The organism is Pseudomonas sp. PVC-5-1 (assembly GCF_057444345.1).
Genome location: NZ_CM172024.1, coordinates 1,006,068 through 1,233,182 on the forward strand (window position 1 = coordinate 1,006,068; position 227,115 = coordinate 1,233,182).

Consider the following 227,115-nt stretch of genomic DNA (forward strand, 5'->3'; position numbering starts at 1 on the left):
CCAGGCATGTTCGTTGACGAAGTCCTGCAGCGGCTGGGTAAAGTCGGTGGCATTGCCCAGGGCGCGGTCGACGAATGCATCGCCCATCACCTGGCGCCGAATCTGTTCGCCGGTTTTCTTGCTATCAGCCATGTTGTTTTCCTTAGTGTTGGCGGCGCCAGGCTCGTGCGGTGGTGTACAGCAACACCATGGCGAGCACCGGCAGTACGTAGAACAGCATCAACCGCTCCAGGCGGCCGGCCAGTGGCATGCCCATGGTAAACGCCGCCACGTGCAGCCCATAGGCCAGGTACAGGCAGAGGAACACCAGGCCTTCGGCGCGAGTGATGCGGTAGCCGGAATAGAACACCGGCAGGCTCAGCGCAGCAACACCCAGCATTACCGGCAGATCGAAGGCCAAGGCGTTGGGCGAGATCGACAGCGGCTCGGGAGTGACCAGCGCGGTCAGGCCCAGCACGGCCAGCAGATTGAACAGGTTGCTGCCGATCACTGTGCCCACGGCGATTTCCCGTTCACCGCGCAGGGCGGCGATCAGCGCAGCGGCCAGTTCCGGCAGGGAGGTGCAAATGGCAACGACAGTCAGGCCGATGATGCGCTCTGACAGGCCCAGGTCGGTGGCCACCTCCACGGCGGCTTCCAGCAACAAGTGACCTGCCAGGCTGAGCAGGCCCAGGCCGGCCAGCACCTGCAGCAGCGTGCCCGACCAGAAGCGCCCGGCGCTGCTGGTGACGGTGGTCGGTGCGGGGTAGGTGCGGGCGTAGTGGCGCGACTGGTGCCAAAGCATTGCCAGGTAGCCGACCAGTCCGGTCAGCAGCAACACCCCTTCGGCCCGGCCCAGGTGGCCGTTGGCGGATAACGCGTAGACCAGGCCGCTGGCGACGATCATCAGTGGAATGTCCAGGCGCACCAGTTGCCGCGACACGCGCAGCGGGATGATCAGTGCGGCCAGGCCGAGAATGACCAATACGTTGAATATGTTGCTGCCGATAACGCTGCCCACCGCCACGTCCGGCGCGCCCTGGTAGGCGGCCTGCAGGCTCACGGTCATTTGCGGGGCAGTGCTGCCGAAGGCCACCAGGCTCAGGCCGATGATCAGCGGGCGTACGTGCAGGCGCTGGGCCAGGCGCAGGGCTGCGCGTACCAGCAGTTCGGCACCGCCGATCAGCAACAGCAGGGCGATGCCCAGTTGCAGGAGGCTGGAGGTGGGAAGGGTAGCCAGGTCGAAAATGGTCGGACTCCTGTCGCGTCAGTCGCTAAGCCCTTGTACTCGCACGCGCGCGGTTCCGCTACGGATCATGCCGATTTTTTCTGCGGCGGCACGTGAAAGATCGATCAGGCGGCCGCGGGTGTGTGGGCCACGGTCATTGATGCGCACCACGACGCTGCGCTGGTTGGCCAGGTTGGTCACCCGTACCCGACTGCCGAAGGGCAGGCTGCGGTGAGCGGCGGTGAGGCCGTGCTGGTTGAACGGTTCGCCGCTGGCGGTGCGTTTGCCGTGGTGGCGAGAGCCGTAATAGGAGGCGGTGCCGGTCTTGTCGTAACCGTCGGGGTCGATGTCCTGGCTGGCGCAGCCGGCCAGCAGGGAGAAGAGGGCGAGGGTGCTCAGGGATCGCTTTAGCAAGTCAGGAGGTCTCCAGTGCAGCCATTCACGGGCTTGCCCGCTCCCACAGGTATATCACCGCCTGTGTAAGCGGCGCAGTATCTGTGTGAGCGGGCAAGCCCGCGAACGAGGGCAAAGCCCTCGCAGCATATTCAGGTCACCCTTCGAGCTTGGCCTTGAGCAATTGGTTCACTTGCCCCGGGTTGGCTTTGCCTTTGGAGGCTTTCATCGCCTGGCCGACGAAGAAGCCGAACATCTTGCCACGCTTGGCCTCGTCGGCTGCGCGGTACTGTTCGACCTGCTCGGCGTTGGCCGCCAGCACTTCGTCGAGCATCTTGTCGATCGCACCGGTATCGGTGACCTGCTTCAGGCCCTTGCTTTCGATGATGCTGTCGGCATCGCCTTCACCGGCGGCCATGGCCTCGAACACGGTCTTGGCGATCTTGCCGCTGATGGTGTTGTCACGGATACGCAGCAGCATGCCGCCCAGCTGTGCGGCGCTGACCGGCGCCTGGTCGATCTCGATGCCCAGCTTGTTCAGCAGGCTACCCAGCTCGACCATGACCCAGTTGGCAGCCAGCTTGGCATCGCCACCGATCTTCACCACTTCCTCGAAGTAGTCCGCCTGCTCGCGGCTGGAAGCCAGCACGTTGGCGTCGTAGGCCGACAGGCCGTACTGGTTCTGGAAGCGCTCGACCTTCTGCGTCGGCAGTTCCGGCAAGCCGGCGCGGACGGTTTCGAGGAAGCTGTCCTCGATCACCACCGGCAGCAGGTCCGGGTCGGGGAAGTAACGGTAGTCGTTGGCTTCCTCCTTGCTGCGCATGGAGCGGGTCTCGTCCTTGTTCGGGTCGTACAGACGGGTTTCCTGTACCACCTTGCCGCCGTCCTCGATCAGGTCGATCTGGCGCTGGATCTCGCTATTGATCGCGCGTTCGATGAAGCGGAACGAGTTGACGTTCTTGATCTCGCAGCGGGTGCCGAACTCGGCCTGGCCTTTCGGGCGGATCGACACGTTGCAGTCGCAACGCAGCGAGCCTTCGGCCATGTTGCCGTCGCAGATGCCCAGGTAACGCACCAGCGCGTGGATTGCCTTGACGTAGGCCACGGCTTCCTTGGCGCTGCGCATGTCGGGCTCGGAGACGATTTCCAGCAGCGGGGTGCCGGCACGGTTCAGGTCGATGCCGGTGGAGCCGCTGAAGTCTTCGTGCAGGCTCTTGCCGGCATCTTCTTCCAGGTGCGCGCGGGTTACCCCGATGCGCTTGATGGTGCCGTCTTCCAGGGCGATGTCGAGGTGGCCCTTGCCGACGATCGGCAAGTCCATCTGGCTGATCTGGTAGCCCTTTGGCAGGTCCGGGTAGAAGTAGTTCTTGCGCGCGAACACGTTGCGCTTGCCGATCTCGGCATCGATGGCCAGGCCGAACATGCACGCCATGCGCACGGCTTCCTGGTTCAGTACTGGCAGTACGCCAGGCATGCCCAGGTCAACCAGGCTGGCCTGGGTGTTCGGCTCGGAACCGAAGGTGGTGGCGCTGCCGGAGAAGATCTTCGACTGGGTGGCGAGCTGAGTGTGGATTTCCAGCCCGATCACAACTTCCCATTGCATGTGTGAATTCCTCAGAAGCCGTTGGGGGCGCGGGTGTGCCAGTCGGTCACTTGCTGGTAGCGGTGCGCGACGTTGAGCAGGCGGCCTTCCTGGAAGTATGGCGCCAGCAGCTGCACGCCGACCGGCAGGCCATCGACGAAGCCGGCCGGCATCGACAGGCCCGGCAGGCCCGCCAGGTTGGCGGTGATGGTGTAGACGTCTTCCAGATAGGCGGCGACCGGGTCGCTGCTCTTGGCGCCGAGCTTCCAGGCCGGGTTTGGCGTGGTCGGGCCGAGGATCAGGTCGACGTCGTTGAAGGCGGCCATGAAGTCGTTCTTGATCAGGCGGCGGATCTGCTGCGCCTTCACGTAGTAGGCGTCGTAGTAGCCGGCCGACAGGGCGTAGGTGCCGACCATGATGCGGCGCTGCACTTCGACACCGAAGCCTTCGCCACGCGAACGCTTGTACAGGTCGGTCAGGTCTTTCGGGTTCTCGCAGCGGTAGCCGAAGCGCACGCCATCGAAACGCGACAGGTTGGACGAGGCTTCAGCGGGGGCGATCACGTAGTAGGCCGGGATGGCGTGCTGCATGTTCGGCAGGCTGATTTCCTTGACCACCGCGCCGAGCTTTTCCAGCTCCTTGACGCTGGCCTGGACCAGGTCGGCGATGCGTGGGTCGAGGCCGGCACCGAAGTACTCCTTCGGCAGGCCGATGCGCAGGCCTTGCAGCGAAGCATTCAGGTTGGCGCTGTAGTCCGGCACCGGTTCTTCGATGCTGGTGGAGTCCTTGGCGTCGAAACCAGCCATGCCTTGCAGCAGCAGGGCGCAGTCCTCGGCGGTACGGGCCAGCGGGCCACCCTGGTCGAGGCTGGAGGCGTAGGCGATCATGCCCCAGCGCGACACGCGGCCGTAGGTTGGCTTGAGGCCGGTGAGGTTGGTCAGTGCCGCCGGTTGGCGGATGGAGCCGCCGGTGTCGGTGCCGGTGGTGGCTGGCAGCAGGCGTGCAGCCACTGCCGCGGCCGAACCGCCCGACGAGCCGCCCGGGACGTGCTCAAGGTTCCATGGGTTCTTCACCGCGCCGTAATGGCTGGATTCGTTGGCCGAACCCATGGCGAATTCGTCCATGTTGGTCTTGCCCAGGGTGACCATGCCGGCTTCAGCCAGCTTGGCAACCACGGTGGCGTCATACGGCGCCTTGAAGTTGTCGAGCATCTTCGAGCCGCAGCTGGTGCGTATGCCGTTGGTGCAGAACAGGTCCTTGTGGGCGATGGGGGCACCCAGCAGCGCGCCGGTTTCGCCAGCGGCGCGACGGGCGTCGGCGGCACGCGCCTGGCCCAGGGCCAGGTCGTCGGTGACGCTGATGAAGCTGTTGATCTGCGGGTCGAGCTGCTTGATGCGCGCCAGTAGGGCGCCGGTCAGCTCTTCGGAGGAAAACGACTTGTCGGCGAGTCCGCGGGCGATCTCGGCCAGGGTCAATTGATGCATGGCAGGCACTATCCCTTACTCGATGACTTTGGGAACCAGGTACAGACCGCTTTCGGTCGACGGCGCGATGGCCTGGTAGGCGTCGCGCTGGTTGCTCTCGGTGACCTGGTCGGGACGCAGGCGCTGGCTGGCCTCCAGGGGGTGGGCCAGTGGCTCGATGCCGGTAGTGTCGACCGCTTGCATCTGGTCGACCAGCCCGAGAATGCTGTTCAGTGCGTCAGTAATGCGTGGCAGTTCGCCATCATTCAGGCCCAGACGGGCCAGATGGGCGATCTTTTCCACGTCGCAGCGTTCAAGCGCCATGGGGATCTCCAGGGGAAACAAAGACCGGAATTCGGGTCCGCAGTGAGGAACATGTCAGCTTTCTGGCGGTCTAACGGCCGCGAAATTCTGCTGGCGTGCTCGGAAAAACAGCCAATTTAACATATTGGCTCCTTGCCCAAAATCCCTGCCATTGTTAGAGTTTGCCGCACTTTTTACCCACGCTTTCCCCAGGGTCACTTTCCCATGTTCAAGAAACTGCGTGGCATGTTTTCCAGCGATCTGTCCATCGACCTGGGTACTGCCAACACCCTTATTTACGTGCGTGAGCGCGGTATCGTCCTGAATGAGCCCTCGGTTGTTGCCATCCGTACCCATGGCAACCAGAAAAGCGTCGTCGCCGTCGGTACCGAAGCCAAGCGCATGCTGGGCCGTACGCCTGGCAACATTGCTGCCATTCGTCCGATGAAGGACGGCGTCATCGCCGACTTCAGCGTTTGCGAAAAAATGTTGCAATATTTTATCAACAAGGTTCACGAGAACAGCTTCCTGCAGCCGAGCCCGCGCGTGCTGATCTGCGTGCCGTGCAAGTCGACCCAGGTAGAGCGCCGCGCCATTCGCGAATCGGCGCTGGGTGCCGGTGCCCGTGAAGTGTTCCTGATCGAAGAGCCGATGGCCGCCGCCATCGGTGCCGGCCTGCCGGTCGAAGAAGCCCGCGGTTCGATGGTCGTCGATATCGGTGGTGGTACCACTGAAATCGCACTGATCTCCCTGAACGGCGTGGTCTATGCCGAATCCGTCCGCGTTGGCGGCGACCGCTTCGATGAAGCCATCGTCACCTACGTGCGCCGCAACTACGGCAGCCTGATCGGCGAGTCCACCGCCGAGCGCATCAAGCAGGAAATCGGTACCGCCTACCCGGGCGGCGAAGTACGCGAAGTCGACGTGCGCGGCCGCAACCTGGCCGAGGGCGTACCGCGTGCCTTCACCCTGAACTCCAACGAAGTGCTCGAAGCGCTGCAGGAGTCCCTGGCGACCATCGTCCAGGCGGTCAAGAGTGCCCTGGAGCAATCGCCGCCCGAGCTGGCTTCGGACATCGCCGAGCGTGGCCTGGTGCTGACCGGTGGTGGCGCACTGCTGCGTGACCTGGACAAGCTGCTGGCCCAGGAAACCGGCCTGCCGGTGATCGTCGCCGAAGACCCGCTGACCTGTGTCGCCCGTGGCGGCGGTCGCGCCCTGGAGATGATGGACAAGCACGCGATGGACCTGCTCTCCAGCGAGTGATTCCGCTCGCTGTTCACGAGCGCCCGGTTTACAGGTAGTACGCACAGTGCTACCTGTATGTGCTGGGCTGGCGCCCGTTCGTGGCGCCGTATCCGTCAACCCGCAACCAGGCTGGTGCGTTGTCCCATGTCCAATGACCTCCTGAGTCGTCCACGAGGAACGGCCCATTAAACCGCTTTTCTCCAAGGGCCCTTCGCTGGGCGTTCGCCTGCTCGTCCTGGTGGTGATGTCGGTCGCGTTGATGGTTGTCGACGCGCGCTTCGACGTGCTCAAACCAGTGCGCAGCCAGATGGGCCTGGTACTCATGGAGTCGTACTGGATCACCGACCTGCCGCAGCGTGCGTGGCAAGGTGTGGCCGGCCAGTTCGGCAGCCGTACGGAACTGATCGCCGAGAACGAAAAGCTCAAGACCGAAGCCCTGCTGCTGCAGGGGCGCCTGCAGAAGCTGGCGGCCCTGACCGAGCAGAACGTGCGCCTGCGCGAACTGCTCAACTCCTCGGCGCTGGTCAACGAAAAGGTCGAAGTGGCCGAGCTGATCGGTGTCGACCCCAACCCGTTCACTCACCGCATCCTGATCAACAAGGGCGAGCGTGATGGCGTGTTCCTTGGCCAGCCGGTGCTCGATGCCCGTGGCCTCATGGGCCAGGTGGTCGAGCTGATGCCGTACACCTCGCGGGTACTGTTGTTGACCGATACCACCCACAGCATCCCGGTGCAGGTCAACCGCAACGGCCTGCGCGCCATCGCCAGCGGCACCGGCAACCCGGAGCGCCTGGAGCTGCGCCATGTGGCCGATACCGCCGACATCAAGGAAGGCGACCTGCTGGTCAGTTCCGGCATGGGGCAACGGTTCCCGGCCGGCTACCCGGTGGCCACGGTCAACGAAGTGATCCACGATTCCGGCCAGCCGTTCGCCATCGTTCGTGCCATCCCCACCGCCGCGCTCAACCGTAGCCGCTACATGCTGCTGGTGTTCAGCGACCGACGCAGCCCGGAACAGCGCGCCACCGATGCCGCCATTGCCCAGGAAGAGGCTGACCGCAAGGGCACCTCGGCCGCAGGCCAGCCGGCCACGACGGGTGAGCAGGGCGCACCAGCTGGCAGCGCCCCTGCCGCGCCGGCCACATCAGCGGCCCCGACAGCCCCGGCTGCTCAGCCTGCAGCTCCGGCGGCGGCACCTGCCACGCCGGCTACCGCGCCTGCCGCACCCGCTCACACCCGGAGGCAATGATGGCTGCATCACGCCGCAACAACGGCTGGGTCATCTGGCTGACTTTCGCCATCGGCCTGCTGCTCAGCGTCTCGCCCATGCCGCAGTTCATGGAAGTGTTCCGGCCCATGTGGCTGGCCTTGCTGGTGTCGTTCTGGACCCTCGCCGTCCCGAACAAGGTCGGCATGACCACCGCGTTCGTGCTGGGCCTGGCCGAGGATGTGCTGTACGGCACCCTGCTGGGGCAGAACGCGCTGATCCTCACCCTCATCACCTTCCTGGTGCTGTCGTTGCAGCAGCGCCTGCGCATGTTCCCCATGTGGCAGCAGAGCCTGGTGATCCTGGTGATCTTCGGCATTGCCCAGCTGATCCAGCTGTGGCTCAGCGCGCTGACCGGCAACCGTCTGCCCACCCTGGCGCTGGTCTGGTCGGCGGTGATCAGTGCCTTGCTCTGGCCGTGGATCAGCTTCGCCCTGCGCGACCTGCGCCGACGCTTGCATATCAACTGACGGCGCTGCCGCGACTGACAGGGAGATGTCTGCATGAACCCGCTATACCTGGCCTCCGGCTCGCCCCGTCGTCGTGAACTGCTGACCCAGATCGGTGTGCCGTTCAGCGTCGTCAGTGCCCCCATCGATGAAACCCCACTGCCCGATGAAAGCGCACCGGCCTACGTCGAGCGCCTGGCCCGGGCCAAGGCTGCCGCTGGCCTGGCCTGCCTCGAAGGCCCGGCTGTGGTGCTTGGTGCAGACACTGCCGTGGTCCTCGATGGTCGTATTCTCGGCAAACCGGAAAACCGCGAAGGTGCCCTGGCAATGCTGGCCGGCCTGTCGGGCCGCGAGCACCAGGTCCTGACCGCGGTCGCCCTGAGCGACGGCCAGCGCGTGCTCAGCCTGTGCGTCACCAGCAAGGTGCGCTTCCGTGCGATCAGCGCCGACGAAGCGCAACGCTACTGGGCCAGCGGCGAACCGGTGGACAAGGCCGGCGGCTATGCCATCCAGGGTTTGGGCGCAGTGTTTGTCACCGGTCTTTCCGGCAGCTACTCGGCGGTGGTCGGCTTGCCCCTCTGTGAAACGGCCGAATTGCTTGGCCAGTTCGGCATTGCCTGCTGGCAATCGCTTGCGCATACGCCAGAGGTAACAAACCAGCGGTAGCCAGCACTGCATACGCCATCCATCATTACCCAAGACCTTTGACGAGAGCCTGCCATGAGTGAAGAGATCCTGATCAACATCACCCCGATGGAGTCGCGCGTGGCGGTGGTGGAAAACGGGGTGCTGCAGGAAGTACATGTCGAGCGCACCCAGCGCCGGGGCATCGTCGGCAATATCTACAAAGGCAAGGTGGTGCGCGTGCTGCCGGGCATGCAGGCGGCCTTTGTCGACATCGGCCTGGAGCGCGCGGCATTCATCCATGCCTCGGAGATATCCCAGCGCGAAGGCTCGGCGGTAGAGAACATCACCGCCCTGGTGCACGAGGGCCAGGCCCTGGTGGTGCAGGTGACCAAGGACCCGATCGGCACCAAGGGCGCGCGCCTGACCACCCAGCTGTCGATCCCGTCGCGCTACCTGGTGTACATGCCGCGCAGCAGCCATGTCGGCATTTCCCTGAAGATCGAAGACGAAGCCGAGCGCGAGCGCCTCAAGCAGGTAGTCAGCGACTGCATGGAAAGCGAGAACATCAAGGACGCCGGTGGCTTCATCCTGCGCACCGCCGCCGAAGGCGCACGCGCTGAAGAGATTCTGCAGGACATTCGCTACCTGCGCCGCCTGTGGGAGCAGATCGGCACCCAGATCAAGACCTGCGGTGCGCCCACGGTCATCTACGAGGACCTGGGCCTGGCCCTGCGTACCTTGCGTGACCTGGTCAACCCGAAGATCGAGAAGATCCGCATCGACTCGCGGGAAACCTTCCAGAAGACCACGCAGTTCGTTGGCGAACTGATGCCGGAAATCGCCGACCGCCTCGAACATTACCCGGGCGAACGGCCGATTTTCGACCTGTATGGCGTCGAGGACGAGATCCAGCGTGCACTGGAGCGCAAGGTGCCGCTGAAGTCCGGTGGCTACCTGGTGGTCGACCCGGCTGAAGCGATGACCACCATCGATGTGAACACCGGCGCCTTCGTCGGCCATCGCAACCTTGAAGAGACCATCTTCAAGACCAACCTCGAGGCCGCCACCGCGATCGCCCGGCAACTGCGCCTGCGCAACATCGGCGGCATCATCATCATCGACTTCATCGACATGGAAGACGAGGAGCACCAGCGCCAGGTGCTGCGTACTCTGGAAAAGCAGCTGGAGCGCGATCACGCCAAGACCAACATCATCGGCATCACCGAGCTGGGCCTGGTTCAGATGACCCGCAAGCGCACACGCGAAAGCCTGGAACAGGTGCTGTGCGAGCCCTGCCTGGCCTGTCAGGGCCGTGGCAAGCTGAAAACCCCCGAGACCATCTGTTACGAAATCTTCCGCGAGATCCTGCGCGAGGCCCGTGCCTACCAGGCCGAAGGCTACCGCGTGCTGGCCAACCAGAAGGTGGTCGATCGGTTGCTGGATGAAGAATCCGGTAACGTCGCGGAGCTGGAAGCCTTTATCGGCCGAACCATTCGTTTCCAGGTGGAGTCGATGTATTCGCAGGAACAATACGATGTGGTGCTGCTCTGAGGCCTTCTGAAACGCGCCGCAGGTGGCCCGGGCTGGAAAATCCGGGGCTACGGGCCATCATGGATAAACGACCTGGAGGGCCATGGCCATGGGACGTCTGACCCGCGTTCTTGTCGCCTTGACCCGCTGGGCGCTGGGCGTTTGCGCCCTGCTGGCGGTACTGGTGGCGCTGTATGTCAGCCTCGGCCGCGAACTGGTGCCGTTGGTGGCCGAGTATCGCGCCGATGTGGAAAGCAAGGCCGAGCAGGCTTTGGGCCTGCCCGTGCACGTTGGTGCCCTGGAAGGTCGCTGGAGCGGCCTGGCACCGGTGCTGCGGGTGCGCGACCTGCAACTGGGCGATGGGGCGACGGCCCTGCGCTTTGACGACGTCAAGGTAGTCCCCGATGTCTGGGCTAGCCTCACTGCCCGAGAAGTACGCCTGGCACGCATTCAGTTGGGCGGCCTGCAGTTGATTCTGCGCGAGAACGAGCAGGGCGCCTGGAGCCTCGAAGGCCTGCCGAAGAAGGACGATGCGCCGCTCGACCCCGCCGAGTTGTTGCAGCGACTGCGCCAGTTGGGCCGCATCGATGTGTTCGACAGTCAGGTCACCCTGCACCCCTGGCAGCGCGACCCGTTGACCCTGACTTATATGAGCGTTGGCCTGCAGGCCGGAGCTTCGCGCCATGCCCTGGACCTGCGCGCGACCCTGCCCGATGGCCAACCCTTGTCGCTGAACCTGCGCAGTCGTGCCACGCCCAGCGCCTGGCGCGACGGCCAGGTCGAAGCCTATTTGAGCCTGCCACAGAGTGACTGGGCGCGTTGGTTGCCGCCACGCCTGCTGGGCCAGTGGCATGCCGACGCCCTGCGGGCGGGCGGCGAGTTCTGGGTGGACTGGAGCAAGGGGCAGTTGCAGCAGGCCGTTGTACGCCTCAATGCACCGGAGCTGCACGGTGCCTATGCCGGGCGCAAGGCGGCCAAGCTGAACAATCTGGCGCTGGGTGCCTGGTTCCAGCGCCAGGAGCAAGGCTTCGATGTGGTAGTCGACTCCCTGGCCATGGACGTCGGCAAGACCCGTTGGGAGTCGCACCTGCAATTGCAGCAGCGTCCAGGCGAGGACGCTGCCGCGGAAAGCTGGAACGTGCAGGCCGACCGCCTCGACCTCACGCCGTTGACACCGCTCGTCGATGCCCTGGCGCCACTGCCGGACAAGGTCATGGCCGTGGTCGATGGCCTGAATGTTACCGGCGCGTTGCGCAATGTGCGTCTGGTAGCTCGGCCCAAGGCTGAGGGTGACCAGCGCCTGCAGTTCGAAGCCAACCTGGAGAAGGTCGGTTTCGATGCCTATCACAATGCCCCGGCAGCCGGTAATGTCAGCGGCAGCATCAGCGGAGACCTTGGTCATGGCGAACTGCGCCTTGATACCGATGCGTTCATGCTGCACCTGTACCCGATCTTCGCCAAACCCTGGCATTACCAGAAGGCCAATGCGCGCCTGACATGGGCCCTGGACAAGGAGGGTTTCACCCTGGTCGCGCCTTACCTCAAGGTACTGGGCGAGGAGGGCAAGATCGCCGGTGACTTCCTCATTCGCCTGTTGTTCGAAGAAGGCCGTGAAGACTACATGGACCTGCGCGTCGGCCTGACCGAAGGCGATGGCCGCTACACCGCCAAGTACCTGCCCGAGGTGCTCAGCCCGGCACTCGACGAATGGCTGCGCAGTGCGATCGTCAAAGGCACGGTGGACGAAGGCTACTTCCAGTACCAAGGCTCGCTGAACCATGGTGTCGCGCCGGAAGCCCGCAGCATCAGCCTGTTCTTCAAGGTGCGTGATGCAGCCCTGGACTTCCAGCCGGGCTGGCCGCAGGTGCAGCACGTGGATGGCGATGTGTTCATCGAGGACAGTGGTGTGCGCATCAAGGCCCAGCGTGGCGTACTGCTCGACACCAAGGTCAGTAATGTGAGCGTCGATATCCCGCATGTCGATGAGGGCCAGCAAAGCCACCTGTACCTCGATGGTGACTTCGACGGGAGCCTGGGCGATGGCCTGAAGATCCTCAAGGAGGCGCCAATCGGCACTGGCGAGATATTTGCCGGCTGGGAGGGCGAGGGGCCGCTCAAGGGCAAGGTCAAGCTCGACATCCCGTTGGCCCGCGGGCAGCGGCCGAAAGTGCAGGTAGACTTTGCCACCGACGATGCGCGGTTGAAGGTTGCGCCGCCGAGTCTGGAGTTGAGCCGCCTGAAGGGTGACTTCAGCTTTGATTTGGACAAGGGCTTGAGCGGCAAGGGCATCAGCCTGCAAGCGTTCGGCAAGCCTGTTACGGCACAAATCACCGCCGAAGGCCAGCCCGGGCAGATGCAGACACGCGTCAACGCCAGCGGCCAGGTGTCACTCAAGGCTCTGACCGACTGGCTGCAGTTCAAGCAGGCCTTGCCGGCGTCCGGCGACCTGCCTTACCAGTTGCAGCTCAGCCTGGGTAGCCGGGACAACCGTCTGAGTGTCGATTCCAGCCTCAAGGGCTTGGCCATAGACCTGCCGGCACCGTTCGGCAAGGCAGTGGCTGATACCCGTGACACACGCTTCAGCATGACCCTCCAGGGGCCGGAGCGGCGCTTCGATGTCGCCTACACCGACCTTGCCCGCTTTGCCTATGCCGCACCGGCAGAGAAGCTGGGGCAGGGGCGTGGCGAGTTGCTGCTGGGCGCCGGTGATGCCCAGGTACCTGCCGGCCAGGGCCTGCGAGTGCGCGGGCACCTGGAGACGCTGGACCTGGGGCCCTGGCAGGAACAGGCGGCGCGCCTGGCTGGCGATGACCCGGGCGGTAGCGCGAGGCAGAACCTGCAAGGCGTAGACCTGAGCATCGGCCAGCTGAAAGCCTTTGGCCTCGACCTGAACCAGGCCGTGGTGCGCCTGGCCCGTGGTGGCCCCGCCTGGGATCTGCGCTTCGATAGCAAGGAAGTCATCGGCAACGCCCGGGTGCCGGATGCCAAGGGCGCGCCAATGGTGGTGCGCATGCAGACCTTGCGCCTGCCCGCCGCCAGCGCGGCTGAAAAGCAGGCAGAGGCACAGGCCGAGGAGGGCCCGGACCCGCTGGCTTCGTTCGACCCGCGCAAGGTTCCGGCACTGGACCTGAGCATCGACAAGCTCTATCGCGGTGACGACCTGTACGGCAGTGCGTCGCTCAAGCTGCGGCCGACCGCGCGTGGTGTGACCGCCAGCGATATAGACCTCGACTTCAAAGGCCTGCGTATCGATGGTGGCGGTGGCTGGGAAGGCGAACCGGGAAAAACCGGCAGTTGGTACAAAGGGCGCCTGGACGGCAACAACCTGGCGGATGTGCTCAAGGCCTGGGGCTTTGCGCCGACCGTGACCAGCCGCGACTTCCGCCTGGATGTGGATGGCCGCTGGCCGGGTTCGCCGGCCTCGGTGAGCCTCAAGCGCTTCTCCGGCAGCATGGACGCAGCCCTGCGCACCGGCCAGTTCGTGGAGGTCGAGGGCAGTGCCCAGGCGCTGCGGGTGTTCGGCCTGCTGAACTTCAACTCCATCGGCCGGCGCTTGCGCCTGGACTTCTCCGACCTGTTCGACAAGGGCCTGGCCTACGACCGTGTCAAAGGCTTGCTGGTAGCCAGTGACGGTGTCTATGTGACCCGCGAGCCAATCGCCGTGACTGGCCCGTCGAGCAACTTCGAGCTGGACGGCACCTTGGACCTGGTGCGCGACCGGGTCGATGCCAACCTGCAGGTAAGTCTGCCAGTGACCAATAACCTGCCGCTGGCAGCCCTGATTGTCGGCGCGCCAGCCGTGGGCGGGGCGCTATTCCTGGTGGACCGGCTGATCGGTGACCGGGTGTCACGCTTCGCCAGCGTGCACTACCGTGTCGAAGGTCCGGTGAAAGAGCCTAGAATCACATTTGTGAAACCTTTCGAGAAATCCCGTTAGGAGTGCCCATGAAGGCAGCGGTAATCCAGATGGTCAGCCAGGACGATGTGCTGGCCAACCTGCAGCGCGCCGGTGCCCTGTTGGAGCAGGCCGCCTCTGGCGGCGCACGGCTGGCGGTGCTGCCGGAAAACTTCGCTGCCATGGGCCGCAAGGACACCGCTGCCATCGGCCGCGCCGAAGCGTTGGGCGAAGGGCCGATCCTGCCATGGTTGAAACGCACCGCCCGCGACCTCAAGTTATGGATTGTCGCCGGTACCTTGCCATTGCCACCGGTCGGCCAACCTGAAGCCAAGGCCCATGCCTGCTCGCTGCTGATCGACGAACACGGTGAGGTAGCGGCACGCTATGACAAGCTGCACCTGTTCGATGTGGACGTTGCCGACAATCGTGGCCGTTACCGCGAGTCCGACGACTATGCCCACGGCGCCCAAGTGGTGGTGGCCGATACGCCAGTAGGGCGGCTGGGGCTGAGCGTGTGCTACGACCTGCGCTTCCCCGAACTGTACAGCGCACTGCGCGCCGCCGGCGCGGAACTTATCACTGCGCCAGCCGCCTTCACTGCGGTAACGGGCGCGGCACATTGGGAAGTGCTTGTGCGCGCCCGTGCCATCGAGACCCAGTGCTACCTGCTGGCTGCGGCACAGGGCGGCACCCACCCGGGGCCACGGGAAACCCATGGCCATGCGGCGATCGTCGACCCCTGGGGGCGCATCGTCGCTGAACAGGCGCAAGGTGAAGCAGTATTGCTCGCCGAACGCGACATTGACGAACAAGCGTCCATCCGGGCGCGCATGCCGGTGGTATCGCACCGGCGCTTTTTCTCGCAGGGCGCGTTGCGGCCTGCGCACACCTCGGAGTGACTATGAGCCAGATGTTATCCACCGTCAGCGAGCAGCTCCTGGCCCCAGGCGGCTTGACCCTGGACAGCCTGCAGAGCGTGCTGGGTGAGTTGGCCGGCCCCGGCATCGACGCCGCCGACCTGTATTTCCAGGGCCAGATCTCGGAAACCTGGGCGCTGGAAGACGGCATCGTCAAAGAGGGCAGTTTCAACCTCGACCAGGGCGTGGGCGTGCGTGCCCAATCCGGTGAAAAGACCGGCTTTGCCTACAGCAACGCGATCAACCTCGAAGCGCTGACCTCTGCCGCCCGTGCCGCCCGTTCGATCTCGCGTGCCGGGCAGAACGGCAAGGTGCAGGCCTTCCGCAGCCAGGACGTGACCGCGCTTTACCCGGCGGACAACCCGCTGGATGTGCTCAGCCGTGCCGAAAAGGTCGAACTGCTCAAGCGTGTCGACGCCGCCACCCGCGCCCTTGACCCGCGTATCCAGCAGGTCAGTGTGAGCATGGCCGGGGTATGGGAACGCATCCTGATCGCAGCCGCCGATGGCAGCCTGGCCGCCGACGTGCGCCCGCTGGTGCGCTTCAACGTCAGCGTCATCGTCGAGCAGAATGGCCGCCGCGAGCGTGGCGGGCAGGGTGGTGGCGGGCGTACCGACTACCGCTTCTTCACCGAAGAGCGGGTCATGGGCTATGCCCGCGAAGCGCTGCGCCAGGCCCTGGTGAACCTGGAGGCGATCCCGGCACCGGCTGGTACTCTACCGGTGGTGCTGGGTTCGGGCTGGTCGGGCGTGCTGCTGCACGAGGCTGTCGGCCATGGCCTGGAGGGTGACTTCAACCGCAAGGGCAGTTCGGCGTTCAGCGGCCGCATTGGCGAGAAAGTGGCGTCGAGCCTGTGCACCATTGTCGACGACGGCACCCTCGAAGGCCGCCGTGGCTCGCTGAGCGTGGATGACGAAGGCACCCCGACCGAGTGCACCACATTGATCGAGAACGGTGTGCTCAAGGGCTACATGCAGGACAAGCTGAACGCGCGCCTGATGGGCATGGCGGTGACCGGCAACGGCCGCCGCGAATCCTACGCGCACCTGCCGATGCCGCGCATGACCAACACCTACATGCGTGCGGGCGAAAGCGACCCGCAGGAAATCATCGCTTCGGTGAAGAAGGGTATCTACTGCGCCAACCTCGGCGGTGGCCAGGTGGACATTACCAGCGGCAAGTTCGTGTTCTCGACCAGTGAGGCCTACCTGATCGAAGACGGCAAGATTACCGCGCCGGTGAAGGGGGCGACCCTGATCGGCAACGGCCCGGAGGCGATGAGCCGGGTGTCGATGGTCGGTAACGACCTGGCGCTGGACAGCGGGGTAGGGACTTGCGGCAAGGACGGGCAGTCGGTGCCGGTGGGGGTCGGGCAGCCAACCTTGAAGCTGGATGCGATCACCGTGGGCGGTACAGGGGCGTGATGGCTTCGGGTGTGGGAGCGGGCTTGCCCGCTCCCACAGGGGCCCAGCCTGTCAGCGCAACCCGCGCTGCAGCTCGTCGAGATCGCGGATGTACTTGAACACCTTGCGCGCGGCGGCAGGCGGCTTGTTCCGGGCCTTCTCGTGCTGGGCATGGCGTACCAGCGAGCGCAGCTGCTGGCGGTCGGTGTCGGGGTATTCGTTGACGAAGCGTTCGAGGTCTTCGTCATTACCGTCGATCAACCGGTCGCGCCAGCGCTCCAGGCTGTGGAAGCGCTCGTTGTACTGGCGGGTCGAGCTGTCCATCTGTTCGAGCAGGGCGTGGATGGCATCCAGATCCTGCACGCGCATCAGCTTGCCGACAAACGACATGTGGCGTTTGCGGGCACCGTGAGCGGTGTGCTTGCTGGCTTCGGCCAGGGCCTTGCGCAGCTCGTCGGTCAACGGCAGGCGAGCCAGAGTATCGGCCTTGAGCGTGGTAAGGCGCTCGCCGAGTTCGACCAGCGCATGCAGCTCGCGCTTGATCTGAGTTTTGCTTTTTTCGCCGTCGAAGGCGTCGTCGTTTGAATCAACCATGGTGGCAGTCCGCTAGAAATCGCCGCCATGATAACCAGTCGGGGGCCGCTTGTCCGGCCCGGTCGTAGAATGACCCTCGCCGAACGCAGAATTTGAGTGGAGAGAACCATGAGTGCAGTCCAGAGCGTAGGTCCGAAGGACCTGCCAGCATTGCAGGAGCAGGTCGAGGCGATCATCGCCGAGGCGCGCCGCCAGGGGGCCAGTGCCTGCGAGGTGGCGGTGTCGCTGGAGCAGGGCCTGTCCACCACGGTACGTCAGCGAGAGGTCGAGACGGTCGAGTTCAACCGCGACCAGGGCTTTGGCATCACCCTCTATGTGGGCCAGCGCAAAGGCTCGGCCAGCACCTCGGCCAGTGGCCCGGAAGCGATCCGCGAAACCGTCGCCGCGGCCTTGGCGATTGCCAGGCATACCTCCGAGGACGAATGTTCCGGCCTGGCCGACGCAGCGTTGATGGCCCGCGATATCCCGGACCTGGACCTGTACCACGACTGGAACCTCGAGCCAGAGAAGGCCATCGAGATGGCCCTGGCCTGCGAAGCGGCGGCGTTCGACGCCGACCCGCGCATCCTCAATGCCGACGGTACCACCCTCAATACCCACCAGGGTTGCCGCGTGTATGGCAACAGCCATGGTTTCATCGGTGGCTACGCCTCGACCCGGCACAGCCTGAGCTGTGTGATGATCGCCGAAGGCGACGGCCAGATGCAGCGTGACTACTGGTACGACGTGAACCGGCAGGGCAACCTGCTGGCCGACCCGCGTAGCATCGGCATGCGCGCTGCCCAGCGTGCAGCCAGCCGTCTGGGTGCGCGGCCGGTGCCGACCTGCGAGGTGCCGGTGCTGTTCTCGGCCGAGCTGGCCGGTGGCCTGTTCGGCAGTTTCCTGTCGGCCATCTCCGGCGGCAACCTGTACCGCAAGTCGTCATTCCTGGAGGGGACCATCGGCCAGCGCCTGTTCCCCACCTGGCTGACCCTCGACGAGCGCCCGCACATTCCGCGGGCACTGGGCAGTGCCGCATTCGACGGCGATGGCCTGGCTACCTATGCCAAGCCGTTCGTCGACAAGGGTGAGCTGGTGTCGTACCTGCTGGGTACCTATTCCGGGCGCAAGCTGGGTTTGCCAAGCACTGCCAACGCTGGTGGTGTGCACAATCTGTTCGTCAGCCATGGTGTCGAAGACCAGGCGGCGCTGATCCGGCGCATGGGCCGTGGGCTGCTGGTGACCGAGTTGATGGGGCATGGCCTGAACATGGTGACGGGGGATTATTCCCGTGGCGCGGCAGGCTTCTGGGTCGAGAATGGCGAGATTCAGCACGCAGTGCAGGAAGTGACCATTGCCGGGAACATGAAAGACATGTTCCAGCAGATTGTCGCGATTGGCAGCGATCTTGAGACCCGCAGCAACATTCATACCGGGTCGGTGCTGATCGAGCGGATGACTGTGGCGGGTAGCTGATTCATAGCCTGTACCGGCCTCTTCGCGGGTAAACCCGCTCCTACAGGAATCGCATAAGGCTCCAGTCTTATGCAGAATCTGTAGGAGCGGGTTTACCCGCGAAGAGGCCGGTGGAGGCACTACAGAATTTTCAATGAAACCGAAGACCCGGCCCCCATGCCGGGTTTTTTGTTTCATCACCTCTCTTGAAGTGATTATATTTATCACTTAATAATGAATATCATTAACCAGTAACTCGGCGATGATGTTCATGAAACCCGTCCTCCGCGAACTGCCCTACCTGGAAAACTGGCGCTGGCTCAGCCGACGCATCCGCTGTGCGCTCGAGCCCGACGAACCGCGCCTGATCGAGCACTACTTGGCTGAAGGCCGCTACCTGGTGTGCTGTACCGAGACCTCTTCATGGACGGTGGCGCTGACTTCCTTCCGCCTGCTGCTGGATACCGCCTGCGACCGCATGCTGCCCTGGCATTGGCGCTGCCTGTGCCTGGACCAGGCCTGGCGCCCTCTGCTGGACCTGCGCAACCTCGACCGCGAGGCACAGAACCAGCGCTGGCAGCCCTACGCCCTGCAGTTGGCCAATTGCCGCCTGCTGCCGTCGATTTCTCCCGATGAACTGATGCAAGGATTTGATGATGAGTGATACCCGTATCGAGCGTGACAGCATGGGCGAACTGCAGGTGCCGGCCCAGGCCCTGTACGGCGCCCAGACCCAACGCGCGGTCGACAATTTCCCGATCAGCGGCCAGCGCATGCCGGCCCAGTTCATTCGTGCACTACTGCTGGCCAAGGCTGCCGCGGCCAAGGCCAACGTCGAACTGGAACAGTTGTCGAGCACGCAAGGCCAGGCCATCGTAACGGCAGTCGAGCAACTCCTGGCGGGTGACTTCATCCAGCATTTCCCGGTGGATGTGTTCCAGACAGGCTCCGGAACCAGCTCGAACATGAACGCCAACGAGGTGATCGCCACACTGGCCAGTCGCGTGCTGGGTGAGGTCGTCAACGCCAACGACCACGTCAACTGCGGCCAGAGCAGCAACGACATCATCCCCACCACGATTCACGTCAGCGCCGCCCTGGCCTTGCACGAGCAGCTACTGCCCGCCCTGGCGCATCTGGTACAGGTGATCGAGGCCAAGTCGGCACAGGTGCATCAGTACGTGAAGACCGGCCGCACCCACCTGATGGACGCCATGCCGGTACGCATGAGCCAGGTGCTGGATGGCTGGGCGGCGCAGATCAATGGCGCCAAGGCACACATCGAAGCTACCCTGCCGAGCCTGCAGGCCCTGGCCCAGGGCGGCACGGCCGTGGGTACCGGCATCAACGCCCACCCGCAATTCGCTGCTGGTTTCGCCCGCCAGCTCAGCGGCCTGACCCAGGTCGAGTTCACCCCCGGGCAGAACCTGTTCGCCCTGATCGGCTCGCAGGACACCGCAGTGGCCCTGTCCGGCCAGCTCAAGACTACCGCCGTGGCGCTCATGAAGATTGCCAACGACCTGCGCTGGATGAACTCTGGCCCGCTGGCAGGGCTGGGCGAAATCGAGCTGCAAGGCCTGCAGCCGGGCTCTTCGATCATGCCGGGCAAGGTCAACCCGGTGATTCCAGAGGCCACCGCCATGGTCGCCGCCCAAGTGATCGGCAATGACGCCACCATCGCCATCGCTGGCCAGTCCGGCAACTTCGAGCTGAACGTGATGCTGCCGGTGATCGCCCGCAACCTGCTGGAGAGCATCGAGCTGATGGCGAACGTTAGCCGCCTGCTGGCCGACAAGGCCATCGCCAGCTTCAAGGTCAACGAAAGCAAGCTCAAGGAAGCCCTGGCACGCAACCCGATTCTGGTCACGGCGCTGAACCCGATCATCGGCTACCTCAAGGCCGCCGAAATCGCCAAGACCGCTTACAAGCAAGGCCGTCCGATCATCGACGTGGCGCTGGAGCACACCGACCTGTCGCGTGACCAGCTGGAAACGCTACTGGACCCGGAAAAACTCACTGCCGGTGGTATCTGACACTGAGTCACGGCCCAAGCGCCAGCGGTGGCCGCGTTGGTCATCGCCCAACCCATGCTTACGGAATTCACTGATATGCCCCATACCTTGCCTGCACTGCCTTACGCTTACGCTGCGCTGGAACCGCACATCGACGCGCAGACCATGGAAATCCACCACACCAAGCACCACCAGACCTACGTCACTGGCCTCAACGCCGCCATCGAAGGCACCGAGTGGGCTGAGTGGCCGGTGGAAAAACTGCTCGGCGCGGTCGGGCAACTGCCGGAAAACCTGCGTGGTGCGGTGACCAACCATGGCGGCGGGCACGCCAACCACAGCCTGTTCTGGACCGTGATGTCGCCGCAGGGTGGGGGAGAGCCGCAGGGCGCTCTGGCGCAGGCCATAGATGCCCAACTGGGCGGCTTCGATGCCTTCAAGGAGGCTTTCACCAAGGCTGCGCTGACCCGCTTCGGCAGTGGCTGGGCCTGGCTCAGCGTGACCCCGCAGAAAAACCTGGTAGTGGAAAGCAGCGGCAACCAGGACAGCCCGCTGATGCACGGCAACACGCCAATCCTCGGCCTGGACGTGTGGGAGCATGCCTACTACCTGAAGTACCAGAATCGTCGTCCGGAATACATCGGTGCTTTCTACAACGTCATTGACTGGGCGGAAGTGGAGCGCCGCTACCTCGAAACCCTGAAGTGAGTCTCCCCGGTATGCGCTCCCAGATGATGTCTGTCAGCCGTGTGCGCCTGTTTCGCTTGTTTCGCCTGGCGCTTGGGACTTTGCTGTTGCTGGCAGGCACTGCATTGCTATTGGCGCGCGGCTTCGCCTGGTTGGACCTGGCCTGGCCAGCTTGGGGCTGTGCATCGGTTTGCGCCGGATGATGGGGGGTTCACCGGCTTCGCTGTGGGAGCGGGCGTGCCGAGGCGTCGAACCGCCGCGAACACCGGCGAAGCCGGTGCCATACACCGCGTCGTCTGCCTTCGCGGGCACGCCCGCTCCCACACAGCGCAGCCCAAAGGACTGGGCAATCTCCCACAGGCGTTTTGTGCTAAAAAGCTGTTCCCACACGGACCGTGCGGGCCTGCGAACTTTATTCGCCTTCGTCGAAATAATTGTTGATCAGTTCGACCAGCGCTGCCATGGCATCGTCGTCCTGCTCGCCTTCGGTATGCAGGTGCACCTGGGTGCCCTTGCCGGCCGCCAGCATCATCACCGCCATGATGCTCTTGCCATCCACCAACTTGTCCGGCGCACGGCCAACCCTCACCTGGCAGGGGAAGCGACCGGCAACGCCGACGAACTTGGCTGCCGCCCGGGCATGCAGACCCAGCTTGTTGATGATGGTGATTTCACGGGCGGGCATCGTGGGGCGGATCCTTGGGCTAGAGGTCGCGGTGGCGGACCTGGACGTTTTTCAGGGATTGCTGCAACAACTGGCCAAGGCGTTCGGTGATGTACACCGAGCGGTGGTGGCCGCCGGTGCAGCCAATGGCAATGGTGACGTAGGCACGGTTGCTGGCGGCGAAGCGGGGCAGCCACTTGAGCAGGTAGCTGGAAATGTCGTTGAACATCTCTTCGACATCCGGCTGTGCGGCCAGGTAGTCGATCACCGGTTGGTCGAGGCCGGAGTGCTCACGCAGCTCGGGCTTCCAGTAGGGGTTGGGCAGGCAGCGCACATCGAACACCAGGTCGGCATCGACCGGCATTCCTCGCTTGAAACCGAACGACTCGACCAGGAACGCGGTGCCAGGCTCGGGCTGGTTGAGCAGGCGCAGCTTGATCGAATCACGCAGCTGGTACAGGTTCAGGCTGGTGGTGTCGATCTTCAGGTCGGCCAGGTCTGCAATCGGCCCCAACAATTCGCTTTCCACCCGGATCGCTTCCGCGAGCGAGCGGTTGGCGTTGGTCAGCGGGTGGCGTCGGCGGGTTTCCGAGAAACGCTTGAGCAGTACGTCTTCGTCGGCATCCAGGTACAGCACGTCGCACTGGATATGCCGGGCGCGGGCTTCTTCGAGCAACTCGGGAAAACGCGTCAGGTGGCTTGGCAAGTTGCGCGCGTCGATCGACACGGCGACCTTGGGTTGCTGCAACTCGGTGTTGATCAGCGCATTTTCCGCCAGTTGCGGCAGCAGCCCGGCGGGCAGGTTGTCAATGCAGTAGAAACCGTTGTCTTCCAGGACATCGAGGGCGGTGCTCTTGCCGGAGCCGGACCGGCCGCTGACGATGATCAGGCGCATGTTCAGTGCTCGTTCTGTACGTCCAGGACAACCTGGAACAGGGCCTCGCTGCTGGTGGCCGCACGCAAGCGATCACGGACCTCCTTGCGATCGAGCATGCTGGCAATCTGGCGCAGCAATTCCAGATGGGCATCGGTGGCGGCTTCTGGCACCAACAGGACGAACAGCAGGTCCACCGGCGCGCCATCGATGGCGTCGTAGTCGATAGGCGCTTCCAGGTGCAGCAGGGCGCTGACCGGAGCGGAACATCCTTCAAGCCGGCAGTGCGGGATGGCGATGCCGTTGCCGAAACCGGTCGAACCGAGTTTTTCCCGGGCGACCAGTTTTTCGAAGACGTCCTGCATCTCCAGTTCGGGCACTTGTTCGGCGATGACGGTGGCGACCTTTTCCAGGGCGCGCTTCTTGCTGCCGCCCGGCACGTTCACGAGGGAACGGCCGGGGGTCAGGATGGTTTCAAGTCGGATCATGGATGAGGGGGATCAGCGGGCAGCTGCACCTTGCAGCAGGCTTTGCTGTTTTTCCTTGTGTTTTTTCAGTTGGCGGTCGAGCTTGTCTGCCAAGGCGTCGATCGCTGCATACATGTCTTCGTGTTCGGCGTTGGCAACCACTTCGCCGCCGGGAATCTGCAAGGTCGCCTCGACCTTCTGCTGCAGCTTCTCGACTTTCATGATGACCTGCACGTTGGTGATCTTGTCGAAGTGACTTTCCACGCGAGCGAGCTTTTCAAGCACATAATCGCGCAGTGGCTGGGTGACTTCTACATGCTGTCCACTGATATTGACTTGCATACAGCTTCTCCTTTGTTGCCCGTGCATAAAGAGGCAGGTCTTGCACCTGCCCCACAAACGCTGTGGCACATCTCAGGGGCTACATCAGTCGCTTGCGCTCGCTCGACGGTGCGATGCCGAGAGACTCGCGGTACTTGGCGACGGTGCGACGGGCTACCTGGATGCCTTGTGCCTCCAGTAAACCAGCGATCTTGCTGTCACTCAATGGCTTTTTCTGATTTTCCGCTGCAACCAGTTTCTTGATGATCGCGCGGATAGCCGTAGACGAGCATTCTCCGCCTTCGGAGGTGCTGACGTGGCTGGAGAAAAAGTATTTCAGTTCGTAGATGCCACGCGGGGTGTGCATGTATTTCTGCGTGGTTACCCGCGAAATGGTCGACTCGTGCATGCCCACCGCTTCGGCAATGTCATGCAGTACCAAGGGCTTCATCGCTTCGTCGCCGTGGTCGAGGAAGCCGCGCTGGTGCTCGACGATCTGCGTGGCCACCTTCATCAGGGTTTCGTTGCGGCTTTGCAGGCTCTTGATGAACCAGCGCGCTTCCTGCAGCTGGTTGCGCATGAAGGTGTTGTCGGCACTGGTGTCGGCCCGGCGCACAAAGCCAGCGTACTGCGGGTTTACGCGCAGCCGCGGAATGGCCTCCTGGTTCAGCTCCACCAGCCAGCGGTCGCTGTCCTTGCGTACGATGACGTCGGGCACCACGTACTCAGGCTCGCTGGACTCGATCTGCGAGCCGGGGCGCGGGTTGAGGCTTTGTACCAGCTCGATGACCTGGCGCAGCTCGTCTTCCTTGATTTTCATGCGACGCATCAGCTGGCTGTAGTCACGGCTGCCGAGCAGGTCGATGAAATCGGTGACCAGGCGCTTGGCTTCTGTCATCCACGGGGTGCTGGCAGGCAGCTGGCGCAATTGCAGCAACAGGCATTCACCAAGGGTGCGGGCGGCAACGCCGGCTGGCTCGAATTGCTGGATGCGGTGCAGTACCGCTTCGACCTCGTCCAGCTCGATATCCAGCTCCGGGTCGAAACCTGCGCAGATCTCCTCGAGGGTATCTTCCAGGTAGCCCTGGCCGTTGATGCTGTCGATCAGGGTGACGGCAATCAGGCGGTCGGTGTCGGACATCGGAGCCAGGTTCAGCTGCCACAACAGGTGGCTTTGCAGGCTCTCGCCGGCCGATGTGCGGGTGGTGAAGTCCCACTCGTCGTCGTCGTTGTTTGGCAGGCTGCTGGCACTGGTCTGGTAGATGTCTTCCCAGGCGGTGTCGACCGGCAGCTCGTTGGGGATGCGCTCGCTCCATTCACCGTCTTCCAGAGTGTCGGCACTGGTGGTGCTTTCCTGGAAGCTGTTGTCCTGGACTTCGGCGACCGGCTTGTTTTCGGCGTTGTCCGCCATCGGATCGCTGTTGTCGAAGTCGTCGCCGTCTTCCTGACGTTCGAGCATCGGATTCGACTCCAGCGCTTCCTGGATTTCCTGTTGGAGGTCCAGGGTGGAGAGCTGGAGCAGGCGGATGGCCTGTTGCAACTGCGGTGTCATCGTCAGTTGCTGGCCCATTTTAAGGACGAGCGATGGTTTCATGGCTGGGGCTTAATACCTTGTTCGCCGGCGCGCATGCGCCATCCACTACACGAGGGCGCCGGGGCGCCAGATCAAGCAAGTTTTATGCCTTAAATTGTAGCGTTTGCCTAGAGTACCGTAACACTTTACCCCGGGTTTTAGGGCGATTTGCCAGTACTCCAGGCGCGTGCCAGGCTCAGAGTCGGAACTCGTGGCCCAGGTAAACTTCTTTGACCAGGTCGTTGGCCAGGATGGTTTCAGCGTCGCCTTCGGCGATCAGTCGGCCATCATTGACGATATAGGCGGTTTCGCAGATATCCAGGGTCTCACGCACATTGTGGTCGGTGATCAGTACACCGATGCCCTTGGCCTTGAGGTGGTGGATGATCTGCTTGATGTCACCGACCGAAATCGGGTCGACACCGGCAAACGGTTCGTCCAGCAGGATGAACTTGGGTGCGGTCGCCAGCGCGCGGGCAATTTCCACGCGGCGGCGCTCACCACCGGACAGGCTCATGCCGAGGTTGTCGCGAATGTGGCTGATGTGGAACTCCTGCAGCAGGCTTTCCAGCTCTTTGCGCCGGCCGTCGCGGTCGAGGTCCTTGCGGGTCTCGAGGATGGCCATGATGTTGTCGGCCACCGACAGCTTGCGGAAGATCGAGGCTTCTTGCGGAAGATAGCCGATGCCGGCGCGGGCGCGACCGTGCATGGGCTGGTGGCTGACATCGAGGTTGTCGATCAGCACGCGCCCCTGATCGGCCTGGACCAGGCCGACAATCATGTAGAAGCAGGTGGTCTTGCCGGCGCCGTTGGGGCCGAGCAGGCCGACGATCTGGCCGCTGTCGATCGACAGGCTGACGTCGCGTACGACTTGCCGCCCCTTGTAGCTCTTGGCCAGGTGCTGGGCTTTGAGGGTTGCCATTTACTCGGCCTTCTTCTTGGGCTGGATCACCATGTCGATACGCTGACGCGGCGAGGTCACGTTGCCACCACGACCGGCGGTCGCCACCTGGGTCTGGGTGTTGTAGACGATCTTCTCGCCTTCGGTGGTGTTGCCTTCGCTCTCGACCTTGGCGCGGTCGGTGAGGATCACCATGTCCTTCTGCGACTGGTACTGGATGGTCACCGCCCAGCCTTTCATCTTGTCTGGCTTGGCTGCGCTCTGCTGTTGCTCGAAGTAGGCCAGGTTGCCCACCGAGGTCACCACGTCGATGTCGCCGGAGGCGGAACGGGTGATGGTCACGGTGTTGCCTTTGATCATCATCGAACCCTGGGTGATGATCACGTCGCCGGTGTAGGTGGCCACGCCCTGCTTGTCGTCCAGGTGGGCGTTGTCGGCCTGTATGCGGATAGGCTGGTCACGGTCATTCGGCAGGGCGAGGGCGCTCGCGCTTCCCAGTGCTGCGCTCAGGCTGAGCAAAAGGGGGAGGGTTTTAACGAGCCTCATACTGTCCTCTTACGTTAGAGAGCAAGTCCATCTTGCCTTCTTTCAAATACGCTTTCATACCTTTGCCCGTAGTTGTGCCACCGGCGCCGTCGATTCTAACGGCTTGCTCGGTCTGCGCATATTGCTTCTGCGGGAACACGGTCATGCGTGCGCTGGTAATGATCATTTCACGCTGCTTTTCGTCGGTGCGGGCGACCCGTACGTTGTCGATCAGTTCGACTTCGCTGCCGTCCGGGTTGACCTCGGCGCGGGTGCTCTGTACGTGCCACGGGTATTCGGTACCGCGGTACAGGTGCAGGTCCGGCGTGGTCAGCAGGGTGATTTCGCTGGCTTTCAGGTGTTCGACCTTGTCAGCGGTCATTTCGTACTGCAGCTTGCCGTCGGGCATGAACTGCACGCTGTGGGCGTTGACCGCGTAGTAGTCGATGGCGCTTTCGTCGACCTGGGCCACAGGTTTGTCGAGGAAACTTTCCGGGCTGACATTCCAGTAGCCGATCGCCACCAGCAGGGCGGCGATCACTGCGAGCAGCGTAATGTTGCGGGCTTTCTTGCTGAACATGGGCAGCCTTACAGGTAGTTGGCGTTGGCAGCGTCCAGGGTGCCCTGGGCCTGCATGATCAGTTCGCAGAATTCACGGGCCGCGCCTTCGCCGCCACGTGCCTGGGTCACGCCATGTGCGTGCTGGCGAACGAACGGCGCGGCGTTGGCCACCGCCATGCCCAGGGCGACCCGGCGGATCACCGGCAGGTCGGGCAGGTCGTCGCCAAGGTAGGCCACTTCATCATAGCTCAGGCCCAGTTCGGCGAGCAGGCCGTCCAGCACCACCAGTTTGTCTTCGCGGCCCTGATACAGGTGCGGGATGCCGAGGTTCTTCGCCCGGCGCTCGACCACCGGGGTCTTGCGCCCGCTGATGATAGCGGTGGTCACGCCCGAGGCCATGAGCATCTTGATGCCCTGGCCGTCGAGGGTGTTGAAGGTCTTGAACTCGCTGCCGTCCTCGAGGAAGTACAGGCGCCCGTCGGTGAGCACGCCGTCCACGTCGAACACTGCCAGCTTGATGTGCTTGCCGCGTTGCATGAGGTTCTGGTTCATTCCATCGCTCTCTTACATCACGCCGGCGCGCAGCAGGTCGTGCATGTTCAGGGCGCCGGTGGGGCGGTCCTCGCGGTCCACCACCACCAGAGCGTTGATCTTGTGGTCTTCCATGATCTTCAGTGCCTCGGCCGCGAGCATTTCGGCGCGGGCCGTCTTGCCGTGCACGGTCATGACCTGGTCGATCAGGGTGGTGTGGATGTCGATGTTGCGGTCCAGGCTGCGGCGCAGGTCGCCGTCGGTGAAGATCCCGGCCAGCTTGCCGTCGGCTTCGACGATCACGGTCATGCCCAGGCTTTTTCGGGACATTTCAAGGAGCGCGTCCTTGAGCAGGGTGCCGCGGGGCACCTGGGGCAGTTCGTCGCCAGCGTGCATCACGTTCTCCACCTTGAGTAGCAAGCGGCGGCCCAATGCACCGCCCGGGTGCGAGAAGGCAAAGTCCTCGGCGGTGAAACCGCGGGCTTCGAGCAGGGCAATGGCCAGCGCGTCGCCCAGCACCAGCGATGCGGTGGTGGAGGAGGTGGGGGCCAGGTTCAGCGGGCAGGCCTCTTGCTCGACGCGGGCGTCGAGGTTGACCTCGGCAGCCTGGGCCAGGGGCGAGTCCGGGTTGCCGGTCAGGCTGATCAGCTTGATGCCCAGGCGCTTGATCAGCGGCAGCAGGGTGACGATTTCGGCAGTGCTGCCGGAATTCGACAGGGCAAGGATGACATCATCGCGGGTGATCATGCCCATGTCGCCATGGCTGGCTTCGGCCGGGTGCACGAAAAACGCCGGTGTACCAGTGCTTGCCAGGGTGGCGGCGATCTTGTTGCCGATGTGCCCGGACTTGCCCATGCCGACCACGACGACCCGGCCCTTGCTGGCCAGGATCAGTTCGCAGGCCTTGACGAAATTTTCGTCGATGCGCGCCAGCAGGGCCTCTACGGCCTCGAGTTCCAGGCGCAGGGTGCGTTGTGCGGATTGGATCAGCTCGCTGGATTGGCTCATGTCGAAAAAGCAATGCCTGATGAAAAGGCGGCGATTATAGCTGCAATGAAAGAAACCCTCACGCTTTCGATTGCCGGGGTGAATGTCTCGCCAGCCTGTCGCAGGGCTGAACGACTCGCTAGCCGACCTTGGGGCGGCGCTGTCAGCGGTGCTATAGTTCGCCGCTATTCGGCCTGCCAGGGGCGCTTGTGCCTTCCAGATGGAGGCCGACGTCCATTAGGACGAGGCTGCACTAGCAAGGAGTCTAGATGAGTGTGGATAGCGCCTACGCGGTCGAGTTGAAGGGGGTTACCTTCAAACGTGGTTCGCGCAGCATTTTCAGCAACGTCGACATTCGCATCCCGCGCGGCAAGGTCACCGGCATCATGGGGCCATCGGGTTGCGGCAAGACCACGTTGCTCCGCCTGATGGGCGCGCAGTTGCGCCCCTCCAGCGGTGAGGTCTGGGTTGCCGGGCAGAACCTGCCGACGTTGTCGCGCAGCGACCTGTTCGACGCCCGCAAGCAAATGGGGGTGCTGTTCCAGAGCGGCGCGCTGTTCACCGATCTCGATGTGTTCGAGAACGTCGCGTTCCCGCTGCGCGTGCATACCCAGCTGTCGGATGAGATGATCCGCGATATCGTGCTGATGAAGCTGCAGGCCGTGGGGCTGCGCGGTGCCATCGACCTGATGCCCGACGAGCTGTCCGGAGGCATGAAGCGCCGTGTGGCCTTGGCCCGGGCGATTGCCCTCGACCCGCAGATCCTCATGTACGACGAGCCGTTCGTCGGCCAGGACCCGATCGCCATGGGTGTATTGGTGCGTCTGATCCGCCTGCTCAACGACGCCTTGGGTATCACCAGCATCGTCGTTTCCCACGACCTGGCGGAAACCGCCAGCATCGCCGACTACATCTATGTCGTAGGTGATGGCCAGGTGCTGGGCCAGGGGACGCCTGACGAGCTGATGGGGTCGGACAATCCGCGGATTCGCCAGTTCATGAAGGGCGACCCGGACGGCCCGGTGCCTTTCCATTTCCCTGCGCCTGACTACCGCGCCGACCTGCTGGGAGCGCGTTGATGCGCAGAAAATCCTTACTCGAACGTGTCCGCCTGCTGGGGCGCTCGGCCATCGACGTATTGGCGGTGCTGGGGCGCTCCTGCCTGTTCCTGTTCCATGCGCTGATCGGCCGTGGCGGCATCGGCGGCGGCTTCCAGCTGCTGACCAAGCAGCTGTATTCGGTGGGCGTGCTGTCGCTGGCGATCATCGTCGTGTCCGGGGTGTTCATCGGCATGGTGCTGGCGCTGCAGGGCTTCAGCATCCTGACCAAGTACGGCTCGGAGCAGGCGGTGGGGCAGATGGTCGCCCTGACCCTGCTGCGTGAGCTCGGCCCGGTGGTGACGGCGTTGCTGTTCGCCGGCCGTGCCGGTTCGGCGCTGACCGCAGAAATCGGCAACATGAAGTCCACCGAGCAGTTGTCGAGCCTTGAAATGATCGGCGTCGACCCGCTCAAGTACATCGTCGCGCCGCGCCTGTGGGCCGGTTTCATCTCGCTGCCGTTGCTGGCGCTGATTTTCAGCGTGGTCGGCATCTGGGGTGGCTCGTGGGTGGCGGTGGACTGGCTGGGCGTCTATGAGGGCTCGTTCTGGGCCAACATGCAGAACAGTGTTTCGTTCACGGACGATGTGCTCAACGGGCTGATCAAGAGCCTGGTATTTGCCTTCGTCACGACCTGGATCGCCGTATTCCAGGGGTACGACTGTGAGCCCACCTCAGAAGGGATCAGCCGTGCCACCACCAAGACCGTGGTCTATGCCTCGTTGGCAGTGCTGGGTCTGGACTTTATTCTGACCGCCTTGATGTTTGGAGATTTCTGATGCAAAACCGCACCCTGGAAATCGGTGTCGGCCTGTTCCTCCTGGCCGGGATCCTGGCGCTGCTGCTGCTGGCCCTGCGTGTCAGCGGGCTGTCGGCCAGCCCGAGCAGCGATACCTATAAAGTTTATGCCTACTTCGACAATATCGCCGGTTTGACGGTCAGAGCTAAAGTGACCATGGCCGGTGTGACCATCGGCAAGGTTACCGCCATCGATCTGGACCGCGATTCCTACACCGGTCGGGTGACGCTGCAGCTGGACAAGTCGGTGGACAATCTGCCGACCGACTCGACTGCCTCGATCCTGACCGCCGGGTTGCTTGGCGAGAAGTACATCGGCATCAGCGTGGGCGGTGAGGACCAGGTGCTCAAGGACGGCGGGACCATCCACGACACCCAGTCGGCACTGGTGCTGGAAGATCTGATTGGCAAGTTCCTGCTCAACTCCGTTGGCAAGGAACCGAAAGAAGCGCAACCGGCTAATTAAGGAGTTTCCATGATTTCCATCCTGCGACGTGGCCTGCTGGTCCTGCTGGCGGCCTTCCCCCTGCTGACCGTGGCTGCGCAGACGCCACACGATGTGGTTCAGGGCACCACCACTGAACTGCTGGGCGACCTCAAGGCCAACAAGGAACAGTACAAGTCCAACCCCAATGCCTTCTATGATGCGCTGAACCGCATCCTCGGCCCGGTGGTGGACGCTGACGGTATTTCCAAGAGCATCATGACCGTCAAGTACTCGCGCAAGGCCACCCCCGAGCAGATGCAGCGCTTCCAGGAAAACTTCAAGCGCAGCCTGATGCAGTTCTATGGCAATGCCCTGCTCGAGTACAACAACCAGGGCATCACCGTCGACCCGGCCAAGGCTGATGACGGCAAGCGCGCCAGCGTTGGCATGAAGGTCACCGGCAACAACGGTGCCGTGTATCCAGTGCAGTACACCCTGGAGAACATCGGTGGCGAGTGGAAGGTGCGCAACGTGATCGTCAACGGCATCAACATCGGCAAGCTGTTCCGCGACCAGTTCGCCGACGCCATGCAGCGCAATGGCAACGACCTGGACAAGACCATCGACGGCTGGGCCGGTGAAGTGGCCAAGGCCAAGCAGGCCGCCGACAACTCGCCGGAGAAGACCGTCAAATGAGTGAGGCCGGTGTAAGCATGGCCGAGCCGGGCGTGCTGCGCCTGGCCGGCGTGCTGGACTACCGCAGCGGGCCGGTCCTGCGCAAGCAGGGCAAGGCGCTGATCGCGGCCTGCCGCGAGGCGCAGCTGGTGCTCGACTGTTCGGCAGTTCAGCGTTCCACCAGTGTCGGCCTGTCGTTGCTGCTGGCCTTCATGCGCGATGCCCAGGCCGCAGGCAAGGGTTGCCAGGTGCGCAGCATGCCGGACGACATGCGGGAAATTGCCGAGGTCTATGATCTCGATGAAGTGCTGGCAACCTGATGGCCCGGCACGGATGATGGCCCCTCGGTCAGTGAAGCCCTCGTTGGGCTTCGCAGGCGAGGGGCTTTTTTGTATGATGGCCGACCCGTGCGCATCGGGCGCCGATTGAGGTTGAGCATGCAGGCCGTAGAAGTTAAAAGCTTCCTTGAAGAGAAATTGCCGGGTTCCCGGGTCGAAGTTGAAGGCGAAGGCTGCAACTTCCAGTTGAACGTGATCAGCGACGAGTTGGCTGGCCTGAGCCCGGTCAAACGCCAGCAGGCGATCTATGCTCACCTGAATCCGTGGATCGCCAATGGCAGCATCCATGCGGTAACCATGAAATTTTTCAGCAGCGCAGCCTGGGCTGAGCGCACCTGAGCCAACGTGGCGGCGAGATTCCAATGGACAAACTGATTATTACTGGCGGCGCTTGCCTTGATGGCGAGATCCGCATTTCGGGCGCGAAGAACGCAGCCCTGCCGATTCTGGCGGCGACCCTGCTGGCCGACGGCCCGGTCACCGTGGGCAACCTGCCGCACCTGCACGACATCACCACCATGATCGAGCTCTTCGGCCGCATGGGCATCGAGCCGGTGATCGACGAAAAGCTGGCGGTCGAGATCGACCCTCGCACCATCAAGACACTGGTTGCACCTTACGAGCTGGTCAAGACCATGCGCGCCTCGATTCTGGTGCTGGGCCCGATGGTTGCCCGTTTCGGCGAGGCCGAAGTGGCCCTGCCTGGCGGTTGCGCCATTGGTTCGCGCCCGGTCGACCTGCACATCCGTGGCCTTGAGGCCATGGGCGCGAAGATCGAAGTCGAAGGCGGCTACATCAAGGCCAAGGCACCTGAGGGTGGCCTGCGCGGTGCGCACTTCTTCTTCGACACCGTCAGCGTGACCGGTACCGAGAACATCATGATGGCCGCTGCCCTGGCCAAGGGCCGCAGCGTGCTGCAGAACGCCGCGCGCGAGCCGGAAGTGGTCGACCTGGCCAACTTCATCAACGCCATGGGCGGCAAGGTCCAGGGCGCTGGTACCGACACCATCGTCATCGATGGCGTCGAGCGCCTGCACTCGGCCAACTACCGCGTGATGCCGGACCGTATCGAGACCGGTACCTACCTGGTTGCCGCTGCCGTGACCGGCGGCCGCGTCAAGGTCAAGGACACCGACCCGACCATCCTTGAAGCCGTACTGGAAAAACTCAAGGAAGCCGGTGCCGACATCAACACTGGCGAAGACTGGATCGAGCTGGACATGCACGGCAAGCGGCCGAAAGCCGTCAACCTGCGTACCGCCCCGTACCCGGCGTTCCCGACCGACATGCAGGCGCAGTTCATCTCGCTCAACGCCATTGCCGAAGGCACCGGTGCAGTGATCGAGACGATCTTCGAAAACCGCTTCATGCACGTCTACGAAATGCACCGCATGGGCGCGCAGATCCAGGTCGAAGGCAACACTGCCATCGTCACTGGCGTCAAGGCGCTGAAGGGTGCCCCGGTAATGGCCACCGACCTGCGTGCTTCCGCCAGCCTGGTGCTGTCGGCGCTGGTAGCCGAAGGCGATACCCTGATCGATCGCATCTACCACATCGACCGTGGTTACGAGTGCATCGAAGAAAAACTGCAGATGCTGGGCGCGAAGATCCGTCGCGTACCGGGCTAGTAGCCCGTCGGCATACCGTGTGGGAGCGGGCCTGCCCGCGAATACCGGCAGAGCCGGTGCCATGCACCGCGGTGGTTGCTTTGCGGGCAAGCCCGCTCCCACAATGAATCAAATGCGGTCGGGCTCGACGCCCGGCCGGCAGTAGCCGCTTAAGGACCGACGTTCCAATGTTGACCATCGCGCTTTCCAAAGGCCGTATTCTCGACGATACCCTGCCGTTGCTGGCCGAGGCCGGTATCGTGCCGACCGAGAACCCGGACAAGAGCCGCAAACTGATCATCCCCACCACGCAGGACGATGTGCGCCTGCTGATCGTGCGTGCGACCGACGTGCCGACCTATGTCGAGCATGGTGCCGCCGACCTGGGTGTGGCCGGCAAGGATGTGCTGATGGAGTACGGCGGCCAGGGCCTTTACGAGCCCCTGGACCTGCAGATTGCCCGTTGCAAGCTGATGACCGCTGGCGTGGTCGGCGCACCCGAGCCCAAGGGCCGTCTGCGCGTGGCTACCAAGTTCGTCAACGTAGCCAAGCGCTACTACGCCGAACAGGGCCGCCAGGTCGACATCATCAAGCTGTACGGCTCGATGGAACTGGCACCGCTGATCAACCTCGCCGACAAGATCATCGACGTGGTCGACACCGGCAACACCCTGCGTGCCAACGGCCTGGAGCCCCAGGAACTGATCGCCACGATCAGCTCGCGCCTGGTGGTCAACAAGGCCTCCATGAAAATGCAGCACGCCCGTATCCAGAGCCTGATCGACACGCTGCGCGGAGCGGTCGAATCGCGACACCGCGGCTGACTCTCTACCGACTGCGCGCGGCCTTCGCTGCCGCGCCCGTCTATCCGCGTCATAGCCATTTTTCTCGGGTGCCCGCGCGGATGGACTGGTAGCCTAGGGCGCCTGAGCATTCGCCAATAATCGAGGCCCTCGCCATGACCGTGTCCACTGCAATTGCCCGTCTCAACGCTGCTGATCCGGATTTCGCCCGACATCTGGATCATCTGCTGAGCTGGGAAAGTGTGTCCGATGACGCGGTCAACCAGCGCGTGCTCGACATCATCAAGGCCGTGCGCGAGCGCGGCGATGCGGCACTGGTGGAATTCACCCAGCGTTTCGATGGTGTCGATGCCAAGTCCATCGATGACCTGATCCTCGGTCGCGAGCGCCTGGAACTGGCGCTGACCCGCATTACCCCGGCCCAGCGCGAAGCCCTGGAAAAGGCTGCCAACCGTGTGCGCATGTACCACGAGCGGCAGAAGCAGGACTCCTGGCAGTACACTGAGGCCGACGGCACCGTGCTCGGCCAGAAGGTCACCCCGCTGGACCGCGCCGGCCTGTATGTGCCGGGTGGCAAGGCGTCGTACCCATCGTCGGTGCTGATGAACGCCATCCCGGCCAAGGTCGCCGGCGTGGCCGAAGTGGTGATGGTGGTGCCGACCCCGCGTGGCGAGGTCAACGAGCTGGTGCTGGCGGCTGCCTGCATCGCCGGTGTCGACCGTGTGTTCACCGTCGGTGGCGCCCAGGCTGTCGCCGCGCTGGCCTACGGTACCGAAAGCGTGCCGCAGGTGGACAAGATCGTCGGCCCGGGCAACATCTACGTCGCCACCGCCAAGCGCCATGTGTTCGGCCAGGTGGGTATCGACATGATCGCCGGTCCGTCGGAAATCCTCGTGGTATGCGACGGCCAGACCGACCCGGACTGGATCGCCATGGACCTGTTCTCCCAGGCCGAGCACGATGAAGATGCCCAGGCCATCCTGGTCAGCCCGGACGCCGCCTTCCTCGACCGCGTTGCCGCCAGCATCGACAAGTTGCTGCCGACCATGGAACGTGCCGAGATCATCGAGAAGTCGATCAATGGCCGTGGCGCGCTGATCCAGGTGCGTGACATGCAGCAGGCCATGGAAGTGGCCAACCGCATTGCCCCGGAGCACCTGGAACTGTCGGTCGCCGACCCGCAGGCCTGGCTGCCGCACATCCGCCACGCTGGCGCGATCTTCATGGGCCGCCACACCAGCGAAGCGCTGGGCGACTACTGCGCAGGGCCCAACCACGTGCTGCCGACCTCCGGTACCGCGCGTTTCTCGTCGCCGCTGGGGGTGTATGACTTCCAGAAGCGTTCGTCGATCATTTTCTGCTCCGAGCAGGGCGCGTCCGAGTTGGGCCACACCGCCTCGGTCCTGGCCCGTGGCGAGTCGCTGACCGCCCACGCCCGCAGCGCCGAATACCGCATTCTGACCCAAGAGAAGGGGAACTGAGCATGAGTCGATTCTGGAGCCCCTTCGTCAAGGACCTGGTGCCTTACGTGCCGGGCGAGCAGCCCAAGCTGGCCCGCCTGGTCAAGCTGAACACCAACGAAAACCCCTACGGCCCGTCGCCCAAGGCGCTGGAGGCCATGCGCGGCGAGCTGAACGACAACCTGCGCCTGTACCCGGACCCGAACGGTGACCGGCTGAAGCAGGCGGTGGCCGAGTACTACGGCGTCACGCCGGCACAAGTGTTCGTCGGCAACGGCTCGGACGAGGTGCTGGCGCACATCTTCCACGGCCTGTTCCAGCACGACGCACCGCTGCTGTTCCCGGACATCAGCTACAGCTTCTACCCGGTCTACTGCGGTCTTTACGGTATTGCCTTCGAGCAGGTGGCGTTGGACGAGCAGTTCCAGATCCGCATCGAGGACTACAACAAGCCCAACGCCGGCATCATCTTCCCCAACCCCAACGCGCCGACCGGCTGCCTGATGCCGCTGCAGGCGGTGGAGCAGTTGCTGCAGGCCAACCGTGATTCGGTGGTGGTGGTGGATGAAGCCTACATCGACTTCGGGGGCGAAACAGCGATCAGCCTGGTGGACCGCTACGACAATCTGCTGGTCACCCAGACCCTATCGAAGTCGCGCTCGCTGGCGGGGCTGCGGGTTGGCCTGGCGGTTGGCCACCCGGACCTGATCGAAGCGCTGGAGCGGATCAAGAACAGCTTCAACTCCTACCCGCTGGACCGTGCCGCGATCGTCGGCGCAGCGGTGGCGTTCGAGGACCGCGAGTACTTCGAAGAAACCTGCCGCAAGGTGATCGACAGCCGCGAGGTATTGGTCGGGCAACTGCGGGCCAAGGGCTTCGAAGTGCTGCCGTCGGCGGCCAACTTCATCTTCGCCCGCCATCCGCAGCACGATGCCGGTGAGTTGGCTGCACGCCTGCGCGAGCAGGGGGTGATCGTGCGCCACTTCAAGCAGCCGCGTATTGCCCAGTTCCTGCGCATCACCATCGGTACGCCAGAGATGAACCAGGCGCTGCTTGATGCATTGAACTGACGGTATTGCAAGCTGCCGTGACGCGGCCCTTGTGGGAGCGGGCGTGCCCGCGAACACCGGCAACGCCGGTGCCATCCATCGCGTTGGATTCTTCGCGGGCATGCCCGCTCCCACAGGGATTTCCACTATCGCCAGAAACCATCAATGTTTGCTGTATTGCCGGTATACATTATGCTAACCAAATTCATCGGATGATTGGTTGAGTTTCATGAGTACCGAATTGACCAAGCGCTCCCTGGTCGAACTGGCCGTCGAGCGCATGCGAGAACGCATCCTGCTGGGCGACTGGCAGGTTGGCCAGCGTTTGCCGACCGAGCCGGAACTGGCCCTGCAGTTGGGCATAAGCCGCAACACCGTACGCGAGGCCATGCGTGTGCTGGCGTTCGGTGGCCTGGTGGAGATTCGCCAGGGGGATGGCAGCTACCTGCGCACGGCCCAGGACCCGCTACAGGCGGTGCAGGCGATGTCGCGCTGCACGCCCGAGCAGGCCCGTGAAACCCGGCACATCCTAGAAGCCGAGGCCATCGGCCTGGCCGCGCTGCGCCGAACCGACGCCGATCTTCAGGCGCTTCGTGATGCCCTGGCCAACAGTGCCGGGCATTTTCACGGTGATATCGATGCTTATGTGGCCTGCGACCTGGTGTTTCACCAGCGGCTGGTCGATGCCGCCCACAACCCGGCCTTGAGTGAGCTGTATCGGTACTTTTCCGGGGTGGTGGCTGCCGCGCTGCAGCACAACATGGCAACCGTGCCGCGCTGCCAGGCCACGTTCGACCTGCATGGGCAGATCCTTGCCGCAATCGAGCAACGCGATGCGGAGCAGGCCAAGCGCCTGAGCCGTACCCTTATCGAATCCTGACTCCGAGAAGGCCATGGCTGATTCCATCACCCGTAACACCCCACCGAGCGAGCGGGACCTCGATGAGTTGCTGATCGACGCCGAGGCTGACGACGAGCAGGTCCAACAGCAGCCGGTACAGATACAGCGGCCTTGGCTGTTGTTGCTCGGCCTGGTGCTGGTGGCATTGAACCTGCGCCCGGCATTGTCGAGCATGGCGCCGGTGCTGGGCCAGGTGTCCGAAGGCTTGGGGCTGAATGCCTCACAGGCCGGTTTGCTGACCACCTTGCCAGTGCTGTGCCTGGGCCTGTTCGCCCCCTTGGCGCCGGTGCTGGCGAGGCGCTTTGGCAGCGAGCGGGTGATCCTCGGCATCCTCGCCACCCTGGCGCTTGGTATCGTCGTGCGCAGTAGCCTGGGGGCCACCGGGGTGTTCCTCGGCAGCCTGATGGCCGGGGCCAGTATCGGCATCATTGGCGTGCTGTTGCCGGGCATCGTCAAGCGCGATTTCCCGCAACACGCTGGCACCTTGACCGGCGTATACACCATGGCGCTGTGCCTTGGCGCCGCCATGGCTGCAGGCGCCACGGTGCCTCTGGCCCAGCACTTCAACGACAGCTGGGCGCTGGGGCTTGGCTTCTGGATGCTGCCGGCCCTGCTGGCCATGCTGGTATGGCTGCCGCAGGCCCGCCAGGGTCATGGCCTGCACAAGGTGGCTTATCGCGTGCGTGGGCTATGGCGGGACCCGCTGGCCTGGCAGGTGACCCTGTACATGGGCCTGCAGTCGTCACTGGCCTATATCGTCTTTGGCTGGTTGCCATCGATCATGATCGGTCGCGGCCTGAGCCCGACCGAGGCGGGGCTGGTGCTGTCGGGGTCGGTAATCGTGCAGCTGGTCAGTTCGCTCAGTGCGCCCTGGCTGGCCACTCGCGGCAAGGACCAGCGCCTGGCCATCGTGCTGGTCATGCTGATTACCCTGACCGGCCTGTTCGGTTGCCTGTATGCGCCGCTTTCCGGGCTGTGGGGCTGGGCGGTTGTGCTGGGCCTGGGGCAGGGCGGTACCTTTGCCCTGGCGCTGACCTTGATCGTGCTGCGCTCGAAGGATGCCCATGTCGCGGCGAACCTGTCGAGCATGGCGCAGGGGGTGGGTTATACCCTGGCGTCGATGGGGCCGTTTGCGGTGGGGCTGGTACATGACCTGACCGGGGGCTGGGTGGCAGTGGGGTGGATTTTTGCCGTGCTGGGGGCGGGGGCCATCGTGTTCGGCCTGGGGGCTGGGCGGGCTTTGCATGTGCAGGTGAGCAGCGAGAAAGTCTGAAGCTGATATTGGCAGTGCTGGCCCTTTCGCGGGTAAACCCGCTCCTACAGGGATCGCACATAGCTTGAAGCCGTGATGTACCCGCGAAAGGGCCGGTACTGGCATAAGCAACCGGGGCAGATTATCGTGCTGCTTTCATCCCCAGGACGGACCAGCCCACATGAGCGACGCCAACCGCGACCTGATCACCCGCTTCTACCAGGCCTTCCAGCGCCTGGACGCCGAGGCCATGGTCGCCTGCTACAGCGACGATATCGTCTTCAGCGACCCGGTCTTCGGCACCTTGCGTGGCAAGGATGCAGGCGACATGTGGCGAATGCTCACCAGCCGGGCCAAGGACTTCACCCTGACCTTCGACAACGTCCGCGCCGATGAACGCACGGGCGGCGCACATTGGGTGGCCACCTACCTGTTCAGCCAGACCGGCCGCATCGTGGTCAATGATATCCAGGCGCGTTTCGTGATCCGTGACGGTTTGATCTGCCAGCACGATGACCACTTCGACTTGTGGCGTTGGTCGCGGCAGGCGCTGGGTGTGCCTGGCATGCTGCTGGGCTGGTCGCCGCTGGTGCAGAACAAGGTACGCCAGCAGGCGTTCAAAGGATTGCGAGCATTCCAGCAGGCCCAGGGTGAGTGACCCCGTTGAAATTGCCGCCAGCAAACCCTGGTATGTCTACTTGGTAAGGGCTGCCAATGGATCGCTGTATTGCGGCATCAGCGATGACCCGCAGCGGCGCTTTCTGGCGCACCAGAAAGGGCAGGGCGCGCGTTACTTCAAGACCAGCCCGGCCCAGGCGCTGGTGTATGTGGAGCAATGGCCGGACAAGGGCGAGGCGTTACGCCAGGAGCGGCTGGTGAAGCGGCTGCGCAAGTCGGCGAAGGAGGCGTTGGTGGCCTCCTATGGCGCAGTTGTGGCTGCTAATTAGGGCCGCTTCGCGCCCCATCGCCGGCAAGCCAGCTCCCACTTCGACTGCATAGACCTCAGGCCTGTGCAGTACCTGTGGGAGCTGGCTTGCCGGCGATGGGCTGCGCAGCAGCCCCGGGGTCATCAGTCCTTGCGCCGCTTCAACTGATCCACCAAGGTGGTCGGAAGGCCCTTGATGATCAAGGTCCCTGCCGCTTCGTCATACTCGACCTTGTCCCCCAGCAGGTGCGCTTCGAAGCTGATCGACAACCCCTCGGCACGGCCGGTGAAGCGGCGGAACTGGTTGAGGGTGCGCTTGTCCGCAGGGATTTCCGGCGACAGACCGTAGTCCTTGTTGCGGATGTGGTCGTAGAACGCCTTGGGCCGATCCTCGTCGATCAGGCTGGACAGCTCCTCCAGCGTGACCGGTTCGCCCAGCTTGGTCTGGGTAGTGGCGTACTCGACCAGGGTCTGGGTTTTTTCGCGGGCGGACTCTTCCGGCAGGTCTTCGCTCTCGACGAAGTCGCTGAAGGCCTTGAGCAGGGTGCGGGTTTCGCCCGGGCCGTCGACGCCCTCCTGGCAGCCGATGAAGTCACGGAAGTAGTCCGAGACCTTCTTGCCGTTCTTGCCCTTGATGAACGAAATGTACTGTTTGGAGTTCTGGTTGTTCTTCCACTCCGACAGGTTGATGCGCGCCGCCAGGTGCAGTTGGCCAAGGTCGAGGTGCCGCGAAGGCGTCACATCAAGCTCGGCGTTCACTGCCACACCTTCGCTGTGGTGCAGAAGGGCGATCGCCAGGTATTCGGTCATGCCTTGCTGGTAGTGGGCAAAAAGGATGTGGCCGCCGGTGGACAGGTTGGACTCTTCCATCAGCTTTTGCAGGTGCTCCACGGCCACACGGCTGAAGGAAGTAAAGTCCTTTTCTTCGTCCAGATACTGCTTCAGCCAGCCGCTCAGCGGGTAGGCGCCGGACTCGCCGTGGAAAAAGCCCCAGGCCTTGCCTTGCTTGGCGTTGTAGCTGTCATTGAGGTCGGCCAGCAGGTTTTCGATGGCGTCGGAGGCAGCCAGTTCGGAATCGCGGGCATGCAGCACGGCGGGGCTGCCATCGGGCTTTTTGTCGATCAGGTGAACGATGCAATGACGGATTGGCATGGAATTCTCGGCGAGCTGCAAAAGTCATCCAGTTTACCCTAGACACCAGGTGATGCAGTGGCCGGATGTTGGCAGAAATGCCGGTTGTTCGTTTTTTGTTCAATTTTGTGCGTTTTGGGCTAAAACCCCCGAAAAACCTGCATTAAATCGAAGCGTGCAGCGGATATTTATCTGCTCCTGTGGTAGTTTTGCGCGGTCTTGCGCCCCTTGTGTGGCGCATTGCTGGCAGCGTGCTGTCGTCGTGTCGAACCAAACGTCGATTTGCGTATCTACATACGCGATTGGCGCGGCCCTCCACTTTCAGGGGCTGGCCCGATAACGTCGTAGTCCGCTGCATAACCATCGAATTTGATAGGGAAGGAACACCACCATGGCATTGACCAAAGACCAACTGATTGCCGACATCGCCGAATCGATCGCCGCGCCAAAAGCCACCGCCAAGAATGCTCTGGAGCAACTGGGCCAGATCGTTGCCGACCAGCTGGAAAACGGCGCTGAAATCACTCTGCCAGGTATCGGCAAACTGAAAGTCGCTGAGCGTCCTGCCCGTACCGGCCGCAACCCTTCGACTGGCGCTGCCATCGAAATCGCTGCCAAGAAAGTCGTCAAGTTCGTTCCGGCCAAAGTGCTGACCGACGCCATCAACAAGTAATTGTTGAAGCTTTGACGAAACCGCGCCCGGCTTGCCCGGACGCGGTTTTTTCATGCCTGGGTTTTACGCGCGGCGTGCCAGGCCTGGCGCGCCTCGTCGTCGTGGAAGCTCCAGGCGACCATGCGGCTTTGCTTCTGCCCCTGGCCCATTTCACTGATGCGCACGGCCTTGGCGCCCGCTTTCCTGAGCGCAGCCTCGATCCCCGGCAAGTTGCTGGCCTTGGACACCAGGCTGGTGAACCACAGTACCCGTTCGGCGTACTGCACGCTTTCACTGACCAGTTGGCTGACAAAGCGGATCTCGCCGCCTTCGCACCACAGTTCGTTGTTCTGGCCACCGAAGTTGAGCACCGGCAGCTTGCGCTTGGGGTCCTGTTTGCCGAGGTTCTTCCACTTGCGCTGGCTGCCACGGGTGGCTTCGTCGCGTGAGGCATGGAAGGGCGGGTTGCACAGGGTCAGGTCGAAGCGTTCGCCCTCCTGCAGCAGGCCGCTGAGGATGTGCGCACGGTTGGCCTGTTGGCGCAGGGTGATGGCCTTGCCCAGGCCGTTGGCCTGGACGATGGCCTTGGCCGAAGCCAGGGCTACGGGGTCGATGTCCGAGCCAAGGAAGCGCCAGCGGTAATCGCTGTAGCCCAGCAGCGGGTAGATGCAGTTGGCACCCACGCCGATGTCCAGCGTACGCACCTGGGCGCCCTTGGGGATCTCGCCGGCATTGTCATCGGCCAGCAGGTCGGCGGCGACGTGGATGTAGTCGGCGCGGCCAGGAATCGGCGGGCACAGGTAGTCGGCGGGGATATCCCAGTGCTGGATGCCGTACTGGGCCTTCAGCAGCGCACGGTTGAACACCCGCACGGCCTCGGGGTTGGCGAAGTCGATGCTGGGTTTGCCGTGGGGGTTGGTGATGGTGAAGCGCGCCAGGTCAGGGTGGGCCTTGATCAGGCTGGGGAAGTCGTAGCGGCCCTGGTGGCGGTTGCGCGGGTGCAGGGTGGGTTTGTTCGGGGTCATGGCAGTGTCCAGCCCTATACGAGCGGTGGCTGATAGAGCCTGGGGCTGCTTTGCAGCCCTTTCGCGACACAAGGCCGCTCCTACAGGATAGCGGCGCCCTTCAGACCGGCGCCGTCCCTGTAGGAGCGGCCTTGTGTCGCGAAAGGGCCGCAAAGCGGCCCCAGCTTTTCTCTAGTGATTAAAGCGCTGCAATCCGCGCATGCTGCTCGGTGAAGTTGGCCAGGGCCTGTTCGGACTCGGCCAGCTTGGCGCGTTCCTTCTCGATCACGGCAGGTGGTGCCTTGTCGACGAAGGCGGCGTTGGACAGCTTGCCACCCACGCGTGCCACTTCACCCTGCAGGCGCTGGATTTCCTTGTTCAGGCGCGCCAGCTCGGCATCCTTGTCGATCAGGCCGGCCATTGGCACCAGCACTTGCAGGTCACCGACCAGGGCGGTGGCCGACAGCGGCGCTTCGTCGGCATCGCCCAGTACGGTGAACGATTCGACCTTGGCCAGCTTCTTCAGCAGGGCTTCGTTTTCCTGCAGGCGACGCTGGTCGTCGGCGTTGGCGTTCTTAAGGAACAGCGGCAGCGGCTTGCCCGGGCCGATGTTCATTTCGGCGCGGATGTTGCGCAGGCCGACCATCAGCTCCTTGAGCCACTCGATGTCGCCTTCGGCGGCAGCATCGATGCGGCTTTCATTGGCCACCGGCCATGGCTGCAGCATGATGGTCTTGCCTTCGATGCCGGCCAGCGGCGCGATGCGCTGCCAGATTTCTTCGGTGATGAACGGCATGAACGGATGCGCCAGGCGCAGCGCCACTTCCAGCACGCGCACCAGGGTGCGGCGGGTGCCACGGGCGCGCTCGACCGGGGCGTTCTCGTCCCACAGCACCGGCTTGGACAGCTCCAGGTACCAGTCGCAGTACTGGTTCCAGATGAACTCGTACAGCGCTTGGCTGGCCAGGTCGAAGCGGAACTGCTCCAGCTGGCGGGTCACTTCGGCTTCGGTACGCTGCAGCTGCGAGATGATCCAGCGGTCGGCCAGCGACAGCTCGTAGGCCTCGCCGTTCTGGCCGCAGTCTTCGCCCTTGTCCAGCACGTAGCGGGCGGCGTTCCAGATCTTGTTGCAGAAGTTGCGGTAGCCTTCGACGCGGCCCATGTCGAACTTGATGTCACGGCCGGTGGAGGCCAACGAGCAGAAGGTGAAGCGCAGGGCGTCGGTGCCGTAGCTGGCGATACCTTCGGGGAACTCGGCCTTGGTCTGCTTGGCGATTTTTTCGGCAAGCTTGGGCTGCATCATGCCGCTGGTGCGTTTTTCCAGCAGGGCGTCGAGGGTGATGCCGTCGACGATGTCCAGCGGGTCCAGCACGTTGCCCTTGGACTTGGACATCTTCTGGCCCTGGCCGTCACGTACCAGGCCGTGCACGTATACGGTCTTGAACGGTACCTGCGGGGTGCCATCCTCGTTCTTGATCAGGTGCATGGTCAGCATGATCATGCGCGCAACCCAGAAGAAGATGATGTCGAAGCCGGTTACCAGCACGTCGGTGGAGTGGAATTTCTTGAGGAACTCGGTCTGTTCCGGCCAGCCCAGGGTGGAGAAGGTCCACAGGCCCGAGCTGAACCAGGTGTCGAGTACGTCGTCGTCCTGGCGCAGGACCACGTCGGCGCCCAGGTTGTGCTTGGCGCGCACTTCTTCCTCGTTGCGGCCGACATAGACCTGGCCTGCCTCGTCGTACCATGCCGGGATGCGGTGGCCCCACCACAGCTGTCGGCTGATGCACCAGTCCTGGATGTCACGCATCCAGGAGAAGTACATGTTCTCGTACTGCTTGGGCACGAACTGGATGCGGCCATCTTCCACGGCGGCGATGGCAGGTTCTGCCAGCGGCTTGGTGGAAACGTACCACTGGTCGGTCAGCCACGGCTCGATGACGGTGCCCGAACGGTCGCCTTTCGGCACTTTCAGCGCGTGGTCGTCGATGCTCACCAGCAGGCCCTGGGCATCCAGGTCGGCGACGATCTGCTTGCGTGCGACGAAGCGGTCGAGGTTGGCGTACTGGGCCGGCAGGCGGGTGTCCACCTGATCGTTGATGCTGCCGTCGAGGTTGAAGGCCTGCGCGCTGGCCAGCACGAAGGCATTCTTGTCGAAGATGTTCAGCAGCGGCAGGTTGTGGCGTTTGCCGACTTCGTAGTCGTTGAAGTCGTGGGCCGGGGTGATCTTCACGCAGCCGGTACCGAACTCGGGGTCGCAGTAGTCGTCGGCGATGATCGGGATGCGGCGGCCGACCAGCGGCAATTCGACGAACTTGCCGATCAGTGCCTGGTAGCGCTCGTCGTTCGGGTTGACTGCCACGGCCGCGTCACCCAGTAGGGTTTCCGGACGGGTGGTGGCGACGACCAGGTAGTCCTTGCCTTCGGCGGTCTTGGCGCCGTCGGCCAGCGGGTAGCGCAGGTTCCACAGGTGGCCCTTCTCGTCGTGGTTTTCCACTTCGAGGTCGGAGATGGCCGTGTGCAGCTTGGTGTCCCAGTTGACCAGGCGCTTGCCGCGGTAGATCAGGCCGTCTTCATGCAGGCGCACGAAGGCTTCCTTGACCGCTTCGGACAGGCCGTCGTCCATGGTGAAACGCTCGCGGCTCCAGTCGACCGACGAGCCCAGACGGCGGATCTGACGGCTGATGTTGCCGCCGGACTGGTCCTTCCATTCCCAGACCTTTTCCAGGAACTTTTCGCGGCCCAGGTCATGACGGTTCTGGCCCTTGGCCTCTAGCTGGCGCTCGACCAGCATCTGGGTGGCGATACCGGCGTGGTCGGTGCCTGGCTGCCACAGGGTGTCGCGGCCTTGCATGCGGCGGAAACGGATCAGGGCGTCCATGATCGCGTTGTTGAAACCGTGGCCCATGTGCAGGCTGCCGGTCACGTTCGGCGGCGGGATCATGATGGTGTAGGACTCGCCTGCACCTTGTGGAGCGAAATAGTTCTCGGACTCCCAGGTGTTGTACCAGGAAGTTTCGATGGCGTGCGGCTGGTAGGTCTTATCCATGCGCGGCGGGACCCTGTGCATTTATTCGGGAAAGCCGGGAAGTATAACCAAGCTGGGGGCCGCAGGCGACAAGCTGCTGACAACTGTCGGAACAGTGGCGCCTGCTTCGCGGACACGCCCGCTCCCACAGGTCCACCACAGGTCTTGCGGGCTGTGGGGACCCTGTGGGAGCGGGCGTGCCCGCGAAGCAGGCGACCTGGATGTTCGGAATCTACTCGGAACGCTTGATCAACCGCTCAATCCGCGCATCCAGTCGGCGCTTGATCTCGTTCTCGATGTGCGGGGTGAAGTCGTTGATCACGTCCTGCATGATCATCTGCGCCGCCGCACGCAGTTCGCTTTCCAGGTGCAGCAGGGTGTCCTGGCGACGGGTCTGCGGGTCGTCTTCGGGTTCGGCAGCTACCGGTTCGGCCGCAGGCACATGGTTGCCGGGCGCTTCTTCCAGCAGCAACGGGATCTGCTCCACCGTCTCGGTCAGCAGCGGTGGTTGCAGGTCGGCGTCGCCAAGCAACTGGCGTATCGACTCGAGGTCATCGAGAAGATGGGCGGAATCGGGCAGGGGGGAGGGTTTGTCCATCGTCGTCAAAGTCGCTGTAAGCGGTGGTCTTGCAGAGCATAGCCCTGTTCACGGTAGAAACGGAATCGTTCACGGGCCGATTGGCGGATGCCAGGCTCTTCGACGACGATTTCGGCCACCCGCTCGAACTGGCCGACGAAGGCCGGTACGCCGGCGCCCAGGTTGATCAACAGGTCGTGGTGGTCGCCCGCACTGTCGGCGGCCAGGCCCAATGCCACGCTGGCATCGGCATGTACCTCCGCGAGGTCGTGGGGCACGAAGGCCTCGCCCTTGAAGCGCCACAGGCGTTGGTCCAGCTCGGTGCGCTGCCCGGCGTCCTGGCAATGCAGGTAGACCCGGTGGCCAAGGCGCCAGGCCTTTTCGCACAGCTTGCAGGCGAAATCGAGCCGCGCCGACAGCGAGTCGGTGGGCAGGATGTAGAAATCGACTTTGCTCATGGTGGTATCGCCGGCCGGTGGCGCGCGCGGCGCCACCGGCTCAATGGCGTCAGGCGCCGGCGCGGTCCAGCAGGTACTGGGTCAGCAGGGGTACAGGGCGGCCAGTGGCGCCCTTGTCCTTGCCGCCGCTGACCCAGGCAGTGCCGGCGATGTCCATGTGCGCCCAGTCGTAGGCCTTGGCAAAGCGCGACAGGAAGCAGCCGGCGGTGATGGTGCCGGCCTTCGGTCCGCCGATGTTGCCCATGTCGGCGAACGGGCTGTCCAGTTGCTCCTGGTACTCATCGAACAGCGGCAGCTGCCAGGCACGGTCGTCGGCGCGCTTGCCGGCGTCGAGCAACTGGCCGACCAGGTCGTCGTTGTTGCCCATCAGGCCGGTGGTGTGGCTGCCCAGGGCGACGATGCAGGCACCGGTCAGGGTGGCGATGTCGATGACTGCCTGCGGCTTGAAGCGCTCGGCGTAGGTCAGGGTGTCGCACAGCACCAGGCGGCCTTCGGCGTCGGTGTTGAGGATTTCCACGGTCTGCCCGCTCATGGTGGTGACGATGTCACCCGGGCGGGTGGCGCCGCCGCTCGGCATGTTCTCGGCGCAGGCCAGCAGGCACACCAGGTTGACCGGCAGCTGCAGCTCGAGCACCGCACGCAGGGTGCCGAGCACGCTGGCGGCACCGCACATGTCGTACTTCATTTCGTCCATGCCGGCACCAGGCTTGAGGCTGATGCCGCCGGTGTCGAAGGTAATGCCCTTGCCCACCAGCACGAACGGCTTGTCCGCCTTCTTGCCGCCCTGGTAGTTGAGCACGATCAGGCGTGGCGGCTGGTCGCTGCCCTGGCCGACGGCATAAAACGCGCCCATGCCGAGGTCCTTGATCTTCTTCTCGTCCAGCACTTCGACTTTCAGCGCCTTGTGCGCCTTGCCCAGGTCCTTGGCCTGTTCGGCCAGGAAGCTTGGGTGGCACAGGTTGGGCGGCAGGTTGCCCAGGTCGCGCGTGAAGGCCATGCCGGTGGCGATGGCACTGGCATGCTTGACGGCACGTTCGACCTCGGCCTGGCCGGTCTTGTCGGTCAGCAGGGTGACCTTCTTCAGGGCGCGCGGCTCTGCCTTCTGGCTCTTGAAACGATCGAACACGTACTCGCCGTCGAGCAGGGTTTCGGCCAGCAGGCGGTACTTGCCGTAGTGGGCGTCACGGTTGCTGACCGCGATGTCGTCCAGGGCCAGCACGGCGTCAGCGCCGTTCAGACCCTTGAGCACGCCGGCGACGCTGGCGACCAGTTTGCGCCAGGCGCGGTCGCCCAGGGCTTCGTCCTTGCCGCTGCCCACCAGCAGCACGCGCTCGGCCTTCAGGCCCGCGAGGTTCTGCAGAAGCAGGGTCTGGCCCGGTTTGCCGGCCAGGTCGCCACGCTTGAGCACGGCACTGATGGCGCCTTCGCTGGCCTGGTCGACGGCCTTGGCCACAGCGCCGAGCTTGCGGTTTTCACCTACCGGGAGGACCAGGGTGGCGGTTTTTACAGATGCAGCAGCTACGCTTTTTACAACCAGTTCCATGTCAGGATCCCCGAATGATCGATACAGTCGGCGCTGTGTATTCCAGCGCTCTGGACGGGCCTGGCCGCGTCGTCGCGCGCCAGCGGAAAAGCTGCCAGTTTGAGCCTGCGGCAAGCGTGCTGACAACCCCGTTATGCGCCTTCATGCGCGGCGAAGTGACAGGGGCGGTCAATCACAGGATAATGCGCGCACTTTACATGGAGGTTCGCCTTTGGCGAACCGGCATTGGTCTTGGCTGTACTAAGTCATTGTTTGGCGCCATTGATTGGCAGTCCGCCCTGACAACCCAGGAGTGTCTGGTTTGATCGTCTTTCGTTATCTGTCCCGCGAGGTCCTGGTGACCTTGAGCGCCGTCAGCGCCGTGCTGCTGGTGATCATCATGAGCGGGCGCTTCATCAAGTACCTGGCCCAGGCTGCCCAGGGTGTGCTCGACCCGAGCGTGCTGTTCCTGATCATGGGCTTCCGTCTGCCGGGCTTCCTGCAGCTGATCCTGCCTTTGGGGCTGTTCCTCGGCATTCTCCTGGCGTACGGGCGCCTGTACCTGGAAAGCGAGATGACTGTGCTGTCGGCCACCGGTATGAGCCAGCAGCGCCTGCTGGGCTTGACCATGGCGCCGGCCGCCCTGGTCGCCCTGCTGGTGGCCTGGCTGAGCCTGAGCCTGGCGCCGCTTGGTGTTGCCCAGGTGCAGCAGATCATCAGCCAGCAGGATGCCCTGACAGAGTTCGACACCCTGGTGCCGGGCCGCTTCCAGACCCTGCGCGACGGCTCTCGGGTGACCTACACCGAAGAACTGTCGGATGACCGCATCAACCTGGCCGGGGTGTTCATTTCCGAGAAGCGCTTCAACCAGGACAAGACGAAGGACCGCGCCCCGTCAGTGCTGGTTGCCGAAAAAGGCCACCAGGAAATCCAGGCCGACGGCAACCGCTACCTGGTGCTGGAAAACGGTTACCGTTACGACGGCAACCCGGGCCAGGCCGATTACCGTGCTATCAAGTACGACACCTACGGCGTGCTGCTGCCCAAGCCGGAAGTCGCCGAGGAAGTGACCGATCGCGAAGCCATCCCCACTTCCGAGCTGATCGGCAAGAAGGACCTGCGTGAGCGCGCTGAGCTGCAATGGCGGCTGTCGCTGCCGATCCTGGTGTTCATCGTCACCATGCTGGCGGTGCCGCTGTCCCGGGTCAACCCGCGCCAGGGTCGCTTCCTCAAGCTGCTGCCGGCAATTCTTCTGTACATGGCTTACCTGACAATGCTGATTTCCGTACGTGGCGCCCTAGAGAAGGGCAAACTGCCGATCGCCCTGGGCATGTGGTGGGTCCACGGCCTGTTCCTGCTGATCGGTCTGGGCCTGATGTACTGGGAGCCGCTGCGCCTCAAGCGCGCTGCCCGTCGTGCGGAGGTGGCCCATGGGTAAGCTCGACCGCTACATCGGCCAGAGCGTTCTGCTGGCCATTCTCGCCGTGTTGGGGATCATCCTCGGCCTGGCTTCGCTGTTTGCCTTCATCGACGAGATGAACGACCTGAGTGACACCTACACGGTGATGGAGGCGGGCAACTTCGTCCTGCTGACCGCACCACGGCGCCTGTACGAAATGCTGCCGATGGCCGCCTTGATCGGCTGCCTGATTGGCCTGGGCAGCCTGGCCAGCAGCAGCGAACTGACCATCATGCGTGCTGCCGGGGTTTCCATCGGGCGCATCGTCTGGGCGGTGATGAAGCCGATGCTGGTACTGATGCTGGTCGGCCTGCTGATTGGCGAGTACGTGGCGCCGGTGACCGAGAACAAGGCCCAGGCCGACCGTTCCCTGGCCCAGGGCGGTGGTGAGGCGCAAAGCTCCAAGCGCGGCATGTGGCACCGCCAGGGCGAGGAGTACGTGCACATCAACGCCGTGCAGCCTAACGGCCTGCTGCTGGGTGTGACCCGTTACCGCTTCGACAGCGAGCGCAAGATCGTCACCTCCAGCTTCGCCCGCCGTGCACAGTACCAGGACGACCACTGGATGCTCAGCGACGTGCGCACCACCTTCTTCCGTGGCGACCACACTGAAGTGGTGACCGCGCCGCAGGAGCGCTGGGACGTTTCGCTCACCCCGCAACTGCTCAATACCGTGATCCTGGCGCCGGAGTCGCTGTCCATCACTGGGCTGTGGGGCTACATCCACTACCTGTCCGACCAGGGCCTGAACAATGCCCGTTACTGGCTGGCGTTCTGGACCAAGGTATTGCAGCCGATGGTGACCGCGGCGCTGGTGCTGATGGCCATTTCCTTCATCTTCGGCCCGCTGCGTTCGGTAACCCTTGGCCAGCGCGTGTTCACCGGTGTACTGGTGGGCTTCGTGTTCCGCATCGCCCAGGACCTGTTGGGGCCTTCGAGCCAGGTGTTCGGCTTCCCGCCGCTGCTGGCGGTGGTGATCCCGGCAGGCATCTGTGCATTGGCCGGGGTGTGGTTGTTGCGTCGGGCAGGTTGATGGCCTGAGCAGTACAAAAAAGCCGACCCCAGGGTCGGCTTTTTGCTGCATTTGTGTTGCCTTCTTCGCGGGCTTGCCCGCTCTCACAGGTTCATCACAAGTCCTGAGGATGGTGAGGTTCCTGTGGGAGCGGGCGAGCCCGCGAAGAGGCCAGCACAGGCAATACAGGTCTCAGCTCATTTCTTCTGCTTCGGCACCCGCACCAGCTGGCTTTCCGAATAGATGTCATGCCAGCCCCTCTGGCGCTTGTCGATCAACGCCCAGAAAAAACCCAGCCCCAGGCACAGCCACGAGGCAATCGACACCACGAAGCGCAGCAGCGCCTGCCACAGGCTGATGGCCGTGCCATCGGCGTTCTGCACCCGCACGCCCCACACCTGCATGCCCAGGGTCTGCCCGCCATGGGTCCAGAACTTGGCAAAGAAACCGAAGAGGACGAACAGCAGCACCGTCGACAGCAGAGGGTCGCCGTCCAGTGCGCCAGCCTCGGTCAATTCACGCATGCGGGCTTCGCCGATGATCGCCATCTGGATCATCTTGTAGGCGCCGGCGGTCACGATCAGCAGCGCCGTGCACAGCAGGAAGTCGTAGAACATCGCCGCCAGGCGCCGGCCCAGGCCGACCGGCGGAAAATCACCCTGAGGTGTGAGCTGAGGCTTGGACATGCAAAACGGCTCCAGAAGACGAAGCCGCTATTCTACGGGCAAAAAAAAGCCCCTGCACATGGCAGGGGCTTTTCTCGAAGTCGGGTTCGGCTTAGCCGGCGACCTGAACTTTGTCAGCCTGCATGCCTTTCTGGCCCTGGACTGCTTCGAAGGTGACCTTCTGGCCTTCTTTCAGGCTCTTGAAGCCGTTACCTTCGATAGCGCGGAAGTGCACGAACAGATCCGGACCGCTTTCTGGGGTGATGAAGCCGTAACCTTTTTCGTCATTGAACCACTTGACGGTACCGTTCTGACGCTCAGCCATTGTCTTATTTCCTATGAAGCTTGAATTTTGATGACAGTTTCTTTTGCAATAAAGGAAGCAAAAGATTACTGGGCTGGGTTGCAGGAAAGTAAGAGACGTCGAACGGGTTGTAGCAGATTGCGGCTACTGGCCCAGGTCACGAACTGTTGCGACCCATGCAAACACAGTGCAGTGACTCTACGCCAACTCCCGAGCGAAAAACAAGCCCTTGGTCGTATGGAAAATCGGCCGTTTGCCGATAACCGACCGATTTGTCGGAAACGGCATGGCGCCTGGCCTGGCGCCATGTTCAAAAGTTATTGGACAGGTTCGAAAACGAATATGTCGAACCTGCCCGCAACCTTCACAAAGCGGCTTCAGCCCCGGTAGTAACGTTGTGCCACGAAAGGCATTTTGCTGACTTTCAAGGCAACCTTCTTGCCACGCACCACGGCAAACAGTGGGGTGTCGATAGCGGTATGTTCACTATCGATATAACCCATTGCTACAGGTGCACCGAGTGTCGGGCCAAAGCCGCCGCTGCACACTTTGCCTACAGGTTTATCGTTTGCATCGACAATATCCGCGCCTTCGCGTACTGGCGTACGTTCCTGCGGCAACAGTCCCACACGTTTGCGTGACACGCCCTCGCGCTGATGGGCGAAGATGGCCTCGGCCCCCGGGAAGCCGGCGGCACGCGCGCCATCGGCACGGCGAACCTTGGAAATGGCCCACAGCAGGCTGGCTTCCACCGGCGTGGTTTCGGTATTCATGTCGTGGCCATACAGGCACAGGCCGGCTTCCAGGCGCAGCGAGTCACGCGCACCCAGGCCGATCGGTTGTACTTCGGGCTCTGCCAGCAGGCGGCGGGCCAGGGCTTCGGCGGCATGCACCGGTACCGAAATTTCGTAGCCATCTTCGCCGGTGTAGCCCGAGCGGCTGACGAAGCAGTCTTCACCCAGCAGTTTCACCGGGCGGAACTGCATGAAGGTCATGCCGGCCACTTCCGGGGCCAGGCGTTCCAGCACCTTGACTGCCGCCGGGCCTTGCAAGGCCAGCAGGGCGCGCTGCTCGAACAGTGGCTGTACCTCGCAACGGCTGCCGATGTGCGCTTGCAGGTGGGCCAGGTCCTGATCCTTGCAGGCGGCGTTGACCACAAGGAACAGCGTGTCGTCGCCCAGGTTGGCAACCATCAGGTCGTCGAGGATGCCGCCTTGCTCATTGGTGAACATGGCATAGCGCTGCATGCCCACCGGCAGGTCGATGATATCCACCGGCACCAGGCTTTCCAGGGCCTTGGCGGCATCGGTGCCGCGCAGGGTGATCTGGCCCATGTGCGAGACATCGAACAGGCCGGCCTGCTCGCGCGTGTGCAGGTGTTCCTTGAGCACGCCCAACGGGTACTGCACCGGCATGTCATAGCCGGCGAACGGCACCATGCGCGCACCCAGTTCCAGGTGCAGGGCGTGCAGTGGGGTCTTGAGCAGTGTTTCGGACATCGGTGACTCCTTGCTGTTGTTGTCGGGTCAACATTCGATGATGTTGACGGCCAGGCCGCCACGGGCGGTCTCTTTGTATTTGCTTTTCATGTCGGCGCCGGTCTGGCGCATGGTGCGGATGACCTTGTCGAGCGACACGTAGTGCTGCCCGTCGCCGCGCAAGGCCATGCGCACCGCGTTGATCGCCTTCACCGAGCCCATGGCGTTGCGCTCGATGCAAGGCACCTGGACCAGCCCGCCAATCGGGTCGCAGGTCAGGCCCAGGTTGTGTTCCATGCCGATTTCGGCAGCGTTTTCCACCTGTTGCACGCTGCCACCCATCACCTCGCACAGCGCCCCGGCGGCCATCGAGCAGGCCACGCCGACCTCGCCCTGGCAGCCTACTTCGGCACCGGAGATGGAGGCGTTTTCCTTGTACAGGATGCCGATGGCCGCGGCGGTGAGCAGAAACCGTACCACCCCGTCCTCGTTGGCTCCCGGTACGAAGCGCATGTAGTAGTGCAGCACCGCCGGGACAATGCCCGCTGCGCCGTTGGTCGGCGCAGTGACCACACGCCCGCCGTAGGCGTTTTCCTCGTTCACTGCCAGGGCATAGAGGTTGACCCAGTCGAGCACCGACAGGGCATCGCGCAGGCTGGCCTCGGGATTGCGGCTCAGTTGGCGGTACAACGCCGGCGCCCGGCGCTTGACCTTGAGCCCGCCCGGCAGGATGCCTTCATGCTGGCAACCGGCTTCGACGCAGTCCTGCATCACCTGCCAGATGCGCAGCAGCCCGGCACGGGTTTCCGCCTCGGGGCGCCAAGCCGCCTCGTTGGCCAGCATTACCTGGCTGACCGACAGGTTTTTCCCGGTGCAATGGCCGAGCAGCTCCTTGGCGGTCTTGAACGGGTAGGTCAGCGGTGTGCTGTCCTCGACGATGCGGTCGTGGCCGGCAGCGTCCTGGTCGACCACGAAACCGCCGCCCACCGAGTAGTACTCGCGGCTGCGGATTTGCAGGCCGGCCTCGTCGAAGGCGCGGAAGATCATGCCGTTGGGGTGGTAGTCCAGCGGCTTGCGGATCATCGCCAGGTGCTGCTTTTCGATGAACGCGATGCTGTGCTCGCCGAGCAGGTTCAGCCGACCGCTGTCGCGGATGGCCTGCAGGCGGGCAGGGATGGTGTCGGTGTCGATGACATCGGGGTGTTCGCCTTCAAGGCCCAGCAGCACGGCCTTGTCGCTGCCGTGGCCCTTGCCGGTGGCGCCGAGCGAGCCGTACAGCTCGGCCTTGACGCTGACCGTGCCGGCAAGCAGGCCATCACGGCGCAGCCCTTCGGCGAAGCGCGCGGCGGCGCGCATCGGGCCGACCGTGTGCGAGCTGGAGGGGCCGATGCCGATCTTGAACAGGTCGAAGACGCTCAAAGACATGGTGGACCTCCAGCCAGGAATATTGGGCAAACGGTGAACTCTGTGGGAGCGGGCGTGCCCGCGAATGCGTCGTTGAAGCCAACATCGCATTCGCGGGCACGCCCGCTCCCACAGCGGACCACACCTTGAGTCAGGTGGCGGGCCCGAGGGCTATCAGGCGTCCTGATAGCTCTCGATCGACGGGCAGGCGCACACCAGGTTGCGGTCGCCGAACACGTTGTCGACCCGACCGACCGGCGGCCAGTACTTGCCTTCCACCAGGCTTGGCAGCGGGTACACCGCCTGCTCGCGGCTGTAGCCATGGGCCCATTCGCCAACCAGCTCGGCCGCAGTGTGCGGGGCGTTCTTCAGCGGGTTGTCGTCCTTGTCCAGGCTACCGTTCTCGACCGCGCGAATTTCTTCGCGGATCTGGATCATCGCGTCGCAGAAGCGGTCCAGTTCTTCCTTGGACTCGCTTTCGGTCGGTTCGATCATCAGCGTGCCCGCCACCGGGAAGGACATGGTCGGGGCGTGGAAGCCGAAGTCGATCAGGCGCTTGGCCACGTCGTCGACGCTGATGCCGCTGGTGTCCTTCAGCGGGCGCAGGTCGAGGATGCACTCGTGGGCCACCAGGCCATTGCCGCCGGTATACAGAACAGGATAGTGCTCTTCCAGGCGACGGGCGATGTAGTTGGCGTTGAGGATCGCCATCTGCGAGGCACGCTTGAGACCGGCACCGCCCATCATGCGGATATACATCCAGGTGATCGGCAGGATGCTGGCGCTGCCGAACGGCGCGGCACAAACCGCGCCCTCGGTGTTTTCCAGCTGCGCGTGGCCGGGCAGGAACGGCGCCAGGTGCGACTTGACACCGATCGGGCCGACGCCCGGGCCGCCACCGCCGTGCGGGATGCAGAAGGTCTTGTGCAGGTTCAGGTGGGAAACGTCGCCGCCGAACTTGCCCGGGGCGCACAGGCCGACCATGGCGTTCATGTTGGCGCCGTCGATGTACACCTGGCCACCGTTGTCGTGGATGATCGCGCAGATTTCGCCGATCGCTTCCTCGAATACGCCGTGGGTCGACGGGTAGGTGATCATGATCGCGGCCAGGCGCTCGCGGTGCTCGATGGCCTTGGCGCGCAGGTCCTCGACATCGACGTTGCCGCGGGCATCACAGGCGGTGACCACCACGCGCATGCCGGCCATGTGCGCGGTTGCCGGGTTGGTGCCGTGGGCCGACGACGGGATCAGGCAGATGTCGCGGTGGCCTTCGCCACGGCTGCGGTGGTAGGCGCGGATGGCCAGCAGGCCTGCGTACTCGCCCTGGGAACCGGCGTTGGGCTGCAGCGACACGGCGTCGTAGCCGGTGGCGGCGCAGAGCATGGCTTCCAGCTCGGTGGTCATCTGCAGGTAGCCCTGGCTCTGCTCGGCCGGGGCGAACGGGTGCAGGTTGCCGAACTCGGCCCAGGTGACCGGGATCATTTCGCTGGCGGCGTTCAGCTTCATGGTGCACGAGCCCAGCGGGATCATGCTGCGATCCAGCGCCAGGTCCTTGTCGGCAAGGCGGCGCAGGTAGCGCATCAGCTCGGTTTCGCTGTGGTAGCGGTTGAATACCGGGTGCGAGAGGATGGCCGACTGGCGCAGCAGGGCGGCAGGCAGCAGCGAGCCGGTGCTGGCGGCAAGCGCGTTGAAGTCCGGCTGGGCCTGGTCGCCACCGATCAGTTGCCACAGGCTCTCGACATCGGCCTGGCTAGTGGTTTCGTCCAGCGACAGGCCCACGTGGGCAGCGTCGATCTGGCGCAGGTTGATGCCCTGGGCGCGGGCCTTGTCATGCAGGCTGGCAGTGGCGCTGCCGGTGGCCAGGGTCAGGGTGTCGAAGGCGCTGGCGCCCACTACCTGCACGCCCAGCGTCTTCAGGCCGGCGGCCAGGATCGCGGTCAGGGCATGGGTACGTTCGGCGATGCGCTTGAGGCCGGCCGGGCCGTGGTACACGGCGAACATGCTGGCGATGTTGGCCAGCAGCACCTGGGCGGTGCAGATGTTGCTGGTGGCCTTTTCGCGGCGGATGTGCTGTTCGCGGGTCTGCATGGCCAGGCGCAGGGCGGTCTTGCCGAAGCGGTCGATCGACACGCCGACCAGGCGGCCTGGCATGTCGCGCTTGAATGCGTCACGGGTGGAGAAGTAGGCCGCGTGCGGGCCACCAAAGCCCAGCGGCACACCGAAGCGCTGGGCGCTGCCGATGGCCACGTCGGCGCCAAACTCGCCCGGTGGGGTCAGCAGGGTCAGGGCCAGCAGGTCGGCGGCCACGGCGACCAGGGCGTTGGCGGCGTGGAAGCGCTCGACCACTTCGCGGTAGTCGAACACTTCACCGTTGCTGGCCGGGTATTGCAGCAGGGCGCCGAAGAAGGCGCTGACATCGCCCAGCTCGCGTTCGTCGCCGACCACTATCTCGATACCCAGCGGCTCGGCACGGGTGCGCAGCACGTCGAGGGTTTGCGGGTGGCAGTGCACGGAGGCGAAGAAGGCGTGGCTGGCCTTGTTCTTCGACAGGCGCTTGCAGAAGGTCATGGCCTCGGCCGCAGCGGTGGCTTCGTCGAGCAGGGAGGCGTTGGCGATCGGCAGGCCGGTCAGGTCGCTGATCAGGGTCTGGAAGTTCAGCAGCGCTTCCAGGCGGCCCTGGGAAATTTCTGGCTGGTACGGGGTATAGGCGGTGTACCAGGCCGGGTTTTCCAGCAGGTTGCGCAGGATCGGCGCCGGAGTGTGGGTGTTGTAGTAGCCCTGGCCGATGTAGCTCTTGAACAGCTGGTTCTTGCCGGCGATGGCCTTGAGCGCGGCAAGGGCGTCGGCTTCGCTTTGGCCGTCGTGCGAGCCGAGCACGCTGGTGCCTTTGATGCTGTCGGGAATGACGGCGGCGGTCATGGCTTCCAGCGAGTCGAAGCCGAGGGCGGCCAGCATGGCTTGCTCGTCAGCGGCGCGCGGGCCGATGTGGCGGGCGATGAATTCGTTGGCGGTGCCGAGGTTGATAGTCATGGCGGGGTTCCTCAGGCGTCGTCGTTGGCTTTGATCAGGCGGTCGTAGGCGTCCTGGTCGAGCAGGGCGGCCACGGCGCTGGCATCGGCGGGAATGAAGCGGAAGAACCAGCCTTCGCCCATCGGGTCTTCGTTGACCAGTTCCGGGCTGTCTTCGAGTTGGTCGTTGATCTGGACCACTTCGCCGGTCAGGGGCATGTACACACCGCTGGCGGCCTTGACCGACTCGACGGTGGACGCTTCGCTGCCTTTCTCATACTGCTGCAACTCTGGCAGTTGCACGAAAACCACATCGCCAAGGGCATTCTGGGCGTAGGCGGTGATGCCCACGGTAACGCTGCCATCGGCTTCGACGCGCAGCCATTCGTGATCTTCAGTGAAACGCAACTCGCTCATGGGGAATCCTCGGGAAGCAGGGCGTTAGGCGCGGTGGCTCCGCGCTCTTGGGGTTGGGATTCCCTTAGCAAAAATGCGGCCAATCGTTAAAAAACGTTATAAATCAATATGTTAATTATTTTACGTATTCAGTTTGTCATACTTGTGGAATGAAAACGCTACAGCGGGAGGGGGATGAAAAAGGGTTTGGGGATCAAACCCTTGCACTGCCGTATCTGAATGGGTGTGTATCGATTTGAATACGGTGTATTTAAATCGATACGGTGTTGCCTGCGGGGTGCCAGTCTTTGCGGCTAAAAACATCCGCGCTCCAATAACGGCTGCCGTTCTGGTGTTGGCGAGTCCAGCCCTTTGCAATGAGCTCCTTGGCAATCATCCGGTTCATGAAACCGTGACCTAGCAGCAGTACCGGCCCTTCGCTTGCAAGTGATAACAGCCGTTGTGCTGCCATGCTGGCGCGAAGCCTGGCACCGCTGACCGTTTCGACATTGCGCGAGTAACCACACAACCACAGGAGGCGAAGGATGAATGCCCAGGTAAACGGTGAAAGTCGAGGCAACTTCCATTGGCCATACGGCAGGTGCGCTTCACAAAAAAGCGCATCGACGTGGCTGGGCTCAAGACCGAGCGCCTGCAGCGAGCTCAATGCACGTGGCGCTGTGCTCGAGACAATCACCCTCGCCGTTGTGGCGAGCTGCCGGCTGGCGGCCGGGACGGGCTGGTCGGTAATTTCGGCGCGGTTGTAGCCTTCGATCCAGTCCTTCATATCCAGCGCTGACACTTTGTTGCTTGTAACCAGTGCGGGCTGGCCGTGGCGCATCAAGATTATTTCCGCGGTCATGGTGTAACTACTTCCTTGTCCTGGTGGGCGCGCCCTGTTGTTCAAACCAGCCGTGATCACGATACCACGCCACGGTATCGGCGATTGTCAGCTCCAGCGCCCGAAAGCTCAGGCCAAGCGCGTGCTCGCTTTTGCTGTGGTTGAAACGCGTACGATCCTTTTCGCGTACCAGCAGGCGCAGCGTGGCCAAGCTCAGCAGGATGGGCTGGCCGGTGAGCCGTGAATACATTTCCTGCACTGCGGCCAGGCAGAACAACAACGGCAACGGTAAATGCCGTGCTGGCGTTCGTACGCCTGCCAGACGGCCCACTATTGGTATCAGTTCAGCCATGGTCATATGGCGCCCGGCGGCCAGGTAGCGTTCGCCACTTCGTCCTTGCGTGGCTGCTGCAATGTGCGCCAAAGCCACATCGCGGGCATCGACCACCGAGAAACTGCCCGGGATCAAGCCAGGCAGTTTGCCGTGCACGACATCGTTGACCAGTTGCCCGGACGACGTAGGGCCGATGTCGCCAGGGCCCCACATCCAGCCGGGGAGCACCATGCAGGCGTGCATGTCGGGGCAGGCATCGAGAAACTCAGTCACGACGCGGTCGGCGAGGATCTTGCTGCGGTAGTAGTCATCTGCATCTGCTTCGGCCCGCAGGCATGTCTCATCGATCGACGTGCCTGGTGCCCCGTCGAGCACTGCAATGGACGAGGTATGGATAAACCGCCGGATGCCGGCCAGGTAGGCCTGTTCCAACAGGCGGCGGGTACCGGTCACATTGATCTGCTCGAGTGCTTGCCAATGGCTGCCGCCTTTGTAGTTGTCACGAAAGAACGCCGCAGTATGGAACACCGTGTCGCAGCCGCGCAGCGACGCCGCGAAAGCGTCGACATCGGCCATGTCGCCTTCGACCAGCTCCACTTCGGGCACATCACCGAACTGCTGTTCCCCCTTTGCTCTTGACCGCACCAGCCCTTTGACCGTGTAGCCATGAGCGACCAGTTCACGGACCAGGTTGTTGCCCAGCAAGCCGGTTGCTCCGGTAACGAACACATTGCGCATGGCTCAACCCTCGCTCTGTTCGGCAGATGGCTTCAACATGGCACTGTCGAAAAACACCGCTTCACGGATGGCCAGGCCATTTCTGAAGGTGAAGTGCGCCGCATAGTGCACGCAAATCCGACGCCCATGGGCCGGAACGATCACGCCTGCTGGCAGCAGCAGCGGGGCAGTGAAGGTGCCGGTCAGGACGGCGGTCATTGCCAGCCGATCGTCCGAGACCATGAATGGGGTCAGGGCCACCTGGGCATCAGGGAGTGCGCTGAACAGCGCCATCTCCCGCGCGCGCATGGCTTCGCGCCCGGTTTGGGTCGTCATGCCGTCCAGGTACACGAAGTCTTCGTCGACCAGTGCCAGCAGCCCTTGCACATCACGCTGGTTAAAGGCATTGGCGGCGCGTTGGGCATAGTCCTTGGGGCTAGTCATCATGCAATCCATTCCATTTGTTCAGAGGGGCCCAAGGTATACTCCCGCGCTTGCTGTCGAAAAACAGCGCCTACTGCATAGTGGGTTTGCGAATTTGCAGACCAGGGAGAGGCCAGCACATATGGCATTGCAGGAAAACTGGGACGATCTTCGGCTGCTATTGGCCGTATCGCGGCGTGGCAGCTTTCTTCGCGCTGGCGAGTTGCTGGGTATTGCACCATCGACCGTTTCGCGTCGCCTGACCCAGCTTGAGGCTGCATTGGGCGAGCCGCTCGTCGAGCGGGGCGTAGAGGGATGCAGGCTGACCTCGCGCGGTCAATCGCTGGTCGAAGTGGCCCAGGCAGCAGAAGCTGGGCTACGGCGCCAGACGCCTGCTGGCGCAGCCGAGCTGCCTTGCGAACTCTCTGGCACTGTGCAGGTGAGCGCAGGGGAAGGCTTCTCGACTTGCGTACTGGAGGCGGCCAATCGCTTCACCGGACTACACCCGGGTTGCTCGGTGGAGTTGACCGTGACCGCCGACTTCCACAAGATCGTCCGGGGTGTGGCGGACATTGCCGTGCGCACGGCCCACCTGGGTGAGCCCTCACTGATTTATCGGCCGATAGGCCGGCTTGGCTATGGTGTGTTCGCCGCTGCTGGTTACCTGCACCGTTTTCCGGGGGTTACCCCTGCGACGGCGGTCAATATCGGCCTGCTTCCGCCGCTGGACGTGTTGCCGCAAGTACGTGCGGCAAAGGCGGGGGGGCTGGAACGTGCGCCGATCCGCGTGACCTCGTTCAGCGCACAGCTCGAATCGGTGAGACGAGGCATGGGGGTGGCGGTACTGCCCCGGATTCTGGCCAAGGATTTGATCGAGTTGTTCGTCGACCTTCCCCTTCCAGATTTGGAGGTCTACATGGTGACCCGGCCACAGGCATTGAAGCAGCCTCACATAAAGTGCTTTTTCTCGATCCTGGAGGAAATGCTGCACCAGGCCCTGTCTACGGATTCTGGGCAGGACCTGGCGCAGCAACATACCGGCTGAGCGTACAGCGTCTGGCTCAAAAGAACGGCAACGCCAGATACAGCTTGATGACGATGACATTGATGATGTCGATGAAGAACGCCCCCACCATTGGCACCACCAGGAAGGCAATGCGCGAGGCTCCGTAGCGCTGGGTCACCGCTTGCATGTTGGCGATTGCCGTTGGCGTTGCACCCAGGCCGAAACCACAGTGCCCGGCAGCCAGTACCGCTGCATCATAGTTGCGGCCCATGACCCGGAACGTGACGAATATCGCGAACAGTGCCATGACCAATGTCTGTGCGGCGAGCAATGCAAAGAATGGTAATGCCAGCGCTGAAAGGTCCCACAACTTGAGCGACATCAAGGCAATGGCCAGGAATAACGACAAACTCACATTGCCCAATACCGAGACTTCCCGTTCGAAGACTTGATAAAAGCCGAGCGCCGAAAGGCCGTTTCGCAACACCACGCCCACAAACAACACGCAAACGAACGTTGGCAGTTCAAACGCAGTGCCTTTCAGCATACCGTTAAGTAACGAGCCTGCGAGCAAACTGACAGCGATCAGCGCCAATGTTTCGATAAATGAAAACGGCGTGATCAAGCGTTCTTTGTCTGGTTGTTCGAAACCCTTGGGCAGTTGTGGTGCTGGTTCTTCGATACCAGGTGTCGTTACCCGTCTGATCAGCAACCGGGCGACCGGGCCACCAATAAGGCCACCCAGTACCAGGCCGAAGGTAGCTGATGCCATTGCCAGTTCGGAGGCCGACGCCAGACCGAACTTTTCGGTGAAAGTGGCCCCCCACGCGGCGCCTGTACCGTGACCGCCGGACAATGTAATAGAGCCGGCCAGCAGGCCCATCAGCGGGTCGAGGCCCAGTGCCGTTGCCAGGCCGATGCCCATGGCGTTCTGGACCAGCAGCAAGCCGGTTACCACCAGCAGGAACACGGTAACCACGCGGCCACCTTTTTTCAGGCTGGCGAAGTCTGCACTCAAACCGATGGTGGCGAAGAATGCCAGCATCAGAGGAGTTTGCAGTGAAGTATCGAATTGCACGTGGATATCGAAACTGCGCAACGCCAGGAACGCCAAGGCCACTACCAGGCCGCCAGCGACAGGTTCCGGAATATTGTAAGTGCGCAGGAAACCAATACGCGCGACCAGGCCGCGCCCCAATAACAGTACCAAAGAGGCGGCTACAAGCGTCCCGTAAAAATCGAGTTCAAACATCAGGTGCTCTCGTTATATCCAGTAGCGGACCACTTCCCGCTATGGGGCGGACAAGTGGAGTGACAGGTGGGAATAGACTGTCACCATTCTACGAGGCATCCGTGGGAGAGTATCTTTCACTGGCGTAGGAAAAGCCTGAATAACAACCGGATTATTACAATAACTATCAGGGGCCGCTTTGCGGCCCATCGCAGGCAAGCCAGCTCCCACAGGTATCGCGCAGATTTCAGGACGTGTGCGGATACCTGTGGGAGCTGGCTTGCCTGCGATGGGCTGCGTAGCAGCCCCGTTGACGCTATCTGACAGGTATCAGGCTTTGCCCGGTATTCCATATTTGCGCAGGCGCTGCGCAATGGCGGTATGTGAAGTTTGCAAGCGCCCGGCCAGTTGCCGCGTCGATGGGTAGCTGGCGTACAGGCGTTGCAGCAGTTCGCGCTCGAAATCGCCCACGGCCTGCTCCAGGCTGGCCACTTCGCCGTCCTGACCACGGGCCACCGAGGTGCCGGCGATGTCCAGGTCACCAATATCCACCAGGTTGCCCTCGCAGATGGCTGCGGCGCGGAATATCACGTTCTGCAGCTGGCGCACATTGCCCGGCCAAGGGTTGGCCAGTAGTGCCGAATGGGTAGCCGGGGTCAGCCTGCAGGGTGGACGCTGGATCTGCGTGCAGGCCTGCTGCATGAAGAAATGCGCCAGCATCAGGATGTCCTGGCCACGGTCGCGCAGCGGTGGCACTTGCAGATTGAGCACGTTCAGGCGGTAGAACAGGTCTTCGCGGAAGCTGCCTTCGGCGACCATGCGCTCCAGGTCGCGGTGGGTGGCGCTGATGATGCGTACATCCACCTTCACTTCGCGGTCACCACCCACCCGGCGGAAGCTGCCATCGCTGAGAAAGCGCAGCAGCTTGGCCTGCAGGTATGGCGACATCTCGCCGATTTCATCGAGGAACACCGTGCCCTGGTTGGCCAGCTCCATCAACCCGGGCTTGCCGCCCCGTTGCGCACCGGTGAAGGCCCCGGGGGCGTAGCCGAACAGTTCGCTTTCGGCCAGGCTCTCGGGCAGCGCGGCACAGTTCAGGGCCAGGAATGGCGCCGCGTGGCGGCTGCTGATGGCGTGGCAGGCGCGGGCTACCAGTTCTTTGCCGGTGCCGGTTTCGCCATGCACCAGCAGCGGTGCATCGAGCGCCGCCACGCGCAGGGCGCGGGCCTTGAGGGTGCGGATGGCCGGTGACTCGCCGAGCAAGGCATCGAAGCCTTCGGCATGGTCGTGGTGCAGGGCCGACAGGCGTTCGCCCATGCGCGTAGGCGGGTACAGCGTCAGCAGGCCACCGGCGTTGGTGATCGGCATGGCGTCCAGCAACAGGCTCTGGCCGTTGAGCTGCATCTCGCGCATGGGCAGGTGGAAGTTGTTGTCCAGCAGGGCCTGCAGCAGCGCCGGGTCGCCGAACAGCTCACCCACCGAGCGCCCGGCCGATTCGCGGCCGCACAGTTCGATCAGCGCCGGGTTGGCCAGCAGCACCTTGCCGGCACTGTCCACGGCCAGCACCGGGTCGCTCATCGCCGCCAGCAGGGCATCGAGCTGCAGGTGCCGGCGTTGGCCAGGGAGGATGTCGACCACGTCCACCGATTGCACGCCATGTACCTCGAAAAGCGCGTCGTGCAGTTCTTCGAGTACGGCGGGGCTGAGGGTAGGGGCGTCGATGTAGACGTTCGGCGGGACCATCTCCACGGCGTCCAGGTTGAGGTTGCGGGCACCGAGCAGGGCGAGGACTTCCTGGGTGATGCCGACGCGGTCGATGAAGCTGACGTGGATGCGCATGGGGAGGGTGCGGTTGTGGCTGGGGGAGGGCGGTAGTATGCCTCAACATTGTCGGGGCCGCTTTGCGGCCCATCGCGACACAAGGCTGCTCCTACAGGTACAGCGCCACACCCTGTAGGAGCGGCCTTGTGTCGCGATGGGCTGCAAAGCAGCCCCCGGATCCTGAAATCACTCCAGATGTTCAGGCTTGATCGGGTCGCCCGATTTCACATCCAGCTTTTCGCGAATGTCCGCGAACATATGGTCATAAAGCTTGTGCGGCGAACTCAGGCTCTCGAATTTCTTCGGTGGCTTCAGGTACGACTGCGCCCTTCGGCTCAACTGCATGAGGAAGCTGGGCAATACCTGGTCCTTGGCCAGGAAGAACTTTTCTTCCACTGGCTTGCCTTCGATGCTGCCATGCATCTTGAACTGGATGCCTCTACCTTCCTTGGGGTCCGACACTGCCTCGTATTCGATGTTCAGGTCATAGCTGTGGTCATTCTGGTTCAGCGCGGTGCGCTCGATGTGTACATGACCGGGTTGGTACTGGGCCATGGCAAGCTCCTTTGGAAGGTCGAAAATGGCGGACGCTGGCGCCCGCCTACTGCATTCAACGGTAGCTGATCCCCGGCTTCGCGGTGGAAACGCGCGTGCCGGCGGTGCCTTTGACGATGTCTTCGATGTTCTCCAGCGAACTGATCACTGCCACTTTGCCGGTGTTGCGGGCAAAGTCGCAGGCGGCCTGCACCTTCGGCCCCATGGAGCCGGCGGCGAAGCCAAGGCGTTCGAGTTCGTCGGGGTGGGCCTGGGCAATGGCCTTTTGTGTGGGCTTGCCCCAGTCAACATAGGCCGCATCGACGTCGGTGGCAATGATCAGTAGGTCGGCGTCCAGCTGCTCTGCCAGCAGGGCCGAGCACAGGTCCTTGTCGATCACCGCCTCGATGCCCTTGAGCTTGCGGTTCTCATCGTACATGGTGGGGATGCCGCCGCCGCCGGCGCAAATCACGATGCTGCTCTTTTCCAGCAGCCACTTGATCGGGCGGATCTCGAAGATGCGTTTGGGTTTCGGGCTGGCCACCACTCGGCGGTACTTGTCGCCGTCGGCCTTGACCACCCAACCCTTTTCCTTGGCCAGGCGCTCGGCCTCTTCCTTGCCATAGACCGGGCCGATGAACTTGGTCGGGTCCTTGAAGGCGGGGTCGTTGGCGTCCACTTCGACCTGGGTCAGCAGGGTGGCGAACGGCACTTCGAAGGCCAGCAAGTTGCCCAGTTCCTGTTCGATCATGTAGCCGATCATGCCCTCGGTCTCGGCCCCCAGCACGTCCAGCGGGTAGGCCTCGTCGGGCTTGTAGGACAGGCCCTGCAGCGATAGCAGGCCAACTTGCGGGCCGTTGCCGTGGGCGATGACAAGCTCGTTGCCTGGGTGGATCTTGGCGATCTGTTCGGTGGCGGTGCGAATATTGGCGCGCTGGTTGTCAGCGGTCATGGGCTCGCCGCGACGCAGCAGGGCGTTGCCGCCCAATGCAACAACGATACGCATGGGGAATGTCCTTTAACGAAAAGAATGAGCTGCCGCTGCACGGAGGCTGCCGGGTTCCCTGTGGGAGCGGGCGTGCCCGCGAAGAGGCCAGGCCAGACACCATCATTGGTGCGGCTGACGCATTCGCGGGCATGCCCGCTCCCACAAGTACAGAGCAATCCTCCGGTAGGCGGGTATGGCTTACAGGTCAGCCAGTGTCGACACCAGGATCGCCTTGATCGTGTGCATGCGGTTTTCCGCCTGCTCGAAGGCGATGCAGGCCGGCGACTCGAAGACGTCGTCGGTCACTTCGATACCGTTGGCCAGGTCCGGGTACTGTTCGGCGATCTGTTTGCCTACCTTGGTTTCGGAGTTGTGGAACGCCGGCAGGCAGTGCATGAACTTGGTCCGCGGGTTGCCGGTGGACTTCATCAGCTGTGCATTCACCTGATACGGCTTGAGCAGCTTGATACGCTCACCCCAGGCTTCGATCGGCTCACCCATCGATACCCACACGTCGGTGTGCACGAAGTCCACACCCTTGACCGCGGCAACCGGGTCTTCGGTGAGGGTGATGCGTGCGCCGCTTTCCTCGGCGTACTTGTGGCAACGTTCGACCAGGTCGTCATGCGGCCACAGCGCCTTGGGCGCGGCGATGCGTACGTCCATGCCAAGCTTGGCGCCGATCAGCAGCAGCGAGTTGCCCATGTTGTTGCGGGCGTCGCCCAGGTAGGCGTAGCTGATGTCGTGCAGGGGCTTGTCGCTGTGCTCACGCATGGTCAGCACGTCGGCGATCATCTGGGTTGGGTGGTATTCGTCGGTCAGGCCGTTGAACACCGGAACGCCGGCGAACTTGGCCAGCTCTTCGACGATTTCCTGCTTGAAGCCCCGGTACTCGATGGCGTCGTACATGCGCCCGAGCACGCGGGCGGTGTCCTTCATGCTTTCCTTGTGGCCGATCTGCGAGGAGGTCGGGTCGATGTAGGTGACATTGGCGCCCTGGTCATAGGCGGCCACTTCGAAGGCGCAGCGGGTGCGGGTAGAGGTTTTTTCGAAGATCAGCGCGATGTTGTTGCCTTTCAGGTGCTGCTGCTCGGTGCCGGTGTACTTGGCACGCTTGAGGTCGCGGGAAAGGTCCAGCAGGTAGCGCAGCTCACGGGTGGTGTGGTGTTCCAGGCTGAGCAGGTTGCGGTTGTGAATATTGAACGCCATGACTTTTCTCCTTGAGTTTGGTGAACGCACCGGCCGCCGCTTTATGAGGGCGGCCGGGGGTAATGGTCGTTAGTAGTCGATCTGGTCGCGCACGATCGGGCAGGTCATGCAGTGGCCGCCGCCCCGGCCCCGGCCCAGTTCGCCGGCACTGATGGTGATGACCTCGATCCCGGCCTTGCGCAGCAGGGTATTGGTGTAGGTATTGCGGTCGTAGCCAATGACCACGCCCGGCTCGATGGCCACCACGTTGTTGCCGTCATCCCACTGTTCGCGCTCGGCGGCAAAGCTGTTGCCACCGGTTTCGACCACGCGCAGCTTGACCCCAAGCTGCTCGCCCACCACCTCGATGAACGACTTGTTCTCGCGGCGCACGTCCATGCCGTAAGGCTTGCTTTCGTCCGGGCGGATGATGAACGGCACGATCTCTTTCACCACTTCCGGGAAGACCGTGACCAGGTCGCGGTCGCAGAAGCTGAACACGGTGTCCAGGTGCATGGCAGCACGGGATTTCGGCAGGCCGGCGACGATGACTTTTTCCACCGCGCCCTTGGCGAACAGGTTTTGCGCCAACTGGCCGATGGCCTGGCGCGAGGTCCGCTCGCCCATGCCGATCAGCACGATGCCTTTGCCGATCGGCATCACGTCACCACCCTCGAGGGTGGCGTTGCCGTGGTCCTTGTCCGGGTCGCCGTACCACACCTGGAAGTCGGCGCCGGTGAACTCTTTGTGGAACTTGTAGATGGCGGTGGTCAACAGGGTTTCCTGGCGGCGCGCCGGCCAGTACATCGGGTTGAGCGTGACACCGCCATAGATCCAGCAGGTGGTGTCGCGGGTGAACTGGGTGTTGGGCAACGGTGGCAGGATGAAGCTGGAGTGGCCCAGGTAGTCGTTGTACATCTTGACCACGCTGGCGCCTTCGCTTTCCGGCAAGTCCTGGCCTGCCACGCCGCCGATCAGGAACTCGGCCAGATGGCGTGGCTCGAGGCCTTCGAGCCAGCTTCTCACTTCGTTGGTCAGGCCGACGCCGACAGTGTCGGAGGTGATCTTGCGATCGAGGATCCACTTCAGTGCTTCGGGTTGCTGGACGATGTCGGTCAGCAGGTTGTGCATCTCCAGCACATCCACGCCACGCTCGCGCATCTTGGTGACAAAGTCGAAATGGTCACGCTTGGCCTGGTCGACCCAGATCACGTCGTCGAACAGCAGCTCGTCACAGTTGCTCGGCGTCAGGCGCTTGTGCGCCAGGCCCGGCGAGCAAACCATCACTTTGCGCAGTTTGCCGGCTTCGGAGTGGACACCGTACTTCTGTTTTTCAGCGGACATGATTTCATTCCTCCAGTTGAACGAAGACGTGGGTCAAAGGGTCAGGAAGCCGTCGTACAGGCCAAAGGCTGCCACCAGGGCACCGATGACCACGGCTGCGAAGATCAGTTTTTCCACGTTGGTGAAGACAGGTTGGCCAACCTCACGCTTGGCCTTGGCGAACAGGATTGCGCCAGGTGCGTAGAGCAGGGCCGAGAGCAGCAGGTATTTCACGCCACCGGCGTACAGCAGCCAGACGGCGTACAACAGGGCGATACCACCGATCACCAGGTCCTTCTGCCGTTCGGCCAGGGCCTGCTCGTAGGTTTCGCTACGCAGAGCCAGCAGGAAGGCATAGGCGGCCGACCACAGGTAGGGCACCAGGATCATCGAGGTGGCCAGGTAGATCAGCGACAGGTAGGTACTGCTGGAGAACAGCGTGATCACCAGGAAGATCTGCACCATGGCGTTGGTCAGCCACAGGGCGTTGGCCGGTACCTGGTTGGCGTTCTCGCGGCGCAGGAACTCCGGCATGGTATGGTCCTTGGCGGCGGCGAACATGATCTCGGCGCACAGCAGCACCCACGACAGCAGGGCCCCGAGCAGCGAGATGATCAGGCCGACGCTGATCAGTACCGCGCCCCAGTGGCCGACCACATGCTCCAGTACGGCAGCCATCGACGGGTTCTGCAGCTTGGCCAGTTCTGGTTGGGTCATGATGCCCAGCGACAGCACGTTGACCAGCACCAGGAACAGCAGCACGGTGACGAAGCCGATGACCGTGGCCTTGCCCACGTCAGAGCGTTTTTCCGCCCGCGACGAGAAGATGCTCGCACCCTCGATGCCGATGAACACCCACACGGTGACCAGCATCATGTTGCGCACCTGGTTCATCACGCTGCCCAGCTCTGGCGTACCTACCGCCCAGATGTCGGCGGTGAAGATGTCGAGCTTGAAGGCGAACAGGCAGATCAGGGCGAACAGCAGCAGCGGCACCACCTTGGCCACGGTGGTGATCAGGTTGATGAATGCTGCTTCCTTGATGCCGCGCAGCACCAGGAAATGTACGGCCCACAGCAGCACTGATGCGCCGATGATGGCGGCCGGGGTGTTGCCTTCGCCGAAGATCGGGAAGAAGTAGCCCAGGGTACTGAACAGCAGCACGAAGTAGCCGACGTTGCCCAGCCAGGCACTGATCCAGTAGCCCCAGGCCGAGGAGAAGCCCATGTAGTCGCCAAAACCGGCCTTGGCGTAGGCATACACCCCGCCATCCAGGTCAGGCTTGCGGTTGGCCAGGGTCTGGAACACGAACGCCAGGGTCAGCATGCCGACCGCGGTGATCGCCCAGCCGATCAGTACAGCGCCAACCCCTGCGCTGGCAGCCATGTTTTGCGGCAGCGAGAAGATCCCGCCACCAATCATCGAACCGACGACAAGTGCAACTAACGCGCCGAGCTTTAGTTTTCCGGATGAATCAGACATTTAACAACTCCTGCCAGGAGAAAGTTGACGACAGAGTAAATCCGACGCCGCTGCCATTCGCTGACTTGGGTCAGTTCATGGCGACGTGAAGTAGGAAAATTCCTTCACGAAGCTCCTGGAGAGTGCCGACAACTTATGCCGCAGGCCCTGCATGCTGGCACCTCCATGTCCATCTAGAGCAAACGCTCTGTTCAGCCTGCGATGCTTGACGCTAGCCGTTTTTGCCGCTTTCGCAAATTTTTCACAAGAATTTCGAGTTTTATCGGATTCTTTTCTAGTTGCTCCGGAGCTGCTAGGTTTTACTCAAAAGCTGGCATAGACAAAGCAGTTATTAGTGCTATAGCTTCATTGGTCAGGATCATTATAAGTAGCAACACTTATATGGACCGCATGGCTGTTTCAAGCCCATGACAGTGCGCAAAAAAAGGAAGGCTCATGAGCGAACCGGGACAGAAGCTGCGCCTGGGCGCGCTGATCGCATTGGTGGTCGGCTCGATGATTGGAGGCGGGATCTTCTCGTTGCCGCAGAACATGGCGGCGCGTGCCGATGTGGGGGCTGTGCTGATCGGTTGGGGTATCACCGCAGTCGGCATGTTGGCCCTGGCTTTCGTATTCCAGACCCTGGCCAATCGCAAGCCGGAGCTGGACTCGGGAGTGTACGCCTACGCCAAGGCCGGCTTTGGCGAGTACATGGGTTTTTCCTCGGCCTGGGGCTACTGGATCAGTGCCTGGCTGGGCAACGTCGGCTACTTCGTGCTGCTGTTCAGCACTCTGGGTTTCTACTTCCCGGTATTCGGCGAGGGCAACACACCAATCGCCATCGGCTGCGCTTCGCTGCTGCTCTGGGCGGTGCATTTCCTGGTGCTGCGCGGCATCAAGGAAGCGGCGTTCATCAACCAGGTGACCACCGTGGCCAAGGTGGTACCGTTGCTGATTTTCGTGGTGATCGCGGCGTTCGCCTTCCGCGCCGATATCTTCACACGTGACATCTGGGGCCTGAGCAACCCGCAGTTCGGCAGCGTGCTGGAGCAGGTGCGCAACATGATGCTGGTCACCGTGTTCGTGTTCATTGGTATCGAGGGCGCCAGCGTGTATTCCGGGCGCGCCCAGCGCCGCTCGGATGTGGGCAAGGCCACGGTGATCGGTTTCCTGGGAGTGCTGGCGCTGCTGGTGCTGGTCAACGTGCTGTCGCTGGGGGTGATGACCCAGCCTCAACTGGCCGGGCTGCAGAACCCGTCACTGGCTTCGGTGCTGGAGCATATCGTCGGGCCGTGGGGTGCCTTGCTGATCAGTATCGGCCTGGCGGTTTCGCTGCTTGGCGCGCTGCTGTCGTGGGCGTTGCTGTGTGCCGAGATCCTCTACGCCACGGCGCGGGACAAGACCATGCCGCGTTTCCTGGCCAAGGAAAACGCCAACCATGTACCGGCCAACGCCCTGTGGCTGACCAACTGCATGATCCAGGGCTTCCTGCTGATCACGCTGTTTTCCGCCGGTACCTATACCAGCCTGATCTACCTGGCCTCGTCGATGATTCTTGTGCCCTACCTGTGGTCGGCGGCCTACGCCGTGCTGTTGGCGGTACGTGCAGAAACCTACGACGAGCAGCCGGCCCTGCGCCGCAAGGACCTGCTGGTGGCGCTGGTTGCCCTGGTATATGCCGTGTGGCTGTTGTACGCCGGCGGGCTGAAGTACCTGCTGCTGTCGGCGCTGCTGTACGCCCCGGGCGTGATCCTGTTCGCCAGGGCCAAGCATGAGCAGGGTAAAACCTTGTTCACCACTTGGGAAAAGCTGATTTTCGCTGCCGTGCTGGCAGGTGCCGCGCTGGCGGCCTATGCCCTGTACTCAGGGCTGCTGAGCTTGTGACGGGGCAGGGCAGGGGGCGTGCTCGGGGCGGGACCAGATCCACAGGTTGCCCAGGGTCATGCCGGCAATGGCCAGGAACACCGGCCAGCGGTGTTCCAGGAACGTCAGCATCAGGCCCGCGCACAGCAGCATGCTGAGGGTCGCGCTGACCTTGGCCCGGCGCTGGATCACCTTGCCATTGCGCCAGTTGTGCAGGATCGGCCCGAACAACCGGTGGTTTTCCAGCCAGGCAGACAGGCGCGGCGAACTGCGTGTGGCCGCCCAGGCAGCCAGCAGGATGAATTCGGTGGTCGGCAGGCCGGGAATGACGATCGCGACCAGGCCCACGCCCAGGCTCACGTAAGCCAAGGTCGCATACAGCAGGCGGGCGAGTTTCGAACGGGCGGGTCGGGTCATGGTCTCACTGCATGGAAGCGGTTCGGCCACCGGTAGGGTGGCCGGGGTACGGCGTGTCAAACCAGCGCGGCATCTGCAGCATAGGCATGCTTGAGCAGCTTGGTGAAGCGCTCGAAGGCAGCAACTGCGCCGCGTTCGGCAGCGGCTTCCTCTTCGGCCGACAGGGCCAGGCCATCAAGAATGCGGGTGAACTGTTTCCAGCCTTCGGCACGGCCACCGGCCGGTTCGCCCAGGTGTCGGGCACCGAAAGTTTCGGACAGTTCCAGGGCCACGGCACGCTTGATCAGAAACGCAGCGCCCAGTTTGGAGCCTTCGGAGACGAAGATCCAGCCCATTGCCTCGCCCAGGCTCGGGTTGCGCAGGGCGCCCGGCACGGCTGGTGGTACTTCGGTGTCGAGGTCGGCGAGGTCCAGGCGGGCCTGTTCGGCACGGCAGCGCTCGGCCAGGTCGGGGATGATGGCGATCAGTTGCGGGTCGTTGTACAGGGCCTGCAGCTCGGCCTGGAACAGGTACTGGGCGACCACGAAGCGGGCGAAGCTTTCGCGGCTGTCGAAGGGCGCGTGGGCTTTGACCAGGGCATCCAGTTCGGCGTGGGGGGCGTGGGTGATCTGGTTGAGGCGCTGGGAGCGCAGGGCTGGGCGGTCGGTCATGGGGCAGTCCTTGGAAAAGGGGGCGTCTAGAGACAAGACGAAACAGCGGGGGCGGGACAGTAAAAAAATCGGGATTTCGTGTTGCCTGTACTGGCCTCTTCGCGGGCATGCCCGCTCCCACAGGACCATCGCAGGCCCAAGGCTTGCGCAGTATCTGTGGGAGCGGGCGAGCCCGCGAATAGGCCGGTACAGACGCAAGGGGTCAGATATCCCAAACCACATTGATGCCGAAGTTGCGCCCCGGCATGGTCAGGCGGTCGATGTTGGCCGGCTGAGTCACGGCCGCTTCACCCTGGCCGTCGTAGCTGCGTACCGAATCCCACTGCCAGTACTTCTTGTCGGTGAGGTTGTACAGGCCGGCGTTGATGGTCACGTCGTCGGTGACCTTGTAGTAACCGGTCAGGTCCAGCACCCCGTAGCCCGGGGTGCGGAACTTGGAGCTCGAGCCGTCGGGCGAGTAGAAGGTGCTGTCGTCGACGCGGGTCTTGCGCTTGACCAATGTCCAGCTCAGCAGGCCGCCGTAGTGTTGTTGTTCGTAACCCAGGCCGAACACGCCCTTGAGCGGGTTGACGCTGTTCAGTGGCTCGCCGGTGTCATCGTTGCGGCCATAGGTGTAGGCGATCGAGCCCTGGGTATACAGGCCCTGCGGCGCACCGAAGTGGTCCAGGTTCAGGCGGCCCTTGACCTCGGTACCCTTGATGGTGGCGTGCTTGATGTTGTTGGCCTTGAAGGTCTGCTCCAGGTTGGCGCTTTGTACGGCATCTTCGTCGATGAAGTCGCGGTACTTGTTGTAGAACACCGCCACGTCGAAATTACCGGCGTCGAAGTTGCCACGCAGACCGGTTTCATAGCTTTTGCTCTTTTCGGGTTCGAGACCCGGGTTGCCTTCGACGCGGTAGCCTTGCTCGATGTTCTCAAACTTCCCGTACATGGATTTGGCAGTCGGGGTGCGGAAACCTTCGGCGTACTGGCCATACCAGGTGTAGTTGTCGTTGAAGGCGTAGGTCAGGCCGAATTTGGGCGAGACGCGGTGCCACTTCTTGTCCGAGTCGTCCTGGGAGGTTGGTGCGGTACCGCTGGACTCCAGGCCACGCAGGAATTCCTCGGTGAACCTGGGCTCCATGCGCGTGTAGTCGTAACGAGCACCAGGCATGAAGGTCCAGTTGTTCCAGCGGATTTCATCCTGCACGAACAGGCTGTAGGTGTTCACCGTCGGGTCCGGGAAGTCGCTGACCAGGGCCTGGCCGTCTGCCGGGCGCTCGGCGCCAGCGGCAGAACAGCCTGAACCAACGGCCAGGCAGGTACCGGTGCCGCTGCGGGAACCGGTGACCTTCTCGTGCTTGAGGGTGGTGCCGTACGTCAACAGGTGGTCGGTGGCGCCGAGGCTGAAGGCCTTGTCCAGCTGGGCGTCGAATACCCACTGGCGGTCCTTGTACAGGGTGTCTCGGGTACGCAGTACCTGACGGCCAGGCGGTGCGTAGACTTCCTCGGTGTGCTGGTCGGTCTTGGCGATCTGGTAGTTCAGGCTCCACTTCACATGGTCGGCGACCAGCGAATCCAGGCCGAACTCATGGTTGATGCCAAAGCGTTCGCGGGTGATGGTGTCGTTGCCATTGCGCGCCTTGTAGTACCCCGAGGCACCAAAGCCAGGAATGAAAGGCCCGCCCACCGCACTGAGGATGTTCTGGTCGCGGTCATCCTTGTAGCGCTCGTAGGTGAAGCCCAAGCGCGCTTCGTCGGCGTAGTTCCAGCCCAGCTTGGCCAGCACGTTTGTGGTGCGCACGTCCATCGGGTTGGCTTCGGTACGCGCCAGGCCGTCACCGCTGTGGCCGCCGTGGGTCTCGGTTTCGTGACCGTTGCGCTGGCTCAGGTGCAACAGGCCGTCGAAGTCGCCCTGGCGGCCGGCGACGGTGGCGGAGGTCAGCCAGCTTTCGTCGGCCGAGCTGTAGCCGGTTTTCAGGCGGGCACCGGCGTCCTTGCCAGGCTTGATGATGTCGTCCGGGTCGAGGGTGAAGTAGCTCACCGCCCCGCCGATGGCGTTGCTGCCATACAGCACCGAGGCCGGGCCGCGGAGGATTTCCACACGCTTGACGATCTCCGGGTCAACGTAGTTGCGCTGGGTCTGGGCGTAGGGGCCGAAGAAGAAGCTGTCGGGGATCGACACGCCGTCCACCTGGGTGAGGATGCGCTCGCCATCGATACCACGGATGTTGTAGCCGTTCAGGCCGCTGCGCTGGCCGGTGCCGGCTACCGACACACCTGGTTCGTAGCGCACCAGGTCCTGGATGTTGTTCACGTTCTGCCGGTCCAGTTGCTCGCGGGTCTGCACGCTGACGGTGCTCGGCACCTGGCTGACGTCCTGGGCGCTGCGGGTGGCGCTGACGGTCACCTGCTGCAGGGCAATCACATTGGCGCTGGCCTGGCGTTCGAGCACCACATTGCCGTTGCTGATCTTGCGAAAGCCCAGGCCGGTGCCGTGCAGCAGGCGCTTGAGCGCGGCTTCCGGTGGTAGCGAACCCTGCACCCCTGGCGATGCCACGCCGTCGGCCAGTTCGGCGCTGAAGCCGACCTGCCAGCCGGTGACCTGGCTGAAAGCATTTATGGCCGAAACCAGCGGCTGCTGGCCGATGCTGAAGCGGTAGTCGCCCATGCGCGGGCTGCTGGCCTGTGCCGGTTCGGCGGCCAGTGCCGGCAGGCTGATGGCGCCGCTGGCGAGCAGGGCGAGGTTCAGTAGGGAAAGGCTCAGGAGGGACAGTTGCCCTCCATGGCGAGGAAGGGTGGAGGGGCGGGTAGGACCTGTGGACATCGGAAGCGCTCCCTGACGCGCGGACTGTTATAGGTGATGGCTGTCCTCGTTTTCAAACGAGAATCAGTTGCATTGGCTATAACGAGACGGGCGGGGTAGCGTGACTGCGTAAAAAAAGTTGGATTGCGGTTTGGCGGTCTGTATCGCGATTTCTGTGGGAGCGGGCATGCCCGCGAAACAGGCACTGCGGTGGATGGCACGGGCGTTGCCCGTGTTCGCGGGCACGCCCGCTCCCACAGGGACCGTGTCGGGTTTCAGATTTGCGGATCAGTTCAGGATAACCAGCGCCGGGTACTCATGCAGCTGTGCCGAGGTGATGTGGGCCAGCGCACGCAGGGTTTCCAGCGGTTGGTCGAGGCGGTAGTTGCCGGTGACCGCCATGTCTTCCAGCTGCGCATTGCGGTTGATGATCCAGCCCGGGTAGTAGCGCTGCACCTCGGCCAGCACCTGGCTCAGCGGGCAGTTCTCGAACACCAGGCGGCCGTCGACCCAGGCCAGGTCCTTGTGCATGTCGGGGCGCTGGCGCTTGCCGAATCCCTGGGGGCCGACGCTGATGCTGTCGCCGGCGCTCAGGCGGATGCGCTGGTCGCGGGCCCCCTGCAGGTCGACATCGCCGCGCTGCACCCGCACCTGTGCCTCGCCGTCGAGGTAGCGCACGGCAAAGTCGGTGTCGCGCACCTGCGCGCGCAATGGCCCGGCCTGCACTTCCAGTGGCAGCAGCGCGCCCTCGGGGACCTGAAAATAGGCCTCACCCTGCAATAGGCGGGCGACCTGGCGACCATCACGCTGCTCGCTGGCAAATGCCGAATTGGTGTTGAGCAGCACTTTCGCCCCATCTTCCAGCTGCAGGCGCTGGCGTTCTCCCACCACTGTCAGGTGGTCGGCCTGCAGGCGCATGGGCAGGTTGCCGAGGGTGAACAGCCCGATCAGCAGCAGCGCTGCCGTGGCCAGGGGTTTCCAGTGGCTGCGCAGGCGCCCGCGCCACGAGCGGCGCTGTTGCTTATGCATCTGTACGGCCACCTGGTGCAGCGGTGCGCCGTTCCACAATGCTTCTGCCTCGACATAGGCCTCGGCATTTTCCGGCGCTGCGCTCAGCCAGGCTTCGAAGGCCTGGGTGTCCTCGGCGTCGGCGCATTGCAGGCGTACCAGCCAGTCCAGCGCCTCGTCCATGGCACGAGCACGGGCGCTGGGCCCGGCGGGTGACGGGCGAGGGGCAGGGCTGTCGGTCACGGTGAATCCTTGAATGGTTTTTTTCGAATGATCAAGGCTGAGGCGGGGTGTGGCAAGGGCTTTGGGTTGCCTCACTTGAGGCGGTCGGCGACACCCATGCAGATCGCCATGATCAGTTTCAGTTCCTTCTGTACCGTGCTGGGCGAAACATTCAGTTGTCTGGCGATTTCCAGGTAGGTGGCGCCATGCAGCCGGCTTAGTATGAAGATGCGCTGCTGACGTTCGCTCAGCTGTTTGAGGCTGATACTCAGGTGCTTGAGCAACTGCTCGGCATGGGCCGCATCCTCGCTGCTGGTGGCCGGCGCGGCCACGCTGTGCAGGACCTCGTCGGGCACGTCGTCGACCAGCATGCGCGATTGCACCCGGCGCGCGCGCAGGTGGTCGAGGGCCAGGTTGCGTGCGGTCTGGAACACGAACGGTTCGATGTGTTCGATGGGCCGCTCACCGAGGGCGCGGGACACCCGCAGGTAGGTTTCCTGCAACAGGTCCTCGGCCGTATTGGGGTTGCCCACCATGCGCTGCAAGGTGCGCAGCAGGGTAAGGCGCTGGACGAGGAAGACAGAGTTGAACCGGGACTGACTCACTGGGGGACCTGGCCGACGAAAGTTTAATGATAATGCTTATCATCCACCTCGAAGGTCAAGCCTGGAAATGTTAGGAAAAGGTAAAGATTGTGAGTCCCAGCCTTGCGCGGTCCCGTGTAGGAGCGGCCTTGTGTCGCGATGGGCTGCGCAGCAGTCCCAGCATTTTGGCCTTGGCACAGATTGCAGGGGGCTGCTGCGCAGCCCATCGCGACACAAGGCCGCTCCTACAGGGAGCGTGCCGAAGCTCAGCGGGCGCGGCACAACGCCAGGCAGTTATCCAGCATGCGGTTGGAGAACCCCCACTCATTGTCATACCAGGCCAGCACCTTGAGCATGCGCCCGTTGGCCCGGGTATGGTTGGCATCGAAGATCGACGACAGCGGGTTGTGGTTGAAATCGCAGGAAACCAGCGGCAAGGCGTTGTAGCCCAATACCCTGGAATGCTTGCTGGCCTCGAGGAACAGCTGGTTGACCTGTTCGGCCGTGGCCTCGCGCTTGAGGTTGACCGTGAGGTCCACCAGCGACACGTTGATCACCGGCACCCGTACCGCCATGCCGGTCAGCTTGCCGGCCAGCTCCGGCAATACCAGGCCCACGGCCTCGGCAGCGCCGGTCTTGCTCGGGATCATGGACTGGGTTGCCGAACGCGCACGATACGGGTCGCCGTGGTACACATCGGTCAGCACCTGATCGTTGGTATAGGCATGGATGGTGGTCATCAGGCCTTGTTCGATGCCGAACTCGCGGTGCAGCACCTGGGCAATCGGTGCCAGGCAGTTGGTAGTGCAGGAGGCATTGGAGATGATCTGGTGCGAGGCCCGCAGGATGTCATGGTTGACCCCGTACACCACGGTGGCATCGGCGCCTTTGGCCGGTGCCGAGACAATCACCTTGCCAGCCCCCGCAGCCAGGTGGGCGGCGGCCTTGGCACGCTCGGTGAACAGCCCGGTGCATTCGAACACCACGTCGATCGCCTCGGCCTTCCAGGGCAGTTCGGCCGGGTTGCGGATGGCGCTGACCGCGATACGGTCACCATTGACCGTGAGGCTTTCGTGGTCGGCCTCGACGCTGGCGTCGAAGGTACCGTGCACGCTGTCGTACTTGAGCAGGTGGGCATTCATGGCGCTGTCGCCCAGGTCGTTGATGGCGACGACCTGCAGGTCCTGGCGGTAGCCTTGGGTATACAGTGCGCGCAGGACGTTGCGCCCGATGCGGCCGAATCCATTGATGGCGATGCGTAGGGTCATGGCAGTACCTCTGGCAGTCCGAGTGAAAGCTGTGGCACAAAGGAGCTTCACTGAAACGGTTTTGTTGTTGGAATTACAAGATTATTCACCTGCCGATAGAAAACAAGCCTTTTTAGTGGCAGTATTTTGTTTAAACATACAACGAGTGGTTGGGCGACGTGCCTCCACCGATGCAGCGGGCTCCTCTACCTTGAGCCTAGGCCGCAATCGTTTGGAGGGGAAATGCCCGGCAAACCGCCCTTACAATTAGCCTGGAGTCCAGTACATGCATCCGCGCATCCTTGAGGTCACCCAGCGGCTGGTCGAACGTAGCCGTGCCACCCGCGAACGCTACCTGCAACTGATTCGCGGCGCGGCCAGTGACGGCCCCATGCGTGCCAGCCTGCAGTGCGCCAACTTCGCCCATGGCGTGGCCGGTTGCGGCAGCGACGACAAGCAGACCCTGCGCCTGATGAACGCGGCCAACGTGGCCATTGTCTCGGCCTACAACGACATGCTTTCGGCGCACCAGCCGTATCAGCACTTCCCCGAGCAGATCAAGCAGGCCTTGCGTGAAGTCGGTTCGGTCGGCCAGTTCGCCGGTGGCGTGCCAGCCATGTGCGATGGCGTGACTCAGGGCGAGCCGGGCATGGAGCTGGCCATCGCCAGCCGCGAAGTGATCGCCATGTCCACTGCCGTGGCCCTGTCGCACAACATGTTCGACGCCGCGCTGATGCTGGGCATCTGCGACAAGATCGTCCCCGGCCTGATGATGGGGGCGCTGCGCTTCGGCCACCTGCCGACCATCTTCGTTCCGGGCGGGCCGATGGTCTCCGGCATTTCCAACAAGCAGAAGGCCGACGTGCGCCAGCGCTACGCCGAAGGCAAGGCCAGCCGCGAAGAGCTGCTGGAGTCGGAGATGAAGTCCTACCACAGCCCTGGCACCTGTACCTTCTACGGCACTGCCAACACCAACCAGCTGGTGATGGAAGTAATGGGCCTGCACCTGCCGGGCGCCTCGTTCGTCAACCCGTACACACCGCTGCGCGACGCGCTCACCGCCGAGGCCGCGCAGCAGGTCACGCGCATGACCAAGGCCAGCGGCAACTTCATGCCGCTGGGTGAAATCGTCGACGAGAAGGCGCTGGTCAACTCCATCGTCGCCCTGCACGCCACCGGTGGCTCGACCAACCATACCCTGCACATCCCGGCGATTGCCCAGGCCGCGGGTATCCAGCTGACCTGGCAGGACATGGCCGACCTGTCCGAGGTGGTACCGACCCTGTCCCACGTCTACCCCAACGGCAAGGCCGACATCAACCACTTCCAGGCCGCGGGCGGCATGGCCTTCCTGATCCGCGAGCTGCTCGATGCCGGGCTGCTGCACGAAGACGTCAACACCGTGGCCGGCCATGGCCTGCGCCGCTACACCCAGGAGCCGTTCCTCGACAACGGCAAGCTGGTGTGGCGCGAAGGGCCGCAGCACAGCCTGGACGAAAGCATCCTGCGCCCGGTGGCGCGGCCGTTCTCGGCCGAAGGCGGCCTGCGGGTGATGGAGGGCAACCTTGGCCGCGGCGTGATGAAGGTGTCCGCTGTCGCCCCCGAGCACCAGGTGGTCGAGGCCCCGGCGCGGGTGTTCCACGACCAGCAGTCGCTGGCCGATGCGTTCAAGGCCGGCGAGCTGGAGCGTGACTTCGTCGCCGTGGTGCGCTTCCAGGGCCCGCGCTGCAACGGCATGCCGGAGCTGCACAAGCTCACACCGTTCCTCGGTGTGCTGCAGGACCGTGGCTTCAAGGTGGCGCTGGTCACCGACGGTCGCATGTCCGGTGCCTCGGGCAAGATCCCGGCGGCCATTCACGTTTGCCCCGAGGCTTATGACGGCGGCCCGCTGGCACGGGTGCGCGATGGTGATATGGTGCGGGTCGATGGTGTCGAAGGCACGCTGCGGGTAATGGTGTCGGCTGAAGAATTGGCCAGCCGCGACCTGCCGCCAGCGCCACAGGGCAACGACCTGGGCTGCGGGCGCGAGCTGTTCGGCTTCATGCGCATGGCGTTCAGCCCGGCAGAGCAGGGCGCCAGTGCGTTCACCTCGGCCCTGGAGAACCTCAAATGAAGGACCTGCTGGTTGGCGACATCGGCGGCACCAATGCCCGTTTTGCGTTGTGGCGTGACAACCAGCTGCATGAAGTGAAGGTCTTTGCCACCGAGGACTACACCAGCCCGGAACAGGCCATCGAGGCTTACCTCGAAGGCTTGGGCATTCCCCGCGGCGGCGTGACTGCTGCCTGCCTGGCGGTGGCCGGGCCGGTCGATGGCGATGAGTTCCGCTTCACCAACAACCACTGGCGCCTCAGCCGCGTGGCCTTCTGCCAGACATTGCAGGTCGAGCGGCTGCTGCTGATCAACGATTTTACCGCCATGGCGCTGGGCATGACCCGCCTGCGCCCCGGCGAATTCCGCGAAGTATGCCCAGGCCAGGCGGACCTGTCTCGGCCGGCATTGGTCATTGGCCCGGGTACCGGGCTGGGCGTTGGCGCGCTATTGCGCCTGGGCGAACAGCACTGGCATGCCTTGCCGGGAGAGGGCGGGCACGTCGACCTGCCGGTGGGCAATGCCCGCGAAGCGGCGATTCACCAACAGATTCACGGGCAGATCGGCCATGTCAGCGCCGAGACCGTGCTCAGTGGCGGTGGCCTGCTGCGCCTGTACCAGGCAATCTGCTCGCTGGACGGCGACACACCCCGACACAAGACCCCGGCACAGATCACCGATGCCGCGCTCGGCGGCGAGCCGCGGGCGCTGGCGGTGATCGAGCAGTTCTGCCGGTTCCTCGGCCGAGTCGCTGGTAACAATGTTCTGACGCTGGGCGCACGGGGTGGGGTCTATATTGTCGGCGGCGTGATCCCGCGCTTTGCCGAGCTGTTCCTGCGCAGCGGGTTTGCCGAGAGTTTTTCCGACAAGGGCTGCATGAGTGGCTATTTCGCTGGCGTGCCGGTTTGGCTGGTGACGGCGGAGTTTTCCGGGTTGCTGGGGGCCGGGGTGGCCTTGCAGCAGGCGCTGGATCACTGACTGGGGCTGCTTTGCAGCCCTTCGCGGGCTTGCCCGCTCCCACAGGGATCGCACAATTCATGGGCATAGCGTCACTCCTGTGGGAGCGGGCAAGCCCGCGAAGGGCCGCAAAGCGGCCCCAATAAGAAACAGGCAACAAAGACCTGTAACTAACAAAAGGAAGGACCACCTTGAGCACTGCCGGCAAATCGATCCTGATGGTCGACGACGACCAGGAAATCCGCGAACTGCTGCAAACCTACCTGAGCCGCTCCGGCTTCCAGGTGCATGCCGAAGCTGACGGCAAGGGCTTTCGCCGCGCGCTGGAAACCACCCCCTGCGACCTGGTCATCCTCGATGTCATGCTGCCCGACGAAGACGGCTTCAGCTTGTGCCGCTGGGTACGCCAGCACCCGCGACAGGCACGGGTACCGATCATCATGCTCACCGCCAGCTCCGACGAAACCGACCGGGTCATCGGCCTGGAGCTGGGCGCCGACGACTACCTGGGCAAGCCATTCAGCCCCCGCGAACTGCAAGCGCGGATCAAGGCTCTACTGCGCCGCGCCGAGTTCGGCCAGGCGGCGCCGGGCAGTGCGGTGCTGGCCTTCGACGACTGGCGCCTGGACACGGTCAGCCACCGCCTGTTCCATCGCGACGGTGAGGAAGTGATTCTCTCCGGCGCCGACTTCGCCCTGCTCAAGCTGTTCCTCGACCACCCACAGCAGATCCTCGACCGCGACACCATCGGCAACGCCACCCGTGGTCGCGAGCCGATGCCACTGGACCGCATCGTCGACATGGCGGTCAGCCGCCTGCGCCAGCGCCTGCGCGATACCGACAAACCACCCAGGCTGATCCGCACCGTACGCGGCAGCGGTTACCTGTTGGCTGCCCATGTCTGCAATGCGCCCTGAGCGGCGCTGGCGTCTGCTGCCGCGTTCGCTACTGGGGCGCATGCTGCTACTGACCCTGCTGGTAGTGCTGCTGGCCCAGGGGTTGTCGAGCATCATCTGGGTTGCCCAATTGCGCGCCAGCCAGTTGCAGGGCCTGCGTGCAAGCGCCAGCAGCCTGGCTCATTCGATGAGTGCCAGCGTCAGCTACTTCCGCTCGTTGCCGGTGGCCTACCGGCCGATGGTCCTCGACCAGCTGCGCAGCATGGGTGGCACGCGCTTTTTCGTGTCCCTCAACGCCAAGCCGCTGGACATGCCGCTACTGCCCGTTACCCCACGCAAGCAGGCGGTGATCGATGTGTTCCAGCAAGTGCTGCATGAGCGCCTGGGTTCGCAGATGGAAATTTCCGTGGAGTTCGTCGGGCCGGACGACCTGCGTATCTTCAACAGCGGCCTGAAGCTCGACGAACTGCCACGCTCCTGGGCGCATTACTCGCTGACCCTGGAGCCACTCAACCCGCCGGTGCTGGTCACCCAGATCCGCCTGGGCGAGGGTGAGTGGCTGTACATCGCCTCGCTGCTGCCCGAGCCCTACACCAGCCTGGAGGCCGAGCGCCTGCCGCGTCAGCAGATCGGCTTCATCGTGTTGACCACGGCCTTGCTGCTGTTGTTCATCGGCTTGCTGGTGCACTGGCAAAGCTGGCCGCTCAAGCGCCTGGCGCGGGCTGCGCGGGAGATGTCGCTGGGCGCCGATGTAGCGCCGGTGGCCGAAGGCGGTGGCAGCGAGGTGGTCGAGGTGGGGCGTGCGTTCAACAGCATGCGCGAGCGCATCAGCCGATACCTGACCGAGCGCAGCCAGCTGTTCAGCGCCATTTCCCACGACCTGCGCACGCCGATCACCCGCTTGCGCCTGCGCGTCGAGCTGCTGGAGGACGAGCGCCTGCAGGCCAAGTTCAGCCAGGATCTGGACGAGCTGGAACTGCTGGTCAAAGGCGCGTTGCAGTGCGTGAAGGACACCGACATCCACGAGAACATCGAGCCGGTCGACCTCAACCAGGTGCTGGAAATCCTGGCCGAGCCTTACCTGGGCGATGGCCGCATAACGCTCGAAGGCCGGGCGCTGGCGCCGTATCCGGGCAAGCCGCTGGCGTTGCGGCGCTGCATCGGCAACCTGATCGACAATGCCATTAAGTACGGCGAGCGGGCACGGTTGCGCATCATCGACAATGCCGAGGGGTTTGTCCTGCAGGTAGATGACCAGGGGCCGGGGGTGCCGCAGCAGCAACTGGAGCAGGTGTTCGAGCCGCACTTCCGTCTGGCCGGGCAGCAGCAGGGGTACGGGCTGGGGTTGGGGATTGCGCGCAACATTGCCCATAGCCATGGCGGGGAGGTGAGCTTGCTGAACCTGCGTGAGGGCGGGTTGCGGGTGACCTTGTATCTGCCGCGGGGCATGGACTGAAGGGTTGTATTGCCTCTACTGGCCCCTTCGCGGGTAAACCCGCTCCCACAAAGACCTCACAGGTCCATACAGACTCCGAGGCTGACGCAAAAACCTGTAGGAGCGGGTTTACCCGCGAAGAGGCAGGCACAGGCAACACAAATGTCACTGACTGGTGACAAATCCACCCTCCTTGGTGACATTCCCATCCAGGCCCGCTCACTAGAATTCGCAGACGACTGGCAAGGATCAAGCTGGCCCATGAGCACCTCCAACCTGGCTTCCACCCGCTGGCTCGACGCCCCGGCCCACAACGCCTGGCGCATGGCAGAAGGGCAACGCCTGCTGGCCTTCGCCACGGCTTCGAAACTGCCCGATGGCTTCGGTAGCCTCGACGCCGCAGGCCTGCTTGCCTCCGGTGCCCGCGCCGAAACCCTGATCACCGCCCGCATGACCCACTGTTTTGCCCTGGCCCACCTGCAGGGGGTGCCCGGCTACCTGGCCTATGCCGAACACGGCGTGGCCGCACTGCGTGGCGCGCTGCAGGATGCCACCTACGGCGGCTGGTTCGCCCACCCCGGTGGCCATGACGACAGCGGCAAGGCGGCTTACCTGCATGCCTTTGTCGCCCTGGCCGCCAGCTCGGCGGTGATGGCAGGCGCTGGTGGTGCACCAGCCCTGCTGGCAGATGCGGTGCAGGTGCTCGAAGCGCATTTCTGGAGCGAAGAGGAGGGTGCCCTGCGGGAAGCCTTCTCCCGCGCCTGGCAGTTGCCCGAGCAGTACCGTGGCGCCAACAGCAACATGCATGCGGTCGAGGCCTTCCTGGCCCTGGCAGACGTAACTGGCGACAACCTGTGGCTGCAACGTGCCTTGCGCATCGCCGAACGCATCATCCATACCCATGCCGCCGCCAACGGCTACCGGGTAATCGAGCATTTCGACGCCCTCTGGCAGCCGCTGCCGCACTACAACCAGGCGCACCCGGCAGACCACTTCCGGCCTTATGGCTCCACGCCCGGGCATGCCCTGGAGTGGGCGCGGTTGCTGCTGCACCTGGAGGCCAGCTTGGAACGGTCCGGCCTGCAAGCCCCGCAGTGGCTGCCAGACTGCGCCCGCGCATTATTCGACACAGCCTGCCGGCAGGCCTGGAGCGTCGATGGCACGCCTGGTTTCGTCTACACCCTGGACTGGGCCGATCGCCCGGTGGTGCGCGCACGCCTGCACTGGGTGCATGCCGAAGCCTGCGCCGCCGCAGCAGCACTGTTGCAGCGCACGGGCGACAGGCACTACGAACAGTGGTACCGCCGTTGCTGGGACTTCATCGCCAACCATTTCATCGACCATGGCGCCGGCAGCTGGCACCACGAGCTCGATGCACACAACCAGCCCGCTGCGACCATCTGGCCAGGCAAACCCGACCTCTACCATGCCTACCAGGCGCTGCTGCTGCCGGGCTTGCCACTGGCACCCAGCCTGGCCAGCAGCCTGGCCGTCAATGTAACCAAACGATGACATTCGCGCATCGCTTCGTTACCTGGCGAGGCGAGCACGCTGTTTAGACTTCATGCAACGCAAGCGATCGACTTGCACGGCATAACAACAAGAAAGGTGCTTCGATGAATTCCACGCTCCGTCTCGCTGCCGCAATCTCACTGGCCTCCTTGTTCCCGCTGAGTGCCTTGGCTGCCGATGCCAAAGGCAGTGTCGAGGTCGTGCACTGGTGGACCTCCGGTGGTGAAAAAGCGGCGGTCGATGTGCTCAAGGCCCAGGTTGAAAAGGATGGCTTCACCTGGAAGGACGGCGCCGTCGCCGGTGGTGGTGGTGCCACCGCCATGACCGTGCTCAAGAGCCGCGCCGTGGCCGGCAACCCGCCGGGTGTCGCGCAGATCAAGGGCCCGGACATCCAGGACTGGGCTGCCACCGGCCTGCTCGACGCCGATGTGCTCAAGGATGTGGCCAAGGAAGAAAAGTGGGACTCACTGCTCGACAAGAAAGTCGCGGACACCGTCAAGTACGACGGTGACTATGTCGCCGTGCCGGTGAACATCCACCGAATCAACTGGCTGTGGATCAATCCCGAGGTCTTCAAGAAGGCCGGGATCGACAAGGCGCCAGCCACCCTCGACGAATTCTACGCCGCCGCCGACAAGCTCAAGGCCGCCGGCTTCATCCCGCTCGCCCATGGCGGCCAGCCGTGGCAGGACAGCACCGTGTTCGAAAGCGTGGTGCTGGCGGTCATGGGGGCCGATGGCTACAAGAAGGCCCTGGTCGACCTCGACAGCACGGCCTTGACCGGCCCGCAGATGGTCAAGGCGCTGACCGAACTGAAAAAGGTCGCCACCTACATGGACCCGGATGGCAAAGGCCAGGACTGGAACCTGGAAGCGGCCAAGGTCATCAACGGCAAGGCCGGCATGCAGATCATGGGCGACTGGGCCAAGAGCGAATGGACCCTGGCGAAGAAAACCGCTGGCAAGGACTACCAGTGCGTGCCGTTCCCCGGCACCGAAAAGGCCTTCCTGTACAACATCGACTCGCTGGTGGTGTTCAAGCAGAACGACGCCGGCACGTCTGCCGGCCAGCAGGACATTGCCCGCAAGGTGCTGGGTGAGGACTTCCAGAAGGTCTTCAGCAGCAACAAGGGCTCGATCCCGGTGCGCAACGACATGCTGGCCGACATGGGCAAGTATGGTTTCGACGCCTGCGCGCAGACCTCTGCCAAGGACTTCCTGGCCGATGCCAAAAATGGCGGCCTGCAGCCGAGCATGGCGCACAACATGGCCACCACGCTGGCCGTGCAGGGCGCGTTCTTCGATGTGGTGACCAACTACATCAACGACCCCAAGGCCGACCCGGCCGATGCGGCGAAGAAGCTGGCGGCGGCGATCAAGGCTGCCCAGTAAAGCTGACGCGATTCCGTTGTAGGAGCGGCCTTGTGTCGCGATGGGCTGCGCAGCAGCCCCATAACCTGCGCACTCGATCTTTAAGGTAGGTAATCGACCTTGAGTCCGTTGGGGCTGCTGCGCAGCCCATCGCGACACAAGGCCGTTCCTACAGGGAGTGCGGCGCCTTTGAGGTGAACCATGACCACAGCAACCGCCCAACTGCGGGCCTCACCCCTGGACGCGCTACAGCGCTGGCTGCCCAAGCTGGTGCTGGCGCCTAGCATGTTCATCATCCTGGTGGGCTTCTACGGCTACATCCTCTGGACCTTCGTTCTGTCCTTCACCACCTCGACCTTCCTGCCGACCTACAAATGGGCCGGCCTGGCGCAATACGCCCGGCTGTTCGACAACGACCGCTGGTGGGTGGCAAGCAAGAACCTTGTGCTGTTCGGCGGCCTGTTCATCGCCATCAGCCTGGTCATCGGCGTAGTGCTGGCGGTCTTGCTGGACCAGCGCATCCGTCGCGAAGGTTTCATCCGCACCATCTACCTGTACCCCATGGCGCTGTCGATGATCGTCACCGGTACCGCCTGGAAGTGGCTGCTTAACCCCGGCATGGGCCTGGACAAGCTGCTGCGTGACTGGGGCTGGGAGGGCTTTCGCCTGGACTGGCTGATTGATCCCGACCGGGTGGTGTACTGCCTGGTGATCGCTGCCGTGTGGCAGGCCTCGGGTTTCATCATGGCAATGTTCCTTGCCGGCCTGCGTGGCGTCGACCCGTCGATCATCCGTGCCGCGCAGATCGACGGCGCCAGCCTGCCGCGCATCTACTGGCGCGTGGTACTGCCCAGCCTGCGCCCGGTGTTCTTCAGCTCGCTGATGATCCTCGCGCACATTGCCATCAAGAGCTTCGACCTGGTGGCGGCGATGACTGCCGGCGGCCCAGGCTACTCGTCCGACCTGCCGGCGATGTTCATGTATTCGTTCACCTTCAGCCGCGGCCAGATGGGCATGGGCTCGGCCAGCGCCATCCTGATGCTCGGGGCGATCCTGGCGATCCTCGTGCCTTACCTGTACTCGGAGCTGCGGAGCAAACGCCATGCATAGCCCTCTCGACAAAGCGGTGCTGAGCCCGAGCCGCATCGCCATCCACGCGGTGCTGTTGCTGGCGGTGCTGCTGTACCTGGTACCGTTGGTGGTGATGCTGCTGACCAGCTTCAAGACCCCGGAAGACATCAGCACCGGCAACCTGCTGAGCTGGCCGGCAGTATTTACCGGCATCGGTTGGGTCAAGGCCTGGAGCACGGTCAGCGGTTACTTCTGGAATTCGATCATGATCACCGTGCCAGCGGTGCTGATCTCCACCGCCATCGGCGCGCTGAACGGCTATGTGCTGTCGATGTGGCGCTTCCGCGGTTCGCAGCTGTTCTTCGGCCTGCTGCTGTTCGGCTGCTTCCTGCCGTTCCAGACCGTACTGCTGCCGGCCTCGTTCACCCTCGGCAAGCTCGGCCTGGCCAGCACCACGACCGGCCTGGTGCTGGTGCACGTGGTCTACGGCCTGGCCTTCACCACGCTGTTCTTCCGCAACTTCTACGTAAGCATCCCCGATGCGCTGGTCAAGGCCGCGCGTCTGGACGGTGCCGGGTTCTTCACCATCTTCCGCCGCATCATCCTGCCGATGTCCACGCCGATCATCATGGTCTGCCTGATCTGGCAGTTCACCCAGATCTGGAACGACTTCCTGTTCGGGGTGGTGTTCTCCAGCGGCGATTCGCAACCGATTACCGTGGCCCTGAACAATCTGGTCAATACCAGCACCGGGGCCAAGGAATACAACGTCGACATGGCGGCGGCGATGATCGCCGGCCTGCCAACCCTGCTGGTCTACGTGGTGGCAGGCAAATATTTCGTCCGCGGGCTGACTGCTGGCGCGGTAAAGGGGTAAGTCATGGCAACGCTCGAACTTCGCAATGTGAACAAGACCTACGGCAGCGGTTTGCCGGACACCCTCAAGGACATCCAGCTGTCGATCAAGGATGGCGAGTTCCTGATCCTGGTCGGCCCCTCGGGCTGCGGCAAGTCGACCTTGATGAACTGCATCGCCGGGCTGGAGCAGATCACCGGCGGCGCGATACTCATCGACCAGCAGGACGTCAGCGGCATGAGCCCCAAGGACCGCGACATCGCCATGGTGTTCCAGTCCTACGCGCTGTACCCGACCATGAGCGTGCGCGAGAACATCGAGTTCGGCCTGAAGATCCGCAAGCTGCCGCAAGCTGCAATCGACGAGGAAGTGGCGCGGGTGGCCAAGCTGTTGCAGATCGAGCACCTGCTGGCGCGCAAGCCGGCGCAGCTGTCCGGTGGCCAGCAACAGCGCGTGGCCATGGGCCGGGCGCTGGCACGGCGGCCGAAGATCTACCTGTTCGATGAACCGCTGTCCAACCTCGATGCCAAGTTGCGCGTCGAGATGCGCACCGAAATGAAACTGATGCACCAGCGGCTGAAGACCACCACCGTGTACGTCACCCATGACCAGATCGAGGCCATGACCCTGGGCGACAAGGTGGCGGTGATGAAGGACGGCATCATCCAGCAGTTCGGCACCCCGCAGCAGATCTACAACGATCCGGCCAACCAGTTCGTCGCCAGCTTCATCGGCTCGCCGCCGATGAATTTCATCCCGGTGCGCCTCACGCAACAGGACGGGCGCCTGCTGGCCGTGCTCGACAGCGGCCAGGCGCGTTGCGAGCTGCCCTTGGGAATGGCCGCGGACGAGATGGATGGCCGCGAGGTCATCCTCGGCATCCGCCCCGAGCAGATTGCCCTGGGTGCAGCCGAGGGCAATGGCCTGCCCGGCATTCGCGCCGAGGTGCAGGTGACCGAGCCCACCGGGCCAGACCTGCTGGTATTCGTCACCCTCAACCAGACCAAGGTCTGCTGCCGCCTGGCGCCGGATGTGGCGTGCCGGGTCGGCGATAACCTGAACCTGCAATTCGACCCAGCCCGGGTGCTGCTGTTCGACGCCGCCAGCGGCGAGCGCCTGCACCTGGCCACCACTGCTGCAACCATGAAAGACAACGTGGCGCACTTCAAGGGCCGATAACTCGTCTACACCATCAAATAAGAAAAAGAGGACGCAAAGGGATGGAACAGCGCAAACGCATCAGGACATTGGGCTCGCTGGCCTTGCTCGCGCCACTGGCGATGGCTGTTGGCAGCAGCGCTCAGGCTGCCGAAGCTTTTTCCAGCGAATCGAAGTGGATGACCGGCGACTGGGGCGGCACCCGCACCGAGTTGCTGGAAAAGGGCTATGACTTCACCCTCGATTACGTCGGCGAGGTTGCCGGTAACCTGCACGGTGGATACAACGACGACAAGACTGCGCGCTACAGCGACCAGTTCGCCCTCGGCGCGCACCTGGACCTGCAGAAAATCTTTGGCTGGCACGACGCCGAGTTCAAGCTGGCGATCACCGAGCGCAGCGGCCGCAACCTGTCCAACGACCGCATCAGCGACCCGCGCGCCGGGCAGTTCAGCTCGGTGCAGGAAGTGTGGGGCCGCGGCCAGACTTGGCGCCTGACCCAGATGTGGGTCAAGCAGAAGTACTTCGACGGTGCGCTGGACGTGAAATTCGGCCGCTTCGGCGAGGGCGAGGACTTCAACAGTTTCCCCTGCGACTTCCAGAACCTGGCCTTCTGCGGCTCGCAGGTGGGCAACTGGGTTGGCGGCATCTGGTACAACTGGCCGGTCAGCCAGTGGGCGCTGCGGGTGAAATACAACATCACTCCGGAATTCTTCGTTCAGGTCGGTGCCTTCGAGCAGAACCCTTCCAACCTGGAAACCGGCAACGGCTTCAAGCTCAGTGGCAGCGGCACCAAAGGCGCGATCCTGCCGGTGGAAGCGGTGTGGTCACCCAAGGTCAATGGCCTGCCGGGCGAGTACCGCCTGGGTTACTACTACAGCACGGCCAAGGCCGACGATGTGTTCGATGACGTCAACGGCAACCCGCAGGCGCTGACGGGCGAGGCCTTCAAGTCGCACTCCAGCAAGCATGGCTGGTGGGTGGTGGCACAGCAGCAGGTCACTGCCCATGGCGGCGATGTAAACCGTGGCCTGAGCCTGTTCGCCAACTTCACCGTGCACGACAAGGCCACCAACGTCGTCGACAACTATCAGCAAGTGGGCTTGGTCTACAAAGGCGCATTCGACGCCCGGCCCAAGGACGATATCGGCTTCGGCGTGGCGCGCATTCATGTGAATGACGATGTGAAGAAACGCGCCGAACTGCTCAACGCCCAGAGCGGCATCAGCGATTACGACAACCCAGGCTTCGTGCCGCTGCAGCGTACCGAGTACAACGCCGAGCTCTACTACGGCTTCCACGTCACCAACTGGCTGACCGTGCGGCCCAACCTGCAGTACATCAAGAGCCCCGGCGGCGTGGATGAGGTGGACAACGCGCTGGTCGCAGGGTTGAAGATTCAGTCGTCATTCTGAGAGCAATTGTTGTAAATTTACGCCAATCCACTTCGGTACCCGGCAACCACTGGTCTTCAGTGGTTGTCGGGGATAGGCCGAGACAGCGCTATCTCAAACAACAAGAGCTCTGAACCATGCCCGAACATCCGCTCCATCGCTTCTTCACCTCGCAGCGGCCCCGGCCGACATTCGAGTGGGAGCGTTACCAGCAGCGCGATGTGCTGATCATCGACCATCCCCGTTGCCAGGCGGTGTTCAGCCGCCAGGGTGCGCAACTGCTGCATTTTCAACCAGCGGGTGAACGGCCCTGGCTGTGGTGCGCCGAGCAGTGGCCGCAGGTGGGGGCGATCCGCGGTGGTGTGCCGGTGTGCTGGCCATGGTATGGCCGCCACCCCAGCGAGGACTTGTGGCCCGCCCATGGCTGGGCGCGCCTGCTCGACTGGAAGCTGGTGGACAGCCGTGAGGACGAGGAGGGCGTAACCCTGAAATGGCGGCTGGACCTGTGCGACTGGCAGGTCGACCTGCATGCCCGGTTGGGTAGCCGCATGGAGCTGAGCCTGAGCACCGAGCACCAGGACAGCGAACCCTGTCAGCTGAGCCATGCCCTGCTGGCCTACTGGCGCATCAGTGACGTCTCCGAGATAGCGCTGTCCGGGCTGGAGGATATCGAAGGCTACGACCGCCTGAACCGCCAGGCCTGCCGTGAAGATGGCGCGCTGAAGCTCAAGGGCGGTTGCCAGAAGGTCTACCCCGGCACGCCGCGGGTGCAATTGCAGGACCCGGCCTGGCAGCGCGAGCTGTGCATCGATACCGGTGACAGCGATGACACGGTGGTGTGGCACCCGGGCAACCGCCCGCTGATGGGCGTGACCGGGCGTGAATGCCAGCGCTTCGTCTGTGTCGAGGCCGCCAGCGGCAGTGGCGAGGGCCTGAGCCTGGCGCCGGGGCAGCGTGCCCACCTGCGCCTGCAGGCACACCGGCTCAGTTGAGCTCGTCGTCCTCGATCGGGTAGCGGCTGGCGTTGAGGCTTTCCTTGATCTTGCGCAGGTGCGGCTGGAAGTCCACGCCGCGACGCAGGGTCATGCCAGTGGCCAGCACATCGAGCACGGTCAGCTGGATGATCCGCGAGGTCATCGGCATGTAGATGTCGGTGTCTTCCGGCAGCGGAATGTGCAGGCTCAGGCTGCAGGCATTGGCCAGTGGCGAACCGGCAGCGGTCAGGCCCAGTACCGAGGCGCCGTTTTCCCGGGCCAGGCGGGCCACCTCGACCAGTTCGCGGGTGCGCCCGGTGTAGGAGATGATGACGAACAGGTCGCCGGTGTGCGCCACCGAGGCCAGCATGCGCTGCATCAGCACGTCGGCGTGGGCCGATACTGCCAGGTTGAAGCGGAAGAACTTGTGCTGGGCGTCCAGCGCCACCGGGGCCGAGGCGCCCAGGCCGAAGAAGTGGATCTGCCGGGCCTGGATCATCATGTCCACGGCACGGCTGACCTGTTGCGGGTCGAGCTGCTGGCAGGCGCTGTCGAGCGAGGCGATGGCACTGGCGAAGATCTTCTGGGTGTAGGCTGCCGGGTCATCGTCAGCCTCCACCGCGCGGCTGACGTAGGCGGCGCCGCTGGCCAGGCTCTGCGCCAGCTGCAGCTTGAGCTCGGGGTAGCCGCTGACGCCGAACGAGCGGCAGAAGCGGTTGACGGTCGGTTCGCTGACCTTGGCCGCCTGGGCCAGCGCAGCGATGCTGAAACGGGTGGCTTGTTGCGGATTGAGCAGGATGACTTCGGCGACTTTGCGTTCGGCCTTGTTCAGCTCGTCGAGGCGGCCCTGGATCTGTTCCAGGAGGTTTCGCACGCGGTCCATGGGTGTGTCCTTGGGTCGGGAAGACAGCCGGCTGTTGGAGCAGCAGGCTTTTTGCACGGTCGTCTATCGTACTGTCGGCGCGTTTGACGTACCACTTGTCTGTAACACTTGTGTGTAATGTTGTGGTTTTTACTACATTATCCCTTGAAAACCGTATGTGAAAGCGGTATTCCTAGACCAACTTTAGGAAAGAACCAACATCATGGCTGCGATCAGTGTCGAACCTTGCACCTTTGCCCTGTTTGGCGCCTTAGGCGACCTGGCATTGCGCAAGCTGTTTCCTGCCCTCTATCAGCTCGACCGGGCCAACCTGCTGCACCCGGAAACCCGCCTGCTGGCGCTGGCCCGCGAGGCCGGTAGCGCGCAGGGCCACCTGGACAGCATCGAGGCGCACCTGCGCCGGCATGTGCCCGAGGCCGATATCGAACCCGCCGCGCTGGGCCGTTTCCTCGCCAGGCTGAGCTACCAGCACCTGGATTTCCTCCAGCCCGAGGGCTATCAGGCCCTGGCCGAGCAGTTGCCGGACGAGCTGCCGCTGATTGCCTACTTCGCCACCGCTGCGGCGGTGTACGGGGCCATCTGCGAAAACCTCGACAAGGCCGGGCTGGCCGCACGCACCCGAGTGGTGCTGGAGAAGCCCATTGGCCACGACCTGGAGTCGTCGCGCCGGGTCAATGATGCTGTGGCTCGGTTCTTCCCAGAGAGCCGGGTCTACCGCATCGACCACTACCTGGGCAAGGAAACAGTGCAGAACCTGATCGCCCTGCGTTTCGCCAACAGCCTGTTCGAAACCCAGTGGAACCAGAATTCCATCTCCCATGTGGAGATTACCGTCGCCGAGAAGGTCGGTATCGAAGGCCGCTGGGGCTACTTCGACAAGGCCGGCCAGCTTCGCGACATGATCCAGAACCACCTGCTGCAGCTGCTGTGCCTGATCGCCATGGACCCGCCCAGCGAACTGTCGGCCGACGCCATCCGTGACGAGAAGGTCAAGGTACTCAAGGCCCTGGCACCGATCACCGGCGAAGGGTTGAGCACCTGTGTGGTGCGCGGCCAGTACATCGCCGGCTACAGCGATGGCAAACCTGTGCCCGGTTACCTGGAAGAAGACAACGCCAACGCCCAGAGCGACACCGAAACCTTCGTCGCACTGCGTGCCGATATCCGCAACTGGCGCTGGTCGGGGGTGCCGTTCTACCTGCGTACCGGCAAGCGCATGCCGCAGAAACTGTCGCAGATCGTCATCCACTTCAAGGAAACGCCGCACTACATCTTCGCTCCGGAACAGCGTTTGCAGATCGGTAACAAGCTGATCATCCGCCTGCAACCGGACGAAGGCATTTCTTTACGGGTGATGACCAAGGAGCAGGGCCTGGACAAAGGCATGCAACTGCGCAGCGGCCCGTTGCAGCTGAATTTCTCCGATACCTGGCGCAGTGCAAGGATCCCGGATGCCTACGAGCGGCTGTTGCTCGAAGTGATGCGCGGTAACCAGAACCTGTTCGTGCGCAAGGATGAAATCGAGTATGCCTGGAAGTGGTGCGACCAGCTGATTGCTGGCTGGCGTAACGCAGGCGATGCGCCCAAGCCGTACGCCGCAGGCTCCTGGGGGCCGATGAGCTCGATTGCACTGATCACACGCGATGGGAGGGCGTGGTATGGGGATATCTGAACTGAAACTGCCAGCGACTGTGACGGTACATGAGCTGGCGGATGCCAAGGCTCTGGCCGCAGCCCAGGCCCATGACGTGGCCGAGCGCCTGCGCGCAGCCATTGCCGCCAAGGGCCAGGCCTGCGTGGTGCTATCCGGCGGCCGCAGCCCGGTACCGTTTCTCGAGAAGCTGGCCAGCGAAAACCTCGACTGGGCCAAGGTCACCGTCAGCCTGGCCGATGAGCGCTGGGTGCCGGTGGAGCATGCCGACAGCAACGCCGGCCTGCTGGCGCGTCACCTGTTCAAGGGCGCGGCGGCCAAGGCCCGCTTCGTTGGTCTTTACCAGCAGGCGGAGAACCTTGATGCCGCTGCAGGCAAGGCCGATCAGGCCTTGGCCGAGCTGCCGCCAATTGACGTACTGGTGCTGGGCATGGGGGATGATGGCCATACAGCTTCGCTGTTCCCCGCCAGCCCCAACCTGGAAGCAGGCCTCGACCTGGCCAACCCACGCCGCTGCCTGCCTTTGCTGGCACCGAGCGTGCCGCGCCAGCGCCTTTCGATGACCCGCTCGCTGCTGGCCAGTTCCGCCTTTACCGCGCTGTCCGTACAAGGGCAGGGCAAACTCGCTACCCTGCGCGCCGCGCTGGCTGGCACCGACCTTTCCGAAATGCCGATACGCGCTTTTCTTCACGCCCCCCTGGACATCTACTGGTGCCCATGAGCCAAGGATCCACAGTCATGACCACCCTTGAACGCCCACAGCCCAAGCTCTCGATGGCCGACAAAGCCGCACGGATCGACGCCATTTGCAAAGAAGCGCGCATCCTGCCGGTGATCACCATCGCCCGTGAGGAAGACATCCTGCCGCTGGCTGACGCCCTGGCCGCCGGCGGTATCCGTACCCTGGAAGTGACCTTGCGCTCGCAATATGGCCTGAAGGCCATCCAGGTATTGCGCGAGCAGCGCCCGGAGCTTTGTGTCGGTGCCGGCACCGTGCTCGATCGTGGCATGTTCGCCGCGGTTGAAGCTGCGGGTGCGCAATTCGTCGTTACGCCAGGCATTACCCAAGACATTCTCGAAGCTGGTGTGGACAGCGAGATCCCGCTGCTGCCAGGTATCAGCACGCCGTCCGAAATCATGATGGGCTACGCCCTGGGCTACCGCCGCTTCAAGCTGTTCCCGGCGGAGATCAGCGGCGGGGTAGCGGCGATCAAGGCCTTTGGCGGCCCGTTCGGCGATATTCGTTTCTGCCCTACGGGCGGGGTGAACCCGGCCAACGTGCGCAACTACATGGCGCTGCCCAATGTGATGTGCGTGGGTGGTACCTGGATGCTCGACAGCAGCTGGATCAAGAACGGCGACTGGGCGCGGATCGAAGCGTGCAGTGCGGAGGCGATGGCGCTGCTGGACGCCAACTGAATTTGTTGTGTGCTTTACGGCTTGTGGGGCGCTTGGTCGGCGCCCCTTTTTTTGCCTGCAGTTTTTGCATTGCCTGTGCGGGCCCTTTCGCGGGCTCGCCCGCTCCCACAGGATTGCGCCGCTCTCGGCAGCTGTGCAGTACCTGTGGGAGCGGGCAAGCCCGCGAAGAGGCAGGCACAGGCCAACAAAAAAGCCCGCATCAAACGATGCGGGCTTTCTCATTCATGCGGTATGGCTCAGGCCGCCTTGGCTTCCTGCTGGCTCAGCGAGCGGTTCAGCGCGCTGAACAATGCCTTGAAGCTGGCCGTGGTGATGTTTTCATCGATACCCACACCATGCACCGGGCGGCCACCGGCCACGCGCAGTTCGATATAGGCCGCGGCCTTGGCATTGGTGCCGGCGCCAATGGCATGCTCGTTGTAGTCCATGATCTCCACGGCAATCGGCAGGCCGGCCACCAGTGCTTCCAGTGCACCGTTGCCCTTGCCGCGCCAGTGCAGGGTGGTTTCGCCTTCACCGGCGACTTCCACTTCCACGGCGCTGTGGCCGTTCTCTTCCTGCAGACGGTGGCTGACCAGCGCATACGGGGAGTTGGCCTGCAGGTATTCCTTGTGCAGCAGGCTGTAGATCTGCTGGGCGGTCATTTCCAGGCCCAGGCGGTCGGTTTCGCCCTGTACTACCTGGCTGAATTCGATCTGCATGCGGCGCGGCAGGCTGATGCCGTATTCCTGCTCGAGCAGGTAGGTGATGCCGCCTTTGCCCGACTGGCTGTTGACGCGGATTACCGCCTCGTAGCTGCGACCGATGTCGGCCGGGTCGATCGGCAAGTAAGGTACTTCCCACCGTTCGCCTTCCTGCTGCTTGGCGAAGCCCTTGCGGATGGCGTCCTGGTGCGAGCCGGAGAACGCGGTGTGGACCAGGTCGCCCACGTACGGGTGGCGTGGGTGCACCGGCAGCTGGTTGCACTCTTCGACCACCTTGCGCACGCCGTCGATGTCGGAGAAGTCCAGCAGCGGGTCGATGCCCTGGGTGTAGAGGTTCAGCGCCAGGGTCACCAGGTCGACGTTACCGGTACGCTCGCCGTTGCCGAACAGGCAGCCTTCGGCACGATCGGCACCGGCCATCAGGCCCAGTTCGGTGGCGGCAATGCCGGTGCCACGGTCGTTGTGGCAGTGCAGGCTGATGATCACGCTGTCGCGACGGCTGACATTACGGCAGAACCATTCGATCTGGTCGGCGTAGATGTTCGGGGTGGACACTTCCACGGTGGCCGGCAGGTTGAGGATGATCTTGTGCTCGGGGGTAGGGTTCCACACCTCGATGACCGCGTCGCAGACTTCCTTGGCGAACTCCATCTCGGTGGCGCTGAAGGTTTCCGGCGAGTACTGGAAGGTCCACTGGGTTTCCGGCTGCTGGGCGGCGTACTTGACGAACAGCTTGGCTGCGTTCACCGCGATGTCCTTCACGCCTTGCTTGTCCTGGTTGAAGACAATGCGGCGGAACGACGGGCTGGTGGCGTTGTACAGGTGGACGATGGCCTTCTTCGCCCCGCGCAGCGACTCGAAGGTGCGGGCGATGAGGTCTTCACGGGCCTGGGTGAGCACCTGGATGGTGGTGTCGTCCGGGATGTGGCCGTCTTCGATCAGCATGCGCACGAAGTCGAAATCGGTCTGCGAGGCGGACGGGAACGAGGCTTCGATTTCCTTCACGCCAACCTGCACCAGGGTCTTCCAGAAGCGCAGTTTCTTCTCCGAATCCATTGGCTCGATCAGCGACTGGTTGCCATCACGCAGGTCGGAGCTGCACCAGATTGGCGCGGCGGTGATGGTCTTCGACGGCCAGGTACGGTCAGGCAGGTCGATGGTCGGGAAAGCGCGGTATTTCTTCGAAGGGTCTTTGAGCATGGTCATGGAAGCAATCCTTTTGTGTGCGGCCGAGATCGGGCCTGCCGAGCGATAACGAGATAAAAGGCGAGGCGACGCGATTCAGCCTGGTAGTCGGGCGCTGACCAGGCAGAGGCTGCGATGTTGTCGGAGCAGGATGAGGGTGCTGTAGGTTTTCATGCCTTCAACCCTAACCAGTGGGGTGGGTGATGGCAAGCGTTCAGAAAAAATTGAGAGGAATGCTTAAAAAAAGCTGAAAGGCGAGATTTTATCGCTGTAATTTTCTGAGTGCTTCTCGATTTTTGCGCAGTATTTTTCGATGGCGCAACACCTTGGAAGCGAGTTTACCTGCTCTGGCCTCATCGCCGGCAAGCCAGCTCCCACAGGATTACCACAGGCCTCGAATCCTGCACGGGACCTGTGGGAGCGGGCATGCCCGCGAAGCAGGCGCCGCGATCTCAGGGCTGGAACGCGCCAATGAAAATCGCCGGATCCACCCGCGCATCGTTCAGGCTGACGTTCCAGTGCATGTGTGGCCCGGTAGCCCGCCCGGTCGAGCCCACGCGCCCGACCACCTCGCCCCGGCGCAGCTGCTGCCCCACCTGCACATCGATCTTCGACATATGGCAGAACATGCTGATAAAGCCCTGCCCGTGGTCGACGAACACCGTACGGCCATTGAAGAAGTAATCGCCCACCAGGATCACCTTGCCATTGGCCGGGGTCTTGATCGGCGTGCCGGCCGGTACCGCGAAGTCCAGCCCGGCATGCGGGTTGCGTTCTTCGCCATTGAAGAAACGGCGCACGCCGAACTTGCTCGACAGCGGGCCACTGACCGGCTTGTCGAGGATCAGGTTGCTGGGCAGGGTCGGGCTGAAGCTGCGGTAAGCCTTGATCTGCTCGGCCAGCTCACGATCGATGCGCTTGAGGTCGGCCGGGTTCGGGTTGACCTGGCGGGTGTTCTTCAGGGTGATGCGCTGCTCGGGGTATTTCTTGCTACCGACCGTGAAGGGCAGGGTGCGGCCGCCCTGGCTCAGCATCGCGGTGCCGGGCTTCTGGGTCAGCGGGATGCCGACGATGGCCAGCCAGTTGTCCTGCTCTTTCACCACCAGCACCGGTTTGCCGTCGAAGCGGGCGCTGGGCGCGCTGGCTGCGGGGCCGAGGTCGACTACCGCCACGCCGCCGGGTACCGGCTTGTTCAGCGTGCGGGTGATGTAGCTGGCCTGGGCGCCGCCGGCCAGCAGCAGGAGGGAAAGGGCAAGCAGGGGCGCGAGCAGGCGGGGCATGTCTCAGTCCAGAAGTGAGAGGGTGACCGGGGTCAGGTGGTTGTCTTCGACCCGCACCAACAGCTCGCCTTCGTTCAGGCGGGCGGTCAGGCGCTGGCCATTGCGGGTCTGTTCGGCGCTGCGGATGGCCTGGCCCTGTTCGTCCAGCAGGATGCTGTAGCCGCGGGCGAGGGTGGCCAGCGGGCTGACCACCTGCAGCGTCTGCAACTGGGCCTGGAAGCGCTGGCGGCGGTCCTTGAGCACCTCGCGCATGGCCCGTGGCAGGCGCTCGGCCAGGCTGTCCAGGCGTTGGCCCAGCAGTTTCAGGGTTCGCCCCGGGTGCTGCGCGGCGAGGCGGGTGTCCAGGCGTGCCAGGCGCTCGTGGCGCTGGTTTAGGTTGAGCATGAACGCGCGGCGCAAGCGCATGTCCAGGTCGTCCAGGCGCTGGGCCTGCTGGCGCAGGCGCTCGCCCGGGTGACGCAGGCGCCGGGTCAGCGACTCCAGGCGCAGGCGGTCGTGGGTCAGGCGGTTCTGCATGCGCAGCAGCAGGCGCCGTTGCAGGCCATCCAGGCGTTGCTGCAGGCCACTGTTGTCGGGGGCCAGCAGCTCGGCGGCAGCAGACGGTGTAGGCGCGCGCACGTCGGCGACAAAGTCGCTGATCGAGACATCGGTCTCATGGCCCACGGCGCTGACAATCGGCGTGACACAGGCGGCCACGGCCCGCGCCACCGCTTCTTCGTTGAAGCACCACAAGTCTTCAAGCGAGCCGCCGCCCCGGGCCAGGATCAGCGCATCGAACCCCAGGCTATCGGCCAGGCGGATCGCGCGCACGATCTGTGCAATGGCTTCGCGGCCCTGCACTGCGGTGGGGATCAGGTTCAGTTCCACTTGCGGGGCGCGGCGACCGAACACACTGATGATGTCGCGGATCACTGCGCCGGTGGGCGACGTAATGATGCCGATGCGCTGCGGGTGGGCCGGCAGCGGCTGCTTGCGTTCGGCGCTGAACAGCCCCTCGGCACCGAGCTTCTCTTTCAATGCCTCGAAGGCCAGGCGCAGGGCGCCATCGCCGGCCGGCTCGACGGTATCGAGAATCAGTTGGTAGTCGCCACGCCCTTCGAACAGCGACACCTTGCCGCGTACCCGCACCGCCAGACCGTCGCGCAGGGCCTGGCGCACCCGCGTGGCGTTCTGCCGGAACAGCGCGCAGCGCACCTGTGCGCCGCTGTCCTTGAGGGTGAAGTACATGTGGCCGGACGCCGGGCGGGCGAGGTTGGAAATCTCGCCTTCCACCCACACGCTGCGGAACACGTCTTCCAGCAGCACGCGGGCACGGCCGTTGAGTTGGCTGACGGTAAGGACCTCGCGGTCCAGGCCGAGTCGTTCGAAAGGGTCTCTGATCATGGCGGGCATCATAAAGGACATCGGCCCCGGTTGTCTGTCCCGGCCCTATCGCGATCTCTGTGGGAGCGGGCGAGCCCGCGAACACCGGCGAAGCCGGTGCCATCCACGGCGCTGCCTGTTTCGCGGGCACGCCCGCTCCCACAGGGGCTGCGCTGGCTTCGAGTTGACACTATACCCACGAACATCGGCATCGTCGGTGCCATCAACCCTGCATCGCTGCCACGAATTGCCTGACCATCTGCCCCGCATCACGCCTGCAAGCCATCGCCACAGTACTCTCACACCCCCCCTCCAGCGCCACGAAGCTGACCGACGCCGGGGCAATCTCTCGCATGCATTCCGGCAACAACGCCACCCCAAACCCCGCCTGAATCAACTGCAACTGGGTGGTCTTGCGCGACAGCACCTGCGCTGCGCGCGGGAAAAAGCCTGCCTCCATGCACATCGAGGCCGACAGGTAGCTCAGCCCGCCACGGTCCCGGTGCGGAATCGAAATGAAGCGCTCTTCCCGCAGTTGTTCCAGTCTCACTTGGGGCGCGCGGGCCAAGAGATGCCCGGCGGCGACCGCCAGCAGGAGGGGTTCGCTGAACAGTTCATGCAGCACCACCCCTTCATACTGGCGCAGTACTGGCAAGCGCAGCAGGCCGATATCCAACCGCCCGGCAGCGATATCCTCCAACTGCGCCTCCGACGACTGCTGGGCAATTTCCAGCGAAACACCTGGGTTGTCGCGCAAGTAACCACCCAGGCGAGCCAGCAGCGGGCCGGTCAGCGGCACTGTACTGGAGTGATTCAGGCGCAGACTGCCCTGCAACCCTTCGCCAATATCGCGGGTTACACGCTCGGCCTGCGCCAGGTCGGCCAGCAAGCGCCGCGCCCGTTCCAGGAATGCCTGGCCAGCCAGTGTCAGGCGCGGCAGGCGCGCGGTGCGTTCGAATAGCGGCGTGCCCAGTTGCTGCTCCAGTTCCTTGATCTGCCGGCTCAGCGCCGACTGGGCGATGTACAGCCGCTCGGCGGCAGCGCTGAAGCTGCCGCATTCGGCGATTTCCACGAAGTAACGCAGTTGGCGGATTGACGTCATGTCATGCCTTTTCGAGATGAGTGTGGCGACAAAGGCATATTAGTCGGCATGGCTCATGGCTGGCTAACCTTTGCCTGTCTTCCCAGGAACTGCTGCCATGCTCGCCCAACTGTCGTTTTCCGGCCTCGACTGGCTGCCTATCCTGCTTGGTGTCGGCGCTGCCTACATCGTCTTCGGCATCGCCGGTTTCGGCACCGCGCTGGTGGCCGGCCCAGTGCTGATCCACTTCATGCCGCTGTCGCGGATCATTCCGCTGCTGGTGCTGCTGGACTTTGTCGCCGCCTTCGGCAACCTGCTGCCCTCGCGCCGCGATGTCGTGCGCGGCGAACTGCTGCGGCTGCTGCCGTTCATGGCCATTGGCTGCGCGCTGGGTGTGGTATTCCTGCTACAGCTGAAGTCAGACCTGTTGCTGCTGCTGATGGGGCTGTTCGTCACGGCGTATGCCCTGTACGGGCTGGCGGTGAAGGTACGGCCGGCCAGTCTGTCGGGTTTCTGGGCAATGCCGATGGGCACGGCAGGCGGGCTGTTCGGCGCCTTGTTCGGCAGCGGCGGCTTCCTTTATGCGCTGTACCTGAGCGCGCGGCTGGAGGTGAAGGAGCAGGTGCGCGCTACCCAGAGCGCGCTGATCAGTTGCAGTACGGTGGTGCGGCTGACGCTGTTCCTTATCGCAGGCGTCTATGCCGACCAGAGCCTGCTGTTGCTCGCCGCCTGCCTGTTGCCGGTCATGCTCGTCGGCCTCTGGGCAGGGCGCAGGCTTACCCATCGGCTGTCTCGCGAAGCCTTCGTGCGCCTGGTCACCTGGCTGGTGCTGGCCAGCGGCCTGGCGCTGATCGGTCGCTACCTGAGCGCCTGAGCAGGCGGTAGAATTGCGCTATTACCGCAGTTTTTCAGGCTTGTCCCGTTCATGAACACCCAGAGCATCATCGTTCCCAAGCTGTCTACCGTCCCGGTGCACGAGGCCCGTGCCCGCGCCATCCTGCGCTGGCTGGTGCGCGAGAAAGTCGTCGAGGAACAGCTGACCACCTGTGGCCGCACCGGCAACCGCATGGGCCATGCCCTGGCCGAAGGTGCCCGCAAAGTGGCCCTGCATCCGGAGAAACTGCCCTTCGGCGAACAGGTCAACGGCTTGGAGGTGATGCTCAAGCGCTGCATCTATACCCCTACCGAAGGTTTCCTCGAAGAGGCCGGTTGCCCCGAGTGCCGGCGCGAGGTGGGTGAGCCGCTGTTCGAGAGCCTGGAAGAATGGATGCCGGCAGTTAGCGACAACTTCACCTGCCCGTTGTGCGGCTTCGAAGATGACATCAATGGCTTCATTTACCTGCAGCCATGTGCCTTTTCCAACCTGGGGTTCATCTTCAACAACTGGGGCGAGGCCGGGTTCACCCAGGCCTTTCTCGACAGCTTCGCCGACTGGCTCGACCAGCCGGTGGCCGTGGTACAGGTAAAACTGCCACAAGGCTGACCGAAGGCCCTTATTTTGCATTGAGCGGCGCGCCGTGCATGAGTATAATGGCGCGCTTCCATTTTTCCCGCCCGGGAGCCCCCGCGATGCTGCGTATCAGCCAAGAAGCCCTGACCTTCGACGATATCCTCCTTGTACCTGGCTATTCCGAGGTACTGCCTAATGAAGTCAGTCTCAAGACCCGTTTGACCCGTGGCATCGAGCTGAACATTCCGCTGGTATCCGCTGCCATGGATACCGTGACCGAAGCGCGCCTGGCCATTGCCATGGCCCAGGAAGGCGGCATCGGCATCATCCACAAGAACATGACCATCGAACAGCAGGCCAGCGAAGTCCGCAAGGTCAAGAAGTTCGAGGCTGGCGTGGTCAAGGACCCGATCACCATCGACGCCGACGCCACCGTGCGCGATCTGTTCGATCTGACCCGCCTGAACAACATCTCCGGCGTTCCGGTGCTGGCGAACGGCGACCTGGTCGGCATCGTCACCTCCCGTGACGTGCGCTTCGAAAGCCGCCTGGACGCCAAGGTCCGCGACGTGATGACCCCGAAAGAGCGTCTGGTCACCGTCCGCGAAGGCGCCGACAAGAACGAAGTCCGCGAGCTGCTGCACAAGCACCGCCTGGAAAAAGTCCTGATCGTTGACGACAAGTTCAACCTCAAGGGCATGATGACCGTCAAGGACATCGAAAAGGCCAAGGCCTACCCGCTGGCCAGCAAGGACGACCAGGGTCGCCTGCGCGTCGGCGCCGCGGTCGGCACCGGCAAGGACACCGGCGAGCGTGTTGCCGCCCTGGTGGCTGCTGGCGTTGACGTGGTTGTGGTCGATACCGCCCACGGTCACTCCAAAGGTGTGATCGATCGCGTTCGCTGGGTCAAGGAAACCTACCCGCAAGTGCAGGTGATCGGCGGCAACATCGCCACCGGCGCTGCCGCCAAGGCTCTGGCCGAAGCTGGCGCTGACGCGGTCAAGGTCGGTATCGGCCCAGGCTCGATCTGCACCACCCGTATCGTTGCCGGCGTAGGCGTGCCGCAAATCAGCGCCATCGCCAACGTTGCCGCTGCACTGGAAGGCACTGGCGTGCCACTGATCGCCGACGGCGGCATCCGCTTCTCGGGTGACCTGTCCAAGGCCATCGTTGCCGGTGCTTCCTGCGTGATGATGGGTTCGATGTTCGCCGGTACCGAAGAGGCTCCGGGTGAAGTCGAACTGTTCCAGGGCCGTTCCTACAAGGCCTACCGCGGCATGGGCTCACTGGGTGCCATGGCACAGGCGCAAGGCTCGTCCGACCGCTACTTCCAGGACTCCTCGGCCGGCGCCGAGAAGCTGGTACCGGAAGGTATCGAAGGCCGTGTTCCCTACAAGGGCGCGCTGGCCGCGATCATCCACCAGCTGATGGGCGGCCTGCGTTCGTCCATGGGCTACACCGGCAGCGCAACCATCGAAGAGATGCGCACCAAGCCGGAATTCGTGCGCATCACCGGTGCCGGCATGGCCGAGTCCCACGTGCATGACGTGCAGATCACCAAAGAAGCCCCTAACTACCGCGTAGGCTGAGGCTTCCAGCTACAACAGAAAGCGGGGCTGTCATGACAGCCCCGCGTCGTTTCCGATTTCCACTGACGAGATTGAGTCATGGCCCTCGACATTCACGCTCACCGCATCCTGATCCTCGATTTCGGTTCCCAGTACACCCAGCTGATCGCCCGCCGCGTGCGCGAAATCGGCGTGTACTGCGAGCTGCATCCGTTCGACATGGACGATGAAGCGATCCGCGAATTCAACCCGCGCGGCATCATCCTCGCCGGCGGCCCCGAGTCGGTCCACGAAGCCAACAGCCCGCGCGCCCCGCAGGCGGTGTTCGACCTGAACGTACCAGTGCTGGGCATCTGCTACGGCATGCAGACCATGGCCGAGCAGATGGGCGGCAAGGTCGAAGGTTCCGACCTGCGTGAATTCGGTTATGCCCGCGTGGACGTGGTTGGCAAGAGCCGCCTGCTCGACGGCATCGAAGACCACATCGACGCCGACGGCGTGCTGGGCCTGGACGTGTGGATGAGCCACGGCGACAAGGTCACCCAGATGCCGGGCAACTTCCACGTGCTGGCCAGCACCCCGAGCTGCCCGATCGCTGGCATGTTCGACGACGCGCGCGGCTACTACGGCGTGCAGTTCCACCCGGAAGTGACCCACACCAAGCAGGGCGGTCGCATCCTGTCCCGCTTCGTGCAGGACATCTGCGGCTGTGAAGCCCTGTGGACTCCGTCCAACATCGTCGAAGACGCCATTGCCCAGGTGCGTGAGCAGGTCGGTTCGGCCAACGTCCTGCTGGGCCTGTCCGGCGGCGTCGACAGCTCCGTCGTTGCCGCACTGCTGCACCGCGCCATCGGCGACCAGCTGACCTGCGTATTCGTGGACAACGGCCTGCTGCGCCTGCACGAAGGTGACCAGGTGATGGCCATGTTCAAGGAGAACATGGGCGTCAAGGTCATCCGCGCCGACGCTGAAAAGCAGTTCCTCGACAACCTGGCCGGCGAAGCCGACCCGGAGAAGAAGCGCAAGATCATCGGCCGCACCTTCATCGACGTGTTCGATGCCGAAGCCAGCAAGCTGGAAAACATCCAGTTCCTCGCCCAAGGCACCATCTACCCGGACGTGATCGAGTCGGCGGGCGCCAAGAGCGGCAAGGCCCACGTGATCAAGTCGCACCACAACGTCGGTGGCCTGCCGGAGGAAATGAACCTCAAGCTGGTCGAGCCGCTGCGTGAACTGTTCAAGGACGAAGTGCGCAAGATCGGCCTGGAGCTGGGCCTGCCGTACGACATGGTCTACCGCCACCCGTTCCCGGGCCCGGGCCTGGGCGTGCGTATCCTTGGTGAAGTGAAGAAGGAATACGCCGACATCCTGCGTCGCGCCGACCACATCTTCATCGAAGAGCTGCGCAAGGCCGACTGGTACCACAAGACCAGCCAGGCATTCGTGGTGTTCCAGCCGGTCAAGTCGGTAGGCGTCGTTGGCGATGGCCGTCGCTACGCCTGGGTCGTGGCCCTGCGTGCCGTCGAGACCGTGGACTTCATGACCGCGCGCTGGGCGCACCTGCCGTACGAGCTGCTGGAAACCGTCAGCGGCCGTATCATCAACGAAATCGATGGTATCTCGCGCGTTACCTACGACGTGTCGAGCAAGCCGCCAGCGACTATCGAGTGGGAATGATCGGGTAGCCAGCTCAGGCTGGTACCCGTAGGCACGGATACACCAGAAAGCCCGCATAATTGCGGGCTTTCTGGTTCTTGCTCATTCAGATTTGCTTATTCTTTTGGCTTTTTGGCAAATAGCGCTTTCTGGTAGACATTATAGGAAAGCAACCTGCTCTTCACCGCGACGAACTCATCGCCCTCCACGCGCTGCGGGTGCTTTTCCTGCGGGTCATTCTCGATATTGTATTTGGTCAGGGTGTCCGAACTGAATTCGTATATGTATTTGTAAGGGTGCTCCACCAAGGCTGACGCCAGTTGGTCAAAGAACGTGGACATGAAGAATGTGCGCTTGCCATGTTCCCTCAACAAGCTGATGCCTTGGACAGACAGGGGCGACTCGGTCACGCCAAAGAAGTCGGCGACCGTGGGCGCAACATCGATCTGGTGACTGGTCGTTGTGGCGGGTTTGGGCAGTGACTTTTCCTTGGCCCAGAAAATCAGGGGTACGGTCACTTCTTCTTCGTGCATGGAAGCGTTGTGAATGAAGAGACCGTGCTCACCAAACGACTCACCGTGGTCACCCACGAGCACGAATAATGTCGAGTCCAGAAGGCCTTGCTTGTCGAATGATGTCAGCATTTCACCCAGTACGCTGTCTGTTCTGGCTATGCAGTCTTCATACTTTTCCAGCTCGCTCAGTAATGGGGGCCCTTGGCTGCATTGGTAGGGGTAGTGGGCTGCGCTTGGGAAGTAGAGTGCGATGAAACCCTGGCCATTCTTTTTTATCTTCTCCAGGTAAGAGATGCTGGACGAAAACAGCTGTTCATCACTCTCTCCGAAGCTACTGGCGTGTTGTGAGCGATTTCCGGCATGGGTGATCTCCGAAACTGCATAGGCATTCGATACGCCGATGGACTTCAGGAAGCCCTCCATGTTTTCGAATTGCAGGTACAGCGAGCTGAATGCGACGGCTTCCATGTTTTTCCTGTTTTTCAGCTCATGGATGACGCTGGGTTGTAGCAGGTACATGGCCTCTTTGATTTCAATATCTGGGTAGGCGTGCAGCCCCGTCAGGATCGCGTGGTAGCCTTTGGACGAGTGAGGCACAGATACGTACGTTTTGAAGAGCATGCCCTCCCGAGAGAGCTTATCGAAGGTGGGATACCTCTCGGCGGTTTTGATGTCGGGCGCAAAAACGCTGTTCCAGCGCACCGACTCCAGAATGATGAAGACCAGGTTCTTGAAGTCTGGTGTGGCATGAGATTGAAGTTTTCGGATGTCGTTGACGCTGGTTAGCGGGTAGGCGGGTTGTTCGAATGGCAGCGGCGGTCTATGCGGAGCTGCATTCAAGGGAGTCGTGCTTCTGAGTGTTGTGACCAGCGGGCTGACGACAATATTTTCGTTCAGGTAATAGCGTGCGTCTTTGGCATGGATGGAGCCGATGAGCAGGGCGCCTATCACCAGCAGCGACGCCCAGAGGTGTTGTCTTTTCTTTATTGGGACCGTGCGCTGTTCTTTATAAGCGATGTACGTTGCCAGCCCAGCGAAAGACCAGGTCACCAGGTAGGCAAGAAATAGCACAAAGACAATGAACCTGAATGTGTGCCCGAACCCGGCGGCTTGGGCGAGGAACACCTCGGCTCCGGAGGTCAGGTTGCTTGCGTTCTGCAGGCTGTAGCGTATCAGTTGCCAGTCCAGTGGCTTCAGCCATAGCTCCCGAACTCGCATGTCCACCAGCAGGAACAGCAGCAAGGCGCCTGAGGCGATGCTTAACAGATAAAAATTGAATTTGTTTCTGGTAATGGTGGTGGCAGCAATCACAAAGAAGGCGACCACCAGTAGCACGTCTTGAAGCAAGTACAGGGCAATATCGAGAACACCGGTCTCCACCCATCGATAGGAGAAAAACTCGATCAGGATGATCTTCGGTGCCAGAAGAAGGCCTGAAGTGAGCAGCAGCGAAAAATACAGTAATGAATTCCTGTGCCACATGGTGTCAAACCTTCGCATTCACAGAGCAGGCGTCTTGTCTGAAGCGAGAGGCGGGCAGAAGGCCAGCACCTGTGCACCCCGTCTGTTGAACTTAAGCAGCCCACCCTGAATCGGGCAAGTCAGCCCCTGGACGTCAGTTTGGTACCGAGGGGGAGCAGGTTGCCACAGGTGGTCGGGGCAGATAACCGGTCGTGCGACAAGACTTCACTTAATCTTTCGCAAATGCAGGTGTATCGTATTCGCCCTTCATCGCCAGCCCCTGCTGGCAGACTGATTGCGCAGAATGAGGTACCCGCACCGATGTCCTTTACTCGTCGACAAATGCTCAAAGGCCTCACTGGCCTGGTTGTGGTGGGCCTGGGCGCCGGAGGCGCGGCCCGCTACTGGCTGGGCAAGGTCGAGGACGAGAACGCAGGGCACGACTACGAGCTTATTGCCGCGCCTCTGGATGTGGAACTGGTACCGGGTTTCAAGACCGAAGCCTGGGCCTTCGGCCCGTCGGCACCAGGTACCGAGTTGCGCGTACGCCAGGGCACCTGGCTGCGGGTGCGCTTCATCAACCACCTGCCGGTCGAAACCACCATCCACTGGCACGGTATCCGCCTGCCGCTGGAAATGGACGGCGTGCCCTATGTGTCGCAACTGCCGGTCAAGCCGGGCGAGTACTTCGACTACAAGTTCCGTGTGCCGGACGCCGGCAGCTACTGGTACCACCCGCATGTCAGCAGTTCCGAAGAGCTGGGCCGTGGCCTGGTCGGCCCGCTGATCGTCGAGGAGCGCGAGCCGACCGGCTTCCAGCATGAACGCACGCTCAGCCTGAAGAACTGGCACGTGGACGAGCAGGGCGCCTGGTTGCCGTTCAGCATCCCGCGTGAGGCGGCGCGCAACGGTACCGCCGGGCGCCTGATCACCATCAATGGCCAGGCCGATTCGGTCACCGAGTTGCCAGCCGGCCAGGTTGTGCGGGTGCGTCTGCTTAATCTGGACAACACCTGGACCTACCGCATCAACCTCAAGGGCAACTGCGAGGCAAAAATCTATGCTCTGGACGGCAATCCGGTAACCCCGCGCCCATTGGACGATGACTACTGGCTCGGCCCAGGCATGCGTATCTGCCTGGCTGTCCGTATTCCCGAAGCGGGGGAGGAGATCTCCCTGCGCGACGGTTTCGTGCGCCTGGGCACCCTGCGTTCGGTTGCCAGCAACGACGCGCCAAGTGACTGGCCGCCGGCGCTACCGCCCAACCCGATCGCCGAGCCGGACCTGGAGAATGCCGAAAAGCTCAACTTCAATTTCGAGTGGGCGGCGAAAGTCTCGGTCACTACGGACCAGGATAAGCCGTCGAGCATGTGGCAGATCAACGGCCAGGCCTGGGACATCACCGACAAGACCTGCGCCGAGCGCCCCATTGCCACGTTGCAGAAGGGCAAGAGCTACATCTTCGAGCTGAAGAACATGACCCAATACCAGCACCCGATCCACCTGCACGGCATGAGCTTCAAGGTGATCGGCTCCAACCGTCATGACATCAAGGAGCCGTGGTTCACCGATACCTACCTGCTGGGCAAGAACGAGCGCGCCCAGGTGGCGCTGGTGGCGGATAACCCGGGCACCTGGATGTTCCACTGCCACGTCATCGACCACATGGAAACCGGCCTGATGGCCGCGATCGCGGTGGTCTGATGCGCCCGCAGATCATCGATCGCAGTCGCGATCAGGAATTCATGCGCCTGGCCCTGGCCCTGGCCGCCGAAGGTGCGGCCATGGGCGAGGTGCCGGTGGGCGCAGTACTGGTGCAGCATGGGCAGGTGATCGGGCAGGGCTTCAACCGGCCGATCATCGACAGTGACCCCAGTGCGCACGCCGAGATGGTGGCCATTCGCGCGGCGGCGAAATCCGCCAGTAACTACCGGCTACCCGGCAGCACCCTGTACGTGACCCTGGAACCGTGCAGCATGTGTGCGGGGTTGATCGTGCATTCGCGGGTGATGCGGGTGGTATTCGGTGCGCTGGAGCCCAAGGCGGGGATCGTGCAGAGCCAAGGGCAGTTCTTCGGGCAGGGTTTCCTGAACCACCGGGTGATGGTGGAGGGCGGGGTGCTGGCGGAGGAGTGCGGGCAGATCCTCAGTGACTTCTTCAAGGCTCGCCGGGCCAAGGGGTAACCTGTCAGGGCCCTATCGCCGGCAAGCCAGCTTGTGTCTTCAAGGTCTCTTAAACTCGAAAGGGTGAGAGCAGTGGATGGCAGACTGAAAGCCAGATGTGCTCTAAAGCACGAGTGGGAGCCTAGTCGCCATCCACCTCTCACTCTGACCTAAGCCCGAACAGTTGAATGAGTGGCGAACTCGTAGTCACAAGCTAGGGCTAAGTCAGAGTGCTCTCACTTCTTGAGTGTAAGAGGGCTTGGCGATGATTTCCTACTTCGTTGGTCTCGACGTTTCGAAAGCGACTCTGGATGTGGGCTTTCTTCCTGAAAGTATTCCCCAGTTCCAGGTCAGGAATGACCCAGAGGGCTTTGCGCAACTGATCGCATGCCTGAACGAGCTTGAGGTCGAACGGGTCTTGCTGGAAGCCACTGGTGGCTATGAACGAGCCGTATTCAAAGCCTTGCGACTGGAGGGTTTGAACGTCATCAGGGTCAACCCCAAGCGCTGTCGGGACTATGCGAGTGCCATGGGCAAAATTGCCAAGACTGACAAGATCGACGCCCAGATGCTGGCGCGGTTTGCCAGGGATTTCGAGGACTTGCCGCAGATAGAGCCTAATCAAGATCGGGATGAACTGGGAGAGCTCATCAAACTCCGTGGCAATCTTGTCCAGCATCGGGATGATGACAAGCGTCGGATGAAACAAACCACTTCAGTTACGGCCATTACCGTTTATACCGAGCATGTCGCTTACCTGAATGATCAGATTAAGGCTTTGGACAAGGCGATTGAGCGCGCCTCGAACGTGCTGGATCGCACGACAGCCATGCGGCTAAGGTCTGTGAAAGGGATTGGCGTCATCAGTTGTGGCACCTTCATGGCCTACCTACCTGAGCTGGGAAGCGTGACGGGGCGCGAAATTGCAGCCTTGGCTGGGTTAGCGCCGTACAACAAAGACAGCGGCAAGAAGAGTGGCCCGAGGAAGATCGAAGGCGGGCGTTACAGAGTCCGCAAGGCGGCCTACATGTCGATCTGGTCAATGATCCAGCATGTCCCAGAAGTTAGAACCCGCTATGAAGACCTGATAGCCCGAGGCAAGTGCGCAAAAGTTGCCGCAGTGGCGTGCATGCGCGTGTTGCTGGTGCGCCTGAACGCAATGCTGCGTGACGGAACGGAGTGGAAAGAGCTCAAGCCTCAGGTACCCGCAACCTGATCACGAACGAGGATCGATTTTCTACAAATGCGGGCTTCGCCAACGACACCGCTACGCGGTATCGAGCGAAGCCCTGCCCGAATGGCACGCTTGAAAATAAATTTCTAAAGACAGTTGCTCCCACAGGATATCTGCAGGCCTTGGGGGCAGTGGAGAGCCTGTGGGAGCTGGCTTGCCGGCGATAGGGCCCTTACAGGCTACATCGGCGGCGACTGCTCCGCCGGCTTGTCCTTGTTCACCCCGGGCACATGCAGGCTGCCCTCGGCCACCTGGCCTTCGAGCTGCGGCTGGGTCACCCAGGTGAGGATGTCGTAGTAGCGACGGATGTTGGCCACGAAATGCACCGGCTCGCCGCCACGTGCATAGCCGTATTTGGTCTGCCGATACCACTGCTTCTGCGAAAGCCGCGGCAGCATCTTCTTCACGTCCAGCCACTTGTTCGGGTTGAGCTTCTCGCGCTTGGCCAGGGTGCGGGCGTCTTCCAGGTGGCCGGTGCCGACGTTGTAGGCAGCCAGGGCGAACCAGGTGCGGTCCGGTTCCTGGATGCTGTCGTCGAGCTCTTCCTTGATCTTCATGAAGTACTTGGCGCCGCCCTGGATGCTCTGCTTCGGGTCCAGGCGGTTGGACACGCCCATGGCCTGGGCGGTGCGCTGGGTCAGCATCATCAGGCCGCGCACGCCGGTCTTGGAGGTGACCTCGGGCTGCCACATCGATTCCTGGTAGCCGATGGCGGCCAGCAGGCGCCAGTCCACCTGCTCGACCTTGGCGTAGCTCTTGAAGTGCTTCTCGTACTTGGGCAGGCGCTGCTGCAGGTGCTGGGCGAAAGTGTAGGCACCCACATAGCCCAGGACGTCGACATGGCCGTAGTAGCGGTCCTTCAGGCGTTGCAGGGTGCCGTTCTTCTGCGCCTTGTCGAGGAACTCGTTGACCTCGTTGAGCAGGCTGTTGTCTTCACCGGCCGCCACCGCCCAGCGCTGGTCGCGGGTGTCGCCCAGGTCGAAGGCAACCCGCACGTTGGGGAAGTACACCTGGTTCATCGCCAGCTCGTTGGAGTCGACCAGGGTCAGGTCGATCTGGCCTTCGTCGACCATGCGCAGCAGGTCGACCACCTCGACGGCGTCGGATTCCTCGTATTCCAGGCCCGGGTACTGCTTTTTCAGCTCGGCCAGCTGGTCGGCATGGCTGCTGCCCTTGAGCACCATGATCTTCTTTCCGACTAGGCCCTTGGCGTTGGTGGGGCGCGTGCGACCGTTGCGGTAGATGACCTGTGGGGTCACTTCCAGATAAGGGTGGGAGTACCTGACCTGGGCCTTGCGCCGTTCGCTGGTGACCAGGCCGGCCGCTGCCAGCACCGGGCCGGAGGGCTTGCCGAGGCTGTCATACAGCTCGTCGAGGTTGTCGGCGGTCTCGATCTGCAGCTTCACGCCCAGATCTTCGGCGAAATGCTGGACCAACTCGTATTCGAAGCCGGTTTCGCCGTTGCGGTCCTGGAAGTAGGTGGCCGGGCTGTTGCGGGTGATCACGCGCAGCACGCCATCCTCCTTCACGCGCTCGAGGGTGCTGGGTTTTTCAACGCAGGCACCGAGCAGCAGAAAGAGTCCGGTTGCGAAAAGCCATCTGGCGCAACGCTGGCGCAAAGCAGTGTGGGCGAACATAGGTTGCAGTATACGCAAAGGACTGGCCCAACCATATCTCGACAACTGTTAGCTTGTCTGGTAGCAGGTTCTGTGCTTTACCGGCCCTATCGCCGGCAAGCCGGCTCCCACAGGTACAACGCAGGCCTTGAGGGTGGTGGTATACCTGTGGGAGCCGGCTTGCCGGCGATAGGGCCGGAGCAGGCAACACAAGGCAATTTTTTTGACCCGCAAGTCCGGTTCCGCCGCCCGGCAGCCGTGGCTTAGAGCGGGTGCCGAAACCCTTCGAATTAGGCTAGAATGCACGGCCTCTAAGCACACCCCTTCCTGAGGCTGTCCCGACGATGTTGATCCTGCGCGGCGCTCCTGCCCTTTCTGCCTTTCGCCACGGTAAATTACTCGAGCAACTGAGCCAGAAAGTCCCCGCTGTTACTGGTTTGTATGCCGAATTTGCCCATTTCGCCGATGTCGACGGCGAGCTGACCGCCGACCAGCAGCAGGTGCTGGGGCGTCTGCTCAAGTACGGCCCGAGCGTGCCGGTACAGGAGCCGAGCGGCCGCCTGTTCCTGGTCGTGCCGCGCCTGGGCACCATTTCGCCGTGGGCCAGCAAGGCCAGCGACATCGCTCACAACTGCGGCCTGCAGTCGATCCAGCGCCTGGAGCGCGGTATCGCCTACTACGTTGCCGGCAACCTGAGCGAAGCCGACGCCGAACTGATCGCCGCCGAGCTGCACGACCGCATGACCCAGCGCGTGCTCGGCCAGCTGGAGCAGGCCGCCGACCTGTTCAGCCATGCCCAGCCCAAGCCGATGACCTCGGTGGACATCCTCGCCGGTGGCCGTGACGCCCTGGCCAAGGCCAACATCGACCTGGGCCTGGCCCTGGCCGAAGACGAGATCGACTACCTGGTCAACGCCTTCCAGGGCCTCAAGCGCAACCCGAACGACATCGAACTGATGATGTTCGCCCAGGCCAACTCCGAGCACTGCCGCCACAAGATCTTCAACGCCAGTTGGGACATCGACGGCCAGGCTCAGGAAAAGAGCCTGTTCGGCATGATCAAGAACACCTACCAGATGCACAACGAAGGCGTGCTGTCTGCATACAAGGACAACGCCTCGGTGATCGTCGGCAACGTTGCCGGCCGTTTCTTCCCGAACCCTGAAACCCGCCAGTACGGCGCGGTGCAGGAGCCGGTGCACATCCTGATGAAGGTCGAGACGCACAACCACCCGACCGCCATCGCCCCGTTCTCCGGCGCCTCCACCGGCTCCGGCGGCGAAATCCGCGACGAAGGCGCGACCGGCCGTGGCGCCAAGCCCAAGGCTGGCCTGACCGGCTTCACCGTGTCCAACCTGCGTATCCCGGGCTTCGAGCAGCCGTGGGAGCAGGCCTACGGCAAGCCTGAGCGCATCGTCGACGCCCTCGACATCATGATCGAAGGCCCACTGGGTGGCGCTGCGTTCAACAACGAATTCGGTCGCCCGGCCCTGACCGGCTACTTCCGTACCTTCGAGCAGGCCATCAACACCCCGCACGGTGAAGAAGTGCGCGGCTACCACAAGCCGATCATGCTGGCCGGTGGCATGGGCAACATCCGTGAAGACCACGTGCAGAAGGGCGAGATCACTGTCGGCGCCAAGCTGATCGTGCTCGGCGGCCCGGCCATGCTGATCGGTCTGGGCGGCGGCGCCGCTTCGTCGGTGGCGACCGGTGCCAGCTCGGCTGACCTCGACTTCGCTTCGGTACAGCGCGAAAACCCGGAAATGGAGCGCCGTTGCCAGGAGGTCATCGACCGCTGCTGGCAGCTGGGCGACAACAACCCGATCGCCTTCATCCACGACGTTGGCGCCGGTGGTATCTCCAACGCCTTCCCAGAACTGGTCAACGACGGTGGCCGTGGTGGCCGCTTCGAACTGCGCAACGTGCCCAACGACGAGCCGGGCATGGCCCCGCACGAAATCTGGAGCAACGAATCGCAGGAGCGTTACGTGCTGGCCGTCAGCGCCGTCGACTTCGAGCGCTTCAAGGCAATCTGCGAGCGTGAGCGTTGCCCGTTTGCCGTAGTGGGTGAAGCGACTGAAGAGAAGCACCTGACCGTAAGCGACAGCCATTTCGGCAACACGCCGGTAGACATGCCGCTCGACGTACTGCTGGGCAAGCCGCCACGCATGCACCGTTCGGTTACCCGCGAAGCCGAGCTGGGCGATGACTTCGACCCGAGCAAGCTGGACCTGGACAACGCCGTTCAGCGCGTCCTCAGCCACCCGGCCGTGGCCAGCAAGAGCTTCCTGATCACCATCGGCGACCGTACCATCACCGGCCTGGTAGCTCGTGACCAGATGGTCGGCCCGTGGCAGGTACCGGTGGCCGACTGCGCCGTCACCGCCACCAGCTTCGACGTCTACACCGGTGAAGCCATGGCCATGGGCGAGCGTACCCCGCTGGCTCTGCTGGATGCCCCGGCGTCCGGCCGCATGGCAATTGGCGAGACACTGACCAACCTGGCTGCCTCGCGCATCGAGAAGCTGTCCGACATCAAACTGTCGGCCAACTGGATGTCTGCCGCCGGCCACCCAGGTGAAGACGCCCGCCTGTACGACACCGTCAAGGCTGTCGGCATGGAGCTGTGCCCGGAGCTGGGCATTACCATTCCGGTCGGCAAAGACTCGATGTCGATGAAGACCAAGTGGAGCGACGAGGGCGTAGAGAAGAGCGTTACCTCGCCAATGTCGCTGATCATCACCGGCTTCGCCCCGGTCACCGACATCCGCAAGACCCTGACCCCGCAACTGCGCATGGACAAGGGCGAGACCGACCTGATCCTGATCGACCTGGGCCGCGGCAAGAACCGCATGGGCGCTTCGATCCTGGCACAGACCTACGGCAAGATCGCTGCCCAGGCACCGGACGTCGACGATGCCGAAGACCTGAAAGCGTTCTTCGCCGTGATCCAGGGCCTGAACGAAGATGGTCACCTGCTGGCCTACCATGACCGTTCCGACGGCGGCCTGGTCACCACCGTGCTGGAAATGGCCTTCGCCGGCCACTGCGGCCTCGACCTGCACCTCGACCCGCTGACCGACAGCAAAGGCGACGTGCCGGCCATCCTCTTCAACGAAGAACTGGGCGCGGTCATCCAGGTTCGCCAGGATGCCACCCCGGACGTACTGGCACAGTTCAGCGCCGCTGGCCTGGGTGAAGGCTGCGTCGCGGTGATCGGCAAGCCGGTCAACAACGGTGAAGTGTCCATCAGCCTGAACGGCGAAGTGCTGTTCGACGACGACCGCCGCATGCTGCAGCGCCAGTGGGCCGAGACCAGCTACCAGATCCAGCGCCTGCGTGACAACGCCGACTGCGCCGACCAGGAATTCGACCTGCTGCTCGAGGAAGACAACCCGGGCCTGTCGGTCAAGCTGGGCTTTGATGTCAACGACGACATCGCCGCGCCGTACATCAAGAAGGGCGTGCGCCCGCAAGTGGCCATCCTGCGCGAGCAGGGCGTCAACGGCCAGGTCGAGATGGCAGCCGCCTTCGACCGCGCCGGCTTCGCCGCCATCGACGTGCACATGAGCGACATCCTCGCCGGCCGTATCGACTTCGAAGCCTTCAAGGGCCTGGTCGCCTGCGGTGGCTTCTCCTACGGTGACGTGCTGGGTGCCGGTGAAGGCTGGGCCAAGTCGGCGCTGTTCAACAGCCGCGCCCGTGACGCCTTCCAGGCCTTCTTCGAGCGCACCGACAGCTTCGCCCTGGGCGTGTGCAACGGTTGCCAGATGATGTCCAACCTGCACGAACTGATCCCGGGCACCGAGCACTGGCCGCACTTCGTGCGCAACCGCTCGGAGCAGTTCGAGGCGCGTGTGGCCATGGTCGAGGTGCAGAAGTCCAACTCGATCTTCCTGCAGGGCATGGCCGGTTCGCGCATGCCGATCGCCATCGCTCACGGTGAAGGCCATGCCGAATTCGCCAGCGAAGAGGCACTGCTGGCTGCGGACATGTCCGGCTGCGTGGCCCTGCGCTACGTCGACAACCACGGCAAGGTCACCGAAGCCTATCCGGCCAACCCGAACGGCTCGCCGCGTGGTATCACCGGCCTCACCAGCCGCGACGGCCGCGTGACCATCATGATGCCGCACCCGGAGCGTGTGTTCCGTGCCGTGCAGAACTCCTGGCGCCCGGATGAGTGGCAGGAAGATGCCGCGCTGATGCGTATGTTCCGTAACGCACGGGTGTGGGTGAACTAAGGCGTGTACAAGCTCGCCTTCTTCGTCCCCGCCAGCCACGTCGAAGTGGTCAAGGCCGCTGTGTTCGCCGCGGGTGGCGGGCGCATCGGCGACTATGACCACTGCGCCTGGCAGACGCTGGGCCAGGGCCAGTTCCGCCCGCTGGACGGCAGCCAGCCGTTCCTCGGGCAAACCGGCCAGGTCGAGGTGGTGGAAGAGTGGAAGGTGGAGCTGGTGGTGGCTGACGAGCTGATTGCCCAGGTCGTCGCTGCACTCAAGCAGAGCCACCCGTACGAGACGCCAGCCTACGAAGTCTGGCGGCTTGCCGAGTTCTAGACCGCATCAAGGCTATTCGCGGGCAAGCCCGCTCCTACAGGAATATCGCAGTCATCAGAACCTGTGATATCGCTAGGGGAGCTGGCTTGCCGGCGATAGGGCCCTACAATCCAGCCACAATCTCCTTGCCCTGCCCAGGCCGCTTCAACCACCCACAAGCCAGCAACCCCACCTCGAACAGCACCCACATCGGCACTGCCAGCATCGTCTGTGAAAACACATCCGGCGGCGTCAGGATCATCCCCACCACAAAGCAGCCGACGATCACGTAGGGCCTGCTGCGCCGCAATGTAGCCACATCGGCCAACCCCACCCAGACCACGATAAACGTCGCCACCGGGATCTCGAACGCCAGCCCGAACGCCAGAAACAGCGCCAGGATAAAGTCCAGGTACTGGCTGATATCGGTCATCATCGCCACGCCCTCTGGTGTAACGCTGGCAAAGAAGCCGAACATCATCGGGAACACCAGGAAGAAGGCGAAGGCCATGCCGGCGTAGAACAGCACGATGCTCGATACCAGCAACGGCAGGGCAATGCGCCGTTCACGGCGGTACAGCCCCGGCGCCAGAAAGCCCCAGGCCTGGTGCAGCAGCAGCGGCATGGCGATAAACACTGCGCACATCGCAGTCAGCTTGAACGGCGTCAGGAACGGCGAAGTGACGCTGGTGGCGATCATGCTCGCGCCTTCCGGCAAGAAACGCCGCAGCGGTTCGGAAATCAGCGTGTACAGCGTCTGGGCGAAGGGGAACAGCCCGGCGAACACCAGCGCCACCAGCGCCAGGCAACGCACCAGGCGTTTGCGCAGGTCGCGCAGGTGTTCGGTCAGCGGCATGCTCGCCGCCGGGTCCATGGCAATGCTCATGAAAGGTTTTCCTTGGGGGGAGCGACCGTGGCCGCATCATTGGCCGGCTCCGTTTTCAGGCTGATGCCTTGGCGGATCTCCTGTTCCAGGCGCTGCAAAGGCGCATTGTCGAGATTGGGTAGCTCGACAGCGGGCAGTTCGATCTCCCGCTCCACCTGCGTGCGCAGGGCGTGCATGGCCCTGCGCGCCTGGCCCAGGCCGCGCCCGAGGGTGCGTGCCGCCACCGGCAGGCGCTCCGGGCCTAGAACCAACAGCGCGACGATGCCGACCAGCAGCAACTCGCTGAAGCCTACCTCGAACATCAGGGCTGACGGTCCGCTTGCGGTTGCTGCGTACCCTGACCGGTCAACGGGCACTGTTGCTGCACCTGCGTATGCGCTGGGGGAGTGGCGTCAGTGTCACCGCCCATGGACTTGCGAAAACCCTGGATCGCCTCGCCCACATCGCTGCCCAGGCCCTTGAGGCGCTTGGTACCAAACAGCAGGAATACGATCAGCAGTACGATCACCAGTTGCCAGATTCCAATGCCACCCATTGCGACCACTCCTGTAAGGTCATGAAAAGGAAAGGCAATCCTGCCTCGCGTAGATGACGTGCACATGACGAACGGTCACTGCCATCTACCTGCAACACCGGACGTGTTGACTGGCGTTTTGTTCAGCGAGGGAGGCACGCACGGATGGGTGGCAGGCAACAGCAGGGCGCGGCCCTGCTGATGGTGATGGTGGTGCTGGCGATGCTGGCGGCGGGCATGGCCTGGCTGGTGGAAGACGGCCGGCGCCAGGTCGATGAGGTGCGCCTGTTGCACCAGCGGGTTCAGGCGCGAGCGATGGAGCAGGCTGGCCTGGCCTACGCCGAACAGGCCCTGCGTGACCCGGCCTGGCGGCTGAGCCCGCTGTTCTGGCAGGCCCTGCGCGGGCAGCCGCTGAGCTACGATTTTGGCGCTGGTCAGGCGCAGTTGCGGGTGCGCGACCAGCACACCTGTTTCAACGTGAATGCGCTGCTCGGCGCTGACGGCGAGCGTGCTGAGCGCCAGTTGCGTTACCTGCTGGGCGGCGACATGGCTGCCGAGCGCCTGGTCGATGCCCTGGCCGACTGGCTGGATGCCGACAGCGATGCCCGCCTGCAGGGCGCCGAGAGCGCCCAGTACCTGCGCCAGCAACCACCGCGCCTGGCGGCCAACCAGCCAATGCTCGATACCAGCGAGCTGAACCTGCTACTGGAGCCGGACCCCAGCCGCCAAAGCCGTTACCCGATGCTGTGCGCCTTGCCGCAGACCACCGGCTGGCGGCTGAATGCCAATGCCTTGGGGCTGGAGCATCTGCCGTTGCTGGAAGCGCTGTATGAAGGGCGTTATCCGCGCTCGTTGCTCAGCCGCATCATCAGCGGCCGGCCGGCGTCGGGGTATGTGGATGCAACTGCGCTACGCCAGGCCTTGGGGGCGGTGGATGACGAAACCTTCGAGCGTTTGAGCGAAGGGCTGCTGCTGAACAGCGGGTATTTCCTGTTGCAGATGTCGTTCGCGGAGGAGGGGCGGGTGATACGTAGCGAGTTCCAGGTGGAGGCGCTGGGGGTGGTGCAATGGCATGCCCGAGTGCCGGCGCAGCAGGTGCGGGTGCGCAGCCGGGAGCCGATGGTGTGGTAGGGCTTGAGATTACCGGGGCTGCTTTGCAGCCCAATCGCCGGCAAGCCAGCCACATACGGGAATTGCACGGTATTCAGGACCTGTGATCGTGAGCTGAAACCAGCCGCGTGTACTGATAATCTTGCTAGTTGTGCCTTGCCTCGGAAAGACCAAAACTTTCAGCTCGCCGTCTTGCGAGGCCAAACCTTGTGTCATTAGCTCTGCGTGCCTATTGCCCTTACGGGCACCACCAAAACCAAGCTAGCTCGGAATTCATGCTTGGCTACAATGGTGAGCGAGAAGACTGCCGTTCCGGCACCTACCTGCTAGGCAATGGTTATCGGGCTTACAGCCCAGCCCTGAGGCGATTTCTTTCACCTGATGGCTGGAGTCCTTTTGGTGCAGGCGGACGAAATGGTTATAGCTACTGCTCAGGAAATCCAGTCATGGGGTCGGATCCAAGTGGTCACGTGGATCTAAGCGGTCTGCGTAAAGTACCGCAAAAGCTAATGAAGCAACCGCGAAGGGCAGGGGACCAAGACGCTCAGCGGCAGACTGCAGAACAGCGTGTGGAGGCACTACGTGCCAGACTACAGCGGCAACAAATGCCCACACAAGCTGCTACGCAAACACTGAGAAACCCTATGGCTCAGCCGGGTACAGAGTATCTGGCTAACCGTCGTGCACCAGCAGTTAGTACAGATCAACAGCTGCCATCGGGCAACGGGGGTCGAACTCCGCCCCGCCATGAAGCTGCGGGACCACAGCTACTTTACCTCGATCAGGCAGAGTCTCTGTATCAGCAACTTATTGACATGAATAGGCACGAACAAACCTTTAGTCAGAATCTTTCATATTTGGCAGAAGGCACCGAACTACGTTTAGATTATGAGCGAGCCATGTCCAATATCAGAGAGCACGCAGACCAAATCCGTAGTCGACTTGGTGTTGACGCACTCAGCTGGTTCCACTTCTGAGGAAATGGTTTGCCGGTGATTGGGCAGTTCCCCGGGTACTGCGCAGCAAGTGCGGGTGCGTGGCTCAAATCCAATAGCCTGGTAAGGTGGCCGGGGCTGCTTTGCAGCCCATCGCGACACAAGGCCGCTCCTACAGGGGAATGCGATCCCTTGTAGGAGCGGCCTTGTGTCGCGATAGGGCCGCAAAAGCGGCCCCCGTGCGCAGATCGATCAGGCGGTGCCGATCTCCCCGCCATCGATACGCTGGATCACCACGGTCGCAGCCCGCGGCCTTACCGTGGCACCTGCCGGGGTGGCATCGGTGGCCTTGTCGGTATACGGCCAGTTATCCGGGTGCTGGATGTTGACGAACAGCGTCTTGTTGTCCGGGGTAAAGGTGATGCCGGTCACCTCGCAGCCATTCGGCCCGACGAAGAAGCGGCGCAGGTCCACCTGGTTCTGCGCGTTCACCGGCACCTGCTTGCCGCTGGCATCCACCAGGTTGGTGGGGATCACTGCCAGCAGCTGGTCGTTGGTGTAGTCGGTCACGGTGCTCTCGCCGTTGTCGGTCTCGAACCACAACACGCCACGGCTATCGAAGCTCATGCCATCCGGGCTGGCGAACTGGTTCAGTTCGGTCAGGCCGGAGCGGTTGATGTCGGCAGTGCCGGCAGCGTTGGCGCCGAACACGAAGATGTCCCAGGTGAAGCTCAGCTGGTCATCGCTGTCGTGCCAACGGATGATGTGGCCGTGACGGTTCGGGCCGCGTGGGTTGGCTGCATCGACCTTTTCCGGCGTGCGCGCGCTGTTGTTGGTCAGGGTCAGGTACACGTCGCCATTGAGCGGGTTGACCGTGGTCCATTCCGGGCGGTCCATCGGCGTTGCGCCCACGGCATCGCCAGCACCACGGGTGTTGAGGATGATGCCCGGCAGGTCGCCATACAGTGCGCCCAGGGTACTGCCGCCAGTGGTGGCGGTGCCTACGTCTAGCAGCAGCCATACACCGGTGCCGTCGGCATTGAAGCGGGCGACGTACAACTTGCCTTGGTCGAGGTACTTGGCACCGGTGGCCAGGCGGTCGGCCGGGTTGGCATCGGCGGCGTCCCACACCGCGGTGGACACCCACTTGTACAGGTACTCGTTGTTCGAGTCGTCACCCATGTACCACACCAGCGGTTTGCCGGCGACCGCCAGGCCCGGGCAGCAACCTTCGTGGCGGAAGCGGCCCAGCGCGGTGCGCTTGGTGGCCAGTGTGGCGCTGTTGTACGGATCGATCTCGACGATGTAGCCGTAGGTGCTGGCTTCGTTGCGGTAGTCGTCGGTAGCGCTGGCGCCTTTTACGGTGACGTCGAAACGGGCGAACTCATCTGCCACTTCGCTGCTGTCACCGGCTGCGGTTTCCCACTTGTACTGGCCGCTGGAGGTACCCACGCCAATGCGGCGCTGGTCTTCAGGGCGGGTACCTTTGTTGACGAAGATGCCTGGCCAGTTTTCTTCACAGGTCAGGTAGGTACCCCAGGGGGTGTAGCCGTTGCCGCAGTTGTTGTTGGTGCCGCGGCAGTGGGTGCCGTCCGGCGAATACTTGGTCTTCACGTGATCGGTGCCGCGCAGGGGGCCGGTTATTTCCATGCGCGAGGCGGTAGTGAAGCGGCGGTTGAGCGGGTCGTTGTCGACCACCTGCCAGCGGCCGCCGATTTTCTGCAGGCGCACCACGCCGGCACCATGGGCGTTGATTTCCTTGCGCACTTCCTCGACCGGGCGCTTGCCGTTCACATCGGTGGTCGGGCCGGCCGGGTGCAGGGCGGCGGTGTCGATGTACTCGAAGTTGATCGCCAGCAGGCCGTCTTCGGAGCTGCCGTTGATGGGGAAGAAGTGCATGCCGTCATGGTGCATGCCCATGGCGTTGGCCTGGTCGGTCGAGGTGTTGCTGCCGTCGGATTTCCACGGGTTGCCATTGCTGTTGATCGGCGTGCCCCAGGGTGCCAGCACGTAGGCGCTGTAGCCGGCGGCTACCACACAGGCGTCGGTGCGCGAGCCCGGAATGGACTGGAAGCCCAGGGCCAGTTTCGGCACTTCCGGCTCAGTCACGGGGGGCTCGGTCACTGGCGGTTCGGTGACCGGGTCATCGTGGTCGGAACCCCCACCGTCGAAGCAGCCTGTCAGGCCGGTACCGGCAATCATGGCGATGGCGGCGCCCAGGCTGCCACGCATCACGCTGCGGCGGCTCAGGTAGGCGTCCATGACGCTGGCCATCGGCAGGTTGCCGCTTTGGTTCCGGTCCAGGTTGTCGCCGGTATCTCGACTCATCAGGGTGTCCTTATGTTGGCTGAGTTGGAGGAACCGCGACTTTAGTGCGCAAATATGATGATTCATTGGCAGAAATGTTAAAGGGGTTTTAAAACAACTCGCTCTTAGAAGCGTGCTCTACAGATCAATTTGGAATGGCTGTCGGATTTCTGCCATCAAACTGTAATGCCAACGCCGCAACATCCGGTGCCCTGAATGAACATGGATAAGGATGGCGGGTTCGATGGCAAGCAGTGTGCACAGGCGCGAAGTAATCGGCTGGATGGGTATCGGTGCCTTGGCACCGTTGCTCGGCGCCTGCTCCGCCTTCCCTGGGCAGCAGGGCGGCAACGCCAGCCTCGACCTGCTGTACGTGGCCGATACCCTCGATGCCCGCCAACCGGGCCAGGCCGTGGTGCCGGCCACCCGCCTGGGGCCGGTCAGCCACCTGGGCCGCGCACCATGGATGACCGGCAGCAGTGCCAGTATCGCCTACCCGCAACTGGCGCCATTGCTCGATGCCAGCCAGGCTGCATCTGCCCAGTTGGGCGGCTATGCGGTGCTGGCGGCGTTGCTCGAGCAACTGCGCGGCGAGGCTGGGGCGGGCAACAGCCTGACCCTGGAGAACGGCCAGGGATGGAATGGCAGTGGCCTGGCCTACCTGACCCAGGGCGAAAGCGGCCTGCAGGGCAGCCAGCTGCTGGGCAGCGAAGCGCGGGTCAGCAGCGACGAGCGCGTGCTGTGGCCACAGCGCAGCCCGGCGCTGTATCGCCAGGCTGGCACCGTTACCCTGGGCGCCGGGCTGGCAGACACGCAACGCCGGGCTTTGGGCCTGGAAGCCTTGCACGTCTTCGAACGTGGCGGTGCACGTATTGCTGTGGTCGGCGTGACCGACCCCTACGCCCAGGACCAGAAAGCCTCCCTTAAACAGTGGTACCAATCATTGCAGCCGGTGTTCGAACAGGCGCGGCGCGATGCTGACTTGGTGGTAGCCATGGCCGATGTCGGTACCGGGCCGGGCCTGTGGCTGGCCGAGCGGGTGCCGCAGATCGACGTGCTGCTGTGCGCCCGCGGCCAGGACCTGTGGCCGGCGCCTGTCCAGGTGAGCCAGGCCAGCGGCCGCCGCGTGCCGGTGCTGTTCGCTGGGTGCCGGGGCAGTGGTGCCTTCCGCCTGCGCTGCCAGCGCGTGGCGGGGTTGTGGCAGTTCGATGGGCGTTTCTTCCCAGCCTTTGAGCACCAGCTGGCACCCGCCGCGCAGCAGCGTATCGGGGCATTGCAGGCAGAACTGCGCCAGCAGCGCGCCGGCCACGCGGCCTGGCTCGACCAACCGCTGGCCCGCGCGCCCCAGGCGCTGTGGCGCCGCGACACCCGAGGCGGCAGCTGGGACCGCCTGCTGCATCAGGCCCTGGCCGATGGCAGCAGCATGCCGGTGCTGCTGCCGGGCCTGCGCTATGACTACCCGCTGCCCGCCGGGGCGGCCATTACTCGCGAACACCTGATCAGCCTAACCGGTGGCTACCCGGCACCGGTGGTCGAAGCGCCGGCCCGGCAGGTCGAACAAGTGCTGGAAAACGCCGCGGAGCAACTGTTCGGCGACCCGCTGCTGCTGGACAACAGCCAGGACCTGCCGCGCTGGCAGGGCCAGGCCTGGCGTGTCAGCTACAGCCAGCAAGGCAAGCGCATCAGTGGCCTGGAGCCGGTGCAGGGCCTGTGCCGCACCTTTGGCCTGCAATTCGAAACCCAGGCTGGCGAGCCGCTGTGGCAACGGGTCGAAGCCTGGCTCGCCCGCCAGGCAAGCGACTGGCAACTGGCGCCGCTGCAACTGCCCGAAGTGCGCTACGTGCAGGGGCACCCGGGCTGGCACCCAAGGCAACTGGCCTCGTGATGCTCGCCTCGCGCCTGCTGACTGGCGCTGGCCTGACCCTGGTCGGCTGGCTGGCGGCCCAGTGCGTGCTGCAACTGGGCCGCCAGCCGCAACCGGCCACTGCGCCCGCCGCGCCCGACAAGCCGCTGCCTGGCTTGATGGTTGGCCATTGGCAGGTACCCGTCGACGACGGTGCCATCGCCATCACCCGCCTGCCGTTGCAATACCTGGGTGGCCTCAAGGCCCAGCCGCTGGCCTCCAGCGTGGTGGTGCTGCGCTATGGCGAGCAGGTGCGCACCTTGGCCCGCGGCCAGCGCCTGGCGCCAGGGATCGTGCTGCAGGACATCGACAGCGATGGCCTGATTTTCAACAACCAGGGGCGGCGTGAACGCCTGCCCTGGCCGCCACGCCCCGCCGTGACCGGCTTCAAGCGGCAAGGATGAACGATGCCTGTTAGATATTGCGTGGCGGCCGCACTGAGCCTGGCCCTGTCCATGGCTTGTGCTGAAGAGCCGGTGTTCGACGACAACGGTACGCCGATGTACGAGGTGAACTTCGTCGACACCGAACTGGGCGAGTTCATCGACAGCGTGTCGCGCATCACCGGCACCACCTTCATCGTCGACCCCCGGGTCAAGGGCAAGGTCACCGTGCGCACCGTCGACCTGCACGACGCCGATGCCATCTACGACATCTTTCTGGCCCAGCTGCGCGCCCAGGGCTACGCCACTGTCGACCTGCCCAACGGCAGCGTGAAGATCGTTCCCGACCAGGCCGCTCGCCTGGAGCCTGTGCCGGTGGAGGCGGGAGGGCAGCAGGGGGAAGGCAGCGACAGTGTGGCTACGCGGGTATTCAATGTGCGTAACGCCGCCAGCGAGCAGGTGCTGGGCATTCTCAAGCCCCTGATCGACCCACGGGTCGGTGTGATCACACCTTATCCGGCAGCGCACCAGTTGGTAGTTACCGACTGGCGCAGCAACCTGGAACGTATCGCCAGCTTGCTGCGCCAGCTCGACCGCCCCCAGGACGTACCAGGCAGTGGCAGTACCCAGGTCATCTACCTGCGCCATGCCAATGCTGGTGAAGTGGTCAAGGTGTTGCGCGGGCTCAGCCAGGAAGGCATGGCGCCCTCTGAAGGTGCGGGCGAAGCAGAGGGCAAGGAAAGGCCCGTAGTGCCTGTCGCCGGGGGTTCGGGCATCCGCCTGGAGTACGAAGAAGGCACCAACGCCGTGGTCATGGTCGGCCCCGACAGCGAGCTGGCCGCTTACCGCGCCATCGTCGAGCAGCTGGACATCCGCCGTGCCCAGGTAGTAGTCGAAGCGATCATCGCCGAGGTGTCCGACAGCAGCGCCCAGGAACTGGGTGTGCAGTGGCTGTTCGCTGACGAGAAGTTCGGTGCCGGCATCGTCAACTTCGGTAGCAACGGGGTAAACATCGCCAGCATCGCCGGGGCCGCTGCCAGCGGCGACAACGAGGCCCTTGGCGATTTGCTGTCCAGCACCACCGGCGCCATGGCGGGTATCGGCCATTTCGGCGGCGGCTTCAACTTCGCCATGCTGGTTAACGCGCTGAAGGGCAAGAGCGGCTTCAACCTGCTGTCCACGCCCACCCTGCTGACCCTGGACAACGCCGAGGCGTCGATCCTGGTCGGCCAGGAAGTGCCCTTCGTCACCGGATCGGTGACGCAGAACAACGCCAACCCGTACCAGACCATCGAGCGCAAGGAAGTCGGGGTGAAGCTGCGCATCAAGCCGCAGATCAACGTCGACAACAGCGTGCGCCTGGACATCGTCCAGGAAGTGTCGTCGATTGCCGACACCACGGCTGCCAGCGACGTGATCACCAACAAGCGCGAGATCAAGACCAAGGTCATGGTCGAGGACAACGGCCTGGTGATCCTCGGCGGCCTGATCAGCGACGAACTGAGCACCAGCGACCAGCGTGTGCCGCTGCTTGGCGATATCCCTTACCTGGGCCGGCTGTTCCGCTCCGACGCCACGAAGAACACCAAGCAGAACCTGATGGTGTTCATCCGCCCGCGCATCCTGCGTGACGGGCCGAGCCTGGCCGGGCTCAGCGAAGACAAGTACCGCACCTTGCAGCAGACCACGCCGCTGCAGTTGCCCGACCTGGCGGATGCGCAAAACGCTACGCCGCTGTTGCAGGTGTTCCCCTCCAGCCGTGCACGGCTGGAAGGCGGTGACTGGTGATGCTGCCTTATCGCCAGGCACGGCAGAGCGGGGTGGCCATGGCCCCTGCGGAGCAGGGCTGGCAGCTATGGTTGCGGCATGACGCCGACAGCGCCCAATTGCAGGAGCTGCTGCGCGTGCACGGCCAGCCCAGCCTGCTCGAATACCTGGAGCCTGCACTGTTCGACGAACGCCTCGGCCAGCTGTACCAGGCCGGCGATACCGCCACCGAGGCGCTGATCGAAGGCATCGGCGACCAGGTCGACCTGGACAGCCTGATGAGCGAAATGCCGCGCATCGAGGACCTGCTGGAAAGCGACGACGAAGCCCCCGTAATCCGCCTGATCAACGGCCTGTTCGGCCAGGCCCTGCGCCTGCGTGCCTCGGACATTCACATAGAAACCTTCGAGCAGAGCCTGGTGGTGCGCTTGCGCGTCGATGGCCACCTGCGCGAAGTGTTGCGCCCACCGCGTGCGTTGTCGGCCATGCTGGTGTCGCGGATCAAGGTCATGGCCCGTCTGGACATCGCCGAAAAGCGCCAGCCCCAGGATGGCCGTATCACCCTGCGTGCGGCGGGGCGCGAAGTGGATGTGCGGGTCTCGACACTGCCCGGCATCCACGGCGAACGGGTGGTGATGCGCGTGCTCGACAAGCAGGCCAACCTGCTGGCGCTGGGCAACCTGGGCATGCCGGCGGCGGTGTTGCAGGGCCTGCGCAGTTGCCTGGCACGGCCCAACGGCATAGTGCTGTCCACGGGGCCGACCGGTTCGGGCAAGACCACGACCCTGTATGCCAGCCTCAACAGCCTCAACGACGGCAGCCGCAACATCCTCACGGTCGAGGACCCGGTGGAATACGCTATCGCCGGCATCGGCCAGACTGCCATCAACCCGCGTGCCGGGCTGACCTTTGCCAGCGGCCTGCGCGCCATCCTGCGCCAGGACCCGGACGTGATCATGCTCGGCGAAATCCGTGACCAGGAGACCGCGCAGATCGCCGTGCAGGCCAGCCTCACCGGCCACCTGGTGTTGTCCACGCTGCACACCAACAGTGCGGTGGGCGCGGTGACCCGCCTGCGCGACATGGGCATCGAACCGTTCCTGATCGCCTCGTGCCTGCGCGGCGTACTGGCCCAGCGCCTGGTGCGGCGCTTGTGCAGTTGCGCCGTGGCGCACCCGCTGCAGCCGGCGGAACGCGACCTGTGGCCCGAGCTGGCGGCGCTGGGCAGCAGCTACCACGCGGTGGGCTGCGAGCAGTGCCAGGGCAGCGGGTATGTCGGGCGCCTGGGCCTGTATGAATTCATCGAGCTGGATGCCGGGCTGATCGGCCTGTTGTACGACGGCGCCAGTGAACTGGCCATGCAGGACTACCTGGCCGAGCGCCGGCAGAGCCTGGTGGCGATGGCCAGTGACTGCCTGGCCCGTGGCGAGACCAGCCTGGCCGAAGTACTACGCGTGGTGCAGGGCTGAGCCATGCCGACCTATCGCTACCAGGCCGTCGACCTCGCCGGCAAGACCCGCAAGGCCAGCTTGCAGGCCGACAGCGAACGTCATGCCCGCCAGTTGTTGCGTGAGCAGGGCCTGTTCGCCCGCCGCTTGCAGCGTCACGAAGCCGGCACCCGGCAACCCCGGCGCCAGCGCCTGAGCCGCGCCCAGCTATGCGAACTGACTCGTCAGCTGGCCACCCTGACCGGTGCCGGTATCCCTCTGGTCGACGCTCTGGCTACCCTGGAACGGCAACTGCGCCAGCCCGCCTTGCACAGTGTGCTGGTGGCCTTGCGCGGCTCGTTGGCCGAAGGCCTGGGCCTGGCTCGCAGCCTGGCACGTCAGGGGGCACCGTTTACCGGCCTGTACTGCGCGCTGGTCGAGGCCGGCGAGCGGTCCGGTCGCCTGGCCCAGGTGCTGACCCGCCTCGCCGACCACCTGGAGCAGGTTCAACGACAGCAGCACAAGGCACGTACCGCGCTGATCTACCCCACCGTGTTGATGGGGGTTTCGCTTGCCGTGGTGGTAGGCCTGATGACCTTCGTCGTACCCAAGCTCACCGAACAATTCGCCCATGCCGGGCAGAGCCTGCCGCTCATTACCTCGTTGCTGATCGGCCTGAGCCAAGGGCTGGTGCAGGCCGGGCCCTGGCTTTTGGCGCTGGCCCTGTTGCTTGGCGCGCTCGGCGGCTGGTTGCTGCGCAAGCCGCACTGGTGCCTGCGCCGTGACCAGCTGCTGCTACGCCTGCCACATATAGGCAACCTGCTGCAGGTGCTGGAAAGCGCGCGCCTGGCACGCAGCCTGGCAATCCTCAGCGGCAGTGGCGTGGCCCTGCTCGAAGCCCTGCAAGTGGCCACCGAAACCGTCGGCAACCGCCGTATCCGCCTGGCCATGGAGCAGGTGCGCCAGCAAGTTCAGGGCGGCACCAGCCTGCATCGCGCGCTGGATGCCTGCCAGCAGTTCCCGCCGCTGCTGGTGAACATGGTCGGCAGCGGCGAGGCCAGCGGCACCCTGGCCGACATGCTCGAGCGCGTGGCCGATGACCAGGAGCGCGGCTTCGCCCGCCAGGTCGATACCGCCATGGCGCTGTTCGAACCCCTGATGATCCTGGTGATGGGCGCCGTGGTGCTGTTCATCGTGCTGGCGGTGCTGTTGCCGATCATGCAACTCAACCAGGGCCTGCAACTGTGACGACAAGGAGTACTGCCATGCAGCATCGACGTAACCGCCAGCGCGGTTTCACCCTCATGGAAATCATGGTGGTGATTTTCATCATCGGCCTGCTCATCGCCGTGGTCGCGCCCAGCGTGCTGGGCAACCAGGACAAGGCCATGAAGCAGAAGGTGATGGCCGACCTGGCCACCCTGGAGCAAGCGCTGGACATGTACCGCCTGGACAACCTGCGCTTCCCCAGTAGCGAGCAGGGCCTGGCCGCGCTGGTGAAAAAGCCGGCCCAGGAGCCGCTGCCACGGGCCTGGCGCAGCGACGGCTACGTGCGCCGCCTGCCGGAAGACCCGTGGGGCACCCCTTACCAGTACCGCATGCCCGGCGAACATGGCCGGGTCGACGTGTACTCGCTGGGTGCCGACGGGCTGCCGGGCGGCGAAGGCCAGGATGCCGACCTGGGTAACTGGGAGCTGTAACGGGTGCGCCGTCAGCGGGGTTTCAGCCTGATCGAATTGCTGGTGGTGCTGGCCATCGCCGGGCTGATGACCGGATTGGCGGTGGCCGGGTTCGGCAACAGCCAGGCCAGTGTCGACCAGGCGCTGCAACGGCTGGCGAGCGAGGCCCGGTCGCAGGCCGCGCTGGCCCGGCATGCCGGGCAGTTGCGCGGGCTGCGCTGGAATGGCCAGCGTCCGGAGTTCGTCCGGCTCGAGGGTAATGGCTGGGTGGCCGAGGCAGTCGCCCTTGGTGACTGGCCCAAGGGGCTGCGCCCGGACTGGCCGGCCAGCCCGCAGCCGCGCCTGTTGTTCACTCCGCATGGCTGGGCGCAACCAGGCAAGGTGTGCTGGCGTTGGGCCGATGGCAGCCAGCAATGGGCCTGGAGCCGCGATGGCCGCTTGCAGGTGGTGGTTGCCCCATGAAGCGGCATCAGCGTGGCTTCACCCTGCTGGAGGTGACCGTGGCCCTGGCGATTGCCGCGGTGCTGGCGGTGATCACCAGCCAGGTTTTGCGCCAGCGCCTGGCGGTGCAGGACAACCTGCAGCAACACCGCCTTGGCCTGCTATGCGTGCGAGAACTGCAAACCCGCTTTGCCGTTGAGCAGTACTGGCCGGCGGAAAACCAGGTTGGCGGTGAACTGAGCCAAGGCGGCCAGCGCTGCCACTGGCAACTGCAACTGCGCCGCACCGGCGTACGCGGCCTGCGCCGTGGCGAGCTGCTGTTGTTCGCCGACCGCGACCAGCGCCTGCCGCTAGGCCAGTACACCGTGTTTCTGGAGCAGCCGTGAGTTCCAGAAACCGTGAAGCCTGCGCGGTCCCTGTTAGGAGCGGGTTTACCCGCGAAGCAGGCACCGCGGTGGATGGCACCGGCTTCGCCGGTGTTCGCGGGCGCGCCCGCTCCCACAGAGGCCCGGTTCCACCCCGCGCAGATGCCTGCCCCTGGAGCGGCCATGAGTTACAGAGACCGTGAAGCCTGCGCGGTCCCTGTAGGAGCGGGTTTACCCGCGAAGCAGGCACCGCGGTGCATGGCACCGGCTGCGCCGGTGTTCGCGGGCGCGCCCGCTCCCACAGAGGCCCGGTTCCACCCCGCGCAGATGCCTGCCCCTGGAGCGGCCATGAGTTCCAGAAACCGTGAAGCCTGCGCGGTCCCTGTAGGAGCGGGTTTACCCGCGAAGCAGGCACCGCGGTGCATGGCACCGGCTGCGCCGGTGTTCGCGGGCGCGCCCGCTCCCACAGAGGCCCGGTTCCACCCCGCGCAGATGCCTGCCCCTGGAGCGGCCATGAGTTACAGAGACCGTGAAGCCTGCGCGGTCCCTGTAGGAGCGGGTTTACCCGCGAAGCAGGCACCGCGGTGCATGGCACCGGCTTCGCCGGTGTTCGCGGGCGCGCCCGCTCCCACAGAGGCCCGGTTCCACCCCGCGCAGATGCCTGCCCCTGGAGCGGCCATGAGTTACAGAAACCGTGAAGCCTGCGCGGTCCCTGTAGGAGCGGGTTTACCCGCGAAGCAGGCACCGCGGTGGATGGCACCGGCTTCGCCGGTGTTCGCGGGCGCGCCCGCTCCCACAGAGGCCCGGTTCCACCCCGCGCAGATGCCTGCCCCTGGAGCGGCCATGAGTTACAGAGACCGTGAAGCCTGCGCGGTCCCTGTAGGAGCAGGTTTACCCGCGAAGCAGGCACCGCGGTGCATGGCACCGGCTGCGCCGGTGTTCGCGGGCGCGCCCGCTCCCACAGAGGCCCGGTTCCACCCCGCGCAGATGCCTGCCCCTGGAGCAGCCATGAGTTACAGAGACCGTGAAGCCTGCGCGGTCCCTGTGGGAGCGGGCATGCCCGCGAAGCAGGCGACTCGGTGGATGGCACCGGCTTCGCCGGTGTTCGCGGGCGCGCCCGCTCCCACAGAGGCCCGGTTCCACCCCGCGCAGATGCCTGCCCCTGGAGCGGCCATGAGTTACAGAAACCGTGAAGCCTGCGCGGTCCCTGTAGGAGCGGGTTTACCCGCGAAGCAGGCACCGCGGTGGATGGCACCGGCTTCGCCGGTGTTCGCGGGCGCGCCCGCTCCCACAGAGGCCCGGTTCCACCCCGCGCAGATGCCTGCCCCTGGAGCGGCCATGAGTTACAGAGACCGTGAAGCCTGCGCGGTCCCTGTAGGAGCAGGTTTACCCGCGAAGCAGGCACCGCGGTGCATGGCACCGGCTGCGCCGGTGTTCGCGGGCGCGCCCGCTCCCACAGAGGCCCGGTTCCACCCCGCGCAGATGCCTGCCCCTGGAGCAGCCATGAGTTACAGAGACCGTGAAGCCTGCGCGGTCCCTGTGGGAGCGGGCATGCCCGCGAAGCAGGCGACTCGGTGGATGGCACCGGCTTCGCCGGTGTTCGCGGGCGCGCCCGCTCCCACAGAGAGGGCGCATACCCGTCAGCCCCGGACCCAGCCCCGCAAGCACCGCCAGGCCGGCCTTACCCTGATCGAGCTGATGGTCGCCCTGGCACTTACCGCCGTACTCGGCATCATGCTCGCCGCCCTGGTCAACGGCTGGCTCAAGGTTCGCGAACGCCTGCAGGTCACCAATCAGGAAACCTCGGTGCTGGATTTCTGCCTGGCCCTGGAGCGTCGCTTCGACAGCCCGGTAATGCGCCGTGTCTACGACCAGCGCCTGCCCTTGGCCAGCCGCTGGCTGGACTGGCAACCGGCAAGCAACCAGTTGCTCTGGGTCGCCATTACCGGCATGCCGGAAGCCGAAGGCGGCTCGCGCCTGCAGCGCCAGCGCCTGCGCTTCGAGGCGCGTGAGCAGCGCCTGCTGCTGGAAAGCTCGGCCGATCTCTATGCCGCCGCCGCCCCACGCTGGGTCCAGCGCGAGCGGCTCGACCGGGTCAGCGCCATGAATGTTCTTTATTACCAGGGCGGCCGCTGGCTGGCCTGGCCTTCCGACCAACCTGCGCACCCCGGCCGTGGCGTGCGTCTGGAACTGCAGCGTGACGGAGCACCCTATGTCTGCACTTTCGCCCTCCCGTGGGGGCGCTCATGAAGTTTGAATGGCGGCGGCGCAGCCCGGCCCAGTCGTGGCTGTTGCTGCGACCGGGCGTTGTCTGGCACTGGGCGCTGGCCGAGGGCGGCCTTGTGCAACGCCATGGGCAGGGCGAGCCCCCGGCGAACCTGCAGGCCCGTGTGGCGTTGATCCTGCCTGCCGAGGCCTGCAGCTATTTCCGCGTGCCGGCACCGCCCGGGCTCAAGCGTGAAGAATGGCCGCTGTTGCTCGAAGACCGTTTGCTGCAGGCCGTCGACGAAGTGACATGTGCCTGCCTGGCTCGCGAGCCAGGCCACCTTCGGTTACTGGTAGTGGCCCGTCAGCAACTGGACGACTGGCGCGGGCAGTGCGCCGAATGGGGCTTGCAGGTGGCACGTTGCTGGGTAGAACTACAGCTGCTGCCGCCGCCCGAGGCGGGACGTGCCTGGCAATGGCAGCGCACACCCGGCATGTATTTGTACAAAGGGCTGGCCGAAGACAGGCAGGAGCACTGGCTGGCCTGGCCGGATGCACTGGGCGAGGTGCCACGGCAACCGTGGGCGGAGCTGCAAAAGGTTTCGCTGAGCGGCGACTGGCCCAGTACGTTGGCACCGCTCGATTCATTGCCCGGCCTGTTCGAGCGTACCCGCAAGGTGCGTTCGCTGCCGGTGGTTTCCCGGCCACAGCAACGGCTGCTCGCGGCCTGCCTGGTATTGGCTGCCGTCTGGGGCGGGCTGTGGTTGAACAAGAAGTGGGCCCAGGCGCAACTCTGGCGCAGCCAGGTCATCGCCGTGACCGGTGAGCAGGCCAGCCCCCGGCACGCCGCGCAGGCCCTCAAACGCCTGCGCGAAAGTGAATTGCAACAGCAGCTGCGCACGCGCCAGCTCGAAGACCTGCAGGCTGCGTTGCAGGCCTGGCTGCGTGACCACCCCGGCTGGCGCCTGCAAGCGGTGCGCTTCGATGGCCAGCGCTGGCACTTGCGGCTGGAAGGCGAGGGCGGTGCGCCGCCATGGAGCGACATGGCGACAGCCGCCGGGGCCTCTGTCCAGGTGCAGGACGGCCAAGTGGTGTTCGACTTGGGAGCAGCCTCATGAACCGGGACTGGATACAGCGTCATCGTTTGAAGTTCGCCTGGGCACTGATTGCCCTGTTGTTGGCCTTCCTGGCCCTGCGCGCAGGCCTTGCGCAATGGCGCGAGCTCAGCCAGTGGCGCGGGCTGGCCGAACAGGCCGCCAGCCTTCAAGGCGGCCCGGGGTTGAGCCTGGAGCGGCTACGCCAGTCGGCCCAGGCGCGGCAGATCGAACTGGCCGAGGTCGATGCGCAGGGCAAGACCTGGCAACTGCGTGGGCAGGTGGCCGACGAGCGAGTGCTGCAAGGCTGGTTGCAGACCCTGCGTGCAGAAGGCGTACAGCCATTGCAGTGGGGGCTGGAACAGCATGAAAAGAGATTGCGCTTCGACCTAGTGGTGCGGCCATGAGCCGAAGAAGTGTGGCGTGGGTGCTGTTGGTATTCACCGTGACATTGCTGGTGGAACTGCCGGCCAGCTGGGTGGTGCGCGGGATAGGCCTGCCTGCGCGTGAGGTCAGCGGTAGCCTGTGGCAAGGCCAGGCGCAGCAACTGGGGCCGGTCGGGCCATTGCGTTGGGCGGTGCAGCCTTGGCGCTTGCAGGCGGATGCACAGCTGGGCTTTCAGGGCCAGGCCTGGCAGTTGCGCGTCGAAGGCTGGCCATGGCGCTGGCGGTTGGGGGCGACGGCCATGGGTGCCCAGACGACGGTGACGACGGATTTCCGCTTGGCCGGCCAGTGGCAAGGCGCGTTGCGGGTGCAGGGAGCAGGGCGGCAATGCCGTGCCAGCGAAGGCCGCATCGCGGTAACCGACCTTGCCTTGAGCGAGCCCTGGTCACTGGGCCTGGGGCAGGGCTGGCTGGAAATGGACTGCCGCAGCGGCTGGCACCTGCGCGGGCAGTTGGCGCAGCCGGGGCACCATCTGTTGGCCGTGGATGCTGACCTGCCAGCGCGACGGGCGCAAGTGGTGGTGGAGTTGCAGCCAGAAGCGGCGCTGACGCCTTTGCTGCGTGGCGTGCAGTGGCTTGGGCCGCAGGCGCTGGCAGGGCAGCGGGATTTGCGCTGGTAGACAGGTGTTATCGCCGGCAAGCTGGCTCGGCGTGTGTAGGAGCGGCCTTGTGTCGCGAAAGGGCTGCAAAGCAGCCCCAGCAATTTGTGCATATGCGCTGAAACCGGGGGCTGCTTTGCAGCCCTTTCGCGACACAAGGCCGCTCCTACAACCAATCAACTGTCTGGCCCAAATACTAAAAGAGGGCACGAAGCCCGTGCCCTCCGGCGCGGCGCCTGCTTCAGTTTTTCTTGCCCTGCACACTCGAAGCCCACTGCTCACTGCGATTGTGCCCACTGGTCCTCAACAACCCCAGATCCAGTGCATTCTCCCCATCCGCCGCACCCTTGCCCTTGGCCATTTCAGCCACCGCGGTGCCCAGGTCCACTGGCGAGTTGGACGCATCGATCGATACATCCCGGCGATAGTCGTTACCGCTCAGTGTTTCCCGGCTAACCGAGTTGGCGTCGAGTACCACATCGCCTTTGGCCGACTGCAAGCGTGCCCCCACCAGGTGAGCGTTGCCACCAACCTGCAGGTCGATGCCGTCGCTACCTTTGAGAGTGGCCTGCTGGCCTACGCTGTCGCGCTGCGCGTGCGACACGTCGAGGCTGAAAGTGGGCGAGAGCCCCGGGTCTGCCTTGCTCAGGGCGGAGCCAGCTTTTTCATTCACCTTGCTCCCCAGCGGCCCTGCCACCGAAGTGGCCGCGTTGACGTACCCCCGCGGGTTTTTCTCCTGGCTCAGGCGGGCATCACCTTTCACGCTCAGGGTATCGACGCTGTCCTTGCGGCTGGCGATACGCAGGTCGCCATCGATCATTCCCTTGATATGCCCAGCCTCCACGGTGGCGCCTTCGAGGCGGGTATCGCCGCGGCTTTGCAAGTCGATGCGCTCGGCGCGCAGGTCGCTGGCATTCCAGGTGAGGTTGTCGCGCTTGTCGAGCTCCACTTTGACGCGGCCATGCAGGCCGCGAGTATCGAGCGCGCCCTTGGCCATGTCGAAGCCGGCACCGGCGGTGATGTCGAGGTTGTCACGTCGCTCCTGGCTGGATGACGCTTCCACCAGCATGCCCCCATTCGATGCGTCGAGGGTTATTTGTTCGGCCGAAGCCTGCAGGCCCTCAAGGTGCAGGGCGACATTCTCGCGGGCGCTGCTGCCCAGGGTCACTGTGCCGTTGCTTGCGAACAGGGCATTCACCGCCTGGCGTGCCTCTTCATCCTGCTTGCCGTGGCTGAAGTGGCCTCCGATGGCACCGCCCTTGGTGTCGCCAGCCTTGACCGCCAGCTCCACGCCGCCGCCCAACTTGGCGCCGGTAGCGTTCTGGGTATCGCTGGCTGCCTTGACCTGTAGCCGGCCGACGCTTTGCAGTTGTATGTCGCCAGTCTTGGCCTCACGGCTGCCAATGCGGGTGCCTTCGAGCAACAGGTCGCCGCCACTGCTCAGCTGTACCTGGCCCTTGGCGTCGATCTGCGCCACCTGGGCCTTGCTCTGTGTGCTCTGGTTCTGGCCGTGGTCGAGGTAGCCCCGGCCATCGACGCCGGTGCTGCCCGGGCGGTTGCCGACCTTGGCCCAGGCATTGCCGTCGAGCTGGCGTGACTGCTGTTCGACCTGGTCGGTTGCCTGGGGCAATGTCAGCGAACCGGCACTGCTCATGACCACGCTGCCTTCACCGCCATCGATGCGCGTCCCTTCATAATGCCCTGAGCTGCCCAGTTGCACCTGGATGCCCTGTTGCCCATACAGGCTGCCGGGTACGGCGCTGCTGGCGCTGTCCTTTTTGTCCAGCGAGCCGCCTTTGCCGGCAGCGCGTACATTGAGGTCTTCGCCGGTGCTGGTGTCCAGGCGAACATCGCCGCCGTAGGCCAGGCGTTGCACGGTATTTTCCTGGGTGTTCTCGGCCGCCTGCATCTGGTGTTGTCGGGCCCCGATCTGCAGCTTGCCGTCGTTGGCGCGCCAGGCGGTGCCCTGGTCGGTGATGTTGTCGGCCTTGACTTCGACCTTGGCCCCGGACAACTCGCTCACCTGGGCAAAGCCGCGGCGCTGGTTTTCCAGGCGCTTGATGTGCTCCACGGTCATGTCGGCGCCAACGCTGGGTGGCGCCATGGCGTCTTCGGGGGAGGCTTGCTGGAAGCGTGCGGCTTCTTCGCCCTGCACCAGGCGTTCGATGGGGCGGGTAAGGTCGCGATACTCGACACTGGCGCCGAGGCTGCCCGACCAGTCGTCACGGCTTTGTTCACGTTCCTCGATATCCTGCACCGCGCGGTTGTCGATGCGTTTGGCCGTTACCTGCAGGGTGTTGCCAGCCTTGACGCGTGCGGCCTCGGTGACCAGTTCATCGCCTTTGAGCTTCAGGTCGCCGCTGGCCTGCAATGTGCTGCGTTGCGCCTTGCTGTCGCGTTCAGTCTGCACCTGGCGGTTGTGATGGCCTTCGAACAAGCTGCCCAGCCGGTCGATGCCGCCGGTCACCGTCAAGCCGCCGCCACTCTGGGTGGTGCTGGTGGTGGTGTCGTGGTCATTGCGGGTTGCCCCCAGGGTCACCTTTTGGGCCTGCACATCGAGGTCGCCTGCGGCGGCTTTCACCGTGGAACCGTTGACTTGCAGGTGGGCCCTGCTGCCAAGGCTCACCGAGGCGCCCTCGAGCTCACTGGCGACCTGGCTGGTGGTGCGCTGCCTGCTGCTGGTGGTGGCGACGTCATAGGCAATGCCGGCCGAATACTGGCGGGACTCGGGCTTGCCATCCTCGGCCTCCTGGGTCTGCTTGGCGCTGGCAGTGAACCCACGTTGCTGGTTACGGGTTTCGCGCTCGTCAACCGCTTGCGCGCTGGTAATCAGCAGGTCGCCCTTGGCCTCTACCTGCAGGTGCTCGCCCGCTACGACCTTGGCGCCCTGGATGCGCATTTCCTCGGCGCTGGCCAGGCGCAAATTGGTGGCCGAGCTGACGTCGCTGGTAAGCACCTGTTGCGTACGCTCGGTGTTCTCGCGGTCGCTGCCAATCAGGCCGAACAGCTTGCTGTCGCTGGTACGGTCGGTAGAGGTGGTTCGACCATGGTCGGCTTCGATGGCCAGTGCACCTTTTGTGCTGTAGAGCACCGAGTCCTCCTTGCCGAACACGGTACTGCCCTTGATGGCTACCTGGTCAGCTGTCACGGTAAGCTTGCCATCCGCCGTGACACTGCTGCCGGCAACGGCCTGGCCTTCGCTGTCGTTACCCTTGCGGTCGCCAAAGAAGGTGCCGGATACCAGGTCGCCGCGATAGTCGCGCCGGGTACCGCGCTGCTGCAGGGCGGTGGTAGCGATGTTTGCCTCCTTGGCTTCGATCGCCATGTCGCCGCGGCTGTGCAGGCTGCTCCCCTTCACATCGACAGTATTCTTGGCCTTGAGCGTCATGCGCTGGGCCTGGAGCGCACTGCCTTGTGCGGTTTCCTTGTACTGGTCGGTATCACTGTCACCGCGCCACAAGTCCTTGCGGTGGCGAACCTGCTCTTCGGTGTGTTGGCTGTCGATGCCGGCAGCGATGGCCAGGTTGGCGCCGCTGTCGAGGGTCAGCTCATTGCCAGCATCCACCTTGGCAGCCACCAGGCGCATGTCGTCAGCGGATTGCAGCAGCACGCTGTCCTTGCCTTGCAAGCGGCTGCCCTGTTGCTGCTGCTGGGTGGTGGTAGTTTCGCGGTTGTAGGTTTCGCGGGTGACGAACAGGAACTTCTTGTTCCAGCTGTCGCTGTCGCGCTCGATGTTCTCGCGGGTTGTGGCATCCAGCGTGAGCTTCTTGCCCGCCTTGGCCTCGATTCGCCGAGCCTGCCCATCGACGGTTTCGAGTGTCAGGTCATCGGCAGCGGTCAGCCGCAGATCGCCCTGTTCGCTGTGCAGTTCGACGGGGCTGTCGGCCTTGCCGCTGACCTGCAGGGCGCCGGCCGACTGGATGTCGACCCCGTCGATGCCAAGCAGCTGCGATGCCCCCACACGCACACCAGCACCTTCTGCGGTGCTCACCACGCGAATGCGCCCGGCGCGCATGGCACCGAACAGGCTGGCATCGATGCTGGAAGGGGTGCCGGGCAGGTGCTCGACAATTTCGCCGCTGCTGCTGTCGATACGGTTGCGACCCACTGTGATATCGATGGAGTTGCGCGCCATCAGCAGCCCTTTGCTGTCCACGCGCGGGGCAATCAGCTCGAGGGCGCCGTTGGGGTTTCGCTGGCCGCCCTCGAGCACTTGCAGGGTACCGCTGGCGTTGAGCGTGTCGAGGTACTTCAGTTGCTGGCCCTCGAGCTCGGGGGTACCCACCACGAAGCCGGCGCGTGTGGTGTTGATGAAACTGCCGCCGTTGAGGGTAATGCCATTGGGGTTGGCCAGTATGTAGTCGGCCGGGCGGCCGAAGATTTCCTGCGGCCCTTCGATCAGCGAGGCGTTGCGGCTGACCACCTCGTTGAGGATGGTCGAGGCGGCCTGGCCCTGGAATTGCGGGTTGGCCGCCAGGGCACCGGCCAGTTCCGACTGCCCGGCCTGGGTGGCATTGTTCAGCACCAATCCTGAACGGTCGACGTTGTAGTCGAGGAACTGGTTGTGTGACAGCCCGTTGGCGTTTGGCGCGACAATATCGATGACCGGGACGCCGTGGCCGTCGTTGATGACCGGTGTACCGCCGGGGCCGCTGGTTGCTGCCAGGCCGCCCTGGGCCAGTGCGGCGCCGGGCCCGAGCAGGCCGAGGAAGATGGCCCAGCGCAAGATATCCGGGCGGGAATACGGTGACTGCGAGAGTGTTTGCATGTTCTCGTTCTCTTTGTTGTGGGTGATTCAGATGGTCAGGGCCAGTTCCACTACCCAGAAGCCGGGTTCCAGCAGCGGGCGGGGCAGGTCGCTGGCGTACAGTGCCCGTTGGTAGCCCAGGCGCAGGTGGCTGCCGGGCAGGCTCAGTTCGGCACCGGCAGTGGCCCCGGCGAGGCGTTGTGAAGGCTTGCCTTCGGCAGTGCGGGTCCAGCCCAGGTCCAGGCCGATGTAGGGGCGTACCTGCAGGGGAGCCGTCCAGCGCTCCGGCAGCGGCTGACTGACGGTGTTGCGCCAGGCGGCGCTGCTGGCACCTGAGTAGGTACGCAGGCGAAACCCGCGCACGGCCGAATCGTCGCTGACCAGCAACTGCTCGACGGCGGGTAGTGGGTCACTGCTGTATTGCAGACTCAGCTCACTCTGCCAGCGCCATGGGTGGCTGGCCGGGCCCTGGCGCAGGTGCAGCAGGTTGGCGCGGTACTTGCGAAAATCCGGGCGCAGGCGTTCCGCTCCCAGCGGTGAACGGTCGGCGCCGAAGGCGTCGATACCCTGGGCGACACCGAGGTAGCCATTCCACAGGCCGCCCTGGAGCCACAGCAGGTTGATACCCGCTTCCAAGGAGACCAGGGTGGGGCTCTGCTGGACGATCACCGCGCCCGCGCTGCGGTTGACCATCTGCTTGCGGTCCAGCCGGGCGCTGGCGCTGAGCATGCCTTGCTGGTTGCGCCACAGCACCCGCTCGACGCTCAGGCCCTGGTAGCTGCTGCTGCCGTCGGCTACCTGGCGGCTGTGGGGGAGCGGCGCCTCGTAGCGCAGCTCGCTGGCGCTGAGCGCGAAGGTCCAGGCGCCGTAGGGGATGCTGTAGTACAGCGAGATGCCTTGGCTTTGCCCGGGCGCATCGAGCACCGTGCCGTTCAGTGACAGGCGCAGGTCATCATTGAGGCCCAGCGGGCTGTCCAGGCCGAAGCCGAGGTTCAGGCGATGACGCCCGGTCAGGTCGCTGCCGCGGTTGTCGAAGCGGCTGTCCAGGTGCCCGCGCGAGGCCACCTTGCGCGGCTGCACGACAACCCGGGTGCCGCCCTGCATTTCGCCGGGCAGCAACTCTGCGGACAGGTCATACGCGCGCAGCCGGTTGAGCTGGTCGAGGCCTTGCTCCAGGGCTGGCAGGAACAGTGGCTGCCCGAGCAGGCCGGGAAAGGCGCCGGGGAGGGACAGGGGCAACTCGGGGCCGGCCATTTCGATGGACTCGACGAACCCCTCGACGATGACCAGGTTCAGCGGTGCGCCGTCTTGTGGAGGTTGCTGCAGGTAGGGCCGGCTGGTCGGGTATCCGGCTTGCACATAGCGCTGGGTGATGGCTTTCAGCAGCCCGTTGATTTCCGCGATACCCATGCACGGGGTAATGAACCTGCGGAGGGTTGGCGTTAGCGCCGAGTCGGAAAGCTCGCGGTTGCCGGCCACGCGTACGCCGGTGATGGCCCAGCAGCGCTGGTCGTGGGGGAGGGGGGCGGTGGCGTCGTGGCTTTCGGCAGGGGCGGGCTGGCGCTGCCAGCGTTCCAGGCGCTGTTGCTGTTCCAGCTGTCGCAGCCCGCGCTGCTGATCGCGCAGTTGCTGGCTGGCCGGGTCGTCGGCCAACGCCTGTGGTGCGGCCAGCAAACCTGACAGGCAGCAGGTGAGCGCCCAGCAGGTGGCGCGATGAATGTGGAACGGCATTGAAGCACCCCGCAAATGATGTACGGATTTCGTACTCGTCTGCGTGGATGCTAAAAATTAAGGGGTTCGCCTGGATGCAGTACCCGGCCTAAGCGCTTGTAGGGCGCGTTCTTGCCTGATGGTGGGAAGCTTCCTACAGCATCAGTTGAAAGGCCCGCTATCAGGGCCGAATTTCGATCAACGTGCCATCCCGCACCAGGTCCCACACTTCCTGCATGTCGCGGTTACGCATGGCAATACACCCATCTGTCCAGTCCAGGGTATGGAAGTACCACTCCGGATACTCGTCGTTGATCGGCGTGCCATGGATCATGATCATGCTGCCGGCACTCACCCCTTCACGAGTGGCACGGGCCGCGTCGTTGATGTTCGGGTAGTTGATGTGTATGGCCAGGTTGAAACGGTCGCTTTGCTTGCGCCAGTCCAGCCAGTAAAGGCCCTCGGGGGTTTTCTTGTCGCCTTCGCGCTCCTTGGCGCCTTTTGGCTGCTTGCCCAGCGAGATGCGGTAGGTCTTCAGCGGTTCGCCACGGCTGATCAGTTGCAGACGGCGCTCGGACTTGATCACCAGCACCTTGTCGATCAGCGGTTGCATGGCCTGCTGCGAAGGCGACGGGGTTTGCACTGCCGGCTGGGGCTTGCGGATGATGGTCTCGGTGAAGGCCGCCTGGGACACCGAGGTAACGCAAAGGCAGAAAAGGGCAAGCAACCAGCGCATGTAACGGTATCCCTGAAGGCTTCTAGGTGGTGGGCGAGACGTTCATCGGCGGCAGGTATTCATGGCCTATGGGGTAGTGCTGCCTGATGCGATCGCGATAGTAGCATTCTAGTGTGCGAGTGACGGTGCGGAAAGCCAGCTCGCCCCACGGAATCTCATGTTCCTCGAACAGCCGCACCTCCAGGCTTTCGACACCGACAGCGAAATCAAGGTCCGCAAGCTCGGCGCGGAAGAACACGTGCACCTGGTTGATGTGTGGCAGGTCGAACAGCTGGTACAGGCTCATGCTGCCGACCCGGGCGCAGGCCTCCTCGACGGTTTCGCGACGGGCGGCCTGGTCCAGGGTTTCGCCGTTTTCCATGAAACCGGCGGGCAGGGTCCAGAAGCCGCGGCGTGGCTCGATCGCGCGCCGGCACAGCAGCACCTGGCTGCCCCAGGTCGGCAACACGCCGGCGACGATGTTGGGGTTCTGGTAGTGGATGGTCTGGCAAACCTCGCAGACATACCGCAGGCGGCTGTCGCCCTCGGGGATCCGCTGAGTGACCGGCTGGCCGCACGCGCTGCAGAATTTCATGTGTCGTTCCTTTTGCTCCGGGCTATCTTGGCGCGCCGGCCGTGCCGTCGCAAGCGCACGGGGCTTGGGTGCTTCGCGCCTTTGGTGCATCATGCAAGGCAGGCCTTGGATATGAGCGTGCGCAATGCTGGACGAGCTACTTCGCCGAATGAGCAACCACCAACCCGCATCACTGGAAACCGACCGGCGGTTCCCCGAAGCGGCGGTCCTCTTGCCCATTACCCGCAGCGAAGCGCCCGAGCTGGTCCTGACCCTGCGCGCCAAGGGCCTGTCCACCCACGGCGGCGAAGTGGCTTTTCCCGGTGGCCGCCGCGACCCGGAAGACCCGGACCTGGTGTTCACCGCGCTACGTGAAGCCGAAGAAGAAATTGGCCTGCCACCAGGCCTGGTGGAAGTGATCGGCCCGCTCAGCCCGCTGATTTCGCTGCACGGCCTGAAAGTGACGCCATTCGTCGGGCTCATCCCCGATTTCGTCGAATACCGTGCCAATGATGCCGAGATCGCGGCAGTATTCACCGTGCCGCTGGAATTCTTCCGCCAGGACCCGCGCGACCATACCCATCGTATCGATTACCAGGGGCGCAGCTGGTATGTGCCCAGCTATCGCTATGGTGAATACAAGATCTGGGGGTTGTCGGCGATCATGATCGTCGAACTGGTCAACCTGCTGTTCGATGCCGGCATCAGCCTGCACCAGCCCCCGGAGCGTTACATCGAAAACTGAGCGGGGCCAACCCCGTCGTCTGCGTTGCAGCCTGAGGAGCAAGCATGAAATACCGCCTGGGCGACCTGCGGGTCGAGAGCCACCCCACCAGTTGGGCCGCACCCAACGCCACGCTGATCGGCAAGGTGCGCTTGCAGGCCGATGCCAGCGTGTGGTTTGGCGCGGTGCTGCGCGGGGACAACGAGCTGATCGACATTGGCGAAGGCAGCAACGTGCAGGATGGCACGGTGATGCACACTGACATGGGCTCGCCGCTGACCCTGGGCAAGGGCGTGACCGTTGGCCACAACGCCATGCTGCATGGTTGCACGGTGGGCGACTACAGCCTGGTTGGTATCAACGCGGTCATCCTCAATGGCGCGCGTATCGGCAAGCATTGCATCATTGGCGCCAATGCGCTGATTGCAGAAGGCAAGGAGATCCCCGACGGTTCGCTGGTGATGGGGTCGCCGGGCAAGGTGGTGCGCGAGCTGACCGAACAGCAGAAACGCATGCTCGAAGCCAGTGCCGCGCATTACGTGCACAATGCCCAGCGTTATGCACGGGAGTTGGTGGTTGATGATGAGTGATGTAGTGGAGCGCCCGGTAGCCTCGCCGTGCGTGAGTATCTGTGCGTTGGACGAGCAGGATATCTGCACAGGTTGCCAGCGAACCGTGGCCGAGATCGGCCGCTGGGGGCGGATGGACAACGACGAGCGCCGGGCGGTGCTGAAGCTGTGCCATGAAAGGGCAGTAGCTGCCGGCCTGATTATCGGAGGCTAAATACCTTGTCGGCTTCATCGCCGACCTTGTACCGTTGCCTGCCGATGAAGCCAGCGGTAATCTGTGCCGCTTGCCCACAGACTACCCGCCATGTTCTATCTGATTGCCTACATCAGCAGCGTAGTGCTGATCAACTACGCCTTCTCCAGCGCGCCGCACCTGGACATCATCTGGTCCGCCTGGGGCGGCCTGGTGTTCATCCTGCGCGACATGGTGCAAACCCGCTTCGGCCATGGCGCCCTGGTCGCCATGCTGGCGGCGCTGGTGCTGTCCTACGTCACCTCGGAACCGGCCATAGCCCTGGCCAGCGCCACCGCCTTCTTCATTTCCGAACTTATCGACTGGCTGGTGTTCAGCATCACCCGCCGACCGCTGCGCGACCGCCTGTGGCTGAGCTCGGCGCTGAGCATCCCGGTCGACACCTTCATCTTCTTCGGCATGATCGGTGCCCTGACCCCAGCCGTGATCGGCACCGCCATGGCCTCGAAATTCGCCGGTGTCACCGCCGTGTGGCTGGCCATGGCATTTCGCGCCCGGCGGGCCGCCGTGGCGGGTTGATGGTGTAGAATAGCGGTCCTTTTTCAGCGGGCGGCGCCAAGCCTGGTGCGGCCCCGGACGCCTTCGAGGACCTGAAATGACCCGTATCGGAACCCCCTTGTCGCCCACTGCGACCCGTGTACTGCTCTGCGGCTGTGGCGAGCTGGGCAAGGAAGTGGTGATCGAGCTGCAGCGCCTGGGCGTCGAAGTGATCGCCGTCGACCGCTACGCCAATGCCCCGGCGATGCAGGTGGCGCACCGCAGCCACGTGGTCAACATGCTCGATGGCGTGGCCCTGCGCGCGGTGATCGAGGCCGAGAAGCCGCACTACATCGTCCCTGAAATCGAAGCCATCGCCACCGCCACCTTGGTCGAGCTGGAAAACGAAGGTTTCAACGTGGTGCCGACCGCCCGCGCCACCCAGCTCACCATGAACCGTGAAGGCATCCGCCGCCTGGCCGCCGAAGAGCTGGACCTGCCGACCTCGCCGTACCACTTCGCCGACACCTATGAAGACTACGCCAAGGCCGTGGCCGATGTCGGCTACCCGTGCGTGGTCAAGCCGGTGATGAGCTCGTCGGGCAAGGGCCAGAGCCTGCTGCGCAGCGATGCCGACCTGCAGAAGTCGTGGGCCTACGCCCAGGAAGGCGGCCGCGCCGGCAAAGGCCGGGTCATCGTCGAGGGCTTCATCGACTTCGAATACGAAATCACCCTGCTGACCGTGCGCCACGTCGGTGGCACCACCTTCCTCGAGCCAGTCGGCCACCGCCAGGAGAAGGGTGACTACCAGGAATCGTGGCAGCCGCAGGCCATGAGCCCGAAGGCGCTGGCCGAGTCGCAGCGGGTGGCCAAGGCGGTCACCGATGCCCTGGGCGGTCGTGGCCTGTTTGGCGTGGAACTGTTCGTGAAGGGCGACCAGGTGTGGTTCAGCGAAGTCTCGCCACGCCCGCATGACACCGGCCTGGTGACCCTGATTTCCCAGGACCTGTCGCAGTTTGCCCTGCATGCCCGTGCCATTCTTGGCCTGCCGATTCCGGTAGTGCGCCAGTTCGGCCCTTCGGCTTCGGCGGTGATCTTGCCCGAGGGGCAGTCGCAGCAGACCAGCTTTGCCAACCTGGGTGCGGCGCTGAGCGAGCCGGATACTGCCATTCGCCTGTTCGGCAAGCCGGAAATCAACGGTACCCGCCGCATGGGCGTATGCCTGGCGCGTGACGAATCGGTCGAAGCGGCGCGAGCCAAGGCGACCCGTGCTTCGCAGGCGGTCAAGGTCGAGTTCTGATCCGATTGGGGCTGCGTTGCAGCCCTTCGCGGGCACGCCCGCTCCCACAGGTTTCGGCGCTACCCCTGTGGGAGCGGGCGTGCCCGCGAAGGGCCGCAACGCGGCCCCATTTACTTACAGCTGCGTATTGCGGGTCTCTTTCAGGCACAGCACGGCAATCAAGCTGATCACCGCCGCCACCGACACATAACCCCCCACCCAGCTCAACCCACCCATGCTCACCAGCTTCTGGGCAAAGAACGGTGCCGCCGAGGCGCCGACGATGCCGCCCAGGTTATACGCCGCCGAAGCGCCGGTATAACGCACGTGGGTCGGGAACAGTTCAGGCAGCAGTGCCCCCATCGGCGCAAAAGTCACGCCCATCAGGAACAGTTCGATGGCCAGGAACAGCGCCACACCTGCGGTCGACCCCGAAGTCAGCAGCGGCTCCATGGTAAAGCCCGAGGCCACTGCCAGCAGGCCGCCGACGATCAGTACCGGTTTGCGCCCGTAGCGGTCGCTGAGCCAGGCCGACAGTGGTGTGGCCAGGGCCATGAACACCACCGCGAAGCACAGCAGGCCAAGGAACGTCTCGCGGCTGTAGCCCAGCGTGGTCACGCCATAGCTCAGCGAGAACACCGTGGAGATGTAGAACAGCGCGTAGCACACCACCATCGCCGCTGCGCCCAGCAGGGTCGGCAGCCAGTATCTGGAAAACAGGTCGACCACCGGCATTTTCACCCGCTCGTGGCGGGCGACGGCCTTGGCGAACACCGGGCTTTCTTCCAGCTTCAGGCGCACATACAGGCCTACCAGTACCAGCGCGGCGCTGAGCAGGAACGGAATGCGCCAGCCCCACTCGCGGAACTGCTCGTCGCTGAGCACCAGGGCCAGGGTCAGGAACAGGCCGTTGGCGGCCAAAAAGCCGATCGACGGGCCCAGCTGCGGGAACATGCCGAACCAGGCGCGCTTGCCTTCGGGCGCGTTCTCGGTGGCCAGCAAGGCCGCGCCACCCCATTCGCCACCCAGGCCCAGGCCTTGGCCAAAGCGCAGCAGGCAGAGGATGATCGGCGCCCATACACCAATGCTGTCATAGCCCGGCAGCACGCCGATGGCTGTGGTGGACACGCCCATCAGCAGCAGCGAGGCGACCAGGGTCGACTTGCGGCCGATACGGTCGCCAAAGTGGCCGAACAGTGCCGAACCCAGCGGGCGCGCCAGGAAGGCGATACCGAAGGTGAGAAAGGCCGCCAGCATCTGCGCGGTGCCCGACCCGGACGGGAAGAACACCGGGCCGATCACCAGGGCGGCGGCAGTGGCGTAGACGTAGAAATCGTAGAACTCGATGGCGGTGCCGATGAAGCTGGCGGTGGCTACCCGCGCGGGCGAGTTGACCGGGGCGGCAGGCGCTTCGGCATAGGTGCTGCTGGTTGTCATTGAATAGGTCCCTGACAGTCTGGTCCGGCTCCATTGGGATAAGCCCCGCGGCGTGCAATGCAAAAAGGCAGGCACGGTGGCGCGGGCGCCGGAGCGTTTTGTTGTTGTGTGCGCCCGACTGACGATAGCCCAAGGGGGATAGGGGCGGGGGCGGGCACTGTTCGGGGTGTTGAAGCAGGACCGCGGGGCGTGTCAGTGGAGCGGACTGGCCGTGGAGCGCCGGGTGCGGGTAGCAGGCGGGACGGCGGGGCTGGGTAAGCGTGACCCGAGTATAGCTATCGGGTCACGGTCCACACCAGTACCTTGCTGGCACAATTGTCCTCTGTTTCGAGGATTTCCAGGCGATAGCGGCCGATCTTCAGGCAAACGGCGCTTTCCGGGATACTTTCCAGCGCTTCGGTGACAAGCCCGTTGAGGGTTTTCGGCCCGCCGTCGCAGGGTAGGTGCCAGCCCAGGCTGCGGTTGATCTCGCGCAGCGAAGCAGTGCCGTCGATGACGAAAGTGCCATCGGGCTGCGGGTGCACGTGGGGGTTGTCCAGGCTGTGTTCATCCTCGAACTCGCCAACGATCTCTTCGAGGATGTCTTCCAGGGTGACGATGCCCAGCACCTCGCCGTACTCGTCCACTACCACGCCCAGGCGGCGCTGCTGTTTGTGGAAGTTCAGCAGCTGCATTTGCAGGGGCGTGCTCTCGGGCACGAAATAGGGCTCGTAGCAGGCGCCGAGCAGCATCTCCAGGGTCAGCTCGGCTTTGGGCAGCAGGTGGCTGATCAGCTTGGTATTGAGGATTGCTTCAACCTGGTTGATGTCGCTGTGGTACACCGGCAGGCGGGTGTGGCGGCTGACGATCAGTTGCTCGATGATGCGCTCGATCGGCTCGTCGAGGCTGATGCCGTCCACTTCGTTGCGCGGTACCAGGATGTCGTTGACGGTCATCTTGTCCAGTGACTGCAGGCCGTCGAGCAGGCCGTGGCGCGGTGCTTCTTGTTCCTCATCCTCGTCGAATTCGTCGGCTTCCTGCGGGTGCAGGGCCACGGCCGTGGGTTGCACGCGGAACGGACGCAGGATCAGCTTGGCCATGCCATCCAGCAGGCAGGCCAGCGGTTGCAGCAGGGCGAGGGGTACTTTCAGCAGGCTGGTGCCGAGGCTGACGAACGCTTGCGGGTTGCGCCGGGCCAGGCGACGCGGCAGGTATTCGGCAAACACCAGCAGGACGAGGGTGGCGGCCAACCCGGCCAGCCAGAAGCCGTGCTCGCCGCTATGGCGCTGGCCGAGCAGGCAGGCCAGGCCCAGCACCAGCAGCTTGCCCAGGCTGGCGCACAGCACCAGGGCCTGGGCCGGCAGCACGGGCTGGCCGTCGTCGCCGACACGCAGCGTGCCATTGAGTTGCAGGCGGGCGGCGTCCACCGCGGTGAACAGCGCCGACCACAACAGGGCCAGTGTCAGGGGGCCGAATAGCGGTGCGTACGGCAGGGTATCCATGGGCGGCCGTCAGATATGCAGGATGAATTCGCGAACCAGCTTGCTGCCGAAATAGGCCAGCATCAGCAGGCAGAAACCGGCCAGCGTCCAGCGGATGGCCTTGTGGCCACGCCAGCCCAGGCGGGTGCGGCCCCACAGCAGCACGCTGAACACCACCCAGGCGATACAGGCCAGCAGGGTCTTGTGTACCAGGTGCTGGGCGAACAGGTTGTCGAGGAACAGCCAGCCGGAGATCAGCGACAGCGACAGCAGGCACCAGCCAGCCCAGAGGAAGCCGAACAGCAGGCTTTCCATGGTTTGCAGCGGCGGGAAGTTGCGGATCAGCCCGGATGGGTGCTTGTTCTTCAGTTGGCGGTCTTGCAGCAGCAACAGCAGTGCCTGGAACACCGCGATGGTGAACAGCCCGTAGGCCAGGATCGACAGCAGGATATGCGCGAGGATGCCCGGCTCTTCGTTGACCAGCGGCACCGTGCCGGGGGGCGCGAACTGGGCCAGCAGCGCGGTCACCGCGCCCAGCGGGAACAGCAGCACCAGCAGGTTTTCCACGGGTATGCGCAAGCAGGCCAGCAGGGTCAGGGCGATGACCGCCACGGCGATCAGGCTGGCGGCACTGAAGAAGTCCAGGCTCAGGCCCAGCGGGGTAATCAGCTGGAAGAACAGCGCACCGGCCTGGGCGAGTACCGCGAAGGCACCCAGCAGGGCAAGCAGGCGCTTGTCGGCCTTGCGGTTCTGGGCAAGGTAAGAGCCCTGGTAGATGGCCGCTGCTATATATAGGCCGGCGGCGATCAGGTTGGGGATGAGGCTGGGTGAGGAGAACATAAGTCCTGGTTGGCGAGCCTTAAAGAGACGGAGTTTGGCATAGATCGCGCTGGTCTAGGAAGACTGGCAGACTGCGGTGCGGCATTCGCGGGCGCGCCCGCTCCCACAGGGATCGCGCCGCTCTTCAGGATGGTGATGTTCCTGTGGGAGCAGGTTCACCCGCGAAGAGGCCGGCACAGCCACCGAATATCTACCCGGCCGCCAGCAAGGTGTGCGCCGCCGCCGCACTTCGCTATAATCGCCGCCTTGCTGTGCCCGGCGGGTATGCATTCCCCCCTGGGCGCCTGACAAACCTCGGCTTTTACTGGGCCTGAAAGGATCACCATGTTCGAAAACCTGACCGACCGCCTGTCACAGACGCTGCGCCATGTCACCGGCAAGGCCAAGCTGACCGAAGACAACATCAAGGACACGCTGCGCGAAGTGCGCATGGCCCTGCTCGAGGCCGACGTTGCCCTGCCGGTGGTCAAGGATTTCGTCAACAGCGTCAAGGACCGTGCAGTCGGCACCGAAGTGTCGCGCAGCCTGACCCCAGGCCAGGCGTTCGTGAAGATCGTCCAGGCCGAGCTGGAAAGCCTGATGGGCGCGGCCAACGAAGACCTCGCACTGAACGCCGCTCCGCCAGCCGTGGTGTTGATGGCCGGCCTGCAGGGTGCCGGTAAGACCACCACCGCCGGCAAGCTGGCGCGCTTCCTCAAGGAGCGCAAGAAAAAGAGCGTGATGGTGGTGTCCGCCGACGTCTACCGCCCGGCGGCGATCAAGCAGCTGGAAACCCTGGCCAACGACATCGGCGTCACCTTCTTCCCGTCCGACATCAGCCAGAAGCCGGTGGCCATCGCTGAAGCGGCCATCCGCGAAGCCAAGCTGAAGTTCATCGACGTGGTCATCGTCGACACCGCCGGCCGTCTGCACATCGACGCCGACATGATGGACGAGATCAAGGCGCTGCACGCCGCGGTCAAGCCGATCGAGACCCTGTTCGTGGTCGACGCCATGACCGGCCAGGACGCGGCCAACACCGCCAAGGCGTTTGGCGAGGCGCTGCCGCTGACCGGCGTGGTGCTGACCAAGGTCGACGGTGACGCCCGTGGCGGTGCCGCGCTGTCGGTGCGTGCCATCACCGGCAAGCCGATCAAGTTCATCGGTATGGGCGAGAAGACCGAAGCCCTCGAACCGTTCCACCCCGACCGCGTCGCCTCGCGCATCCTCGGCATGGGTGACGTGCTCAGCCTGATCGAGCAGGCCGAGCAGAACATCGACAAGGCCAAGGCCGACAAGCTGGCCAAGAAGCTGAAGAAGGGCAAGGGCTTCGATCTCGAAGACTTCCGTGACCAGCTGCAGCAGATGAAGAACATGGGCGGCCTCGGCGGCCTCATGGACAAGCTGCCGAGCATCGGCGGGGTCAACCTGTCGCAGATGGGCAACGCCCAGGGCGCCGCCGAGAAGCAGTTCAAGCAGATGGAAGCGATCATCAACTCCATGACCCCGGCCGAGCGCCGTGATCCGGAGCTGATCAGCGGCTCGCGCAAGCGCCGCATTGCCATCGGTTCCGGCACCCAGGTGCAGGACGTCGGCCGCCTGATCAAGCAGCACAAGCAAATGCAGAAGATGATGAAGAAATTCTCCGCCAAGGGCGGCATGGCCAAGATGATGCGCGGCCTTGGCGGGATGCTGCCGGGCGGCGGCATGCCGAAGCTGTAACCCCTATTCCGGGGGCCTGCCGTTTGTCCGGCAGGCGTCCAGAACCCCCGCCGTGGCGGGGCAATGGCCGCGGATTTCGCGGCTCAACCGGCAGATCTGGACGGCAGGGCAGGGCCTTGCCGAAAAAGTCATTTGCAAATGTCCGTGTATTCCCCGAGAATATGCGGCCTTTTGGGCACCCGTGTGCCTATTTGGCATTCAGATTTGCAGTACCAGCTGCTGTATCAACTGCAGCACCGACTATAGGAACGATGTTCACATGGTAACCATTCGTCTGGCCCGTGGCGGCTCGAAAAAGCGCCCATTCTACCACCTGACCGTGACCAACTCGCGTAACGCCCGTGACGGCCGTTTCGTTGAGCGCGTAGGTTTCTTCAACCCGATCGCTGCTGGCGCCGAAGTCAAGCTGTCGGTCAACCAAGAGCGCGTCAACTACTGGCTGAGCCAGGGTGCACAGCCGTCTGAGCGCGTTGCTCAGCTGCTGAAGGACGCTGCCAAGGCTGCTGCCTGAGTAGTATGAACGCGACGCCAGAAAAGGCTGACGACCTCATCGTCGTTGGCAAGATTTTTTCGGTTCACGGCGTTCGCGGCGAGGTGAAGGTGTATTCCTTTACCGATCCGATTGAAAACCTGTTGGATTATCCGCGCTGGACGCTTCGGCACGAAGGCAAGGTAAAGCAGGTCGAGCTGGTCAACGGTCGTGGCTCCCAGAAGGGCCTGGTCGTGAAGCTGAAAGGCCTCGATGATCGCGATGAAGCCCGTCTTTTGAGCGGTTACGAAATCTGCATTCCGCGGAGCCTTTTGCCCAACCTGGCTGCTGACGAGTACTACTGGTACCAGTTGGTGGGCCTGAAGGTCATCAACCAGGACGAACAACTGTTCGGCAAGGTCGATCACCTGTTGGAGACCGGTGCGAACGATGTAATGGTGGTCAAGCCCTGCGCAGGCAGCCTGGATGATCGCGAGCGTCTGTTGCCCTATACGGCGCAATGCGTGCTCGATATCGACCTGGAAGCAGGCGTGATGCGGGTTGAATGGGACGCGGACTTCTAAACGATGGGTAACCTTCGCGTAGACGTCATAACGTTGTTCCCCGAGATGTTCTCGGCCATCACGGAGTACGGCATTACCAGCCGCGCGGTGAAACAGGGGTTGCTTCAGGTGACTTGCTGGAACCCGCGGGACTACACCACAGATCGTCACCACACGGTGGATGATCGGCCGTTTGGCGGTGGTCCGGGCATGGTGATGAAAATCAAGCCTCTGGAAGACGCCCTGGTTAGCGCCAGGCAAGCGACCGGAGCAGCGGCGAAGGTGATCTACCTTTCGCCACAAGGCCGCAAGCTGACTCAGCAGGCGGTCAAAGGCCTGGCCGAACAGGAATCGTTGATCCTGATCGCCGGTCGTTATGAAGGCATCGACGAGCGCTTTATCGAGGCTCATGTCGATGAGGAGTGGTCGATTGGCGACTATGTGCTTTCCGGTGGCGAGCTGCCGGCCATGGTACTGATCGATGCGGTTACACGGCTGCTGCCCGGAGCTTTAGGGCATGTGGACTCGGCGGAAGAAGATTCCTTCACCGACGGTCTGCTCGATTGCCCGCACTACACCCGACCTGAGGTGTATGCGGATCAGCGTGTTCCCGACGTGTTGCTAAGTGGCAACCATGCACACATCCGGCGTTGGAGAATGAAGCAGTCCCTTGGTAGGACCTTCGAACGACGCGCCGATCTTCTGGAAAGTCGCTCGCTTTCTGGAGAAGAGAAGAAGCTGCTCGAGGAATATCTCCGCGAGCGGGACGATAGTTAAACGTATCGATGGTGGATCACGTATCCATCTTAGGAGCACAGCATGACCAACAAGATCATCCAGCAGCTCGAAGCCGAGCAGATGAGCAAGGAAATCCCGACCTTCGCACCAGGCGACACCGTTGTCGTTCAGGTTAAAGTGAAGGAAGGTGAGCGTTCCCGTCTGCAGGCGTTCGAAGGCGTCGTTATCGCCAAGCGTAACCGCGGTCTGAACAGCGCCTTCACCGTGCGCAAGATCTCCAGCGGCGTTGGCGTAGAGCGTACCTTCCAGACCTACAGCCCGCAAATCGACAGCCTGGCCGTGAAACGTCGTGGTGACGTGCGTAAAGCCAAGCTGTACTACCTGCGCGACCTGTCCGGCAAAGCCGCTCGCATCAAGGAAAAACTGTCCTGAGTGCAGTTTGCCCGGTGGCCGAGGCCGCCTAGCGAGAAAAAAGCAGCCTTCGGGCTGCTTTTTTGCGTTTTGACCCCCGAAGATGTGATTGCCATGACTACCCGAGAGCAGGAAATCCTGCGCCGCACCGAACTGTCGGTGACCCGCGTGACCAAGGCGGTGTTCCCCAACACCACCAACCACCACAACACCCTGTTCGGCGGCACCGCCCTGGCCTGGATGGACGAAGTGTCGTTCATTGCTGCCACGCGCTTCTGCCGCCTGCCACTGGTGACCGTGTCCACTGACCGCATCGACTTCAAGCACCCGATCCCGGCGGGCTCGATCGTGGAGTTGGTGGGGTCGGTCATCAAGGTGGGTAATACCAGCTTGCAGGTGCAGGTGGATGTGTTCGTCGAGAACATGTACCTGGATGGGCGCGAGCGAGCGATTCATGGGGTGTTCAGCTTCGTCGCCATCGACGAGGACAAGCGGCCGGTGCCGGTTTTGCCCCAGGCCTGAGCCCATCCTGGGCCTGACGCGGCCCCTGTAGGAGCGGCCTTGTGTCGCGATGGGCTGCACAGCAGCCCCAGGATTCCAAGGGCTGTACCAACTTGGGGCTGCTGTGCAGCCCATCGCGACACAAGGCCGCTCCTACAAGGCCCGCGTCAGCTGCCCAAGCCCCTGATTGGGCACGACAACTTGTCAGCTGCTGTGAAACACTAGCCCCACCTCCAACACCCAGCAGCCCCGAATGCCCGCCCTAGACCACCCCCTGATCGACCAGTACCTCGACGCCCTGTGGCTTGAAAAGGGCCTGTCCGACAACACCCGCATGTCCTACCGCAGCGATCTGGCCCTGTTCAACGGTTGGCTGCAGGAACACGGCGTCAGCTTGCCCGATGCCGGCCGCGACCTGATTCTCGACCACCTGGCCTGGCGCCTCGACCAAGGCTACAAGCCGCGCTCCACGGCACGCTTCCTGTCCGGCCTGCGCGGTTTCTTCCGCTACCTGCTGCGGGAAAAACTGGTGGCCATCGACCCGACCCTGCAAGTCGACATGCCGCAACTGGGCAAGCCGTTGCCCAAGTCGTTGTCCGAAGCCGACGTCGAAGCCTTGCTGCAGGCCCCGGACCTGAGCGAAGCCATTGGCCAGCGTGACCGCGCCATGCTCGAAGTTCTCTACGCCTGCGGCCTGCGGGTCACCGAACTGGTCAGCTTGGCCCTCGACCAGGTCAACCTGCGCCAAGGCGTGCTGCGGGTGATGGGCAAGGGCAGCAAGGAGCGCCTGGTGCCCATGGGCGAAGAGGCGGTGCTTTGGTTGCAGCGCTACCTGCGCGATGGCCGCGCCGAACTGCTCAATGGCCGCCCCAGCGATGTCTTGTTCCCCAGCCAGCGTGGCGATCAGATGACCCGCCAGACCTTCTGGCATCGCATCAAGCACCATGCCCGGGTCGCCGGTATCGACAAACCGCTGTCGCCGCATACCCTGCGCCATGCCTTCGCTACTCATCTGCTCAACCATGGTGCCGACCTGCGCGTGGTGCAGATGCTGCTGGGCCACAGTGACCTTTCGACCACGCAGATCTACACCCATGTCGCCAAGGCCCGCCTGCAGCAATTGCATGCCCAGCACCACCCACGTGGATGAATGTTTTTCATGTTCCGCCGACCGGTCCTTGCAAGGCCCTTCACTGGCGGTGTGATGTGGTAGGCTTGAGCGGTTTGCACCAAGGGCCGCACGGTCACCGCGTATTTTTCGCAGGTGGCGCCCTCCGGCCCCTGTCCGCCTTCAGGAGTTCCCATGCGCGTGACCCAGTTTTTCGCCGCCGCCGCGTTGGCGCTGGCCAGTACCTTTGCCGCTGCCGCGGCAACCGATAGCAATGCTGCTGCCGAGCAGGCCATCCGTAAGTCATTGCAGAACCTCGAGCTGGAAGTGCCCGTCGAAAGCGTGGCCAGCAGCCCGGTCAGCGGCCTCTATGAAGTCAAGCTGCAGGGCGGCCGCGTGCTGTATGCCAGCGGCGACGGCCAGTTCGTGATGCAGGGCTACCTGTTCCAGATCCAGGACGGCAAGCCGGTCAACCTCACCGAGAAGACCGAGCGCCTGGGCATTGCCAAGCTCATCAACGGCATTCCAGCCGCCGAGATGGTGGTTTATCCTGCCAAAGGCGAGACCAAGTCGCACATCACCGTGTTCACCGACACCACCTGCCCGTACTGCCACAAGCTGCACGCCGAGGTGCCCGAGCTCAACCGCCGCGGTATCGAAGTGCGCTATGTCGCCTTCCCGCGTCAGGGCCTCGGTTCGTCGGGTGACCAGCAGTTGCAGGCCGTCTGGTGTTCCAGCGACCGCCGTGCGGCGATGGACAAGATGGTCGAGGGTGAGGAAATCAAGGCCGCCAAGTGCGCCAACCCGGTCAGCAAGCAGTTCCAGCTGGGCCAGTCGATCGGCGTCAACGGCACGCCGGCGATCGTCCTTGAAAGCGGCCAGGTCATTCCGGGCTACCAGCCGGCACCGCAGGTCGCCAAGCTGGCATTGGCCAAGTAATCCAATTCAGTACGCCGTCGTCATGGGGTGACGGCATGTTTCACGGTCGGCATAGGTGCCGGCCGTTCAATGGGGAGTTCACAGTGAAACCGGTCAAAGTAGGCATCTGTGGGTTGGGGACCGTCGGTGGCGGAACCTTCAATGTACTTCAGCGCAACGCCGAGGAGATCGCCCGCCGTGCCGGGCGCGGTATTGAAGTGGCACAGATTGCCATGCGCTCGCAGAACCCGAACTGCCAGATTACCGGTACCCCCATTACCGCTGATGTGTTCGAAGTTGCGAGCAACCCGGAGATCGACATTGTCATCGAGCTGATCGGTGGCTACACCGTAGCCCGCGAGCTGGTGCTCAAGGCCATCGAAAACGGCAAGCACGTGGTCACCGCCAACAAGGCGCTGATTGCCGTGCACGGCAACGAAATCTTCGCCAAGGCCCGCGAGAAGGGCGTGATCGTCGCCTTCGAAGCGGCCGTGGCCGGTGGCATCCCGGTGATCAAGGCCATCCGCGAAGGCCTGTCGGCCAACCACATCAACTGGCTGGCCGGCATCATCAACGGCACCGGCAACTTCATCCTCACCGAAATGCGTGAGAAGGGCCGCGCCTTCCCGGACGTGCTGGCCGAAGCCCAGGCGCTGGGTTACGCCGAAGCCGACCCGACCTTCGACGTTGAAGGCATCGATGCCGCGCACAAGTTGACCATCCTGGCCTCGATCGCTTTCGGCATCCCGCTGCAATTCGACAAGGCCTACACCGAAGGCATCACCCAGCTGACCACTGCTGACGTGAACTATGCCGAGGCCCTGGGCTACCGCATCAAGCACCTGGGTGTGGCCCGCCGCACTGCCGAAGGTATCGAGCTGCGCGTACACCCGACGCTGATCCCGGCCGACCGCCTGATCGCCAACGTCAACGGCGTGATGAACGCCGTCATGGTCAACGGCGACGCTGCCGGCTCCACCCTGTACTACGGCGCCGGTGCCGGCATGGAGCCTACCGCTTCGTCGGTGGTCGGTGATCTGGTGGATGTGGTCCGTGCCATGACCTCCGACCCGGAAAACCGCGTGCCGCACCTGGCCTTCCAGCCGGATTCGCTGTCGGCCCACCCGATCCTGCCGATCGAAGCCTGCGAAAGTGCCTACTACCTGCGCATCCAGGCCAAGGATCACCCTGGCGTACTGGCCCAGGTGGCCAGCATCCTCTCGGAGCGTGGCATCAACATCGAGTCGATCATGCAGAAGGAAGCCGAGGAACAGGACGGCCTGGTGCCGATGATCCTGCTGACCCATCGCGTGGTCGAGCAGCGCATCAACGACGCCATCGTCGCCCTGGAAGCCCTGCAGGACGTCATCGGCAAGGTCGTGCGCATTCGCGTCGAGCAGCTCAACTAACAATAGTGCCGTGGGGCCGCCAGCGCGGCCCCGGCCCCAGTATCGAAGGTTTGCACCCATGCGCTATATCAGTACCCGCGGCCAGGCTCCGGCCCTCAATTTCGAAGACGTCCTGCTGGCTGGCCTGGCCAGCGACGGCGGCCTGTACGTCCCGGAAAACCTGCCACGCTTCACCCAGGAAGAAATCGCCTCGTGGGCTGGCCTGCCGTACCACGAACTTGCTTTCCGGGTGATGCGCCCGTTCGTCGAAGGCAGCATCGCCGACGCCGACTTCAAGAAGATCCTCGAGGAAACCTACGGCGAGTTCGCCCACGCTGCGGTTGCCCCGCTGCGTCAATTGAACAGCAACGAGTGGGTGCTGGAGCTGTTCCACGGCCCGACCCTGGCGTTCAAGGACTTCGCCCTGCAACTGCTCGGCCGCCTGCTGGACCACGTGCTGGCCAAGCGCAACGAGCGCGTGGTGATCATCGGCGCCACCAGCGGTGACACCGGTTCCGCCGCCATCGAAGGCTGCCGCCGTTGCGACAACGTCGACATCTTCATCCTGCACCCGCACCAGCGCGTGTCGGAAGTGCAGCGCCGGCAGATGACCACCATCTTCGGCGACAACATCCACAACATTGCCATCGAAGGCAACTTCGACGACTGCCAGGAAATGGTCAAGGCCAGCTTCGCCGACCAGTCGTTCCTCAAGGGCACCCGCCTGGTTGCGGTCAACTCGATCAACTGGGCGCGGATCATGGCCCAGATCGTCTACTACTTCCACGCTGCCCTGCAGCTGGGTGGCCCGGCGCGTTCCGTGGCGTTCTCGGTGCCGACCGGCAACTTCGGCGACATCTTCGCCGGCTACCTGGCACGTAACATGGGCCTGCCGGTCAGCCAGCTGATCGTCGCCACCAACCGCAACGACATCCTGCACCGCTTCATGAGCGGCAACCAGTACGTCAAGGAAACCCTGCACGCGACCCTGTCGCCGTCGATGGACATCATGGTCTCGTCCAACTTCGAGCGCCTGCTGTTCGACCTGCACGGCCGCAACGGCGGCGCCATTGCCGAGCTGATGGCCAACTTCAAGCAAGGTGGCGGCTTCAGCGTCGAGCAAGACCGCTGGACCGAGGCGCGCAAGCTGTTCGACTCGCTGGCAGTGAGCGACGAGCAGACCTGCGAAACCATCGCCGAAGTGTTCGCCGCTACCGGCGAAGTGCTCGACCCGCACACCGCTATCGGCGTCAAGGCCGCCCGCGAGTGCCGCCGCAGCCTGGACACGCCGATGGTGGTGCTGGGCACCGCGCACCCGGTCAAGTTCCCGGAAGCGGTGGAGAAGGCCGGTGTTGGCAAGGCGCTGGAGCTGCCGGCGCACCTCAGCGACCTGTTCAGCCGTGAGGAGCGTTGCACGGTGCTGGCCAATGACCTGAAGGCCGTGCAGGGCTTTGTCAGCCAGCATGGTAACCGCGGCAAGCCTTTGTAAGCATCGGGGCCGCACTGCGGCCCATCGCCGGCAAGCCAGCTCCCACCCCGACCGCATAGACCCAAGGTCATGTGCAATCCCTGTGGGAGCTGGCTTGCCGGCGATGGGCTGCGGAGCAGCCCTAATTCTCCGAATCTTCCCACTCCTCCATCAGAAACATCCTATTCAGGCCGCCCAGCGCAAAGCCTAAATTAGCCGGTCCTCCCATCAGGAGCGGCTCATGCACCAGCCCTACGTGTTGATCCACCAGGCTCGCCCATCCCATCAGATCCTCCTGCACCAGGCCCTCAACGCTCAGGGCATGTTCCATGTGCGCATCAGCGAAACCAGTGCAGACCTCGACGCCTGCCTGAACGCCGATCACCGCCCCGATCTGCTGATCCTTGACCACGCCATGCCGACCCGGGCCGGCCTTGCCTTGCTCGAACAGCAGCACCGAACTCGTGCTTTGCTGTTCGTCGGCCAGGCTACCCCCAAGCGCCGCAACCTCGCCCAAGAGGCCAGAAACCGGGGCCTGTGGGTGCTCGCCGAACTGCCCTGGCCACTGTCGATGCCATGCCTGCAGCGCGCTCTGCAGGCACTGCAGGTGCGCCCGTGGCGGCGTATTCAAACTGTCACGTCCGCCCCGCATGCTCACTGAAGCAGCCGCGGTGTAACGAACTTTCCGCTGCGTCTGTTGGTCAGTTCCTCTATATCCCACCACGCAGCGAGTGATCCGGATGGAAAGAATCTGCAGACTGCTCAACGAAGCCCTGACCCCCTATCAGACCCACCTGGGCATAGCCGATGCCCAGGGTAATCGCCAACTGACCGTTCATGACCGCCTCGCCGGCATCACCTTGCGGCGCACGGTGAGCGAACGCCAGTTGCAGGAACAACGCCTGTTGGTCGACCTGGTGGATGGCCTTCACCGTGACCTGCAGATCGCCGAAGGGCGTTTGCAGCCCTGTGTGATCGCGGCATTGCAGCAGCGTCAGCAACCCCATGGAACCTTTGCCTGAGTGGTTTATCAGACACTGTAGGGGCAGCCGGGCCAGTGCTTTGCTCCGGCGCTGGCAAGGCTGTCACGGGAAGCCCCCAAGGGCTTTCGCTTGGCCCCGGGCGTGTTTCCCCAGCGCCCGGGGTTTCTTTTCTTGGGGGGCAGGCACATGTCCTTGTAGGAGCGGCCTTGTGTCGCGATGGGCCGCAAAGCGGCCCCGGCAATCTTTGCGGCGAAGCTGAAAATGTGGGGCCGCTACGCGCCCCATCGCGACACAAGGCCGCTCCTACAGGGGCCGATCGGGCAGCTAGTGGTCTTCGAAGAAGCGCTTGCTCTCTTCCAGGTAGTCTTCCTGCAACGCCGGGTCCAGCCAGCGTGCATACAACCCCGGCAACACATCCCGACGCAGGGCAGGCAGCAGCTGGTCGATGTGCGCAATGGCTTCACGCCCCAGCTCGCTGTTTGAACAGCCCACATGCAGAAACTGGTAGCGGTTTACCCCTTTCACAGGGTGAAACTGGTAGTCAGCCAGCGCCCCGCCTTGCAGGTCGACCAGGTAGCGCACCTCGGGCCAGTAGCCGAGCACCATGCGCAGGCGCCCGAGCTGTTGCATCTGCAGCAGGTTGGCGGTGGCGTCGTTGCCGTAGTGGCGGCTGAACGCGGTGTCGGGCAACTGGCGCAGGATGGCGTCGATCTGTGTGCCATAGCTGCGCTCGGCGACAACACCCAGCTTCAGTGGGGTCTTGCTCAGCAGGTTGAGCAGGTCTACCTCCTGGCCGTCGAGGTAAGGCGCCACCAGCGCCTCGCTGTCCTTGCGCAGCACCAGGCCGCCACTGAGCACGCCCAGGGAAGGCACGGAAAACCTCACATATTCGGCGCGTTCCGGCGTCCACAGCAGGGTCGGGTCGCAGGTGAAGCTTTTCGGGTCCTGCAGCATCTGGATGCCGCGGGCGCGGTTGACCCGCAGGATGCTGTGGTCGTACTCGGGCATCTGCCTGATCAGCAGGGGCAGCAACTGGTCGATCACCCCTTGGCCTTTTTCCGGCCCTTCGAGAATGGTGAACGGCGGCAGGTCGCGCACCAGCCAGAAGATGCGCTCCTTGGCGCTGGCTGGCTGCAGCAGTGCAGGCAGCAGCCCGCACAGCAGGACCAGGTGACATAGGCAACGGGCAGCGCGCATGGACCAGGGCCGCGCCAGGGTCAGACCGTGCCTGCTGCGCGCAGGCTGGCGATGGCCGCCGCGTCGTAGCCCAGGTTGCCGAGCAGTGCCTCGGTGTGTTCGCCCAGCGCCGGGCCTACCCACTCGGTGGAGCCGGGGGTGTCCGACAGCTTGGGCACGATGCCCGGCATGCGGAATGGCTTGCCGTCCGGCAGCTTGGCCTGCAGGAACATTTCGCGTGCCAGGTACTGCGGGTCGTTGAACATGTCCTCGGCCGAATAGATGCGGCTGGCCGGCACTTCGGCGGTGTTCAGCACCTGTATCAGTTGCTCCAGCGGCAGGCTGTTTGCCCAGCGGTCGATTACCCCGTACAGCTCGTCACGGCGCAGGTCGCGGCCATCGTTGGTGGCCAGGGTCGGGTCGTCGGCCAGGTCGGTGCGGCCAATGGCTTGCATGAAGCGCTTGAAGATCGCATCGCCGTTGGCGCCGATCTGCACATGCTTGCCGTCGGCGCTGGTGTGAATGGAGGAGGGCGTGATGCCTGGCATGATGTTGCCAGTGCGTTCGCGGATAAAGCCGAACACATCGAACTCCGGGACCATGCTTTCCATCATGGCGAAGATCGCTTCGTACAGGGCTACGTCCACCACCTGGCCCTGGCCGCCGTTGACTTCCCGGTGTCGCAGCGCCATAAGTGCGCCGATCACCCCCCACAAGGCAGCAATCGAGTCACCGATGGAAATGCCCGTGCGCACCGGTGGGCGGTCGTCGAAGCCGGTGATGTAGCGCAGGCCGCCCATCGACTCGCCCACGGCGCCGAAGCCCGGCTGGTCCTTCATCGGCCCGGTCTGGCCGAAGCCCGACAGGCGCACCATTACCAGGCGCGGGTTGAGCGCGTGCAGCACGTCCCAGCCCAGGCCGAGTTTTTCCAGCACGCCCGGGCGGAAGTTCTCGATCAGGATGTCGGCGTCGGCCAGCAGGCGTTTCAGAATCTCGCGCCCCTCTGGGTGCTTGAGGTTGAGGGTGAGCGACTGCTTGTTGCGGGCCTGCACGAACCACCACAGCGAGGTGCCCTCGTACAGCTTGCGCCATTTGCGCAACGGGTCGCCGCCATCGGGCGATTCGACCTTGATCACCTCGGCGCCGAATTCGGCACAGATACGCGAGGCGAACGGGCCAGCGATGAGGGTGCCGAGTTCGACAACCTTGAGACCGGCGAGGGGTTTGCTGGGCGTAGTCATGGGGCATCCGTGGCAGCTGGGCAGATGCGTGGTTTTATCATAGGTCCGAAGCGGCAGATACTGCTGCGGGGCAACGAAGGGCAGTATCGGTTAGACTGTGTCACTTTTTCTCTGCGCAAGAAGCCCGTCGACCATGGCCCAGCCGTCCACCACCTACAAATTCGAACTGAACCTGACCGACCTCGACCGCGGCGTGTACGAAAACGTCCGTCAGACCATTGCCCGCCACCCTTCGGAAACCGAAGAACGCATGGCCGTACGCCTGCTGGCCTACGCCCTCTGGTACAACGAAAACCTGTCGTTCGGCCGTGGCCTGTCCGACGTGGACGAGGCGGCGCTGTGGGAAAAGAGCCTGGACGATCGCATCCTGCACTGGATCGAGGTAGGCCAGCCGGACGCCGACCGACTGACCTGGTGCTCGCGCCGCACCGAGCGTACCAGCCTGCTGGCCTACGGCAGCCTGCGCGTATGGCAGAACAAGGTGGTAGACGCGGTCAAGGGGCTGAAGAACCTGAGCATCGCCGCTGTGCCGCAGGAGGTGCTGGAAACCCTCGCCACCGACATGCCCCGCACCATCAAGTGGGACGTGATGATCAGTGAAGGCACGATGTTCGTCACCGACGACCGTGGCCAGCACGAAGTGCAGCTGGAGTGGCTGCTTGGTGAGCGTGGCTGAAGCCCCTCATGCGTATCGAACCTCGCCCGCTGCCGCCCACCCTGCCATTCCTGGGTAACCTGCCACCCTTGCTGACCCGCCTGTACGCCGCGCGCGGCGTGCAGAGCGAGGCCGAGCTGGACAAAAGCCTCGCGCGCCTGCTGCCGTACCAGCAGCTCAAGGGCATCGAGGCCGGCGTGGATCTGCTGGTCGAGGCTATCGACCAGCGCCAGCGCATCCTCATCGTCGGCGACTTCGATGCCGACGGCGCCACTGCCAGTACTGTCGGCGTGCTGGGCCTGCGCCTGCTGGGCGCGGCCCATGTCGACTACCTTGTGCCCAACCGCTTCGAATACGGTTACGGCCTGACCCCGGAAATCGTCGAGGTGGCGCTGCAACGCCAGCCGCAGCTGCTGATCACCGTGGACAACGGCATTTCCAGCGTCGACGGTGTGGCAGCCGCCAAAGCCGCCGGGCTCAAGGTGCTGGTCACCGACCACCACCTGCCGGGCGCGGAGTTGCCCGACGCCGACGCCATCATCAACCCCAACCAGCCGGGCTGCAGTTTCCCGAGCAAGGCGCTGGCCGGGGTAGGGGTGATCTTCTACGTGCTGATGGCCCTGCGTGCGCGCCTGCGCAGCCTGGGGCGCTACGAAACGCAGCCGCAGCCGAACATCGGCGAATTGCTCGACCTGGTTGCCCTGGGCAGCGTCGCCGACGTGGTGCCATTGGATGCCAACAACCGCATCCTGGTGCACCAGGGCCTCGAACGCATTCGTGCCGGCCGCGCCCGACCGGGGCTGAAGGCCATTCTTGAAGTGGCCCGTCGCGATCACCGGCGTATCACCTCGACCGACCTCGGCTTCATCCTTGGCCCGCGGCTGAACGCTGCCGGGCGCCTGGACGACATGAGCCTGGGCATCGAATGCCTGCTGTGTGAAGACGCGGCCCTGGCCCAGGACATGGCCCAGCAGCTGGACGACCTGAACCAGGACCGCAAGTCCATCGAACAGGGCATGCAGCGCGAGGCCCTGGCCCAGCTCAAGGACCTGCCTGTCGAGTCGATGCCATATGGCCTGTGCCTGTTCGATGCCGACTGGCACCAGGGGGTAATCGGTATTCTGGCTTCGCGCCTGAAGGAGCGTTACCACCGGCCGACCATCGCTTTCGCCGACGCTGGCGAGGGCATGCTCAAAGGGTCGGCGCGTTCGGTGCCGGGGTTCCATATTCGCGATGCGCTGGATGCCGTGGCGGCGCGCCACCCGCAACTGATCAGCAAGTTCGGCGGCCACGCGATGGCGGCGGGGTTGTCGTTGCCTGAGGCCAATTTCCCGGCATTTGCCGCGGCGTTCGATGAAGAAGTACGACGCCAGCTACGCGAAGAGGACCTGACCGGTCGGCTGTTGTCCGACGGCAGCCTGGCGGTGGAGGAGTTCCACCTCGACCTGGCCAAGGCCCTGCGCCATGCCGGGCCCTGGGGGCAGCACTTCCCCGAGCCGCTGTTCCATGGCGTGTTCCAGCTGGTGGAGCAGCGCGTGGTGGGCGAGCGGCACCTGAAGGTGGTGCTCAAGAGCGAGTGCGGCTCGGTGCGGCTGGACGGCATTGCCTTTGGCATTGACCGCGAAGTGTGGCCGAACCCGACGGTGCGTTGGGTCGAGTTGGCGTACAAGCTGGATGTGAACGAGTTTCGTGGTAATGAAAGTGTGCAGTTGATGATTGCCCACATGGAGCCGCGCTGACTGCAAGTACTGCGGCTTCCGCAACTCTGTAGGTATGGCACAAGGCCTTGATGCCAGGTGAAGATCCCTGTGGGAGCGGGCATGCCCGCGAACACCGGCGAAGCCGGTGCCATCCACCGAGTCGCCTTCTTCGCGGGCACGCCCGCTCCCACAGGGCCTGCGGCGGGCTTGAGACTTACGCTGTACCTGTAGGAGCGGGCATGCCCGCGAACACCGGCAGAGCCGGTGCCAGCCACCGAGTCGCTTGCTTCGCGGGCACGCCCGCTCCCACAATGCTCTGCGGCGGGCTTGCGAATGTGCTCTAGGTACGATCGATGATCACACCAAACTCAGCGCGCCATACCTAACTCGGCATCATCCATCAGTGCCTTGGCCATTGCACTGAGATAGTGCGCAGCCCAGATCATCATGGGTTTCTCATCCATCAGCCCGACGATGGTCAACTCCCGCACATAGCCCATCAATTCCGAAGCCTGATCACGGGCGTCTCGGCACGGAATGCCCGCTTCGATGCGAAATAATGGGTGGGTCTGGTTTTCACCCTGAAAGAAAGTGGTCTTGCCGACGGTGAACTGGGTGTCTTCTGTGTTCATTGATCCCTCTCCTGATCATTCTGAGCGTTTTGTCGAAGGAGAAGAAATGAGGGGGATCAGGGACTGTCATTTTCATATCAATCACTCGTATGGTTGCTGATTGACCGCCTCTCCGATTCCACACGAAGGGTGGCAGTTGTACGCGGTGTGGAATCCAGGCTACGAGTAAACCCGGTAGGCTTTGCGGCCTTCCGCGCACAACTGCCATGACGACAGCTACTCGGTAATTGATCGGGATTCCACCCCCGGCCGCTGAATGCCAGCGACCAGCAAAGGCTAGAGAGTCAGGATTCCAGTAACAATCAGACGCGAGTCGACAGGACTTGTAGGTTATTTCTTCAACCTAGGCTTCACCATATCTGGGCCGTAAGGGATATCTGAAACTCTGATCAGACATGGGGCTGGTAACGCAGAGCCGTTCAACCTCTACCAAATCCCATGGAACCTCCCCCCCAACCATTCTGGTCTAGTCTGAAGTTATGACCGGACCTGGGCCAGGGACGTGCAATTGAGTGTCCGGGCCGGATCACCATTGGAGTCCTTGGGAGGTGCCCTCATGAGCCTGCTGCTCGAGCCTTACACCCTGCGTCAGCTGACCCTGCCCAACCGCATCGCCGTTTCGCCGATGTGCCAGTATTCCGCCGTCGATGGCCTGGCCAACGATTGGCACCTTGTCCATTTAGGCAGCCGCGCCGTGGGCGGCGCTGGCCTGGTAATCACTGAAGCCGTGGCGGTGACCGCCGATGGCCGCATCACCGCTGAAGACCTCGGCCTGTGGGACGACGCTCAGATCGCCCCGCTGCAACGCATCACCCGTTTCATCACCGCCCAGGGGAGCGTGCCCGGCATCCAGCTGGCTCACGCCGGGCGCAAGGCCAGCACCTATCGCCCATGGCTGGGCAAGCAAGGCAGCGTCAAGCTCGAGGAGGGCGGCTGGCAACCGGTGGGCCCGTCGAAAATCGCCTTCGACCCGCAACACACGACGCCGCACGAGTTGAACCACAATGAGATTCAGGCTGTGATCGCCGCCTTTGTCGCCTCTACCGAGCGCGCCCTGAAGGCCGGTTTCAAGGTGGTCGAAATCCATGCCGCCCACGGGTACCTGTTGCACCAGTTCCTGTCGCCGCTGAGCAACCAGCGTCGCGACGAATACGGCAGTTGCTTCGAAAACCGTATCCGCCTGACCCTGCAGGTGGTCGAGGCCGTGCGCAAAGTCTGGCCTGCCGAGTTACCGCTGTTCGTGCGGGTGTCGGCAACCGACTGGGTCGAGGACGGCTGGAACCCGGATGAAACCGTCGAACTGGCCCGCCGCCTGCGTGGGTTGGGCGTCGACCTGATCGACGTGTCCTCCGGCGGCACCTCGGTCAACGCCGAAATCCCCACCGGGCCCGGCTACCAGACGCGCTTCGCCGAGCGTGTGCGCAAGGAATCGGAAATCGCCACCGGCACCGTGGGCATGATCACCGAACCGGCCCAGGCCGAGCACATTCTGCGCACCGGCCAGGCCGACATAATCTTCCTCGCCCGCGAACTGCTGCGCGACCCGTACTGGCCGCTGCATGCCGACGACGACCTGGGCGGCAACAAAGCTACCTGGCCAGCGCAATACCAGCGCGCCACCAGCCGGGCCAACCCGATTCACGAGTCGGACCTGCGGGACTAGGTTCTACCTGCACTGGCCTCTTCGCGGGCTTGCCCGCTCCCACAGGTACATCACAAACCTCAAGGGCTGTGATGTACCTGTGGGAGCGGGCAAGCCCGCGAAGAGGCCAGTAGATTCAACCCTGGACTAGTGCTTGATCATCACATGCCGCACACAGGTGTAGTCCTCCAGCCCATACATCGACATGTCCTTGCCATACCCCGAATGCTTCTGCCCGCCATGGGGCATTTCGCTGACCAGCATGAAGTGGGTGTTCACCCATGTGCAGCCATACTGCAGGCGCGCCGCCAGGCGGTGGGCGCGGCCGGTGTCGCGGGTCCATACCGATGAGGCGAGGCCGTAGTTGGAGTCGTTGGCCCATTCCAGCGCCTGCGCTTCGTCGTTGAAGCTGGTCACCGACACTACCGGACCGAACACTTCGTTGCGCACGATTTCGTCGTCCTGCAGGGCGTCAGCCAGCACGGTCGGTTCGAAGAAGAAACCGTCGCCATCAATCGCCTTGCCACCGGTTACCAGGCGAATGTGCGGCTGGGCGATGGCCCGTTGCACCAGCCCTGCGACCTTGTCGCGGTGCTGGGCACTGATCAGTGGCCCCAGTTCGGTGTCCTCGGCTTCCTGCAGGCCCGGCTTGAGGCTGGCCACTGCGGCCCCCAGGCGTTCGACGAAGCGCTCGTAGATGCCATCCTGCACGTACAGCCGACAGGCGGCGGTGCAGTCCTGGCCGGCGTTGTAGAAACCGAAGGTACGGATGCCGTCGATGGCGGCATCGATGTCGGCATCGTCGAACACCAGCACCGGGGCCTTGCCGCCCAGTTCCATGTGCATGCGTTTCACGCTGTCGGCGGTGGCGCTGATGATGTGAGCGCCGGTGGGGATCGAGCCGGTCAGCGACACCATGCGCACCTTGGGGTGGTTGACCAGCGGGTTGCCGACCGTCTGGCCACGGCCGAAGAGGATGTTCAGCACCCCCGGTGGCAGCAGGTCCTGGGCCAGTTCGCCGAGGCGCAGGGCGGTCAGCGGGGTCAGCTCGGAGGGCTTGATCACCACCGTGTTGCCGGCAGCCAGGGCCGGGGCGATCTTCCACGCCAGCATCATCAACGGGTAGTTCCACGGTGCGATCGAGGCCACCACGCCCAGCGGGTCGCGGCGGATCATCGAAGTATGCCCCGGCAGGTACTCGCCGGCTGCCGAGCCACCCAGGCAGCGCGCCGCACCGGCGAAGTAGCGGAACACGTCGGCAATTGCCGGGATCTCGTCATTCAGCGCGGCGCTCAGCGGCTTGCCGCAGTTCTGCGATTCCAGTCGAGCCAGTTCATCGCCATGGGCTTCGATAGCGTCGGCCAGCGCCAGCAAGGCTTGCGAGCGTTCCTTGGGGCTGGTTTGCGACCAGCTGTCGAAGGCCTGGTCGGCGGCGCGCACGGCGCTGTCCACCTGGGCCTCGCTGGCTTCGTTGATCTGCGCCAGGGCACTGCCCAGCGCCGGGTTGAGCACGGTCCAGGCCGGGCCTTCGCCAGCGACCAGCTGGCCATTGATCAGCATCTGCGTTTGCATCGGGGACTCCTCCAGGGTCATTTGCCGCTGCCCGCGACGCTTTCACCGCCACGGGTCAGGTAATAGGCGCCAAGGATCGGCAGCATGGTCACCAGCATCACCAGCATGGCGACCACGTTGGTCACCGGCACGTCGCGCGGGCGGCTGAGCTGGTTTAGCAACCAGATCGGCAGGGTGCGTTCGTGGCCGGCAGTGAAGGTGGTGACGATGATTTCGTCGAACGACAGGGCAAAGGCCAGCATGCCACCGGCCAGCAGCGCCGAACCGAGGTTGGGCAGGATGATGTAGCGGAAGGTTTGCCAACCGTCGGCACCGAGGTCCATCGAAGCTTCGATCAGGCTCTGCGAAGTGCGTCGCAGGCGGGCGATCACGTTGTTGTAGACGATAACCACACAGAACGTGGCGTGGCCGACCACGATGGTGAACACGCCGGGCTCGATCCCCAGGCTCTTGAACGCCGAGAGCAGGGCGATGCCAGTAATGATGCCAGGCAGGGCAATGGGCAGGATCAGCATCAGCGAAATGCTCTCCTTGCCGAAAAAGCTGCGCCGGTACAGCGCCGCCGAGGCCAGTGTGCCGAGCACCAGGGCGATCAGCGTGGCCAGGCAGGCCACCTGCAGCGACAGCTTTATCGCTTCCAGCACATCGGGCCGGGCAAAGGCCACGGCGAACCACTTCAGGGTTAAGCCCTTGGGCGGGAAGCTGAATGCCGCGTCTTCGGTGTTGAAGGCGTACAGGAAGATGACCAGGATCGGGAAGTGCAGGAACAGTAACCCGCCCCAGGCCGCCATGCGCAGCCCGGTCGAGGCTTTTTCAGAGTGCATCGAAGGCCCCCAGTCGCTTGACGATGGACAGGTACACCGCGATCAGCACGATCGGCACCAGGGTGAACGCGGCGGCCATCGGCATGTTGCCGATCGCCCCTTGCTGGGCATAGACCATGCTGCCGATGAAATAGCCGGGCGGGCCGATCAGCTGCGGCACGATGAAGTCGCCCAGGGTCAGCGAGAAGGTGAAGATTGAACCGGCGGCAATGCCCGGGATCGACAGCGGCAGGATCACCTGCACGAAGGTCTGGCCGGGCCTGGCGCCCAAGTCTGCCGAAGCTTGCAGCAGCGACGGCGGCAAGCGTTCCAGCGAGGCCTGGATCGGCAGGATCATGAACGGCAGCCAGATGTACACGAACACCATGAAGCGCCCCAGGTGCGAAGTCGACAGCGTGCTGCCGCCCACGCCCGGTACCGCCAGCACCATTTGCAGCAGAGCATCCAGGTGCAGTTGCTGGGCGAACCACTGGGCCACGCCGCCCTTGGCCAGCAGCAGGGTCCAGGCGTAGGTCTTGACGATGTAGCTGGCCCACATCGGCATCATCACTGCGATGTAGAAAAATGCCTTGGTCTTGCCGCTGGTGTAGCGCGCCATGTAGTAGGCGATGGGGAAGGCCAGCACCGCGCTGGCCAGCGACACCGCCAGCGCCATTCCCAGGGTGCGCAGGATGATGTCGAAGTTCGACGGGTTGAACAGCGCGGCGAAATTGCCCAGGGTCAGGTCCGGGGTCACCGCCATGGTGAAGTCGTCGAAGGTATAGAAGCCTTGCCACAGCAGGTTCAGCAGCGAGCCCAGGTAGATCGCGCCGAACCAGGTCAGCGGTGGGATCAGCAGCAGGGCCAGGTACAGGTTGGGGCGCCGGTACAGCAGGTTGGACAGGCCGCGCAGCGTGCTCATGTCAGCGGCCCTCCGTTTCCTGCAGCACCGTCATGGCTTCGCGGGGCCAGTGCGCCTGTACTCGTTGCCCGGGTTGCCAGGCCTGTGCCTGCGCCTGCCAGCGGTCGTTGGCCTGGCTCACCGCCAGCAACTGGCCGCTGTCCAGTTGCAGCTCGTAGCGGGTGGCACTGCCCTGGTACTGGATATCGCGCAGCTGGCCGCTGACCTGGACGTGCTGGCCGGCTGTGGCCGGGTCGCCGAGGCGGATGTGTTCGGGGCGGATGGAGAAGGGCGCCGGGCTGCCATTGAGCAACGTGGCCAGTTCGCCGCGCACAACGTTGGAGGTGCCGACGAACTCGGCGACGAAGGTGGTGGCCGGCTGCATGTACAGGTTGCGCGGGGTGTCGACCTGCTCGATACGGCCGCGGTTGAACACTGCGACGCGATCGGACATCGACAGCGCCTCGGTCTGGTCGTGGGTGACGAAGATGAAGGTGATGCCCAGCTGGCGCTGCAGCTTTTTCAGCTCGCCCTGCATCTGTTCGCGCAACTTCAGGTCCAGCGCGCCAAGCGGCTCGTCCAGCAGCAGTACCCGTGGCCGATTGACCAGCGCGCGGGCCAGGGCCACGCGCTGGCGCTGGCCACCGGACAACTGCGCCGGTTTGCGCGCGCCATAGCCGGCCAGGGCCACCATCGCCAGGGCTTCTTCGGCGCGGCTGTGGCGTTCGGCCTTGGCCACGCCTTTTACCTTCAGGCCGTAGGCGATGTTGTCCAGTACGTTCATGTGCGGGAACAGGGCGTAGTCCTGGAATACGGTGTTGACGTCGCGCTGGTAGGGCGGTACGCCCGCAGCCTCGACACCGTGGATGCGGATCGAACCGCTGGTGGGTTGCTCGAAGCCTGCGATCAGGCGCAGGCAGGTGGTCTTGCCCGAGCCAGAGGGGCCGAGCATGGAGAAGAATTCGCCATCGATGATGTCGATGCTGACCTGGTCGACGGCCTTGACCTCGCCGAAGGTGCGGGAAACCTGGGTGAACTGGACGGCTAGGGGCATGCGTGTGCTCCGGACAACGGGCTTACTCCTGTGCCTGCCTCTTCGCGGGTGAACCCGCTCCTACAGGTTCATCACCGCCTGTAAGGGTGGTGCTCTACCTGTAGGAGCGGGTTCACCCGCGAAGAGGCCGGCACAGGCATTCAGGCAACCTCAGCGCCCACCCATGATCGCAATGTAATCCTGGGTCCAGCGGCTATACGGCACGAACTTGCCGCCCTGGGCCTGCGGGGTTTTCCAGAAGGCGATCTTGTCGAAGTTGTCGAAACCGTTGGTCTTGCAGCCCTCGGCCCCCAGCAGCTCGTTGCCGGTGCAGGCCGCCGGCACCGCCGGCAACGAACCGAACCAGGCCGCCACGTCACCCTGTACTTTCGGCTGCAGCGACCAGTCCATCCATTTGTAGGCACAGTTGGGGTGCTTGGCCTCGCTGTGCAGCATGGTGGTGTCGGCCCAGCCGGTCGCGCCTTCTTTGGGAATGGTCGAGGCCACGGGCTGCTTTTCGGCTTTGAGGCCATTGACCATGTAGCCCCAGGAGCTGGAGGCAACCACGCCTTCGTTCTTCACGTCGCTCATCTGCACCGTGGCGTCATGCCAGTAGCGGTGGATCAGCGGTTGTTGCTGGCGCAGCAGTTCCAGCACGGCCTTGTATTGTGTTTCGCTCAGCTCGTACGGGTCCTGGATGCCCAGCTCCGGTTTGGCCGTCTTCAGGTACAACGCCGCATCGGCGATGTAGATCGGCCCATCGTAGGCCTGCACGCGGCCCTTGTTCGGCTTGCCGTCGGGCAGGTTCTGCGGCTCGAACAGCACACCCCAGGTGGTGGGCGCCTGCTTGAACACGTCGGTGTTGTACAGCAGCACGTTCGGGCCCCATTGGTACGGGGTGCCGTAGACCCGCTTGTCGACCACGTACCAGCCACCGTTCTGTAGCCGTGGGTCGATGTTCTTCCAGTTGGGGATCAAGTCGGTGTTGATCGGCTGTACCCGCTTGCCCGCGATCAGCCGCAGCGAGGCATCGCCCGAGGCGGTGACCAGGTCGTAGCCGCCCTTGGTCATCAGGCTGACCATCTCGTCCGAGGTGGCGGCGGTCTTGACGCTGACCTTGCAGCCGGTTTCCTTCTCGAAGCCGGTCACCCAGTCGTAGGCCTTGTCGCTTTCACCGCGCTCGATGTAGCCGGGCCAGGCGACGATGTCCAGGCGGCCCTCGCCGGGCCCCAGGGCCTTGGGCGGTTCGGCAGCCTGCAGGCTGGCGCTGGCCAGCACGGCGCAGGCGGTTGCGCCGAGCAATGCGGTCTTGTGCACTGACATGGTGTTCCCTCTTCTTGGAGATTTTGGTCGGGGCAGTCATCAAGCAAGCCGTGAAGCGAGCGTTATAGGCGTAGTGCGGTTTACGCGCGGTATTGGCGATATCGAGTCTAGTTGGCTTTTTGCCAGCCAATGCAACATCCGGAAGCAAATCCCCCCATGGCGATCGAGCGGGCAGGGCTTAATCTGACGGTTCCCTTGGCCAACGTGGAAACCGTTTGATGAACACCCGGGGATTGCTCGACCAGTTGCTCAAGTCCGGCCAGGACTTGCTCGCCAGCCAGGCCGGCAAGGGCAGCTCTGGCAAGCCAGGCGCCAGTGCCGGCGGCCTTGGCAGCCTGCTTTCTGGTGCCGGTGGTGGTGCCCTGGCAGCGGGTGCCATGGGTTTGCTGCTGGGCAACAAGAAAGCCCGCAAATATGGCGGCAAGGCCCTCACCTATGGCGGCCTGGCCGCGCTCGGTGTGCTGGCCTACAAGGCCTACGGCAACTGGCAGGCGCGCCAGCAGGTGGCCGCCACCGAGCCACAGACCGTCGACCGCCTGCCGCCGGCCCAGGCCGAGCTGCACAGCCAGGCGGTACTGCGGGCGCTGGTGGCGGCGGCCAAGTCCGATGGCCATATCGACGAACGCGAGCGTGCGCTGATCGAGGGTGAATTCACCCGCCTGGACAACGACCGCGAGTTGCAGCACTGGCTGCATGCCGAGCTGAACAAGCCGCTGGACCCGGCCGAAGTGGCCCGTGCCGCGCAAACGCCGGAAATGGCCGCCGAGATGTACCTGGCCAGCGTCATGATGGTCGACCAGGAAAACTTCATGGAGCGCGCCTACCTGGACGAACTGGCCCGCCAGCTGCGCCTGGACCCGGCCCTGCGCCAGGAGCTGGAAAGCCAGGCAAGGCTTGCCGCCGGCCAGTGATGGGGGCTGCGTTGCAGCCCATCGCCGGCAAGCCGGCTCCCACAGGGATCACACATGGCCTGAGGTCATGCGGTCGAGGTGGGAGCCTGGCTTGCCGGCGATGGGCCGCACAGCGGCCCCAATGGCGTTGGGCACAAATGACCGGTCTGTCGGCAAGGTTACCTGGTCACCCCACATTTCAGCCGCATGAGCACTGGGCGCCTGGGCTATACTTCGGCGATTTTTCCCGCTCGTTGTGAATTCCTGAGGGCTGAATGTGAAGAACTGGACCTTGCGCCAACGGATCCTGGCAAGTTTCGCCGTGATCATCGCCATCATGCTGCTGATGATCGTGGCCGCCTACTCGCGGTTGGTGACCATCGCATCCGCCGAACAGGCAGTGGGGACCGACAGCATTCCCGGCCTCTACTACAGCTCGATGATCCGCAGTGCCTGGGTCGACGGTTACGTGGCTAGCCAGCAGTTGGTAGGCCTGTCCAACCAGCGTGAATTCACCTCGGCCGATGCGGAACTGTTCAAGAGCTTCCAGGACCGCTTGAAAGAGCACATGGCCAGCTACCAGGGCACCATTCAGGATGATGACGACCAGGCGCGGTTCGACGCCTTCATCCAGATGGAGGTTGCCTACCTCAAGATCATCGAGCAGGTGCTGGAAGCCTACCGAAAGCATGACTATGCCGAAGCCCAGCGGTTGATCACCGATGTGCTGACCCCGGCCTGGGTAGAAGGCCGCAAGCTTCTGAACGAAGTGATCGAGCACAACCGGGCCGCCGCCGACACCGACACCAACGAGATCGTCGGCGCCGTGAGCACCGCCAAGGGCAGCATGATGGTTTCGCTGCTGCTGGCGATCATCGCCGCCGGTATCTGCGGCCTGTTGCTGATGCGCGCCATCACCGCGCCCATGCAACGCATTGTCCATGCCCTCGACAAACTGCGCTCCGGCGACCTGAGCATGCGCCTGAGCCTGGACCGCAAGGACGAGTTCGGCGCCATCGAAAGCGGCTTCAACGAAATGGCCGAGGCCCTGGCCAACCTGGTGGCCCAGGCCCAGCGTTCGTCGGTGCAGGTGACCACCTCGGTGACCGAAATTGCCGCAACCTCCAAGCAACAGCAGGCCACCGCCACCGAAACGGCTGCCACCACCACCGAAATCGGCGCCACCTCGCGGGAAATCGCCGCCACCTCGCGTGACCTGGTGCGCACCATGACCGAAGTCACCTCGGCCGCCGACCAGGCCTCCAGCCTGGCCGGCTCCGGCCAACAGGGCCTGGCACGCATGGAAGAAACCATGCACCAGGTGATGGGTGCCGCCGACCTGGTCAACGCCAAGCTGGGCATCCTCAACGAAAAGGCCAGCAACATCACCCAGATGGTGGTGACCATTGTCAAGGTTGCCGACCAGACCAACCTGCTGTCGCTCAACGCTGCCATCGAAGCGGAAAAGGCCGGCGAGTACGGCCGGGGCTTTGCCGTGGTGGCCACCGAAGTGCGCCGCCTGGCCGACCAGACCGCCGTTGCCACCTACGACATCGAGCAGATGGTGCGCGAGATCCAGTCGGCGGTGTCGGCCGGGGTCATGGGCATGGACAAGTTTTCCGAAGAAGTGCGCCGCGGCATGTTCGAGGTGCAGCAGGTGGGCGAACAGCTCAGCCAGATCATCCACCAGGTGCAGGCCCTGGCGCCGCGCGTGCTGATGGTCAACGAAGGCATGCAGGCCCAGGCCACCGGTGCCGAGCAGATCAACCAGGCGCTGGCCCAGCTCAGCGATGCCAGCACCCAGACAGTCGAGTCGCTGCGCCAGGCCAGTTTCGCCATCGATGAGCTGAGCCAAGTGGCCGCAGGCCTGCGTGGCGGCGTGTCGCGCTTCAAAGTCTGACCGCGATGAACGACTTGCAACCGCGGGCCGCGCGGACGGGCAACGCCAAGGGGGCGTTGTACCTGCAGTTTCGCATTCGGGAGCAACGCTTTGCCCTGAGTGTGCACGAGGTGATCGAGGTGCTGCCGCGCCAGCCGCTGAAACCGATCGCCAAGGCACCTGCCTGGGTCGCAGGCATCCTTGCGCACCGAGGCCTGTTGGTACCAGTGGTCGACCTGGCGGCATTGAGCTTCGGCCAACCGGCAGCGCAGCGCACCAGTACCCGCCTGGTTCTGGTGCACTACCGAGTCGGCCTGCAGCTTGGCCTGATACTGGAGCAGGCCACCGAAACCCTGCGTTGCCACCCCGACGAGTTCCAGCCGTATGGCCTGGACAGCGGCGAGGCCCCGTATCTGGGCCCGGTGCGTCAGGATGAGCAGGGCTTGTTGCAGCGCATCGAAGTCAACGACCTGCTCCCCGATGCCGTGCACGAGTTGCTGTATGCGGGTGATCCGACAGGGATGCCGACATGAACGAACAGCATTTTTTCCGCTTCCTGCGTGAGCGCATCGGCCTGGACGTGGAGTCGGTGGGCGCGCCCATGGTCGAGCGTGCGCTGCGCCAGCGCTGCGTGGCCGTGAACGCTGCGGACCTGGATGATTACTGGCTGCACCTGCAGCAGTCGATGGATGAGCAACAGGCGCTGATCGAAGCGGTCATCGTCCCGGAAACCTGGTTCTTCCGTTACCCCGAGTCCTTCACCGCCTTGGCCAGCCTGGCGCACAAGCGCCTGGCCGAGCTGGCCGGGGCGCGCCCGCTCCGCTTGCTCAGCCTGCCTTGCTCGACCGGCGAGGAACCCTATTCGCTGGCCATGGCCTTGCTCGATGCCGGTATCGCGCCGGGGGCGTTCATGATCGACGGCATGGACATCAGCCCCAGTTCCGTGGCCAAGGCCGGGCAGGCCGTGTACGGGCGCAATGCCTTCCGTGGCAGCGACCTGGGCTTTCGCGAGCGTTACTTCGATGCCCTCGAAGAAGGCCACCTCCTGCATGAGCGGGTGCGCGAGCAAGTCAGCCTGCAGGTGGGCAATGTGCTCGACCCGGCGCTGGCCAGCCGCGATGGCCTGTACGACTTCGTGTTCTGCCGCAACCTGCTGATCTATTTCGACGTGCCGACCCAACAACGGGTGTTCGAAGTGCTCAAGCGCTTGTTGCACCCACAGGGTGTGCTGTTCATCGGCCCGGCCGAAGGCAGCTTGCTGGCGCGATTGGGCATGCGCCCGCTGGGGATTGCCCAGTCGTTCGCCTATGTGCGCCAGGAGGGTGGCGGCGCTGCGTTGGCTATGCCCCCGGTCCAGCCCTTGCGGCGCACATCGCCAGCACCGGCCAAGCCAGGCTATCCGTTACCGAGCGCAGCGTCGCCGCGCCCACTGCGGGTGCTGCCCGTGGTCGCCAAGCCAGCGCCGGCGCGCGAGCACAAGCGCGAGGAGGCAAGCGAGTTGCTGGCCAGCATTGCCCGGCTTGCCAATGCCGGCGCCAGCGAGCAGGCCCGTGCCGAATGCCAGCGCTACCTGGGCCAGTTCGCGCCTTCGGCGCAGGTTTACTACTGGCTGGGGCTGCTCAGCGATACCGAAGGCGATGCGCAGCAGGCACTGACCCACTATCGCAAAGCCCTGTACCTGGAACCGCAGCACCCCGAGGCGCTGGTGCACCTGGCGGCCTTGCTGGCGGCCCAGGGCGACCTTGCCGGTGCCCGGCGCCTGCAGGAGCGCGCCGCACGGGTTGGCAGGGAGTCTGAACGATGAAGGAATCCGCGATGCAATTGCTCGCCGAGGATGACGCGCACATCGACGACTGCTGGAACCGCATTGGCGTGCACGGCGACAAGCAGTGCCCGCTGCTGGAACGTCACGTTCACTGCCGCAACTGCGAGGTATATGCCGCAGCGGCCACACGCCTGCTCGACCGCTACGCGCTGATGCAGGACCACCAGGCTGCCGTGGCGCCACCGGTCGAGGAAAACACCGGCCGCTCCATGCTGCTGTTCCGCCTGGGCGAAGAGTGGCTGGCGCTGGCCACCGCCTGCCTGGCCGAAATTGCCCCGCTGCAGGCGGTGCATTCGCTGCCGCACCAGCGCTCGCGGGTGTTGCAGGGGGTGGCCAACGTGCGCGGTGCGCTGGTGCCGTGCCTGTCACTGGCCGACCTGCTGGGTGTGCAGGCCAGCGCTGCCGAGCAACGTGGCGGCCGGGCGATGCCACGCATGCTGATCCTGGCCGCGGAGGGCGGGCCGGTGGTGATGGCGGTCGAGGAAATCGACGGCATTCACCGGCTCGACCCGCTGCTACTGAACAGCGGGCAGGACGCCTCCCACTTCACCGCAGCGGTCCTGCAATGGCGTGGCCGCAGCGTGCGGGTACTGGACGATCAACATTTACTGTCTGCCGTGCAGCGGAGCCTGTCATGACCCCAGAGCAAATGCGCGACGCATCGTTGCTCGAACTGTTCAGCCTGGAGGCCGAGGCGCAGACCCAGGTGCTCAGTGCCGGCCTGATGGCGCTGGAGCGTAATCCCACGCAGGCCGACCAGCTTGAGGCTTGCATGCGCGCGGCCCACTCGCTGAAGGGTGCGGCGCGGATCGTCGGGGTGGACGCTGGCGTTAGCGTTGCCCATGTCATGGAGGACTGCCTGGTGGCCGCCCAGGAGGGTCGCCTGCGGCTGAGCGCCGAGCATATCGATGCCCTGTTGCAGGGCACCGACCTGTTGATGCGCATCGCCACGCCTGGCGATGCCGGGGCGCAGGCGACCCTGCCGGTGTTCCTTGCGCAAATGGCCAACCTGCTCGACCCGGGGACGGCAGCCTTGCCCCCCGCGCCGCCAGCCGTGCCAGCGCTGCCGGAAGCGCCGGCGCAAACCGTGCAAGCCGAACCTTTGCCGCTACCCGTCGAACCCTTGGAGCCTGAGCCCGAGCCCGAGCTGGCCCCGCGTCGCAAGGCCGGCAAGCGCACCGGCGAAGGTACGGAGCGGGTGCTGCGGGTCACCGCCGACCGCCTCAACAGCCTGCTCGACCTGTCCAGCAAGTCGCTGGTGGAAACCCAGCGGCTCAAGCCTTACCTGGCCACCCTGCAGCGCCTCAAGCGCATGCACGGCCAGGGCATGCAGGCGCTTGATGGCCTGCGCTTGCAACTGGAGGACAGTGGCCAGAGCAGCGAGGTGCTCGAAGCCCTGGCACAGACCCAGCGCCTGCTGGCGGAAACCCAGCAGATCCTGCAGCAGCAGGCTGCCGACCTGGACGAGTTCGGCTGGCAGGCCAGCCAGCGCGCACAACTGCTCTACGACACCGCGCTGGCCTGCCGGATGCGGCCGTTTGCCGATGTGCTGACCGGCCAGAGCCGCATGGTGCGCGACCTTGGTCGTTCGCTGGGCAAGCCGGTGCGGCTGTTGGTGGAAGGGGAAAAGACCCAGGTCGACCGTGATGTGCTGGAAAAGCTCGAGGCACCGTTGACCCACCTGTTGCGCAACGCGGTCGACCACGGCATCGAGCTGCCCGAGCGGCGCCTGCTGGCGGGCAAGGCGGAGGAGGGCGTGATCCGCCTGCGGGCCTCGCACCAGGCCGGTATGCTCAGCCTTGAACTGATCGACGACGGTGCCGGCATCGACCTCGAACGCCTGCGCAGCAGCATTGTCGAGCGCGCCCTGTCGCCCGCCGACACGGTGGCGCGCATGAGCGAGGAAGAGTTGCTGACATTCCTGTTCCTGCCCGGTTTCAGCCTGCGCGACAAAGTCACCGAGGTGTCCGGGCGCGGTGTCGGCCTGGATGCGGTGCAGCACATGATCCGGGAGCTGCGCGGTTCGATAGAGCTGACCCAGCTGGCCGGGCAGGGCTGCCGTTTCCATTTGCAGGTGCCACTGACCTTGTCGGTTGTGCGCAGCCTGGTGGTCGAGGTGGGTGGCGAGGCCTATGCCTTCCCGCTCGCTCATATCGAACGCACGCTCGAAGTAAGTGCCGAAGAGATCGTGCAGATCGAGGGGCGCCAGCATTTCTGGCACGAAGGCCGGCACATAGGCCTGGTCGCGGCCAGCCAACTGCTCAATCGCCCGGCCGGGCAAACGCAGGAGAGCAACCTGCGCGTGGTGGTGATCCGCGAGCGCGAGCAGTTGTACGGGGTAGCCGTGGAGCGACTGGTGGGCGAGCGGGTGCTGGTGGTGATGCCGCTCGACCCACGGCTGGGCAAGGTGCAGGACATCTCTTCCGGTGCCCTGCTCGACGATGGCTCGGTGGTGCTGATCGTCGATGTGGAGGACCTGCTGCGTTCGGTGGAGAAGCTGCTCAGCACCGGCAGCCTGGAACGCATCGACCGCGGCAGCAGCGGCACCCGTGGCGTGGCGCGCCAGCGCATCCTGGTGGTCGATGATTCGCTGACCGTGCGTGAACTGCAGCGCAAGCTGCTCGGCAACCGTGGCTACGACGTGGCCGTGGCGGTGGATGGCATGGACGGCTGGAACGCCTTGCGTGGCGAGGACTTCGACCTGCTGATCACTGATATCGACATGCCGCGCATGGACGGCATCGAGCTGGTCACCCTGGTACGCCGCGACCAGCGCCTGCAATCGCTGCCGGTGATGGTGGTGTCCTACAAGGACCGTGAGGAAGACCGACGGCGGGGCCTGGATGCCGGCGCCGACTACTATTTGGCAAAGGCCAGTTTCCATGACGATGCGTTGCTGGATGCTGTGGTTGAGCTGATCGGAGGTGCTCAGGGATGAAGATCGCCATCGTCAACGACATGCCCATGGCCGTCGAGGCGCTGCGCCGGGCGGTTGCCCTCGAACCGGCGCACCAGGTGGTGTGGGTGGCCAGCAATGGCGCCGAGGCGGTGCAGCGCTGCACCGAGCAGCAGCCAGACCTGATCCTCATGGACCTGATCATGCCGGTCATGGATGGCGTCGAGGCCACCCGGCGGATCATGGCCGAAACCCCTTGCGCCATCGTCATCGTCACGGTCGATCGCAAGCAGAACGTGCACCGGGTATTCGAGGCCATGGGCCACGGCGCCCTCGACGTGGTCGACACGCCGGCGCTGGGGGCGGGCGATCCGCGTGAAGCGGCAGCGCCACTGCTGCGCAAGATCCTCAACATAAGCTGGTTGATTGGTCAGCAGCGCGCACCGGCCGCACGCCCGGTCGCCGCACCCGTGCGGGCGGCGTCACAGCACCGCGGGCTGGTTGCGATCGGTTCGTCCGCTGGCGGCCCGGCGGCCCTCGAAGTACTGCTCAAGGGCCTGCCGGCGGCGTTTCCGGCGGCCATCGTGCTGGTCCAGCATGTGGACCAGGTATTTGCCGCGGGCATGGCAGAATGGCTCAGCAGCGCCGCCGGCTTGCCGGTGCGCCTGGCCCGTGAGGGCGAGCCACCACAGCCGGGGCAGGTATTGCTGGCCGGCACCAATCACCACATCCGCCTGCTACAGAACGGCCAACTGGCCTACACTGCCGAACCTGTCAATGAAATTTACCGGCCCTCGATCGATGTGTTCTTCGAGAGTGTGGCGCGCTATTGGACCGGCGATGCGGTGGGTGTGTTGCTTACCGGCATGGGTCGCGATGGTGCCCAGGGCCTGAAGCTGATGCGCCAGCAGGGTTTCCTGACCATTGCCCAGGACCAGGCCAGCAGTGCGGTGTACGGGATGCCCAAGGCCGCTGCGGCCATCGATGCCGCAGTGGAAATCCGCCCGCTGGAACGCATAGCCGGGCGCTTGATGGAATTTTTCGCAAAATGACGAAGTGTATTGAATCACGCCGCCAGGCCGGCAGTGATCGGGTGAACAGGTATGAATGATTTACCGATCGAAGGTTTCACGACCCCCAACGAGAACTCGGCGATGGTGCTGCTGGTCGACGACCAGGCCATGATCGGCGAGGCGGTGCGGCGTGGCCTGGCCCATGAAGAGAACATCGACTTCCACTTCTGCGCCGACCCGCACCAGGCGGTGGCCCAGGCCGTGCGCATCAAGCCCACGGTGATCCTGCAGGACCTGATCATGCCTGGCCTGGACGGGCTGACCCTGGTGCGTGAATACCGCAACAACCCGGCGACCCAGGACATTCCGATCATCGTCCTGTCGACCAAGGAAGACCCGCTGGTCAAGAGCGCAGCCTTTGCTGCCGGGGCCAACGATTACCTGGTCAAGCTGCCGGACACCATCGAGCTGGTGGCGCGCATCCGCTATCACTCGCGTTCCTACCTTACCCTGTTGCAGCGCGACGAGGCCTACCGCGCTTTGCGTGTCAGCCAGCAGCAACTGCTCGATACCAACCTGATGCTGCAGCGGCTGATGAACTCCGATGGCCTGACCGGGTTGTCCAACCGCCGCCACTTCGACGAGTACCTGGAACTGGAATGGCGCCGGGCCATGCGTGAGCAGCAGCAGTTGTCGCTGCTGATGATCGACGTGGACTACTTCAAGGCCTACAACGACAGCTTTGGCCACCTGGCCGGTGACGAGGCCTTGCGCCAGGTGGCCGAGGCGATCCGCGGCTCGTGCTCGCGGCCGACCGACCTGCCGGCGCGCTATGGTGGCGAGGAATTCGTCCTGGTATTGCCCAACACCTCGCCGGGTGGGGCACGCCTGGTGGCCGAGAAGCTGCGCCAGACCGTGCTCGGCCTGGGCATCCCGCACACCGCGCCGGTGCCCGACTCGTATCTGACCGTGAGCATTGGCCTGGCCACCCAGACTCCGTCCATCGGCAGCCATAGCCGGCAACTGATTTCGGCTGCGGACAAAGGTCTGTACCAGGCCAAGAATGGCGGGCGCAACCAGGTTGGTATCGCCTGACAGGGCCTCATCGCCGGCAAGCCAGCTCCCACAGGTACAGCGCATGCCTGAGACCTGCGCTTAACCTGTGGGAGCTGGCTTGCCGGCGATAGGCCGGGGCAGGCGTTCACCTCTTTCTGCCGACACCACTTCTACCGCCCGGCGGGTCTGCCGCCCTGCGGCGGACTCGGTTATACTCGCAGGCTTTTCACCGAATTCGTGCGAGTAGCCAGCCCATGGAAATCCAACCGATCCTGAACACCATCAAGGACCTCACCGAGCGTTCCCAGTCCATTCGGGGGTATCTTTGACTACGATCACAAGCATGACCGCCTGATCGAAGTCAACCGCGAGCTGGAAGACCCCAACGTCTGGAACAAGCCCGAGTACGCCCAGGCCCTGGGCCGCGAGCGTGCCATGCTGGCGCAGGTCGTCGAGACCCTGGACAAACTGTCCAATGGCCTGTCCGACTGCAAGGACCTGCTCGACATGGCCGTCGAGGAAGAGGATGAAGGCGCCGTAAGCGACGTCGAGACCGAGCTGCAAGCCCTGGAAGAGTCCCTGGCCCTGCTTGAGTTCCGTCGCATGTTCAGCGGCGAGATGGACATGAACAACGCCTACCTGGACATCCAGGCCGGCTCCGGCGGTACCGAGGCGCAGGACTGGGCCAACATCCTGCTGCGCATGTACCTGCGCTGGGCCGACAAGCGTGGTTTCGACGCTACCATCATCGAGCTTTCCGAAGGTGAAGTCGCCGGTATCAAGGGCGCCACCGTGCATATCAAGGGCGAGTACGCCTTCGGCTGGCTGCGCACCGAGATCGGCGTGCACCGCCTGGTGCGCAAGAGCCCGTTCGACTCCGGTGCCCGTCGCCACACCTCGTTCTCGGCGGTGTTCGTGTCGCCCGAGATCGACGACAAGGTCGAGATCGAGATCAACCCGGCCGACCTGCGTATCGACACCTACCGTTCCTCCGGTGCCGGTGGTCAGCACGTGAACACCACCGACTCGGCGGTGCGTATTACCCACGTACCGACCAACACCGTGGTGGCCTGCCAGAACGAACGCTCCCAGCACGCCAACAAGGACACCGCCATGAAAATGCTGCGGGCCAAGTTGTACGAGCTGGAAATGCAGAAGCGCAACGCCGCCTCGCAGGCGCTGGAAGACAGCAAGTCGGACATCGGCTGGGGTCACCAGATCCGCTCCTACGTGCTGGATGACTCGCGTATCAAGGACCTGCGTACCGGTGTCGAGCGCAGCGACTGCCAGAAGGTATTGGACGGCGACCTCGACCAGTACCTGGAAGCGAGCCTCAAGCAAGGGCTGTAAATCGCACACAACCGCCGCGGTACCTGGCCTGGGCCGGTACCGCGTGCCCTGCCCGAAAGGGGCACCGAACACCTGATGGAAAGAATGACGAAATGAGCGACCTCAAGACCGAAGCGCAAGACCTGCAACAGGAAGAAAACGCCCTGATCGCCCTGCGCAAGGAAAAGCTTGCCGCCGAGCGCGCCAAGGGCAATGCCTTCCCCAATGACTTCCGTCGCGACAGCTACTGCAACGACCTGCAGAAGCAGTATGCGGACAAGACCAAGGAAGAACTGGAAGCTGCAGCGATTCCGGTCAAGGTTGCCGGCCGCATCATGCTCAACCGCGGCTCGTTCATGGTCATTCAGGACATGACCGGCCGTATCCAGGTCTACGTCAACCGCAAGACCCTGTCGGAAGAGACCCTGGCCGCGGTCAAGACCTGGGACCTGGGCGACATCATCAGCGCCGAAGGTACCCTGGCCCGTTCCGGCAAGGGCGACCTGTACGTCGAAATGACCAACGTGCGCCTGCTGACCAAGTCGCTGCGCCCGCTGCCCGACAAGCACCACGGCCTGACCGACACCGAGCAGCGCTACCGCCAGCGTTACGTCGACCTGATGGTCAATGAAGAAACCCGCCACACCTTCCGTGTGCGTTCGCAGGTGATCTCGCACATCCGCAAGTTCCTCATCGAGCGCGACTTCCTCGAAGTCGAGACGCCGATGCTGCAAACCATCCCGGGCGGTGCCGCAGCCAAGCCGTTCGAAACCCACCACAACGCCCTGGACATGGCCATGTTCCTGCGTATCGCGCCGGAGCTGTACCTCAAGCGCCTGGTGGTTGGTGGCTTCGAGAAGGTATTCGAGATCAACCGCAACTTCCGTAACGAAGGCGTTTCGACTCGTCACAACCCTGAATTCACCATGCTCGAGTTCTACCAGGCCTACGCCGACTACCGCGACAACATGGACCTCACCGAGGAACTGTTCCGCGAGCTGGCGCAGCTGGTACTGGGCACTACCGACGTGCCGTACGGCGACAAGGTGTTCCACTTCGGCGAGCCGTTCGCCCGCCTGTCGGTATTCGACTCGATCCTCAAGTACAACCCGGAGCTGACCGCTGCCGACCTGCAGGACGTCGACCGCGCCCGCGACATCGCCAAAAAGGCCGGTGCCAAGGTGCTGGGCCACGAGGGCCTGGGCAAGCTGCAGGTGATGATTTTCGAAGAGCTGGTCGAGCACAAGCTGGAGCAGCCGCACTTCATCACCGAGTACCCGTTCGAAGTATCGCCGCTGGCCCGTCGCAACGACGACAACCCGGCTGTTACCGACCGTTTCGAACTGTTCATCGGTGGCCGCGAGATCGCCAACGCCTACTCCGAGCTCAACGATGCCGAAGACCAGGCCGAGCGCTTCCTGGCCCAGGTGGCCGAGAAGGACGCCGGTGACGACGAAGCCATGCACTACGACGCCGACTTCGTTCGCGCACTGGAGTACGGCATGCCACCTACAGCAGGTGAAGGTATCGGTATCGACCGTCTGGTGATGCTGCTGACCAACTCGCCGTCGATCCGCGACGTGATCCTGTTCCCGCACATGCGTCCGCAGGCCTGAGTGAATTGAATGAGCCGCCTTTCGAGGCGGCTTTTTCTTGCCTGAAGCTTTATGTTGTCAGTACCGGCCTCTTCGCGGGCGCGCCCGCTCCCACAGGGACCCCACAGGTCCTTGCAGGTGTGGTTTCCCCCGGGAGCTGTTTTGCCAGCCATCATAGGCCTGCACAGGTCCTGAATGTGGTGGGGTCCCTGTGGGAGCGGGCGCGCCCGCGAAGAGGCCGGCACTGACGAAACACTGTCCATGAGGTACCCCCCGTGACACCCGCAATGCCTCACCAGGGCGCCGCTGGCATCGCCACCGCCGTCGCCGAAAGCGTGCAATACCAAGGCCGCAAGACTGCCCGCCAGGGCAGCGAGCAGCGTCGCCAACTGATCCTCGACGCCGCCATGCGCATCGTCGTGCGCGATGGCGTACGCGGTGTGCGCCATCGCGCCGTCGCCGCCGAGGCCGGTGTGCCATTGTCGGCCACCACCTACTACTTCAAGGATATCGAGGACCTGCTCACCGATACCTTTGCCCAGTACGTCGAACGCAGCGCCGCCTATATGGCCAAGCTGTGGGCCAATACCGAGGTGGTGTTGCGCCAGTTGCTGGCCCAGGGTGACGGCAGCCCGCAGGCGCGGGCGCGGTTGGCTGACGAGGTAGCACGCATGACTGCCGACTACGTGCAGCGACAACTGCTGAATCGCCGCGATTTCCTGATGGCCGAGCAGGCCTTCCGCCAGGAGGCGCTGCTGTGCCCGCGCCTGGCTCAACTGGTGTGCGCCCATGACCAGATCCTGCTGCATGGCACCCGCCAATTGCTGCAGGTGGTGGGCTCGCAGCAACCGGAACAGGACGCCCAAATGTTGACGGCGATTATCGAGCAGATGGAATATCAGGGCCTGCTCAAGGATGCGAACGCGCAAGCCGATGGGCAGATGCTCGCTATGCTTAGCCGATACCTGCAGCTGGTGCTGGCATCGGCCTGAGCCGAGACCGACTTTTCAAGGAGAACCTGATGAAAGCCTGGCGTGTGGTGTTGTTGACTCTGTCATTCCTGCTGCTGGGCGGTTGTCTGGTGACCTTCCACGAGCCCTTGCCTAGCAACCAGGCGGCGCCCAAGGCCCTGCTCGGCAAGTGGAGCAGCAAGGACGCCTGGGGCGAGCCGCTGAAGTTGGTGATCAGCCGTAGCGGCGGTGATGCCTACAAGGCGGTGGCCACGGCCAAAGGCAAGGCCCCTGAGGAATACGTGTTCACCGTGTCGCGCCACGGCAACCGCTGGTACCTGTCGGCTGGCGTGCCGAAGCGCCTGGGTGGCAATTTCCTGATCGGCGGTTTCGATATTGTCGATGGCAAGGAACTGGTGGTCTACAACCTGGATGTCGAGCAGGTGCAGCAGGCGGTGGACAAGAAGGAGCTGACCGGGCGCAGCACCGAAGTGCCGGAAGACAACGGCGACGGCGTGCTGATCGACAGCCCGTCGGCGCGGGTGCTGGCGTACCTGGACGACCCGGCCAACTCCGACCTGTTCGTTGAAGTGGCGCGGTTCCAGCGCTCCGGCAAGTAAATACCTGTGCCGGCCTCTTCGCGGGCTTGCCCGCTCCCACAGGTACAACGCTGCTCTCGACTGTGGCGCCCCTCCTGTGGGAGCGGGCGAGCCCGCGAAGAGGCCGGTACAGGTTTCTTGTACTAGAAAGGAGTCCCCGGTGGACGAATACCAGCAAACCATCCGTGCCCTGTCCGACCGCATCGTTGCGGCACAGACCCCGATCCGGGTTCTGGACGCGGTGAAGTGGGACGACAACATCCGCCAGGGTTTCCTCAAGGCCAAGGGCAAGGAGCCGCCGGCCGTCGACCGTGCCTACTACCAGTCGCGCCCGCTGGCGTTCGACTCCAGCGCGGTCAAGGCCGAGTTCCAGGGCATCGAGCGCGACATCATTCGCCAGCTCGGCCAGTTCAACCCGGTCGGGCAGATCATGAAGCGCATGTGCCGCGAATACCGCATGGTGGTGCGCATGCTCGAAGCGCGTGGCACCGAGGATTTCGGGCTGATCTCCCAGGAACTGTACGGCGCTGCCTCGGATGCCTTCCACGCTGGTGATCCGACCCTGGCCGACCTCGGCCTGATGCTGTCGGACTACCTGAACAACATCGATGGCCGTGGCGACCTCAAGGACGAGCCGAAGAACCTCACTGCCAAGGAAGCCGTGGAAATCCTCCAGCACCGGTTGAACAAGGTATTCGGCGAGGCCGAGGAGACCATCCGTGTGTTCGAGTCCGACGGTATCGTCGCCGATGCCGCGGCCGGGGCCGACTACATCAAGGTGCGTGCCGACGCCATGTTCAACTCCCGTGACGTGCGCGCCCTGGAGGTGCACGAAGGGCTGGTGCATGTCGGCACCACGCTCAACGGCCTGAACCAGCCGATCTGTACCTTCCTGGCCAAGGGCCCGCCCTCGTCGACGGTCACCCAGGAAGGCCTGGCCATCCTCATGGAGGTGATCGCCTTCGCCTCCTACCCCAGCCGCCTGCGCAAGCTCACCAACCGCACCCGCGCCATCCACATGGTCGAGGAGGGTGCCGATTTCATGCAGATCTACAACTTCTTCCGCGAGCAGGGGTTCGAGATGGCGCAGAGCTACAGCAACGCCAGCCGGGTGTTCCGCGGGTCGGTGCCCAATGGCCTGCCATTTACCAAGGACTTGTCCTACCTCAAAGGCTTCATCATGGTTTACAACTACATTCAGTTGGCCGTGAAGAAGGGCAAGCTCGAACAGATCCCGTTGCTGTTCTGTGGCAAGACCACCCTGGAAGACATGCGTACCCTGCGACAGCTGGTCGAGGAAGGCCTGGTCGAGCCGCCCAAGTACCTGCCCGAGCAGTTCCGCGACCTCAATGCGCTGTCGGCCTGGATGTGCTTCTCCAACTTCCTCAACCACCTGAGCCTGGACCGTATTGAAGCCGATTACGCGAACATTCTCTGAGTGCTGCCGCCTGCTGGCCCTGGGTTTGATCCTGCTGGGCCTGGGCGGTTGCAGCAGCCTGCTGTTCTATCCCGAGCGCGGGCAGCCGTTCACGCCCGAGCGGGCCAGGCTCGAGTACCGCGATGTCACCTTGATCACTGCTGATGGCATCCGCCTGCACGGCTGGTGGTTGCCGGCCAAGGCCGGGGTCGAGGTCAAGGGCACGGTGCTGCACCTGCATGGCAATGGCGGCAACCTGCCTGGGCACCTGGGCGGCAGCTACTGGCTGCCGGAGCAGGGCTACCAGGTGTTGATGATCGATTACCGCGGCTATGGCCTGTCCCAGGGCGAGCCGAGCCTGCCCGAGGTGTACCAGGACATCGCCGCGGCCATGGCCTGGCTGGAGCAGGCGCCCGAAGTCAAGGGCAAGCCGCTGGTGCTGCTGGGGCAGAGCCTTGGCGGGGCCATGGCCATTCACTACCTGGCGGCCCACCCGGAGCAGCGCCAGCGTTTCAGTGCTTTGGTATTCGACGGTGTGCCGGCCAGTTACCGTGCGGTCGGGCGCTTTGCCCTCAGCACCTCGTGGATGACCTGGCCGCTGCAGGTGCCGCTGTCGTGGCTGGTGCCGGACGGTGACAGCGCGATCCGCTCGATCGAGCAGCTGAGCAGCCCGCCCAAGCTGTTCTTCCACAGCATCGACGATACCCTGGTGCCGATGGACAACGGCATCCGCCTGTACCAGCACGCGCCAGCGCCGCGGGTGCTGCAACTGACCCGTGGTGGCCACGTGCAGACCTTCGCCGACCCGACCTGGCGCCAGGTGATGCTGCGTTTCCTCGACGACCCCAGCCATTTCAACGGCCTGCGGCGGCTGGCCGAAGTGCCCAATTACCCTGACGAGAAGAACAAGCAATGAGTGAAGAACGCAACGCCATCCCGCTGATCCTGACCGGTGTCGGCAGCATCATCGTGACGGTGGGGGCCTTGTGGTACTACGGTTACCTGCATTTCGCCAAGCCCGAAGATGCCCTGTTGCTGCAGGACTTCACCATGCTCAAGACCATCCCCGGCGAGGACTACAAGGTCTCGCTGGACCCGGCACCACAAATGGCCCAGTGCGTCGACGGCGTGTTGGTGCTGTTCGATACCCAGCAGAAAGGCCTGACAGGGGTGCTGGTGGACAAGCGCAAGCGTGCTGTGCGTTGCATGGGCGAGGAAACGCCGCAGCAGGTGCAGTGAGCCATTATCTCTGCTGCCTGTGCTGGCCCTTTCGCGGCTAAAGCCGCTCCCACAGGGACTGTGCAAAGCTCAAGATATCTGCTGCCTGAACCGGCCTCTTCGCGGGCACGCCCGCTCCCACAGGGATCGCGCAAAGCTCGAAACTGGCGCCGTACCTGTGGGAGCGGGCAAGCCCGCGAAGAGGCCAGCACAGGCAAAAGAAAGCCCCGCTTCGATCGCGGGGCTTGTCAGTTCAGCTAGCCAGCCTTACTGCTGTACCTGGCTCACAGAGCGAGGTGCCACCGGTTGGTTGTCGTTGGAGATGGTCACCTCCACCCGGCGGTTCTGCGCACGCCCCGAATTGCTCGAGTTGTCCGCGACCGGGTACTCCTTGCCATAGCCCTGGGCGACGATGCGCGCTGGGTCGACGCCGGCACGTACCAGTGCCATGCGTACGCTGTTGGCGCGGCGCTCCGACAGGCCCTGGTTGTAGTTGGCCGAGCCGACGCTGTCGGTGTAACCCTCGACGATCACCTTGCGTTCCGGGTTTTCCTGGAGGAATTGCGCCAGCTTGGTGACGTTCGGGTAGGCGTTGCTCTTGAGTTCGGCCTTGTTGAAGTCGAACAGCACGTCTCCGAAAGTGACCAGCGTGCCGCGGTCGGTCTGCTTGGCGTTGAGGCTGTCCTGCAGCTTGGCGATCTGTGCGTCGCGTGCGTCAAGCTTGGCCTGGGCGCGCTGGGCCGAAGCGTTTTTCAGTTCGCTTTCGGCAGTGCGCAGGGCGATGGTCTGCTTGGCCACTTCGACGCGCTGGTTGGTCAGGTAGGCCAATTGGTCGACCTTCTTCTCGTCTTCACGGTCCATGTAGGCCTTGTCGGCCTTGTTCAGCCAGTCCTGGGCGTCCTTGGTCTCCAGCGCCGCAACCTTGCTCGATTGCGGGTCGCTCTGCAGCGAGGAGAAGTTGGTGCGGGCCGATTCGAGGTTGGCGTTAGGGTCGTGCGAGCAGGCGGCAAGGCCGACGCTCAGGGCCAGCAGGGCGGGAATCATGACGTAGTTGCGCATAGTGTTCATCCTTTGATCGTGTGCGAAGACCGAGGTGGGCAGGGCAGGGCTCACTGAGCGCTGCGCAGGCCTTCCTCACGTACGTCCTGAACGCCCTGGCGGGCATCCTGCACGGCCTTCTGGGCCTTGGCCGCCTGGGCCTTGCGTTCGGCGAGGCGGGCGTCCCACTCGGCCTGTTCGGCCAGGCGCCTGGCGTCGTCGTACTTCTTGTCATGCATGGCGATCTCGGCCTGCTTGAACTTGTCCTGTGCCGCTTTCATTTCCACGGCGGCGAACTCGGTGCCGCCAGCGCTGACGGCCGAGTTCACGGCGGACTGGGTGACTGCATACTGCTCGGTGGGCGGGTTGCCCGCACAGCCGGCCAGGACCAGGCTGCTGCCCAAGGCCAGCGCTGCCAGCTTGAACCCGCGCACATGAGTGGATGAGGGTTTGTAGATGCGGGTGTTCTTGGTGGTCAGTTCCATTGGATCACTCCTGTTTACGACGTTGTCCGTAGCAGTCCATCGCTCGTTCCCTGACACGTGCGCGCGCTTCAGCTCAACGGTGCACAACGGCAGGTGTGCAGGGTTTTAGCGTGATGGCTATTGGCTGTGACTGACGCGTTTTTCGGATAGTTCAGAAAAATTTGATCCTGTCTGGGGTTTGTGGCGTCTGGAAGATCGAGCGCCGCCCCCGCGGCGCTTCGCAGCTCAAGGCTGCTCCTACATCTGTTTCGGGCCAATTATTCCTGTGAGGTTTGTGCGCGAACGCTTTGGCGCATGGCTCGATATCGCGTTGTACGAACAAGACGGTCGCGTGCACTGGCACAGGCGTGACTGGCCCTAGACAGATGTAGGAGCAGCCTTGAGCTGCGAAGCGCCGCGCGGGCGGCGCTCGATCTCACAGGCGCTGCAAACCCCACGTCCTACCCATTAGCTATTCGCTATCGGCCCCAGGGTTGCTCAGGGCGTGCAGATGCTGTCGCGACAGTGACAGAAAGCGCGGAGTAGGGCCGATGTCCTCGTACAGCGGGTCGCCTTCCTCGTCGGTGGCAATGACCTGGCGGCCTTGCACATAGGGGAAGCTGGCCTCCAGTTCCTCGAGGGCTGCCGCGACCAGCTCTCCGAGCAGTTCCTCGGCGGTGCGCTTGGGGTACATGTCGATCAGCGCGGCCAGGCGCGCTTCGGACTCAAGGTCCAGATGCAGGACATGGCCCGTGGGGCTGAGGGTACCGGCGGCATTCTGTTCCCAGTGCTGGGCGAGTTCACGGATTTTCATGCTGACCTCTGTTGACGCCTGAAAGGGCTGCAATGCATGGGAGTGTCGTGCTTTCACTTTAGTTTGCTTTGGCCGATCACGGCTTGCCATCGGCGCCTGGCTGTGGGCACTCTTGGAGCGAATACCGCGCTCCCACAGGGGATCGCGTAAAGGCTGAAAAAGGGATGCAATGCGCCAGAGCCGCGCCGGAGAGAGGGCCAATGACCGATATCGATGTGCGTTTGCGTGAAGATGTCCATGTGTTGGGTGAACTGCTTGGCGATACCATTCGCCAGCAGCATGGCGAGGCGTTCCTGCAGAAGATCGAGGACATCCGCCACAGTGCCAAGGCCGACCGCCGCGGTGCTGGCGAGCAACTGAGCTCGACCCTGGCGGACCTGGCCGATGAAGACTTGCTGCCCGTGGCCAGGGCCTTCAACCAGTTCCTCAACCTGGCCAACATGGCCGAGCAGTACCAGTTGATCCGCCGCCGCGACGCCGACCAGCCCGAGCCGTTCGAGGCCCGGGTGCTGCCCGAGCTGCTGGCGCGCCTGAAGCAGGCCGGGCACAGCAATGATGCCCTGGCCCGGCAATTGGCCAAGCTCGACATCCAGCTGGTGCTCACTGCGCACCCCACCGAAGTGGCTCGCCGCACCCTGATCCAGAAGTACGACGCCATCGCCGGCCAACTGGCTGCCCAGGACCACCGCGACCTGACCCCGGGGGAACGCCAGCAGGTGCGCGAGCGCTTGCGCCGGCTGATCGCCGAGGCCTGGCACACCGAAGAAATCCGCCGTACCCGACCGACGCCGGTGGACGAAGCCAAGTGGGGCTTTGCGGTAATCGAGCATTCGCTGTGGCACGCCATCCCCAGCCACTTGCGCAAGGTCGACAAGGCCCTGCTGGAGGCTACCGGCCTGCGCCTGCCGCTGGAGGCGGCGCCGATCCGCTTCGCCTCGTGGATGGGCGGTGACCGTGATGGCAACCCCAACGTGACCGCAGCGGTCACCCGCGAAGTCCTGCTGCTGGCGCGCTGGATGGCTGCCGACCTGTTCCTGCGCGACATCGATGCGCTGGCTTCCGAGTTGTCCATGCAGCAGGCCGACGATGCGCTGCGTGAGCAGGTCGGCGACAGTCCCGAACCCTACCGCTCTCTGCTCAAGCAACTGCGCGATCGCCTGCGAGCAACGCGCGCGTGGGCACATTCGGCATTGACCAGCAGCCAGCCGGCCAGCGCCGAGGTGCTGGTGGACAACCGCGACCTGATCGCGCCGCTGGAGCTGTGCTACCAGTCCCTGCACGCCTGCGGCATGGGTGTGATCGCCGAAGGCCCGTTGCTCGACTGCCTGCGCCGCGCCGTGACCTTTGGCCTGTTCCTGGGCCGCCTGGACGTGCGCCAGGACGCCGCTCGCCACCGTGATGCGTTGAGCGAGATTACCGACTACCTGGGCCTGGGGCGTTATGCCGACTGGGATGAAGAGCAGCGCATTCAGTTCCTACAGGCCGAGCTGAAAAACCGCCGGCCACTGCTGCCCGCGCATTTCAAGCCGCAGGCCGAGACCGCCGAGGTGCTTGCCACCTGCCGGGAAATTGCCGCCGCGCCAGCCGCATCGCTGGGCTCTTACGTAATCTCCATGGCCGGTGCCGCCTCGGATGTGCTGGCGGTGCAGCTGCTGTTGAAGGAGGCCGGCCTGACGCGGCCCATGCGCGTGGTGCCGCTGTTCGAGACCCTGGCCGACCTCGACAATGCCGGCCCGGTGATGCAACGCCTGCTTGGCCTGCCAGGCTACAGAGCGAACCTGCGCGGCCCGCAGGAAGTGATGATCGGCTATTCCGACTCGGCCAAGGACGCTGGTACCACGGCAGCGGCCTGGGCGCAGTACCGGGCCCAGGAAAACCTGGTGCGCATCTGCGCCGAGCACCAGGTCGAATTGCTGCTGTTCCACGGCCGTGGCGGCACGGTGGGCCGCGGCGGTGGCCCGGCCCACGCGGCGATCCTCTCGCAGCCACCGGGTTCGGTGGCGGGGCGCTTCCGCACCACCGAGCAGGGCGAGATGATCCGCTTCAAGTTCGGCTTGCCGGGTATCGCCGAGCAGAACCTGAACCTGTATCTGGCTGCGGTGCTGGAAGCCACCTTGTTGCCACCGCCACCACCGCAGCCTGCCTGGCGCGAGGTGATGGACCAGCTTGCCGCCGATGGCGTCAAGGCCTACCGCGGCGTGGTGCGGGAGAACCCCGATTTTGTCGAGTATTTCCGCCAGTCGACCCCGGAGCAGGAACTGGGGCGTCTGCCGCTGGGCAGCCGACCGGCCAAGCGCCGCGCCGGTGGCATCGAAAGCCTGCGGGCCATTCCGTGGATCTTTGGCTGGACCCAGACCCGCCTGATGCTGCCCGCCTGGCTTGGTTGGGAAACGGCATTGAACAATGCCCTGGCCCGTGGCCAGGGTGAACTGCTGGCGCAGATGCGCGAGCAATGGCCGTTCTTCCGCACCCGCATCGACATGCTCGAGATGGTGCTGGCCAAGGCCGATGCGCAGATCGCCGAGGCCTACGACGAACGTCTAGTGCAACCGCACCTGCTGCCTTTGGGTGCGTACCTGCGCGACCTATTGTCGCAGTCGTGCCAGGTGGTACTGGGCCTTACCGGGCAGCCGGTGCTACTGGCGCACAGCCCCGAGACGCTGGAATTCATCAGCCTGCGCAATACCTACCTGGACCCGTTGCACCGCCTGCAGGCCGAGTTGCTGGCCCGCTCGCGCAGCCGCGAAGCCGCTCTGGACAGCCCGTTGGAGCAGGCCTTGCTGGTGACTGTGGCGGGTATTGCAGCCGGCCTGCGCAACACCGGCTGAAGGTAGGCCCGGGGCGCACAGGGCAGGTGTCGTGCGGGGGATGCAAGTGGGCGAAGAGGGTGGTTGCGCCGGGCGCAACCGCCTGCCAGGCCGGCCGTAGGTGGCGCAATCCTGCAACTTTGGGACGCTTGTCTGGCTGCCGGGCGCTGTGTATCTTGAGCAGCCTTCTGACCGATTTATGGTCATACCCGATTTTCCGGACTTGGCCCTGGTCGCCGAATCCATTGAATTTCATAACAAAATTTGAGGAGCACGAGATGCGCGTAATTCTGCTGGGAGCTCCCGGGGCCGGTAAAGGTACTCAGGCAAAGTTCATCACCGAAAAGTTCGGTATCCCCCAGATTTCCACCGGTGACATGCTGCGTGCCGCCGTCAAGGCTGGTACCCCGCTGGGCCTGGAACTGAAGAAAGTCATGGATGCCGGCCAGCTGGTCTCCGACGAGTTGATCATCAGCCTGGTCAAGGAGCGCATCGCCCAGCCTGATTGCGCCAAGGGCTGCCTGTTCGACGGCTTCCCACGCACCATCCCGCAAGCCGAAGCCATGGTCGCTGCCGGTGTCGACATCGACGCCGTGGTCGAAATCGCCGTGGACGACGAGGAAATCGTCGGCCGCATGGCTGGCCGCCGCGTGCACCTGGCTTCGGGCCGCACCTACCACATTCAGTACAACCCGCCGAAAGTGGAAGGCAAGGACGACGAGACTGGTGAAGACCTGATCCAGCGTGATGACGACAAGGAAGAGACCGTTCGCCATCGCCTGTCGGTTTACCACAGCCAGACCAAGCCGCTGGTGGACTTCTACCAGAAGCTGTCGGCCGCCAATGCCGGCAAGCCGAAGTACAGCCACATCGAAGGCGTCGGCTCGGTCGAAGCCATCACCGCCAAGGTCCTGGCAGCCCTGAGCTGATCCAGCACCCGACGCACCTCGACAACGGCCCGCTTGCGGGCCGTTGTCGTTTGGGGGGGCTGCTTAAGCAGCCCATCGCCGGCAAGCCGGCTCCCACAGGACCGCGCCGATTCCGAAGGCTGTGCCGTACCTGTGGGAGCTGGCTTGCCGGCGATGGGCCGCACAGCGGCCCCTTGCGGACACAACGCCGCGGCTGCTCTATACTGCCGCTCTTTTCCCCCTAGTACCTGGATACCCGTTCGATGACCACCCTGCTGGCCCTGGATACCGCTACCGAAGCCTGTTCCGTCGCACTGCTGCATGACGGCAAGGTAACCAGCCATTACGAGGTGATCCCGCGCATGCATGCCCAGAAGCTGCTGCCGATGATCAAGCAGCTGCTGGCCGAGTCCGGCGTGGCGCTGAATGCGCTGGATGCCATCGCCTTTGGCCGTGGCCCGGGCGCTTTCACCGGCGTGCGCATTGCCATCGGGGTGGTCCAGGGCCTGGCCTTCGCACTGGAACGCCCGGTGTTGCCGGTGTCCAACCTGGCCGCACTGGCCCAGGGCGCGCTGCGCGAACACGGTGTACAGCAAGTGGCGGCCGCCATTGATGCGCGCATGGATGAAGTGTATTGGGGCTGCTACCAGGCCGCCGAAGGTGAAATGCGCCTGGTCGGCCAGGAGGCAGTGCTGCCGCCCGAGCAGGTGGCGCTGCCGGCGGGCAGCGCTGGCGAGTGGTTCGGTGCCGGTACCGGTTGGGGCTATGCCGAGCGCCTGGCGGTGCAGGTGGCCGCCAGCAATGCCAGTGCCTTGCCCAACGCCCTGGACATCCTCAGCCTGGCCAGCTTTGCCTGGGCGCGTGGCGAGGCGATCATTGCCGAGCAGGCGCAACCGGTCTACCTGCGCGATAATGTAGCGACACCCAAGAAGCGCTGAGTGTTTTTCGTCGGTTATCGCCGATGACACTAAAACCTTTTGCGCGATCTGTGGTCCAGTTATCACTCGAGCATTAGCGATGGAACCCTGATGCTGCTAAATTGCCATCATTGGTTCTGAGTGCTCATGCCATGCGTATCGACGGTTTCTCATCGCAGTCCTATCCGATCAAGCGCACCCCGCGCAAGGCAGCGGTACGTGACGAGGCCATCGATGATGCCGAGGTGATCGAGGAGGTCGAAACCGCCCCTCAGGAAGCCACCGCCCGCCGTCGCAGCGGTGGCCTGCCAGCCCGCCAGCAGGACATGATTTTCCCCCGCGCCCGTGACCGCCGCACCGCTACCGCATTGGCCAGCTACCTGAGTACTGCCGGTTTTACCGACTGGGACATGGAAGTACTGGGGCTCGACCTGTACATTTAGTGGATGAGTCCATCACCACTGCCTTATTTTCTCGGTTGCCCGTCATGGAGCGAAAACGCCTGGCGCGACTACCTGTATCCCGCCGACGCCAACAGCGGTGAAATGCTCGGCTACTACAGCCAGGTGTTCAACGCCGTCGAGGGCAATACCACTTTCTACGCACGCCCCGCACCAGGCACTATTGCGCGCTGGGCGCAGATCATGCCCGAACACTTCCGCTTCACTGCCAAGTTTCCCCGGGACATCAGCCATGAAGGCGACCTGCGCGATCAGCTGGAACCGGCCTTTGACTTCACCCGCCTGATGGCCCCGCTGGGCCAGCGCGTAGCGCCGTACTGGCTACAGTTGCCGGCCCAGTTCAGCCCCGCACGGCTGGGCGAGCTTTGCCACTTCCTTGACGAAGTCGGAGTGCCGGTGGCCGTGGAGGTGCGCAACCAGGCTTTCTTCGCCAAGGGTGAAGAAGAGCGGTTGCTCAACCGCCTGCTGCATGAGCGCGGTGTGGAGCGTATCTGCCTGGACCCGCGCGCCTTGTTCAGCTGCACCTCTCGTGACCCTGCCGTGCTGCATGCGCAGGCTAAGAAGCCCAAAGTACCGCCTCGCCCGGCAGCCTTCACCCAGCACCCGCAGGTGCGCTTCATCGGCCACCCGCAGCTGGAGGCCAACGAGGCCTTTCTTACCCCTTGGGTGGACAAGATCGCCGCCTGGATCGAGGAAGGCCGCAACCCTTACATCTTCCTGCACACCTCGGACAACCAGCTGGCCGCGGCGCTGGCCCAGCGTTTTCATCAACGCCTGATGCAGCGCCTGCCGGGCCTTGCCGCGTTGCCGGAATTGTCGCGCACCCCCGAGGTCGAACAATTGGGGCTACTCTGACCTTCCCCTGACTGCCGGAGGTTGAACCATGGATGTGCAAACCCTGCGAGCCGAAGCCTTCAAGGCCCTGCACGAGCGCGACAGCGCCTTCGTCATCCCCAACCCGTGGGATGCAGGCTCGGCCAAGTTGCTGGCCAGCCTGGGCTTCGAGGCGCTGGCCACCACCAGTGCAGGCCTGGCTTTCAGCCTGGGCCGTCCGGACGCCGAAGGCGCCTTGAGCCTGGACGATACCCTTGATAATGCCGGGGAGATCGTCGATGCCACCCCGCTGCCGGTGGCTGCCGACTTGGAGAACGGCTTTGGTGACCTGCCCGAAGATTGTGCCCAGACCATCCTGCGCGCTGCCGAGGCTGGCCTGGTAGGCGGTTCCATCGAAGATGCCAGTGGCCGCAGTGAAGCGCCCATCTACGACTTCGGGCTGGCCGTGGAGCGCATTCGTGCAGCTGTGCAGGCAGCGCGTAGCCTGTCGTTCCCGTTCACCCTGTGCGCCCGGGCAGAGAACCTGCTGCACGGGCGCATGGACCTGGACGACACCATTCGGCGCTTGCAGGCCTATGCCGAGGCCGGTGCTGATGTGCTCTACGCGCCAGGGCTGCGTACTGTCGAGGAAATCCGCGCGGTGGTGCAGGCCGTCGCGCCACGGCCGGTGAATGTGCTGATGGGCATGGCGGGCGTGCCGCTGAGCGTCAACCAGTTGCAGGACCTGGGTGTACGCCGCATCAGCGTCGGCTCGTCGCTTGCCCGTGCCGCGTTGGGGGCCTTCCACCGGGCCGCGCTGGAGATTCGCGATGAGGGCACCTTCGGCTACGGTGAGCAGGCGCTGCCATTCGCCCAACTCAACGACCTGTTCCGCCGTTGATGAGGGCCGTGCTGGCGTTGCTGGCCGGCCTGTCGTTGCTTGCGGGGCTGGCCTGGCACCTGGGTTGGCGGCTGCCCGCCGCGTGGAACCCGTGGGCGCCGCTGGACGTGCGTCAGCCCCCCAACCTGCTGACCCCATACAAGTTGTCCCGCCTTCGCGATGACCCGACGCTGTGTCGCCTGGCACTTCAAACCAGCCAGCTGCGCTACCGGGCACAAGCCGACAGTTCGGCTACTGCCAACTGCCCATTGCGGAATGTATGGCGTATCGACGGTGGTCAGGCGCGGCTCGGCGGCAGCTTCCTGGCCAGTTGTCCGTTGGCAGTGGCGTATGCACTGTTCGAAAACCATGGCCTGCAGCCTGTGGCGCAACGGGTGTTGGGGCAGCCGGTGGCTCAGGTCGACCACCTGGGCAGTTTTGCCTGCCGCAATGTCTACCACCGCAAGCAGGGCCGGCTGAGCCAGCACGCCACGGCCGATGCCCTGGACATCAGTGGCTTTCGCCTGCGAGACGGCCAGCGCATCGTCCTTGCGCGGGACTGGCAGGCGGGCGGGCAGAAAGCGGAATTCCTTCGTCAGGTGCAGCGGGCGGCCTGTGACAGCTTCAGCACGGTACTTGGGCCGGACTACAACGCTGCACACCACAACCACTTTCATGTGGACATGGGCCGCTGGCAGATCTGTCGCTGAGCGTGGGCGCGTTCAGGCGTGGGCGCGCACGTTGTTAAGCACCACCGGGCGTGCCCAGTGGATGTCGAACTCCAGGTCGTTCTGTTGCTTGGCCAGGGTGGTGTCATCGAACGGTTCGGGCGCCGGGTCCAGCAGGTTGGTCTCGAACTCGGCGATCGGCAGGAACAGCGAGCGCGGAGCAGGGCCGGGGCCGGGCTCGGCAATCGGGTGACCTTGGCTCATCACCACCGGGCGTAGCCAGCTGTTGCTGATATCGAGCTGGCGCTGCTGCTCGATCAGCTCGACTGCGCTGAACGGCTCGGGGGCGGGCGGCAGCAGGTTGGCTTCGAGTTCTGCCTTGGGCAGGAACAGTGGCTCGGGCGGTGCCACGATGGTGTCATGCACCGGGCAGGCACGCTGGGCGTCGATCAGGGCTAGCGCCCGGGCGCCGCCGATCGGCTCGCCACTGCTCTGGTCGTATTGCACGAACGACTGGCTGACGCTGTCTACGGGCTCTTCCTGCTGCTCGGCCATGGCCCGGGCAAAGAAATCCTGCCACAGGTGGCTGACGCCCCCGAGTGCCTGAGTGTTGTGCTGACTGTAGTTGCCGACAGGCGACAGGTAGGTCAAGCCGATGGGAAGAGTATCTGACATGGCAGTCGCGCGCGTTGTGCTCTGGCAGAATAGCGGGATATTGCCTGTATCGGCCGAAGTAGCCGATACATTAACGGCTGGGTTCAATTTCTAGGTGTGAATGATGGAAGAGCAGGGCACAGGTATCCGGGTCGAGGCGCTGTCGGCTGAATTCGAGGCGCAAGCCGCTGCGTGGGCCGAGCGCCTTGAGTTGCCGCTGCAGGACGATGCTGCCGGGTTTGCCGTGCAGGTGGGCGTCGATGGCTTGCAGATCCAGCAATTGGGCCCGCAGGCACCGGGGCCGGTGCGGGTGGACTTTGTCGAAGGCCAGGCCGCGCACCGGCGCCTGTTCGGTGGTGGCAACGGGCAGATGATCGCCAAGGCGGTGGGCATTGCCCAGGGCGTGCGTCCGCAGGTGCTGGATGCCACTGCCGGGCTGGGCAAGGACGCGTTCGTGCTGGCCAGCCTGGGCTGCCAGATGACCCTGATCGAGCGCCAGCCGCTGATTGCCGCGTTGCTGGAGGATGGCCTGGCGCGGGCGCGGTCGGATGAAGAGGTGGGGCCGATCGTGGGGCGCATGCGCCTGCTGACCGGCAACGCCATCGAGCGCATGCGCGCCTGGGAAGGTGAGGCGCCCCAGGTGATCTACCTCGACCCGATGTTCCCGCACCGGGACAAGAGTGCGCTGGTGAAGAAGGAAATGCGTGTGTTCCGCCCATTGGTCGGTGATGACCTGGATGCCCCGGCCCTGCTCGAAGCTGCCCTGGCGCTGGCCAGCCACCGGGTGGTGGTGAAGCGGCCGCGCAAGGCGCCGATCATCGACGGGCCGAAGCCGAGCCACAGCCTGGAGGGCAAGTCGAGCCGGTATGACATTTACCCGAAGAAGGCCCTCAAGGCATGAGCTGAGAGCCTCGGTATCCTGCAGGAGCAACTATCTTATGTTGCCTGTAAGGGCCCTATCGCCGGCAAGCCAGCTCCCACAGGTACTGCACAGCCTTGAGGACAGTGCGATCAAGGTGGGCGCTGGCTTGCCGGCGATGGGGCCAGTCCTGGCAGCCTGATGTCTCAGGGCTGGAACGCCCGCAGGAACACACCTACCACCTCGCGCACATGTGCCTCGGCCTCATCCCCCTCCAGCGGCCCCGCGCATCCCAGCAGCAACCGGTAATCCGGTGCGCCCTTGACCAGGCAGAAGAAGTGCTCCGCCGCACGCAGGGGGTTGTCGATACGCAACAGTCCGCGCTCATGCGCCCCTCGCAACAGTGCCTCCATCCCCGCCAGCACGCGCTTGGGCCCGGCTTCGTAGAAGTACTCGCCAAAGCTCGGGTCCAGGCTGCCCTGGGCCATGATCAAGCGGCTGAGCTTGACTGCCTCATCGCTGCTGATCAGCGCCTGGAAGCCACGGGCAATGGTCAGCAGCACCTCTTCCACCGGCACCCCCTCGGGGTACTCGAACAGCATGTCGGGCAACTGGATCTGGCAGGTTGCCATTACCGCCGAGCCGAAAAGCGTCTGCTTGTCGGTGAAGTGGCTATATACGGTGAGCTTTGAAACACCTGCCGCCGCAGCGACCGCATCCATGCTGGTGTTGGCGTAGCCGAGGCTGAGGAAAAGGGCTTTGGCTGCTTCGAGAATTGCCTCGCGTTTGGCCAGGTCCTTGGGCCGGCCCGGGCCGATGGGTGCGTCGTTGGACATTGTGGTCTGCATCTGGTTGAAGAATCGCTCATCTTAACGGGTCAGACGCCAGCCTTCGAGTTGAACCGTTCTGGCGTGTCAGGCGAACAGGGCTTCGGCCATATCCTGCAAAAACCAGTGCATCCTACCTTCCCGGCGCCGGTTGCCTGACTTAATATACTCCCCAGTACAAATATTGAATGTACCCATCGCGAAAGGATTCATCATGTTGCGCCCTGCCTTGTTCATTGCTCTGTCTGCCGCTGCCGCGATGTTGCTGGCGGCGTGCGGCCAGGAACCCGCCCCACCGGCTGCGCCACGCCCGGCGCTGGTGGTGCAGCCGCAGCCGGCCGAAGCCGCTGCCGACAGTTACCCCGGCGAAGTGCGTGCACGCTTCGAGCCGGAACTGGCTTTCCGCATAGGCGGCAAGGTCAGCAAGCGCCTGGTCGAGGAGGGGCAGCGGGTAAAGGCCGACCAGCCGCTGGCCGAACTTGACCCGCAGGATGTGCGCCTGCAACTGGAGGCCAACCGTGCCCAGCTGGCAGCCGCCGAGGCCAACCTGTCGCTGGTGCGCGCCGAGCGCGATCGCTACCAGAAGCTGCTGGACCGGCAAATGGTCAGCCATTCCCAGTTCGATAACGCCGAAAATCTCTACCGTGCCGGCCTGGCCCGGCTGAAACAGGCCAAGGCCGAGTTCGACGTGGCTGGTAACCAGGCTGAATATGCTGTGCTGCGCGCACCCCAGGCCGGGGTGATCGCCAAGCGCCAGGTGGAAGTGGGCCAGGTGGTCGGCGCAGGGCAGACCGTGTTCACCCTGGCCGCAGATGGCGAGCGGGAAGTCGCCATCGGCCTGCCGGAGCAGCAGTTCGCCCGCTTTGCCGTGGGCCAGCCGGTGAGCGTGGAGCTATGGTCGCACCCGCAGGAGCGCTTCCAGGGGCGTATCCGCGAGCTGTCACCGGCTGCCGACCCACGTTCGCGCACTTTCGCTGCCCGTATTGCCTTTACCTCGGCCGCCACCCCGGCGGAGCTGGGCCAGAGCGCCCGGGTGTTCATCGCCCACGAAGGGCTGATCCCGTTGGCGGTGCCCCTGTCGGCAGTCACAGCGGAAAACGGCCAGGCCTACGTCTGGCGGGTCAACAAGGACAGCCGCCTGGAGCGGGCAGTGGTGCGCCTGGGGCCCTACGGCGCCGACAGCGTACCCGTGCTCGAAGGCCTCGCCCCCGGCGACTGGGTTGTCGCCGCGGGTGGCCATGTATTGCGCGAGGGCCAGGAGATACGCCCCGTGGACCGTACCAACCGCGTAGTGAACCTGACGGCCAAGGAGTAAGTCCCGATGGGTTTCAACCTTTCTGCCTGGGCGCTGCGCAACCGCCAGATCGTCCTGTTCCTGATGATCCTGCTGGCGGCCATTGGCGCCATGTCCTACACCAAGCTCGGCCAGAGTGAGGACCCGCCGTTCACCTTCAAGGCCATGGTCATTCGTACCCTGTGGCCCGGTGCCACTGCTGAGGAAGTGTCGCGTCAGGTCACCGAGCGCATCGAAAAAAAGCTGATGGAAACCGGCGAGTACGAGCGGATCGTCTCGTTCTCCCGCCCGGGCGAATCGCAGGTCACCTTCATGGCCCGCGACTCGCTGCATTCCAAGGACATCCCCGAGCTGTGGTACCAGATCCGCAAGAAGGTCGCGGACATCCGCCACACCTTGCCGCCGGAGATCCAGGGCCCGTTCTTCAATGACGAGTTCGGCACCACCTTCGGCAATATCTATGCACTGACCGGTGAGGGCTTCGACTACGCGGTGCTCAAGGACTATGCCGACCGTATCCAGATCCAGTTGCAGCGGGTCAAGGACGTGGGCAAGGTCGAGCTGATCGGGCTGCAGGACGAGAAAATCTGGATCGAGCTATCCAACGTCAAGCTGGCCACCCTCGGCGTGCCGCTGGAGGCCGTGCAGCAGGCCCTGCAGGAGCAGAATGCGGTCAGCACCGCCGGTTTCTTCGAAACGCCCAGCGAGCGCCTGCAACTGCGGGTGAGCGGGCGCTTCGACAGCGTCGAGCAGATCCGCCAGTTCCCCATCCGCATAGCTGAACGCACCTTCCGTATCGGCGATGTGGCCGAGGTGCACCGCGGCTTCAACGACCCGCCCGCACCGCGCATGCGCTTCATGGGCGAGGATGCCATTGGCCTGGCGGTTTCGATGAAAGACGGCGGCGACATCCTGGTGCTGGGCAAGGCATTGGAAAGCGAGTTCGAGCGCCTGGCACGCAGCCTGCCGGCCGGCATGGAACTGCGCAAGGTCTCGGACCAGCCGGCGGCGGTCAAGGCCGGCGTGGGCGAGTTTGTCCAGGTGCTGGTCGAGGCGCTGGTCATCGTGCTGTTGGTGAGTTTCTTCTCGTTGGGCTTGCGCACGGGGCTGGTGGTGGCGCTGGCCATCCCGTTGGTGCTGGCCATGACCTTCGCCGCCATGCACTACTTCGGTATCGGCCTGCACAAGATCTCCCTCGGCGCGCTGGTGCTGGCCCTGGGCTTGTTGGTCGATGATGCGATCATTGCCGTGGAGATGATGGCGATCAAGATGGAGCAGGGCTACGACCGCCTCAAGGCGGCCAGCTACGCCTGGAGCAGCACCGCGTTCCCGATGCTCACCGGCACCCTGATCACGGCGGCGGGCTTCCTGCCCATCGCCACGGCGGCCTCCAGTACGGGCGAGTACACCCGTTCGATTTTCCAGGTGGTGACCATTGCCTTGCTGACCTCCTGGGTGGCCGCCGTGGTATTCGTGCCTTACCTGGGCGAGCGCCTGCTGCCGGACCTGGCCAAGCTGCATGCCTCCCGTCATGGCAAGGACGGCCACTCGCCAGACCCTTACGCCACACCGTTCTACCAGCGTGTACGGCGTGTGGTGGAGTGGTGTGTGCGGCGGCGCAAGACGGTGATCCTGCTGACCATTGCCGCCTTTGTCGGCAGTATCCTGCTGTTCCGTTTCGTGCCCCAGCAGTTCTTCCCGGCCTCAGGGCGCCCGGAGTTGATGGTCGACCTGAAACTGGCCGAGGGTGCCTCGCTGGCCAACACTGCCGAGCGGGTCAAGCAACTGGAGGTGTTGCTCAAGCAGCAGGAAGGTATCGACAATTACGTGGCCTACGTGGGCACCGGTTCGCCGCGTTTCTACCTGCCACTGGACCAGCAGCTGCCGGCGGCCAGCTTCGCCCAGTTCGTGGTACTGGCCAAGTCGATGGAAGACCGCGAGCGCCTGCGCAGCTGGCTGATCAGCACCATGGACCAGCAGTTCCCCGACCTGCGTGCCCGGGTCACCCGCCTGGAAAACGGCCCGCCCGTGGGGTACCCAGTGCAGTTCCGGGTGACTGGCGAGCACATCGAGAAGGCCCGTGCGCTGGCCCGTGAAGTGGCCGACAAGGTGCGCCAGAACCCGCATGTGGTGAACGTGCACCTGGACTGGGAAGAGCCGAGCAAGGCGGTGTTCCTCGAGATCGACCAGGACCGCGCCCGTGCCTTGGGCGTGAGCACCGCTCACCTGTCGAGCTTCCTGCAAAGCTCGCTGACCGGCACCACGGTCAGCCAGTATCGCGAGGACAACGAGTTGATCGAGATCCTGCTGCGCGGCACCCGGCAGGAACGCAGCGAGCTGGGCAACCTCGGCAGCCTGGCACTGCCGACCGACAATGGCCAGAGCGTGGCGTTGTCGCAGGTCGCGACTCTGGAGTACGGCTTCGAGGAGGGCATCATCTGGCACCGTAACCGCTTGCCGACGGTGACCGTGCGCGCCGATATCTACGACAAGGAGCAGCCGGCGACGCTGGTGAAGCAGATCGAACCGACCCTGCGTGACATTCGTGCCAAGCTGCCGGATGGTTATTTGCTGGAAGTGGGCGGCACGGTCGAGGACTCCGAGCGCGGGCAGAAGTCGGTGAATGCCGGCATGCCGCTGTTCGTGTTGGTGGTGCTGAGCTTGCTGATGATCCAGCTGCGCAGCTTCTCGCGCACGGTGATGGTGTTCCTCACCGCGCCGCTGGGGCTGATTGGCGTGACCTTGTTCTTGCTGGTATTCCGCCAGCCGTTCGGCTTTGTCGCCATGCTTGGCACCATTGCCCTGGCGGGGATGATCATGCGCAACTCGGTGATCCTGGTGGACCAGATCGAGCAGGACATCGCGGCGGGGCTGGATCGCTGGCAAGCGATCATCGAAGCCACGGTGAGGCGCTTCCGCCCGATCGTGCTGACTGCTCTGGCGGCGGTGCTGGCGATGATCCCGTTGTCGCGCAGTGTGTTCTACGGGCCTATGGCGGTGGCGATCATGGGCGGGTTGATCGTGGCCACCGTGCTTACCCTGCTGTTCTTGCCGGCGTTGTATGCGGCTTGGTTCAGGGTGAAGAAGGGCTGAAGGCCGCAGGGGAGGGCTTTGCCCTCCTTTCGCGACACAAGGCCGCTCCCACAAAGGTCCTGCATTCGCCGATCAATGTGGGAGCGGCCTTGTGTCGCGATGGGCTGCAAAGCAGCCCCCAGGGGCCCTCAGAGGGCGCCGAAGACCTTCTTGGCCAGGCTGGTAGCCGCTTCAGCCGGGTTCTGGCGAATGCTCTGCTCCTGCTTGGCAATCATCTCGAACAGGCCATCCAGTGCCTTTTCAGTCACGTAGTTCTCGATGCTGGCGCTCTTGGCATCGACCACACCCAACGCCACTGCCTGCCCGGCAAAGTTGTTGTACTGCTGAGCCAGGCCAACCTTGTCGGTAGCCTGCTTGACGATCGGCAGGAACTTGGCGCGGATCTGCTCGCGGCTGCTCTTGTTCAGGTACTGGGTGGCCGAGTCGTCACCGCCGGCGAGGATGCCCTTGGCATCGGTCACGCTCATGTTCTTCACGGCATCTACCAGAATCGCCTGGGCCTGCGGCACGGCAGCCTCGGCGGCCTTGTTCATGCTGGTTTCCAAGGCCTCGACCTGTTCACCCTTGCCGAACATCTTCATCGCCTTGGCGGCCTTGCCCAGGTTGCCAGGCAGTTCGATGCGCACGTCGGGGTTGTCGCTGAAGCCGCCCGGGGTGCTCAGCTGCTTGACGGCCAATTGTGCGCCTTGGGTCAGTGCATCCTTCAGGCCGCCAGTGGCATCTTTCTGGGTCAGATCGCCAAGCGACAGGGCCAGGGCACTGGCCGACAGCAGCAGGCCGGCACACAGGGTGGTGAAGCGCAGGGAAGTGCGGATCATGAAGCTTTCCTTGTAAACAGATGAAATACGGGTGTCAGCGGACCGGATCGACCTTGATCCGCACGGGCTGAGGGTCACTGCCGTCGAGCATGACACCGTGGTGCTCGGTGTTTATGAACAGCAGCTTGCCGTCCAGCTCGATGCGCGCGCTTACCGCATAGCGGTGGCCTGGCTTGACCTGGGCCGGGTCGTAGATGAGGTGGAATGGCAGCGGTACGTTGCCTTTGACCGGGCCAGCCTGGCGGGCCAGGGTAACCGCCGGGGCGTCCATCAGCGAGACGTCCTGCAGCTCCACGCTGAGGGTGGCGGCCGGTGGCAGGGCACTGCGTTGCAGGTAGAAGACTTCGCCATCCAGGCTGGCCTGGTTGGACGGGGTGTGGCTGGAACAGGCTGCTAGCAAGGATGCGCAACACAGCATAAAGAGCTTTTTCATGGTATCTCCGAAGTCCTTGGCGTTGGCTTGTGGCCAACCCCAGGGACTTTAGCGGATTTCTTCTGGTGGGTCCTTGATGAAGATGCGACAAGGAGGGGGAGAGCAAGGCGAAGCGCAATATTCAGCTACGGCGCGGCGGTCGCAGGCTGATTGCCTCCAGTTCGGTAACGCTTTGAAGGGTCAGGCCGCGCAGCGTTCTCCCGGCGTACGGGGTCATGGTATGTGGGTCGTAGTAGGCCACGCGCAGATGCAAGGGTTCGTCGTCATTGACTGTGTTGCCATCCAGGTACGTGGTAAGCGTCACAGGTCCCTGTGTCGGCCACAGGGCGGCACCGGCAATGTAGCTGGAGCTTCTGTTGCTGTAACCGTCTTCCTGGGTCCGATACAGGCCGAACGTCATGAGCGCCTGTGGCCTTAGCAACTCTTCGGGAATCTCGATGATGTTCTTCATCTCGATGATCGCGGGCGACAGGGGCTGCTGACTTTGCTCGCCAGGCTGGGCGGGTATCCTCAGGACCATGGGAGGGTTTGGCTCAGGCTGGTTGATTGCAAGTGGCATCGACAGGCTCAAGCTGTTTGGCTCTTCATTGACGCCAACACCATAACTGGCTACTAGCGTTGGTTCGGGACCTTCCGGCAGGCTATTGCGGTCCAGCAGCAAGTTGAAAGGCATTGCGACGCCAAGCGTCTGGCACCCCCAGGCGGCCAGGATGATCTTGGTCTCATCCGTGCCCAACTGTACGCGTACGCCAAGGTGCGGTGCGCCTTCAGCTGTATGGATGCACGACGGGACAAGCACGGTCCCGCGGATCTCGATGAAGTTGGCGGGTAGCATGTTGGTTTTCCTCGGTTCGGTCATGGGTACAGGCGCCAGTCACTCAGCGAGGTTGTCGCTGAACTGGCGACCGTTTTCGGTGGCAATCTGGTCGACAGTCACCCGTTGTGTACCCGATACCGTGGCTGGTTCTATCGAGTGACGGCTGGTGGTGATGTAGCGCAGTTGGCCGTCTATCTCGATGCGCGCGGCGAGGGCATAGCTGCGGCGTGGGTCGATAAGGCTGGTATCAAACGTCAGCGGCAGATTGATCGGCATCAGGCCGCCACAGCGCAGACGCAACTCGGCAACGCTGATGGAGCGCGCATCTGCCTTCGAAATATCGATCAGCTTCAATTCAACCAGGCCGGACGGTGCGAGCGTGTTATCGCCAGAGGAAACGATTTCAACGTCCAGCGTCTTCATTTGAGACATGTTGGTGCTCCTTGAGAGGGATGTGCTGAAGTAGCACCGTGATCCTGGTCCCTCCCAAGGGCTGAGAGCAGCCTGAAAAGCTACCGCTGTATAAGCTCCGCAGGCTCATCGCGGTGCAATGCCACCTGGCGGATCGACAGGCGCAGTTCCGCAGACAGCACGCGCTTGGCCACGCCTTCGGCCAGCTCGCCGAGCTTGTCGCGATAACCGAGCTTGCCCTGGGGGTCTGCATGTAGCACGCCTTGCTCGACCAGCGTCTGGATAAAGTGGCGGAACAGGGTCTTGTCGAAGAACTCCGGGGCGTTCAGGCCGTGCAGGATCGACAGGCGCTGGGCCATCATCACGCACAGGTCTTCCAGTTCTTCGGCGCTGAGGCTGTTCTGCCCGCTGTTCAGCAACAGCGAGGTGGCCATGTAGAAACGCTGCAGGGTCTGGGTGATGGTGCGGGCGAGCAGGGTCAGCAACACGAACTGCCGCGAGCTGGGCGCCGGGCGAATGTAGATGGCGTTGTCCTGGCGCAGCAGCCCTTGCTCGACCAGTGCGGCCAGCCACTGGTCGATCACCGCATCCAGTTGTTCCGGCGTCCAGCGCAGGAACAGTTCGGCCTGCAGGTAGGGATACAGCGCGTGTACATACTGGCCCAGCAGTTCGCGGCTCATGCGCGAGCTGCTGAGGAAGAAGCTGGCCAGCAGCGCCGGCAGGGCGAAGATGTGCAGCACGTTGTTGCGGTAATAGGTCATCAGTACCGCGTTGCCTTCATCCAGGTACAGGATGCGGCCCAGGGCGTCCTTCTGCTCGGCCACCAGGTTCATCCCGCGCACGTGCTCGATCAGCGCCTGGCCGTCGCCGTCGGGCAGGGTGGTGTGCGGCGAGTAGGGTACCTGGCGCAGCAAGGCCAGGTACAGGTCGAGCACGCGGGTCAGGGCGCGCTCGTCCAGGGCCAGGCGGCTGGTGGACAGCAGCGCCAGCGCCACCAGGTTGACCGGGTTGATAGCGGCCGCCTCGTTGAGGTGGCGGGCAACGGTTTCGCCCAGGCGGGTGGTGGTGGCGTTGAGCCAGGCCGGGCGGTACTGCGGGCCGTGGTCCTGTTCACGCCAGCCGGGTTGTTGCTGGTCGAGGAAACCGGCCAGGCGGATCGGCTCGCCAAAGTTCACGTACACCTGGCCAAATCGCTGCCTGAGCGCGCCGAACACCTTGAAGATATCGAAGATCGACTCTTTCTTCTTGCTGGCACCGCGCAGCTCGCCCAGGTAGGTGCGGCCTTCGAGCACGCGCTCGTAGCCGATGTAAACCGGCACGAAAACGATCGGCGTACGCGATGAACGCAGGAAGCTGCGCAGGGTAATGGCCAGCATCCCGGTGCGCGGCTGCAGCATGCGCCCGGTGCGCGAGCGCCCGCCTTCGACGAAGTACTCGACCGGAAAGCCCTTGGTGTACAGGGTGTGCAGGTACTCGTTGAAGACCGCGGTGTACAGCGGGTTGCCCTTGAACGTGCGGCGCATGAAGAAGGCGCCGCCACGGCGTAGCAGGTTACCCACCAGTGGCATGTTGAGGTTGATGCCCGCGGCCACGTGCGGCGGCGTCAGGCCGTTGCGAAACAGCAGGTACGACAGCAGCAGGTAGTCGATGTGGCTGCGGTGGCACGGCACATAGATCACTTCGTGGCCGGGTGCGATGCCTTGCACCTGCTCGATGTGGTTGACCTTGATGCCGTCGTAGATCTTGTTCCAGAACCAGCTCAGCACCACTTCGAGGAAGCGGATCGCGGTGTAGGTGTAGTCCGAGGCAATCTCGTTGCCATAGCGCAGGGCCTGGGCTTCGGCCTTGGCCAGCGGCAGGTTTTCCCGCTGCGCCTCATCGACGATGGCCTGGCGCACCTGGGGCGCGTGGATCAGGCCTTTGACCAGGTTGCGCCGGTGCGAGATGTCCGGGCCGATGACTGCGGTCTTCAGGTTGCGAAAGTGCACGCGCATCAGGCGCTGAGCCATGCGTACGGTGCGTTCGTGGCCCTTGTTGTGCTGTACCAGTTCGCGCAGGTGAATGGGCGCGGAGAACTGCACCCGGGTCTTGCGCCCGAGGATCAGTACGGTCAGCAGCCGGCGCAGGCGCCCGGTAACCGCCCAGCTGTCGGCGAACAGCAACTTCCACGGGCTGGATTCACTCGCCGGGGTCTGGCCCCAGAACACACTGACCGGAATGATCTGCGCATCCTCTTCGGCGTGCTGGCTGACGGCGGCGACCAGGCGCTCCAGGGTAGGCGGGGCGCCGCGCTTGTCATGGCGGCCGAGCCAGTCCGGGTCCGGGGTGAGGTAGAAGAATGCCGCTGGTTCCTGCAGCGGGCCAACCGCCACCGGCAGCACCGGGCGCGGCAGGCCTGCCTTGGTGCATTCATGGTCGAGCACGGCCAGGTCGGTGAGCGCGGGCGAGGGCAAGGCATAGAACACCGGCCGGCTGCGGTCGAGCTTGAGGGTGAGGGAGGACTGGTTGATGGTCTCGGAGCGCACCCACAGGTACAACAGGCGACGCAGGGCGCCGAAGATCAGGCGGCGCAGGGGGGAACGGGTCATGGGGTGTGTGCCCTGGGGGTGGTTTTCAGGTGGGTATCCAGCCAATTAGTCTGCCGTATCCGCGCAAGTTCAGCAAAAATCGCCGAACGGCGCGACGGTCATCAAATTTTTTTGTTCTGTGTCATATACTCGGCCTGCCACTTGCAAGATATTTGCGCAAGCGGCGTCGACACAGGGAGGGACTCTGTGTCTGCAAGGCGATCTTCACAATAAAAATCCGGAGTAGTTCAGATGTCGTCTCGTGAGACTGGGAATGTAAAGTGGTTCAACGATGCCAAGGGTTATGGCTTCATTCAGCGCGAAGGTGGTGCGGATGTATTCGTCCACTATCGGGCGATCCGCGGTGAGGGGCATCGTACCCTGGTCGAAGGTCAGCGGGTGGAGTACGCCTGCGTGCAGGGCCAGAAAGGCCTGCAAGCCGAGGACGTGGTAGGCCTCTGAGCCTCATGCGGTAAGGCTTGTTGTGGGAGCTGGCTTGCCGGCGATCACCGGCGAAGCCGGTGCCAGGTACCGTGTTGCCTGCATCGCCGGCAAGCCGGGCTCCCACAAAGAATGCAGTGCATTCAGGTGCGCCAGGTGATTTCCTCTTCACCGTCGGCGCTGATGCGGACCCAGCGGTCGGCATCTTCTTCCCCATCTTCCTCCACCCAGCCACCTGGCGCGCAGCGCACTTCCACGCCCAGTGCGGCAAATGCGGCGCGGGCGCAGGCAACGTCATCGGCCCACGGCGTCTGGTCGCTTTCCAGGTACAGGCTGTTCCATTTCCCTACAGCCTTGGGTAACCAGGTGACCGGAATGTTACCGGCCTGGCATTTGAAGGTATGGCCTTTCTGCTTCCATTCGCTGCATGGGCCGATTGCCTGGGCGAGCCACTCGGCAATCTGCTTGTGGTCGACGTCGGCGTCCTTCAGGTAGATCTCGATATCAGGTTGGCGCATAAGGGCTCCGGGTGTGCTCAGTCTTGGCGCACGAAATAGTCATAACGCATGGAAACCGTGACCTCGAACGGCTCGGGCTGGTCAATCACCCGGGCACGCTTCTCGGCACTGGCGCGCCAGCCGTGCGGGGTCATGGCCAGCAGGTCGGCGCGGGCCTTGGGCGCGGCCAGGCTCAGGCGGAACTCCAGGGTTTCGCTGTGAGCGTGGACCATGCCTTCGGGGACCAGGGCCAGGTGTTTGTCGTCGGCGTAAGGGCGTACTTCATCGTAGAGCACTTCGCGCAGCTCCATCAGGTGGCCGCTGGTGGGGCCGACCCGCATCAGGCCGCCGCCGGGACTGAGCAGGCGCTTGGCCTCGGCCCAGTCCAGCGGGCTGAACACGCTGGCGATGAACTGGCAGCTGGCGTCGGCCAGCGGCACGCGGGCCATGCTGGCGACCATCCAGGTAACCTCGGGCGCTCGGCGGCAAGCACGCTTGACCGCTTCACGGGAGATGTCCAGGGCGTAGCCGTCGGCGGCCGGCAGGGCCTGGGCGATCTGCGCGGTGTAGTAACCCTCGCCACAGCCGATGTCCAGCCAGGCCCCGGGCTGGCGCTCGGCGGCCAGCTCGGCCAGGCGGCGCGCCACCGGCGCGTAGTGGCCGGCGTCGAGGAAATCGCGGCGGGCTTCGACCATGGCCTGGTTGTCACCCGGGTCGCGGCTGTTCTTGTGCTGCACCGGCAGCAGGTTCAGGTAACCCTGGCGGGCGCGGTCGAAGCGGTGGCCGGCCGGGCACACCACACCGTTGTCGAGCCGGCTCAGCGGTGCCTGGCAAAGAGGGCAGGCGAGCATCAGGCGAGCAACCGGACCAGGGTCTGGTAATAGATTTCGGTCAGCAGGTCGAGATCGCTGGCCAGGATCCGCTCATCCACCTGGTGGATGGTGGCGTTGACCGGGCCGAGCTCGACCACCTGGGTGCCCATGGTGGCAATGAAGCGCCCATCGGAGGTACCGCCGCTTGTCGACGGCTGGGTGTCGCGGCCGGTGACGCCCTTGATGCTGGCCGAGACGGCGTCCAGCAATTCGCCCGGTTCGGTAAGGAATGGCAGGCCCGACAACGCCCAGTCGATCGACCAGTCCAGCTCATGCTTGTCGAGGATCGCCGACACCCGCGCCTGCAGGCCTTCGACGGTGGACTCGGTAGAGAAACGGAAGTTGAACAGGGCGGTCAGCTCGCCGGGGACCACGTTGGTGGCGCCGGTGCCGGAATTGAGGTTGGAGATCTGGAAACTGGTCGGCGGGAAGAACGCGTTGCCTTCGTCCCAGTGCTCGGCCGCCAGTTCCGCCAGGGCCGGAGCGGCCAGGTGGATCGGGTTGCGCGCCAGGTGCGGGTAGGCTACATGGCCCTGCTTGCCGCGCACGGTCAGCTTGGCGCCCAGCGAGCCACGGCGGCCATTCTTGACCACGTCACCCAGCAGGGTGGTGCTGGAGGGTTCGCCGACGATGCACCAGTCCAGGCGCTCGTTGCGTGCTTTCAGGCGCTCGACCACGGCCTTGGTGCCATGGTGGGCCGGGCCTTCCTCGTCGCTGGTGATCAGGAACGCGACCTTGCCGCGGTGATCCGGGTAGTCCTGCACGAAGCGCTCGCTGGCAATCACCATGGAGGCCAGGCTGCCTTTCATGTCGGCGGCGCCGCGACCGCAGAGCATGCCGTCGGCGTCGATCAGCGCTTCGAACGGCTCATGCTGCCATTGCTGCACCGGGCCGGTGGGTACCACGTCGGTGTGGCCGGCGAAGCACAGCACCGGGCCATCCTGGCTGCCGTGGGTGGCCCAGAAATTGTCGACGTCCTCGATGCGCATCGGCTCGAGCTGGAAGCCTACGGCGCCCAAGCGGTTCATCATCTGCGCCTGGCAGTCGGCGTCGACGGGGGTGACCGAGGGGCGACGGATCAGGTCGCAGGCCAGTTGAAGGGTAGGCGAGAGCTCGGCAGGGGCCGTCATGGGGAACTCCGGGGCAAGGCAAGGCGGGGAAATCTGAGGGCGTTATCTTATATCAAATGGTTTCAGGCGGCACGGCCCATTCGCGGGCACGCCCGCTCCCACAGGTACTGCATGGCGTTGAATGCCGGTGACAGACCTGTGGGCGCGGGCGTGCCCGCGAATGGGCTGCAAAGCAGCCCCGGCAATCTCAGGCCTGCTGCGGCTCGGCGGCCTTTTCCCCAGGCTTGGGCAGCGAAGACAGGAACGCCATCACCAGCGCCGCCACATAAGGCAACGATTGCACCAGCAACATCGCCACCCAGAAGCGCATGTCCGAACTCGGCAGCCCCTGTACCAGGTAGATGCCCAGCGCGGCGCCCCACAGCAGCAACATGATGAACAGCTCTTCCCGCGCCTCGGAAATCGCCACCAGCAGCCCGTGGCTGTCGGCGTTCTTCGGTGTGCGGAAGAACGGCATGCTGCTGGTGAAGAACCCGTACAGCACCGCCTTGGCGATGGTATGCGACAGTGCCAACCCGGCCAGCGCCGCAGCAAAGGCATCTTTCAGGTTCACCCCTACCGCGCGGCGGTAGAGGAAGATGATCTTGCCGACCTTGAAGAAGAACAGTGCCAGCGGCGGAATGGCAAAGATCATCAGCGGTGGGTCGACCCGGTGCGGCACAATGATCATCGCCGCCGACCACAGCAGCGCGCCGATGGTGAAGAAGATGTTCATGCCATCGGCGATCCACGGCAGCCAGCCGGCCAGGAAGTGGTAGCGCTGGCCGCGGGTCAGCTCGCTGCCCTTGCCGCGCAGCAGGGCGCTGGCGTGGTGCTTGATGATCTGGATGGCGCCGTAGGCCCAGCGGAAGCGTTGCTTCTTGAAGTCGATGAAGGTGTCGGGCATCAGGCCCTTGCCGTAGCTGTTGTGGGCATAGGCGGCCGACAGGCCCTTTTCGAATACCCGCAAGCCCAGTTCGGCGTCCTCGCAGATGCACCACTCGGCCCAGCCCAACTCTTCCAGCACGCTGCGGCGGGTCATGGTCATGGTACCGTGCTGGATGATCGCGTCACGGTCGTTGCGGGTGACCATGCCGATGTGGAAGAAGCCCTTGTACTCGCTGTAACACAGCTTCTTGAAGGCGCTTTCGTGCTGGTCGCGGTAGTCCTGCGGCGACTGCACCACGGCAATCTTCGGGTCGGCGAAGTGCGGCACCATGTGCTTGAGCCAGTTGCGGTCGACGCAGTAGTCCGAGTCGATCACCGCGATCACTTCGGCGTCTTTGGCGGTATGCGGGATCAGGTAGTTCAGTGCGCCGCCCTTGAAACCGGCCAGGGGCGCGACGTGGAAGAACCTGAAGCGCTCACCGAGCTTCTCGCAATGGGCCTTGAGCGGCTCCCACACGGCCGGGTCCTTGGTGTTGTTGTCGATCACCAGCACTTCGTAGTCGGGGTAGTCCAGCGCGGCCAGGGCATCGAGGGTCTGTTTGACCATCTCCGGCGGCTCGTTGTAGCACGGCACATGCACCGATACCTTGGGCCGGTAGGCGCTATCGGCCTGCACCGGCAGGAATTCGCGCCGGCGCTTGTGTATCCATACTGCCTCGGCCAGTTCGTGGGCCTCGGTCAGCAGCACGATGAACACGCCCAGCGCGCCGAGGGCAAGCAGCACGCCTACGGTCAGGCTGAACCAGGTGCTGTATTGCTGGCTGTAGTCGTAGGCGATCCATACCAGCACCGACCCGCACAGGAAGGTGATGAAGGTCAGGAAGGTGCGGCCGCGCTGGCGCAGGGCCGAACCGTCGATGAACAGTACCATCAGGGCGATCATCGCCAGCACTACCGAGGCCACCGCCAGGGCGCGCCATTGCGGTATTGCCACCACCGGGCCGTCAAAGTTGAATTTTTGCTGGCGTTCGGCGTTGTACACGCCCCAGTAGGCGCCCACCGAGCCTTCGTCGCTGGCCTTCCACGGCTGGTCGTAGGCTTCGATGACGAAGTAATTGTAACCACGGCGGTTGAGGGTGTTGACCAGGGTACGCAGGTATATGGCCTGGTCAGCCTGGGTGGCATCGGCGCCGCCGCGCATGCGGCCGTTGCTCGGCCAGCCGACTTCCGACAGCAGCAGGGGTTTGCGCGGGAACTGGTGCTTCAGCTCGCGGGCACGGTCGAGCACGAACTCGACCGAATCCTTCATCGGCACGAACTCCCAGTACGGCAGGATGTGCGCGGCAATCAGGTCGACGTGCTTGGCCAGCTGCGGGTTTTCCTTCCAGATGTGCCATTGCTCACTGGTGGTCACCGGCACCTTGACCGCTGCGCGTACCCGGTCCAGGTACTTGATCAGGTTTTCCGGGGTGACTTCTTCGCGGAACAGCGCCTCGTTGCCGACCACCACCCGCACCACGCTGCGCGAGGTGTTGGCCAGCTGGATGGCCGTGGCGATTTCGCGTTCGTTGCGCTCCAGGTCCGGGCTGATCCAGATGCCCAGCGTCACCCGCAGGCCGAATTCCTCGGCCAGGCGCGGGATATCCGCCTGGGTGCCCTCCACGGTGTAGATCCGGATGCTGTCGGTCAGTTTGCTCAACTGTTCCAGGTCCTGGCGCATCTCGTCGTCACTGGGGTACTGGCCCTTCTGCGGGCTTTCGCCCAGGCGGAACGGTGAATACGAGAAGCCAGAGATCTGCTCTGGCCAGGCGGGGGCGGAGACCGGGCGGTTGATCAGTGCCCAGAACCCGGTGAACAACGCGGCGATGGCCAGGACCACGACCAGGTTCAGGCCGAATTTACGTGAAGACATTGTCGTCCATATGTGTCGAAGTGATAGGACATTAAAGCAGGGTTGGTAGTCTCTTTCCTAACGATGCAGGCCATGGGCCCGCTGGCATATAATGCGCGCCGGTTTTTTGGGGTATGAACATGAGCACAGAAGATCCACGCTTCGCCGGCGTTGCCCGGCTGTATGGCGACCAGGGGTTGCACCGTCTGGGCCAGGCCCATGTGGCCGTGGTCGGTATTGGCGGGGTAGGCTCGTGGGCGGCGGAAGCGCTGGCACGCAGTGGCGTGGGCGAGATCACCCTGTTCGACCTTGACGATGTGTGCGTCAGCAACACCAACCGCCAGGCCCATGCCTTGGAAGGGCAGGTGGGGCGGCCCAAGGTCGAGGTCATGGCCGAGCGCCTGCGGGCGATCAACCCGGCGTGCACGGTGCATGCAGTGGCCGACTTCGTCACCCGCGACACCATGGTCGACTACATCACCGAGAACCTCGACTGTGTGATCGACTGCATCGACAGCGTCATGGCCAAGGCGGCGCTGATTGCCTGGTGCCGGCGGCGCAAGATCGCCATCGTCACCACGGGGGGCGCCGGTGGGCAGATCGACCCGACACAGATCCAGATCGCCGACCTGAACAAGACCTTCAACGACCCGCTGGCCTCGCGGGTGCGCTCCACCCTGCGCCGCGACTACAACTTCTCGCGCAATGTCAGCCGCAACTATGGCGTGCCATGCGTGTTCTCCAGTGAACAGCTGCGCTACCCCAAGGGCGATGGCAGCGTTTGCTTGCAGAAAAGCTTCGTGGGCGAGGGCGTGCGGCTGGACTGCTCGGGTGGCTTTGGCGCGGTGATGATGGTGACCGCGACCTTTGGCATGGTGGCGGCGAGCAAGGCGGTGGAAAAACTGGTAGCGGGGGCGCGGCGGCCTTCGGAGCGGGTCAAGCCTGAATAGACCGCGTGGGCTTCTTCGCGGGCTTGCCCGCTCCCACAGGTACCGCATCTCTCTCAAGAAAGGTGAAAGTCCTGTGGGAGCGGGCGAGCCCGCGAAGAAGCCAGCACCGATTCAACGGTTGGACGCCAGCTCTGCCATCCGCTGCAACACCGCATGCAGCCCATTGCTGCGCGACGGCGAAAGCTGGCGCTCCAGGCCCAGCTGAGTGAACCACTCACGCAGATCGAGCCCGGCAAGTTCTTCACTGGCCAACCCCTGCACCCGCACCAGCAACAACGCCAGCAGCCCGCGCAACAGGCGTGCATCGCTGCTGGCCTTGAACCGCCACAAACCCTCGGCCTGCTCGGCCACCAGCCATACCAGGCTTTCGCAGCCATGCACCCGGTTGGCCTCGGTCTTTTCAGTATCAGCCAGCGGCTCCAGCCGATCGCCCCACTGCATCAGCAGCCGCGCACGCTGTTCCCAACCCTTGCCCTGCTCGAAAGCTTCCAGCGCCTGGCGCGCCTGATCGGGCAAGGTCATCGCAACAGCTCCAGGCCTTGATCCAACGCCTCGAAGAAACGCTGCAAGTCATCGCTGTCGTTATACAGCCCCAATGACACGCGGATCGCGCCCTCCAGGCCCAAGCCCTTCAGCAGCGGCATGGCACAGTGGTGCCCGGCACGCACGGCAATGCCTTGCTCGGTCAGCAGGTGGGCGATATCGGCGTTATGCACGCCTTCGATGACGAAACTGGCAAGGGCCGCCTGTGGCGTCCCCAGGATGCGCACGCCATCGCGGTCTGCCAGGCCGCGCAGCAGGTGCTGGTGCAGGCTGGTTTCATGGGCTTCGAGTGCCTGGGCATCGAAGCTGGCCAGGTAGTCCAGGGTCGCACCCAGGCCGATCACCCCGGCGATCGGTGGCGTGCCAGCCTCGAACCCCAGCGGCGCCGGGCGGAAGCTGGCGTTGTGGTACTCGGCCAGTTGCACCATCTCGCCGCCGAACTGCCAATGGTGCAGCAGCTCCAGCGCCTGGCTGCGGCCGTACAGCACGCCCACGCCTTCCGGGCCGTACAGCTTGTGACTGGAGAACACATAGAAGTCGCAGCCAAGCTGCTGCACATCATGGCGGCCATGCACCACGCCCTGGGCACCGTCGACCACGGTCAGCGCGCCTTGCGAGCGGGCATGGGCCAGCAGCGCCGGCAGCGGCTGCCAGGTACCCAGCACGTTGGACAGCTGGCTCACCGCCAGCACCCGGGTGCGCGGGCCGATCAGTTGCAGCGCTTGGTCCAGGTCGATGCGGCCATGGGCATCCAGCGGCAGCACCACCAGGCGCAGGTTGCGTCGACGCGCCAGCTGTTGCCAGGGCAGCAGGTTGGCATGGTGCTCCAGGGCACTCACGGCAATTTCGTCACCGGCCTCGAAGCGGTGTTCCAGGCCATAGGCCAGCAGGTTCAGTGCCGAAGTGGCACCGTGGGTGAAGATGATCTGCCGCGAGTCTGGCGCATTGAGCCAGGCGGCAACCTTGTCGCGGCTGGTTTCGAAGGCCTGTGTGGCCAGTGCGCCGGGCAAGTGCTGGGCACGGTGCACGTTGGCTGCGCCATGGCCGTAGTAATGGCTCAGGGCATCGAGCAGGGCTTCCGGCTTCTGGGTGGTGGCGGCGCTGTCCAGGTAGGTCTGGTGCTGCCGTTGCAGGGCGGCGATGGCGGGAAAATCGGCACGCCAGGGGGAGGGCTGAAACATGGTCGCGGGGCCTGGAATGAAAATCGGGTCTGGCGTGGTGCCAGACCCGATCTTAACATTTCAAACGCTGAGAATCCGCTGTTCGCGAGCAAGCTCGCTCCGGCAGCGGTGAAGGGTTCTCAGTTGTGCGCGTGCAGCGCCTCGTTCAGCTCGATGGCCGACTTGTGGGTCTTGCACTCCACCGCGCCGTTCAGCGAGTTGCGGCGGAACAGCAGGTCGGTCTGGCCGGCCAGGTCGCGGGCCTTGACCACTTTGACCAGCTGGTTGTTCTCGTCCAGCAGGTTCACCTTGGTACCGGCGGTGATGTACAGGCCGGCTTCGACGGTGTTGCGGTCGCCCAGCGGAATGCCGATACCGGCGTTGGCGCCGATCAGGCAGCCTTCGCCAACCTTGATGACGATGTTGCCGCCACCGGACAGGGTGCCCATGGTCGAGCAGCCGCCGCCCAGGTCCGAGCCCTTGCCGACGAATACGCCAGCGGAAACGCGGCCTTCGATCATGCCCGGGCCTTCGGTGCCAGCGTTAAAGTTGACGAAGCCTTCGTGCATGATGGTGGTGCCTTCGCCGATGTAGGCGCCCAGGCGCACTCGGGCAGTGTCGGCGATACGCACGCCGGCCGGGACCACGTAGTCGGTCATTTTCGGGAACTTGTCCACCGAGAACACTTCCAGCAGCTCGCCCTTCAGGCGCGCTTCCAGTTGCAGTTCAGCGAGTTCGGCCAGATCGACCGCGCCCTGGTTGGTCCAGGCCACGTTCGGCAGCAGCGGGAAGATGCCAGCCAGGCTCACGCCGTGCGGCTTGACCAGGCGGTGCGACAGCAGGTGCAGCTTGAGGTAGGCCTCTGGCGTCGAGGTCAGCGCGGCGTCTTCGGCCAGCAGGGTGGCGACCAGCGGCTTGTGGCTTTCGGCCAGGCGGGTCAGCAGGGCGGCTTGGGTGGCATCCACACCTTTCACGGCTTCGGCCAGTTGCGCGGCCTGGGCGTTGCTGAAGGCGATGGCCTGGTTGCCACCTTGGTAACCGAGAACAGGGGCTACTGCAGCGACCAGTTCGGCGCTCGGGTTGAGCAGCGGTTGTGCGTAGAACACTTCCAGCCAGGTGCCCTGGCGGTTCTGGGAGCCGACACCGAAGGCCAGGCTGAACAGGGTATTGGACATGTGATTACCTCGTGCGAAATAGGGTAGGGGCTCAGGCCAGGGCAGCGGCGTACAGGTCGGGCTTGAAGCCGACCAGGGTACGCGCGCCAAGGTCGAGCACCGGGCGCTTGATCATCGACGGCTGGGCCAGCATCAGCTCGACGGCCTTGGCCTGGTCGAGGTCGGCCTTGCTGGCGTCGTCCAGCTTGCGGAAGGTGGTGCCGGCACGGTTGAGGATGACTTCCCAGCCGTGTTCCTCGCACCAGCGGTTCAGGCTGTCACGGTCGATGCCTTGGGCCTTGTAGTCGTGGAATTCGTAGGCGATGGCCTGGTCTTCGAGCCAGGTACGTGCCTTTTTCATGGTGTCACAGGCTTTGATGCCGTAGAGCGTGTAGGTCATTGTGTGCATTGGGGATCACAGGCTGCCCCAATCTCTCCGTTTTCCTATTTCAGTCGCGGGATTATGCGGGAACGATCCTGTGAGCGCCACGGGTGTGCATGTCTTGGGTCTTGCAGTGTGTCGGAGACCGAGCGCCGCCCGCGCGGCGCTTCGCAGCACAAGGCTGCTCCTACATCTGTTTCGGACCAGTTATTCCTGTGAGCGCGGCACGCGGCCCCCTGGCGTACGCCTCGATATCGTGTCGAGCAAACAAGGCGGTCGCGTGCGTTGGTACAGGCGTTACTGGCCCGAAACAGATGTAGGAGCAGCCTTGTGCTGCGAAGCGCCGCGCGGGCGGCGCTCGGTCTCACAGGCACTGCAAGGCTCAAGGCATGCATCTGCTGGGCGATAAGGGGTCGAACCTGCGCCACCGACAAACCGAAGTATCATCATGTTACATATTCATCCGCCACCTGCGACTATCGTGCAGCGGCCCCGAATCGCCCACCGCCGCTAACATATTGTTTCAATGGCGATGTTTCGCCCTGTTGTCGTTTCTGGTTCACAAAGGAAGCTTTCCCGGATGCAGTCCGCCTACACCGTCCTCATCCTGCTGACGCTGGTCAGCGTGTCGAAGCTGGTCGGCCGCATGATTCCGCTGCCCTTGCCGCTGGTACAGATCGCCGCTGGTGCCTTGCTCGCTTGGCCGACACTGGGCCTGCATGTGGCACTGGACCCCGAGCTGTTCCTGTTCCTGTTCCTGCCACCGTTGCTGTTCGCCGACGGCTGGCGCATTCCCAAGCGTGAGTTGTGGCGCATTCGTGGGCCAGTGGTGGCGCTGGCCGTGGGCCTGGTGCTGTTTACCGTGGTTGGGGCCGGTTACTTCATTCACTGGCTGCTGCCGAGCATCCCGCTGCCCGTGGCCTTCGCCCTGGCCGCAGTGTTGTCGCCAACCGACGCCGTGGCGGTTTCGGCCATTACCCAGGACCGCCTGCCCACCCCGCTGATGCACATGCTCCAGGGCGAGGCCCTGATGAACGATGCCTCGGGCCTGGTGACCTTCAAGTTCGCCCTGGCGGCGGCGATCACCGGGGTGTTCTCGCTGACCGACGCAAGCTTCAGCTTCGTACTGGTCGCCCTGGGCGGCCTGGCGGTGGGCGTGGCCCTGAGCTGGCTGATCGGCCGCCTGCGTGCCTGGATGATCGCCCGCGGCTGGGACGACCCGGCCACCCACGTGGTGTTCATGTTGCTGCTGCCGTTCGCTGCCTACGTGCTGGCCGAGCGCCTGGGCGTGTCGGGCATCCTTTCGGCGGTAGCGGCTGGCATGATGCAGAGCTGGCTCGACCTGCTGCCACGGCAGACCAGCACGCGCCTGCTCAACCGCAGTGTGTGGTCGCTGCTGGAGTTCGCTTTCAACGGCCTGATCTTCCTGCTGCTGGGCCTGCAGTTGCCGGACATCATCAAGGCCGTGGTCAGCCATGAACCCACCGTATGGCCGACCCTGGCCTGGCGCTGCCTGGACGTGGTGGCGATCTTTGTGGCGCTGATCTTGCTGCGGTTCATCTGGGTCCAGAGCATCTGGCGCTCGATCGGTGTGGTACGCCGCTGGCGCGGCAAGCCGGCGCTGGTGCTGATGCCCACGGCGCGCTCCTGCTGGCTGCTGACCCTGGGCGGTGTGCGCGGTGCGGTCACCCTGGCCGGTGTGATGTCGATCCCGTTGCTGATGGGAGCAGGCAAGGCCTTCCCGGAGCGTGACTTGCTGATCTTCATTGCGGCCGGTGTGATCCTGTTGTCATTGATCAGCGCCTGTATCGCGCTGCCGCTGTTGCTGCGCGGGGTGACCAAGAGCCCGGACGAGCGCTTGCACCAGGAAGTGCAGGAGGCCTGGCGACGGACGGCCGAGGCGGCGATCCATGCGCTGGAGGCAGAGGAAGTGATCGACAGCAATGCGCCGCAGGATGCCGCGCAGGCGACCCTGGCGACCGAGTTGAAGGCGCGCTTGATGGCGGAATACCGCGATGAGCTGGACAGCTACAATGACAGCGCCGAGGCCAAGGCCCTGGCTGAGCAGATGGACTTGCTGGAGCGGCGTTTGCGCCTGCGGGCGCTGCGGGCCCAGCGGCTGGAGCTGTATGAACTGCATCGCCAGCATCTGGTGGGGGATGAAGTGGTGCGGCAGGTGCTGGGTGAGCTGGATATGAGTGAAGCGAACCTGGGGGCAGTCAGGTAGACCCCAAGGGGCCGCTTTGCGGCCCTGTGGGAGCGGGTTTACCCGCGAATCAGGCGACGCGGTGCATGGCACCGGCTGTGCCGGTGTTCGCGGGTAAACCCGCTCCTACAGGTACTGCACAACACTCGAGAGTTGTACGGCCCCTGTCGAATCAGCGGTTCTGCAGGAATTCGCGAATCCGCTCCGCCGCTTCGATGCACTCGGCCAGCGGTGCAACCAGTGCCATGCGCACACGCCCGGCGCCCGGGTTCACGCCATCCACTTCGCGCGACAGGTACGACCCCGGCACCACCGTCACATGCTGGGCCTCGAACAGGTCGCGGGTGAACTCGGCATCGCCGCCGGGTACCTTCGCCCACAGGTAGAAGCTGCCATCCGGGCGCTGCACGTCCAGCACCGGCTGCAGGATATCCAGCACGGCGTCGTACTTGGCGCGGTACTGGTCGCGGTTCTCACGCACATGCGCCTCGTCCTGCCAGGCAGCGATACTGGCCAGCTGGGTTTGTACCGGCATGGCGCAGCCGTGGTAGGTACGGTACAGCAGGAACGGCTTGATGATCTCGGCGTCACCGGCGACGAAGCCCGAGCGCAGGCCCGGCAGGTTGGAGCGCTTGGACAGGCTGTGGAATACCACGCAGCGCTTGAAGTCGCTGCGGTCCAGTTCCGCACAGGCAGTCAGCAGGCCTGGTGGTGGGGCATCCTCGTCGAAGTACAGCTCGCTGTAGCACTCGTCGGCGGCAATCACGAAGTCGTGCTCGTCGGCCAGGGCAATCAGCTTCTTCAGGGTGTCCATCGGCACCAGTGCGCCGGTGGGGTTGCCCGGCGAGCACAGGAACAGGATCTGGCAACGCTTCCACACTTCAGCCGGCACGGCGTCGAAGTCGGGGTTGAAACCGTTGCTTTCCAGGCACGGCAGGTAGTGCGGGGTGGCACCGGCCAGCAGCGCTGCGCCTTCGTAGATCTGGTAGAACGGGTTGGGGCTGACCACCAGGCCGTCATCGGCGCGGTTGACCACGGCCTGGGTGAAGGCGAACAGCGCTTCACGGGTGCCGTTGACCGGCAGGATGTGGCGGTCGGCATCCAGCCAGCCGGCCGGTACGCCGAAGCGCCGCTCGCACCACTGGCCGATGGCCTGGCGCAGGGCGGGCAGGCCGATGGTGCTCGGGTACACCGCCAGCTTGTCGAGGTTGTCGGCCATGGCCTGGGCGACGAACGCCGGCGATTCGTGCTTCGGCTCACCGATCGACAGGGCGATGGCGCGCTTGTCCGCCGCAGGTGCAACGCTGCCCAGCAGGGCGCGGAGTTTCTCGAACGGGTAGGGCTGAAGCTGGGTCAAGGCATGGTTCATCGGCGCAAGGTCTCGTCAATCGTATAGTCGTTAAAAGGTCACGCGGGTGGGGCTGGCATCGCTGGCCTGGCCGGCCTGCAGCTGCTGGACGATGGCCTCCTGCAGTCGGCTGCACAGCTGTGGGTCGGACAGCGGCTGGTTGTCGGCATCGGTGATGAAGAACACGTCTTCCACCCGCTCGCCAAGGGTGGCGATCTTGGCGTTCTGCAGCGACAGGTCGAACTCCAGGAAGATCCGCCCCAGCCGGGCCAGCAGGCCTGGGCGGTCGGGCGCGGTGATTTCGAGGATGGTCACCGGCCGCTGGGCATCGTTGAGGATGGTCACCTGTGGCGGGAAGTCGAAGTGCTTGAGCTGGCGCGGTACCCGGCGCTGGATGATGGTCGGGTAGTCCTCGGGGTTGCGCAGCGCTTCGGTCAGGCCGTCGCGAATCTGCTTGACCCGCTGCGGGTTGTCGCCGATCGAGCCGCCGTCGTTGTCCAGCACGATGTAGGTGTCGAGGGTGAACTGGCTGCTCGAGGTGATGATTCGCGCGTCATGAATGTTCAGGTTCAGCTGCGACATGGCCGCCACCGTCACGGCGAAGAAGTCGTGCTGGTCGGGGGCATAGATGAAGATCTGCGTGCCACCCTCGAACTCGCGCTGGGTGGTTTCCTTGATCAGCACCAGCGGCCCGCCATCGGCCGGCTGCTGGAGGATCGCGTCACTGTGCCAGGCCACGTCGGCGGCGGTGTGCTTGAGGAAGTAGTCATCGCCCAGCTGCGACCACAGCTGCTCGACGTCGTCCGGGTCGGTGCCTTCGCGCACCAGGATATCCAGCGCTGCCGATTGGGTCTGGCGAATCTGCTCCTCGCGGTCCAGCGGGTTTTCCAGGCCTCGGCGCAGGGCGCGTTTGGTCTCGGTGTACAGCTGGCGCAGCAGGCTGGCCCGCCACGAGTTCCACAGGCTGGGGTTGGTGGCGTTGATATCGGCCACGGTCAGCACGTACAGGTAGTCCAGGCGTGTCTCGTCGCCCACGTGCAGGGCAAAATCGTTGATTACCTGAGGGTCGGACAGGTCCTTGCGTTGGGCGGTGGTCGACATCACCAGGTGGTTCAGCACCAGCCAGACGATCAGCCGGCTGTCCCAGGCCGGCAACTGGTGGCGCTCGCAGAACTTCTGCGCATCCACCGCGCCCAGCTCGGAATGGTCGCCCTGGCGGCCCTTGCCGATATCGTGGTACAGGCCGGCCAGGTAGATCAGCTCGGGCTTGGGCAGGCGGCCCATGAGCTTGCTGGCCAGCGGGAATTTCTCGGACACCGGGGTGTATTGCAGCTTGCGCAGGTGCTTGATGAGGTTGAGGGTGTGCGCATCGACCGTATAGATGTGGAACAGGTCGTGCTGCATCTGCCCGACGATCAGGCCGAACTCCGGCAGATAGCGGCCAAGGATGCCGTAGCGGTTCATCCGCCGCAGGTTGCGGTGGATGCCGATTTCGCACTTGAACAGCTCGATGAACAGGCTGGTGTTGCGGATATCGGTGCGGAAAGTGTCGTCGATCAGGTGCCGGTGTTCGCGCAGCAGCCGCACCGTATCGGCGCGTACGCCCTTGATCTCGGGGTGCTGAGCCATCAGCACGAAGATTTCCAGCATGGCGAACGGTGTGCGCCTGAACACGTTCGGCCTGACTGCCTCTATATAGCCATCATGCAGGCGGAAGCGCGCATTCAGCGG

General features: G+C 63.9%; 208 protein-coding genes (2 of these 208 running past the window's edge). 117 read left to right on the top strand and 91 right to left on the bottom strand.

Going from position 1 to position 227,115, the window contains the following annotated elements; genetic code table 11:
- The 6 genes from AC2T3R_RS04625 to gatC all read right to left on the bottom strand — a co-directional run.
- Positions 1-132: the start of a carboxymuconolactone decarboxylase family protein gene (locus AC2T3R_RS04625; RefSeq protein ID WP_046615782.1), read on the bottom strand. It extends 240 nt beyond the left edge of the window; 132 of the gene's 372 nt are visible here — the first part of the coding sequence; it begins with the start codon at positions 130-132; its stop codon lies off the left edge, out of view.
- A 10-nt stretch (positions 133-142) separates the two neighbouring features.
- Positions 143-1,186, bottom strand: a complete 1,044-nt coding sequence (locus AC2T3R_RS04630; protein WP_038408754.1) for a calcium/sodium antiporter — start codon at positions 1,184-1,186, stop codon at positions 143-145.
- A gap of 60 nt (positions 1,187-1,246) precedes the next feature.
- Positions 1,247-1,621 (bottom strand): septal ring lytic transglycosylase RlpA family protein, encoded by a 375-nt coding sequence (locus AC2T3R_RS04635; protein ID WP_038408756.1) that lies wholly within the window; start codon positions 1,619-1,621, stop codon positions 1,247-1,249.
- 136 nt (positions 1,622-1,757) lie between these two features.
- Positions 1,758-3,203: an Asp-tRNA(Asn)/Glu-tRNA(Gln) amidotransferase subunit GatB gene (gatB, locus tag AC2T3R_RS04640; protein ID WP_013971062.1), complete on the bottom strand. Its 1,446-nt coding sequence runs from the start codon at positions 3,201-3,203 to the stop codon at positions 1,758-1,760.
- 11 nt (positions 3,204-3,214) lie between these two features.
- Complete coding sequence (gatA, locus tag AC2T3R_RS04645) at positions 3,215-4,666, bottom strand: Asp-tRNA(Asn)/Glu-tRNA(Gln) amidotransferase subunit GatA (RefSeq protein WP_410951384.1); 1,452 nt, start codon at positions 4,664-4,666, stop codon at positions 3,215-3,217.
- A gap of 15 nt (positions 4,667-4,681) precedes the next feature.
- On the bottom strand, positions 4,682-4,969 hold the full coding sequence (gene gatC / locus AC2T3R_RS04650; RefSeq protein WP_003255165.1) for an Asp-tRNA(Asn)/Glu-tRNA(Gln) amidotransferase subunit GatC: 288 nt from the start codon (positions 4,967-4,969) through the stop codon (positions 4,682-4,684).
- A 204-nt stretch (positions 4,970-5,173) separates the two neighbouring features.
- Between gatC and mreB the strand changes: the two genes are divergently transcribed.
- The 8 genes from mreB (at position 5,174) to tldD (ending at position 16,305) form a co-directional block, all read left to right on the top strand.
- Positions 5,174-6,211, top strand: a complete 1,038-nt coding sequence (mreB, locus tag AC2T3R_RS04655; RefSeq protein ID WP_003255163.1) for a rod shape-determining protein MreB — start codon at positions 5,174-5,176, stop codon at positions 6,209-6,211.
- 226 nt (positions 6,212-6,437) lie between these two features.
- Positions 6,438-7,442 carry a rod shape-determining protein MreC gene (mreC, locus tag AC2T3R_RS04660; protein ID WP_486744706.1) on the top strand — a complete coding sequence of 335 codons (1,005 nt, stop codon included), beginning with the start codon at positions 6,438-6,440 and terminating at the stop codon, positions 7,440-7,442.
- Complete coding sequence (gene mreD, locus AC2T3R_RS04665; RefSeq protein WP_015269051.1) at positions 7,442-7,930, top strand: rod shape-determining protein MreD; 489 nt, start codon at positions 7,442-7,444, stop codon at positions 7,928-7,930. The genes mreC and mreD overlap by 1 nt, the downstream gene beginning before the upstream one ends.
- Positions 7,931-7,963: 33 nt before the next feature.
- Complete coding sequence (locus AC2T3R_RS04670) at positions 7,964-8,575, top strand: Maf family protein (protein WP_486744707.1); 612 nt, start codon at positions 7,964-7,966, stop codon at positions 8,573-8,575.
- Positions 8,576-8,629: 54 nt separating this feature from the next.
- A complete protein-coding gene (gene rng / locus AC2T3R_RS04675) occupies positions 8,630-10,087 on the top strand; it encodes a ribonuclease G (protein ID WP_013971067.1) in 1,458 nt (485 codons plus the stop codon).
- Positions 10,088-10,169: 82 nt separating this feature from the next.
- On the top strand, positions 10,170-14,003 hold the full coding sequence (locus tag AC2T3R_RS04680; protein WP_486744708.1) for a YhdP family protein: 3,834 nt from the start codon (positions 10,170-10,172) through the stop codon (positions 14,001-14,003).
- Positions 14,004-14,011: 8 nt separating this feature from the next.
- Positions 14,012-14,863, top strand: coding sequence for a carbon-nitrogen hydrolase family protein (locus AC2T3R_RS04685; RefSeq protein ID WP_486744709.1), 852 nt, complete (start codon positions 14,012-14,014; stop codon positions 14,861-14,863).
- A 2-nt stretch (positions 14,864-14,865) separates the two neighbouring features.
- Positions 14,866-16,305 (top strand): metalloprotease TldD, encoded by a 1,440-nt coding sequence (gene tldD / locus AC2T3R_RS04690; protein WP_024086333.1) that lies wholly within the window; start codon positions 14,866-14,868, stop codon positions 16,303-16,305.
- 51 nt (positions 16,306-16,356) lie between these two features.
- On the opposite strand, the gene yjgA is transcribed toward tldD, so the two are convergent.
- The gene (gene yjgA / locus AC2T3R_RS04695; protein WP_003255152.1) at positions 16,357-16,878 is read right to left on the bottom strand and encodes a ribosome biogenesis factor YjgA; all 522 of its coding nucleotides are present in this window, start codon (positions 16,876-16,878) and stop codon (positions 16,357-16,359) included.
- A 108-nt stretch (positions 16,879-16,986) separates the two neighbouring features.
- Here yjgA and pmbA point away from each other — a divergent pair, with 108 nt between their 5' ends.
- From pmbA to AC2T3R_RS04715, 4 genes are all read left to right on the top strand, one after another.
- Positions 16,987-18,333 carry a metalloprotease PmbA gene (gene pmbA, locus AC2T3R_RS04700; RefSeq protein ID WP_085720761.1) on the top strand — a complete coding sequence of 449 codons (1,347 nt, stop codon included), beginning with the start codon at positions 16,987-16,989 and terminating at the stop codon, positions 18,331-18,333.
- A 241-nt stretch (positions 18,334-18,574) separates the two neighbouring features.
- Complete coding sequence (locus AC2T3R_RS04705; protein ID WP_486744710.1) at positions 18,575-18,976, top strand: FagA protein; 402 nt, start codon at positions 18,575-18,577, stop codon at positions 18,974-18,976.
- Positions 18,969-20,345: a class II fumarate hydratase gene (locus AC2T3R_RS04710; RefSeq protein WP_486744711.1), complete on the top strand. Its 1,377-nt coding sequence runs from the start codon at positions 18,969-18,971 to the stop codon at positions 20,343-20,345. Before AC2T3R_RS04705 ends, AC2T3R_RS04710 begins: the two co-directional genes overlap by 8 nt.
- Positions 20,346-20,420: 75 nt before the next feature.
- Positions 20,421-21,032, top strand: a complete 612-nt coding sequence (locus tag AC2T3R_RS04715) for a superoxide dismutase (protein WP_486744712.1) — start codon at positions 20,421-20,423, stop codon at positions 21,030-21,032.
- A gap of 391 nt (positions 21,033-21,423) precedes the next feature.
- Here AC2T3R_RS04715 and AC2T3R_RS04720 read toward each other — a convergent pair whose 3' ends face one another.
- The 10 genes from AC2T3R_RS04720 to AC2T3R_RS04765 all read right to left on the bottom strand — a co-directional run bounded on the left by AC2T3R_RS04720 (position 21,424) and on the right by AC2T3R_RS04765 (position 28,436).
- The gene (locus AC2T3R_RS04720; RefSeq protein ID WP_013971075.1) at positions 21,424-21,696 is read right to left on the bottom strand and encodes an HPr family phosphocarrier protein; all 273 of its coding nucleotides are present in this window, start codon (positions 21,694-21,696) and stop codon (positions 21,424-21,426) included.
- Positions 21,697-21,715: 19 nt separating this feature from the next.
- Positions 21,716-22,570, bottom strand: a complete 855-nt coding sequence (rapZ, locus tag AC2T3R_RS04725; RefSeq protein WP_013971076.1) for an RNase adapter RapZ — start codon at positions 22,568-22,570, stop codon at positions 21,716-21,718.
- A gap of 2 nt (positions 22,571-22,572) precedes the next feature.
- On the bottom strand, positions 22,573-23,037 hold the full coding sequence (ptsN, locus tag AC2T3R_RS04730) for a PTS IIA-like nitrogen regulatory protein PtsN (protein ID WP_015269060.1): 465 nt from the start codon (positions 23,035-23,037) through the stop codon (positions 22,573-22,575).
- A 12-nt stretch (positions 23,038-23,049) separates the two neighbouring features.
- Positions 23,050-23,358, bottom strand: coding sequence for a ribosome hibernation-promoting factor, HPF/YfiA family (gene hpf, locus AC2T3R_RS04735; RefSeq protein WP_003255135.1), 309 nt, complete (start codon positions 23,356-23,358; stop codon positions 23,050-23,052).
- Positions 23,359-23,437: 79 nt separating this feature from the next.
- A complete protein-coding gene (locus AC2T3R_RS04740; protein ID WP_486744713.1) occupies positions 23,438-24,931 on the bottom strand; it encodes an RNA polymerase factor sigma-54 in 1,494 nt (497 codons plus the stop codon).
- 175 nt (positions 24,932-25,106) lie between these two features.
- Positions 25,107-25,832 (bottom strand): LPS export ABC transporter ATP-binding protein, encoded by a 726-nt coding sequence (gene lptB / locus AC2T3R_RS04745; protein WP_003257916.1) that lies wholly within the window; start codon positions 25,830-25,832, stop codon positions 25,107-25,109.
- Positions 25,833-26,357, bottom strand: a complete 525-nt coding sequence (gene lptA / locus AC2T3R_RS04750) for a lipopolysaccharide transport periplasmic protein LptA (protein WP_023660773.1) — start codon at positions 26,355-26,357, stop codon at positions 25,833-25,835. It abuts the gene before it with no gap.
- Positions 26,344-26,916, bottom strand: coding sequence for an LPS export ABC transporter periplasmic protein LptC (gene lptC / locus AC2T3R_RS04755; RefSeq protein WP_486744714.1), 573 nt, complete (start codon positions 26,914-26,916; stop codon positions 26,344-26,346). The genes lptA and lptC overlap by 14 nt, the downstream gene beginning before the upstream one ends.
- Before the next feature lie 8 nt (positions 26,917-26,924).
- Entirely contained in the window at positions 26,925-27,449 is a 525-nt protein-coding gene (locus tag AC2T3R_RS04760) for a KdsC family phosphatase (RefSeq protein WP_013971081.1), read from the bottom strand.
- Positions 27,450-27,461: 12 nt separating this feature from the next.
- Positions 27,462-28,436 (bottom strand): KpsF/GutQ family sugar-phosphate isomerase, encoded by a 975-nt coding sequence (locus AC2T3R_RS04765; protein WP_410951376.1) that lies wholly within the window; start codon positions 28,434-28,436, stop codon positions 27,462-27,464.
- A gap of 248 nt (positions 28,437-28,684) precedes the next feature.
- On the opposite strand from AC2T3R_RS04765, the gene AC2T3R_RS04770 reads away from it, so the two are divergent.
- The 14 genes from AC2T3R_RS04770 to AC2T3R_RS04835 all read left to right on the top strand — a co-directional run bounded on the left by AC2T3R_RS04770 (position 28,685) and on the right by AC2T3R_RS04835 (position 39,769).
- Positions 28,685-29,494, top strand: coding sequence for an ATP-binding cassette domain-containing protein (locus AC2T3R_RS04770; protein ID WP_012270662.1), 810 nt, complete (start codon positions 28,685-28,687; stop codon positions 29,492-29,494).
- Positions 29,494-30,291 carry a lipid asymmetry maintenance ABC transporter permease subunit MlaE gene (mlaE, locus tag AC2T3R_RS04775; RefSeq protein ID WP_013971083.1) on the top strand — a complete coding sequence of 266 codons (798 nt, stop codon included), beginning with the start codon at positions 29,494-29,496 and terminating at the stop codon, positions 30,289-30,291. Before AC2T3R_RS04770 ends, mlaE begins: the two co-directional genes overlap by 1 nt.
- On the top strand, positions 30,291-30,776 hold the full coding sequence (gene mlaD, locus AC2T3R_RS04780; protein WP_003257921.1) for an outer membrane lipid asymmetry maintenance protein MlaD: 486 nt from the start codon (positions 30,291-30,293) through the stop codon (positions 30,774-30,776). Before mlaE ends, mlaD begins: the two co-directional genes overlap by 1 nt.
- A 9-nt stretch (positions 30,777-30,785) precedes the next feature.
- Complete coding sequence (locus tag AC2T3R_RS04785) at positions 30,786-31,433, top strand: MlaC/ttg2D family ABC transporter substrate-binding protein (RefSeq protein ID WP_003257922.1); 648 nt, start codon at positions 30,786-30,788, stop codon at positions 31,431-31,433.
- Positions 31,430-31,732 carry an STAS domain-containing protein gene (locus tag AC2T3R_RS04790; protein WP_015269065.1) on the top strand — a complete coding sequence of 101 codons (303 nt, stop codon included), beginning with the start codon at positions 31,430-31,432 and terminating at the stop codon, positions 31,730-31,732. Before AC2T3R_RS04785 ends, AC2T3R_RS04790 begins: the two co-directional genes overlap by 4 nt.
- Before the next feature lie 117 nt (positions 31,733-31,849).
- Positions 31,850-32,089: a BolA family protein gene (locus AC2T3R_RS04795; RefSeq protein WP_003255121.1), complete on the top strand. Its 240-nt coding sequence runs from the start codon at positions 31,850-31,852 to the stop codon at positions 32,087-32,089.
- A gap of 23 nt (positions 32,090-32,112) precedes the next feature.
- Entirely contained in the window at positions 32,113-33,378 is a 1,266-nt protein-coding gene (murA, locus tag AC2T3R_RS04800; protein WP_013971085.1) for a UDP-N-acetylglucosamine 1-carboxyvinyltransferase, read from the top strand.
- A gap of 167 nt (positions 33,379-33,545) precedes the next feature.
- Entirely contained in the window at positions 33,546-34,181 is a 636-nt protein-coding gene (hisG, locus tag AC2T3R_RS04805) for an ATP phosphoribosyltransferase (RefSeq protein WP_003257924.1), read from the top strand.
- A 134-nt stretch (positions 34,182-34,315) separates the two neighbouring features.
- On the top strand, positions 34,316-35,641 hold the full coding sequence (hisD, locus tag AC2T3R_RS04810; protein ID WP_013971086.1) for a histidinol dehydrogenase: 1,326 nt from the start codon (positions 34,316-34,318) through the stop codon (positions 35,639-35,641).
- A gap of 2 nt (positions 35,642-35,643) precedes the next feature.
- A complete protein-coding gene (gene hisC / locus AC2T3R_RS04815; protein ID WP_013971087.1) occupies positions 35,644-36,690 on the top strand; it encodes a histidinol-phosphate transaminase in 1,047 nt (348 codons plus the stop codon).
- A gap of 208 nt (positions 36,691-36,898) precedes the next feature.
- Positions 36,899-37,549 carry a FadR/GntR family transcriptional regulator gene (locus AC2T3R_RS04820; protein ID WP_486744715.1) on the top strand — a complete coding sequence of 217 codons (651 nt, stop codon included), beginning with the start codon at positions 36,899-36,901 and terminating at the stop codon, positions 37,547-37,549.
- 13 nt (positions 37,550-37,562) lie between these two features.
- Positions 37,563-38,843 carry a CynX/NimT family MFS transporter gene (locus tag AC2T3R_RS04825; protein ID WP_486744716.1) on the top strand — a complete coding sequence of 427 codons (1,281 nt, stop codon included), beginning with the start codon at positions 37,563-37,565 and terminating at the stop codon, positions 38,841-38,843.
- Between the two features lie 160 nt (positions 38,844-39,003).
- Positions 39,004-39,480: a nuclear transport factor 2 family protein gene (locus AC2T3R_RS04830; protein WP_486744717.1), complete on the top strand. Its 477-nt coding sequence runs from the start codon at positions 39,004-39,006 to the stop codon at positions 39,478-39,480.
- The gene (locus tag AC2T3R_RS04835) at positions 39,473-39,769 is read left to right on the top strand and encodes a GIY-YIG nuclease family protein (RefSeq protein WP_054573144.1); all 297 of its coding nucleotides are present in this window, start codon (positions 39,473-39,475) and stop codon (positions 39,767-39,769) included. Before AC2T3R_RS04830 ends, AC2T3R_RS04835 begins: the two co-directional genes overlap by 8 nt.
- A gap of 122 nt (positions 39,770-39,891) precedes the next feature.
- Here the strand turns inward: AC2T3R_RS04835 and yejK are convergent, their stop codons facing one another.
- The gene (yejK, locus tag AC2T3R_RS04840; RefSeq protein ID WP_013971093.1) at positions 39,892-40,899 is read right to left on the bottom strand and encodes a nucleoid-associated protein YejK; all 1,008 of its coding nucleotides are present in this window, start codon (positions 40,897-40,899) and stop codon (positions 39,892-39,894) included.
- Positions 40,900-41,269: 370 nt separating this feature from the next.
- Here yejK and AC2T3R_RS04845 point away from each other — a divergent pair, with 370 nt between their 5' ends.
- On the top strand, positions 41,270-41,551 hold the full coding sequence (locus tag AC2T3R_RS04845) for an HU family DNA-binding protein (RefSeq protein WP_003257928.1): 282 nt from the start codon (positions 41,270-41,272) through the stop codon (positions 41,549-41,551).
- 50 nt (positions 41,552-41,601) lie between these two features.
- Here AC2T3R_RS04845 and rlmF read toward each other — a convergent pair whose 3' ends face one another.
- The 5 genes from rlmF to AC2T3R_RS04870 all read right to left on the bottom strand — a co-directional run bounded on the left by rlmF (position 41,602) and on the right by AC2T3R_RS04870 (position 48,137).
- On the bottom strand, positions 41,602-42,555 hold the full coding sequence (rlmF, locus tag AC2T3R_RS04850) for a 23S rRNA (adenine(1618)-N(6))-methyltransferase RlmF (protein WP_410951374.1): 954 nt from the start codon (positions 42,553-42,555) through the stop codon (positions 41,602-41,604).
- A 178-nt stretch (positions 42,556-42,733) separates the two neighbouring features.
- Complete coding sequence (locus AC2T3R_RS04855) at positions 42,734-45,580, bottom strand: valine--tRNA ligase (RefSeq protein WP_100412848.1); 2,847 nt, start codon at positions 45,578-45,580, stop codon at positions 42,734-42,736.
- A gap of 211 nt (positions 45,581-45,791) precedes the next feature.
- The gene (locus AC2T3R_RS04860; RefSeq protein WP_013971096.1) at positions 45,792-46,157 is read right to left on the bottom strand and encodes a hypothetical protein; all 366 of its coding nucleotides are present in this window, start codon (positions 46,155-46,157) and stop codon (positions 45,792-45,794) included.
- A 5-nt stretch (positions 46,158-46,162) separates the two neighbouring features.
- Complete coding sequence (locus AC2T3R_RS04865; protein WP_486744718.1) at positions 46,163-46,594, bottom strand: DNA polymerase III subunit chi; 432 nt, start codon at positions 46,592-46,594, stop codon at positions 46,163-46,165.
- A gap of 49 nt (positions 46,595-46,643) precedes the next feature.
- On the bottom strand, positions 46,644-48,137 hold the full coding sequence (locus AC2T3R_RS04870) for a leucyl aminopeptidase (RefSeq protein WP_410951372.1): 1,494 nt from the start codon (positions 48,135-48,137) through the stop codon (positions 46,644-46,646).
- Positions 48,138-48,151: 14 nt separating this feature from the next.
- Here AC2T3R_RS04870 and AC2T3R_RS04875 point away from each other — a divergent pair, with 14 nt between their 5' ends.
- The 3 genes from AC2T3R_RS04875 to lptG are packed head-to-tail and all read left to right on the top strand — an operon-like array spanning position 48,152 to position 50,608.
- The gene (locus AC2T3R_RS04875; protein WP_023661648.1) at positions 48,152-48,442 is read left to right on the top strand and encodes a hypothetical protein; all 291 of its coding nucleotides are present in this window, start codon (positions 48,152-48,154) and stop codon (positions 48,440-48,442) included.
- Entirely contained in the window at positions 48,439-49,554 is a 1,116-nt protein-coding gene (gene lptF / locus AC2T3R_RS04880) for an LPS export ABC transporter permease LptF (protein ID WP_397460472.1), read from the top strand. The genes AC2T3R_RS04875 and lptF (AC2T3R_RS04880) overlap by 4 nt, the downstream gene beginning before the upstream one ends.
- Positions 49,547-50,608: an LPS export ABC transporter permease LptG gene (lptG, locus tag AC2T3R_RS04885; RefSeq protein ID WP_013971100.1), complete on the top strand. Its 1,062-nt coding sequence runs from the start codon at positions 49,547-49,549 to the stop codon at positions 50,606-50,608. The genes lptF (AC2T3R_RS04880) and lptG overlap by 8 nt, the downstream gene beginning before the upstream one ends.
- 176 nt (positions 50,609-50,784) lie before the next feature.
- On the opposite strand, the gene AC2T3R_RS04890 is transcribed toward lptG, so the two are convergent.
- The 9 genes from AC2T3R_RS04890 to AC2T3R_RS04930 form a co-directional block, all read right to left on the bottom strand.
- Positions 50,785-51,273 (bottom strand): RDD family protein, encoded by a 489-nt coding sequence (locus tag AC2T3R_RS04890; protein ID WP_013971101.1) that lies wholly within the window; start codon positions 51,271-51,273, stop codon positions 50,785-50,787.
- Positions 51,274-51,364: 91 nt separating this feature from the next.
- Complete coding sequence (locus AC2T3R_RS04895) at positions 51,365-51,577, bottom strand: cold-shock protein (RefSeq protein ID WP_003257941.1); 213 nt, start codon at positions 51,575-51,577, stop codon at positions 51,365-51,367.
- 356 nt (positions 51,578-51,933) lie between these two features.
- Positions 51,934-53,055 (bottom strand): glycine cleavage system aminomethyltransferase GcvT, encoded by a 1,122-nt coding sequence (gene gcvT, locus AC2T3R_RS04900; protein WP_486744719.1) that lies wholly within the window; start codon positions 53,053-53,055, stop codon positions 51,934-51,936.
- 27 nt (positions 53,056-53,082) lie between these two features.
- Complete coding sequence (locus AC2T3R_RS04905) at positions 53,083-54,459, bottom strand: L-serine ammonia-lyase (protein ID WP_486744720.1); 1,377 nt, start codon at positions 54,457-54,459, stop codon at positions 53,083-53,085.
- 153 nt (positions 54,460-54,612) lie between these two features.
- The gene (gene gcvP, locus AC2T3R_RS04910; RefSeq protein WP_041506242.1) at positions 54,613-57,468 is read right to left on the bottom strand and encodes an aminomethyl-transferring glycine dehydrogenase; all 2,856 of its coding nucleotides are present in this window, start codon (positions 57,466-57,468) and stop codon (positions 54,613-54,615) included.
- Positions 57,469-57,479: 11 nt separating this feature from the next.
- On the bottom strand, positions 57,480-57,863 hold the full coding sequence (gene gcvH, locus AC2T3R_RS04915) for a glycine cleavage system protein GcvH (protein ID WP_003257943.1): 384 nt from the start codon (positions 57,861-57,863) through the stop codon (positions 57,480-57,482).
- Positions 57,864-58,113: 250 nt separating this feature from the next.
- Entirely contained in the window at positions 58,114-58,704 is a 591-nt protein-coding gene (locus AC2T3R_RS04920; RefSeq protein WP_486744721.1) for a histidine phosphatase family protein, read from the bottom strand.
- Between the two features lie 7 nt (positions 58,705-58,711).
- Positions 58,712-59,755: an SDR family oxidoreductase gene (locus AC2T3R_RS04925; RefSeq protein WP_410951368.1), complete on the bottom strand. Its 1,044-nt coding sequence runs from the start codon at positions 59,753-59,755 to the stop codon at positions 58,712-58,714.
- A gap of 3 nt (positions 59,756-59,758) precedes the next feature.
- On the bottom strand, positions 59,759-60,181 hold the full coding sequence (locus AC2T3R_RS04930; RefSeq protein WP_015269083.1) for an ester cyclase: 423 nt from the start codon (positions 60,179-60,181) through the stop codon (positions 59,759-59,761).
- A gap of 118 nt (positions 60,182-60,299) precedes the next feature.
- Here AC2T3R_RS04930 and AC2T3R_RS04935 point away from each other — a divergent pair, with 118 nt between their 5' ends.
- The gene (locus AC2T3R_RS04935) at positions 60,300-61,202 is read left to right on the top strand and encodes a LysR family transcriptional regulator (RefSeq protein WP_023661115.1); all 903 of its coding nucleotides are present in this window, start codon (positions 60,300-60,302) and stop codon (positions 61,200-61,202) included.
- 16 nt (positions 61,203-61,218) lie between these two features.
- Here AC2T3R_RS04935 and gltS read toward each other — a convergent pair whose 3' ends face one another.
- The 7 genes from gltS to arcD (AC2T3R_RS04970) form a co-directional block, all read right to left on the bottom strand.
- A complete protein-coding gene (gltS, locus tag AC2T3R_RS04940; protein WP_015269085.1) occupies positions 61,219-62,415 on the bottom strand; it encodes a sodium/glutamate symporter in 1,197 nt (398 codons plus the stop codon).
- 309 nt (positions 62,416-62,724) lie between these two features.
- Positions 62,725-64,233: a sigma-54-dependent transcriptional regulator gene (locus AC2T3R_RS04945; protein WP_013971110.1), complete on the bottom strand. Its 1,509-nt coding sequence runs from the start codon at positions 64,231-64,233 to the stop codon at positions 62,725-62,727.
- A 168-nt stretch (positions 64,234-64,401) separates the two neighbouring features.
- Positions 64,402-64,770 (bottom strand): DUF5064 family protein, encoded by a 369-nt coding sequence (locus tag AC2T3R_RS04950; RefSeq protein WP_013971111.1) that lies wholly within the window; start codon positions 64,768-64,770, stop codon positions 64,402-64,404.
- A 55-nt stretch (positions 64,771-64,825) separates the two neighbouring features.
- A complete protein-coding gene (arcC, locus tag AC2T3R_RS04955; RefSeq protein WP_003257953.1) occupies positions 64,826-65,755 on the bottom strand; it encodes a carbamate kinase in 930 nt (309 codons plus the stop codon).
- A gap of 180 nt (positions 65,756-65,935) precedes the next feature.
- A complete protein-coding gene (locus AC2T3R_RS04960) occupies positions 65,936-66,946 on the bottom strand; it encodes an ornithine carbamoyltransferase (RefSeq protein ID WP_013971112.1) in 1,011 nt (336 codons plus the stop codon).
- A 69-nt stretch (positions 66,947-67,015) separates the two neighbouring features.
- Positions 67,016-68,269: an arginine deiminase gene (gene arcA, locus AC2T3R_RS04965; RefSeq protein ID WP_486744722.1), complete on the bottom strand. Its 1,254-nt coding sequence runs from the start codon at positions 68,267-68,269 to the stop codon at positions 67,016-67,018.
- Positions 68,270-68,302: 33 nt separating this feature from the next.
- A complete protein-coding gene (arcD, locus tag AC2T3R_RS04970) occupies positions 68,303-69,730 on the bottom strand; it encodes an arginine-ornithine antiporter (RefSeq protein WP_015269087.1) in 1,428 nt (475 codons plus the stop codon).
- 435 nt (positions 69,731-70,165) lie between these two features.
- Here arcD (AC2T3R_RS04970) and arcD (AC2T3R_RS04975) point away from each other — a divergent pair, with 435 nt between their 5' ends.
- Positions 70,166-71,593, top strand: a complete 1,428-nt coding sequence (gene arcD / locus AC2T3R_RS04975; RefSeq protein WP_013971114.1) for an arginine-ornithine antiporter — start codon at positions 70,166-70,168, stop codon at positions 71,591-71,593.
- On the opposite strand, the gene AC2T3R_RS04980 is transcribed toward arcD (AC2T3R_RS04975), so the two are convergent.
- The 6 genes from AC2T3R_RS04980 to gap all read right to left on the bottom strand — a co-directional run bounded on the left by AC2T3R_RS04980 (position 71,573) and on the right by gap (position 78,506).
- On the bottom strand, positions 71,573-71,989 hold the full coding sequence (locus AC2T3R_RS04980) for a YbaN family protein (protein ID WP_013971115.1): 417 nt from the start codon (positions 71,987-71,989) through the stop codon (positions 71,573-71,575). The two genes, arcD (AC2T3R_RS04975) and AC2T3R_RS04980, sit on opposite strands and share 21 nt — an antisense overlap.
- 56 nt (positions 71,990-72,045) lie before the next feature.
- Positions 72,046-72,639 (bottom strand): biliverdin-producing heme oxygenase, encoded by a 594-nt coding sequence (locus AC2T3R_RS04985; protein WP_015269088.1) that lies wholly within the window; start codon positions 72,637-72,639, stop codon positions 72,046-72,048.
- A gap of 202 nt (positions 72,640-72,841) precedes the next feature.
- Positions 72,842-75,445 (bottom strand): TonB-dependent receptor, encoded by a 2,604-nt coding sequence (locus tag AC2T3R_RS04990; protein ID WP_410951366.1) that lies wholly within the window; start codon positions 75,443-75,445, stop codon positions 72,842-72,844.
- A gap of 267 nt (positions 75,446-75,712) precedes the next feature.
- Positions 75,713-76,675, bottom strand: coding sequence for a FecR family protein (locus AC2T3R_RS04995; protein WP_486744723.1), 963 nt, complete (start codon positions 76,673-76,675; stop codon positions 75,713-75,715).
- 71 nt (positions 76,676-76,746) lie between these two features.
- Positions 76,747-77,259: an RNA polymerase sigma factor gene (locus AC2T3R_RS05000; protein ID WP_039612760.1), complete on the bottom strand. Its 513-nt coding sequence runs from the start codon at positions 77,257-77,259 to the stop codon at positions 76,747-76,749.
- Positions 77,260-77,504: 245 nt separating this feature from the next.
- Positions 77,505-78,506 (bottom strand): type I glyceraldehyde-3-phosphate dehydrogenase, encoded by a 1,002-nt coding sequence (gene gap / locus AC2T3R_RS05005; RefSeq protein ID WP_041506241.1) that lies wholly within the window; start codon positions 78,504-78,506, stop codon positions 77,505-77,507.
- 265 nt (positions 78,507-78,771) lie between these two features.
- Between gap and edd the strand changes: the two genes are divergently transcribed.
- From edd to AC2T3R_RS05060, 11 genes are all read left to right on the top strand, one after another.
- Positions 78,772-80,598, top strand: coding sequence for a phosphogluconate dehydratase (gene edd, locus AC2T3R_RS05010; protein WP_085664531.1), 1,827 nt, complete (start codon positions 78,772-78,774; stop codon positions 80,596-80,598).
- Positions 80,595-81,554, top strand: coding sequence for a glucokinase (locus tag AC2T3R_RS05015; protein ID WP_486744724.1), 960 nt, complete (start codon positions 80,595-80,597; stop codon positions 81,552-81,554). The genes edd and AC2T3R_RS05015 overlap by 4 nt, the downstream gene beginning before the upstream one ends.
- A 170-nt stretch (positions 81,555-81,724) precedes the next feature.
- Positions 81,725-82,450, top strand: a complete 726-nt coding sequence (gene gltR, locus AC2T3R_RS05020) for a two-component system response regulator GltR (RefSeq protein WP_003257963.1) — start codon at positions 81,725-81,727, stop codon at positions 82,448-82,450.
- Positions 82,431-83,885, top strand: coding sequence for an ATP-binding protein (locus AC2T3R_RS05025; protein ID WP_043935373.1), 1,455 nt, complete (start codon positions 82,431-82,433; stop codon positions 83,883-83,885). Before gltR ends, AC2T3R_RS05025 begins: the two co-directional genes overlap by 20 nt.
- Before the next feature lie 240 nt (positions 83,886-84,125).
- Positions 84,126-85,376, top strand: a complete 1,251-nt coding sequence (locus tag AC2T3R_RS05030; protein WP_410951359.1) for a D-mannose isomerase — start codon at positions 84,126-84,128, stop codon at positions 85,374-85,376.
- A 104-nt stretch (positions 85,377-85,480) separates the two neighbouring features.
- Positions 85,481-86,767 (top strand): ABC transporter substrate-binding protein, encoded by a 1,287-nt coding sequence (locus AC2T3R_RS05035; protein WP_039612764.1) that lies wholly within the window; start codon positions 85,481-85,483, stop codon positions 86,765-86,767.
- A 180-nt stretch (positions 86,768-86,947) separates the two neighbouring features.
- A complete protein-coding gene (locus tag AC2T3R_RS05040) occupies positions 86,948-87,856 on the top strand; it encodes a carbohydrate ABC transporter permease (protein ID WP_217190040.1) in 909 nt (302 codons plus the stop codon).
- Entirely contained in the window at positions 87,849-88,694 is an 846-nt protein-coding gene (locus AC2T3R_RS05045; RefSeq protein WP_003257967.1) for a carbohydrate ABC transporter permease, read from the top strand. Before AC2T3R_RS05040 ends, AC2T3R_RS05045 begins: the two co-directional genes overlap by 8 nt.
- 3 nt (positions 88,695-88,697) lie before the next feature.
- Positions 88,698-89,852 (top strand): ABC transporter ATP-binding protein, encoded by a 1,155-nt coding sequence (locus AC2T3R_RS05050; protein ID WP_013971127.1) that lies wholly within the window; start codon positions 88,698-88,700, stop codon positions 89,850-89,852.
- A 101-nt stretch (positions 89,853-89,953) separates the two neighbouring features.
- Positions 89,954-91,246 (top strand): carbohydrate porin, encoded by a 1,293-nt coding sequence (locus AC2T3R_RS05055; protein ID WP_486745264.1) that lies wholly within the window; start codon positions 89,954-89,956, stop codon positions 91,244-91,246.
- A gap of 116 nt (positions 91,247-91,362) precedes the next feature.
- On the top strand, positions 91,363-92,217 hold the full coding sequence (locus AC2T3R_RS05060) for a D-hexose-6-phosphate mutarotase (RefSeq protein ID WP_013971129.1): 855 nt from the start codon (positions 91,363-91,365) through the stop codon (positions 92,215-92,217).
- Here AC2T3R_RS05060 and hexR read toward each other — a convergent pair.
- Complete coding sequence (gene hexR / locus AC2T3R_RS05065; RefSeq protein ID WP_169774905.1) at positions 92,210-93,073, bottom strand: DNA-binding transcriptional regulator HexR; 864 nt, start codon at positions 93,071-93,073, stop codon at positions 92,210-92,212. The genes AC2T3R_RS05060 and hexR overlap by 8 nt on opposite strands.
- A gap of 211 nt (positions 93,074-93,284) precedes the next feature.
- Between hexR and zwf the strand changes: the two genes are divergently transcribed.
- Genes zwf through AC2T3R_RS05080 form a run of 3 tightly spaced genes read left to right on the top strand, consistent with a single transcriptional unit; the run spans position 93,285 to position 96,152 of the window.
- A complete protein-coding gene (zwf, locus tag AC2T3R_RS05070; RefSeq protein ID WP_486744725.1) occupies positions 93,285-94,754 on the top strand; it encodes a glucose-6-phosphate dehydrogenase in 1,470 nt (489 codons plus the stop codon).
- Positions 94,741-95,454 carry a 6-phosphogluconolactonase gene (gene pgl, locus AC2T3R_RS05075; RefSeq protein ID WP_015269101.1) on the top strand — a complete coding sequence of 238 codons (714 nt, stop codon included), beginning with the start codon at positions 94,741-94,743 and terminating at the stop codon, positions 95,452-95,454. The genes zwf and pgl overlap by 14 nt, the downstream gene beginning before the upstream one ends.
- A gap of 17 nt (positions 95,455-95,471) precedes the next feature.
- Positions 95,472-96,152: a bifunctional 4-hydroxy-2-oxoglutarate aldolase/2-dehydro-3-deoxy-phosphogluconate aldolase gene (locus AC2T3R_RS05080; protein ID WP_015269102.1), complete on the top strand. Its 681-nt coding sequence runs from the start codon at positions 95,472-95,474 to the stop codon at positions 96,150-96,152.
- Positions 96,153-96,388: 236 nt separating this feature from the next.
- Here the strand turns inward: AC2T3R_RS05080 and leuA are convergent, their stop codons facing one another.
- From leuA to AC2T3R_RS05100, 4 genes are all read right to left on the bottom strand, one after another.
- Positions 96,389-98,062, bottom strand: a complete 1,674-nt coding sequence (gene leuA, locus AC2T3R_RS05085) for a 2-isopropylmalate synthase (protein ID WP_410951355.1) — start codon at positions 98,060-98,062, stop codon at positions 96,389-96,391.
- A 431-nt stretch (positions 98,063-98,493) separates the two neighbouring features.
- Entirely contained in the window at positions 98,494-99,321 is an 828-nt protein-coding gene (locus AC2T3R_RS05090; RefSeq protein WP_015269103.1) for a M23 family metallopeptidase, read from the bottom strand.
- A gap of 3 nt (positions 99,322-99,324) precedes the next feature.
- On the bottom strand, positions 99,325-100,704 hold the full coding sequence (gene xseA, locus AC2T3R_RS05095; protein WP_061303230.1) for an exodeoxyribonuclease VII large subunit: 1,380 nt from the start codon (positions 100,702-100,704) through the stop codon (positions 99,325-99,327).
- Between the two features lie 202 nt (positions 100,705-100,906).
- Complete coding sequence (locus AC2T3R_RS05100) at positions 100,907-101,785, bottom strand: LysR family transcriptional regulator (protein WP_486744726.1); 879 nt, start codon at positions 101,783-101,785, stop codon at positions 100,907-100,909.
- A 97-nt stretch (positions 101,786-101,882) separates the two neighbouring features.
- Here AC2T3R_RS05100 and AC2T3R_RS05105 point away from each other — a divergent pair, with 97 nt between their 5' ends.
- The 4 genes from AC2T3R_RS05105 (at position 101,883) to guaA (ending at position 106,459) form a co-directional block, all read left to right on the top strand.
- Complete coding sequence (locus AC2T3R_RS05105; protein WP_013971137.1) at positions 101,883-102,638, top strand: sulfite exporter TauE/SafE family protein; 756 nt, start codon at positions 101,883-101,885, stop codon at positions 102,636-102,638.
- Between the two features lie 51 nt (positions 102,639-102,689).
- Positions 102,690-103,247 (top strand): hypothetical protein, encoded by a 558-nt coding sequence (locus AC2T3R_RS05110; protein WP_003257977.1) that lies wholly within the window; start codon positions 102,690-102,692, stop codon positions 103,245-103,247.
- Positions 103,248-103,333: 86 nt separating this feature from the next.
- A complete protein-coding gene (gene guaB / locus AC2T3R_RS05115) occupies positions 103,334-104,803 on the top strand; it encodes an IMP dehydrogenase (protein WP_013971138.1) in 1,470 nt (489 codons plus the stop codon).
- Positions 104,804-104,881: 78 nt separating this feature from the next.
- A complete protein-coding gene (gene guaA / locus AC2T3R_RS05120; protein WP_013971139.1) occupies positions 104,882-106,459 on the top strand; it encodes a glutamine-hydrolyzing GMP synthase in 1,578 nt (525 codons plus the stop codon).
- 95 nt (positions 106,460-106,554) lie between these two features.
- Here the strand turns inward: guaA and AC2T3R_RS05125 are convergent, their stop codons facing one another.
- Positions 106,555-108,435 carry an LTA synthase family protein gene (locus tag AC2T3R_RS05125; RefSeq protein ID WP_486744727.1) on the bottom strand — a complete coding sequence of 627 codons (1,881 nt, stop codon included), beginning with the start codon at positions 108,433-108,435 and terminating at the stop codon, positions 106,555-106,557.
- Positions 108,436-108,735: 300 nt separating this feature from the next.
- Here AC2T3R_RS05125 and AC2T3R_RS05130 point away from each other — a divergent pair, with 300 nt between their 5' ends.
- The 3 genes from AC2T3R_RS05130 (at position 108,736) to AC2T3R_RS05140 (ending at position 111,792) form a co-directional block, all read left to right on the top strand.
- The gene (locus tag AC2T3R_RS05130; protein WP_410951352.1) at positions 108,736-110,118 is read left to right on the top strand and encodes a multicopper oxidase family protein; all 1,383 of its coding nucleotides are present in this window, start codon (positions 108,736-108,738) and stop codon (positions 110,116-110,118) included.
- Complete coding sequence (gene tadA, locus AC2T3R_RS05135) at positions 110,118-110,597, top strand: tRNA adenosine(34) deaminase TadA (RefSeq protein WP_051096678.1); 480 nt, start codon at positions 110,118-110,120, stop codon at positions 110,595-110,597. The genes AC2T3R_RS05130 and tadA overlap by 1 nt, the downstream gene beginning before the upstream one ends.
- A gap of 244 nt (positions 110,598-110,841) precedes the next feature.
- Positions 110,842-111,792, top strand: coding sequence for an IS110 family transposase (locus AC2T3R_RS05140; RefSeq protein ID WP_486743821.1), 951 nt, complete (start codon positions 110,842-110,844; stop codon positions 111,790-111,792).
- Positions 111,793-111,989: 197 nt separating this feature from the next.
- On the opposite strand, the gene mltF is transcribed toward AC2T3R_RS05140, so the two are convergent.
- Positions 111,990-113,447, bottom strand: coding sequence for a membrane-bound lytic murein transglycosylase MltF (gene mltF / locus AC2T3R_RS05145; protein ID WP_013971158.1), 1,458 nt, complete (start codon positions 113,445-113,447; stop codon positions 111,990-111,992).
- A 323-nt stretch (positions 113,448-113,770) separates the two neighbouring features.
- Between mltF and purL the strand changes: the two genes are divergently transcribed.
- Both purL and AC2T3R_RS05155 read left to right on the top strand, forming a co-directional pair.
- On the top strand, positions 113,771-117,670 hold the full coding sequence (gene purL, locus AC2T3R_RS05150; protein ID WP_486744728.1) for a phosphoribosylformylglycinamidine synthase: 3,900 nt from the start codon (positions 113,771-113,773) through the stop codon (positions 117,668-117,670).
- Between the two features lie 3 nt (positions 117,671-117,673).
- Positions 117,674-117,985, top strand: coding sequence for an NGG1p interacting factor NIF3 (locus AC2T3R_RS05155; RefSeq protein WP_486744729.1), 312 nt, complete (start codon positions 117,674-117,676; stop codon positions 117,983-117,985).
- 103 nt (positions 117,986-118,088) lie between these two features.
- Here AC2T3R_RS05155 and tatC read toward each other — a convergent pair whose 3' ends face one another.
- The 3 genes from tatC to tatA are packed head-to-tail and all read right to left on the bottom strand — an operon-like array spanning position 118,089 to position 119,385.
- A complete protein-coding gene (gene tatC / locus AC2T3R_RS05160) occupies positions 118,089-118,850 on the bottom strand; it encodes a twin-arginine translocase subunit TatC (RefSeq protein ID WP_137163092.1) in 762 nt (253 codons plus the stop codon).
- The gene (tatB, locus tag AC2T3R_RS05165) at positions 118,847-119,152 is read right to left on the bottom strand and encodes a Sec-independent protein translocase protein TatB (protein WP_486744731.1); all 306 of its coding nucleotides are present in this window, start codon (positions 119,150-119,152) and stop codon (positions 118,847-118,849) included. Before tatB ends, tatC begins: the two co-directional genes overlap by 4 nt.
- On the bottom strand, positions 119,152-119,385 hold the full coding sequence (gene tatA, locus AC2T3R_RS05170; protein ID WP_013971163.1) for a twin-arginine translocase TatA/TatE family subunit: 234 nt from the start codon (positions 119,383-119,385) through the stop codon (positions 119,152-119,154). Before tatA ends, tatB begins: the two co-directional genes overlap by 1 nt.
- Positions 119,386-119,529: 144 nt before the next feature.
- Between tatA and gspK the strand changes: the two genes are divergently transcribed.
- Complete coding sequence (gene gspK / locus AC2T3R_RS05175) at positions 119,530-120,495, top strand: type II secretion system minor pseudopilin GspK (protein ID WP_486744732.1); 966 nt, start codon at positions 119,530-119,532, stop codon at positions 120,493-120,495.
- Between the two features lie 188 nt (positions 120,496-120,683).
- Positions 120,684-121,451 carry an RHS repeat-associated core domain-containing protein gene (locus tag AC2T3R_RS05180; protein WP_486744733.1) on the top strand — a complete coding sequence of 256 codons (768 nt, stop codon included), beginning with the start codon at positions 120,684-120,686 and terminating at the stop codon, positions 121,449-121,451.
- Positions 121,452-121,661: 210 nt separating this feature from the next.
- Here the strand turns inward: AC2T3R_RS05180 and AC2T3R_RS05185 are convergent, their stop codons facing one another.
- Complete coding sequence (locus AC2T3R_RS05185) at positions 121,662-123,737, bottom strand: PhoX family protein (RefSeq protein WP_410951320.1); 2,076 nt, start codon at positions 123,735-123,737, stop codon at positions 121,662-121,664.
- A gap of 223 nt (positions 123,738-123,960) precedes the next feature.
- On the opposite strand from AC2T3R_RS05185, the gene AC2T3R_RS05190 reads away from it, so the two are divergent.
- The 12 genes from AC2T3R_RS05190 (at position 123,961) to AC2T3R_RS05245 (ending at position 136,043) form a co-directional block, all read left to right on the top strand.
- Positions 123,961-125,601, top strand: coding sequence for a bifunctional UDP-sugar hydrolase/5'-nucleotidase (locus tag AC2T3R_RS05190; protein WP_486744734.1), 1,641 nt, complete (start codon positions 123,961-123,963; stop codon positions 125,599-125,601).
- Positions 125,598-126,023: a pilus assembly protein PilZ gene (locus AC2T3R_RS05195; protein WP_486744736.1), complete on the top strand. Its 426-nt coding sequence runs from the start codon at positions 125,598-125,600 to the stop codon at positions 126,021-126,023. The genes AC2T3R_RS05190 and AC2T3R_RS05195 overlap by 4 nt, the downstream gene beginning before the upstream one ends.
- A gap of 3 nt (positions 126,024-126,026) precedes the next feature.
- Positions 126,027-127,790, top strand: a complete 1,764-nt coding sequence (gspD, locus tag AC2T3R_RS05200; protein WP_410951318.1) for a type II secretion system secretin GspD — start codon at positions 126,027-126,029, stop codon at positions 127,788-127,790.
- Entirely contained in the window at positions 127,790-129,238 is a 1,449-nt protein-coding gene (locus tag AC2T3R_RS05205) for a GspE/PulE family protein (protein WP_486745265.1), read from the top strand. The genes gspD and AC2T3R_RS05205 overlap by 1 nt, the downstream gene beginning before the upstream one ends.
- A 3-nt stretch (positions 129,239-129,241) precedes the next feature.
- A complete protein-coding gene (gspF, locus tag AC2T3R_RS05210; protein ID WP_486744737.1) occupies positions 129,242-130,444 on the top strand; it encodes a type II secretion system inner membrane protein GspF in 1,203 nt (400 codons plus the stop codon).
- A gap of 17 nt (positions 130,445-130,461) precedes the next feature.
- On the top strand, positions 130,462-130,896 hold the full coding sequence (gene gspG, locus AC2T3R_RS05215) for a type II secretion system major pseudopilin GspG (RefSeq protein ID WP_013971171.1): 435 nt from the start codon (positions 130,462-130,464) through the stop codon (positions 130,894-130,896).
- Between the two features lie 3 nt (positions 130,897-130,899).
- Positions 130,900-131,337 (top strand): type II secretion system minor pseudopilin GspH, encoded by a 438-nt coding sequence (gene gspH / locus AC2T3R_RS05220; protein WP_486744738.1) that lies wholly within the window; start codon positions 130,900-130,902, stop codon positions 131,335-131,337.
- On the top strand, positions 131,334-131,702 hold the full coding sequence (locus AC2T3R_RS05225) for a type II secretion system protein GspI (protein ID WP_410951315.1): 369 nt from the start codon (positions 131,334-131,336) through the stop codon (positions 131,700-131,702). The genes gspH and AC2T3R_RS05225 overlap by 4 nt, the downstream gene beginning before the upstream one ends.
- Positions 131,703-133,259: 1,557 nt before the next feature.
- On the top strand, positions 133,260-133,931 hold the full coding sequence (locus AC2T3R_RS05230) for a prepilin-type N-terminal cleavage/methylation domain-containing protein (protein WP_486744739.1): 672 nt from the start codon (positions 133,260-133,262) through the stop codon (positions 133,929-133,931).
- Positions 133,928-135,004 carry a type II secretion system protein GspL gene (gene gspL, locus AC2T3R_RS05235; RefSeq protein WP_486744740.1) on the top strand — a complete coding sequence of 359 codons (1,077 nt, stop codon included), beginning with the start codon at positions 133,928-133,930 and terminating at the stop codon, positions 135,002-135,004. Before AC2T3R_RS05230 ends, gspL begins: the two co-directional genes overlap by 4 nt.
- Entirely contained in the window at positions 135,001-135,387 is a 387-nt protein-coding gene (gspM, locus tag AC2T3R_RS05240) for a type II secretion system protein GspM (RefSeq protein WP_085720732.1), read from the top strand. The genes gspL and gspM overlap by 4 nt, the downstream gene beginning before the upstream one ends.
- The gene (locus AC2T3R_RS05245) at positions 135,384-136,043 is read left to right on the top strand and encodes a hypothetical protein (protein WP_486744741.1); all 660 of its coding nucleotides are present in this window, start codon (positions 135,384-135,386) and stop codon (positions 136,041-136,043) included. Before gspM ends, AC2T3R_RS05245 begins: the two co-directional genes overlap by 4 nt.
- 220 nt (positions 136,044-136,263) lie before the next feature.
- Here AC2T3R_RS05245 and AC2T3R_RS05250 read toward each other — a convergent pair whose 3' ends face one another.
- The 4 genes from AC2T3R_RS05250 to AC2T3R_RS05265 form a co-directional block, all read right to left on the bottom strand.
- On the bottom strand, positions 136,264-140,790 hold the full coding sequence (locus AC2T3R_RS05250; protein ID WP_486744742.1) for a hemagglutinin repeat-containing protein: 4,527 nt from the start codon (positions 140,788-140,790) through the stop codon (positions 136,264-136,266).
- A gap of 27 nt (positions 140,791-140,817) precedes the next feature.
- Positions 140,818-142,500 (bottom strand): ShlB/FhaC/HecB family hemolysin secretion/activation protein, encoded by a 1,683-nt coding sequence (locus AC2T3R_RS05255; RefSeq protein ID WP_486744743.1) that lies wholly within the window; start codon positions 142,498-142,500, stop codon positions 140,818-140,820.
- 160 nt (positions 142,501-142,660) lie between these two features.
- The gene (locus AC2T3R_RS05260; RefSeq protein WP_013971179.1) at positions 142,661-143,215 is read right to left on the bottom strand and encodes a L,D-transpeptidase family protein; all 555 of its coding nucleotides are present in this window, start codon (positions 143,213-143,215) and stop codon (positions 142,661-142,663) included.
- 22 nt (positions 143,216-143,237) lie between these two features.
- Positions 143,238-143,789 (bottom strand): NUDIX hydrolase, encoded by a 552-nt coding sequence (locus tag AC2T3R_RS05265; protein ID WP_061303194.1) that lies wholly within the window; start codon positions 143,787-143,789, stop codon positions 143,238-143,240.
- Between the two features lie 124 nt (positions 143,790-143,913).
- On the opposite strand from AC2T3R_RS05265, the gene AC2T3R_RS05270 reads away from it, so the two are divergent.
- From AC2T3R_RS05270 to purT, 5 genes are all read left to right on the top strand, one after another.
- Positions 143,914-144,513, top strand: coding sequence for a CoA pyrophosphatase (locus AC2T3R_RS05270; RefSeq protein WP_003252125.1), 600 nt, complete (start codon positions 143,914-143,916; stop codon positions 144,511-144,513).
- A gap of 44 nt (positions 144,514-144,557) precedes the next feature.
- Positions 144,558-145,082, top strand: a complete 525-nt coding sequence (locus AC2T3R_RS05275) for a gamma carbonic anhydrase family protein (RefSeq protein WP_015269134.1) — start codon at positions 144,558-144,560, stop codon at positions 145,080-145,082.
- Positions 145,072-145,275: a DUF1289 domain-containing protein gene (locus AC2T3R_RS05280; protein WP_410951310.1), complete on the top strand. Its 204-nt coding sequence runs from the start codon at positions 145,072-145,074 to the stop codon at positions 145,273-145,275. Before AC2T3R_RS05275 ends, AC2T3R_RS05280 begins: the two co-directional genes overlap by 11 nt.
- A gap of 90 nt (positions 145,276-145,365) precedes the next feature.
- Complete coding sequence (locus AC2T3R_RS05285) at positions 145,366-145,833, top strand: 7-cyano-7-deazaguanine/7-aminomethyl-7-deazaguanine transporter (protein WP_003252131.1); 468 nt, start codon at positions 145,366-145,368, stop codon at positions 145,831-145,833.
- Between the two features lie 76 nt (positions 145,834-145,909).
- The gene (gene purT / locus AC2T3R_RS05290; RefSeq protein ID WP_013971185.1) at positions 145,910-147,091 is read left to right on the top strand and encodes a formate-dependent phosphoribosylglycinamide formyltransferase; all 1,182 of its coding nucleotides are present in this window, start codon (positions 145,910-145,912) and stop codon (positions 147,089-147,091) included.
- Positions 147,092-147,205: 114 nt separating this feature from the next.
- Here purT and AC2T3R_RS05295 read toward each other — a convergent pair whose 3' ends face one another.
- The 3 genes from AC2T3R_RS05295 to AC2T3R_RS05305 form a co-directional block, all read right to left on the bottom strand.
- Positions 147,206-148,507 carry an MFS transporter gene (locus AC2T3R_RS05295; RefSeq protein WP_054573205.1) on the bottom strand — a complete coding sequence of 434 codons (1,302 nt, stop codon included), beginning with the start codon at positions 148,505-148,507 and terminating at the stop codon, positions 147,206-147,208.
- A 275-nt stretch (positions 148,508-148,782) separates the two neighbouring features.
- Positions 148,783-149,988 carry a transporter associated domain-containing protein gene (locus tag AC2T3R_RS05300; protein ID WP_486744744.1) on the bottom strand — a complete coding sequence of 402 codons (1,206 nt, stop codon included), beginning with the start codon at positions 149,986-149,988 and terminating at the stop codon, positions 148,783-148,785.
- 9 nt (positions 149,989-149,997) lie between these two features.
- Positions 149,998-150,807, bottom strand: coding sequence for a cytochrome C assembly family protein (locus AC2T3R_RS05305; RefSeq protein WP_013971188.1), 810 nt, complete (start codon positions 150,805-150,807; stop codon positions 149,998-150,000).
- A 324-nt stretch (positions 150,808-151,131) separates the two neighbouring features.
- Between AC2T3R_RS05305 and ffh the strand changes: the two genes are divergently transcribed.
- The 12 genes from ffh (at position 151,132) to AC2T3R_RS05365 (ending at position 161,094) form a co-directional block, all read left to right on the top strand.
- Positions 151,132-152,508 (top strand): signal recognition particle protein, encoded by a 1,377-nt coding sequence (gene ffh, locus AC2T3R_RS05310; RefSeq protein WP_013971189.1) that lies wholly within the window; start codon positions 151,132-151,134, stop codon positions 152,506-152,508.
- 259 nt (positions 152,509-152,767) lie between these two features.
- Entirely contained in the window at positions 152,768-153,019 is a 252-nt protein-coding gene (gene rpsP / locus AC2T3R_RS05315; protein WP_003259424.1) for a 30S ribosomal protein S16, read from the top strand.
- A gap of 5 nt (positions 153,020-153,024) precedes the next feature.
- Complete coding sequence (rimM, locus tag AC2T3R_RS05320; RefSeq protein WP_025337913.1) at positions 153,025-153,561, top strand: ribosome maturation factor RimM; 537 nt, start codon at positions 153,025-153,027, stop codon at positions 153,559-153,561.
- Between the two features lie 3 nt (positions 153,562-153,564).
- Positions 153,565-154,317 carry a tRNA (guanosine(37)-N1)-methyltransferase TrmD gene (gene trmD / locus AC2T3R_RS05325; protein WP_003252146.1) on the top strand — a complete coding sequence of 251 codons (753 nt, stop codon included), beginning with the start codon at positions 153,565-153,567 and terminating at the stop codon, positions 154,315-154,317.
- A 42-nt stretch (positions 154,318-154,359) separates the two neighbouring features.
- Positions 154,360-154,710, top strand: coding sequence for a 50S ribosomal protein L19 (rplS, locus tag AC2T3R_RS05330; RefSeq protein ID WP_003252148.1), 351 nt, complete (start codon positions 154,360-154,362; stop codon positions 154,708-154,710).
- Between the two features lie 93 nt (positions 154,711-154,803).
- The gene (locus AC2T3R_RS05335; protein WP_096009939.1) at positions 154,804-155,211 is read left to right on the top strand and encodes an acyl-CoA thioesterase; all 408 of its coding nucleotides are present in this window, start codon (positions 154,804-154,806) and stop codon (positions 155,209-155,211) included.
- A gap of 232 nt (positions 155,212-155,443) precedes the next feature.
- Positions 155,444-156,340, top strand: a complete 897-nt coding sequence (xerD, locus tag AC2T3R_RS05340) for a site-specific tyrosine recombinase XerD (protein WP_486744745.1) — start codon at positions 155,444-155,446, stop codon at positions 156,338-156,340.
- 153 nt (positions 156,341-156,493) lie between these two features.
- Positions 156,494-157,237, top strand: a complete 744-nt coding sequence (locus AC2T3R_RS05345; protein WP_003259432.1) for a DsbC family protein — start codon at positions 156,494-156,496, stop codon at positions 157,235-157,237.
- Between the two features lie 83 nt (positions 157,238-157,320).
- Complete coding sequence (locus AC2T3R_RS05350) at positions 157,321-158,625, top strand: homoserine dehydrogenase (protein ID WP_003259434.1); 1,305 nt, start codon at positions 157,321-157,323, stop codon at positions 158,623-158,625.
- 58 nt (positions 158,626-158,683) lie between these two features.
- Positions 158,684-160,093: a threonine synthase gene (gene thrC / locus AC2T3R_RS05355; RefSeq protein WP_010952565.1), complete on the top strand. Its 1,410-nt coding sequence runs from the start codon at positions 158,684-158,686 to the stop codon at positions 160,091-160,093.
- A 220-nt stretch (positions 160,094-160,313) separates the two neighbouring features.
- A complete protein-coding gene (locus tag AC2T3R_RS05360; protein ID WP_410951308.1) occupies positions 160,314-160,733 on the top strand; it encodes a histidine kinase in 420 nt (139 codons plus the stop codon).
- Positions 160,734-160,812: 79 nt separating this feature from the next.
- Positions 160,813-161,094, top strand: a complete 282-nt coding sequence (locus AC2T3R_RS05365; protein WP_013971195.1) for a DUF3509 domain-containing protein — start codon at positions 160,813-160,815, stop codon at positions 161,092-161,094.
- Between the two features lie 285 nt (positions 161,095-161,379).
- On the opposite strand, the gene AC2T3R_RS05370 is transcribed toward AC2T3R_RS05365, so the two are convergent.
- Both AC2T3R_RS05370 and AC2T3R_RS05375 read right to left on the bottom strand, forming a co-directional pair.
- Entirely contained in the window at positions 161,380-162,252 is an 873-nt protein-coding gene (locus AC2T3R_RS05370) for a TIGR02285 family protein (RefSeq protein ID WP_486744746.1), read from the bottom strand.
- A 20-nt stretch (positions 162,253-162,272) separates the two neighbouring features.
- On the bottom strand, positions 162,273-163,472 hold the full coding sequence (locus AC2T3R_RS05375; RefSeq protein WP_486744747.1) for a CaiB/BaiF CoA transferase family protein: 1,200 nt from the start codon (positions 163,470-163,472) through the stop codon (positions 162,273-162,275).
- A 133-nt stretch (positions 163,473-163,605) separates the two neighbouring features.
- Here AC2T3R_RS05375 and AC2T3R_RS05380 point away from each other — a divergent pair, with 133 nt between their 5' ends.
- Together AC2T3R_RS05380 and recJ are read left to right on the top strand one after the other, a co-directional pair.
- Entirely contained in the window at positions 163,606-164,148 is a 543-nt protein-coding gene (locus tag AC2T3R_RS05380) for a YaeQ family protein (RefSeq protein WP_486744748.1), read from the top strand.
- Between the two features lie 8 nt (positions 164,149-164,156).
- Positions 164,157-165,866 carry a single-stranded-DNA-specific exonuclease RecJ gene (gene recJ, locus AC2T3R_RS05385; RefSeq protein WP_410951305.1) on the top strand — a complete coding sequence of 570 codons (1,710 nt, stop codon included), beginning with the start codon at positions 164,157-164,159 and terminating at the stop codon, positions 165,864-165,866.
- A 329-nt stretch (positions 165,867-166,195) separates the two neighbouring features.
- Here recJ and AC2T3R_RS05390 read toward each other — a convergent pair whose 3' ends face one another.
- Complete coding sequence (locus AC2T3R_RS05390) at positions 166,196-166,459, bottom strand: DUF3077 domain-containing protein (RefSeq protein WP_338460156.1); 264 nt, start codon at positions 166,457-166,459, stop codon at positions 166,196-166,198.
- A 556-nt stretch (positions 166,460-167,015) separates the two neighbouring features.
- Between AC2T3R_RS05390 and AC2T3R_RS05395 the strand changes: the two genes are divergently transcribed.
- Positions 167,016-168,122 carry an NADH:flavin oxidoreductase/NADH oxidase gene (locus AC2T3R_RS05395; protein WP_039612794.1) on the top strand — a complete coding sequence of 369 codons (1,107 nt, stop codon included), beginning with the start codon at positions 167,016-167,018 and terminating at the stop codon, positions 168,120-168,122.
- A 126-nt stretch (positions 168,123-168,248) separates the two neighbouring features.
- On the opposite strand, the gene AC2T3R_RS05400 is transcribed toward AC2T3R_RS05395, so the two are convergent.
- The 5 genes from AC2T3R_RS05400 to ydcS form a co-directional block, all read right to left on the bottom strand.
- Entirely contained in the window at positions 168,249-169,673 is a 1,425-nt protein-coding gene (locus tag AC2T3R_RS05400; protein ID WP_486744749.1) for a gamma-aminobutyraldehyde dehydrogenase, read from the bottom strand.
- Between the two features lie 17 nt (positions 169,674-169,690).
- A complete protein-coding gene (locus tag AC2T3R_RS05405; protein WP_486744750.1) occupies positions 169,691-170,497 on the bottom strand; it encodes an ABC transporter permease in 807 nt (268 codons plus the stop codon).
- The gene (locus tag AC2T3R_RS05410) at positions 170,487-171,398 is read right to left on the bottom strand and encodes an ABC transporter permease (RefSeq protein ID WP_486744751.1); all 912 of its coding nucleotides are present in this window, start codon (positions 171,396-171,398) and stop codon (positions 170,487-170,489) included. The genes AC2T3R_RS05405 and AC2T3R_RS05410 overlap by 11 nt, the downstream gene beginning before the upstream one ends.
- 1 nt (position 171,399) lies before the next feature.
- Positions 171,400-172,431: an ABC transporter ATP-binding protein gene (locus tag AC2T3R_RS05415; RefSeq protein WP_286101142.1), complete on the bottom strand. Its 1,032-nt coding sequence runs from the start codon at positions 172,429-172,431 to the stop codon at positions 171,400-171,402.
- A 150-nt stretch (positions 172,432-172,581) separates the two neighbouring features.
- A complete protein-coding gene (ydcS, locus tag AC2T3R_RS05420) occupies positions 172,582-173,733 on the bottom strand; it encodes a putative ABC transporter substrate-binding protein YdcS (RefSeq protein WP_013971208.1) in 1,152 nt (383 codons plus the stop codon).
- A gap of 218 nt (positions 173,734-173,951) precedes the next feature.
- Between ydcS and AC2T3R_RS05425 the strand changes: the two genes are divergently transcribed.
- The 15 genes from AC2T3R_RS05425 to AC2T3R_RS05495 all read left to right on the top strand — a co-directional run bounded on the left by AC2T3R_RS05425 (position 173,952) and on the right by AC2T3R_RS05495 (position 190,421).
- Positions 173,952-174,644 carry a tellurite resistance TerB family protein gene (locus AC2T3R_RS05425; protein WP_013971209.1) on the top strand — a complete coding sequence of 231 codons (693 nt, stop codon included), beginning with the start codon at positions 173,952-173,954 and terminating at the stop codon, positions 174,642-174,644.
- A gap of 256 nt (positions 174,645-174,900) precedes the next feature.
- Positions 174,901-176,523, top strand: a complete 1,623-nt coding sequence (locus AC2T3R_RS05430) for a methyl-accepting chemotaxis protein (protein WP_015269155.1) — start codon at positions 174,901-174,903, stop codon at positions 176,521-176,523.
- 5 nt (positions 176,524-176,528) lie between these two features.
- A complete protein-coding gene (locus tag AC2T3R_RS05435) occupies positions 176,529-177,035 on the top strand; it encodes a chemotaxis protein CheW (RefSeq protein WP_486744752.1) in 507 nt (168 codons plus the stop codon).
- Complete coding sequence (locus tag AC2T3R_RS05440; protein ID WP_486744753.1) at positions 177,032-178,306, top strand: CheR family methyltransferase; 1,275 nt, start codon at positions 177,032-177,034, stop codon at positions 178,304-178,306. Before AC2T3R_RS05435 ends, AC2T3R_RS05440 begins: the two co-directional genes overlap by 4 nt.
- Positions 178,303-178,965, top strand: coding sequence for a chemotaxis protein CheW (locus AC2T3R_RS05445; protein WP_486744754.1), 663 nt, complete (start codon positions 178,303-178,305; stop codon positions 178,963-178,965). The genes AC2T3R_RS05440 and AC2T3R_RS05445 overlap by 4 nt, the downstream gene beginning before the upstream one ends.
- Positions 178,962-181,265 carry a hybrid sensor histidine kinase/response regulator gene (locus tag AC2T3R_RS05450; protein WP_085720721.1) on the top strand — a complete coding sequence of 768 codons (2,304 nt, stop codon included), beginning with the start codon at positions 178,962-178,964 and terminating at the stop codon, positions 181,263-181,265. Before AC2T3R_RS05445 ends, AC2T3R_RS05450 begins: the two co-directional genes overlap by 4 nt.
- Complete coding sequence (wspF, locus tag AC2T3R_RS05455) at positions 181,262-182,275, top strand: Wsp signal transduction system protein-glutamate methylesterase WspF (RefSeq protein ID WP_013971215.1); 1,014 nt, start codon at positions 181,262-181,264, stop codon at positions 182,273-182,275. The genes AC2T3R_RS05450 and wspF overlap by 4 nt, the downstream gene beginning before the upstream one ends.
- A 51-nt stretch (positions 182,276-182,326) precedes the next feature.
- Positions 182,327-183,331 (top strand): Wsp signal transduction system regulator diguanylate cyclase WspR, encoded by a 1,005-nt coding sequence (wspR, locus tag AC2T3R_RS05460; RefSeq protein WP_025337936.1) that lies wholly within the window; start codon positions 182,327-182,329, stop codon positions 183,329-183,331.
- A gap of 215 nt (positions 183,332-183,546) precedes the next feature.
- A protein-coding gene (prfB, locus tag AC2T3R_RS05465; protein ID WP_096009945.1) for a peptide chain release factor 2 occupies positions 183,547-184,642 on the top strand; the annotation gives its coding sequence in 2 pieces (ribosomal slippage) (positions 183,547-183,618 and positions 183,620-184,642; 1,095 coding nt in all).
- Between the two features lie 92 nt (positions 184,643-184,734).
- The gene (lysS, locus tag AC2T3R_RS05470; protein WP_046616107.1) at positions 184,735-186,237 is read left to right on the top strand and encodes a lysine--tRNA ligase; all 1,503 of its coding nucleotides are present in this window, start codon (positions 184,735-184,737) and stop codon (positions 186,235-186,237) included.
- 266 nt (positions 186,238-186,503) lie between these two features.
- Positions 186,504-187,208, top strand: coding sequence for a TetR/AcrR family transcriptional regulator (locus AC2T3R_RS05475; RefSeq protein ID WP_182329152.1), 705 nt, complete (start codon positions 186,504-186,506; stop codon positions 187,206-187,208).
- Positions 187,209-187,237: 29 nt separating this feature from the next.
- Positions 187,238-187,786 carry a hypothetical protein gene (locus AC2T3R_RS05480; protein WP_003258915.1) on the top strand — a complete coding sequence of 183 codons (549 nt, stop codon included), beginning with the start codon at positions 187,238-187,240 and terminating at the stop codon, positions 187,784-187,786.
- A gap of 139 nt (positions 187,787-187,925) precedes the next feature.
- Entirely contained in the window at positions 187,926-189,203 is a 1,278-nt protein-coding gene (locus AC2T3R_RS05485) for a flavohemoglobin expression-modulating QEGLA motif protein (protein WP_013971219.1), read from the top strand.
- Positions 189,175-190,098, top strand: a complete 924-nt coding sequence (locus AC2T3R_RS05490) for an alpha/beta hydrolase (RefSeq protein ID WP_038408942.1) — start codon at positions 189,175-189,177, stop codon at positions 190,096-190,098. Before AC2T3R_RS05485 ends, AC2T3R_RS05490 begins: the two co-directional genes overlap by 29 nt.
- A complete protein-coding gene (locus AC2T3R_RS05495; RefSeq protein ID WP_486744756.1) occupies positions 190,095-190,421 on the top strand; it encodes a PA3694 family proteiin in 327 nt (108 codons plus the stop codon). The genes AC2T3R_RS05490 and AC2T3R_RS05495 overlap by 4 nt, the downstream gene beginning before the upstream one ends.
- A gap of 246 nt (positions 190,422-190,667) precedes the next feature.
- On the opposite strand, the gene lptF (AC2T3R_RS05500) is transcribed toward AC2T3R_RS05495, so the two are convergent.
- The 3 genes from lptF (AC2T3R_RS05500) to AC2T3R_RS05510 form a co-directional block, all read right to left on the bottom strand.
- Positions 190,668-191,459 (bottom strand): lipotoxin F family OmpA-related lipoprotein LptF, encoded by a 792-nt coding sequence (gene lptF, locus AC2T3R_RS05500; protein ID WP_015269164.1) that lies wholly within the window; start codon positions 191,457-191,459, stop codon positions 190,668-190,670.
- Positions 191,460-191,509: 50 nt separating this feature from the next.
- Positions 191,510-191,923, bottom strand: coding sequence for a DUF4398 domain-containing protein (locus AC2T3R_RS05505; RefSeq protein ID WP_003258911.1), 414 nt, complete (start codon positions 191,921-191,923; stop codon positions 191,510-191,512).
- 451 nt (positions 191,924-192,374) lie between these two features.
- Entirely contained in the window at positions 192,375-192,716 is a 342-nt protein-coding gene (locus tag AC2T3R_RS05510) for a pilin assembly protein (RefSeq protein WP_025337943.1), read from the bottom strand.
- 200 nt (positions 192,717-192,916) lie between these two features.
- On the opposite strand from AC2T3R_RS05510, the gene ppc reads away from it, so the two are divergent.
- From ppc to AC2T3R_RS05545, 7 genes are all read left to right on the top strand, one after another.
- A complete protein-coding gene (gene ppc, locus AC2T3R_RS05515) occupies positions 192,917-195,544 on the top strand; it encodes a phosphoenolpyruvate carboxylase (RefSeq protein ID WP_410951298.1) in 2,628 nt (875 codons plus the stop codon).
- 257 nt (positions 195,545-195,801) lie between these two features.
- Positions 195,802-196,452: an adenylate kinase gene (gene adk / locus AC2T3R_RS05520; RefSeq protein ID WP_003259830.1), complete on the top strand. Its 651-nt coding sequence runs from the start codon at positions 195,802-195,804 to the stop codon at positions 196,450-196,452.
- A gap of 242 nt (positions 196,453-196,694) precedes the next feature.
- Positions 196,695-197,369: a tRNA (adenosine(37)-N6)-threonylcarbamoyltransferase complex dimerization subunit type 1 TsaB gene (gene tsaB, locus AC2T3R_RS05525; protein ID WP_410951297.1), complete on the top strand. Its 675-nt coding sequence runs from the start codon at positions 196,695-196,697 to the stop codon at positions 197,367-197,369.
- A gap of 131 nt (positions 197,370-197,500) precedes the next feature.
- Complete coding sequence (locus tag AC2T3R_RS05530; RefSeq protein WP_025337946.1) at positions 197,501-197,791, top strand: hypothetical protein; 291 nt, start codon at positions 197,501-197,503, stop codon at positions 197,789-197,791.
- A gap of 3 nt (positions 197,792-197,794) precedes the next feature.
- Positions 197,795-198,664 (top strand): DUF72 domain-containing protein, encoded by an 870-nt coding sequence (locus AC2T3R_RS05535; protein WP_486744757.1) that lies wholly within the window; start codon positions 197,795-197,797, stop codon positions 198,662-198,664.
- A 28-nt stretch (positions 198,665-198,692) separates the two neighbouring features.
- On the top strand, positions 198,693-199,523 hold the full coding sequence (locus AC2T3R_RS05540; protein WP_367245302.1) for an isocitrate lyase/PEP mutase family protein: 831 nt from the start codon (positions 198,693-198,695) through the stop codon (positions 199,521-199,523).
- Entirely contained in the window at positions 199,523-200,212 is a 690-nt protein-coding gene (locus AC2T3R_RS05545) for an extensin-like domain-containing protein (protein WP_367245301.1), read from the top strand. The genes AC2T3R_RS05540 and AC2T3R_RS05545 overlap by 1 nt, the downstream gene beginning before the upstream one ends.
- Positions 200,213-200,224: 12 nt before the next feature.
- Here AC2T3R_RS05545 and AC2T3R_RS05550 read toward each other — a convergent pair whose 3' ends face one another.
- Positions 200,225-200,845: an energy transducer TonB gene (locus tag AC2T3R_RS05550; RefSeq protein WP_486744758.1), complete on the bottom strand. Its 621-nt coding sequence runs from the start codon at positions 200,843-200,845 to the stop codon at positions 200,225-200,227.
- Between the two features lie 103 nt (positions 200,846-200,948).
- Between AC2T3R_RS05550 and AC2T3R_RS05555 the strand changes: the two genes are divergently transcribed.
- Positions 200,949-201,725: a class I SAM-dependent methyltransferase gene (locus AC2T3R_RS05555; RefSeq protein WP_397462383.1), complete on the top strand. Its 777-nt coding sequence runs from the start codon at positions 200,949-200,951 to the stop codon at positions 201,723-201,725.
- A 164-nt stretch (positions 201,726-201,889) separates the two neighbouring features.
- Here the strand turns inward: AC2T3R_RS05555 and AC2T3R_RS05560 are convergent, their stop codons facing one another.
- Positions 201,890-202,531 carry a TetR/AcrR family transcriptional regulator gene (locus AC2T3R_RS05560; RefSeq protein WP_013971232.1) on the bottom strand — a complete coding sequence of 214 codons (642 nt, stop codon included), beginning with the start codon at positions 202,529-202,531 and terminating at the stop codon, positions 201,890-201,892.
- Between the two features lie 193 nt (positions 202,532-202,724).
- Here AC2T3R_RS05560 and AC2T3R_RS05565 point away from each other — a divergent pair, with 193 nt between their 5' ends.
- Positions 202,725-203,825 (top strand): efflux RND transporter periplasmic adaptor subunit, encoded by a 1,101-nt coding sequence (locus tag AC2T3R_RS05565; RefSeq protein ID WP_486744759.1) that lies wholly within the window; start codon positions 202,725-202,727, stop codon positions 203,823-203,825.
- Between the two features lie 6 nt (positions 203,826-203,831).
- Positions 203,832-206,897, top strand: coding sequence for an efflux RND transporter permease subunit (locus AC2T3R_RS05570; RefSeq protein ID WP_486744761.1), 3,066 nt, complete (start codon positions 203,832-203,834; stop codon positions 206,895-206,897).
- Positions 206,898-207,025: 128 nt separating this feature from the next.
- On the opposite strand, the gene AC2T3R_RS05575 is transcribed toward AC2T3R_RS05570, so the two are convergent.
- The 5 genes from AC2T3R_RS05575 to plsB form a co-directional block, all read right to left on the bottom strand.
- A complete protein-coding gene (locus tag AC2T3R_RS05575; RefSeq protein WP_015269179.1) occupies positions 207,026-207,715 on the bottom strand; it encodes a DUF4197 domain-containing protein in 690 nt (229 codons plus the stop codon).
- A 34-nt stretch (positions 207,716-207,749) separates the two neighbouring features.
- Positions 207,750-208,148: a YbaY family lipoprotein gene (locus AC2T3R_RS05580; RefSeq protein ID WP_015269180.1), complete on the bottom strand. Its 399-nt coding sequence runs from the start codon at positions 208,146-208,148 to the stop codon at positions 207,750-207,752.
- A gap of 121 nt (positions 208,149-208,269) precedes the next feature.
- Positions 208,270-208,983: a hypothetical protein gene (locus AC2T3R_RS05585; RefSeq protein WP_486744762.1), complete on the bottom strand. Its 714-nt coding sequence runs from the start codon at positions 208,981-208,983 to the stop codon at positions 208,270-208,272.
- Positions 208,984-209,022: 39 nt separating this feature from the next.
- Positions 209,023-209,397: a YbaY family lipoprotein gene (locus AC2T3R_RS05590; protein WP_486744763.1), complete on the bottom strand. Its 375-nt coding sequence runs from the start codon at positions 209,395-209,397 to the stop codon at positions 209,023-209,025.
- 80 nt (positions 209,398-209,477) lie between these two features.
- Entirely contained in the window at positions 209,478-211,964 is a 2,487-nt protein-coding gene (gene plsB / locus AC2T3R_RS05595; protein WP_486744764.1) for a glycerol-3-phosphate 1-O-acyltransferase PlsB, read from the bottom strand.
- Positions 211,965-212,195: 231 nt separating this feature from the next.
- Between plsB and AC2T3R_RS05600 the strand changes: the two genes are divergently transcribed.
- Complete coding sequence (locus AC2T3R_RS05600; protein ID WP_003252255.1) at positions 212,196-212,405, top strand: cold-shock protein; 210 nt, start codon at positions 212,196-212,198, stop codon at positions 212,403-212,405.
- A 122-nt stretch (positions 212,406-212,527) separates the two neighbouring features.
- Here the strand turns inward: AC2T3R_RS05600 and AC2T3R_RS05605 are convergent, their stop codons facing one another.
- From AC2T3R_RS05605 to AC2T3R_RS05620, 4 genes are all read right to left on the bottom strand, one after another.
- Complete coding sequence (locus tag AC2T3R_RS05605; protein WP_003257701.1) at positions 212,528-212,902, bottom strand: hypothetical protein; 375 nt, start codon at positions 212,900-212,902, stop codon at positions 212,528-212,530.
- 17 nt (positions 212,903-212,919) lie between these two features.
- The gene (locus AC2T3R_RS05610; RefSeq protein WP_013971239.1) at positions 212,920-213,732 is read right to left on the bottom strand and encodes a putative RNA methyltransferase; all 813 of its coding nucleotides are present in this window, start codon (positions 213,730-213,732) and stop codon (positions 212,920-212,922) included.
- Positions 213,732-214,883: a succinyl-diaminopimelate desuccinylase gene (gene dapE, locus AC2T3R_RS05615; RefSeq protein WP_013971240.1), complete on the bottom strand. Its 1,152-nt coding sequence runs from the start codon at positions 214,881-214,883 to the stop codon at positions 213,732-213,734. Before dapE ends, AC2T3R_RS05610 begins: the two co-directional genes overlap by 1 nt.
- Positions 214,884-215,070: 187 nt before the next feature.
- On the bottom strand, positions 215,071-217,662 hold the full coding sequence (locus AC2T3R_RS05620) for a glycosyltransferase (RefSeq protein ID WP_061550985.1): 2,592 nt from the start codon (positions 217,660-217,662) through the stop codon (positions 215,071-215,073).
- 119 nt (positions 217,663-217,781) lie between these two features.
- On the opposite strand from AC2T3R_RS05620, the gene tcdA reads away from it, so the two are divergent.
- Positions 217,782-218,591 (top strand): tRNA cyclic N6-threonylcarbamoyladenosine(37) synthase TcdA, encoded by an 810-nt coding sequence (gene tcdA, locus AC2T3R_RS05625; protein ID WP_367245297.1) that lies wholly within the window; start codon positions 217,782-217,784, stop codon positions 218,589-218,591.
- Between the two features lie 111 nt (positions 218,592-218,702).
- Here tcdA and AC2T3R_RS05630 read toward each other — a convergent pair whose 3' ends face one another.
- The 4 genes from AC2T3R_RS05630 to AC2T3R_RS05645 form a co-directional block, all read right to left on the bottom strand.
- The gene (locus AC2T3R_RS05630; RefSeq protein WP_013971243.1) at positions 218,703-219,113 is read right to left on the bottom strand and encodes a SufE family protein; all 411 of its coding nucleotides are present in this window, start codon (positions 219,111-219,113) and stop codon (positions 218,703-218,705) included.
- A complete protein-coding gene (locus AC2T3R_RS05635) occupies positions 219,110-220,315 on the bottom strand; it encodes a cysteine desulfurase (RefSeq protein WP_486744766.1) in 1,206 nt (401 codons plus the stop codon). Before AC2T3R_RS05635 ends, AC2T3R_RS05630 begins: the two co-directional genes overlap by 4 nt.
- A gap of 119 nt (positions 220,316-220,434) precedes the next feature.
- Positions 220,435-221,469, bottom strand: a complete 1,035-nt coding sequence (gene dapD / locus AC2T3R_RS05640; RefSeq protein WP_367245295.1) for a 2,3,4,5-tetrahydropyridine-2,6-dicarboxylate N-succinyltransferase — start codon at positions 221,467-221,469, stop codon at positions 220,435-220,437.
- A 31-nt stretch (positions 221,470-221,500) separates the two neighbouring features.
- A complete protein-coding gene (locus AC2T3R_RS05645; RefSeq protein WP_013971246.1) occupies positions 221,501-221,848 on the bottom strand; it encodes an ArsC family reductase in 348 nt (115 codons plus the stop codon).
- A 562-nt stretch (positions 221,849-222,410) separates the two neighbouring features.
- On the opposite strand from AC2T3R_RS05645, the gene AC2T3R_RS05650 reads away from it, so the two are divergent.
- Entirely contained in the window at positions 222,411-224,057 is a 1,647-nt protein-coding gene (locus AC2T3R_RS05650) for a Na+/H+ antiporter (RefSeq protein ID WP_046616136.1), read from the top strand.
- A gap of 151 nt (positions 224,058-224,208) precedes the next feature.
- Here AC2T3R_RS05650 and dapC read toward each other — a convergent pair whose 3' ends face one another.
- Positions 224,209-225,405 carry a succinyldiaminopimelate transaminase gene (gene dapC / locus AC2T3R_RS05655; RefSeq protein WP_410951289.1) on the bottom strand — a complete coding sequence of 399 codons (1,197 nt, stop codon included), beginning with the start codon at positions 225,403-225,405 and terminating at the stop codon, positions 224,209-224,211.
- 30 nt (positions 225,406-225,435) lie between these two features.
- A protein-coding gene (locus AC2T3R_RS05660) for a [protein-PII] uridylyltransferase (protein WP_023662319.1) crosses the window boundary here: on the bottom strand, positions 225,436-227,115 show its 3' portion. 1,023 nt of this gene lie beyond the right edge of the window; only the last 1,680 of its 2,703 coding nucleotides appear in the window; its start codon lies off the right edge, out of view — the gene reads right to left on this strand; it ends in the stop codon at positions 225,436-225,438.

Bases quoted from the DNA above. Each gene is read 5' to 3' on its own strand.
- gatB (WP_013971062.1), bottom strand. From the start codon at position 3,203: ATGCAATGGGAAGTTGTGATCGGGCTGGAAATCCACACTCAGCTCGCC.
- gatA (WP_410951384.1), bottom strand. From the start codon at position 4,666: ATGCATCAATTGACCCTGGCCGAGATCGCCCGCGGACTCGCCGACAAG.
- gatC (WP_003255165.1), bottom strand. From the start codon at position 4,969: ATGGCGCTTGAACGCTGCGACGTGGAAAAGATCGCCCATCTGGCCCGT.
- mreB (WP_003255163.1), top strand. From the start codon at position 5,174: ATGTTCAAGAAACTGCGTGGCATGTTTTCCAGCGATCTGTCCATCGAC.
- mreC (WP_486744706.1), top strand. From the start codon at position 6,438: ATGTCGGTCGCGTTGATGGTTGTCGACGCGCGCTTCGACGTGCTCAAA.
- mreD (WP_015269051.1), top strand. From the start codon at position 7,442: ATGGCTGCATCACGCCGCAACAACGGCTGGGTCATCTGGCTGACTTTC.
- AC2T3R_RS04670 (WP_486744707.1), top strand. From the start codon at position 7,964: ATGAACCCGCTATACCTGGCCTCCGGCTCGCCCCGTCGTCGTGAACTG.
- rng (WP_013971067.1), top strand. From the start codon at position 8,630: ATGAGTGAAGAGATCCTGATCAACATCACCCCGATGGAGTCGCGCGTG.
- AC2T3R_RS04680 (WP_486744708.1), top strand. From the start codon at position 10,170: ATGGCCATGGGACGTCTGACCCGCGTTCTTGTCGCCTTGACCCGCTGG.
- AC2T3R_RS04685 (WP_486744709.1), top strand. From the start codon at position 14,012: ATGAAGGCAGCGGTAATCCAGATGGTCAGCCAGGACGATGTGCTGGCC.
- tldD (WP_024086333.1), top strand. From the start codon at position 14,866: ATGAGCCAGATGTTATCCACCGTCAGCGAGCAGCTCCTGGCCCCAGGC.
- yjgA (WP_003255152.1), bottom strand. From the start codon at position 16,878: ATGGTTGATTCAAACGACGACGCCTTCGACGGCGAAAAAAGCAAAACT.
- pmbA (WP_085720761.1), top strand. From the start codon at position 16,987: ATGAGTGCAGTCCAGAGCGTAGGTCCGAAGGACCTGCCAGCATTGCAG.
- AC2T3R_RS04705 (WP_486744710.1), top strand. From the start codon at position 18,575: ATGATGTTCATGAAACCCGTCCTCCGCGAACTGCCCTACCTGGAAAAC.
- AC2T3R_RS04710 (WP_486744711.1), top strand. From the start codon at position 18,969: ATGAGTGATACCCGTATCGAGCGTGACAGCATGGGCGAACTGCAGGTG.
- AC2T3R_RS04715 (WP_486744712.1), top strand. From the start codon at position 20,421: ATGCCCCATACCTTGCCTGCACTGCCTTACGCTTACGCTGCGCTGGAA.
- AC2T3R_RS04720 (WP_013971075.1), bottom strand. From the start codon at position 21,696: ATGCCCGCCCGTGAAATCACCATCATCAACAAGCTGGGTCTGCATGCC.
- rapZ (WP_013971076.1), bottom strand. From the start codon at position 22,570: ATGCGCCTGATCATCGTCAGCGGCCGGTCCGGCTCCGGCAAGAGCACC.
- ptsN (WP_015269060.1), bottom strand. From the start codon at position 23,037: ATGATCCGACTTGAAACCATCCTGACCCCCGGCCGTTCCCTCGTGAAC.
- hpf (WP_003255135.1), bottom strand. From the start codon at position 23,358: ATGCAAGTCAATATCAGTGGACAGCATGTAGAAGTCACCCAGCCACTG.
- AC2T3R_RS04740 (WP_486744713.1), bottom strand. From the start codon at position 24,931: ATGAAACCATCGCTCGTCCTTAAAATGGGCCAGCAACTGACGATGACA.
- lptB (WP_003257916.1), bottom strand. From the start codon at position 25,832: ATGGCAACCCTCAAAGCCCAGCACCTGGCCAAGAGCTACAAGGGGCGG.
- lptA (WP_023660773.1), bottom strand. From the start codon at position 26,357: ATGAGGCTCGTTAAAACCCTCCCCCTTTTGCTCAGCCTGAGCGCAGCA.
- lptC (WP_486744714.1), bottom strand. From the start codon at position 26,916: ATGTTCAGCAAGAAAGCCCGCAACATTACGCTGCTCGCAGTGATCGCC.
- AC2T3R_RS04760 (WP_013971081.1), bottom strand. From the start codon at position 27,449: ATGAACCAGAACCTCATGCAACGCGGCAAGCACATCAAGCTGGCAGTG.
- AC2T3R_RS04765 (WP_410951376.1), bottom strand. From the start codon at position 28,436: ATGAGCCAATCCAGCGAGCTGATCCAATCCGCACAACGCACCCTGCGC.
- AC2T3R_RS04770 (WP_012270662.1), top strand. From the start codon at position 28,685: ATGAGTGTGGATAGCGCCTACGCGGTCGAGTTGAAGGGGGTTACCTTC.
- mlaE (WP_013971083.1), top strand. From the start codon at position 29,494: ATGCGCAGAAAATCCTTACTCGAACGTGTCCGCCTGCTGGGGCGCTCG.
- mlaD (WP_003257921.1), top strand. From the start codon at position 30,291: ATGCAAAACCGCACCCTGGAAATCGGTGTCGGCCTGTTCCTCCTGGCC.
- AC2T3R_RS04785 (WP_003257922.1), top strand. From the start codon at position 30,786: ATGATTTCCATCCTGCGACGTGGCCTGCTGGTCCTGCTGGCGGCCTTC.
- AC2T3R_RS04790 (WP_015269065.1), top strand. From the start codon at position 31,430: ATGAGTGAGGCCGGTGTAAGCATGGCCGAGCCGGGCGTGCTGCGCCTG.
- AC2T3R_RS04795 (WP_003255121.1), top strand. From the start codon at position 31,850: ATGCAGGCCGTAGAAGTTAAAAGCTTCCTTGAAGAGAAATTGCCGGGT.
- murA (WP_013971085.1), top strand. From the start codon at position 32,113: ATGGACAAACTGATTATTACTGGCGGCGCTTGCCTTGATGGCGAGATC.
- hisG (WP_003257924.1), top strand. From the start codon at position 33,546: ATGTTGACCATCGCGCTTTCCAAAGGCCGTATTCTCGACGATACCCTG.
- hisD (WP_013971086.1), top strand. From the start codon at position 34,316: ATGACCGTGTCCACTGCAATTGCCCGTCTCAACGCTGCTGATCCGGAT.
- hisC (WP_013971087.1), top strand. From the start codon at position 35,644: ATGAGTCGATTCTGGAGCCCCTTCGTCAAGGACCTGGTGCCTTACGTG.
- AC2T3R_RS04820 (WP_486744715.1), top strand. From the start codon at position 36,899: ATGAGTACCGAATTGACCAAGCGCTCCCTGGTCGAACTGGCCGTCGAG.
- AC2T3R_RS04825 (WP_486744716.1), top strand. From the start codon at position 37,563: ATGGCTGATTCCATCACCCGTAACACCCCACCGAGCGAGCGGGACCTC.
- AC2T3R_RS04830 (WP_486744717.1), top strand. From the start codon at position 39,004: ATGAGCGACGCCAACCGCGACCTGATCACCCGCTTCTACCAGGCCTTC.
- yejK (WP_013971093.1), bottom strand. From the start codon at position 40,899: ATGCCAATCCGTCATTGCATCGTTCACCTGATCGACAAAAAGCCCGAT.
- AC2T3R_RS04845 (WP_003257928.1), top strand. From the start codon at position 41,270: ATGGCATTGACCAAAGACCAACTGATTGCCGACATCGCCGAATCGATC.
- rlmF (WP_410951374.1), bottom strand. From the start codon at position 42,555: ATGACCCCGAACAAACCCACCCTGCACCCGCGCAACCGCCACCAGGGC.
- AC2T3R_RS04855 (WP_100412848.1), bottom strand. From the start codon at position 45,580: ATGGATAAGACCTACCAGCCGCACGCCATCGAAACTTCCTGGTACAAC.
- AC2T3R_RS04860 (WP_013971096.1), bottom strand. From the start codon at position 46,157: ATGGACAAACCCTCCCCCCTGCCCGATTCCGCCCATCTTCTCGATGAC.
- AC2T3R_RS04865 (WP_486744718.1), bottom strand. From the start codon at position 46,594: ATGAGCAAAGTCGATTTCTACATCCTGCCCACCGACTCGCTGTCGGCG.
- AC2T3R_RS04870 (WP_410951372.1), bottom strand. From the start codon at position 48,137: ATGGAACTGGTTGTAAAAAGCGTAGCTGCTGCATCTGTAAAAACCGCC.
- AC2T3R_RS04875 (WP_023661648.1), top strand. From the start codon at position 48,152: ATGATCGATACAGTCGGCGCTGTGTATTCCAGCGCTCTGGACGGGCCT.
- lptG (WP_013971100.1), top strand. From the start codon at position 49,547: ATGGGTAAGCTCGACCGCTACATCGGCCAGAGCGTTCTGCTGGCCATT.
- AC2T3R_RS04890 (WP_013971101.1), bottom strand. From the start codon at position 51,273: ATGTCCAAGCCTCAGCTCACACCTCAGGGTGATTTTCCGCCGGTCGGC.
- AC2T3R_RS04895 (WP_003257941.1), bottom strand. From the start codon at position 51,577: ATGGCTGAGCGTCAGAACGGTACCGTCAAGTGGTTCAATGACGAAAAA.
- gcvT (WP_486744719.1), bottom strand. From the start codon at position 53,055: ATGTCCGAAACACTGCTCAAGACCCCACTGCACGCCCTGCACCTGGAA.
- AC2T3R_RS04905 (WP_486744720.1), bottom strand. From the start codon at position 54,459: ATGTCTTTGAGCGTCTTCGACCTGTTCAAGATCGGCATCGGCCCCTCC.
- gcvP (WP_041506242.1), bottom strand. From the start codon at position 57,468: ATGACTATCAACCTCGGCACCGCCAACGAATTCATCGCCCGCCACATC.
- gcvH (WP_003257943.1), bottom strand. From the start codon at position 57,863: ATGAGCGAGTTGCGTTTCACTGAAGATCACGAATGGCTGCGCGTCGAA.
- AC2T3R_RS04920 (WP_486744721.1), bottom strand. From the start codon at position 58,704: ATGACCGCGGAAATAATCTTGATGCGCCACGGCCAGCCCGCACTGGTT.
- AC2T3R_RS04925 (WP_410951368.1), bottom strand. From the start codon at position 59,755: ATGCGCAATGTGTTCGTTACCGGAGCAACCGGCTTGCTGGGCAACAAC.
- AC2T3R_RS04930 (WP_015269083.1), bottom strand. From the start codon at position 60,181: ATGATGACTAGCCCCAAGGACTATGCCCAACGCGCCGCCAATGCCTTT.
- AC2T3R_RS04935 (WP_023661115.1), top strand. From the start codon at position 60,300: ATGGCATTGCAGGAAAACTGGGACGATCTTCGGCTGCTATTGGCCGTA.
- gltS (WP_015269085.1), bottom strand. From the start codon at position 62,415: ATGTTTGAACTCGATTTTTACGGGACGCTTGTAGCCGCCTCTTTGGTA.
- AC2T3R_RS04945 (WP_013971110.1), bottom strand. From the start codon at position 64,233: ATGCGCATCCACGTCAGCTTCATCGACCGCGTCGGCATCACCCAGGAA.
- AC2T3R_RS04950 (WP_013971111.1), bottom strand. From the start codon at position 64,770: ATGGCCCAGTACCAACCCGGTCATGTACACATCGAGCGCACCGCGCTG.
- arcC (WP_003257953.1), bottom strand. From the start codon at position 65,755: ATGCGTATCGTTGTTGCATTGGGCGGCAACGCCCTGCTGCGTCGCGGC.
- AC2T3R_RS04960 (WP_013971112.1), bottom strand. From the start codon at position 66,946: ATGGCGTTCAATATTCACAACCGCAACCTGCTCAGCCTGGAACACCAC.
- arcA (WP_486744722.1), bottom strand. From the start codon at position 68,269: ATGTCCGCTGAAAAACAGAAGTACGGTGTCCACTCCGAAGCCGGCAAA.
- arcD (WP_015269087.1), bottom strand. From the start codon at position 69,730: ATGTCTGATTCATCCGGAAAACTAAAGCTCGGCGCGTTAGTTGCACTT.
- arcD (WP_013971114.1), top strand. From the start codon at position 70,166: ATGAGCGAACCGGGACAGAAGCTGCGCCTGGGCGCGCTGATCGCATTG.
- AC2T3R_RS04980 (WP_013971115.1), bottom strand. From the start codon at position 71,989: ATGACCCGACCCGCCCGTTCGAAACTCGCCCGCCTGCTGTATGCGACC.
- AC2T3R_RS04985 (WP_015269088.1), bottom strand. From the start codon at position 72,639: ATGACCGACCGCCCAGCCCTGCGCTCCCAGCGCCTCAACCAGATCACC.
- AC2T3R_RS04990 (WP_410951366.1), bottom strand. From the start codon at position 75,445: ATGTCCACAGGTCCTACCCGCCCCTCCACCCTTCCTCGCCATGGAGGG.
- gap (WP_041506241.1), bottom strand. From the start codon at position 78,506: ATGACCCTACGCATCGCCATCAATGGATTCGGCCGCATCGGGCGCAAC.
- edd (WP_085664531.1), top strand. From the start codon at position 78,772: ATGCATCCGCGCATCCTTGAGGTCACCCAGCGGCTGGTCGAACGTAGC.
- AC2T3R_RS05015 (WP_486744724.1), top strand. From the start codon at position 80,595: ATGAAGGACCTGCTGGTTGGCGACATCGGCGGCACCAATGCCCGTTTT.
- AC2T3R_RS05025 (WP_043935373.1), top strand. From the start codon at position 82,431: ATGTCTGCAATGCGCCCTGAGCGGCGCTGGCGTCTGCTGCCGCGTTCG.
- AC2T3R_RS05030 (WP_410951359.1), top strand. From the start codon at position 84,126: ATGAGCACCTCCAACCTGGCTTCCACCCGCTGGCTCGACGCCCCGGCC.
- AC2T3R_RS05035 (WP_039612764.1), top strand. From the start codon at position 85,481: ATGAATTCCACGCTCCGTCTCGCTGCCGCAATCTCACTGGCCTCCTTG.
- AC2T3R_RS05040 (WP_217190040.1), top strand. From the start codon at position 86,948: ATGACCACAGCAACCGCCCAACTGCGGGCCTCACCCCTGGACGCGCTA.
- AC2T3R_RS05045 (WP_003257967.1), top strand. From the start codon at position 87,849: ATGCATAGCCCTCTCGACAAAGCGGTGCTGAGCCCGAGCCGCATCGCC.
- AC2T3R_RS05050 (WP_013971127.1), top strand. From the start codon at position 88,698: ATGGCAACGCTCGAACTTCGCAATGTGAACAAGACCTACGGCAGCGGT.
- AC2T3R_RS05055 (WP_486745264.1), top strand. From the start codon at position 89,954: ATGGCTGTTGGCAGCAGCGCTCAGGCTGCCGAAGCTTTTTCCAGCGAA.
- AC2T3R_RS05060 (WP_013971129.1), top strand. From the start codon at position 91,363: ATGCCCGAACATCCGCTCCATCGCTTCTTCACCTCGCAGCGGCCCCGG.
- zwf (WP_486744725.1), top strand. From the start codon at position 93,285: ATGGCTGCGATCAGTGTCGAACCTTGCACCTTTGCCCTGTTTGGCGCC.
- pgl (WP_015269101.1), top strand. From the start codon at position 94,741: ATGGGGATATCTGAACTGAAACTGCCAGCGACTGTGACGGTACATGAG.
- AC2T3R_RS05080 (WP_015269102.1), top strand. From the start codon at position 95,472: ATGACCACCCTTGAACGCCCACAGCCCAAGCTCTCGATGGCCGACAAA.
- leuA (WP_410951355.1), bottom strand. From the start codon at position 98,062: ATGACCATGCTCAAAGACCCTTCGAAGAAATACCGCGCTTTCCCGACC.
- AC2T3R_RS05090 (WP_015269103.1), bottom strand. From the start codon at position 99,321: ATGCCCCGCCTGCTCGCGCCCCTGCTTGCCCTTTCCCTCCTGCTGCTG.
- xseA (WP_061303230.1), bottom strand. From the start codon at position 100,704: ATGATCAGAGACCCTTTCGAACGACTCGGCCTGGACCGCGAGGTCCTT.
- AC2T3R_RS05100 (WP_486744726.1), bottom strand. From the start codon at position 101,785: ATGACGTCAATCCGCCAACTGCGTTACTTCGTGGAAATCGCCGAATGC.
- AC2T3R_RS05105 (WP_013971137.1), top strand. From the start codon at position 101,883: ATGCTCGCCCAACTGTCGTTTTCCGGCCTCGACTGGCTGCCTATCCTG.
- AC2T3R_RS05110 (WP_003257977.1), top strand. From the start codon at position 102,690: ATGAACACCCAGAGCATCATCGTTCCCAAGCTGTCTACCGTCCCGGTG.
- guaB (WP_013971138.1), top strand. From the start codon at position 103,334: ATGCTGCGTATCAGCCAAGAAGCCCTGACCTTCGACGATATCCTCCTT.
- guaA (WP_013971139.1), top strand. From the start codon at position 104,882: ATGGCCCTCGACATTCACGCTCACCGCATCCTGATCCTCGATTTCGGT.
- AC2T3R_RS05125 (WP_486744727.1), bottom strand. From the start codon at position 108,435: ATGTGGCACAGGAATTCATTACTGTATTTTTCGCTGCTGCTCACTTCA.
- AC2T3R_RS05130 (WP_410951352.1), top strand. From the start codon at position 108,736: ATGTCCTTTACTCGTCGACAAATGCTCAAAGGCCTCACTGGCCTGGTT.
- tadA (WP_051096678.1), top strand. From the start codon at position 110,118: ATGCGCCCGCAGATCATCGATCGCAGTCGCGATCAGGAATTCATGCGC.
- AC2T3R_RS05140 (WP_486743821.1), top strand. From the start codon at position 110,842: ATGATTTCCTACTTCGTTGGTCTCGACGTTTCGAAAGCGACTCTGGAT.
- mltF (WP_013971158.1), bottom strand. From the start codon at position 113,447: ATGTTCGCCCACACTGCTTTGCGCCAGCGTTGCGCCAGATGGCTTTTC.
- purL (WP_486744728.1), top strand. From the start codon at position 113,771: ATGTTGATCCTGCGCGGCGCTCCTGCCCTTTCTGCCTTTCGCCACGGT.
- tatC (WP_137163092.1), bottom strand. From the start codon at position 118,850: ATGAGCATTGCCATGGACCCGGCGGCGAGCATGCCGCTGACCGAACAC.
- tatB (WP_486744731.1), bottom strand. From the start codon at position 119,152: ATGTTCGAGGTAGGCTTCAGCGAGTTGCTGCTGGTCGGCATCGTCGCG.
- tatA (WP_013971163.1), bottom strand. From the start codon at position 119,385: ATGGGTGGCATTGGAATCTGGCAACTGGTGATCGTACTGCTGATCGTA.
- gspK (WP_486744732.1), top strand. From the start codon at position 119,530: ATGGGTGGCAGGCAACAGCAGGGCGCGGCCCTGCTGATGGTGATGGTG.
- AC2T3R_RS05185 (WP_410951320.1), bottom strand. From the start codon at position 123,737: ATGAGTCGAGATACCGGCGACAACCTGGACCGGAACCAAAGCGGCAAC.
- AC2T3R_RS05190 (WP_486744734.1), top strand. From the start codon at position 123,961: ATGGCAAGCAGTGTGCACAGGCGCGAAGTAATCGGCTGGATGGGTATC.
- gspD (WP_410951318.1), top strand. From the start codon at position 126,027: ATGCCTGTTAGATATTGCGTGGCGGCCGCACTGAGCCTGGCCCTGTCC.
- AC2T3R_RS05205 (WP_486745265.1), top strand. From the start codon at position 127,790: ATGCTGCCTTATCGCCAGGCACGGCAGAGCGGGGTGGCCATGGCCCCT.
- gspF (WP_486744737.1), top strand. From the start codon at position 129,242: ATGCCGACCTATCGCTACCAGGCCGTCGACCTCGCCGGCAAGACCCGC.
- gspG (WP_013971171.1), top strand. From the start codon at position 130,462: ATGCAGCATCGACGTAACCGCCAGCGCGGTTTCACCCTCATGGAAATC.
- AC2T3R_RS05225 (WP_410951315.1), top strand. From the start codon at position 131,334: ATGAAGCGGCATCAGCGTGGCTTCACCCTGCTGGAGGTGACCGTGGCC.
- AC2T3R_RS05230 (WP_486744739.1), top strand. From the start codon at position 133,260: ATGGCACCGGCTTCGCCGGTGTTCGCGGGCGCGCCCGCTCCCACAGAG.
- gspL (WP_486744740.1), top strand. From the start codon at position 133,928: ATGAAGTTTGAATGGCGGCGGCGCAGCCCGGCCCAGTCGTGGCTGTTG.
- gspM (WP_085720732.1), top strand. From the start codon at position 135,001: ATGAACCGGGACTGGATACAGCGTCATCGTTTGAAGTTCGCCTGGGCA.
- AC2T3R_RS05245 (WP_486744741.1), top strand. From the start codon at position 135,384: ATGAGCCGAAGAAGTGTGGCGTGGGTGCTGTTGGTATTCACCGTGACA.
- AC2T3R_RS05250 (WP_486744742.1), bottom strand. From the start codon at position 140,790: ATGCAAACACTCTCGCAGTCACCGTATTCCCGCCCGGATATCTTGCGC.
- AC2T3R_RS05255 (WP_486744743.1), bottom strand. From the start codon at position 142,500: ATGCCGTTCCACATTCATCGCGCCACCTGCTGGGCGCTCACCTGCTGC.
- AC2T3R_RS05260 (WP_013971179.1), bottom strand. From the start codon at position 143,215: ATGCGCTGGTTGCTTGCCCTTTTCTGCCTTTGCGTTACCTCGGTGTCC.
- AC2T3R_RS05265 (WP_061303194.1), bottom strand. From the start codon at position 143,789: ATGAAATTCTGCAGCGCGTGCGGCCAGCCGGTCACTCAGCGGATCCCC.
- AC2T3R_RS05270 (WP_003252125.1), top strand. From the start codon at position 143,914: ATGCTGGACGAGCTACTTCGCCGAATGAGCAACCACCAACCCGCATCA.
- AC2T3R_RS05275 (WP_015269134.1), top strand. From the start codon at position 144,558: ATGAAATACCGCCTGGGCGACCTGCGGGTCGAGAGCCACCCCACCAGT.
- AC2T3R_RS05280 (WP_410951310.1), top strand. From the start codon at position 145,072: ATGATGAGTGATGTAGTGGAGCGCCCGGTAGCCTCGCCGTGCGTGAGT.
- AC2T3R_RS05285 (WP_003252131.1), top strand. From the start codon at position 145,366: ATGTTCTATCTGATTGCCTACATCAGCAGCGTAGTGCTGATCAACTAC.
- purT (WP_013971185.1), top strand. From the start codon at position 145,910: ATGACCCGTATCGGAACCCCCTTGTCGCCCACTGCGACCCGTGTACTG.
- AC2T3R_RS05295 (WP_054573205.1), bottom strand. From the start codon at position 148,507: ATGACAACCAGCAGCACCTATGCCGAAGCGCCTGCCGCCCCGGTCAAC.
- AC2T3R_RS05300 (WP_486744744.1), bottom strand. From the start codon at position 149,988: ATGGATACCCTGCCGTACGCACCGCTATTCGGCCCCCTGACACTGGCC.
- AC2T3R_RS05305 (WP_013971188.1), bottom strand. From the start codon at position 150,807: ATGTTCTCCTCACCCAGCCTCATCCCCAACCTGATCGCCGCCGGCCTA.
- ffh (WP_013971189.1), top strand. From the start codon at position 151,132: ATGTTCGAAAACCTGACCGACCGCCTGTCACAGACGCTGCGCCATGTC.
- rpsP (WP_003259424.1), top strand. From the start codon at position 152,768: ATGGTAACCATTCGTCTGGCCCGTGGCGGCTCGAAAAAGCGCCCATTC.
- rimM (WP_025337913.1), top strand. From the start codon at position 153,025: ATGAACGCGACGCCAGAAAAGGCTGACGACCTCATCGTCGTTGGCAAG.
- trmD (WP_003252146.1), top strand. From the start codon at position 153,565: ATGGGTAACCTTCGCGTAGACGTCATAACGTTGTTCCCCGAGATGTTC.
- rplS (WP_003252148.1), top strand. From the start codon at position 154,360: ATGACCAACAAGATCATCCAGCAGCTCGAAGCCGAGCAGATGAGCAAG.
- AC2T3R_RS05335 (WP_096009939.1), top strand. From the start codon at position 154,804: ATGACTACCCGAGAGCAGGAAATCCTGCGCCGCACCGAACTGTCGGTG.
- xerD (WP_486744745.1), top strand. From the start codon at position 155,444: ATGCCCGCCCTAGACCACCCCCTGATCGACCAGTACCTCGACGCCCTG.
- AC2T3R_RS05345 (WP_003259432.1), top strand. From the start codon at position 156,494: ATGCGCGTGACCCAGTTTTTCGCCGCCGCCGCGTTGGCGCTGGCCAGT.
- thrC (WP_010952565.1), top strand. From the start codon at position 158,684: ATGCGCTATATCAGTACCCGCGGCCAGGCTCCGGCCCTCAATTTCGAA.
- AC2T3R_RS05360 (WP_410951308.1), top strand. From the start codon at position 160,314: ATGCACCAGCCCTACGTGTTGATCCACCAGGCTCGCCCATCCCATCAG.
- AC2T3R_RS05365 (WP_013971195.1), top strand. From the start codon at position 160,813: ATGGAAAGAATCTGCAGACTGCTCAACGAAGCCCTGACCCCCTATCAG.
- AC2T3R_RS05370 (WP_486744746.1), bottom strand. From the start codon at position 162,252: ATGCGCGCTGCCCGTTGCCTATGTCACCTGGTCCTGCTGTGCGGGCTG.
- AC2T3R_RS05375 (WP_486744747.1), bottom strand. From the start codon at position 163,472: ATGACTACGCCCAGCAAACCCCTCGCCGGTCTCAAGGTTGTCGAACTC.
- AC2T3R_RS05380 (WP_486744748.1), top strand. From the start codon at position 163,606: ATGGCCCAGCCGTCCACCACCTACAAATTCGAACTGAACCTGACCGAC.
- recJ (WP_410951305.1), top strand. From the start codon at position 164,157: ATGCGTATCGAACCTCGCCCGCTGCCGCCCACCCTGCCATTCCTGGGT.
- AC2T3R_RS05390 (WP_338460156.1), bottom strand. From the start codon at position 166,459: ATGAACACAGAAGACACCCAGTTCACCGTCGGCAAGACCACTTTCTTT.
- AC2T3R_RS05395 (WP_039612794.1), top strand. From the start codon at position 167,016: ATGAGCCTGCTGCTCGAGCCTTACACCCTGCGTCAGCTGACCCTGCCC.
- AC2T3R_RS05400 (WP_486744749.1), bottom strand. From the start codon at position 169,673: ATGCAAACGCAGATGCTGATCAATGGCCAGCTGGTCGCTGGCGAAGGC.
- AC2T3R_RS05405 (WP_486744750.1), bottom strand. From the start codon at position 170,497: ATGCACTCTGAAAAAGCCTCGACCGGGCTGCGCATGGCGGCCTGGGGC.
- AC2T3R_RS05410 (WP_486744751.1), bottom strand. From the start codon at position 171,398: ATGAGCACGCTGCGCGGCCTGTCCAACCTGCTGTACCGGCGCCCCAAC.
- AC2T3R_RS05415 (WP_286101142.1), bottom strand. From the start codon at position 172,431: ATGCCCCTAGCCGTCCAGTTCACCCAGGTTTCCCGCACCTTCGGCGAG.
- ydcS (WP_013971208.1), bottom strand. From the start codon at position 173,733: ATGTCAGTGCACAAGACCGCATTGCTCGGCGCAACCGCCTGCGCCGTG.
- AC2T3R_RS05425 (WP_013971209.1), top strand. From the start codon at position 173,952: ATGAACACCCGGGGATTGCTCGACCAGTTGCTCAAGTCCGGCCAGGAC.
- AC2T3R_RS05435 (WP_486744752.1), top strand. From the start codon at position 176,529: ATGAACGACTTGCAACCGCGGGCCGCGCGGACGGGCAACGCCAAGGGG.
- AC2T3R_RS05440 (WP_486744753.1), top strand. From the start codon at position 177,032: ATGAACGAACAGCATTTTTTCCGCTTCCTGCGTGAGCGCATCGGCCTG.
- AC2T3R_RS05445 (WP_486744754.1), top strand. From the start codon at position 178,303: ATGAAGGAATCCGCGATGCAATTGCTCGCCGAGGATGACGCGCACATC.
- AC2T3R_RS05450 (WP_085720721.1), top strand. From the start codon at position 178,962: ATGACCCCAGAGCAAATGCGCGACGCATCGTTGCTCGAACTGTTCAGC.
- wspF (WP_013971215.1), top strand. From the start codon at position 181,262: ATGAAGATCGCCATCGTCAACGACATGCCCATGGCCGTCGAGGCGCTG.
- wspR (WP_025337936.1), top strand. From the start codon at position 182,327: ATGAATGATTTACCGATCGAAGGTTTCACGACCCCCAACGAGAACTCG.
- lysS (WP_046616107.1), top strand. From the start codon at position 184,735: ATGAGCGACCTCAAGACCGAAGCGCAAGACCTGCAACAGGAAGAAAAC.
- AC2T3R_RS05475 (WP_182329152.1), top strand. From the start codon at position 186,504: ATGCCTCACCAGGGCGCCGCTGGCATCGCCACCGCCGTCGCCGAAAGC.
- AC2T3R_RS05480 (WP_003258915.1), top strand. From the start codon at position 187,238: ATGAAAGCCTGGCGTGTGGTGTTGTTGACTCTGTCATTCCTGCTGCTG.
- AC2T3R_RS05495 (WP_486744756.1), top strand. From the start codon at position 190,095: ATGAGTGAAGAACGCAACGCCATCCCGCTGATCCTGACCGGTGTCGGC.
- lptF (WP_015269164.1), bottom strand. From the start codon at position 191,459: ATGCGCAACTACGTCATGATTCCCGCCCTGCTGGCCCTGAGCGTCGGC.
- AC2T3R_RS05505 (WP_003258911.1), bottom strand. From the start codon at position 191,923: ATGGAACTGACCACCAAGAACACCCGCATCTACAAACCCTCATCCACT.
- AC2T3R_RS05510 (WP_025337943.1), bottom strand. From the start codon at position 192,716: ATGAAAATCCGTGAACTCGCCCAGCACTGGGAACAGAATGCCGCCGGT.
- ppc (WP_410951298.1), top strand. From the start codon at position 192,917: ATGACCGATATCGATGTGCGTTTGCGTGAAGATGTCCATGTGTTGGGT.
- adk (WP_003259830.1), top strand. From the start codon at position 195,802: ATGCGCGTAATTCTGCTGGGAGCTCCCGGGGCCGGTAAAGGTACTCAG.
- tsaB (WP_410951297.1), top strand. From the start codon at position 196,695: ATGACCACCCTGCTGGCCCTGGATACCGCTACCGAAGCCTGTTCCGTC.
- AC2T3R_RS05530 (WP_025337946.1), top strand. From the start codon at position 197,501: ATGCGTATCGACGGTTTCTCATCGCAGTCCTATCCGATCAAGCGCACC.
- AC2T3R_RS05535 (WP_486744757.1), top strand. From the start codon at position 197,795: ATGAGTCCATCACCACTGCCTTATTTTCTCGGTTGCCCGTCATGGAGC.
- AC2T3R_RS05540 (WP_367245302.1), top strand. From the start codon at position 198,693: ATGGATGTGCAAACCCTGCGAGCCGAAGCCTTCAAGGCCCTGCACGAG.
- AC2T3R_RS05545 (WP_367245301.1), top strand. From the start codon at position 199,523: ATGAGGGCCGTGCTGGCGTTGCTGGCCGGCCTGTCGTTGCTTGCGGGG.
- AC2T3R_RS05550 (WP_486744758.1), bottom strand. From the start codon at position 200,845: ATGTCAGATACTCTTCCCATCGGCTTGACCTACCTGTCGCCTGTCGGC.
- AC2T3R_RS05555 (WP_397462383.1), top strand. From the start codon at position 200,949: ATGGAAGAGCAGGGCACAGGTATCCGGGTCGAGGCGCTGTCGGCTGAA.
- AC2T3R_RS05560 (WP_013971232.1), bottom strand. From the start codon at position 202,531: ATGCAGACCACAATGTCCAACGACGCACCCATCGGCCCGGGCCGGCCC.
- AC2T3R_RS05565 (WP_486744759.1), top strand. From the start codon at position 202,725: ATGTTGCGCCCTGCCTTGTTCATTGCTCTGTCTGCCGCTGCCGCGATG.
- AC2T3R_RS05570 (WP_486744761.1), top strand. From the start codon at position 203,832: ATGGGTTTCAACCTTTCTGCCTGGGCGCTGCGCAACCGCCAGATCGTC.
- AC2T3R_RS05575 (WP_015269179.1), bottom strand. From the start codon at position 207,715: ATGATCCGCACTTCCCTGCGCTTCACCACCCTGTGTGCCGGCCTGCTG.
- AC2T3R_RS05580 (WP_015269180.1), bottom strand. From the start codon at position 208,148: ATGAAAAAGCTCTTTATGCTGTGTTGCGCATCCTTGCTAGCAGCCTGT.
- AC2T3R_RS05585 (WP_486744762.1), bottom strand. From the start codon at position 208,983: ATGCTACCCGCCAACTTCATCGAGATCCGCGGGACCGTGCTTGTCCCG.
- AC2T3R_RS05590 (WP_486744763.1), bottom strand. From the start codon at position 209,397: ATGTCTCAAATGAAGACGCTGGACGTTGAAATCGTTTCCTCTGGCGAT.
- plsB (WP_486744764.1), bottom strand. From the start codon at position 211,964: ATGACCCGTTCCCCCCTGCGCCGCCTGATCTTCGGCGCCCTGCGTCGC.
- AC2T3R_RS05600 (WP_003252255.1), top strand. From the start codon at position 212,196: ATGTCGTCTCGTGAGACTGGGAATGTAAAGTGGTTCAACGATGCCAAG.
- AC2T3R_RS05605 (WP_003257701.1), bottom strand. From the start codon at position 212,902: ATGCGCCAACCTGATATCGAGATCTACCTGAAGGACGCCGACGTCGAC.
- AC2T3R_RS05610 (WP_013971239.1), bottom strand. From the start codon at position 213,732: ATGCTCGCCTGCCCTCTTTGCCAGGCACCGCTGAGCCGGCTCGACAAC.
- dapE (WP_013971240.1), bottom strand. From the start codon at position 214,883: ATGACGGCCCCTGCCGAGCTCTCGCCTACCCTTCAACTGGCCTGCGAC.
- AC2T3R_RS05620 (WP_061550985.1), bottom strand. From the start codon at position 217,662: ATGTCTTCACGTAAATTCGGCCTGAACCTGGTCGTGGTCCTGGCCATC.
- tcdA (WP_367245297.1), top strand. From the start codon at position 217,782: ATGAGCACAGAAGATCCACGCTTCGCCGGCGTTGCCCGGCTGTATGGC.
- AC2T3R_RS05630 (WP_013971243.1), bottom strand. From the start codon at position 219,113: ATGACCTTGCCCGATCAGGCGCGCCAGGCGCTGGAAGCTTTCGAGCAG.
- AC2T3R_RS05635 (WP_486744766.1), bottom strand. From the start codon at position 220,315: ATGTTTCAGCCCTCCCCCTGGCGTGCCGATTTTCCCGCCATCGCCGCC.
- dapD (WP_367245295.1), bottom strand. From the start codon at position 221,469: ATGTCCAATACCCTGTTCAGCCTGGCCTTCGGTGTCGGCTCCCAGAAC.
- AC2T3R_RS05645 (WP_013971246.1), bottom strand. From the start codon at position 221,848: ATGACCTACACGCTCTACGGCATCAAAGCCTGTGACACCATGAAAAAG.
- AC2T3R_RS05650 (WP_046616136.1), top strand. From the start codon at position 222,411: ATGCAGTCCGCCTACACCGTCCTCATCCTGCTGACGCTGGTCAGCGTG.
- dapC (WP_410951289.1), bottom strand. From the start codon at position 225,405: ATGAACCATGCCTTGACCCAGCTTCAGCCCTACCCGTTCGAGAAACTC.